Source organism: Paenibacillus sp. 7523-1, assembly GCF_002276415.1.
In the GTDB taxonomy this organism is placed as follows: Bacteria; Bacillota; Bacilli; order Paenibacillales; family Paenibacillaceae; genus Paenibacillus; species Paenibacillus illinoisensis_A.
The window spans coordinates 230,687-461,372 of the sequence record NZ_NPBR01000010.1; the positions used below are offsets into that span (position 1 = coordinate 230,687).

The window sequence follows — 230,686 nt, forward strand, 5'->3', positions numbered from 1 at the left end:
CTGCTGAAGAGACTTAATATGCTGTTTAAATTGCTGATGGTTTTGTTTCACTCTGCTTGTAGCTGTGAGCTCTGATAATTTCTCATTGTTCAAAGCAGCCCGTTTCAAGGCCACTACAGCGGGTTCGCTTTTAAATTGAACAATCACGTTAACCGAGTCTTCACTCTTCGTATTCACCCTGGAGTCAATAACTTCTCCATCCATGATTTGCAGCTGGTTTAGAGCTTGTCTCTCTTCTGGTGTCAGAGATTGCAGAATGGACTTAGCGCTTGCACTCTGCTCTAGAGGACCATAAGAGGGCGCTGCGTAAGCAGGCATAGAGAACACGGAAGACAACATGACTCCTGCCGCTATAAGACCGGATAACCATCGGGCTGATTTTCGTTTCATTTCATACCTCCTGCGGTAATAGATTAGGATTATCGTATTCCGAGGGGTATAGAATGTAAATTGGGGTAATTGAGTATGTTAATAGACTGAATGCTTCTGTTATTCTTCTAAAAAATTTACATATAAGTAGACCGAATTATCTAATTTAGCGAGTTTACTTTACAAAACCAGGACTCTACGCTTTTAATTACAATCGGATTAAACAATCAAGTATCTCAAGACCTAAAAACACTTTCGAAAATGAAGCGTATTTTGAATAATAATTTACTTTTTATGCTATTTTTCATCGGATTCCTTATCAAATTTGCAAAAAGAAATGTAAAAAAGCTCACATCATTGTTCTGATCAGGACGAGATATGTAAGCTTTTTTGACTTAATATATTCAATTTTTTCCATTATGCTCATTTTAAAAGTTGAAAAATAAGCCAGACCTCTCTTTGCAAAGGCCTGGCTTATTTATGCACTTACGTTTTCGTTCCAAATATTAAGATAGGGCTCAAAAGAGGCGCAATCATGCCGTCTCGTGCTTTTTGCCCGTTTCCAGGTCATAGACTTGAGTATGTTCATTCTCTGCGAGTGTCCATTCCAACGTGCCTGGCTTGCGTAATTTCCACATTAGAGCCTGAACCCGCAAAGATCTTCTGACCCAGGCGAGCGAAGCACAGCGTTTCTCGGAGCGGACCGTCAGTCCCCAGTGAATGACACGTGCAAGCCATGGGTTCACATAGGTGTTGTGGCTGCGAACAGATGGCAATTCATCCTGGAACAGCCGCTTTTTTACGTCTAGTGGAGGCTGTCCACATGTCCAATAGTGAAGAAGTGCTGACAGACTATAGATGTCTGACATCGGCCCCTGACTGGATTTTTCGGAATAGAATTCAAGCGGTGAATATCCGGAAGATGTGAAAATGGCCTGTTTATCCCCAGATTGCATCGGCCAGCGAGCAGCCGAACCGAAATCCAGCAGCTTCGGCGTTCCGTCCTCCATAATCATAATGTTGGAAGGCTTCACATCCCGGTGAAGTATTCCTTGTTTATGAATGTAATCCAGCGTATCGACTAGAGGCAGCAGTGTCCCTTGAATAAATGCAGGGTCCAGTGCATGATCGTTCTCGTGCAAATACTCGTTCAACGTGATCCCGCTGCAGTACTCGGTAATCAGATACCCTGTATCATTTTCTTCAAAATGGTCTATGTACGTAATAATATGAGGATGACTGAGACCGGACAACAATTCTCCTTCAACCAGGAAGGAAGCAAGCAGTTCCTGGTACTGCCCGCCGAAACCGCGCGAAGAACAGTACACTCCCCGCTTGTCCGATTGCCGCGAAGCCAGCCTCTGCGGGAAAAATTCCTTAATGGCTATCTTCGCCCCTGTATTTTTGTCTCTACCTGCATATACAATAGCCAGCTCACTGCTGGCGAGTACCTGTCTAACCTGATATGTATCGTTTAGAATGACATTGCGCTGCAGTGCCATTTTGTAATTGTCTTTTCTCATAACAGACCCTCTTTTCAACCTTGTCGATCGGAAGACTTGCCGCATCTTGCATTACTTTGTCCCAATCAGCAGACGTTTCATCGCCAACCATCTATATAAACCAATCATATCAATTTGAAACACACTTATGTGGAAATAATAAAATAAATTACGATACCTACTCCATACTAGTCTATACCTGATAGAATTACAAAATCTTAGTTAAATCAGAGACTACTTATCTCATACTGTTATCAACAGATGGGCGGATTCGTTTAATAGACTTGAAACCTTCGATCCGCCCGTGCCTGTGCTATATTAATAGTTTTTCTGTAAAAACTGGCGAATCTCCCCGTTCATCTGAATGAGCACATCCTGTGAAGGAAAATGACCCGTGTCGTACTTGACGGCTTGTACATTTGGAATAATTTTCTGAGCTCGTTCAATGACCTTATCCCCAGGGAAAAAGACATCCTTCTCTCCGACCAGCAGCAGCGTTGGCGACGTATAGTTCACCAGTTCTTCCCGTTCCGTAAGCTTAGGGTTATCCTGCTCCATGCTGACGTATTTGAAGATTTTGCCCATGATGTTTTTATCCATTTCCTTCATGCAGTTGCATGACATGGTGCCTGTAATTTTTTGCAAAGAAGATGGCGAAGAAGTCATCCGGTATTTCACTAGTGGAAGCACAATGTCCTGAGCTGTTTTAAATTTCGAACCCACAGCCAGTCCCGCAGGCGATACCAAAACGGAACATGCAATACGCTCCGGAATATAGGTAGCCAGTCTAAGGATAATCCCACCGCCAAAAGAAGGCCCGATAAACGCACTTTTTTCAATCTTGTAGTGGTCCAGCAAGTCGGAAACCCACAAGGCCAAACTGTCAAACCTCGCCGAGATTCGTGTCTCTTCACTGTAACCGGGGTGACCGATCGTATCGGGAGCAATAATTCGGTAATCCTTGAATAAGGAAGAAAACCAGGACAACGTCATCGGATTCACACAGTTTCCGCCTTGGAGAATGAACAGCGGTTTCCCGTTCTCCGGCCCCGTCAATAGTACATGGGTTTGTCCAAAACGTGTCTCCACATATTCCCGCTCAATGCCCTCGCCCAGATTTTCCAGATAGGCTTCATAATCCTCCAGAATACTGCTCTTGCCTTCTTCACTTCTATAAATGGAACTCATGTCTGCCTCCTGCAATGTGTACTCTACCCTCTAATTTGACGAAAAAGGGATGGACCAAAAAGATAAAGAGGGCCTGCAGATGACAGGCTCCTCCATATGTGTAACTTATCATATTCAGATGATTATAGAATGGAAACTGGAAATTGTAAATATCGTTTCTAATAGACTACATATAATGGAACATACGTACAGAATTTTTGCTTATTTTCGCCCGTAATCCGCCTTGATTTCGCCCCACTGTTTCGTCTGCCATTTCAACACTTTATTGCTGTACGTATTCGTACGCAGCCATTGCTCCGCGCGGTCTATCATGAGCCAGATCTCTTCCGTTGACTCATCCCGAGCTAGCGTGGTGGATACTTTCTTTTGCTTCAGCCACTTCATGGCATTCACCGAGTCGGTATATACGGTCTTGTTGCTTCCTTCTTTTTTGAGATGTGCCAGGGCATGGACGATAGCCAAAAACTCACCCAGGTTGTTCGTTCCCTTGGAAATCGGTCCTACGGAGAAAATAATCTCTCCCGTGCGAGTATCCACACCTTTATATTCTACAGGTCCCGGATTTCCGCGTGTGCCCACATCAACCGAAATACTGTCATAGTCCACTTCCTCCGATGTCTCCATCCCAGCGCTTCTGCCGCTGCTGACCGATTTGCTTTTGGAAGAAGCACCTGCTCCACTCGAGCCCGTCCCCCAGTTCCCTTTCCACCCGGCACGATATGCCTCTTCGGCTGCTGTTCTGGATTCGTATGATTTATATTTTGCTCCGGTAAAATGATCCGTCTGTGCTTTGCATTCCGCCCACGTGTTATACACACCTGGCTTCTTGCCTTCCCAGACGACATAGTATTTCTGTTTCGCCATCGTTACCCGCTCCTTCGTTTGCTGCAATCAATACCCTATTGTAAACGAAAGGAAGGGGTGAATGAAAGCACTCGATAGACAATCGTTCAGTTCACCGTCATCCTTACTTCCAGCTCCGCACCATGTCCAAGGCTACGACGAGAAGCTTTCTTTCATTATGTCTGATTTGCTGCTCAATGACTTGCTCACATGTAAGTATTTGTTCGTCGGATAGCTTATCCTTTAGCTGCTCCAACAGCATAAATGATTGTGCACACACTTCCAGACTGGTATCACCTATAAACGGAATGATGTGCTCTATATGTAATATGTAATCCAAATGTTCAAGAGCGTATAAGAATATTGCCCTGCTTCCTGATGTTCCGGGGTCCATGATCGCTTGAATCAAAGGCTCGACGGCTATATCATCTTGTATCGGCTCTTCGGAATCTTCCTGGGAAAGAAGTTCCTGTATTATCTTCGTATGCATCGTACGTTGTATCACTCCTCGTTTGTTAGCAGAAAGGAACCTCCTTAATAACATCGGTCGTTTTCTTCATTTGGAACGTAGTATAATGGTCCTTTTGTTTTTGGGACTATTTTCCCCACCGTCAGTACCTCACCAAATAACTGTATAATCCATCCATATCTCGAACAGGCTAAGCAATGCAGATACACGACTTGGTACAGAAGGGAATGTAACCATGGACTGGATATGGAAATCGATCTTGCTTGTGCTGGTTGGCATGGTTTTGCTGCGAATTGCAGGTCGCAAATCCATCTCGCAAATGAGTGTGGCCACAACGGTCATCATGATTTCAATCGGGACAACGATTGTGCAGCCTATTGCTAATCATGCACTTGGCAAAGCCATTGGATCAGCAGCTGTTTTTATTGCGACCTTGCTTGTGGTGGAGCTCCTCCAAATGAAATTCAATGTATTTGAACGGATCATGAGCGGGAGTTCCAGGATCATTGTAGAAAATGGACAAGTCATTGTCCCCAACCTGAAGCGCATGCGATACACAATGGATCAGCTGGAGATGCACCTCCGGCAAAACGGAATTTCGAGCATCAATGATTTGGAGACCGCGACAGTTGAGCCAAATGGTCAACTCGGCTACGTGTTGAAACGACATGCCCGTCCCGTAACCATCGGAGATTTGGAAGAGCTGCTGAACGGTATAGGGTTGGCCGGTGCTCAGCTGATCGGAAACAATCAATCCGGCATACCAAAGACATCTACAAGCGACCAACAGCAAAACACAAACGGCTTTTCGTCCTCAAGCGGCAACTCCACTGATATATTTGAGGAAGTCAGCAAGGGCTCTCACTCCAAACCGATCGACCCCAAATTACAGTAACTGTGTTCTCGCAGCTCCACAAAAAAGACCGTTCCTGCCAGCAGTACAACATTGCTCTTGCAGAATACGGTCTATTTTTTATCCACTCATCTGTAGATCTACTCTTGTTTTATTTTTTGGCATTACCGTGTACTCAGATAGGCTATACCCAATCCACCGGTAACCGGATTCTCGTAAATCTCACAATCTACCTCAAACACTTCCCCGATCATCTCACGTGTCAATATATCAGCAGGTTTACCATGAACCACGATCTGTCCCCGCTTCACCACATACAGATAGTCGCAGTATTCGGCTGCCAGTTCGAGATCATGGAGTGCTGCGAGGATACCAATATCCAGGCCTCGTACAATATTAAGAATTTGAAGCTGGTACTTGATGTCCAGATGATTGGTCGGCTCGTCCAAAATGAGAAATTCAGGCTGCTGTGCCAGTACACGGGCAAGAATGACACGCTGCTTCTCTCCACCGGACAAAGACACGTAATTGCGATCCGCATGTCCGGACAGATGTACCTTCTCAAGCGCCTGCTCCACAATCCGGGCATCCTGCTGATTATCGGTTTCCAACAGCTTTTTGTGTGGTGTCCGGCCCATCATGACCATTTCACGCACCGTAAAATCAAAGCTCAGTTCGTTGAACTGTCCCACAACACCCATATGCCGGGATACGATCTTCGGACTGGATTTCAGAATGTCCTTATCGCCGAGTAATACGCTGCCCTGCTGTGGTTTGATTACTTTATAGATGCTCTTGAGGAGCGTTGACTTGCCGCAACCGTTCGGTCCGATTATTCCAACGAATTGCTTGTCGTTTACCTGTAACGAAATATTTCGGATGATGTCCGTATTCAGCACCGATATGGATACATTTTCTACGTTCAGTTTCATGGTTATTTCCCTCCAAAACCGTAGCCTTTTTTGACCAGCATATACATAAACATCGGCGCACCAATCATCGCGGTAATAATTCCAATCGGCAATTCAACGCTGGATATCAGGGATCTTGCGATAACATCCGTCCAAATGAGGAAAATCGCGCCGAACAACACCGACACGGGCATGACTTTGCGATGGTCTGAACCAACCATGCCTCTTACGATATGCGGAATAATGAGTCCCACAAAACCGATCATCCCGCAGCTCGATACCATAACCCCCGTTACAAGTGCCGTTAAGAGCATGTACAATCTGCGATATACACTAAGATTAATGCCCAGCGTCACAGCCGCTTCATCCCCGAGCAGCATCGTATTGAGCACACGGGATTGCAGCAGGAAGAACAGAATCGCTACCAGAACGACAATACTGATCAGCGGGAGCTTGTTCCAGCCCGAAGCCGCCAGGCTGCCCATCGTCCAGAATGTGACGGTTCGAATGCCCTCAGCATTGTTTGCAAAGTAAATGATAAAGTTCGAGAACGCACTGCATAGTGCGTTAATGACCATCCCGGCAAGTACCAGCTTGACGGATGTCATTTTGCCCCGGATACCTGCAAGTGTAAGCACCAGCAAGGAAGCACCCATGGCACCGGCAAAGGCCCAAAAGGCCACACCCGTTTGACCTAACCAGCTAATGGAACCGAATCCGATCAAAATCGCAAACGTTGCTCCGAGTGAAGCTCCTGAGGATATACCTAATATGTAAGGATCAGCGAGTGGATTCTGCACAGCAGCCTGCATAACGGCACCACAGAGCGCCAGACCTGCCCCGATAAACATTGCCATTAATACACGCGGAAAACGAATCTGCCAGATGATATCGGTAAAGGAACCGGCTTCAATTGGCGCAGCTCCAAGCTGAAAGCCTGTTATTTTGTAGAGAAGAATACGATAGGACTCCGCCAGCGGAATATGCACCTGACCTATGGATACCGCTATCCCCACCGATACAAGCATGAATACCACCAGTGCTGCAAGAAGTAATGCGAAACCGGATTTGCTGTGAATCAAAGACTTGGGTTTACCCATGTGCTGCGTCTGCATCTGAACTGTTTGTGCCATTTCTTCCCCCATCACTTCCACGATAATGTAAGATCAAATAAATATAGCTATTTACAACGCTTTTGATCGGATTATAATTGAGAATGATTATCTTTGTCAATTTTAAATAGGAGCAGGAGAGTTTTTTCTCGCTGCTCTTTTTGATCCCCTTTGTGCCCGTACAGATTGCAGGCCAACTAGCAATCATCGAAAATAGGACTGCCTTCTCTCCTCAAGGTTTTTACCTAATCCCTTGACAATGGTTTGATATAAAACTATATTGGATTTATGAAAACAAGAGATGCCATATCACTCATATCCAAAATTAAAGAGAGTTCCAATCGTTTTATCGTATCCGAGATGACCAAGCATGGGATTCAGGATATTGCCACTTCACATGGCGACATTATCTATGCTCTGTATCACCGACCTCAAATGACCATGGCCGAGATCGCCAAAAAAATTGGCAAGGATAAATCTACCGTCACAGCACTTGTCGACAAGCTGGTGCGCATGGGATACGTCATCAAGGAGAGAAGCGACGAAGATACGCGCGTTGTTCATGTAGCACTGACCTCTAAAGGCGAGGATCTCAAGCCCGTCTTTGAAGAGATATCTCAGAACCTGCTGAATGTCTTTTACGCGGATATCACAGAAACAGAGAAAGAGGAACTGCTTCGAATTTTGATGAAAATTCACAGCAACTTCTAAATTTTTTTAGATAAATAGTTTGATATAAAACTAAATTATTGGAGGAATTATACATGAAGGACTACACCAAATCCCTGCCTGACCATATCGCACAATACATTGGGGAACAGGATTTGTATCTGGAGATCTTTGAGGGAGATAAACTTCAAGGGAGAAGTGATCACAGACCCCCTCTCCTATTCGTTCACGGTGCCTATACAGGCAGCTGGATGTGGAGCAAATACATCCCTCATTTCGTTCAACAAGGCTGGACTTGTTATGTCATGAATCTGAGAAGTCACTACAAGAGCAGAGTGCAGGACATGACCCGGGTGACCTTCGAAGATTACCTGGAGGATATTCAGGAAATCATCACCGGGTGCGGGGAGCCGCCTATCCTCATCGGATTCAGCATGGGTGGCATTCTTAGTCAAAAGATAGCAGAAAGCTCTCCCCTTCGGGGATTGGTCGTGATCGATTCCAGTCTGAGCCAGGAAGTTCTTCGATCCGTCCCGTATGCTGAAGCGGATCGTATAACGCCTGGCCTCGTCGTTCCTGCACCCGTTCATCATGAGCTGACCAGCATAGATGAATCGGCAGAGGACATTGCTTTTCAACGTAAGTATTTGGCCATGGAATCGTCGCTGGCCTTCAGCACATTCTCCGCGTTCTTTGGCGGTGAGGACGTTGTATCCATTAACGGTGAGTCCATTACATGCCCCAGTCTCGTAATCAAGGCCGTGTCCAGTGAGGAAGAGGACCTGCGAGGCAGATTAACTGCAGAGCAGCTTCATGCGGAATATGCCGGTCTATGGCACACGACACATACCGGTTTGCTCGTCGGTCAGAGGTATAATGAAGCAGTAGAGATTATCCTCGAGTGGTTAAAACGGAGTGAGATGATCCCACTGGTATAGCAAAAGCAAAAAAACCGCCCATCAGCGATGGACGGTTTTACATCTTCACTTTTTTTTCTTAAACACATAGATCCCCGCCATAAGAATAAACCACACCGGAGTAACAAACAGCGCCACCCGTGTATCCTCTGCCAATGCCAGAACAACCAGCACAAACGCGAGAAAAGCCAAGATTAAATAGTTGGAAAATGGATACAGCGGCAGTTTGAAGTGACTCCGATTAGCGATCTCCGGCTGGGTACGACGGTATTTCAGGTGACAGATCACCATAATGCCCCAGACAAAGATAAAGCAAACGGTCGATACACTTGTGATCAGTGTGAACACGCCCTCTGGCATGACATAATTCAGAATAATGGCAACCAGAATAACCAGCGTGGAGAAAAAGAGTGCATTGGAAGGCACCTTTCGGCCATTCAGGCGGGCAAGGGACTCCGGTGCATTCCGATCCTTGGCCATGGAGAAGACCATTCTGCTTGTACTGAAAATGGCACTGTTGCACGCCGAAGCTGCAGATGTCAGTACCACGAAATTCACGATCCCAGCGGCAGTCGCAATACCTACAGCTGCAAACACCTGCACAAAGGGACTTTCACTCGGCACAATCGCTTTCCACGGATAGATGCTCATAATAATCAGCAATGCACCCACATAGAAGAGCAGCACACGAATCGGAATTTGGTTAATGGCTTTCGGAATAACCTTCTCCGGATTCTCCGTCTCCCCAGCGGTCAGTCCGACCAGCTCCATGCCGACAAAAGCAAATACCACCATCTGGAACGAAATAATGAAGCCATGCATGCCATTTGGGAACCATCCCCCATGACTCCACAGATTCGTGAAGCTTGCCGTCCCTTGATCTGTGGTAAAACCTTTAAATATCATATATAGACCGACAACAATAAGGGCCAGAATGGCAATGACTTTGATTAAAGCAAACCAAAATTCCATCTCGCCAAACAGCTTCACCGTTGCCAGATTCATGACTAACAAAATGACCAGTGCAATTAAACCCGGCATCCATTGCGGTACATTCGGAAACCAGAACTGCGTGTACATGCCAACCGCCGTAATGTCCGCCATAGCGATGGATATCCAGCAGAACCAGTAGGTCCAGCCTGTAATAAACGCCGCCATATTTCCCAGGTAATCACGCACAAAATCCACAAAGGAGTGATACTGCAGGTTGCTTAACAACAGTTCCCCCAATGCACGCATGATCAAAAACAAAACCGCGCCTGTGATGATGTACGCCAGCAGGATCGACGGTCCTGTCAGTTGAATCGTCTTGCCCGCTCCCAGAAAGAGGCCTGTCCCAATCGCCCCTCCAATCGCCATAAGCTGGACATGCCTGTTTTTTAATCCCCGTGTTAATGTTTCTTGCTGCATGGTAAACCACCACTCTCTTTCTGCACATGCTCTCTAGGTTGCTGAAACTTGTATACAACATCATATAATAATCTGACCCAAATACATATCCTTCATTTATGATTTTTTTCATGCGAAAGAGGCCACCTCTTCTAACAAGGCGCCCTCTACTTTGGGTCATCGTTATTTTTGCTTATAGAACTCATGATACAGCTTCATTAGCGCCCGTTTCTCGATCCGTGAGACATATGAACGGGAGATGCCGAGTTCCTTGGCGATTTCGCGCTGGGTCCGTTCTTCCCCGCCAGCCTCCAGGCCGAATCGGCCAATGACGACTTCCTTCTCCCGGTCATCGAGAATGTCGAGATTACGGTAGATTTTACTTTTCTCAATCTTAAGCTGCACCCTGTCTACGACATCATCCGCTTCGGTTCCAAGGATATCAATTAACGTAATTTCATTACCCTCTTTGTCCGTTCCGATGGGATCATGGAGGGAGACGTCTTTGCGTGTTTTCTTCAGGGACCTCAGGTGCATTAGAATTTCATTCTCTATACAGCGGGCCGCAAATGTGGCGAGTTTGGTTCCTTTGCCTTGTTGAAAACTTTCGATCGCCTTAATCAAACCAATGGTTCCGATCGAGATCAGATCTTCCAGGTCTTCACCCGTATTGTCGAACTTCTTGACGATATGCGCAACAAGGCGCAGATTGTGTTCAATGAGCAAGTTGCGGGAGTGGGCATTGCCTTCAGCCATGAGGCGCAGGTGTTTGGCTTCTTCGTCCTCAGCCAGCGGCTGGGGGAACGCATTATTTTTGACATACGAGACGAGCAGCGTTAACTCTTTGATGAACAGGGCAATTGCGGTAAACAATCCGGGCACAGATGACACCTCCTGCAGTTTTACAACGATCTGGCCTGAGCACGTGAAGGAACAGGGTCGATCTATTGTATGTAGGCGGGGGCCCAGAAGTGCACGTACACTTGAAAAAGGGAACGTTTCCTTGATAATTGAATGGATATTTATGATGGTGAACGCTGCTGCTTAATGCTTGCCTGTGTCAGGCCATCCTTTGGCATGAGTATTACGTACTCACTTCAACAATCGAGCCAACCTTCTGCAGGAGCAGAAATTCTTTTTGGACACTCTCAATGAAATACGTTTTCTCTCCCAATATCACGACATCACTCTCGGCTAATGGAACATCGCTTTTGAAATAGATAAAGTTATCTGCGCCTCTGAATGCACCTTTATAGTAGTACAAACGGTCACCTTCTCTTAGAAAAAATGATATTAAAGTTTGTGCGTTTTTTACATCGTTTTCACTTGATCTAACCCATAGGACACTTTTTGATACAGTACAAATAGTAATAAATCAACATCTATAGGAACCCTGCGTTCTTCTCTATTTAGGGCAAACATCTCTGTTGTTTCATTCAAAATAAGAACAACTTCTACATCATCCTCTCGAATGATAAAATGATCCGTTAATTCTATTTCTTCTCCTATATTAGAGCAATTCAGAAAACCATGGGCGCTCTTGCCTCTACGTCTAAGAAGGATAGAAGCATGCCTTTTGAACGCTTATGATTTTTTTCAGTGAATGCTTTGGGTCCGAAAGCCACCATCTATTCACCTCCCGATTTCAAATAACTTTCTCGTTAACAAATATATATAACAACTTCAAGCTCTTTCTCCCTATTTTACTCTCCAAGGAGTCTACTCTTATACTTTCTACTGTTCTAAAATCTCTTATCCCAAGAAATAAGTCACTGTCATACCAAATACTATAATAAGAAACACAAGCCATAAAATTGGTCGATAGCTGTTTCCGTTGCTAGAAAAGGTATAAATCAAACTCAAACTCAGCCAGATTTACGCCATTAGAAAGAACGATACATCTAAAGAATTGTAATTCCACAATGCATGCTCAATATCAGCCTTCGTTTTCGTTTTACACCAAATGATCTCTTTAACATAGCCCATGTTTTCTCCACAGAAGATCCATTTATCACTCACAACCATTTGATTTGAAAGAATAAATTTTTGATCTTCTTCGGATTCAATACGTAGATCGCTTTCAATAGACGCATACAAAATTCCCTCGGTTTCGTTACAACGAGCAAAGATCAAAGATGCTACATAATCATCTTCGACTTTTTGAAAGTTTCAAATAATTATAAGTCGAAGTTGCCCCCTCCTAATTTATGGAACGACAAATATATGCCAGTCTATAAAATTCGAGTTCCTATCATTATGTTGAATAATAGCATTCAGTCAACATGCCCTAGATCAATCCTCACTTTTTAGGAATTTTCCAGTTATAGCAAAGTAGCATTTCTCCACCTCGGACTATTCCTTTCTTTGAGCCTGAACATCTCAATTTATCGGAATGGTTTAAGTGGTCAACCCGGTGATACTTCAACCCATAGCGGGTGCTTTTTTGTTCGTGCGTTTCACGCACTCAACTGGCTAAAGCCATAAAAAAATAGTCATAGTCTAGGACTATGACTATTTTAAAGAAGATATTAAATAAGTTTAAACAATCCATTTGGTGTTACGAAAGTCGTCCTATCAAAATGTTATTATCATCGGACAAAGTATGGAGTCTTGCTTTTGATTTTCCCTCCAGAACTTTTCAACTTCTGAACTGCCTACATTTAATCCCAAGAAAGAGGGATCAAAAAAAATTTCTTGTTTGTTAGATAATACAAGTTTCAAAGCATCGCAAATTACAACTTCACTTTCCACTTCCATGCTAAATAGTAGAAGCTTAGAAACTTTATTAGTAGCTAAGGGATTATTAAATATTACACTCCCTATTTTAGATTTTGCAGGTAAGACATCTTCCAAATCAATATTCACCTGAATGTCACTCACAACTGAAATCGCAATTTTGGAGTATTGCTCAATCGTTTCAATTTTAATAAAGTGATCTCCAAATTCAAGAAAGAACTGTTCAGTATTAGCAACGAACTCAGCAGGTTTATTATCCTCCTGATCCATAAAACCAATTAGATGCACATCATCAAAAATATTATCTCTAATTATTCCCTTTATTTGATCGAGGGCCATAATCAACCTCCAAATACATGTTATTTCCAAAAAATATTGATATCCATTCCTTTACCAGATTCCAATATTGTAACCCATTCACCGTTAGGTTTTACAGCTATTGTTATACCTTTCCCTCTAAAAATATTAAGCAAATCTGAATCTCTATTTAATGTGCCTTGACCTACAAATTTAACGGTTTCATTATCAATTAACTTTCCAATATCTTTTAAGAATTTTGGACCGTCTTCAGCAACTTTCGAATAACGTTTACCTGTTACTTTCTCAAGCAACTTTTTATGTCTCAGAAAATGGGTTTTGAAGTTTTTTCCTGCCACAATGTTTATAGCAGGTCCAATTTTCGTTATATTTGTAACACTATTGATACCTAAAGAGCTACTTACTCGCCCAGACAAGAGTCCTCCAGCTACGGATGCCCACGCTACTTGTACATCATAGCGGTCCTGTCCATTTTCATAAGCTGTTAACATTTGCGCTTTGGCTAAATTTGCATTTGTTTTTGAGTTGATAAATGCACCACTGGTTTGTGTTAATTGTGCATATAAATTGGAAAATTTAGCACCTTTATCACCATAGACCTTAGTAAAAACCTTGTTCAGGCTGGGCTTAAAGGAGTTATCCCCTTTCATTGCTGCATTAAGCATCATCTCGATCTCATAATACGTTGAAGTTTTGCGATGTCCACTTGGATCAACGTACTTCAACGGATTATTGCTCACATACGCATACAAATTTAAACTCAACGGATCATTAAGTTCCCCTTCGTACGTATCCTCGCCAATAAACCTTGCCATACCCGGGTCGTACCAGCGAGCTCGCAAATACTGAAGTCCTACCGTCTCATCCCAATACTCACCTGCATAACGAAGTACATTCGGTACTGTTTCCTCGGTTGTTAAAGGTCCACCCCAGATATCATACGTGTACTCGTTCAACACTTGGCCAGCATCATCCACAAGTCCGACTACATCGCCATGACCATTAAACTGATAGTATTCCAATTCTCCAGTTTGCTTCTCCTGACGTGCCCACAGTTGACCATACAAATCGTAGATATAGGCATAGGTCAGTTCAGCTTTACCGGACTTCACTTGGGCTTCAGCCATCAGTTTGGCTTCTTCGTCGTAGTAATAACGAGTCGTTTGGTCACCTTCAGTACGTTCATACAGCAAACCATCCCCGTTATAGCTATAAGTTACTGTTTTGCCTTCCCCGGTCGCTTTAACCAATCGATTCTGACTGTCATAGGTATATTCTGCATCTTTCAGTCCGTATATCTTACCACTTCCGGTACTGTACCGGTTACCATTCGAATCATACGTATATGTTTCCTTCTGCGAACCGGACTCTGTCTGAATGCGACTGAGTTCGTCATACGTAAACTGATCACTTGTTCCATTCTGAGTTCGGGACGTAATGTTTTTATTTCCATCGTATTCATAGTCGAATTGGTGAATTGGGGTCGTTCCTTGGGAAACGGTGACTCCCGACAGATTATAGCCGTCAAACTGATAGCTTGTGCTAAGGCCTTTCCCAAACGATACGTTTTCCAGCAAACTGTTCGACGCATAACTAAAGGTGATTCGATCCACAGGCGTCTGGGCCGATGCTGCGAGTGCTGAAGCGCCCCCTGTTCCGGAGGTGATATCCATGGAAGTGACCCGGTTCATCGTGTCCAGCTCACCGTGTACCCGCAAGGATTGCCCTTTGGCATCGGACAAGGTATATCCCAACCGCTGCTGGGTATTGTTTTCATATTCCAGCTGGGTTCCATCCGGGAAGGCCAGCCCACTGAGCATACCATCCGTTTCACGGTATGAATAGGTCGTTTTGCCGTGATCATCCGTCATCGACGTTCTACGACCCATCTCGTCGTACGTATACGATACGGAGGTATCCGGTCCTTTGAACCCTGTAAGCATGTTGTCGCTGTTATACGTATACTCGGTGATCTTTCCGAGCCGATCCTGCTTTTTGATCAAATTACTCTTTTTATCATAGTAGAAGGTAGTCGCAGAACCATCCAGCTTTGGTGGGGTCTGCTTGATGATCCGACCCAATTCATCATATTGTTTGGTCACAATTTGGCCGTTAGCAGAAACAACTTGAGTCACCTGGCCCTGGTAGCTGTAAAAATATCGGCTGGTTTCTTGTTTTGGCGTGGTTGCCGTAGCGATTTGCCCAAGCGCATCATACGTATATGTTGTCCGCTCTCCATTACCATCAATGGATGCAGTTACGTTGCCACTCAGGTCATACTCGCTTTGTTGAAGCGGAACAAATGCACCGTCCCGATATTCTTCTACAGCTGTCGTACGTCCTAACAAATCCATCTTCTCACGAGTTTTATATCCTGAAGCATCTTGAACCGTTACGATTTGTCCAACCGGATCAATCGTTGTTGTATCCGTAGTTCCATCGGGATAGTTGGTCTCTGTCGTTTGCCCAAATGCGTTGACCACATACCTCGTCACATTCCCCTCGGCATCTTCCGAAGCCGTCACGTTTCCTTCGCCATCATAGACATATTTATATGTTGCGTCCGCCGTTTGCTCTTCCACGAGCAAACCTAGTGGATTGTAACGCTCGGAAGTCACCATGCCGTCTGGCGATGTGCTTGTCATGATGTTATTCGTATCATCGTATGCGGTCGTCGATTGTGTACCATCGGCATGCGTAACCTGAACTAGACGTCCTGCCTTGTCGTATTGATTCTTTTCTAGTTCTCCGGAAGCGTTTGTCGTCGTTTCCAATTCACCTGCAGACGTGTAGCTATACGTCTCAACAAGAGATTCTGCTTTACCAGCAGCATCATGCACGGTCAACGATGTCGATTCCAACAAATACCCTGCATTCGGTTGGTAGCTGAATGTCGCTGTACGGTCTTTGGCCAATGTACCACCTTTGTCAGTTGTACCGATGACTCGACCTTTGTCATCCAGCTTCACTTCTGAATCAGAGAGCAATTGTCCACCATATCCGTTTTTGGTGGTGGTCCGTAACATGTCCCCTTGATTGTTATATGATAGTTCCGTGTACTGCTCCAAAGTGCTATTCACCTTAGTGGTGATCCGCACTGGTTTGATCCAATTGTAAGGCGCTTTGCCCACTTCGTAAGAATAAGTTGATTCTTGTCCGGTGCTTTGTTTCTCGGACGTCACCATCCCGTTTGTATCGTATGCGATAGTCGTAGTCAACTTTTCACTAGTTCGACCACCCTCACTTACCCATTCTGTCGTTTGGGTCGGGAGATTCCGTTTGGTTTGGCTATCGTACTGAAGCTCCGTAGAATAGGTTACATCATCTCCAGTTAGTGTATGCTGGTCTGCATAAACTAGATCAGGTTCAGTGGCGGCACTAAACGTTTTGGAGAACGTCCACGTATCCACGGTATGTGCAGCCTTAATTTTCGTTGTCCACGTGGCTGATTGTCCATAAGAGTCCAGATCTTCTCCAGAATACTCAAAGTTGATTTGGTCCAACGTGCCTTCGCCATCGGTCGTACTGAAATGGCTCTTGCGCTCTCTGACTTTAAAGACGAAATAGGAAGAAGCTTCTCCCATTTGCTTAATCGCTGGAATGTATGCGTAATCCGTAATGGCAGAAGATGGACTTGTAATACGCGACAATAAAGCAGTATGCATTACACCATGCGCATTCTGATTGCTTTGCAGCTCAGGCAGGAAATTGAATTTGGATTCTGGATAGTAATACGTATACGTTGTTGTCCGATCCAGTGCATCGGTAAACTCTCGCAAAATGCGAATACCTTCATCTTCCCGCTGTGTATACGTTACTTTCCGGTCCGTTCCAGTAAGCTGTACGGTAACCTTCAGGCTGTCATAAGCAAAAGTCAGTGCCTGACCTTCGCTATTTTGAATCCGCGAGATGACTTGGTTTCCATCCAATGTTGTATAGTGAAAATCCACCGTATTCCGGTAACCATCTGTAATTTGTAGTAACTCTCCGGTTCCATTAAACAAATAATCGTAGCCATTCCGGATCGACAAACGGTAACTGCTGGACTGACCATCCACAGTCACAGTCTTATCTTGCTTCACGGTTAAATCATTCCATACGTAACCTTCCAGTTCAAGATTAGCATTTAGGCGATAATAACCTACACCTGGAATAAGGATAAACCGTTCATCCCCACGAGTTTCCATGTAGGGTATATCCCAGCGCCAGCCTTCTCCCAACCCCGTATGGAGTTCTTCCTTACGTGGCGTGACTACATTGGAGTATGTTTGTGTCGTTTCGTCGTATTGAACGCCGAGCTGTCCACTTGCTCTAGCACTGTCATAGATACGTGTCAGATCAAACGGAATCAGGCCTGGTAGAGAGAGGTCTGTGCTACTAACCATCATCTCCCCTGTAGCAGTGGAAATCGATTCTGCTCCATAAGACGTCATGTACAGTGATGCATCGTCCCGGATATCGACATGGTTTAGCCCCGTTTCATCCACGGTCGTTCCGGTACCTGGAGCATCTTCTTCAATGGCGTTAATTGAAAATGTGTTTTCTTGTGGCGATCCGGAAGGGCTTAGCCCCTCCATTTGAATCGGTTTACTAGTCTCTTGCGTCTCCAGCCATTTCTCTGCTCCCTCGCCGCCTGTGCGGTCTGTTTGTAAAGCCTTGTACAGTTGATACAATGAGTACCCTTGATCTAGTTTCTGTTCAATCCAATCTTCTCCAATACCAAATTGCTCTTTTAAACTATGGATTGTAATGTAGGTTGCAGAAGGAATAGAATCCTTCCCTTCTGCCGCAGCTGCTTGTCCCCCATATCCAAAAGAACCGAGTCCACTAAGTACCAAAATGGCGCAAAGCCAAATGATCGTTATTTTCTTAAACACTCCATCACCTCAACCTAAATTTAGACAATTATTAATTAAAGGGGAAAATCTTTTTCGTACGTTTCGTCAGGTTTCCATTGCGATCATACTCAAATACAATCTGATCTCCCGTAAATAGCACAACTTTAAGCAATTGATTGCCATAGCCATATTCATAAGAGCTATCATTACGAATGTACATTTGAGCAGCCTTGATGACACCTTGAACCGGTTTTCCATCCTTTTCACTCAGCTTCAGATAATAGGTTTGTCCACCCTGCAGTTCCCACTCCAGCACGGTATACTGTTCACCATATACCTGCTCCTGTTCCACTGAAGCTGCTATTGCATTGCTCAGTTCCTTATCTGTATATAACTCAAGCCTAGGTTCAATCGAAAAGTCTCCTGACTCTTTAATTGCGATCCGATACTTACCAGAACCATATGGGGTAAAACGATAGTACACATTGCCTTGCTGAACAGTAGGCAACGCCGTCTCTACACCCTCATACAAGGTCAGAAACTCCACATTCACTTCCTTGACCACAAATTGGCGATAAGCACCTACAAGATGCAGCGTTTGAGTTGACACATTCTGCACCTGGATGTCAGAATGCCCAGGCACAAATTGTGCTCCTGTCGCGTTCTTTCCTTCTCTAACAACGACTTGGTTCTGGTCTCGAATAACGTAATCATAGCCTCCTCCTTCTATAGAAGATCCCGCAAGCATTGCTTCATAGGATGATGTATTCGAGAACAACACCACGTTATTTGGCGCCAAATCCAGTTTGACGAGTGCAGGCTCCTGACTGGAACTGGCCGTCACCGGAGCGGCATATTGAATTGTTACCGGCTCCGAAGATACTACGGTGACGACAAGCGTTGCACCCGCTGGAATCTCCCATGTTGCATGACTCATACCTTCCACAAAAGACAATGATGTATTGGTTTTATCGTAGACTACATAATCCACAACGGAAGTTTCTCCCGCAATCCGTTGAAGTTCAGCAGGTTCCGAACCCGGATTCGTAAACACTGCGCTCTGCCCTTGGTTGATGGTGATTTCCAATTCTGGTGAAGGCACTTCATCGTCTTGTCCGCGGAAAACGCGGTAAATTCCACCAAACGTTATGGATTGATTAGAGACATTGGTAACGACAACTTTCTTGCCACCCAAGATCGTCGGTTCAATCGCGGTTGCTGTTCTACTGCTGGACTGAGTTCCATCTACGTTGTAAATCGTGTAGTCATACACTCGTCCTGCGCTGCTGGATGCATCATTTCGGAGTCTTTCCGAATCTGAGCTCGTATTGGTGAAGGCGTAACTCTCCCCTTGATTCAAAGTCACACGCAGATATGCCGGTTCCTGGCTATCCACTACAGAGAAATCATCCGTGTATTCAAATAATACGGGTGTACTTCCCACTACGGTAACGATGGCTTCACCACCGGATGGAATTGTGGCAAGACTACCATTGTTATTGAATTTATCACTGTGTGCTCTACCATCCGCTTTATACACTGCGACATCATATAGAGAACCTACCGACTTGGCATTACTCCGGATCGGGTTGCTAAGTGAACCCCCATTATGGAATTTGACGGATTGGCCTGGAGACACGGTAATCTTGCTCAGCGCTTCATTCGGTCGACCCTCTACATCAAAAATCGTGTAAATCCCACCTATGGTTACCGGTTGAGCGGATACATTCGTAACTACAGCTTTGTTCCCATAAAATACAACAGGTTCAACCGCCGTCGCTTTTCTTGTACTCCGTTCTGTGCCATCAGGATAATAGGTCACGTAATCGAATATCCGTCCTTGGCTGGTAGACGCATCGCTGTCGAGATATTCCCGGTCGGTAGTGTTATTCCAGAAAGTCACGCTTTCTCCCTGGTTCAGTGTTACCCGATGGTACGCAGGTTCTATGCTGTCTTCGACCGAGAAATCATCCGTGTAGCTAAACTCAATGGGGACCTGTCCGACTACGGTCACAACTGCATAACCCTGAGAACGAATGATCGGATTTGTATTTTTGTTGAAGCCGTCCGAATGTACAACATCTTCTGATGTATACAGAACATAATCAAAAAGGGCTCCGTTTGAACTGCTCGCATTGTTCTTAATCGGATTGGCTAAGGAACCATTATTCCGAAAAATCACGGATTCTCCGGGATATACGGTAACTCGAGTAATGGCATCGCCACCAGCCTTTTGAACATCAAATGTCCGATACGGTACACCATACGTTACGGGTGTTGCTGTCACCAAGGTCACTACAGCGGTTCTCCCCGCAGCTACCGTAGGCTTAGTCGATGTATTGGTCCCGGTGGAACTTTCCGTCCCATTCGGAAGATAAACGACGTAGTCATGCTTGTCTTTGGTGGACCCATCGCTTTGGAGCGCATCGGATTTAGCGCTGATATTCGTGAATTGGTAACTTTCACCTTGATTCAGCGTCACTCGGGTATACGCAGGTTCATCGCTCCACTCACCAGTATAAACTTCGTACGGGAGTCCAATGGTCACAGGCTGTGAACCGGCCCCTGTAAAGATAATTTCGTTTCCTCCCCCTAAGTAGGGCTTTCCGGTTGATTCAAAATTTGAACCAGAGAGGCTTCCATCTTCATTGTAGTTGGCATAGTCATACTTCCGGTCTTGAGCTGTAGACGTATCCGCACTAACCGCCCTCGTTTGTGTTCCTTCATTGACGAATCGATAGCTCTCACCTTTGGACAAGGTCGCTCTATGTAAGGCCGGATTCTCAGACACACTATAGGTGAATTCAACAGGAATGGTTACTGTAAATGCATTGACCCCACTTGAGGTTACGACAGCAGTGTACCCCGCTCCTACGGATAGGCTACTCGTTGAATTCATGTTATCTGTTGAAATGCTTCCATCTGCTTTATAAACCGCATAATCATAAGAACTGCTTCTCGATGTGGCCGCATCTGTGCTCAAGGATTTTGAGCGAGTTCCAGTATTCGTGAAGCTATACGAATCACCAGGATACATTACAATAACTTGCTCTTCTGCTAATGCCATGGCTTGAGTCGTAAAGAAACCCTCACCATACGTATCATCAGTTACGGTTGGTGTATCTTCTTGATCCTCTATATCTTCATCAACACCCTCTGGTTCTTCGTGGATGTCCGGATCAGAAACATCCAGATTCTCAGCGTCTGGTAAAGCTAAATCCTCCATAGATACATCAACATTCTCCGCGCTGCTTTCGGTCGTTATTATGGCATCTGCTGGATCCGAAAGCGCATATCCGCTTGTCGGAAGAATAGTTCCCATGACAAACAAAACGACCAGAAAAACAATAAAACTTTTTCTCAAACTCATGTAAGTTGTCTTCCTCCTTTAAGTCTTTTATCCATTTGATACCTTAAGAGTGATATAAATGGAGTCTAATAAATGATTATCGGCATTTTCCTAATTTTAGGATATAGTAGGATAGTCCTTACTTTTAGGGACTATTTTCCTTTTAAAATTCGGATAACAAGTATTTAATGATCCCATTTGTCAACACTGGACAATTCAGACAAATTAACGCAAGGAGAGTATCCTATTAATTCCCTTAACAAAAAAAGCCGCCATATTGGCGACTTCTACGAACTATATTGATCTGCACTCAAATTCATCTTTCTACGACAGAGTGACGCTACACGAAGAATCCTTTCTTAAATATTCCCCGGCATACGAATGCCGCGCCATCCACTTACATCACATTGTCCATATGTATTATCTCCGACAGCAACCAACGTACCGTCTGATTTAAGCCCTACAGTATGGGCACAACCTGCCGCTACGGCAACAATATCGTGCCAGTCACTTACATTACACTGGCCATACGTATTCCAGCCTGCAGCGGAAACCGTACCGTCTGCTTTCAGGCCAATGGTATGATTACTCCCCACCGCAATCGCCTCCACACCGTGCCAGCTGCCTACATCGCATTGACCATGTTTATTACTACCCACGGCCATTACTGTACCATCTGATTGCAGACCAACGGAATGGAGATAACCCGCAGCGACCATTACAACATGACGCCAGCCAGTGACTTCACATTGGCGATATCGGTTATTCCCTACAGCTAGTACTGTTCCGTCAGCTTTCAGGCCGAGGGTATGCCAGTCTCCTGCAGTTACTGCCACCATATCATTCCAATGGCTTACCTGGCATTGACCTTCTTGATGCCGACCCACGGCGACCACCGTACCATCCGACTGAAGACCGATGGTGTGGCGCCAACCTGCCGCAATCGCTACAATATCGTGCCAGTCGGTTACCTCGCACTGGCCATCCTTATTCCATCCGACAGCCGTCACAGTGCGATCCGATTTTAGTGCGATGGTGTGGATATTGCCTGTATTTGTCGCCATATGTACATTACCTGCTGCGACCGCAATGATATCCCGCCAGCCGCTGACTTCACATTGGCTCATTTTATTATCACCAACAGCCATCACCAGACCGTCCGATGTAAGCCCAACGGTATGACGGCGTCCCGCCGCTATCGGATCTTTGGGAGACTTTCTCACCTGCAACCTCGCTTTATTCAGGGAACCATGTTCCATGCTGAAGTACCTCCCTTGAAGCAAGTTTCTTGCGATAGCCATTTCTCAACTTAACTTCCCTGAACTACTCCTCTTTTCGCCTGAAGCACATCTTGCCCAGAAGAAGTCCTGTGCCCGAGGAACAAATCAGATATCCAAAGAATAAAAAAACCAAGAAAACAGCATGAAGATCTTCAGGAATCTGAAGCACACCTTCAAACCAAGCCAAACGAAAAGGATACAGTAGCGCTACCCAGATGATCAGCAAAACTAGAATAAAATTAATGATTTTCCTCACTGTAATGATCCTTTCAGGGCCTGTATGGTGTCCGTTATGTTATACCAATAATACTTCAATCAGGATGGTTTGTCTTTTTCTAGTTAAAACTGCAAAGAAGCCTCCACTCCACATTACTGCGGAGCAGAGGCTGCATCCTTCCATCTACTTCCCCTAAACTCAGCTGAGCGGCGCAGGCTCCACAACGTCCGGGATTTCGGGTAAACGCTGTTTGCGTTCCATCCCCAGACTGATCACAAGCCCAAGCAAACCCAGAGCCGCGATGACTGATGCGTACAATGGTACGGAAATAAGTCCCGTATGCGTAATCGCGAACCCGCCAATATAGGCTCCACCTGCATTCCCCAGGTTAAACGCGGAGTGGCTTGATGTGGTCGCAAGCAGCGGTGCTTCGCGAGTCATATTCATGATTCGAATCTGCAGACCCGGCATAATCCCGAACGCCGCAACACCCCAGCAGAAGATTGTAACGACCGCCAGATATGGATTCTCCAGCGTCAAAGTGAGTGCAGCCAAAAGTACAGCCAGCACGCCGAAGTTGACCATCAGGGACGGCATCAGTTTCCAGTCGGCCAGCCGGCCACCCAACATGTTCCCGAGCGTCACACCAACGCCGAACAGTACCAGTATCCATGTTACACTTTGCTCCGCAAATCCGCTGATATCCACTAACATGGGTGTAATATACGTAAATACCGCGAAGAGGCTTCCACAACCCATGGCACCAATGAGCAATATTAATAACACCTGAGGACGAACAAGATTACGGAACTGCTGTCCGAGGTTCGCAGGCTCCCCTTGCGAAATAACCGGAATGAATCGAATGATACCAATCAGTGAAATGATGCCCAGGATCGTAATGGCCCCGAATGATGATCTCCATCCGAGCTGTTGGCCGATAAATGTACCGAAGGGTACCCCAATAATGTTCGCAATCGTAAGTCCTGCAAGTACAACGGAGACGGCGCCTGCTCTTCTCTCGGGTGCAACCAGGCGGGTTGCCATGAGAGAACCTACACCAAGAAACGTACCATGTGCAAATGCCGTCAAAATGCGTGCTGAAATCAGCAAGCCATAGGTTGGTGCAATAACGGATAGTGCGTTACCGATGATAAAAATGCACATCAGCAGGATCAGCAGTTTTTTCTGCGGTATCTTATGGGTAAACACGGTCAGAATGGGTGCGCCAACCGCGACACCCAGGGCATAGCCCGTAATCAGTTGGCCTGCCTGCGGAATACTCACATGCAGATCGGCAGCCACATTCGGCAGCAATCCCATAATGATAAATTCCGTCATTCCAATGGCGAATGCTCCTACCGTCAGGCATAGAAGGGATAACGGAAATGCCCCTCCTTTTCCCGGTTTCGAAGCACGTCGTTCTGTCTTGTTCATATGATGTTCTCTTCTCCTGTCCATCTTCTGTCTCTTTTTTGGTTATTCCTTGTTACGATTTCAGGATGACATTTGGGCTGCTTTTAGCCACATCGCCTCGTTTAAATCCTCAAACGTTTCCAGCATTGCAAGCTTGTTCTGCCACTGTGCCGGGATGCCGCTCCGACCATAATAAGCACCAGCAATCTGTCCGTACACCGCACCGGTTGTATCTGCATCATCACCGAGATTAACGGCTAGCAGTGCACCTTCTTCAAATGTGGAAGAGTTATGGAACGCCCACAATGCGGCTTCCAACGAACGGACGACATAGCCGCTCCCCTGAATTTCAGGCGGTTCCTTATCGCGATAAGATCCACGCACAACCTCTTCAATGGCTGGGGAAAAAGAAGACTCCTCCCTCCACCGTAGGCATGTCTCGGGCAGCATCATCGTATGTTTGTCTGCTCCGCGCAGCCCTGCAACCAGAATAGCCGCAAGCACCTCGCAAGCTTCCAGGCTTTCCGCTGCTGCGTGTGTCGTGCGGGAGCTCAGCTTCGCATAAGCCACAGCATCCTGCGGATGGTTGGCATACACCATAGCGACTGGTGCAAGCCGCATAATTGATCCGTTACCAGCCGTCATCGAATCGGTAGATCCGCTGTAGGGCTCTCCGGTCTTCCTGAACCTTTCCAGCGCATTTCGCGTAGCCCCGCCGATATCAAAGCATGTTCCGGTACTGCTCATGTAGCCGACTTCATACCAATTCGTGTATCTGCGCATCTGATCCGCCGGATCAAAATGTTCTTTTCTCACCAGACTTTCGGCCAGACATAGCGCCATTGACGTGTCATCCGTCCACTGTCCGGGAGCCAAGCCAAACACACCGCCCCCCACAATATCGGTTACAGGCTCAAATGTGCCTGGGCTGCTAAACTCCACTGTCGTTCCCAGTGCATCCCCTGCCGCTAGTCCAAGTAAACATCCATTGAAGCGATCCTTATCCAGCATCGCCGGTCCCTCCTCTGCGTCCTAACTTTCAACATATCTCTTCCATTCTCCCACAAGGGCTGTTCTGCCGTAAAGAATTTTAAAAAGATGCAGCCTGGCTTATTTAAATCCAACAAATTCTCAAGGGCTCTCTTCTATTATAAATGTGTCGAAAAAGGTGGAACGCTTGTTATCTCTCCATATCGCAAAAAAAGTTTATTTTTTTTCAACGGAGAAAACCGTTTTTTCAGTACACCGCTTACATGCATAGGTCATAACGGTTTGCCACCTTCGCCACTTTCTGAAAACACGTCATTTATGTGCAAATTTTCAATGTTAACAATCATGACGCACTTGACCCCTAAGTTTGTCCCATGTTACGGTTTTATTAGCTTCAACGCTTAAATTTTTCCACATTTATAATTCTCAACAAGCATTCGCGTCAACTAATCTGCCGCAACGTAAAAGTAACAAAGGGGAAATTTGCAATTTTTTCTTTTGTTTTATCCCAAAACAAATTCTGAAACAGGAGGAACAAATTTATGATTAAGGCACTGGTTTTTGATTTCGATGGAACGATTATTGATACGGAGACAGCATGGTATATCGCTTTTCGTGATGCCTACAAGGAACACGGCGTGAACTTGACCCTGGAGATGTATTCGCAATGCATCGGTACCAGTCTGAAAACATTCAATCCCTATGAGTACCTCATCACAGATTTGAATCTTCCGATCGATCGGGAAGCGTTCAGGGAATCGGTTCAGCTGCAGCATGCAGCATTAATGAACAAGGAGCAGGTAAGACCAGGCATCCAGAATTACCTCGAAGCTGCACGTGAGGCTGGATTAAAACTGGCCGTTGCCTCAAGCTCCAAACGGGAGTGGGTCGAACAGCACCTGGAACAACTGAAACTGAAGGATTACTTCGAAGTGATTCGAACAGCCGACGATGTGGCCCATGTGAAGCCTGACCCGGAATTATATAACCAAGCCCTGGAAGCGCTTGGAGTAACTGCAGACGAAGCCGTAGCGATTGAGGATTCACCTAACGGCGCACGTGCAGCTGCTGCAGCTGGTATTCACTGTGTCGTAATCTCGAACACCATAACAGGAACGCTGGATTTCAATATGCCTCACCAACGGCTGTCCTGCCTGACCGACCTCGAATTTAATGATTTGATCTCGAAGCCCTTCGTCACCACCGTCTAGGTCTGCACGAATTTCGCATTTCAAACTTTAAAGGGGGAGTTCACACATGAAAGCTGTACATTTTGGAGCGGGCAATATAGGCCGCGGTTTTATCGGTCATATGTTGTCCGCTTCCGATTACGAAGTATGCTTTGTCGCACGTAACCCGAAGAAGATCTCCATGCTGCAAAAAAGAAAAGAATATCCCATTACCCTCGCTAATGCAGATCAGGACACAACCATGGTCAGCAACGTCACGGCTATCCATGTGGGCGAACAGGATCGCCTTGCTGAGCAGATTGCATCGGCTGATCTCATTACGACAGCGGTCGGTGTGTCCGCACTTGAGGATATCGCCGAACCCATCGCCAAAGGCATATATCTCCGCATGAAAAACAACAATCAGGCTCCTCTCCATATCATCGCTTGCGAGAATGCCATCGGAGGCAGCACTCGCCTAAAGAAACGGGTATATCCGTTTCTGGACGAACAGACTCGTACCAAAGCCGACCGCTATATCTCGTTCCCCAATGCAGCCGTCGACCGGATTGTCCCGGCGCAAGACCACAAGGATCCGCTGCAGGTCACCGTTGAACCTTTTTACGAATGGGTCGTGCATCGTCCGGCGCTACTGGATGGGTTTAAGGAGATTGAAGGCGTACACTACGTCGACTCCCTTGAGCCTTACATTGAGCGCAAGATGTTCACCGTAAACACCGGCCACTGTGTGGCTGCTTACTTCGGGTATCTCGAAGGATTCAAGACCATAAGGCAAGTCATGAGTAACGCAACACTTCGTGCGAAAGTCAAACATGTCATGGAGGAAACCGGAGCCATGCTTGTGAAGAAACACGGGTTTAATCCTCAGAAACACAGCCAATATATCGATACGATTCTCGAACGCTTTGCCAACCCCAACCTGACGGATCAGGTTACCCGGGTCGGACGTTCACCCCTTCGCAAGCTATCGCCTTATGACCGGCTTGTTCGCCCAGCGATGCAGGCCAGCGAATTCGGAATTGAAATTCCCCATCTTACTTCCGCTATGGCTGCCGCAATGCTCTTCGATCACGAGCAGGACGAGGAAGCCATGAAGCTCCAGCACATGATTCGTGAAGAGGGCGTCTCCTCCTTCATTCGTGAACGCATGGGAATTCCCGACGAACACCTCATTCATCAGCATGTTGTCGCCCGATACGAGGAACTCAAAGGGCACAAGGGATCGACCATTTTAACCTGACACCTCAGGTAAGACGGTAGGTTATGCACAACTGAATAGAGACGGCAAAAAAGCCGGGAGGAACCCATGCCCAAGCATCGTTCCTTCCGGCTCTTTTCATGTTATTTTGTAATGTTCGCTTCATTCATAATGGAATTCAGGGATACATACGCCATCGGCAGGAATCCCTCAGATGGTTCGCCCACAGGTGCATCAATGTGGAAAATGAAACCATTGCCGTCCAGTTCTTTTATGATGAAATACTGGGTCTTTTTATCGTTTTGGGCCATCATATACAGTCTTGCATCCTTCATCGGGCCTTTACTGAGCTCTTCCTTGCTCAGTTCCTTGACCTCTCCCGTTTCGCTCAGCTCTTCCTTGGCATCCATCTTCAGCGCATCCAGATTGAAGTCTGAAGGAAGCTTTTCGATCTCCACTTTGTAGTCAGGATCAATCTTCATGGTCAATTCGTCGTCCTCTGCATCAAAGGCCATGGGTTCGAACACATAAAGCGAGTATCCCTCACCTTGAGCAAGTTCAGCCGGACGTTTCTCCGTCATGCCTTCCACCGTTACTTCCAGCTCTGTTGTTTTGGGACGATCCGATGTCACGTTATCGCCTGCATTGGAACCGTTCGGTTCATCCGCTTCGATCTTCGCGATTTCCGTAAGCACCAGCTGCTTGGTTGTATTGTCGCCGGTCTCAATCGTTCTCTCTACATATTTGAATTGTACTGAATCTTCATCATCAATGTCATCAAAGGACTTCTGCACATTCTCTTCAACCTGGAAAGCCATCGGAACCTCCTTGACACGGATCTCTACCGTGTGAGGATCTGCCCAGCCCGTCAATATGCCCTCTGCTTCGATCACCGCACTGTCATTTTGCTGCTGCTCCGGTGCAGGCGTCTGTTCCCCTGTATTTTTGGTTGGTGGCTGCGCTGCAGGACTGCTGTTACCACAGGCCACAAGTGAGAATCCCATGAGTAAAACGAGTAGTGATGCACTAACATTCAATTTATTTCGCATATGAACACCTCCGTTAGCTTATACGCAATGATGCTTGTCCATGTTGCTTCATTCTGCATACTAGTACTTACACGGCTGGTCGCTAGCTCAATCAGATAGATAAATAGAAGAGGCGAAAATCGAGCACATCTCTAACTCGCTCGTTCCATTTGAACAAGCTTGGCGTTGGCCCCGTTAAATGCTTTTGTCTGCTTGTTGAATTGCTTTCTGATCTCGGCAAGCTGTGCATATTGGATGTTGCGTTCCCGGATGGCGCGCTTAATTTTCACCAGATTCGGATCCACACTGCCTCTCATTAAGGAATAGAGCCGTTCATCGGCATCCAGACTTTGCTGATACGAGGTTACAAATTTCTCAAATGTCTGGGCTCTTACTTCATACTGGTCCAAAACGGCTCGTGCCTGAACCAGCGTCTCTTCTTTTTCAAAAGACAATCGTCCCAGGGAATCCCGTACAGCAGGTGTCTGTTCCTGTGTCTGCTTCATTAAGGTCTCCGCCTGCTCCAGCAATTTTCTCCGCTCGGCGATATGTTCTTCTGCCTGATCCAGCAGTGATTCCAGGTCACTGTTTTTGTTTTTTCCCTTATTCAAAATCGACGTGTACAGTTCCATTTCCTCCCGTTCATGACGGGCAAGCTCCTTCAGATTCTGAGCCATCTCCTGATCATTCCGGATCAATTTGTTTACCTGATTCGCAGCCGGTTCCTGCGGCTGGCCACAGGCACTGGTGAGCACCACCAGCGTCAGGCCGACGGCAGCCAGTGCTGATTTTTTCCACGTACGCACTCGGTCGTCTCCTCTCCGTTTGTATTTATCATCTCTAAGTTACAAGCGGGTATCTCCGCTAAAATTGGCAGTCCAATGTGCATTCGGGTCATAGACCTCGAACTCATAACCCCGATCTTCAAGCAATTTCAGAATACGCGGCAACGCCTGCACCGTCTGCTCCCGCTCATGCATCAGGATCACTTCCTTGTCCCGGTGGACACTTTTTCTGACACGCGCCACGATTTTGTCCGGCTGACCCGGAAGGTTCCAATCCAGAGAGTCTGTAGTCCAATCCCACATTTTGAACCCCGCTGCGGCAATATCACCCCTGAACGATTCACCGATCTGTGGACTGCTGCCGTAAGGAGCGCGAATCAGATGCGGTGTATAGCCAATCAGATCCTGCACCATCTTCTGCTCCTTCTTGAATTCCTTTACGAAATTCGCAGAGCTGCCGCTTTTGTACAGGGTGTTATAGTTATGTGTCATGCTGTGGAGCCCCGGGTAGCTGCCCTCCTGAACCAGCCGCTCTACCGCGGACTTATGCTGATTCAACTGACGACCAATCATGAAAAAGGTTGCCTTGGCCTCATGCTCTTTCAAAATATCCAGCAGTTGTTCCGTATATTCACTCGGTCCATCATCAAACGTTATGTATGCCAGCTTGCGAACCTGTCCCTGAAAGCGTGCAGGCTCTTCCTTCACATCCGGAGTCATTTCAATCATGCCCAGCTTGGTTGGCTGTTCAATAGCAGCTACCGGGGGCGGAGCTACATAGCCCTTAATCCAGTGGGTCATTCCAATGAATGCATATGTTAAACCGGTAATGATCAGTGCAATCAGCATCAGAGCTGCACTCAATCTTCCGTACCGGATTCTTCTTCGTTTGTGTGTCTTCGTTCGGCTGGTTCTGCTCGCAATGCTGCCGTTTTCTCCTGCTGTCTGTTGTTGAACTCTCACTTTCCATGCCACTTCCTTAATTTCCCGATTATTGGTATATTATATCGTTTCATGTCTCTATATAGAAGATTAATAGAAAAGCGGCATGGGTGAATGACAGAATAGTTACAAGCCCGGTTACAATCTGCTTATCTATTTTTCTTTCATCGCTTTTCGAACAGCTGGGTTCTCCTGTATAATGAATTGATTTACGCCATTTGACTTCAAGAAGGAGCTACATCCATGACAAGCTTGTTTCGTGCCGGCAGATCCATTGAACTTCTGTTCGTTGTCGGCATTATTGCTATCTCGTTTTCTTCCATTTTTGTGCGCTGGTCCAGTGCAGATGTGGCTGTTATCGCCATGTATCGGCTGTTTCTCACCAATCTGCTGATGCTTCCGTTTGTCTGGAAATACCGACATGAGATGATGCGCCTTAATTTCAGGCAGTGGGGGCTGCTGCTTGCATCCGGTGTGATGCTGGCACTTCATTTCCTGCTGTGGATGGGATCGCTCAGACTTACGAGTGTGGCCAGCTCCACGGTCATTCTCGCACTTGAGCCCATATTAATTCTCGCCGGTTCCGTCTGGCTGTTCAAAGCCAAGATTAACCGTATGATGATTATCGGCATGGGCATCGCCCTGCTTGGATCCATAGCGATCGGAGCTGGGGATTTTCAGTTAGCCGGTACGGCATTGCAAGGCGATCTTCTATCTCTGCTGGGAACGATTGCGGTAGCCATCCATATGCTGCTTGGACAATTTCTGCGTTCCGGACTCAGTGCCTTCTCTTATAACTTCTGGGTATTTTTCGTCGCTGCCTGTACGCTGGCGGTATATAATTTGGCCATGGGGCATTCGTTCGGGGGTTATGCGGCTTCGGAGTGGGGAATTTTCCTGCTACTCGCCATCGTGCCGACGATCTTCGGGCACTATCTCTTCAACTGGCTGCTTCAGTATATGAATGCCACCACGGTATCCATGGGCGTGCTCGGTGAACCCGTATTCTCCTCACTGCTGGCCTGGATGCTGCTTGGTGAATCTCTCAGTGCCATGCAGATGATTGCCGGCGTCGTCATTATCTTTGGGGTATGGATTTTCATTCGGTACGGCAAAACCAAACCGGAACCCATTCCCGCTGACGCGCCTGTCGGCGGTCAAGGACCTGCTGAACCTACGGCGGTGTAATTCTACCGCAGCATATGGCATGGCAAAAAAAAAACGATTGGAGTCTGATACAACAGACTTCAATCGGAACTCAATACTCTTCATAAGGCGGTGTATTTTCATGAAAAACATTGTATCCATGCGCTGGCTGCTCGCCAGAATGTACGAACCCGATGTGGTCATTGCCGACTGCAGATTCCTGCTCGGTCAACCAGATGCAGGAAGACAAGCTTATGAGGCTGGCCATATTCCAGGTGCCGTTTATCTCGATCTCGAACAGGATCTATCCTCTCCTGTGTCAGCCCATGGCGGACGTCATCCGCTCCCTGACCCGACAGAACTGGCAAAGCGTCTTTCGAAAGCGGGAATCGGTTCAAATGCTCGTATTGTTGCCTACGATGATCAGGGCGGTATGAATGCCTCAAGATTATGGTGGCTGCTTCGCTACCTGGGTCATGAACAGGTGTACGTGATGGACGAGGGCTTCTCCGCCTGGCAAAACGCCAAGTTTCCGGTAACCACGGATGTGCCTGTACGGATTCCCTCCACGTTCGAAGCAAACGTGAAGCCGCACATGCTTGCCAGCGTACAGGACGCACAGCACGCTTCGGCGAACAGCTCAGCGGTACTGATCGACTCTCGCGATGCCCGCCGCTATGCAGGGCTGGAAGAACCGATCGATGCCAAGGCCGGACATATTCCGGGGGCGGTGAATTATTTTTGGAAAGATGTACTGAATGCAGAAGGCCGGTGGTCTGACGTGAGTATATTGGAGGAACATTTCGGGAAGCTGGCGAAGGACGAGCCCATCATCGTGTACTGCGGCTCAGGCGTCTCGGCCTGCCCGAATGTAATTGCGCTGGAGGAAGCCGGATATACCAATGTGAAGCTGTACGCCGGAAGCTGGAGCGACTGGATTAGTTATGAGGAGAATGCAGTGGACACTGTGGACGAGTAGGTACTGAGCACGGGTCTACAGTATCTCAAAAACGAATACACCGCCATGCTGGCTGATGCCGGGGGCGGTGTATTTACAGTGCCTGAGCGTCAACAGGAAATCAACATGTAGAAGGTGGAGCCACATTCACTTTAATAAATATTACTAGGCTGAAGGCAGACAATTTGAATGTCTTTGTTAACAATCGGGAATACGGGAGAGATAAAGGAATCTTTGCACAGGCAGACTTATCCAGTTCCTTTTCCCTCAGTGAAATAAAATCTGCAACAGAACATGAGGGGAAGCATTTATGAGTCCGTGAACCAAGATAATCACCCATACTCTACGATAGCGGGCCCATAAATAACCAAGAAACAGACCCGTAACCCCATGATTTGCAATCACTGTTGCCACATCAATATCCCACTGACCATATCCTTGAATGGCAACATGCCAGATGGACCATAGTATTGAAACTAGTAGTATGGCAGGCCATCTTCCAAGCAATGCCTCCAACCGGGTTTGCAGCCATACCCGATAGAAAACTTCCTCCAATACGCTATTGATCATAAAACCAATCAACACCAAGAGAAATAATTCTGTCAAATCCGTTGCTTCGATTACTCCTTCTGGTTGTGCAATTGGGGAATAGAACTTTAGATAACCCCAGACCACAATAATGATTAGTGGTGCAATGACGTTTCTGCGAGAGCGAGGCTTTGCCGAGATAATTTCTTGCTGCGCGCCAGTCGTTTTGCGATAAATTAGCAAGAAAATCAGCGGAATGCACAACAGTGTCGTCAACTTGAACGCTAAATAATATAGCTCGAAATGTAATCCTTGGGGATCTATCGTTACAAGAGCAGCCGTAAACAAAACACCTGACATCAATAACACAATCGATTGGACAACCAAGTGATGTCTCTCCCTTTGTTGGAAAGACGGATGATTTTGACTTTTATAAGGAATCAGACGGATTAAAAAAATACCAAGGAATGCCGGCAACCAAGTATGCCATATTGGAATCACTCCCTCATGATCGGCCGTGTACCTTATATTCAAGTTTCCGGTCCACACTAACCACAATACAGCAGCAAACATAATGATCATGCACAATAAGCCGATTGCCTTTCCCCATGTAGAAAACATTACTTTGAATAGCTGGTTCATTCCAATTGCACTCCTTTAAGTTGCATGCCGCATTTGCCCCATTCTTTTTTTAATTCAGTTGAGTTAAATAAACTTTAGCACATTCCATCTTAACCGTCTATTTAATTCACTTGAGTTAAATAATATGATATTGTTTGTGTATGCCAAAAATCGTAGACCATGAGAAAATGAAGAATATTATCGCTGAAGCAACATGGAAAATCATTAGCGAGAAAGGAATTCATCAGGCAACGTCAAGAACAATTGCGAAGGAGGCCGGATTATCACAAGGAGCTTTAAGACATTACTTTGCAAAACAAGAGAGCCTATTAGCGTTTGCGATGGAGTTAGTTAAGGAAAAGGTACTGATTCGGCTAAGAAATCTGAATGCAAGAGAACTTGAGCCTCAAGAAAGAATTGTTGAATACTTGCTTGAGCTAGTCCCGACTGATGAACAAACATTATTGGAAATGGAGGTTTGGTTTGCATTTGTAACCTATGGAAAAACGCAAAAAGGGTTCGATACCAATTATGAGGACCTCCAACACGCAATCAAGAATTGCATTATATACTTGAAAAATGAAGGTCTTCTGAGCACAACCGATGAAGAGAAGGAACAAGAAAAACTGTATGCCTTTATGAATGGAATGGCTCTCAATTTGTATCTAGAGCCGGATAAGATAAATCGAACACGAAGCAAAGAAATGATACAAGACTATATCCATTGGATTATACGTTAAAGGGAAGCTTGACACATAAATCGGGGAGTTAAGCAGCCGGCCAGAGGCCAAGCAGAATACACTTTCCTTGCCTGTGCCAATTCGGGCGTGCATGGATTGATATTCTATTGGAAACTGTGGAAAAATAAATGAAAGAAGCCCACATCTAACAATGCGGGCTTTTCGTCTTCAAACTTGATGACAATGGAGGAGAGGCTAGCCTTCATCCGATTTGACTGATAATTAGACGTATTATTATAGAAACAGTCCGACCCATGCCACCAATTAATCGAAATATTTTATCTGCAGGTTGCTAAATACTGCCGTCCCCCCTTCAGCATACAATGTGATCCCGCGGTCATTCCATTTTGGAAAAATGATATTGGATAACACCAAAGAACCATCATCAACGAAGACCTCGATACTGGTCTTGTCTACCAGAATCTTGAGATGAACCTTGTTCTTCTCCGGAGCGAATGCCGCTTGACTCTCCAAGTCTCGGCCACTCCTGTCAGGATTCCCGGTATAGGTCCGGTTCACATAGACATAGCCACCTTCTACATTGACGCCTGTATCCACATGTCGGCTCTGGTCGTTGGATTCACGAAGCCTTAATCCAATATTCTTGATCTTGGTCCACGATATATCGGCCTCAAGCTGATACGAATCTCCCGTCGCATGAAGTGTATGAGATCCTTTCACTGTAATCGGTTTAAAGGCAGTCTTCGAGACCACTGCCCGTTCCAGAGACTCAATCGGTCTTGAGATCAGTCGATACTGACCCGTTTTCGATGTAATAAGTTTAATTTCACGAACAATCGAATCCATGCCGTTGTAACCTTCCTGCAGTGTCGGCGTATTGTTGGCATAGCTCCAATTATTCATCCAGGCGAATGCGTAACGGTGACCGGTTTTGTCAGTGCTTGCCCCATCTTCAAATGTAACTCCTCCATACCAGTCAAAGCCATAGTCCAGCCATTGTGGATCATGAAGGTCGGAAACAAATTCTTTGCCATTAAAGCTTCCGGTCCAGTAAGCGTAGGTATTGGGTTGTCCGGATGATCTGCCGTTGGCGCTTACGCCGAGCACCCATTTATAGGTTCCGTTATCTGCCCGCATCACAAATAGATCAGGACATTCCACCAACCCCACGTTTTCCGTGAAGAAGCCGCCAGTATATCGCCAATTTTTCAAATTAACCGACTCATAGAACCCAATCTTCGTCCCTTCAGCCAGAGCCATAACCCATTTTTTGGAGTGCTCATCCCAGATGATTTTAGGGTCTCTAAAATCCTTTTGTCCCGGATTCTTTATCACCGGTCGATCTCCATAAGGCTTAAATGTTTTCCCTTGATTGGTGCTGTACCATAAATATTGTTCCTGCTGTCCGCTGCTGGCAGAGGGCTGTGTCATGATCGCAACAATTGCCCCCTTGCCGAAGCCGGCTGTACCTGACTCATCCACAACCAATGAGCCAGACCATGGATCACCGTTTCGGTTTGTGTATTTGGGTATTGCCACGCCTTCATCCTTCCAATGAAGCAGATCGACCGATGTGGCAAGCCGCCATTCCGTACCATTGCCTGTGGGGTAATCACCATTATACAGATAATAATAGTGGTACTTCCCGTCCAGATATATCGGCCTTTGAGGATCATTCTTCCACTTGTCTGGCGTTGTAAAATGAAAGCTCGCTCGCAGGCTAGCAGAAGGAGAGGCTGCTCCCGTATCCGCTGTAGGCCATGGGTTGTTGGCCAGGATCGGAATAACAGTGAAGGCAAGCGTGATCACACCACAGACAGCAGAACAAATGATTATTTTCCTTCTGATTTTGTTATTCATAACAGATACCTCATTTGTAAAAAAAGAAAATGCCAATAGTTATCGACATTTTCTTTCTTTTAGATTCTCTGCGGAATTGGTTTATTCCACTGTCAATTGTCCTTGTGCCAGAATGCTGTCCTTCACTACGGATGTTTTGGATCCTTTGATATTCACCAGGAAACTTGGTGCGAAGGTAGAATGATGATCTTCAAACATTCCTCGGTTGGTCATATAACTAGTGATCACTACGTTGTTGCCTTGAACCTGCGGAATAGCAAAATGTGCGTAAGTCCAGGTAACATCCTTAGGGTCCAGATCTTGATGCAATACAAGTCCAGTACCATTCAATGGTTTATAAGGTCCGGTCAGAGAACCAGATACATATCCCAACATGTAGATATCTTCAGCATCAACACCATCCACAACCATTTTGGCTCCTCTTGTATCCGTGAACAAATACCATTTTCCATTCAACTTAAAGATATTTGCGCGTTCAATTTCATCTGTTACCGTATTGGATGCAATCAGCGGCTTCATCACTTGTTTTAAGGTATAGTCGTCATTCAGTTCAATGATCCCCAAAGCGCCATTGGCTAAGGAAGCTAACTTTTTATTAGGGCTTTGCAGCAATTTCTCCCTCTCGGCCTGGAAGAACTTTTTGCTTCCTTCATAGAAGGCTCTGTTATTGAAAGCATCCTCGCCCTGGTAGCCCGTCTCTGTTCCAGTATTGGCTTCGAAAACAAGGTATTTATGACCCTTATCTTCAACATAATGAGGATCTCTCAGCGTATGATTGTCGGAATAATCCCCACCGCTGAAAGCCTGCTCCACAGTTTGATACATCTTGCCGTCACCATCAAAGATCGACTTGAAATCTTCAACACCGTCCACCTTGAGCGTGTCCTCTGCATGTTCAGAGACATTGATTTGAGCAGTCGTCAGGGTTTGCTTGCCATAAAATCCGTTAGCCGGGTCCCAGCCATGACGATTGGTATAGAAGAGACGAATATGACCATCCGTAGTCAACGTAGAAGAGCCGGACCATTCCTCTTCCTGGTGGTTCAGAATGGGATCGTTCGGAACGTCCTTATCGGTGTTTTTGAACACTCTGCCTGCATTTTTCCAGGCATCAATGGAGGTGTCTCCTGCTTTTTTGTAGAACATGTAGATGAATGTGTCTGAACCTCGATCCGGGTCACCCGCCAGACCAAAAACGATTTGATAACCATGATAGTCAGCTACGGTACCATCCGCATTTTGCAGCGGCCAGGTATCCCACACATCCATGTCGATGACGTTACCCTTTTCATCATATCCTTTTGCAGAAGGAAGATTTTGAATCGTAGATGCGTCAAACTGAGGAACCTTGAATTGTGCTTTAATTTGTTCCGCAGGGATTTTCAGGGCGTCTGTGCGTGTAATATGCGAGAAACCATAACTCTCTTTGTAGTCTGAATTTTCTTTTGCAAAAGCCGAAACTGCCCCACTTGCCAATAGTGTTGTTGCAAACGTTACTGCTGTCACTCTTCTCACAATGTTCTGGAAATTCATTAGATGTATCCCTCTCTCTTGTCATTTTTTCCGGAAAACAGAAAAAGACCTAAAAATCGTTAGGGTATGGTGGATACACCGATCCCAACGGACTTTTAGGTCTTGCCTGCTTACCAGTAACAATCCCGACATATTCAACTGTCGATAACTATTCTATATGGTCGGATCAAAATTTGGCTATAGATCGAAACTCCCGATTCGGATCAAGGACCAGGGACTCAGTTTATCAAGCATCATAATCAATCCGAGGATGGATGGAGTCGATGATCTATCCGAATGATTTCCATGGCGATCACAACCAGTTGGCTTTCGGTAAAAGCATATCCATAATCCTCTTCAACCATTTCACCGATCTCGCGGGCCTGTGTATATGCCTCGGTAAAATTCATCTTTGCCATCGCCACAAGCTCAGGGTTAAGTTCATTGCGGAGTCTGCCTGATTCATCCGTTTGCAGCATATTCTCAAGCTGGGTCAAAAGTCGCTCATAGTTCGCAGACCGTCGATCCAGTACACCGGCAACTTGTCCTACACCTTCCGCGATATCCCTGATCATGGCCGTCTTTTCCGGAGCCTTATGGCGCATGCCCGCATTCTTCCAGGCCGTATGGATATGCATGGCGATATAACCAACCTCATCTTCCGGGATGACCACCTGCAATTTCTCGTAGATCAAACGCTTGGCATGAAGCCCAAGATGGAACTCTCTTGGATAGAGGATACGAATCTCCTCAAGCAGCGTATTCCGAATTTCGATTCCCTTGCCAATCCGCTCCAAGGCAAACGAGAGATGGTCTGCAAGAGCGATATGGATGTGCTCATGAAACGTAACACCCAATGCTTTCTCGGCGAAAGTGATGATCTGCTGGGTGACTGCAATTTCTTCTTCAGGCAGGGTCCCCAGCATTTCCTGAAGGTGGTTGTACTGCTTCGGATCAGTCATCACAAACACTTTTTCAATAAGGCTTGGGTCTACAACATCATTTTTTCCTTTTTGGAAAACAACACCCGGCCCCATGACAATTTTCTCTTCTCCATGATCGTTAACCACAGCGGCGTTATTGTTGAGTATTTTTTTGATCTTCATGTTAGTCTCCTATGCCTGTTCGTTAAGTTTATCAGCTTCTGATCGAACAACGCGATCCACACCGAGCAGCAAGGTAACGGTAAAAGCCGTAGCCAGAGCAAGCACAAAACCTATGAGATAATGCACAAGATTCATCAACCCGGGCTGTACGATAAAAGCGATCATCGGCAATCCGGTTAGCCCCAATGAATTAGCCACAACCTGATGAAAAGCGACATATGCCCCTCCGGCAGCTCCTCCGGCAGCAGCACCCAAAAAGGGACGCCCAAGTTTAAGATTAACACCATAGGTCACTGGCTCGGTGATACCGAACAGCGCCGTGATCGAAGCAGGCAATGCTATTTTCCTCAATGCTTCGTCCCGGGTTCTGACATATACCGCAAGACCGGCTCCTGCTTGCCCGATATTCGCCATGGACCAGATTGGAAGCAAGAAATTGAAGCCGATATCCGGATTGGAAATCAGTCCAACTTCGATAGCCTGAATCCCGTGATGAAGACCGGTGATCACAACGGAGCTGTAGATCCCTCCAAGCAGTAGCCCAAATAGCAAGCTCCCGTAGTTGAAGACATGCTCCAGAATACTTCCCAGCGAGCGGCCCAGACCAAGGGCAAGGGGTTCAATAACCAGTACCGCAAGGCTGCCCGCAAGGCTAAAGCTTAAAAAGGGAACGAGAAGAACAGCTCCGGATGACGGGATCCATCGGCGTAGTCCTTTCTCTATTATCGTTAGCATAAACGCCGCTAGAACGGTTGGGATGATGGCTCCCTGATACCCGAATTGCGGTGATATGGGCACAGCTTGAACAAAGGCTGGATTTCCACTAATATCGGTGAACGGGAGAATACCCGGATGAGTCATGACAATCCCCACAGCGGCACCAAGCGCAGGGGTTCCACCGAACCGCTTGGCCGTGTTGTATCCGAAGAGAACCGCCATCAACTGGAACGCAGAGCCCGTCAGCAGTGACAGAATCCGGAACCACGTTTGCCCTGGATCATCCCAGCCGAATGCCCTCGCAAGTCCCAAGATACCCAGCAGCAGCCCTGACACGACGAAGAGCGGAATAATGGGCACAACGATATCAGAAAAAAATTGGAATGCGTCCATCAACCTGTGCAACAATGCTCGTGAATGAAGCCCCTTATCGTTGGATGGTCTGCTCGTGGTAGACACGGACGGCAGTGGATAGGAATCCATATGATTTTCTTCGTGCAGCCGTGGTGTTATGGGTCCAATTGGGTCGTCTTCTTTCGGTATGGACGAAGCAGCTGACTGAAGCATGACATTCACCTGGCGATTAACCTTCGAGACAAGAGCGGGACCCAGGATAATCTGCAGTTGTCCAGCACGAACGTGCACCCCTTGAATTTCCTGCATACCGTCAAGACGTTCTTGTTCCACCAGATCACTGTTCTGCAATCGGAGTCGAAGTCGTGTCGTGCAATGGGTGCTTTCGATAATATTGTCCGTTCCTCCAGACCATTCAATAAGTTGCGTGGCCAATGCCCTTGCGGAACTACGCCCCTTTGTGACACTCCGGTCATCCTGCTGCATGGATGCTCCTCCCTGTTACTTAGCATTAAAAGGACATCGAAGGATCGATGTCTATCGTTGAAAGTTGATCTTCTACAAAAATAACAATTCCGTCATTTTTGGCAATATTACTATTGTGACCACTTCACTTTCCAAAATCAATGGTCAGTAAATACCACTACTCTGAGGACAATGGCTCATCTTGGCTTTGCAGTCAGTTCTAACAGATCGCCCCTTTTCTCCAAAATTCGAATATCCTCTAATGGAATCAATAGGTTATTTCTCAATAAAATCCCGATCGTTACGGGGAAGAGTAAGCAAAAAGAGCCCGCTTCGGAAGCAGACTCTTGATTTTGTAGCGATGATGGTGTACGTGGACTTGGGTACATGGACGCTAAGGTGCTCCGTGGAGGGAACCCCCTTCATATCAACGCCAATTTCGGCAATCAAGCATACTTACGGATATAACGAATGTAATCTTCAGCACTTTGGTTAATCTCTTCATCTGTAGCCTGAAATGATGCACCGAAGACGGCAAAATACGGTAATGCTATCCCACCCACATGATTGATGCTGGCTTTGAAAGGTGCAATCACCTCATCAACCGTAAAAGAGACGGAACCTTCTGGCGTGTAATTTTCTTTTTTATCACCAATGGACATGGCGAGGCTCAGCTTTTTCCCGTGCAGTTTATTGCCTGATGATCCATACGCCCACCCGTAGGTAAAAACATCATCAAACCACTTTTTGAGCAAAGGCGGATAGCTGTACCAATATAGCGGAAACTGCAGGATGATATGATCATTTGCTTCGAGCAGCTTCTGTTCGCTGGAAACATCGATATTCCAATCAGGATATGCTTGGTAGATCTCATGAATTGTAATATCAGTTGCATGCTGTTCAAGCTCTTCTTTCCATCGCCGATTGACTCTTGAGCCGTCAATATTCGGATGTGCCAGGATCACGAGTGTTTTCATTGTTGTACTTCCTTTCTTGGTTCAGGCTAACCCTTTTGTTTGAATAACGCCATTATCATATAGGCCTGACAAAAAGAAAATACACACAATAAAGTAAGATGGTTACTTCGAGGTGTGTATGGACTTCATCAGCAAAGTTGTGAGAAAATGAACAGTTATACCGCATCAACAAGATGTAACCTGAACGAGGTGAACGGTCATGAAACAATATAATCTGGGAATTGAAGCAACACTCGAGATTATCGGCGGCAAGTGGAAAGCGCTAATTGTATGCTTATTAATGTCAGGTGTGAAAAGGACAAGCGAGCTGCAGCGCAGTATCGACGGCATTTCACAGAAGGTCCTGATCCAACAATTACGTGAGCTGGAGAGGGACGGCCTTGTCAGAAGACATGTGTATCAACAGATGCCGCCAAAAGTCGAATACAGTCTTACGGAATATGGAGTTACTGCCAATAAGATTGTGGATGTGATGTGCGCATGGGGACGAGAAAATATAGCATTAAGACAGCAGCATGGAGAAGAAATTATACTTATGGAAAATAAAGAGTCTGTTCTTGACTCGCTACCCCTTGATTCGATAATTGAAAAGAAGGAGAACTTGAAATGAAAAACTATCTCGTATTTGGCGCAAGCAAAGGACTTGGAGATGCCTTCGTCAGAGGTGTCCCCGAGCAGGGAGACAAGGTCTGGGTCATCTCTCGCAGCAGACCTGACAATTTGAACCTGAATGATGGCGTTGAACGCATATGGATACAGGCGGATCTGTCTGATCTCCATGCAGCCCAGGTGGTCACAGATGCCCTCCAGCACGAAACACTGGATGTTCTCATATACAATGTAGGCATTTGGGAAAAGGAAGGGTTCGAGGATCACTACACGTTTGACCAGGACACTCCGGCTGATATCTCGAATCTGATTCATGTAAATATAACTTCGGCGATTGTATGTATCCAGGCATTACTGCCCCATCTCCGGCAATCGACAGCCGGCAAAATCATTCTGATTGGCTCGACTGCAGGTCTGAACAATTCGAATAACACTCAGGTTTCTTTTGTAGCTTCCAAGTTCGCCATTCGTGGAATTACGGAGGCCTTGCGGGAGCACACGAGACACGATGGCATTGCCGTAACATGCATTAACCCGGGGGAGCTTGCAGGTGAAATACCTTATGAAGAGGGAAGTGAGCGTGCACTAGCCGAATATAATGGCACACGTATCCCCCTCCAGGATATGGTTTCCATCGTCAAATGCATTGTGAACCTGTCCAAAGCAGCCTGCGTAAAAGAAATCAATATGCCTGCGATAACGGATACCAACGCTTAATGGAGGCTTGATGGGATGTTTTATTGCAGTCCCCATCTAATCATGGAGAATCCTTATAGCAACCAAGGAATAACAAACGGATTCAATACAGTAAAAAGCCCGCTATTTAACGGGCTTTTTACCTTTTTATTATGAAATACAATTTCGATCTGACAAGTCACTTCGAAGCTGCCATCATCAGCTGCTCCACCAGTGCCCGCAGCGAATAATCGGAGGTTGAACACAGCTGTATGCTCCCGGCCTGCTGCGGCAGAGCGAGGTCATCATACGGATTGCGCAGCACCAGATTCAGTAGGGGCTTAACTGAAGCCAGTGCCTGGGCGAGCACCAGCTGACCTGTGAACAGATGAGCATTAAGCGTGCCCTGGATCACAACATCCGCACCAGCAGTCTGCTGTACGAGTGACGTGATCTCGTCCGCATCCGGCCTCATAGAACAGTGGTGCGTCACCACCGTTATTCCTGCATCCTTCAAAAGTGATGCCAGTCTGATCTCGGCTGCACCGCTATTATCGGCCTGCGTCAGCTGCTCCTGCTTCGGCAGAATCAGCAAATAATTCAGTGAAGTCCTGAGCGGAAGCAATCGTTGTGGATCTCGGGTGACTTTCACGGTTTTACGAGCCAGATTCAGTGCCTCCTCATCCCACTCCTCTCTCGGAATAGGCTGGGCAGACGCTTGGTATTGTTGGAATTTACCGTATAGCTGCTGGATCCGATGAACAGACTCATCAATTCGCGCCTCGTCGATCCGCCCGTCCTGCACGGCTGCCAGAATACCCGCAATAACCCGGCTCTGATACTCAGGGGTGTGACACATTAGAATCATATCGTTTCCCGCCTGTACGGCCAGGACGCCTACTTCATCCGGACTGAAATGATTACGGATCGCTCCCATCTCAATATCATCAGTGCAGATTACACCTTCAAATCCCAGCTTGGTACGCAGCAGTTCTGAGGCAAAAAAAGAACTGAGCGAAGCTGGGAGCCCAGCGGATTCCGGAATGTTGGGAAACACCAGATGTCCCATCATGATTGAATCCGCTCCAGCATCGATTGCCTCCATGAAGGGGAGCAGCGGCCCCTCCATCAATTGCTCAAGCGTTAGCTCACACGCGGGCAGGACCACATGCGAATCCCCGCTTACTTGGCCGTGACCCGGAAAGTGCTTTGCCGTCACAGCCACACCTGCTTCATGCATCCCCTGGATGTAGGCCCGGCCAAATTGGGCTACCAGCCCTGGATCCTCTCCGAAAGAACGGACACCGACGACGGGATTATCCACATTGGTGTTCACATCCAGTACAGGTGCCCAGTTCATCGGAATCCCCAGCGCATTCAACTGACTGCCGATGAATTTACCGAGCAGATAGGCTGTTTCGGGGACTTCGCTTAACCCCACTGCCCGGTTACCCGGGATATAGGGAAAGAAGGTTTTGAACTTGGACAGGGTGCCTCCTTCTTCATCTACCGAAATATAATAAGGCAACGAGCTGCCAAACTCTCCGGCTATCTTCTGCACTTCTTCGAGTAGTGCCAGCGTCTGCTGCTCACTCTCAACATTATGGGGAAAGATGCCGATTCCGCCAAACCGCTGCTGCGACATTCTCTCCCGAAATTCCGGTTCGGCACAGATCGATGGCGTACCAACCACACACATCATGGCTATTTTATCTTCCAGACTCATCGCCTTCGGTTCAGATTCCGCATAGGTCGCATCCAGTCCCAATTCATGATAAAGTGTACGCTCCAGATAGTCGTGCAGATAGAACCTCGACTTCACAAAATGCTCCGCCATATCTGAAGGCTGGTAACGTTCCAGCGCTGCCTTCATGCGAGGCAGAACCTTCTCGCGTCCGCGGCGGTTTCTCGTGTAATTATTCTGCAGGGAGCGCCACTCTGCATCATCTCCAGGATACAGCTCCCAGCGATAGGCATACTTGTGGATCGCTCGCGAACGGTCTGTCGCTACCTCAAAATCATGCATGATGGCCACCAGTTCGGCTTCTTCCTTATGCTCCTGCACCTCGTCCAGCAGCTTCCAGATGATCTCATAATAGTCCTCCAACTGATAAAGGCCGAGGCACGTATGCCCGGTAACCGGATCAATGCCATGAAACCGTTCCAGGAATCGATCAATGAAGGTGGAGGCATCCGCCTTGCGATTCCAGGCTAGATCCGCATGCAGCAGCATGGGGTACCACGTCGTTTCAAAAATGCCATACGGAACACCAAGACTGAACGGCCCCGTCCAGTTGGTGGCAACAATACAGTCAAGATCCAGCTTGCCGGCTGTTTCAGCCCACTGAAGCAAGTTGTCCGTGCGGTTCGATAATACCGGATAGTTCTGATGTTCGGCCCAGTCAAAGCTGCGAACGGCCGGAGCTCCCATGACTTCAATGCCTAGCGATCTGAATTTGTCCGTATGCGAAGTCACCTCTGCCTCAATATTGCGTCCATTATAAATCCAGATCATAGCTGCACTTCGCTGATCCAGCTTAGCGAGTTCTTCCGGCGGACATTTGTCGAGCATGTCATGCCAGAAAATTGGCTGTTTCCCCCGCTCTGCCGTATAGGCGATTAACTGGTTCAAAAAGGCGATAAAGGCTCGTTCCCGTACACCTTCATATTCAACTTGACAGCGTACACATTCACATAGGCTGTAGACCTCGTCACAACCCAGATGGATATATCGCGATTCCGGGTGGGCGTCGATCATCTCCCCAAGCAGTGTGGTAATCAACCCGAAGGACTCCGGGTGCGACGGACAAATTTCCCCGGTGGACTGCTCTGTTTCGCGGAGGTGCCGCCAGGCTTCGTGGCGCAGTACATACTCCAGGTGTCCGAAGCTCTGCTGAAGCGGAATAATCTCGATAAAATGTTCATGAGCAGTACGCTTCAGTTCTTCAAGCTGCGACAGGCTTAGTGCATGTTTGGGATGTGCAAGCTCTGGGTGTGTTCGAAATGGAAATTTATCCTCATATTCAATCAGCACGGCATTCGTCTTATATTTTGCAAACTCTCCCAAATATTCGATCAGCAGCTCCGGCTTCGAGAACGTCTGGCGTAAATCCAGATTCATTGCCCGCACAGCCGTATCCGGCCAGTCGGATATCAACACGGAAGGGATGTCTCCATCTGAGCCACGCAGTTGAACTAAGGTCTGCAATCCGTAAAATAGACCCGCAGCATCCAGCGCCCAGACCTCCGCTTTACGGCTCGAAACCTCTACCGTGTAACTTTGAGGCCTCCCCGCGAGATAAGCCCATTTTTCTTCCCTTTTTGCATTGTCTGAATGGACATCAGGGAGAAGTGAGCTCTTCTCCTGTTCTCCCTTGACTTCATCAATAGTCTGCTCGTTGATCTTAGGGTCAAGGTCTACCTGCTGTGGTTCTTGCCCTACGTAACGTTCTACAACAAGCAAATAACCTTGATCTATTTTTGAGGACGTATATTGAAGTCCCGGAAATGCCTGGCGGCAATGAATTGCGAGCCGAGGATCCTCCAGCTCCATATACATGCTTATCCTCGCCTTGTCATCCAGCCGTAAGGGGCCTTCCTGAATTGCTGTAAACTGCTTCGGTTGCGGTATCAAGCTCTGCATCGCTCTCCTCCTATTCGTTACCCTGTGGCCGCAGTCGGCCATTCTTCCAGCATTGCAGCATGCTCAGCTTCCCATCGTTCATGTTGAAGCTGACCAGATCCGCAGGGGCTCCTGCCTCAAGTCCTGCAGCCTGTTGAAGACCAAGCAGCTTCGCCGGATGCGCCGAAGCACAGTCCCAGGCATCGGCAAGTCCGGCAAGTCCTTTTTCCACGAGATAGCTCACCTGATCCAGCAGCATCCTTGCCGAGCCGGCCAGCAGCTGCGGCTGTCCGGCAAGGTGCAGCCGCCCTTCTGCTGTCAACACCACTTCGCCGCCGATGTGCAGACGGTAAGAACCTGGTGGCATGCCGCTCAGTGAGACGGCATCGCTAACGAGAATGGCCCGTTTGCGCTTCATTCGGAGAATGACAGACAGCACGGATGGTGGAAGATGATGGCCATCTGCAATCATGCAGCCATACAGCTCATCTGCTGCGAGCTGCTCCCAAAGGTAGTTGGGATGGCGCGGAAGCATCAGATGCGCACCATTGCCAAGATGGGTGGACATGACAGCCCCCGCCTGGACAGCTTCCCGAATCTGCTCAGGTGAAGCTGCCGTATGCCCAATCGAGACTAGAATGCCAGATTCACAGCACCGGGCGATAAATGAAGCTGCCTCCGGCCATTCCGGGGAAAGGGTCACGATACGGATTAGCCCGCCTGCCGCCTCCTGCCAGCGGCACAAGGCATCCCAGTCCGGGGGAACGATATGCTGCCGCGGATGTGCACCGCGCGGTCCGTCCTCCGGTGACAGGAACGGGCCTTCCAGATGAATGCCCGCTATGCCCGCGGCCGCATCCGCGTTTACCCGAATAGCTTCTGCAATAGCGGATGCAGATTCAGCGAGGCGATCATAACGGTTTGTAATCAGTGTAGGGCAATAACTCGTGACTCCTTGACTCTGCAGCAGCATGGTCAGCTTCAGCACCGTATCCGGGGACAGCGGAGCCGCATTCAGATCCAGACCCCAGCCACCATTTACCTGCAAATCAACCAGACCGGGGGCAACCCAGGGAAGATGTTCCGTGGAAGATGTCACAGCAAGATCAGTAACGGCAGCAATCTTTCCCTCTCTGACTCGGACCTCAATGGGCAGCCCCGTCCGGTAGTGTCTACCAACAATGGGCACGCTCACAGGCCGAAGGCTTCCCGGTCCGTAAACATCGTAATACCGGGATGTGTACGCAGGATCGTAGCGGGACATGCCGTGCTTATCGGATCATGTAAAGCTGCCTTGAGCGCCTGACGTTTCGACACGCCTGGAACAATGGCAAACAGTTTCTTGCCTGCCATCAGCGCCGGCACCGTCAGAGTCAGAGCCTGTTCAGGTACATCATCCAACCGGGCAAAACAGCCATCGTTTACCTGCTGACGGCGGCAGGCCTCATCCAGCTTCGCCACTTTTACAGGCACCGGGTCATTAAAATCCGCAACAGGTGGATCATTAAAGGCAATATGTCCATTCTCTCCGATCCCAAGACAGATGATATCAATAGGAGCAGCACGGAGCAGCTCTCCATATCTTCTGCACTCCTGCACCACATCGCCCAGTCCGTTCAGCAGTTCCACCCGCCCCGGATGAATTCGGCTGAACAGACGTTCCGTCAGATATCGGCCGAAACGCTGCGGAGCCTCATCTGGTAAACCAATGTACTCATCCATGTGAAAAGCACAAACCCTTGACCAGTCAATGTCCTGCTCCCGCACCAGTCCCTCATATAATTCGTTCTGTGAAGGCGCTGCAGCGAAGACGATACGGACCTGACGCTCGGAATCCTGCAGCAGCTGTCTTAATTGATGCCCAACCGCAGCTGCTGCAGCTGCCCCCATCTGGTCCCGATTGGCATAGATCTGTACAGACATTCGATCGACGACTTGAGTTTCCAGTGGCAGTATTAAGCCATTTGCTTTCATGCTTCTCATCCTCCTTCAGACGGCTGCTCACCCGATTCTTCATGACCCGAATTCTGCATCAGCAGTGTCGCTTGAGACAGATCATGCCTGCTTGCATAGTAATAACCGTTATAACGGATTCGGCGAGGTTCAAAACCAACCTGTCTTCCCGGGATCACCGCTTCCGAGCCAAGCGTGACATTTCCATCTGCTCCAGTGATGCCGCTGGTATACCGTCCTGCTGAATACGTAAACCTTCCCTCTACCTTCGCACCCGTTAGTACCGCACCAGTATCGTAATCCCTGACCTTCAGGGTGACCGATACTGCTGATCCGCTATACACCAGATTCATGTCAGAGACAATTAGAGGCTTCAGCGTGGTGCTTGCCGTCGTAGCCGAGACTTCATCCGTGAGTGGTCCGATGTTGCCCCGCAAGTCTCGGGCTGCAATGCGGTAGTAGTACGTCGTATCCGGCAGCAGTCCCTTATCCTGGTAGTTCAGGCCCCGGGCGAGTCCGGCGATATCTGAAGCAGCAGGCATGAAGCCTTGAACCGTACTCCGATAGATCACATAGCGCTCCACTTCCATGTTATCCGAAGCCATTCCATAATTCAGTTGTATGGTCTGATAACTGGTGGCTTCGATGGAGGGGATTCCAGCAAGGGCCGAAGGGGCCTCCTGATCATCCGGAGCTATCCAATGTGTGCCGCCAGGTCCCCAGTACGAAGGCAGCGCCCGGTAGGAATCATAGTGATGGACGGCAATGCCGCCGAAGGCGCTGTTCTGCCCGTATGCTGTATAGACCTTATCCAGTTCGGCTTCCATATGGCTCCGGCCTTCTTCCCAGAACGTGATTGTCTCGGGATCGCCGCTATTCGCGATATCCAGCGTCTCCACCCCAATCACCACCGAATTCGGCTTGCCGATCTGGTCTGCGTAAGCTAGTTCTCCAGCAGCCCCGGCAATAATGCCAGCGGAGCCATCCGCCGTATCCCGGTAATCCATGATGGAGATGTAGTCAGAGATGTCCTGAACATGCTCGGAGAGCCACTTGCTGGAGCCATTCCAGACAATATTTGCACCCTGATCAGACGTGTCATACCACTTGGGCACAGCTGGGCCGAACGGCAGCCGGATACCCGCCATATCCCGGCGATCAATCATTTTTTGCAAGACATCCAGGTATTCCTGCTGCAGAAATCGGCTCGGATCTCTGAAGTCGGGGGAAATGTAAGGCTCAATATCCACATTGATGCCGTCGAACTTCTCCGCATCAGCTGCTGCAAGGTTGTAATTGATGACCTGCTCCATTTCCCTTACTGCATGACTATGATATTTCTCGTATGCGCCCATGTAGGCGGGAGAAGTGCCGCCAGCAATGAGAGCATGCACCTGCAGATTTTTGCTATGAGCCCAGCTCAGGAACGAACGCAGTTCATCCACCTGTTCTTCCAGCGCATTGTACCCCGCATATTTACCCACGGCGAGATACAGCGTCTGGACTGGGTCTTGCCCGAATGTCTGTGTATCCGTAATGAATGACTCCAGCACCTGGCGCGAACCGGGATTCAGAAGCAGCTTGTAGCTTTCCGGTTCCCATATCCACATGGCCCGGTCCTGATTGGGCAAAGGGACAGACGGTTCGTTCGTCCCGTTTCCAACCTGTGCATATACGGTTGGACTATAGCCGTACCGTTCCGGTGCATTGGTTGCTCTGGCTTCCAGACTGACGGTTCGATCGCCCATTCCCGCTGTGTCCCACACGAAGACGTACGCCGTACCTTGCTCGGTTGCCTGCTGCCAAGGCCCTCGATCTACCCTCACCTCTACCATTGAGACTGGAATGGGCGAGCTGGTCTCGATGGTAACCTCTACCTGACCGCTTAAAGGCACACCTTCGGATGGTCCTGTGATTGTGACGACTGGGACAGCCCCTGCCGGATTATCAACCGTAAGGGTGGCGGGAGCGCCCCATACCCCGTAACGGGTGGACGTATCCAGCCCGCGGACCACCAGTTCAACTGTCCCGTTATAGCTTGAGGTATCCAGCATGTAAGACCAAGTGCCGCTGTCATCCCCATCGGGATCATTCAACAGCACTTCGTATTGGGACGTACCGTTGACATAGAGCCGAATGTCATACAGGTCGGTATAACTGCCTCCAATCTCTACCATCCCTCCGGCCGACACATAACCACCTCCAGGTACGTCCAGCGAGATGGAACCGGCTGCTCCCGCCTTACCAGGGAAGGGTAATCCAACGAACACCATTCCTATCAACAAAACCATGGCTAGCCTGAATCCGGAGTACACACGCAGGTGCTGCTTTTTCATAAGCGAAGCCTCCTTTTGCCATTCTGTACTAATGGTCTAGGATTCCTGGGCCGTATATTCGCTCATTTCGCGCTCAACTGAATATTCAGAACGCGGTCATACGCTTCCTTATAGGTGCTCAGCAGCTGATCTACACCAAGATTGTTAATCTCCTCTACATACTTCTCCCAATCCGCCAGACTGCGAGAGCCGGTCACGAATTTGGCAAAGCTCTCATCGCGGTGCTTTTTGATCGCCTGCCCAGTAATGGAGATGATTTCATTTTCACCCTCGGTAAACGCAGGTCTTGGCTGCATGGCAGAAGGATCATACTTCACCGCTTCTTCATAAGCGTTCTTCAGGGCATCCGAGAACAGAGACAGATGAGCATTAAAATCAATCCAGGTATAGGTTCCGCTGGTCTGCAGCCCTGTCTGCTTACGCATTTCAATGACATCGTTATACTCCGGCTTGAACTTGATCGTATCTCCTTCCTTTACATATGTCTCGCCCTCTACTCCCCAGCTGCTGAACGTTCGCCCTTCCTCGGAATAGAAGAAGTCCATGTACTTCATGATATCGGCAATGTTTTTGGAGGTGGACGCTACTGTTAACCCGCCCTCCATATAATGAAAATACGGATTCAGCTGTTTGCCCCCGGCAATGCCGGCTGGTGGTGCCATGAACTGCATATTGAACTCGGGATTCTCCGGCTGCATGGCATTGTTAAAGAAATCAATTCGGCTGATATAATCGATGGTCACGAACGATTTGCCTGTGGAGACCATATCCTGCCACTGCTTCGTTTGCAGCGATAAGAAATCAGGGGGAACCAGTCCTTCGTCGTAGAAACTTTTCCACATGCCTACCATGGATTTATAATTGTCTTCGGTCGGTCCATAACGCCATTCTTTCTGGTCAAAATCGTAGTAGGCGCCTTCTCCTGTCCCATAATTCACCGTCATATTGGCATTCATCTCATCCGGAATCTGTCCGTAGCGGATGGAGAGAGGATAACTGTCCGGATATTTCTCCTTCAGCTTCTTCAGGGCCGCATGCAGCTCTTCATAGGTCGTTGGAACCTGAATGCCTTCCTTGTCGAAAACGTCCTTGCGATACATCCAGATCATGCGGTTCGTCTCACCGAAGCCCTGATTGGGGAACATATACATCTTGCCGTCGGCAGAGAGTGCCGCCTTCGCTTCCTCGGGATATTGTTTCATCCATGCCTGCAGGTTCGGCATGTTGTCCATATGCTCCATCAGATCAACCAGTGCGCCCTGCTGTCCAAACTTGTTTGATTCTTTGCGATTGGGCATATACATCAGATCAGGCAGCGTTTTGGAGGCAATCGCCAGATTTAGGCTTTCTTCCAGCTTGCCGGAGGGTGTTTGCACTTCAAGCGTGACGCCGGTCTTCTCCTTTAACCAGTCCCAAACGGGCCAGCTCTTGGAATATGGGAACGTGGCATTGTTATCCAGGAGTGCGGTAAACGTCTTTCCCGTTCCTGTAGGATTATTCTTTACACCGTCTCCCCCCTGAGCATCCGGCTGCGAGCCGGAACCATTGCCGCCTCCACTGCACCCCGCTACCATCGTTACAGCAATCAACAGCGGAAGAATTACCGATTTCCATTTGCCCATACGCTTCTCTCCCTTAATTGAATTTGCGGTGGTTTTCATGCCGATTAGCCTTTGACTGCCCCAACCATGGCTCCCTTCACAAAATACTTCTGTACAAACGGATAAATGATTAGAATTGGCAAAGTGGACACCATGATGGTCGCATACTTGAGTGATTCCTCCACGACCATATTATCCCCGCCGATCGACGTAACGTCGCCTGAACTTGCACTGCCGGCCAGCACCAGATTACGCAGCAGCACCTGCAGCGGAAACATATCGGGAGATCTTAGATAGAGCAGCGGGAAGATAAAGTTATTCCACATGCCCACGGCGTAGAACAGGGCAATCGTAGCGAAGGACGCCTTGGACAGCGGCACGACAATACGAATGAAGATGCCGATATCGTTCAGGCCGTCCATGCGGCCTGATTCCTCCAGCTCTTTGGGGATGCCTGAGAAGAACGTTCGCATCAGGATCAGGTTCCATGTGCTGACTGCCCCTGGAAGAACCATGCCCCAGACGGTGTCCACCAGATTCAGGGAACGGACCACAAGGAAGGTCGGAATCATGCCGCCGCTGAAGAACATCGTGATGACAATCAGCACGGTGAAGCTATTGCGCAGCGCCATGTCTTTCCTGGACAATGCATACGCTCCGGTTGAAGTAACCACCAGCGAGATCAGTGTACCAAGCACAGTATAGATAATGGTATTTCGGTAAGCCGTCCAGATTTGCGGATCTCCCAGCACCAGCTTATACATGCTCAGATTGAAGCCCTTGGGCCAGAAGGAAATATTGTTCTGGATGACGTTGGCATTGCTGCTGAGGGAAACGGCCAGCATATGAAGGAACGGATAGAGTGTGACCACCACAACAAGCAGCAGGACTAATGATGCCAGGAGATTAAACCAGGAGAACCGGAGGGATTTCACATTCACACCTCTTTTCTACCATAGACTGGTTTCACTTAACCGGCGACTGAGCAAGTTGGCCGTATAGATGAAGATCAGGCTGATGACTCCCATGAACAGGTCAATGGAGGCGCCATAACTGAAGTTTCCCTGGACCATCCCTACCCTGTAGACATAGGTGCTGATAATATCCGCTGTATCGTAGATCGCCGGGTTCTGCATCAGGAAGACTTTCTCGAAACCAATTTCAAGCACCTTGCCGATATTCAAAATCAGCGTGATGACGATCGCAGGAGATATGCCGGGCAGCGTGACATGCCAGATTTTGCGCAATCGGCTTGCTCCGTCCATATCAGCAGCCTCATACAGCTGCGGGTCAATGGCTGTCAGTGCGGCCAGATAAATGATGGTCTCCCAGCCAATATGCTGCCATATCTCCGACAGGACATAGATCCCCCGAAATAGCCCAGGTTCATTCATGAAATTAATCGGTCCCACGCCAATCCATTCGAGCAGATTATTAATCAGCCCTCCGGTGGGGGAGAGGAACATAATGACCATACTTGCCACAATCACATTCGAGATAAAATGCGGCAGATAACTGACCGTCTGCACAAAACGCTTAAACGCTGCCTTACGTACCTCATTGAGCAAAATGGCCAGCAGAATCGGGGCCGGGAAGCCAAACACCAACTTATACATTCCCAGCAGGAACGTATTTTTCATGAGCGGCCAAAAATCGGGATTCTCCAGAAACATCCGGTAGTATTTGAGCCCTACCCAATCACTGGCCCATATTCCCTTAAACAGGTTGTAGTCTTTGAAGGTAATGACCAGTCCGAACATCGGTGCATAGCGGAAGATTAAATAATACAGGAGGCATGGCAGGAAGAGCAGCCATAGCGCCTTATTTTTGTTCCAAATCCGGGTCATCCGCACCTTCCGCCGAGATGAATGATTTAATTTTTTTCGCAGTTTGTCTTCCATTAAGCCAGCATCAGCCATCGGCATGCCCCCTCTTGCTACATGTTTGCAGCTCAACAAGATGTGAGCTAACTTCCCCTGTTTCACCGGGGTTTGTAACCAAATTATAGCGAGTTTTTATCTGTAAGCGCTATCTACATGTTATATAACATTTCGCCTGTAATGCTATTTTCCAGATATCCGCGTATAAATTAGTAAAAGTGTATATTGTTTGTGTCAGCTTTATGCCGCTATGATTAGATTAGACCATTGAGCTAATTGACCTGAACTCTCCTATTTTCAACAGAAGCAGCACTAGAGCAGTTGAGTCCGAACCAAAAAGCACGAGTCACAGAGATCAAAAACCCTGCAGCTCGCGCTTTTCTTTTCTTCCTATACAATGATCTATTGTTATTGCTGAGTATATAAATTAATCCAGATAATTGGCCCACTCACTGCCATTCCAGATATCCGGATTATCAATAGTCTGATTTTCTCCACGTACAACAGAATCATAACTATCCTTTGTATTAGTATACCAGTCAACTATAACTAACTTCCCATTCACATTTTGCACCAGAAATTCAGTAGGTTCAGCAAAGCTGCCTACATCCTTCCTAACGCGTGCCTCTAATTGAAAATAGAAAAAACCTTCACCTTCTCTAACATGTTCAACTTTTCCGGCACTAATATCAACGCCTGTCACTCGATTATGAGTGAGCTTGTTTTTGCGAAACAAATTAAATTGCGATGCAATCTTTTTTTGCGTATATTGCTTAAGGTTTTCGTTATCGATATAACGATCCAGTTCAATGTCGGAGCCGTTCCAAATCGCTTTGTAATATTCAGTTAGCGCTTCTGTACACATTTTATAGGCCGTATCAGTATCCAAAGCGGATAGACCACTTTCGTCTTCAGCTAAAAAATGGGAGGAGTCATTCGATGAATTTCCTTTAGTGTTGGGAGAAGCTTCTGCGTCTTTAGCATTCTTAACATTGATTCCTCTGGAAACATGAGTATCATTACTGTCGTTATCACTCGTATTAGCTTGTTCACATGCACTTAGAGTTAATAAAATCACCAATAACAGGTAAGAACGTTTCATTAATTTCCTCCAGTGAGAATATTCTTCTACTCCACATCTTGAAGCTGGGAAATGAGGCTATTGTGCACGATGTCAGCGAGGCATCCTTCATTACGACCACACAAAAGCATAGTTAAAGGATTTTATTATGTCAGATAACTTCTCTCTAAATCCTGGAATTATCCCTTTATTATAACAAACCCTTTATGGTAAGCGCTATCTACATGTTATATAACATTTCCCTCTACTGCTATTTTCCAGATATCTGCGTATAAATCAGTAAAAGTGTATATTGTTTGTGTTAGCTTTATGCCGCTATGATTAGATTAGACCATTGATCAGCGCCGTATCCGAGGGGGGAATGTCATAATGAAGGGACTGCTTACAAACCGATTTGCGCTGAACGGCCTGTTTGTTAAGCTAATGCTGAGCTTCCTCAGTGTCATCCTGATTTTGGCTTCATTTAATCTGTTCTCCCATCTGTACCTGAGCAACAAAGTTTATCAGGAGATGGTAAGGCAAAATGAGCTGGGCCTCGCACAGACCGTCGAGGGATATGAGAATCACTTCCAGCTGACCCAGAACATGATTCTGGCCCTCACTCAATCGGATACCTGGACAGCCAACTTGGGCATATTGAGCCGCCTTAAGGACAATCGTCGTTACGATATTCCCGCTGAAGTGAAGGCCGACCTCTCTACCCTGTATACCAATCCTTTTTTGCATATCGACAATTTCATTCTTTATTTCAAGCAGGAGGACTATGTGCTGGAGAAGGAGGGACTTAGCAGCGCAGCCGACATGTTTGGCAAATATTATTACAGTGAAGCGTATTCGCCGGACTACTGGAAAACCCAAACAATGAACAACCAGTTCTTGAAGGTGATGCCCGCAACAGCTTTTACGGAAAAAACGGTCCATTCTTCCCGCTCTCTGGGAGAGCTGATGCCTGTTATGATGAAAGCCATCCCCTATGAGGAAGTGTACGGAATTGTGATGCTGAATCCGCAGCGTATGCAGGATACGTATGGAGATGGCAGCCATAATCCGTTCTACATCATGGATAGTGAGGGGCGTTTATTGTTCACAACCGCAGAACAGGAACTTCATAATCCTCCGCTGCCTATAGAGGGAAGCAGGCATGAACGCATTGGAGATCAGTATTACTTCTATGAAAAAGGCAAGCAGACCGGGTTCACCTATGTGAGGGTCACCCAGGCCTCAGTGATTGCGGCAGAGATGCGCGGCATGCAACTGCTGCTTACGGTACTGCTGGGCGCTGCCATTTTGATCAGTGTACTCTCCTCCCTGCTGTTCAGTCTGAGGTTAAACCAGCCGCTGCAGCATCTTATTGCCGCTCTTGACCGAAATTCCGGAAGCGGGACAGACAAGTTGAGCAGAGTGAAGGAATTCGCTATGATCGGTGACCGTCTGAGTAGCATTCTGGAGAGCAATCGATTCATTCAAAGCGATCTTGCGCAGAAGAACTCTCTGGTACGGCAGTTCGCTTATACGCATAAAGTCAAGAACATCCCGCTCAGCTCCCATCTGGCAGATCTTGAGGAGGTTCGGCAGCCCGAACATCCCTACGTGGCCATTTTATTCAAGGTTGGCTTCAAGGACCGGCCTGATGAATTGGAACAGCATACTCTCCTATTGTGGAAATTAATTCAGAGCCTGTTCACCAGCAATCCGAATAACAGCGTTGCACTTCAGCCTGAACAGGATCAATTACTCCTGCTTCTATTCGATCCCGGTCCGCAGAGCGGCATCCTGCAGGCGCTCGATACGCTGAAGGAATTGCTTGCTGCTGAAGAATGCCTGTACCTGACCATCGCGGTAAGCCCAGTATACTCGGGGGATATCCCGTTTACCGATGCGTATGGGAATCTGTCCACTCTGCTGAAGGAACGAAGACTAAACGGAGAAACCCAGATTATTGTGGAGCCACGAGCCTCTTCATCCAGCTCGTTCCATGTCAAGGTGACTTACGGGGAGGAACTGCATGATTTACTGCAATCAGGCAAGGAGCAGGCTGTGTTTGCCTGGCTGGATCGCCAGCTGGATCAGCTGAGACACAAGGACGCAGCCGCAGAGGATTTTCGGACATTTGCTCTTGGTGCAGTGGAGCAGGTCGGTAAGACGGTGATGAAGCTGAATTTAACAAGCATTGAAGGCGGACTTCACTCCTCTCCTTCTGGTGATCCGCTTGCTGGATTTTATTCCATAGAGCAATACAGGACATGGCTTCAGTCGCAGATTCAACCGATTCTCTCCGCGATCAGCAGCCAATTGGAAACGAAAGATCCCGTTATCAGCTTTGTGCTCGATTATCTGAACCGTCATTATGGCGAGGATATTAATCTGAATCTTGTTGCCGACAAGCTGAATCTCACGCCAGGGTATCTCTCCAGCATTTTCAAGGAAAAGACCAACATCAACTTCAGCGAGTATCTCAATAATCTTCGCGTTGAGCGGGCCAAGGAACTGCTGGTAAATGTGGATCTGCGAATTCAGGATATCGCCATGCAGGTCGGTTATCAGAACGTAAACTCGTTCATCCGCATGTTTAAGCGTCGATACGGACTGACCCCGGGAGAGTATCGCAAGCGTCATGCGGGTGATGACCCGTTCATCTCCTCGAATCATGGATAGCCAGGTGTGAGGGCGGAGAAACCCTCTAGATCCTATATAAGCAAACACCCGCGCAGAAAGCGGGCGTTTGCTTATATATCACATGAGAATTTTGGACAGGTGCACAAGAGCCGTGGAGGAAATGCGTTGTTCTTCAGGAATATTCTCATAGAGAAGATGTTCTTTTCCTGCATCAATCATGTGTTTGCGCATGGCTGCAATCCGGCCTTTGCCCTGATCAATGAAGCGAAAATCCACCTGCCGCAGACTTGGCATGTCGGTCAAACGCTCGAAAGCTTCTGCCTTTATTCCCTTATGTATTTCTTTCAGCACCAGCACCTCCAAGTGCTCCGTAGTCCATAGGTTGTCTATATACTGTAGTGATTTCATAAAATCCAATTCCAGCTGTCGCAGGTTCTTCATACCTGAAAAATCGCAGAGCCGCTCGACTTTGGGCAGTGACAGGTGCAAAAACTCCAGATGATGCAATGCGCTCAGTTCATCAATATGAGTCAGATTCCGTACAGAGGACAGTCTCAGCATACGAATGTTGGAGTCAGCAAGTACATCCAGAGGACCATTTAAGGCACCATTATCAATGGCCAGATATTCGATGAACGGCAGGTCCACGACAAAATCCAGTGTCTCGATGGTACAGTTTAACACCAATGTGCTCAACCGAATACAGTCCTCAATCGGAGCCAATTCATCAAATTTTCCGCTGAGAGAAAGATACTGCAGCTGCTTGTGCTGTCGGATGAACTCCAGATTTTGCGTTTTGGCTGCCCGTATATTCAGAAACTCCAATCGCTGCAGCGCACCAAGTACATTCAAATCCTGTTTCTGTTTCAGGTCCAATTCCAAAGCCTTTACATATTTTAATTCCGCAATGATCTTCAAAAACTCTTCCGTGTACTGTCCCTTCTCCTCCACATTCGTAATCTTCAGGATCAGATCAGGCCGTTTGGAAAACACTCGTTTGTCTAATTCCGCAACATCTTCCATCACGTCTGCTCCGACTACAAAAGAAATGGTAGCCCGATTCCGCAGCTGCTTTACCGCATTATCCATTTTCGCTGCGTTCCAGGGAACCCCGCTCATGGATGCAGTCCAAGGTTCACTCATTCCAGATCCCCTCCCTCTATTTTCCCTGTAATTGTAAATGAAGAAGCCCCCCTTGAGAAGTGCAATTTAGCCTGTATAGATAGAGTTCACCCACGTCTCTTCTCATTTGCCTCTCGCCCATCTATTATAGAAATAAGCGTTTGAACAGACTGGAGGAACCACAGCATGCAATTTGCCAAACGAATGAACCACTTTAATGAAGGAATATTTACACGATTATCTGAAATTAAGCGACAACGTCTGGAACAGGGGCTCGGCGTCATTGATCTTAGTGTAGGCGCACCCAACACCCCGCCAGCGCAACATATTATCCAGGCTCTATGTGAAGCGGCAGCTGATGTGCAGAATTACACCTATGCCATCAATGACCAGAGTGAGCTGCTGAAGGCTGTCAGTGAGTGGTACAAGCGCAGGTATCAGGTCAATCTGGACCCCAAAACCGAAGTTTGCTCTCTGCTTGGCTCACAAGAGGGCCTGGCACATATCTCATTATCCATCGTGGATGAAGGCGATCTTGTTCTTGTTCCGGATCCCTGCTATCCAGTATTTGCGGACGGGCCGCTTCTAGCGGGAGCTGAGCTGTACTACATGCCGCAAAAGGAAGAACATCAATATGTCATTCAGCTGGAAGAGATCCCGGAAGAGATCGCGCAGAGAGCCAAATTCATGCTGGTATCCTATCCTAACAATCCAACAACAGCCATGGCACCGGAGCAGTTCTATCTGGACCTGATCGCATTTGCCAAAAAACATGATATCATTGTCCTCCATGACAATGCGTATAGTGAACTTGTGTTTGACGGGAAATCATGTGGAAGTTTTCTTGCCTTCCCTGGAGCCATGGATGTCGGCATTGAATTCAATTCCCTGTCCAAAACCTACGGGCTTGCTGGGGCTCGAATCGGATTTTGCTTAGGTAATGCAGCCGTCGTCTCCATGTTGAAAAAGCTGAAATCCAATATGGATTACGGCATGTTCCTTCCCATTCAGAAGGCAGCAATTGCCGCAATTACCGGTGATCAGAGTGACGTAGACCGGGTACGGGCCATCTATGAGGAACGTCGGGACATTCTCTGCGAAGGATTCAGCAGACTCGGATGGGAAATCGCAAAGCCCGATGCCACCATGTTTATCTGGACGCGGATTCCAGCTCATTATGACAACTCCGAGCAATTCGCCATGGATCTGGTCAGCCGGGCGGGCGTTATCGTGACACCTGGTAGTGCTTTTGGTCCTTCAGGGGAAGGATATGTCCGTCTTGCGCTTGTCCAGGATCGGGAACAACTGGAGCAGGCACTGCAAGCTGTGGAACACAGCGGCCTGTTGATTTCAAACTAATCTGCAGCAAAGAGCACCAATTCCTATTAGGGAACTGGTGCTTTTTTATGCTGTCATGCGGAGATGTACTGTATTTCCCTATCCTCTATCGAAACGGAATCGAAATACCGAAATAAAAAATAAGAGCGGATCAGCTCAATATCAATCTTGGGGAGTTGGCAGCATGGCACAGTTATTTAGAAAAAGAGGGACACGGACATCAAGAATCGCCAATACACTGTCTATCATGTTGTTGGCCATCATTGTTGTCGTCTTTTCCGTCCTGGGAACATTTATATTTACCAGCACCCGAAGCATCCTTGTTAAACAGCAGGAATTGATGCTGCAAACGAAAACGCAGGCCATTGTAGCCCAGTTTGATGCTTTATTTAAGGAAAAAGGATCTCTGGTTAAGCAGATGTCCACCAATAATTTATTCAGGCAGTATATTCAAAGCACCGAATCTGCTTCTACTGCCACAACATCACCTTATGCTGCCGAAACCCAAGCTACACTTGCAGCCATAGTGAAGGAAGAGCCTTCTTTTGTAGATGCTTGGATTGCGGGCATAGATGGAAAAGGTTTCTGGCTCCAACACGATGGTGCAGCGTCCGACTCTGAATTTGTGATTCAGGATCGTCCGTATTATAAACCGGCTGTTGAAGCCGATGGCTTATATTTCTCCGAACCCTATGCCGATATTGCTACAGGTAATATCCTTATGGGCATATTTTATCCGATTAAGGATGACAACAACGAGTTGATCGGTTTCGCGGCGGCAGATATTGCATTCAAGGATATTCCCTCCATTATGGAGAGCTACTCACTTGGAAGCACAGGCTACTCCATTCTGGCCTCCAAGACCGGCGACATTTTATATCACCCTGACCAGGCCAAGGTGCTCAAGGAAAAGATTAACGAAAGTCCGGGAGATTTGGGTGAGATCGGCAAGAAAATGATGGCCGGTGAATCCGGAATCCAACTGATTGATGACAACGGTGAAGGCCGTTATGTCGGGTATGCCACCAGCGCAGATACCGGATGGTCTGTAGGTTTGACCATTTCGGAGCATGAAGTGCTCGAAGAATTAAAAGCCTTTACGTGGATCACCATTATAGGGTTTGCTGTAGCCGCCATCGTGCTTGTGCTCATCAGTTATATCACCCTACGATATCTACTGAGATCCATTCCGAAACTGCTCCAAAAAATCAAACTTGTGGAACAAGGAGATCTGACCGTCCAGTTTGATACAGCATCCCGCAACGAGATTGGTCAAATCTCACAAGGTATGCTCAACATGGTACAGAGAATTCAGAGCATGATTCAGATGGTAGGGGCAACTGCCCAAGTTTTAGGCCAATCCTCCAAGGATCTGCAATCCATTTCCGCTCGGACAGCCGTAACAATGAATGATACGGCAACAGCAATTAACGAAATTGCCAATGCAACCAATTATCAGTCCATTGAATCCGAGAACATTTTGCAAAAAACCGGATCATTATCAGGTCAAATCGACGATATTTCAAGTGATGTCAACACGATGGAGACCAAAGTTCAAGCTTCCGCAGAACAAAGCGAACGAGGATTGGAAGTGTTGAATCAGTTATCCAAATGGGCAGAAGAGAACCACCATTCAACCCAGGCCATGTCAACCATTATCCATGATATTGATCTAAGCCGTCATGAAATCTCCGGTATCGTGGACACCGTCCATCAGATCGCAACCCAAACCAACCTGCTAGCACTCAACGCTTCCATTGAAGCTGCACGTGCAGGAGAACAGGGACGAGGTTTTGCCGTGGTCGCAGGAGAAGTTCGCAAACTGGCTGAGCAGACTGCGATGGCAACCGAGGAAATCAGCAAAAAGGTTCGTCAAATCGAAGATAAAACGAAGACATCCGTAGAACACACGGCCCACGGCCTCCTGATTGCAGAGGAAAATGCCAAGTCCGTCGAGGGCACCAAGCAGGTGTTCTACAGCATCAATAAAGATCTGGAGGAATTGAGATTGCGCATGCTGCAGATCAGCAATAACACCTCCAGTGTCCATAAACACAAGGATGAGATTGTCCAGGCACTCGAAATTATCTCCTCCACCACCGAAGAAAATTCAGCCTCTACCGAAGAGGTCAGTGCAAGCACACAGGAACAACTAGACAGTATCCAACAGGTTGCGGAATTATCCCAGCAATTGAGTCAGTTGTCGAACAAGCTTGAGGAAGAATTAAGCCAGTTCCAGGTTGATCAGAAATCATAGTGCGCACATGATCGCAATGAACAATAAACAAACAATAAAAGCCCGCTGCGTGAGCGGGCTTTCTAGCGTTCCAAATCCTATTTCGCTTTAGAATATGTGCTTTATTTCATTGGTCTGTGCCAGTTGGAACGGTACATTAGGTAAAGGAAGTACGGTGTTCCAATCAGGGCAATAAGGATTCCGGATGGAATCTCTGTCGGCGCTATGACGGTTCTGCCGATCGTATCAGCGAGCACCAGCATCACTGCACCCGCGAGTGCGGATAAAAACATGGACCGTCTTAACTTATGTCCTGTCAGCAGCCGCACCATATGCGGGGCAATCAGACCGATGAACCCGACGGTTCCTACACAAGCAACAGCACCTGCTGCCAGCAGTACCCCTGTCGTCATGGCGAGCAATCTTGTTCGGCGCACTCCCAGTCCAAGTCCTGATGCACTGTTGTCGTCGAATACCAACAGTTCGAATCGACGGGCGAGCCACCAGGCTAGCGGAACCAGAATAACCAAGAATAAACCGATAACCTTCACCTGATCCCATGTACGGGCATAGGTACTACCTGTCAGCCAGATATATCCGCTGCTGCCGTATACGGCGCCACGAACAATCAGGATCTGAATTCCTGCTCCAGCAATGGCCGACATGGCGATCCCCAGCAGTACAACCGCAGACGGATTCAGCCCTTTCTTCCAGGAGAGGGAGAATACAACCACTGCCGCAATAGCTGCTCCGATGATGGCTGCGATGGGCAGCAGATATATTGGAAGACCCGGCCATAAAATAATGACCATCATGGCTCCGAGCCCTGCCCCGGAGGACACACCGACGATGGAAGCATCCGCCAGTGGATTACGCACGGCCATCTGAATGAGCACACCACTGATCGCCAGTGCAGCTCCAGCACCTGCAGCAACAAGCGTACGCGGAATTCGAAGCTGAATCACCGCCGAGAACAGTCCATCCGATTGGAATAAACTCGGCAGCAGATCCGCCAGCGGAATTCGCAAACCACCAAACATGGTACTAAGCAATATAAGCGCTATAGTTACGACCGAGAACAATACTGCCATTGGCCCAAACGCGAAGCGGCGTGAAGGTGCACCTGTGCTCATGGAAGAGGACATCCCTGAACCGTTCGCTGCTTTCATGCGTGTGAGCACCAGCCAGATCAGCCATGGTGCACCAATAATCGCCATGACAGCCCCTGTCGGCAGCTCCATGCTGGAGTTATGTACCATCTTGGCGAGCACGTCTGCGCCAACCAGGAGAGCCGCCCCCCATATAAACACACCGGGCAGCAGTAATCGGTTAGAGCGCACTCCACTCAATCGGACCAGGTGAGGTGCAACCAGACCCACGAAACCAATTGGTCCGATGACACTGACAATCACGGCAGCCAGCAAAACCGCGATAATCAATCCACCGGCACGAGCCAGTCCAACCCTTTGCCCTAAAGAGGACGCCGTTGATTCATCCAGCTCCAGCATATCCCACTGTCTGGACAATATTAGTGCCAGAATGGTTATGCCCACAACCCAGGGCCAAGCATAAGTGACACCGCTCCAGTCATTCTGGACGAGTGTTCCTGAACCCCATAGGAATAGTCCTTGCGTTTCCATGGAGAAGAAAATATGCAGCGCACTAGTAAATGAACCAAGCACCATCGACACGATCATACCGGACAACGCAAGTCGAACCGGACTTGATCGTCGTCCCCCGCCCATGAAATAAGCTGCGAAAGCCGCAATCAGACCACCAAGAGCTGCGAACAGAAAAGGCGACTGACTGAGCACACCCGGAAAGAGAATAGCTCCCAGCACGACGATAAAGTAGGCCCCTGCATTAATGCCCAGCGTGTCTGACGCTGCCAGCGGATTACGGGTGATCGTCTGCAGCAGCGCTCCGGCCACAGCTAACGCACCGCCTGCGATAATGCCGATAACCGTACGCGGCATACGCAAATCCCAGATCATATTGTGCTCCAATGTGTTCTGTCTGCCTGTAAGAGCATCCCAGACCGTACTCAATGGAATGGAAGCCTCTCCATAACAAAGACTTACAAAAAAAAGCACGATGAGAGCGGTTAGACCGCCCCCATATATGCTTATTGTGCGCCAGTTCATAGCAGGCCTAGCTCCCTGAACTGAACTCATTTGGTAATCGCCTCAACAACCCCGTCAACCAACACTTTGGAGGAAATGGGTCCACCAAATGTCCATGTTGTGCTATCCAGTTGATATAGGCGGTTTTCCTTCACAAAATTCAGTCCGTTCCAAACCGAGTTATCTTTCATAGCTGTGCCAAAGACGTCATCATCCGGCTGTGTAATATAAATGAAGTTACTGTCCTGCACATCAGATAAGGATTCAATTCCTACTGTGGAGAAGCCATAGCCTTCGAGCTTTTCAGGCTGCCAGTCGTTTACCAAACCGATTTTGTCCAATGTACCAATAACGACCGAGTTGTCCGTGAACATACGCAGACTAGCTGCATTTTGATACGTGAAAGCCTGTGTCAGAGCAAAGTGGAAATCTTCTTTGCCTGCAGCAGCCAGTTTCTCTTTGGCTTCTACATAATGTTGATCAAGTTCATCCAGTACTTGTTTCGCTTTGTCCTCTTTGCCAAGAGCAATGGCAATGTTATTGAAGATGTCTGTCATTTTGTCATAGTTATAGCCATCGCCATCATAAGGGTCGAATTCCATCGTTGGTGCGATTGCATTAAGCTGATCGTAGACTGCATTATTGTTATCTGCATTGGCAATGATGAGGTCTGGTTTCAATGCAGCAATAGCTTCCAGGTTCGGCTCACTCCGTGTACCAATATCTGTCACGCTGTCATCCAGGGCTGCTTCGGAAGTGACATAGACTTTGTAGTTGGCGTTGTCCGCATTACCTACTGGCTGAACGCCCAGTGCAACCACATCTTCCGTATATGTCCATTCTAGTGTAACCACGCGCTCTGCCGGCTTGTCCAGCGTAAGTTCTCCGCGTTTATGTTTAACGGTAACCGGGCCGGAAGCCGCTTCCGTCTGCGTGTTGTCAGAAGCATTACCTTCACCTGCATCCGCAGCTGATCCGTTCGAGCTAGTGCTTGCAGAACCGCATCCTGCTAATGTAAGAGCAAAAACCAACAATAATAGTAGTCCGTTCAAGCTTTTTTTCATGTACTGTAATCTCCCCTGTTTATATGTATTATCTCTGATAATAATTATCATTATCACATATTGGATTATGCGACAGAAATCACATTTTGTCAATAAAAAAGCGATAACGCGGCTGACTATAGATTCTGCTATTGTGCCTATTTATGAGAATAAAAAGAAGAAAAAGAGCCCTTGGTTACCCATGGACTCTTCTCAACCAGCATCATGACCTGCCAGATTTGCAGTATTATTCAACTACGGTGCACGCCTTCCATCGTGTATAATCGTACCCCAATAGTAACGGAATGCGAATGTTAGTTCAGTTCCAATGTAGTAATGCAGGTATTGTCCTGCTCATATGTGGAAAGCTGGGATTCTGCGACCTTCCCGTCATGTACAATACGAATCAAGTATGTTCTGTTTCTCGGTACCCACAAGTCCATAAAGCCATTCTTTCCTGTTTTTATCGGTTCTTCTTTCATAAACGTATTACCTTCAGAGTCATGAATCGTGACCAGGAACTCTTTGTTCTTCATTTCCCCCTGACAACCAGTCAAGCTATGAACGGCACATGGATGAGTCTGCTCGATGTACGGCGCAATCGAAAGGAAAAACTCCTCTTCAGGCAGATTATAGGTTTTCGTTTGATCATCCTTGCCGGTGACGACCAACTGGGTAGCATTAATGGAGGCCGATTTTGTTTCGACTTTGCCCGTACTGATATCGTATACCAATTCCTTAACATTGGTTGATTCAGGAGGACCTGCTTCTTTTTTTAGCATATTATCAGCGATAAGATATATTCCTAAGCCAACGACCGTAATAAATAAGACTGCAATAAGTATTCCTTTTCTCAACTGGAGCTCATCTCCCCGCTCGTTTTTGGTTTATTATAATGGAGAATTCCATGCCAGTGCTGAATACAACACCGAAGTCACCAGATATTCACATATTTGTCTTGTAAGTCATGGAATTCATTCTCTTGTAACCAATATCATAGATAACTGGATACGGGCATGTCATGTCTACTTCCGCATCCTAATATGACCGGGATCGAAAAATTTATAACCCTTTATCCCAAACTACGAATACTGCCAAAAACCTGCAATGGGATCGCTCCATTTCCCGTCATCAAATTTGGCGAACAAGTACAATGCCCCATAACCAAAGAGATACTCTTCCACCATCCCATCCGCATACCCCTCTTCGTCAATTTGGATGAAAAAGTCGTATCCGTCCTGATGCAAAGCTGTGAAGTAACTGTCCTCCTGCTGAATGAACCTCGGCGTGCCTCCAATTCTGACCAAGCACGGCTCATCTGTTACAGTTCCATCTTCAACCCCTGTCCACTCGGTTAGGCTGTGCTTAACCAATCCAGGATTGGTGTAGGTCTCCAGTGCACTTTCAGGGGAAGCAGGATGCTGAAACACCTGGATATCACAGGATGGATATATATTGTTTTCAAGGTATCTCTCATATTCTGCTGGTACAAATACAGAGATCATCTCCTGGCCTAGTACAGGTTCCTTAGAGTTTGTATCAGGAAGAGTCACACTGAGATAAAACAGATAATTCTGCTCACGCAGAAATGCGAATGCGGCGTTATCATCAAAAAAAGCAGGTGCATTCCCCCCAATCCAACTCGACGATGAATAGTCGTCTATAGAATGTGGATACATAACGAGCGAATGTGTTCTATTCTCAAAAAGATCAGTCCATGCGGACATACGGGCACGTTCCTTTCTTACGATTTTCGTTTGAACTTCCAATCCATTCCTATATAATAATTATAAATTCTGGAAACCTTGGTGGACAACAGACTTATTACTCATTAGCCCAGACAGAATTGTTCTCCAAGCAGACGATGTAGGAGGAATATACATTGAAATGGCTCCGTGTACATAAGGCAGATCATGATATCAGGAATAAGATAGACTGGAACGGTAACCTCCCTAAACATATTGCAATGATGATGGACGGAAATGGACGCTGGGCCACGAGAAGAGGGCTCCCGAGAAGTGCCGGCCATTATGCCGGAATGCAGACGATGCGTGAAACGATAGGTATGTGCCACCGAAACGGGATCGCCTCTCTCACCCTTTATGCATTTTCCACGGAAAATTGGAAAAGACCAAAAGAAGAAGTCGATTATATCATTAGCCTGGTCGTCGAATTTGTACAAGATACTACCGTTCAGGAACTGAATCAACATGGCATTAAAATCAATTTCATTGGTGATATATCCAGATTCCCCTTTGAAACACAGGAGGCCATGCGCAAGGTAGTTGAGCTGACCGAGGCCAATAGCGGGATGAATGTATACTTCGCCATGAACTATGGTGGGAAAAGCGATATTGTCCAAGCCGTTAAATTATGTATTGAAGAAAACAAAAACGTACCGGACATCTCTGAACAGGACCTCGAGAAGTTTCTCTATACCGGGCAAAATCCGGCACCGGATCTATTGATTCGCACAAGCGGTGAGAAACGACTGAGCAACTTTTTATTATGGCAGGTTGCCTACGCTGAGCTGTGGTTTACGGATGTCATGTGGCCCGACTTTAATGAGCAATTGTTATACGAAGCCATGCTTGATTATCAACAGCGCAAGTTGCGAGCATTAGAGGTTTAATGTCGCGAGGGTTCATCCATTCCCGGCGATTATAAAATCAATGAAGCATTCGCTCTCTAGCCCTATGTACCGTAACATTCCAAACTCTGCACCATATACTATGATATCTTACAACACGATTTTGTTCGAACCTGATCACTGTTTTCCTTCCGTAGGCTGACCAATGGATGTCTTTGTATCAGTTGTTCAAGCCCCATTGAGCTTGTCTCTCATACACCAATTACAGGATCTGAGGTTTATTAAGAAATCCCCTTCAATAACAATTCTCCCAATTTAGAGTCCATTCCCTCACTTAGGTCTCGGCTACGAAAAGGAAAAGAGCAGCGGTCATGTCTATTGAATAACAGCATCCCGCCGCTCCTGAGCCCCTAGCCATCCATACAATCTTCTCAATAAATAGACTTATGGACTGGACAAAAGGCATATACTTTAATTTTTATGCTGACATAGACTATATTGTGAATCGACATTAAGGAGTCAGTTTCAGAATAGTCACCGTGGTATTCAGATTGTTATGCAACTGTGCAGGAGTTGCATTCGCATTGACCAGTTGGATCGTTGTCGGAACTGTTGTCACCGTAACGATAACTTCAGCAGATATGGGACCTCCTCCATCACCTGTGAAAGGCACAGGTGTGATGGGCGTCCCATTCACTGTGAGGTTGAAATCGGCATCGCCCTGATTATGAATGGAGAAAGAGATAAAGTAACTTCCTGTTTCATTGATGGTTATCGTTGAAGATGGTGGCACGAAGGTAAAAGCACCACCCACATTAGCCAAAACACCAGTCAACGTAATTGGCGAGTTTCCTGGAACGGTGTCCGTACCTGTGCCGGGATCAGCCCGGAAAACACTCAGGAAATCGGAGATTCCAGCCCCCGTTGGACCGGCAGGACCTGTTGCTCCAGTTGCGCCTGCAGGGCCGACAGGACCAGCTGGGCCAACCGGGCCTACGGGGCCTGCTGGGCCCACTGCTCCGACCGCACCCGCCGGACCCACGGGTCCTTGTATACCAGGGATTCCTTGTAATCCGACTGGCCCCGGTATCCCTTGAGCACCAGTGGCCCCTTTGGGACCTATCGGTCCTATTGGGCCCGGAATCCCTGGTACGCCTTGTGGTGCATTAACAATAACCTTAGGTTTAACCTTCACAACCTTAACTTTCACACCGCAATGTACATGTTTTTTGAATTTACGTCTACAAATCCGTTTCCCATGATGATTGATCAATGAACTCACCTCCGTGATATTTCTCCACATACTATGTGCAGTAATCACTGGGGGCGTAGACAACTAACCATAATTCAGAAAATTACAGGGCCCATTATGAGGAAAGTTGTCTATCTCATGGAGCAATATTTAGACGCTAAGCTTCTATTACATATTGAAAAGCGTCTTACCAAGCAGCCACGATTACAATGCAAAGCATATTAAATTTCTATACGTTACACATGTTTGGTATGTGATGTTCTACCCGCAAGCCAGTATGTGAGTGCACCTGAGACGGCAAAGGCTAAGAGCAGACCAATGCAGGTATGCAGCAAGTTCAGTGTGCCATCCTCCATAAATGACGGCATTCCCAACAGGCTTGCTGATTCGCTTAAAGCAAAGGATTTTACGGACACGATGCCAAAATAGAGTCCGCCCACAGCTCCACCAATTAGTGCTGCACCAAAAGAAGCCATTCTTCTCATGTTGACGGCATAGATCGCAGGCTCCGGAACGCCCAATAGAGCCGTTCCTGTCGCCCAGAATGCGAGCTTTCTGAACCCGGGCTGTCTGCTGCGCAGACCTGCAGCCAGTGCAGCTCCCGCCTGAGCAGTAAAGGCAACAAACATTGCAGGAATGATTACGGAGAATCCGTTGGTCATCAGTTCATTAAGCATTAGCGGAACAAGCCAATAATGCAATCCGGCAAACAGCATGACTGCAAATGCTGCTCCCAGCAGCATCACAGCCACGACAGGCGCATCCATGAGCAAGGAATCAACACCAGCGGGCATCCGCTTGTCAATCCACGAACCTAGTGGACCCAGCAACAGCAGAACCAGCGGGACCACAATTCCAAGCGTTAATGCCGGAGCCAGAATGCCCTGCAGCATCTTGGGACTGAATCGTTCAACTGCCTTTTCTACATAGGACGCCGCAGAGATCGTCAGAATCATCCAGAGGGTCGCTGAGAAAAAGGCTGCCTGCGACACCATCGGCACACCCATAAAATGAACTTCTTCCTGACCTGACAGTAAATAACTCATTTGTGGGTAAAACATCAATCCGCCGATAGCTGCTGCAACGTAGATATTACTCTTTAACTGCCGGGCAGTACTGATGGCTGTCAGTATCGGCAGCAGATAAAAGGCGCTCTCCCCAATGGATTTCAATATCATAAATGTCTGACTCTGTAGGAAGGATGACGGTTCCGAAAAACCGTACGTACTAATCAGCGTTATGACTGCAAGCACAATCTTGAAGACCGCTGCTCCCAAAATAGCAGGCATTATGGGCCTAAACACATCAGATATAAGTTCTAATATTGAAAACGATTTGCGGTATGTATGCCTCTCTTTCCGTTCGGGATGATCGCGCATGCTCTCTGGCGTACCCATGTCCCTTAACAGACGGTAATAAGAGGAGGATTCATCTCTAATCACCAAGAAACATTCTGCACCTGTTATCCGAATTGTTGCTTCAAGATCGGCTGCATCAAGCGCTGACATATCAACTTTGCTGTGATCCTCCAACATAAGTATTGTCGATTGCTCTTCCCGCTTGACCTGCCTTATATTCCCCTGTCCACCTGCAAGTTTCAAGATCTCTTCGAATTGCCTGTCATTCATATGTACCTTCTCCTTATGCTGCGGTAAACCCGAGTTTTATGATGTGCCCTTATCTATATACCCATTTCCATGATCAAACTTCAATAGGATATTAAAACTAATTTCCCTTTCATTTCATTACTAATCAAGCAGGGTACATGGACCTAAACCTCACCTTAAGACAGCAAAAAGCCTGCTTCCGCAGGCTCTTCCAAAATCTTCTATGATTGATTCAATTTTTGGCACCCTATGACAACGACAGCATGGCGTTCATATCTTCCTCTGCTGTTGTGATCAGCTTCAAGCCAAACATGTCAACAAGCACATCCAATACTCCAGCCGAGATAAATTCTGGGGGTTTGGGTCCAATTCGAATGTCCTGAATACCCAAACTGAACAGCCCCAGCAGGATCGCCACCGCTTTTTGCTCAAACCAGGACAGGACAATGCTGACTGGCAGCTCATTGACCGAACAGCCAAAAGCGTCCGCAAGAGCCATTGCAATCTTCACGGTTGAACCGGAGTTGTTGCACTGCCCCAAATCGATATAACGGGGAATACCTGTATCCCCGACCGTACCGTAATCTACATCATTGAAGCGGAATTTACCGCATGATGTGGTTAGAATTACGGTATCGTTAGGCAATGAAGTGGCCAGCTCGCGATAATAGTTTCCACCTTTTCCAGGTGCATCACAGCCTGCAATGACGAAGAAACGACGGATATGACCATCTTTGACTGCCTGAATAATCTCTGGAGCGAGTCCGATTACCGTCTCATGATGGTATCCTGTTGTTAGTACCTGCTCAGACTTAATGTCTGCTGCCGGCAGGGAGAGTGCGCGTTCAATGAGAGGGGTGAAGTCATCATTTATAATTTTGACTACACCCTCGAGACCCGCGACTTCATAAGAAAAGAATCGGTCGGCATATGTACCTTTGATAGGCATAACACAGTTTGTGGTCGCAAGGATGGCACCCGGAAACTGTTCAAATAATCTGCGCTGATCGTACCAGGCTTTGCCGATATTGCCTTTCAGATGGGCATATTTTTTAAGTGCCGGGTACCCGTGAGCAGGCAGCATCTCGGAATGTGTATAAATGTTGATGCCTTTCCCTTCGGTCTGGCGAAGGAGCCCTTCCAGCGCATACAAGTTATGGCCGGTCACAACAATGCATTGTCCCTCAATCTGATTCTGCGAAACGGTGATCGGCTGCGGAATGCCGAATCTCTCCGTGTGCGCACGATCCAGCACGTCCATGATTCGGATCGCCGCGTTTCCTACTTGCATGGCCATATCAAGATGTTCCTGCACATTGAAATTGGAATTGGTCAACGTCATATACAGGGCTTCATGTGTAATCCGATCCACTTCCGGATCATGATACCCCAGCTGCCGAGCATGTGTCGCATAAGCCGCTATGCCTTTCAACGCAAAAATCATGGTATCCTGCAGACTGGCTATCGTTTCATTTTTGCCACAGACCCCAACTACCGTACATCCACCACTCGGTGTCTGCTCACACTGATAACAAAACATGTCTGTTCCCTCCAACGTGATTCGATTTCATTCACTGGTAACAGCGTAACAAACCCTCAGGGGACCAAGTGTGATGGCGGACACAGTTTACCATTCGACACCTTATAGTCAAAATTACAAGTTAATAACCTATTATTCTCTCTCCAAGACTATCATCCAATCTTTCATTAGCTCCTTCGCATACTTTATTGCGTAGTCCATGCTGCCCCCGGCGGCAGGTCTATAAAAAAGGAGGAGTTCAAATGGCTAAACCCGTTTCCATTTCTCAAACGTATCCTCGCTTGACGGTGTTCAGTGAAGAAAACTTCAGGGGCCGCCGAAGAGTCTATCGTGGCAATCTCGGCATTTCCGATGTCGATGCCATTCTGACTGGAATTGAGAGTTTGCGATTTTTTTCCACCAATCCAAACGCCACACTCGTCTTGTTTAATCGTTCACGCTTCCGTGACAATTTTGTTGTACTGCGGGGAAATCGCAGCATTCGCGAGCTGGATGACTTTTTGCGCAGAGGAGATGTAGAATCCCTTATCGCATCCAATCAGCGCCTAACCCTGGCACAGATCCGCGAGATCAGAAGAACCGGAGAGTTACCTCCCGGTTACCGCTTAATCTGACCTGTCCTTTTCGCTGGTGCCTTAATACCAGTGCAGTGGTGCACGTAACCGTGCATCACTGCAAATAAATAAATTGGACAAGAGGCATATCTTGGCTGCTTATGAAAAATACTGTGAACATAAAAAAGTTGGAAATGAAACGATTCTATATTTTGCTCGTAAGGGTAATACACAGAAGAAATCCATTTAATCAAGGAGCTGGTCAATTGCAACATTATAGACACAGTGCTGAGGAGACACTTCAAGACTTGGATAGTTCCCCCAAAGGGCTTACGGGCTCCGAAGCTGCAAAAAGACTTGAGACAGAAGGATATAATGAGTTAAAAGGCAAAAATGCAACACCTGTCTGGAAACTGTTTCTTGAAAATTTCAAAGACCCCATGGTCATCGTGCTGCTCATTGCGGCAGGTGTACAGGTTGTGCTCGGACATCTTATTGAATCCCTGATTATCTTTTTGGTTATCCTGCTGAATGCCGTAATTAGTGTCGTGCAGACCAAAAAAGCGGAAAGCTCCCTTGATGCCCTAAGACAAATGTCTGCTCCTGAGGCCAAAGTTATCCGTGATGGTGAGAAAAAAACCATTCCAGCCAGGGAACTCGTCCCCGGCGATATCGTTTTATTGGATGCGGGAGATTATGTGCCGGCAGACGGTCGCATTTTGGAATCCGGTAGTCTGAGAATCAATGAGGGCATGCTGACCGGAGAATCAGAAGCAGCAGAGAAACATGCAGATGCCATCCCGGAAGAGGCACCGATCGGAGATCGGCGCAATATGGCCTTCAGCGGCTCGCTGGTCGTATACGGCCGCGGCACGCTGGTGATTACCGGAACTGCGTTAAAAACCGAGATCGGCAAGATTGCCGAATTGATTGAAAATGCTGAAGCCAAAGAAACTCCGCTGCAGCGCAAATTGGAAGCCTTCAGCAAAAAACTGGGCTTTTTCATTCTGGGACTGTCCATTCTTATATTCGCCATCGAGGCAGGGCGTGTCTGGTTAACCGAAGGCACGGACAATCTGGGTCCTTCAATTATCAATGCATTGATGTTTGCCGTTGCTGTCGCCGTCGCCGCCATTCCTGAAGCACTCTCTTCCATCGTGACGATTGTATTGTCGCTGGGAACAAATAAGATGGCCAAGCAGCATGCGATCATTCGCCGTCTCCCTGCCGTGGAAGCGCTCGGTTCAGCCAGCATTATCTGTACAGATAAGACAGGCACGCTTACCCAAAACAAGATGACGGTTGTAGATTACTACATCCCTCATGGCACCAAAGAGGAATTCCCGGACGATCCCGATCAGTGGTCTGAAGAGGAACGACGCTTGTTACATATTGCAGTACTCTGCAATGATTCGAATATTAACCAGGAGGGCAAGGAGCTGGGTGATCCCACAGAGGTAGCCCTCATTGCCTTCAGTAACCGTGTGAACAAGGACTATAACGAAATTCGGGACCAGTTCCCGCGGGAAGCAGAGCTTCCTTTTGACTCGGATCGGAAACTGATGAGCACCGTACATACCTTCGAAGGACAGACGGCCTTATTAACCAAAGGTGGTCCGGATGTGCTATTCAGCAGGTGTACTCATGTGTTCATGAACGGGGAGGTTCAGCCGCTTACCGCTGAGATTCGCACACAATTCGAGGAGAAAAACGAAGCTTTCTCCAAACGTGCCTTCCGTGTACTGGCTTATGCTTACAAGAAATTCGATGACAAAACGCAGGTTACACCTGAAGACGAATATGATCTGACGCTTGTTGGACTGACAGCCATGATTGATCCACCGCGTGAAGCCGTGTACGGCTCCATTGAAGAGTCCATGAAGGCGGGTATCCGCACAATCATGATCACAGGCGACCACAAAACGACAGCTCAGGCCATTGGACGGGATATTGGACTTGCTGGCCCGGATGACCTCGCCATCACTGGCGCTGAGCTGGACAAAATGTCGGATGAAGAACTGGATCGCCAGCTTGAACATATTTCGGTCTATGCACGGGTATCCCCTGAAAACAAAATCCGCATTGTGCGCGCATGGCAGCGCAAAGGCAAAATTGCAGCCATGACTGGAGACGGCGTCAATGATGCTCCAGCTTTGAAACAAGCCGACATCGGTGTAGCCATGGGCAGCGGTACGGATGTTGCCAAGGATGCGGCTGCCATGATTTTGACCGATGATAACTTTGTATCCATCGTGAATGCAGTGAGTGTCGGACGTATGGTATTTGATAATATCAAAAAAGCCATTGCTTACCTGTTTGCGGGTAACCTTGGGGCCATTATCGCCATATTGTTCGCTCTTATCGTTGGATGGGTGAACCCGTTTACGGCCCTGCAGCTTCTCTTCATCAACCTGGTGAATGACTCCCTGCCTGCCATTGCACTGGGGACGGAAAAAGCTGAACCTGATGTGATGCGGCGCAAACCGCGTGATATTAATGAAGGCATCTTTGCCGGCGGTACGCTTCAAGCCGTGATTACACGTGGTGTATTGATCGGTGCAGCTGTTATTGTGTCCCAGTATATCGGGCTTGGCATCTCTGAAGAAATGAGCGTGGCGATGGCCTTTACGACCCTGATTCTGGCACGGAGTCTGCAAACATTTGCAGCCCGTTCCAACACACAAACCATCTTCCAGGTGGGCTTCACGTCAAATAAGCTTGTCCTTGGCTCCATTCTGGTATGTCTCTGTCTTTACGGAATCACCTTGATTCCAGGTGTACGCAGCATCTTCGCCATTCCGGATGCGTTTGGTTGGAACGAGTTCCTGATTGCAGGCGGCCTTGCCCTGCTTGCCGTCATTCTGATGGATGTCATCAAGTGGATTCGCAACCGTGGCAGAGCGGTCAGTCCAGCATAAGAAATACTTCACCCCTTCAAGGCGCCCTCAGACGGGCGTCTTTTTGCTGCCGGGAATCAACCTTTTCAACACAAGGCATTTCCTATGTTTTTTGTTTGATTCAATCTGGTTCATCTCATTTCTTACCGATGCGAAGCCATATAAGTTTTTATGACATTATTGCCATATATGCAGATTGGGCGTAAAATGATTTATTGATTTTCAATATAGGTTGACTCAATCATAGACAGGAATGGTAATGTGAAAGATAAAATTGTAATGCCTCTCTGGACATGCTGTCTGTTCATTGTTGTGATGAACACCACCATGTTTAATGTATCCTTACCCGTTATTATTAACGATCTCCAAATTACATCTGACCTGGGCTCATGGGTCATCTCCAGCTATTCTATTGGTTACGCATTATCGACCGTCATTTTCAGCCGGCTATCCGATCGGGTCCCGGTGCGCAAACTGCTAACGATCGGATTGCTGATTCTGGGCTTATCTTCGTTACTTGGATTATTCGCACATAGCTTCGCCGTCCTGCTGCTGACGCGCATTCTGCAATCCGCAGGTGCAGGGGTTATGGCCGGGCTGGGTCTTGTGATTGCCAGCCGCTACATTCCGCTGGAACGCCGCGGAGCCGCCATTGCCCTCATCTCTTCAGGCAGTGCCATGGCTTTTGGGCTGGGTCCCATTGTGGGCGGACTCATTAGCGAATACTGGGGATGGAATGGTCTTTTTGCAATAACTGTGCTGGTCCTGCTTGCACTACCTGTATTGCTCTACTTCCTGCCGCGTGAAACACCAAGCCCAGACAACCCTTTCGATATGATCGGGGCAGTGTTAACGGTCATTAACGCCATCACGCTTCTGGTCGCGATTACCCAGCAGTCCTGGATCTGGTTTGCCATCGGTGTTCTGTCTCTGGTGGCTCATATTTGGTACATCCGCCAAGCAAGCCTTCCGTTTGTCAATCCGGATGTATTCCGAACGCCAGGATATACACGTTTGATTCTCATTGGCTTCTGCATTTTGGTCGTTAATCTGGGTAATCTGTTTTTAATGCCGCTTGTCCTTGCCGACCTGTTCGGGCGTTCATCGCTCACGATTGGTTTGCTCATTGCTCCGGGAGCCATTGTCGCGGCCTTTTGCACCCGTTTTGTAGGACGCTGGATCGATCGTTACGGCAACATGCGCTTTCTAATGATTGGACATGTGCTGCTTGCAGCTGTACTTGCCCTGTTTATGCTCGGACTGAATCAGTCCGCCTTTATTATTACCGCAGGCTATCTCTTTTTCTCGCCCGCACTCTCCGCCTCCATGGCTTCACTGAATAACGAAACGTCCCGCATTCTGCCCAAGACGCAGATCGGAGCAGGTATGGGCATGCTTCAGCTGATTCAATTTTTCGGTGGTTCGATGTCTGTGGCGGTCTGCGGACTGCTGTTACACAGCATTCCGGGCGTTTCGGTAGAGAAAGCCTATCACGTTGTTTATGGATGTCTGCTCTTCATCTGTCTTGTCTCGCTTGTTATCGTGGTGTGGCATCACAGAGCCTCTCAATCCGGAGTTGTACAGAGTCAGAATAGTACGGCTAAATAATGGAATGCTTTAAAATGATAGTTATAAAATGAACACACAAACAGCCCGCACGGTATGCGGGCTGTTTGTGTGTTTCGATAAGCTTTCAGTACGGAGTCATTCGTATCGATTCAAACTCTGGGTTCAAGTTCCTTATTAATTTCCATCCTGCGCTGCCTTCCAGGCTTCCTCCACCGATACAGGAGCTTTGCTGCTGCCCTCTCCACCTCCTTCTTTCGTCCACAGAGGCGGGTAATAGGCAAATACTTGTCCCCTCTGAAGCTGACCAAGATCACTTTGCCATCCGTCCCAGCGGAAGGTTTGGTAGAACTGCTGCAAATCACCATCTGCCAGCCAGTTCAGAAATTCCGAATAAACAAGCTCCGTCGATTCCCATTCCAGGGCATCCGGCGCATAATAGTATATCTCTCCAGTGCCACCGAATTTGCCGGTATCCAGCGCAAAAAATCCACCTGCCACATCATAGGCAACCACCATCATGCCCTCCAGTGCCTTTACGCAGGGCTCGTCGCTCACACCGTTCCAACTCGTCAGACTTCCAAATACGCTCTCACCGCCTGCACCCAGCAGTGTGATCCACCCGTGATCAATCACCATTCCTTCCGTCTCGTAAGCAACAGCACCCAAATAGGATTTGGTGCTCACCTGAAGACGATAGATTGTATCTGCTCCATCCTCTGGTCGTGCGGAAACATACTCATATGTATTTTGCCCGTTATCCAGTAGTTCCTTGAGTTCCTCCCACGCGTGATTGTCCCGATCCAATAGTTCGTCTGCAGATAATGTTTGCATATCTTTACTCCTTCCAAGTATCGATTCATCGTTCATACTAGCTTTCTTTCATCCATTTTCCGTGACCAAATCCCTCTAACACTTCACCATTCTCGCTGTCCAGTCAACCCTCGCGTAAAGTCGGACTCATCATTCAATCTCATCGGTTCCCCTACACAACTCAGGCAATGAATCGGCCACATGTACGCAATCCTTGTACCCCAAATTTCCAGAATGAGCAATAAGGATCGGATATTCCCCACTCACATTCTACCTTTCTATCAGCATAACATGGCATATTTCACCATTCAAATCTGCTATAATCAAAACTTCACAGCTACTCATAAGGAGGAAATACTTTGTTTCGTGCAGTTAATATTTGCTTTCTGGCTCTGATGCTGCTGGCAGCGGGTTGTCAGGAGCAGGCTTCGTCTATTTCAACTCCTGCTCCTACTGACGGATCCGGCCAACAGGAATTCTATTACATATCACCTTCAGGTAACGATGCAAACAGCGGTACTATTCAATCCCCTTGGAAAACAATGCAGCATGCTTCTGAACATGCCACGCCAGGGAGTACGGTCTATTTGCGAGAGGGCGTGTATCAGCAGAAAGTCAAAATCACCCGGAGCGGCCATTCCTCCACTAAGCCTACCACCTTTTCCAGCTATCCTAATGAGAAAGCCATTATTGACGGAAAAGGTCTGTCTGTAAATGGACTTGAAGGCTTGATTGAAGTGGAGAATGCCAGCTTCATCACAATTCAGAATTTTGAGATTCGCAACTTCACCACAGCACGTGCAGACCAAGTACCCGTCGGAATTTATGTGCATGGAGCTGGAGAACACATCCAAATTTCAGGAAATACCGTACACGCTATCGCCAGCAACGTGCAGCCCGAAGGACCAGACTTAACAGGTAGAGATGCACACGGCATTGCTATCTATGGCACAGAACACCCCGAAGCATTGAAGGATATTCTAATCCAGGATAATGAATTGTATGATCTCGTGCTAGGTTCAAGCGAGTCACTCGCTGTTAACGGAAATGTAGACACTTTTTCCATACTGGACAACACCATCCATGACACGGATAACATCGGCATCGATCTGATTGGATATGAAAAGATTTCTGCAGATGACAAGTATGATCGTGCCCGAAATGGAATTGTAAGAGGTAACGAAGTATACGATATTACGTCCAATTACAATCCTTCCTACGGCACAAACCTTCCGAATGACAGCCATTCGGCCGGGGGCATCTATGTCGATGGGGGTACAGATCATATGATCGACCAGAATCGGGTTTACCGTAACGATATTGGCATCGAAATCGCATCCGAACATGCCGGGCGTTCCACAAGCCATATTACCGTGCAGGATAACCTGATCTATCACAACAGACTGACGGGCATTGCCATGGGAGGATATGACGAGGAGCGGGGGTCTACCGAAAACAGCACGGTGATGTACAATACCCTGTTTCAAAATGACACCTTGGGCGCAGGCAATGGGCAGCTGTTCGTGCAAGCCATGACGAAGAACAACACATTTAAACGCAACATTGTCGTGTCAGGCAGCTCCGGTGTGCTCATCTACAATGAATACAGCAGTAATTCAGGGAATCTGCTAGATGAAAATATATACTACACCCCGATTGCAGAGGAAGATGCCCTGTGGGTTTGGAAAAATGAAGGGTATTCCGGTTTTCCAGCCTACATGAAGGACTCCGGCAATGACACACACTCACGTTATATAAACCCGGCATTCATGAACGAAACCAGCGAAGACTTCAATCTCCAGTCCGGATCACCGGCAGAAGGTTATGGTTACCTTGCAACCAGGTAACAGAAGAGACTAAGAGAAGGATAGAAAATCAAAAACCGGATCGGGTATAGGGGTGTCCCTATCCTGTCCGGTTATTTTCTACTTTTACTGCATCATTAGTTATAAGAATAAGAATTTAGCTTTGGGTTAAACCAGCTGCATGGGTCACCCGATTGCGCCCTCCGGTTTTGGAGGCATACAGGGCCATATCCGCTTTTTGGAACAAGGACTGATCCGTATCCTCCTCTGCAACCGTCGCTGCACCAATACTTATGGTGATGTTATAGACTCCCCAATCCGCAGAAGCCACCTGAGTACGGTATCGTTCGGCTGTAATCACTGCTTGCTCTGCCGAACAATCCGTGAGAATAATCACAAATTCTTCCCCACCATAACGAGCCACAACGTCCGTACTTCTGGATACTGACTGCAGCAGACCTGCTAGATTGCCAAGTACGAGGTCCCCCACCGGATGTCCATAAGTATCGTTAATGCTTTTGAAATGATCAATATCTACGACCAGCAGCGAGAACTCACGCTGGGTGGCACGGTAGCCTTCCAAACTTTCAAGCATTTTCAGCTGGAAAAATCTGCGGTTTTTGAGTCCAGTGAGCAGATCGGTAGAAGCCATCGTCTCCAGCTGGTCATTCACTTTAATTAATGCCTGCTGCTTCACTTCATATTCCTCGTGCAGCCGTTCAAGCTCCTTGTTTGCTTCATGCGTGGCTTGATAGAGCTCCTGCAGCTTCGTCTTCGTGTTCAAAATATCCTTCTCATGTTCGATCCGTTTACGCATGACCACAACCACACAGTCTACAACACTTTCTCCGTCACGAGTCTGGCGAATCCCATTAAGCAGAACCGGAACATCCTGCTGATTACTGGTGCGAAACGTAAAGTACATCTCGTCCACACGGCCGTACAGCTGAATGTACGGATAGAAATAGGTGTGGAAAAAAAGCTTGTTGGTGACCGACATGGTGGACTCAATATGTCGTCCCATTAGCTCGCTGCGTTCATAACCCAGCATCGTCAGCAGGGTTTGATTGACTGATTGTATGACCCCTGAGTCAGAAATGGAGAAGTACCCGCAGGGAGCAAAATCTAATTGTGCATCCATCAATAACAGCCTTTCTTCTGAGTTTTATGCGCTCGTCAGATAGTTCTTAATCAACCGAATGGTCTCTTCCGGTTGACTTAAGTGAGGGTAATGTCCTTTGGCGGTCATCTGCAGCAGCATGCTGTTCTTCAGATGAGCATGCAGATAATCGCCCACTTCAACCGGGGCAATGCTATCATCGGAGCATTGAAGAATCAAAGTAGGTACAGATACCTGTTCCAGCTCCTGACGGCAGTCGGACAAAAATGTCACCTCGGCAAATTGCCTAGCAATATGCGGATCTCTGGAGCAAAAGCTCTTCTCCAGCTCTTCCGTAAGCTCTTTCCGTTCTGCATTCTGCATCACGATCGGTGCCAAATAACTTGCCCAGCCTATGAAATTCAACTGCATCATTTCGAGCAATTCATCAATGTCACGGCGATCGAAGCCCCCATAATAATTCGGCAGGTCATTCACATATCGCGGGGAAGGCCCCAGCATCACGATGCTTTTAAAATATTGGGGAGCTTGAATCGATGCCAGCATGCCAATCATGCTGCTGACAGAATGCCCAACGAATATAGCCTCTTTCAATTGGAGCGCTTCCATGATCTCCAGAACATCCGTAGCATATCCACGCAAATCACTGTATTTATGCGCATCGTAATAATTGATTTGAGACTGGCCTGAACCTACATAGTCAAACAAAACAATTTGATAATTTTCACTAAAACCCGGAACGATGTAGCGCCACATGTCCTGATCACATCCAAACCCATGAGCAAAGACAATCGTTCTGCTGCCCGAACCAAGCACTTTTACATTGTTGCGTACAAGGACATCAACTGTCATTACACTCACCTCTCTGAGGTATTTTCCATTTACTTCACATGTGGTTATTATATCGGAAAATGTTGGAATATGAATTAAAAATATTAATTCACTTGAGGTAAACATCAATTAGATTCGCACTTCAGCAAATCATAAAACCCTTTACAACCTGACCATCGTCAGGTAATATCATTTCAACATGTCGCGCGACAAAGATAACAAAATGGAGGAAGATGAATGACTGCCCTTGGAATTGGAAATGCACCCCCGAAACTGTGGGGAAGATCTTTTATTTTTATCATGCTGGCTAACGCTTTATTGTTCATGGCCTTTGAAATGCTGTTACCTACCTTGCCTCTATTCGTTTCAACGCTTGGTGGGGATGCTTCTCAAATTGGCCTGGTGACAGGCATATTCATGTTTTCAGCCATCCTGGTTCGCCCTTTCACGTCGGTACTTGCATCAAAGATGGACAAAAAGTTTCTCTTGCTCATCGGTATAATCATATGTGCAGTAACCACAGGATCATACTACCTATCGTCAGGTATTTGGATGATTTTAATATTGCGGGTTATCCACGGATTTGGTTTTGGTCTGGCAACGACATATTTTGCAACGATTGCTACAGAAAACATACCCAAGGATCGCAGAGGCGAAGGTATGGGGTATTTTGGTGTAGGAGAGACCGTGGCCATTTCCATTGGTCCATTGATCGGAACCAGTCTTCTGTACAAATACAATTATCAAAGTCTGTTCATGGGTGGGATGTGCATCCTGCTTCTCGCTCTGATCATGGCGATATTTGTATCGAGAAAACCCAAAACAGCATCAGGTGCAGACCCAGCGGGTTCCCATACACCTAAGGTGAAGCTAATCGAAAGAAAGGTACTCTTTCCTTCTTTACTGATTATGTTAGTCGGTGTGGCTGCCGGTTCGATCATGTCTTTTGTAGCCTTGTTTGCGGCAGAGAAAGGATTCGATAACGTAGCCTGGTTTTTCTTCATTGTGGCTATTGCGAGTTTCGTGGTCCGCTTGTTCTCCGGAAAAATGTTCGATCGATTGGGCCCGGGGTCCGTATTGCTGCCATCTGCCGTATTTGCGATCGCGGGACTATTCGTACTGACCATCGCTCAAAATGACATGCACTTTCTCATGGCCGGTGCCTTGTATGGATTCGGATTCGGTGCCATTTTCCCAGCGATTCAGACCTGGTGCGTCAATCTGGTGGACGAGCATGAACATGAGAATGCCATGGCTTCCTTCTTCAATTTCTTCGACTTGGGTATTGGCGGCGGTTCACTGCTGCTTGGTATGATTGCTTCAGCATTTTCCTATACAGTGGTGTATGATATTGCCATAGGCATTTTTGTGGTATATATCCTGTTATATCTGGTATACTCCCGTAAACAACGGAGAGCTGAAGATTATTCATTGGAGGTAGACATTGAGTAAACAACGGATCAAGGACATTGCCATCCAACATTTCAATCGTCTGGGTTACGAGGGAACCAAGATGGCGCAGATTGCCGAAGAGGCCGGCATTCGCAAGCAATCCCTTGCTTACCATTACCCGACCAAGAAGGCACTGCTGCTTGAACTTTATGAGGAAGTGGTTCAGGAGGAACAGCAATTCGTCAAAAATTTCTTCCTGGAAGCAAATGAACTGCCCTTGGAGCAGCAATTGTACAACTTTTTGCTTGACCATAAAAACAGATTCCTGACACATCCGAATGTGGCTTTTATGTACATTCTGTCCTTTATCACTCCGCTTGAGGTGCATGATTTTGTCCTCGCGCAGTATCGAACATATCTTGGCACGCTCAAAGCCGAGCTCGCCGCCGTGTTTGCCAAACATGAGGACATCCGTCTGAACCCTGACGAAGCTACGGTGGCTTATGTCACACTATTGGATGGACTGGATGTACAGCTCGTATATGAGACCAGACAATCTTATGAACACGCGCTCGCCATTGCCTGGAATGTGTTCTGGACAGGCATACGCCGCTAGTAAAGTTGGTCTATTTTGCAAGCAAAGAGGAGCGCATCTCCATGTCTATACTATGGAGAGCGCTCCTCTTTGTGATGTTCTTTTGACGCGAGCTTGTCTTCGTTATTTCACGGTCAAAATGACACGTTGATAATGCTTCAGCTGATGCTCGCCATCATCCTGTACCTCGGCCACGATATGAATCGTGTCTCCGGATTTGGCATCCTCCGGGACGGTAAATGTCACCGTGCTCGTGTCACTGCCTTCCAGTTTGATTGTATCTACCTGTTCATCCTTCGCAAGCTCCCGATGCAATCCAAGCAGCAGGTCTCCTACAACTTCCTTCTGCACTTGGTTCTGCTCTACTTTGGCATCCTCATACGTGTCTGCTTCAAAATATCTCCACCATTTATAGGTCAATTGATCGCCATCCGGGTCCTTCGCTTCGGCATTCAGACTCACACGTTCACCCGGATTAACGGACAGATCAAGTCCTTCCTTAATGGTCAGCGTCGGGTTATGGTTGGCTCCTTCATAGGTATCTGCAACAGCCCAGTCTGCACGAGCCGCAAAATCGTCCTGAATATCATCAAACCATCTCATCAGGGAATACTCGGCCTCATATCGTTTCGTATACGGATCATAATCGAGCACATTGTTTCTGTACAGCTTGTCATTCACTGCGCCGAATCGTCCGCCCCAACCGCCGTAGGAAGGATCCTCCATACTGCGAAGTCCGTTATCAATCAGATAGAAAAACGAAGGGGAATCCCCCTCGGAGATAAAGTCGTATTTATCATATTGCGGATTGTTTTTAAGATACGCGTCACTTCCGCGCTGTTCTTCGTCCAGCTCGCCTTCAATCATTTTGCCATCACCCATGGAAGCATACATATCCAGCAGCTTGCCATGTCCATCCAGAATGTTTTTGATCATCCAGTCCCCATGCAGCTTGCTGTTTACTTCTTCGGCATGCATCTTCCACGCATACGCGAAATGCCAGAAGTTCGACTGGTCATTCAGAATGCGGATGTCCGGCCAGTTCTTCGCAATATATTCGTTATAACTGTCATCCTGGTCGAGGATGATGTACAGCACCAGTTTATCACTGACCTTTTTGCGGATGGTTCCCCACTCTGCCGTGTCTTTGTACTGCTCTTCAATGGATTTCAGCGCTCTTGCCGTTGTATTGGTGCCACCCCAGGTTTGAACAATCAGATCACGAGGATCATCGTCAAGGAAAAGGGACTGAAGAAATTCGGAGCCTTCCGTTTCCTTCTCCATCTCGCCTTTATCGGAGATATTCCCGATTTTCGTCATGGCACGAAGCTGCTCGGGTTCCGGATAACCATCCGAGTGTTTGGACAAGTTCGGATAAATCTCACCATAAGCATCGATCATATCGTATACCCACTGTGTACCTGTCCAACGGAATGGTTCAATTCCCGCTTCTTTATCACCTGCGTAATGATAAACCGAACTGGTCAGCACAATGCCGGCCAGATCCATTTCATTGGAATACAGCAAAAAACGGATGACCGAGTTCATATCATCAACTTCACCATCGGTCGTAATAACGGTCCTTCCTTTAGCTGTTTCACTCTTTGTCGTTTCCTGATTATTGCTTTCTTCCTGCTCTGCTGCCTGGTTCGGTGTCTCACTTGCCGCTTGAGGTGTTTTGGATGCGCATCCACTAATCACCAGAATACTACTGATAAAACCTGCAGCGAATACATTCAGCCATTTTCTCTTGTTCATGATGTTCCCCTTTCTTTCGTTTAGCATGATGTGTGTGGGAATGACCAGCGCGCGCTTTCCTATTCCTTAATATGGACCGTAGAATGCAAAAAAACCCAAACATGAATACGCCATGGACAGAGTCCACGCATATTGATGTTCAGGTTTTGCCTGCCGAAACAGTAACAATCCTTATTTGAAAAAAAGTATAGCATGTTGATTTATTGATGTAAACGTATTCAATCATCTTTTTCTGGATTTCATACCAAAATGGGTCTTAAGTAGTCCGCTTTAATATCCCTTCTGCTCCGTTACACCCAAGCTGTTTTCCCCATTAAAATGTTTAGCCGCTGGCCCTGTCCTAGTTATGGGACATTCCACCGACTCCCACCATAACAGGTTGTAAGCTTTTCCCATTTTGATATAGTATAATTTCTATGATGACTGGATCCTATACATCGTACTAGCGCGACATTTATAACATCAGGAGGAATTAAAACCATGCAAAAACTGGATGCTGCCTTACAACAGTTTGTTGAACAGCAGGATTTATACAATGAAGCTTACGGACTTTTCAAACAACATGATCTGCGCCCTCGTGAACAACCTAACCAGCCAGAAGTGGACAAGCGTATACCTCTCTCAACTGAGCTTGTGTATTTGTACACCCATTATGAGATGAGAGATACAAAAGCTGAAGGAACACTCAAAATGAAAAGTGCGGCCGTGGAAATTGGCGATGCAGCCCTGTTATCTTTTGTTGCCCCCGAACATCTGCACCGCCAGCAGCAGGGTTACCGATGGATTGGCATGAATGAGCCGTATGTGGAGTCACCCTCCTGGAAAGCAAATCATGTCGTTATTGCCAACTTCAATGATGATCCATTGATTGTGGATACAAGCGAAGCAAACTCACCGGTGTATGCTGCCTTTGAAGGCGGAGAGCCCCGGCGTATTGCTGATTCATTGTCCGCTCTGTTCACTGCACTCGCCATCCTGATTGAAGCGGCACGCGCTTACGGCGGAGAAGTGAAGGATGAAGAGACCTATGAAACCAAACCTGAATATTTGGAGCATATAGAACCTTTATTGATTACTCTGCTCGGCCCAGAGTACACTGCACATCTGGTTGAATATTTATCACTTCGTTAAACCTTAGGAATGAGAATAACCGAGATTGAAAATCGCTTCGCTAACGAATTAATAATATGTGTTGGAATTTGCATACAGAATTTATCTCTGATGAACAAGGGGGAAGACCATGATTTATGTTGCTTTGCTTCGGGGGATTAATGTAGGCGGTAACAATAAGATCAATATGAAGCAGCTGAAAGAAACATTTGAACAAGCAGGCATGCAGGATGTTGTAACTTACATTAATACGGGCAACATTATCTTCGCCGATCATCAGGAACGCATTCAAGCTAACGCTGAGATATCCAGGATACTGGAGCAGGCCATTACTGCTGAGTTCGGCTTGGAGATCCGTGTCGTGGTACGCAATATGGAAGAAATGCAGACCGTGCTTCAGGCGCTGCCGGAGGAATGGACGAATGACGAGCAGGCGAAGAGTGACGTGATGTTTCTGTGGGATGAAGTCAATGACGTCTCCGTATTGGACAAGCTGCCCCTCAAACCGGAAGTGGGCACATTGATATACGTTACCGGTGCCATCTTGTATTCAGTAAGCAGAGAAGATGCCGCGCGCAGCGGGATGAACAAGCTTGTCGGCTCCTCTGTCTATAAATATATGACGGTCAGAAACGTCAACACAACCCGCCAAATTTATAAGCTCATGCTGGCTGCGGCAGAGTGATAATATAAACTTCGGCATGAAAAAGATCCCCCAAGGGATGGCATGGAGGAATATCTTGACGGATGTCTCTCCATGCTGTCTGCCTTGAGGGATACCTTTTATGAATACAAGCTGCTGCATGTAAAATCATTAATCGATCTGAATACGTCTATGGGTATGATCGTCTCCTGAACGTTTCGGAATTTCAAGCTTCAGCACGCCATCTTCCAATCGGGCTTTAATATTCTCCTCATCAATGTGTTCCACATAGAAACGCCGGAGGAATTCACCAGAGCGGCGTTCCTGCCGAATGATTCGATTCGAATCATCCTTCTGTTCATGAAACTCATTGCGTTTCGCACGGATCATCAGTTCATTGCCCTGTACCTGAATATCGATATCCTGCTTGGCGATACCAGGCAGATCAGCTTCAATCAAATATTTCCCATCTTCTTCACGGATATCCGTCCGGAATGGCTGGCTGCCGGTTCCAAAGGGAGAAAGCCACGGGCTGTCAACCATATCATTGAAGGATTTCAGCATGTGTCCGAACAGGTCTTCATTTCGTTTACGAAACGGCATCAGATCAAACATGAACATCATCTCCTTATATGTGATTGGTTTGTTGTTGCTTACATGGATTATTATAATCCTCACGTGGATGATGCTCAAAATACGCAAGAGGCGAAAAAAAATGATTTTTCTTCAATATGAACCGCTGCCTGAAAATAGATCCATTTTTCTTTTAATTTGACCTTTTTTGACCTTCCTGCTTTTTTGGACTCATTCCAGAGAATGATTAGACGCTATCCTTCATACTGGAAACGATCCAGAAACCGCTTGACGATGAGGCTGGACGATTTGCTCTCACGCATAACCCATCCAATGGAAATCGCACGCTGAACACCTTCAATTTCCAGGATGGAGAAGTCATGATGCAGGACACTTCTGTCATGTGTGAATGAATATTCATGACCGATCGTCACCGCACCCAACTGGGCAAGGGCGGCATTGACCACTTCGGAATTGTTTGTTCGGAACAATACATTCACCTCTCCCACCGCCTGAGAAAGCTCCCCTACAAACAAATCCACCAGTTCGTCATTAAATAACACCAGCGTCTCATTTTTCAATTCATGCATGGTGATCGACTTCTTGCCTGCCAAGCGATTGGTATGATTCACACAGGCACGCATCACCCCTTCATCAATTGGAACAAAGCGCAATCCTTCCAGATGCTGCTCCATATCATCTGTATATAGAGCGATGAGACCAAGATCGACCTGCTTGTTCCGTACATCTCTGATAATGTTGCGGGCAGCACTTTCGGATAGCTCAAATTTCAGATCCGGATATCGTTTCTTCATACTCGCAATGGTAGGTATGATCCCCGGAATTCCTCCAGGGATGGCTGACAATCGCAGTTCTCCATGGATCGACTCCCCCATATACTGGGCATCCTCCTTGATGTTTTGGACCGTATCGACAACCGTTTTCATTTTGTCCAAAATAGGCTTGGCCTGTTCCAATACATACGCACCGTTACGGGATCGGCTGAACAATTGCATGCCCAGCTCATGTTCCAGACGTGTGATCGCCTGACTGATCGTGGACTGCGTAACCGACAATGTTGCAGCAGCAACGGTAATAGATTTGGTCTTTTCAACTTCAAGCACATACACCATTTGTTCCAGGTTCATCGTTTAACTCCCAACCCCTACATTAATTTAATTTAAGTTAAGTGCATTTTTGTTAAATATACATGAATCATAAAATTAAGTATACTTGGATTGAAGATGAATGTAAGCGAAATCATTTTATTTTAACCGACAGAGGAGTGCTACATATGAATACATTTGAGAATCGATTTGCAGGTAAAGTTGCGGTTGTTACAGGTGCAGCATCCGGTATCGGATATGCCATTGCGAGACGCCTTGTCCAAGAAGGAGCTTCCGTCCTTGCCGCTGATCTGAATACAGAACGTCTGGACGCCATCCAGGGTGAACTTGGGGAACGGTTCTTCGGTGTTAAAGCCAATGTGACCGTTGAAACCGATATTGAAGAAATGGTGAGTGCCGCTGTCAAACAATTTGGCAAACTCGATCTGGCCTTTAATGTTGCAGGTGCCTCCCGTGCAGGCGTCATTACTGAACTATCGGAGAAAGATTGGGACTTCACGGTGGATCTGTGTATGAAAGGTGTCTTCCTGAGCATGAAGCATGAAGCCCTTGAGATGGCTAAGCATGGTGGCGGAGCCATCGTAAACGTGGCTTCCCTCAACTCCCACGTACCCATGTATGCCGGATCGGCCTATGCCTCTGCCAAAGCTGGCGTCGAAATGCTTACCAAGAATGGAGCACTCGAAATGGCGCGTAACGGCATTCGTGTCAATGCCATTCTACCGGGTCTCATCGATACACCTTTAACTGCAGAACTGCTCTCCAATGCAGATATCAAAGAAGCCTACATGGAACGGATTCCGATGAAACGTGCTGCACAGCCGGAAGAAATGACGGGACCTGCCCTGTTCCTTGCAAGTGACGATGCAGGATATGTGTCCGGTTCCAGCCTCATTGTGGATGGAGCTTGGGCAACGACCGGATATCCGGACCTGAGCCGCTGGTTCTAAGTAAATACATTTCCACATGGTTTCCATATACCAAGTAAAGCCTATTGGACAGAGCGCAGCTCTGCCAGTAGGCTTCTTTCACTTGGATGTAAATACTCGATATTTTTACACAAATACTTTATTTCGCTAACTTCGGCTTAACAATTCGCCCCTATACTAAAGCAATTATACATACTATCAACCATGAAACGGTAAAGGGGATCTGGAACTGTGAAAAAGAGAAATCAATGGCTCGCCGTTTTGTCCATGACAGCTATACTTGGCGCAGGCGCAACCAGCTACGCATCGATGGTTCATGCGGCAAGCGCATCCGAATCTGCTAATAATCATGTCGTGCTGCGAACAGCCATCCAAAATATGCAGGGAACCATCACATGGGATAGCAGCAGTCGCAGTGCCGACATCCAGCTGGGTGAAGTCCGAGTGCAGCTCCCAGTCGGAACAGCTACAGCTACCATTAACGGTGTGCAAACGCAGCTGGACAGCAAAAGCTATGTTACGAAAGGAACGACATACGTTTCCCCACAAACGTTGAAACTGATCACGGATCAAGCGATCCTGAGCCAAAATAAAACCGGATTTGAACAGACAGCGGCCTTCCAGATGCCAAGCGGCAAAGCCGAAATCGCTGCCTCTACCCCGGACGGTCAGCGCCTGCTCGTAACTGAAGCAGACAATGGCAGCATTTCCGTCCTGGATATTGCTGATCTGAACAACGTGAACGTTCTAAAAACAATCAACTTCCATGATCTCTCTGACAAAGCAGAGGTAACTAGTGTAACCGTATCCAAGGACGGAAAATATGGCCTCGCCGTTATTCGTACCGGCGATACTGATACCGAAGCGAACAAGGGACTACTGGCCATTGTTGATCTTGCAAGCTACAAAACCGTGAAGACATATGAGCTTGGCATCGGACCAGACTCCATTGCATTGTCCCCGGATGGATTGCACGCCGTAATTGCAATTGAAGATGAGGAACTGAACAAAGCTGCGGACGAGATCGATTACCCTAATGCCAAACGTCCTGGCAGCATCATGATTGTATCCTTTACGGGCGGAAACGTCCTTGAAGGAGAGGTAACCAACCTGCCTGTGTCTCTGGAAGAGGTGAGGGGAGCAAGCTATCCGCATGACCCGCAGCCAGAGTATGTTGCCATTAGCCCGGACAGCAAAACCGCTGCTGTTACTTTGCAGGAGAACAATGTCATCGCCATCATCGACCTGCAAACGAAACAGATCAGCTCGATCTTCTCGCTCGGTACCACCTCACATCAAGCTGATCTGAACGATGACGGTGTCGTTAAGTTCACCGAGAGCCTGACAGCTCGCTATGAGCCAGACGGTATTGCGTTCTCTGCCGATGGCAAATACGTGCTGACAGCCAATGAAGGCGACCTGGGCAAAGATGAGTTTGACGATGGTGTCAAAGCAGGCGGACGTAATATTGCCGTCTGGAATTTGCAGGGCAAGCGGGTATATGACAGCCAAAACCTGATCGATGAAGCAACCGCGAGGGTTGGTTTGTACCCGGATGATCGCAGTCCCAACAAAGGCAGTGAGGTCGAGAATCTGACGGTATCCACTGTAGACGGCACAACTTATGCTGCCGTAGCCTCTGAACGGGCCGATGCCATTTTGTTCTTCGATCTGGCTGACCCGGTGAACCCGGCCTACCTCGGCCTGATTCCGACAACTGGTGAGTCACCGGAAGGAATCCACCGGGTTAACGGCCGCAGCATATTTGTAAGTGCGGATGAGAGCACGGGGACACTTAGCTTCTTCGAGAAAAAATAGTCCAGCTTGCATCAGGCAGTGGTTCCAGCAGCTGCCTGATACATATCGAGTCCACGAAATCTCAAAAGGACATGAGAGCATCACGCTCCCATGTCTTTTTTTGCTGCCTGTTAACGTGCCATCCCTGCTGCTTTATACACTGCGAGCCAATCGTTCCAGCCATTCCACCGCCGGAGCGAGTACCGCTTCATCGATATCGAATTCAGGATGGTGATGGGGTGCAGGCAGGTCGCTGCCCACAATCATATACGTGGCAAGTCCACCCTGCTCCTGTACGCGTTTGATCATATAGCTGGCATCCTCGCTTCCCAGGGCAGCGCCATCCGAGATTGCTTCAGCATGTTTTATTCCGGATATCCCTTCTGCCTTCTTCACGGCAAGCTCCGCAAGTTCCATATCACACCTTATCGGAATAGCTCCGCCTACAATCTCCACGGCAACCCCTAACTCATGCATAGCTGCACTATGCTCCAGAATCTGACGCACACGCCGCTCCAGTTCAAGATTCGTTTCTTCCTTCGTGGAACGCGTCTCAATCACCATGCGAGCGTGCTCGGCAATGATGTTCGCGCCAGTTCCTCCTTCCAAAATGCCCACATTGATGCGTGTATCGGCTGTGCTGAATCTTGGCAGGGCATGAATGTTAAGCATGGCAGTTGCTGCACCAAGCAGCGCATTCCGCCCTTCTTCAGGTGAAGCTCCCGCATGAGAGGATACCCCCGTAAAGTACGCTTCCAGTTTCGTCGTTGCCAGGAAACCGGCGGAAGCCCCTTGGACATGACCGGATGGTACGTCAGTGCCGAGATGCATGCAGAACAGGCGATCCACCTGATCCAGCATGCCTTTTTCCACCATGGCGTACGCACCGCGTACTCCCTCTTCTGCAGGCTGGAATAACAGCCGAACTTTCCCGGCAAACTGTCTGTCGCTTAACCGTTCTGCCAGCGCAAGACCGATACTGGTATGACCATCGTGTGCACATGCATGCATAATGCCTTCATGGGTTGAGCGGAACTGCCCGGACTGCGGTACGTGCTTGTCCTGTCCGCTTTCACGAATAGGCAGTGCATCCATGTCGAAGCGAAATGCTGTTGTCGGCCCTTCCTGAATTCCATCCAGCTCGGCGACAACGGCGGTAAATCCGCCGCGCATCTGTTCCACTATAGCGGGCTCTGCTCCTTCCTGGAGAGCACGCTGATAGGCGTCTTCCAGCACTTCCGGTTTGGGCAGCCCCCGCCGGGACGCGTCATCAATGGCATCTTTTCCATACGTCACACGATAGCCTAACGCTGTTAACATCTGTACAACTTTGGTAGCGGTACGAAATTCAGTGAATCCCAATTCGGGATATTGATGCAGCTCTCTGCGAAGCGCAATAATGTCGATCATATCGGTTCCCCTCTCTTAACTCTCTCAACTCTCTTATTTCCGAATCAGTCGATCTTCTATAATCTGGGGTGAACTCCCGGGCCAAGTGGCAGATTGAAGACGTACCAGAGAATGACCATGACGACCCAGACGGAGAAGAATGCAATGGAATATGGCAAAATCAAGGAATAATACGTTCCGAGCTTGGCATCCTTGCGGTACTCCTGCAAAAATCCGACGAACAAGGGCACAAAAGGCGATACCGGGGCGAGTGGAATAATAACCGAATCGGATACCCGGAAAATGACTTGAGTGAACGCCGGATGGAATCCAAGCAGCATCATCATCGGGATAAACACCGGAGCCAGAATGGACCAGATCGCAGATCCACTTGCGATAAACATCGTTAGTAACGCAGACAGGAAGATTAATCCGATCACCACCGGGATACCGTTAATGCCTGTTTTTTCAAGCAAATCCGTGATGGTGAGTGCCAGAAACTTACCCATGTTGCTCCAGTTGAACATCGCCACGAATTGGGATAGCGGGAAGACCATCACAATGAAACCTGCCATCGTTTTGATCGGTTCAATCAGCAATTTCGGCAGATCATTCTGGTTCCGAATCACTTTCAGTTTAATGCCGTAAGTCAGTGCTACGGTGAAGAAGAACAGTAAAATGACAGGCACAATCCCTGCAAGAAAAGGCGAACCCATCACACTGCCTGTTTCCGGGTTGCGAAGAATGCCATTCGAAGGTACCACCATAAACGCGATGACAGCAATAAAAAGAAGGGCGGCAATACCAGCTGCACGCAGTGCCCGGTTTTCTTCTGGTGTTGGAGCTTCCAGCTTGTACACACGTTCCCCTTCATATTTGCCCAGTCGCGGTTCCAGGAATTTGTCGGTCATAAAACCTGCGACCAGTGTCAACACAATGACAGAAGCGGACATGAAGTACCAGTTATCCAAGACCGTAACACCCACACTCGGATCTACCGAGGCGGCAATTTCGGTACTAATGCCTGACAGCAATACATCCGTAGTCACAATCAGCATATTTGCGGTGAAACCAGCACCAACTCCGGCAATGGCTGCGATCAATCCGGCAACCGGATGTCTGCCTACAGCGAGAAAAATTAATGCTCCGAGCGGAGGCATGATGACAAGCGCTGCATCTGATGACACATGACTGAAGAATGCAATGAAAATGACAAGGTAGCTGGCATAGCGGGCGGGTACCCGAACAGCCATTTTGCGCATGACCGCTTCCAGAAGACCGACTTTCTCAGCCAAACCAATACCAAGTACCAATGCCAGAATCGAAGCAAGCGGTTTAAAATCAGCAAAGTTCTTTACCACATTCGGCAGCAGCCACTGTATTCCCTCTCGGCTCAGCAGGTTTTTGACCTGAACCTTCTCTCCGTCAATCGGGTTATGTGCTGTCGCGTTAAAGAACGACAGTATAAGGGTAGCAATCATCAGGGCAACAATGAGATAGATAAACAATAAAAACGGATTGGGAAGCTTGTTCCCCACTTTCTCTACCCAACCAAAAAGTCCTGTACTCTCCTGCTTTTCCGCTTTCACCATGCAAATACCCCCTGACTGTTATTAACGTACATTTAACGAAAATGTCGTAATTTTAGGACATTATATAATTAACTCCACACAAAACTCAATACTTATGTTATGTATTTTGACACTAAACATAAAAAATACCGATCTGCATCCAGGTTCAACATGTCCGCCAGGAGTGGACATGAGAACTAAGGTTGCATCATCGGTATCCTTATTTCGATTCTATGTTCGTAAATCTAACGCAGCAGCCGATATCGGTTACTTGGCCGTCCTCTGCGTGTATTGAGCTCATTTCCCGTGATTTCAGCCAGGGAGAATGCCGTAAGACTGCCGAGAATCCGCTGTACGTGCCTGATGGTCATTGATAATCCTGATGCCAGCTCACTGGCCGTGAATTCTTCTCTCCCCATTCGGCGTATGTATGCCTTTAATTTCTGAAAGGTACGGATGCTTACCCCTGCCTTGTTCAACTGTTCGAGCAATTCAGTGTCACTTGAATACATCTCATAGGATAACTCCTGATCCTCACCCGCTGCCTCCACAATCGTCCCATCCGTCTCATAGACAATCACACGTCCAGCTTCATCGTCCTTGGCATATTGGATCGCCTTCCGGGCGTGACGCTCTGCATCAAATGCCGTCTCACCAAATCCGATCCCGGCAAAGGAAAGCAGATCCGTATCCAGCTCAAGCTGGTGCAGCGCTGTATGCAGCGATTCCATGTTGCGGGCCATTCCGCCCCTGGAACCATACATCAGATATCGCCCTGTACCATCCTGGTGGAGGGAACCGTCGATTTGCTCGCAATGACGCAGCAGGATGCCTTTGATCTTGAGCTCCATATGCTGCAGCTGATACCGTTCCGTCGATTGTTCACCGACTGCATGCCACCCTTCAATCTCGACCATTAACACGCCAATCTGGCTATCTTTGAATGCAGAACTGCGAATCTGCTCAATCAGCATTCGTACCGCTTGCACTGTCTCCAGCTTGGTGGAATCGATTTTGAAGACAGGGACGCCTCTCTGAAGTAATCCTTCATACACAGCGTACAGACAGGTAATGGCTGCCTTGGTCTGCCCTTCCTCCCAGTGACGAACATGAAATTGGATCATGTCTTCGACATCGTAATCGGTGGAGAAAACGTATTTTCGCAGCTGCTCATCCGAGAAATTCAATTCCTCAAGACTGTCCATCAGCCCCCAGCTTTCATTCCCCGTCATATCAATGGAGATTTCCTTGACCGGATTATCCAGTGTATATATGGCTTGCAGCATGGCTTTATACAGGCTTGCCCCGGTAGGCGGGCAGTAGATGGCATGTTCTTTTTCATGCAAGACGTCCTGGGCTGTCAGATAAGGAATGGGACCCGTAAACACCCACCCGTGTACGTTCTCGCGATTCCTCGTAATAATCTCGCCCGTCTCGCGTGCGTGTTCATAGGGATACAGCTCAAAATGAGCTTCCAGATCCTGCCCCTCCACCGCACGCATGGTCCGCTCAATGGACGGCTTCGGCCCTACAATTCCGATTCGGTACATGCACTCACATCCCCTTGTCCAACGCAGCATTGTTTAATACAAAAATCATACCGAACTGAGGTTCCGCTGTAAACCTTTCATCTCAGCCATTGCTTACACCCTCTCATTCCTGATTATGCATCATAATCGTAAATTTTACATTTAGTTAACCCATTCCTTACGTTCGTTTAGCAATTGTTGTATACACTGGTTTTTGGATACCAAACTATACATATCTATTTTAGGAGGATGTATTCATGTTAAACCGGTTCAATGCCCGTGCGGCCAAAATGATGCTCGCGGTTACAACAGTTGTTACAGCTACGCTGGGAGGAAGCAGCGCAGCATGGGCTGCGGAGGACACTGCTGCACCCGCATCATCATCACCGATCAAAAATGTCATTATCCTGATTCCGGACGGCATGGCTAACGACGCCACTGCACTGGCCCGCTGGTACAAAGGGTCTTCCCTGACTCTGGATTCCATGGCAAGCGGTATGGTTCGCACACACTCCGCGGATGCTCCGATTGCGGACTCGGCTCCTGCGGGAACGGCTTTTGCTACAGGTTATAAATCACATACAGGATATGTTGGCGTACTGCCAGACAAGGCAACCATGCCTGGACAGAAGGCGATCGCGCCTGGAGATGCCAAGAAACCGATTGCTTCCGTGCTGGAGGCATCCAAATTGGCAGGAAAGGCAACCGGCATTGTAGCCACTTCCGAGATTATGCACGCTACACCGGCAGACTTCTCTGCCCACTATCCGGATCGCAAAAATTACGATGCACTCAGCAAACAGCAAGTATATAACGGCCTCGATGTTGTTCTGGGCGGCGGAAGTCGCTACCTTGAGCCAGCGGGCCGCAAAGACGGCGAGAATCTGGTCTCTTCCATCAAAGCACTCGGGTACGATTACGTGACCACACCAGCTGCCATGAAAGCCTCTAACTCCGGCAAGCTGTGGGGAATGTTTGCACCTGCAGGCATGGCTTATGATATGGACCGTGACCCTGCCAAGCAGCCAAGCCTTGCTGAAATGACATCCAAAGCCATTGATGTTCTGTCCAAAGACGAAGACGGTTTCTTCCTCATGGTTGAAGGCAGCAAAGTAGACTGGGCAGCTCATGCCAATGATCCGATCGGAATTATCAGTGACGTACTGGCATTTGACGATGCCGTAAAAGTAGCCATGGATTTTGCCAAAGCAGATGGAGAGACAGCTGTTGTGGCAGTAACGGACCACGGTAACGGCGGTCTCACGATCGGTAACAATGCAACAACAGGCACCTATGACAAAGAACCATTGTCCACATTTATTGGACCTTTGAAAAAGGCCAAGCTGACAGGTGAAGGCGTGGAAGCGAAGCTGAATGCCAAACGCACCAATATCAAAGCTGTCATGAAACAATACTACGGCATTTCCGATCTGACATCCGAGGAGATCGCTACCATTAAGGCAGCCGAGCCAGGCAGTCTGAACTACGCCATCGGACCAATGATCAGCAAACGAGCAGGCATTGGCTGGACAACGGGTGGTCACACAGGCGGAGACGTTGTGCTGTACACGTATGCTCCGAACAATGACCGTCCATTCGGCGTAATCGACAATACGGATGTGGCTAAATACATGGCACGCGTACTGGATCTGGATCTGGACAGCGTGAGCAAACAATTGTTTGTTCCTGCCAAACAAGCATTTACAGCCAAAGGTGCAACGTACAAGCTGGATCTGACAGATGCCAAAAATCCGAAAATTCTGGTTACCAAAGGCAGCACTAAAGTAGAACTTCAAATCTACAAAAACATTGCGCTGGTTAACGGCAAAAAGACTGCTCTGGAAGGCGTAATCGTGTACAACGGGGTAGATGCCTTTGTACCACAAGGTGCAGTCAATCTGATTCAGTAAGTTTGAAAGATGGTATACGCTTATAAACCAAACACACATAAAAGAAGAGTGTAGCGGTTTACAAAGTTTCAACCGGAATTGTATCATTGGGCTGCCGAATATATCGGCAGCTATTTTTGTTTTTCACAGACAAGGATGGGTTCCTCCTCCTTGCTTGTCGTATAATGGACGTAACATATTGATAAATAGGAGACAAAAAGGAGAGATTCACCCATGTTGATCAAATTAAACTGGATCACGCTTCGGGTGCGCAATCTGGAAGCCTCGCTTGGGTTCTACCACGGCATGCTCGGGCTTCCAATCCAGCGTCAATTCGAAAGTCGTGGGCGGCAAATTGCCATGTTGGGTACTGAAAATGAAACCATGCTGGAGCTGATTGAGGGAAGTGAATCCGTCCTCAAAAAAGAATCTGGCGTGTCCATCGGCTACGAGGTGAGTTCACTGGAAGAAGCCATGGAACGACTGGCAGCACTGAATATTCCCATTGTTCGCGGGCCCGTTCAGCCGAATCCACATCTACGCTTCCTATACATTGCCGACCCGGACGGCTTCGAGGTACAGCTCGCCGAACATGCATGATCTGGTGTGACACTCATGGAGTAGCGTTACCACTTTATGATGTTGTGCTTGCCCGGAACCAACCATTGTATCCTATACAAAAGAGAGCATCTCTAGTTGTGCCTAGAACATGCTCTTGTTTTGTATTCACAATTCATTTGAGGGATTTGTTGGACACTTCACTCTTAGTAGCTCGGCAAGCCTCCGATAACCTGGTCCATCTTCGCTTTGGTTCACTTCATCTTCGTCCATCTCCAGCCAATAATCGGCATCCAGCAGCTCAGCCATGTCGAGCAGTGTGATCTCCGCACAGGCAGGATGTTCACAAGCAGCCAGCATAGGCTCGGGACTGTCATCCCAGTTGTACCCGTCCACGACAGCATGCAGTAGTACAGCTGAGTCCAGATCACGGATCTTCGCGGCTGCCCTCTCTGAAGATTCTTCGTACAAAATTTCATCCACGATGGCTTGTTCCGCCTGGGTCAGCCGAAGTCTCACCGAGCCCGTGGTACCAAGCAGCATATCTGCAATGGACGGGTCCCGTCTGGCTGCATTCCAGGCCGTCGCCTGAATTCCATATGTAGAGTCCAGCTTCACCCCATGCTCAAGCATGAGCTGGATGGCTTCGATCTGCTTGAACTTCACAGCTTTTTTCAGAGCGGTATCGCCGAGTTTGTCTTCCGCGTCCAAGTCTGCTTGCTGTTCCAACAGACATTTAATAGCCTCAGCTGGCATGCGATACGTCAAGAAAAGCATTAAGGGCGTACGTCCCCGTTCATCCCGCTCATTGATATCCAGGCTATGTACTGCTGCGCAAGCTTGTTCCACATCTTTGGACTTACTGATTTCAAGCCAATTCATTAACCATTCTCCCCCTTGCAACTCTCATTCTACATTACACTGTAAAGGAGATATACATGGGTTTCAAGTCACCACTTGGCAGCAAAAAAAACGCCCCACGATGAACGTAAGGGCGGTCTCAGTATTTTCTTCTAAAAGCTAAACTGCCTTCTTAGCTGACAGCGTATCGATCGGTACGACACTCGGTGAAGGGCGATCATCCGCCTTCTCTTCCGTGACAGGAGAGGACAACTGATGATCCGACACCAGTTCATTCAGGTTCAGAATCAATTGCTCCAGCTCACCGAAGCTGTCCACCATCTTCTGAGTCAGGTTGCGCTGCTCCTCCATACTGGCGAGAATCTCTTCCGTAGCTGCACTGGATTGCTGAGTCACACTTGAAATCTCGGAAACCTCATTCACGACTTTGGTGGAGGATTCCTTCATCGTGGCTGAACTGCTCTCAATATCCATGGCCTGATTTAACACTTCCTGGGAATTGCTATTAATCGTACGGAAAACAACTTCTGCAGTCTGCACGCTGTCTCTTCCCTCTTGAAGTGCAAGTCGAATGCGTTCGAAGCGATCCGTCAACCCCTGCGTTTGCCCTTTTAACCGGGTCAAAATGGTGCCAATGTCATTTGCCGACTGACCAGAGTGCTCCGCCAGCTTGCGAACTTCCTCCGAAACCACCGCAAATCCACGTCCATGTTCACCTGCACGAGCGGCTTCGATCGCTGCATTGAGTGCAAGCAAGTTGGTCTGGTTCGCAATATCCGAGATACTGTTCAACATCAGGGACATCGCTTCACTTTCCTCATTGAACTTTCTCATATCCGAGGCCGTGGTATCAATCGTCTCATAGAGTTCCTGCATCTGCACATTCAGATGGTCCATCTGTGCACTTCCCGTTTCCGTACTGGATGCCATACTGGCGGACAGTTCTTTCATCTGAGACGAGTAGGAAGCAACATCACGGATATGATGATCCGACAGGGAGAGGGATTCCGAAATTTCTGCCACACTCGTAGCCTGGAACTCCACGCCTTTGGCCACTTCACTGAATCCAAGCGTCACTTCATGCGTGATGGACCCGGTCGCGTCCACCTTTTGTTTCAGTTGATCCGTATAAAGAGACAGGCCTTCCACCGAAGCTTTGACACGTTCCATCATGGTCTCTACTCTTTGTTTGGATTGTTCTACTTCCTGCCAGCGGACTTCGCTGTTCAGGAAAAGTCTTTGATTCAAATGGGAGACTAACATCAGGATTGCTCCGGTAAGAGCGAACAGTCCAACGTTAACGATATTCTCTATAAGTTCATCAGCATGAGCTGTGTTTATAACAAATAGCTGGAGCACACTATGGGCGAGTAAGATAAAAAAACCAATCATAAAAAATTTCTTGTTTGGAATGAGCAGCAAAACAGCGGTTATTAACAGACTCATCGTAAGGTTAACCGTTCCCCAACCGACATAGACCCCACATACTGTAATCATAATGGTAAACAGCCACGGTATTAAATGAATGTGTTTTCTTTTCGCATTAGCGTATGTGACCCAAGCTGCAAACAAAATGGCAATCCCATTCGAAACAAGCAGCTTAGGGAGCATGAAGCTCAGACCCAGACCAATCGCAAGAATAATCCACAAAATGATACTGAGCAGCTTGTTCCTTTTCCAAATAATTTCATCATACCGATTCATCCGTTCCCCGTCCTTTATCTAGGTAAATGTGGTTTTGTAGGGCAACTCTGTACTACATTCCATTGGTCTATGGTCCTGCTTATACGCAATCCGCAAATCCCCCGCGCTGTAGCATAGTACAAATTAACTTCATAAACATGAAATAAGCGCTACATTATGTATATCGGTATTCTAAATTTGAAATTTTATATGACTTCCAAAATAATATACTTCCATATCAATAGAGAGATCAGACAAAAAGCCCGCCTTGAACGCTTTCGCGTACAGGCAGGCCAATCAAATCTAATTCAGCTCAATGCTATTGATGGTAGAACATCCTATTTAATTTTTAACTTAATCATATCGCGCTCTGCTTCCTGAAGATCATCGTATACTTTGCCAGGCACACCATGCAGCTTTAATACTAACGATTGTGGATCATCCAGCAGGTTGCTGCCGAATGAAAAGTTCATGCCGTCTTCTGTTCCACTACCCGATACCATATTTAGCTTTGTCTCTTTCCCCTCTTTAGTTGTGGATATCATCTGAGTAGGTCGAACAACATCGTTAATGGACATTCTGGATTCAAAGTCAATATCTTTTTCAGGTTCGTAGATGAATCTCGCACTAATCACTAGAGGTGATAATTCTACTTCAGATAACATCACTTCATGTCCGTCAATGGTAAGCAGCTGTTTGAGTTCTAAGACTTCCGTCTGTGGAACCGAGAATTTAGGGTCCAGATTGAAGGTGATGTCCATTTTTTTCGAAAATTGATATTTCCGTTCCTTGTTGACTGCATCTGAATTCGTGCCTTTATTCGGAACAACCGATGAAATCTGTACATTCATCATAACTTGTTCAGGTAAAGGCTGATTTTTTCTAAGCTCTATCGCGCTTTGACCATAAATGGTGTGCTCATCATCTGGAGTATGCATCCCCCTCGAATTTCCGTCGCCCAAAACATTATTCGTTATCGCGTTTGTCATCTTGGCATTCACAACCGAATAGATTTCTTGAGTATCGTCTGTCTTGGCTGTATATAACACAATTAACTTGTTCTCATCTGCCATTACTGCATTAACCGTAAATTGATATATTCCCGATTTCACCGTACGGTCGACAAGTTGATAATAGCCATTATTGATTGCGGATTCGATCGTGCTCCCGTTAACGTCCTGATCAGCTAATTTACGAAAAGGCTCCAGCACTCCCCAATCCTGGATGGGTTCAACAGCTGTGGTCTGGGGGATCATAATCCCTCGGTATGGTCCGAGTAGGAGACACACGGCAGTGATTGCTGTTATGAGCACAGCAGTGACCCATTTTAATGGAAGACCGCTTGTCGTTCGCCTTGCTCTTGCTTTTGCAAGCCCTCGCTGGATGGCAAATGCCGTATCTGCCGGGTTCAAATGCTGTTTCTCCAGTTCGACCTGATATGCGTCTGCGAGCAGTGCCTTTTCCTCCGGACTAGTTCTCATGCCAATCCCCCCTGTTCTTCATCAGCTTGCGTAAGTGCTCCAGCCCCTTGTGCTGCCATGTTTTGATGGTGCCATTTGGTTTCCCGAGGATCGAGGCAATCTCGCTTAGAGTCATGTCGTTATAATATTTCAGCAATAATACATGGCGGTATTTCGGTTTTATCTTCTGCAACAATGACCACATGGCGATTCGATTATCCTCCAGACTTGCACCAGTGAAATCTGCAACCACTTCCTCCAAACCGTCATTAGACAGCGGCGTAGTCCGCTTGCGGCGTCTCTGTTCATCAATACAGACATAGATCAGAATTCGAATGATCCAGGATTTGAACGCTTTTTCATTTTTCAAACTCCGACGCTTCGTCCAGGCCCGGCATGTCATCTCCTGTACGGCTTCCAGAGCATCATGACGATTGCGGAGATAGCTGTAGGCAATGGAAATCAGCGTATCCTGATGCTCCATGATGGACTGGACAAACACCGTCTCATCTTCGGTTTGCACGAATATCATCTTCTTCATCTCGGCTTTGGTCTCCACCCCGGTTCCCCTCCTTCTCTCTCTTTCTGTGGTATAAGACGGGTAACTGCGCCAAACGGTTTTTATTATTTTCCCATATGCCAATGAGCCGGATTGTAAAATAGATTAAAACTGGCCCCATTAGCTCAGGGCTGTCTAAAGATCTTTTGAGTTAAACGACAAAAAAGAATGACTCTGTTTAAGACAGAGATCATTCATTAATCCGTGCTGTTCTTTATTAAAATGTGCTTTACAGATCATCGTACGTTTTTATAAACTCTACTTATTTATGTAATGTCCAATGGGCGATTTTCTCTCACGTTAAAGGGTTATTACTGATCTACATGAGTTATAACGGGGTCCCTAGAAAGCTTGGTTTTCTCCATAGATTATTATTGTGGAATCCAGGATTTCTCAAGCAATAAATTCACTTGGTGCTCATTAATGACAACGGTGTGGTTATTGCTCCATTCCAAATGAACTTCATCCGTCTTTCGCTCCGAATACACCACTTTTCGAAACCAAAGCGGTCCCTGCAATTCCCCCACAATGCCGAATGTCCCCATTGCACCTGCATCCGTTTTATAGAATTTCAATGTATAGTGCTGATCTGGCGAGTGTGTCGTCGTGAGTAATACTTTTGATCCGGAGAACATCGCAGTAAAGGATGTGAGAGCAAGTAGTAGGAAAATGAGGACTGAAGAGAGTATCACCGAAATCCAGCTTCTCAGCTTCGCAAAGTTGTTCGATCGATCTTGAATACCAAGTATAGCTAGAACAAGAACGAATATAGAAAAAACGAGCATCATATAGGCAGGCGGAGCGATCAACCATTGATTATTCATATTGGCATATAATGAGTAAGACGAAATGAAATATAAAATGAGCACGAGCAGCAATGCAATCCTGTTCATTTTTTTCACCATCAAGAATCCCCTACTCTTCATTCAATTCATGGATGGAACGATCCAGCCATAACTCATACCAATCCAGAAAATGCAGACGTTCCGTATTGCCGAAATAATGATCCGGATAGATGCCGCTGCGATTCGCCCGATCATCGGTCCAGATCTCCCCGCTGCATGGTCCATTCAAGACCAGATTCATGGAAATGCCGCAGCCAAAATCACTGATGCGCAGCAGGCCTGCCGACCGTTTAGGATCATGATAATCATGGTCCAGTGCATCCCACTCCTCTTCTTCCTTGCTGTCATCATACCAGTCAACTTCCCAGTTCCAAGCTTCTACATAGGGAAATGGATCCGAGATAGCATTCAGCTCATCGTCATATCCAATGACGGCATACACCCCATCTTCCGGCTTCTCCAGTCCGTAATATGGACCTGCTCCTCCCGATCCGATATGCAGCAGAAAAGCCCGATACTCCTCTGGCAAAGTAATCTTCCATTTCTGTTCGAACCCTGTGATCTCTTCCGGTGTCCATACCCGCTCCAGCTCATACTCGTGGTTCTCTGCTCCAAACAAGCTCTTATCCGCATCCATACGTTGAAGTTTCTTCAACTTCTCTCTTATGCGTTCCAGCTGCTTCTTATACACGATTACTGTCCCCTCACCCTCTACCCCATTCGTTCTATGACATAACCACGTTGCTGCAGCTCATCCAGTGCTGCTTCTACATCACGTTCAGGACATAGCCTCCTGATTAAACCTGGCGTTACTGGTTTTCCTTCGTATACTTCAGCTATCGCAGACAGCGGCAGTTCATGTGACTCGTAATAACCCTCTGCCCAATCAGCGAATGCCTCTGGTGTTTCCTCAATATAGCCCAGCAAAAAATCGGCACCGCCTGTGGCGTCGTCTTCGCTTTCTTCGATTAACGCCTGCTGAATCCAGCTTCCTGTCTTCCACTCCGGATCGTTTCCTTCCTGCCAAATACAAAAGGTAACATCCTCGGGTTCCATTCTCTCTTCCTGATCCTTTAAGATTGCTCTCAATACCTTCGGCACTTCATCATACATGCCCGGATAGACTTCCCCATCGTCACGAGCATGCGGGCTTAAGGGAGATTCATGATCAAACCCCTTGATTAACGTACCCGATGGGGTAAACAACACATGCAGGTGATCTCCTGCCCCGTTATCGATACTCCCCCATGCCACACCAGGCTGCAGCTCTGCTTCATAGCGGTGTACACGAAGCCATTCTTCCTCCGACAGGATGATATCCAGTGCAGCAAGTATCCGCATCTGTTGGTGCAGCTTATCTGAATCTGTGATCGATGTGAAATTCCAATTCGGCATGTGGATTCCTCCCGCTTCAGCTTTCTTCAGTTCTTGAGTTCTATGAGACCTGTCTACCCTTATAAAAACACTTCAAATCCGGATCAGACGATCCAGCTCGTTGTGTCCTTGAGCACCTGGTTGAATCGTCAGTGAGATCTGATTGGCATCTTTTGAGACGATGCAAGCCACATTTCCCGGCTGTAGCGATAGTATCATTCCATCGCATGACTCATCCGGCTCCAGTTCTCCCCCACTGACATCTTCAGCTGCACCCAGAAATACGTTACCGGTTGGGACTTGCAGATAGAATACCTGCGCACCTTCCGTTTCTTGCACTGCGCTAGTTGAAGCCGAGATGTCCACACGCCATGACACCTCGTACAATCCATCGGCTCCCAGATTGAAAAAGAGACAATGACCCGCATTCACCTCAGCCAGTTCATCTTCCGGAATGGACCACCAGTCGGGTGGTTCTTCCACACGATGTTTTAACGAAGCCAGATCGAACAGGCACATGGTTGCCGTTCCCGTTACGAATTGAAATGTCCCACGCATTCTTATCTTCCTCTCTGATTGTCCTACATTATTGCATTAGCCACTCCAATCGATGCAGCAGATCACCGTCCAGTTCCTGCCCGCATAACGACAGCAGCTTATGAAGGCGTTCCCGTTCTGCCGTGGACAATCGCCCGCCGTACCTGCGGTTCGGATATCTGGCCCAGTTATACAACTGGCGATGAATGGCTTGTTTCACCCATCCGTGTCTTGCCGCTGGAAGCTGCTCTAGCAGCAGTCCAACCTGATTCCACTTGCTCATGGAAGAAATAATGCGCAGCACATTGTGAACGACATGAGGCAGGGCATCAGGGTCCGACAACAGGCCGGCCATTACATCAGGCTGAATGAGATAGGGATGATGCATAAGTGCACGGCAGGCCTCCCTGGAGATGCCAGGTTGCGGGCTTTTTAGCGAATGTACAAAATGCGTTCCGTATGAAGAAGCGTCCAGCCGCATTAATCCGCGGATAACGGCTTTTCGTACGGCAATCGATGGATGCTTCGCGTATTCATACAGCACTTCTGCGTCTGCCTTGTCCCCCGTCTCTCCCAGACCTGAAATGGCTGCAGCGAGATGATGTTGATCATCGCCCCAGATGACATCCAGATACCACTCCGCATAACTTACGTTCATCCACTGTTTGGCATACCTCCGTGCTGTATCCCGCACAGGCAGGTTTGAATCCAGAAGCCGATCCATTATAATGGCCTTTGCATCAACGGGATACATCGTAGCAAGTACAGCCAGACCTTCCCGGCGGATTGAAGGTACACTATCCAGCTGCATGCCAAGAAGGGCCTCTCTCAGCTTCTGACTGGATAACGTACGATCTACTCGCTGCGCTGACCATCGCCGGATGGCAGGGCTCTCATCCCGTAATGCCTGCTCCATAATCATGCCAGTATCCGTTCCCTCTGCTTCGAGTGAAATCCGAAAAGCGAACTGACGAATGCTGGGTTCAGGGGATACCCGTGCGTTATGAAGGACAAACCTGCATTCCTTCTGACACAGTAGGTGATGTACGGATTCGATAAAAGACTCGAACTGATCCCGTCCACACATCCGAAGTCGCTCCACAAGCATGATATTTTCCATCCACAGCTTGGCATGCTTGGGCTTCAGTTTAAGTTCCAGTGCCGCTCTCGCCAAATGGCGAATTTCGGGCACCCAGTCATTCAACCGAAGCAGCAAATAAGGAAAGCTGTAGGACTCATCCTCCCGAATCATTCTTCTAACCGCAGCCTCTCTGATGTAGCCGCTCCAGTGCATCGTCAACATGGACAAACGGATTGTACTGGCCTGATCTATCTTATGTACCTCACGTTCTACGAACCGCTTCCAAATAACGGGAGAAGGACGCCATTCCCTTACATGTTCGTTCAGCCACACCAGCTCGGATACTGGACACGCTTCTAACAAACGAGCTACCGCTTGCTCCGCAGCCTGTCGAATGATAGCACTGTCATCATCCATCATTCGCAGCAGACTCGGGATCAAGATATACTCTCCGGATTGACCAAGATGACGGAGCTGCTCGGCGGTTCCCTGAACCGTTCCCGTCCCGAGCTGATCCAGTCTAAGCCGGAGTTCCGAAGTTAATTGCCGCATTTCATCCGCTCCTTCCCATCTGATTCAGGTGAGGAATCAGAACCATATCCAATCATTATATCAAGCCAGGCACCGGGGTTAAAGGAACTCAGGGGCTATATCTGTGTATGCTATACTTGTGAAAAAATGCAATGAGGTAGGGATTCTAATATGGATGGATGGGAAAGCGGCGTCATTCGGGTTCACGATAGCCTGAAATTGTACTCTGGACTTACGGAGGAGGAATTGAAGGCAAGTTGGTTTTATCGGGAGAATAGCACGGAGGTTCAGAAACTTACAACGGGATATACGTGGTACAAATTCAAATCAGATGCCTCTGCAGATGTTAAAGCATTTTACCTCGCCTTGTGTTTCCATCAGTCCCGACTGGTTCAGGCCAGTTTGGCACTGGACGGCGAAGAATTCCCCTCTTCATGGGATGACTGGACCGGGGCAGGTGAGATGAAGCGCAAGCTGGCCCATGATGAGTGGCTTCGTGAGCAGATTGCCGCTGCACCGCAAATTAACCGCTCCAAACCCTATGCCTATATGGAATACAGCTTCCCATGGGGATCAATATTTTCCAGCTATGATCCACGGTCTGCGAGTGCGAGCATTGGGCTCACTTTTACCTAAATGGTGTTGGATCCCCCTCAATGCAAACAAGGCCGTATCTCTTCATTTTTGGGTACAAATTGACGATATATCCATAACATGAATCTTTTGAACTTTGTGGAGGAAACTATGTCAATCAACCTTAGAAGAGAGCCTTTTCGTTATACATTGAAGGAACCCATCATGTTTGAAATTTACATTATCAGCATTAACGGAGTCTCTGCTCCGCACAAACCTATTCAGGCCGAATTGATCGATATCAGCCGATCGGGGTGCCAGCTTTCCTTTCCGCTAAGCCTGCATGTCGAGTCCAACGAAATCCGGATTGGAATGAATCTGCTTCTTTTTGAAGACCCTTTAGATCTGGAAGGAACACTGCGCTGGGGCAACGAGGAGAACGAAACCTGGCACTACGGCGTACAGCTTGAAATACAAGACGGGAACCATGATCGCCTGTCCAGAGAACTGCGCATGCTTGCGGGACAGGGAAGAATCATGGTGAAGTAACGGTTTTGCTCGCGGTAGAAGCACTCTCCATTTTGGACCAGTTCACACTTTTCTCCAGAATCAGCGAGACCATAACTCCGATCACGAGACCATTGCTAATAATCGGAATAAGGTAAATCGGTAATGCCTGAAAGGCTTCAGCAGGGATGTTCATCACGGCAACTCCGGTTAGCACGGGCAGAGCCACGCGGTAGATCGTCTTGGAATTAAACGCAGTACCTTCAATGGTGCGGAGAGCCGTTCCAAACATTTGCAGATAGGCTACAAACAGCACGGCACTGCCCACACTCGGTGGTATTTGCGCAAAAAAAGCAGTCACCGAAGGGGTGAGTCCCAAAATACATAACATGGCGGCCCCGATAATAAAAGCAGCACGTCGAAGAATCCGAGTACTCTCCAGAAAACCGATGGACGAAGCAAATAAACCAAATGGCAGCACACCCACACATGCGGATAGCATGCTGAACAATCCGGTTAGTACATAGGAACGCTTATATTGCTGGTCTGTCGTCTGTGTTTCATATATTTTCTCGACCGTGCTTAATGTCGTAATTGAATTCGTCATATTGACCAAACCCACGAAGAACGCCGTTACAACAATGCCCGGCTCCCACGTCGGTACTCCCCATGGAAACAGTGTAAATAAACTCCCCCCAGAATTGCCCGATAACCCTGCATGCTGGCCTGGAAACACAAAACTGTAGGCAATCCACCCTGTCACAATGCCGATGAGGATGGAGTAGTTGCCCAGTTTGCCTCTTCCCTTCAGTTGGATCAGGGCCACCAGAAAGGCAATAGCTACAGATAAAGCTGCAACCGGCAGGTTAAATGTACCGAATTCGGTATACCCAATCATGCCTTTGAAGAAATTCATGGTCAGCTGAATCGTCATGAGAAACAACATGGCGCTCTTAACCATGGGTGTAAACAGCTTCTGCAGCAGATGGGCTGCGCCCAATCGGCCAAGAACGGCCATCGTTAGTCCTGCGAGCAGGAAGCCGGCAGCAAGTCCGCCTCCGATCCGCTCCAGACTCATGCCGGCGGAAGATGCCGAGACGGTCAGGCTGAGGGTCAATCCCCACCAGAGACCGGACGGTCCATCCATGACTGCATAGCGATGCCCAAACACAGCCTGCAGAATACAGACGGCTCCGGTGAGCAGAAAAGCGTGCTGCATGGATGCAGCGATAGCATCCGGTGACATGTGAAAATTATGACCAATGGATAATGGTACCACGACCGTGTTGGTAAACAGGAAGAAGAACCATTGAATCCCTGCCAAAACCAGAGATGATGTCTGACTTATATATTTTGTGATGAAATGCTCTTGGTGTCTGTTCATAATTTAATTCGTGTCCTTTCGAGCCCCAATATGGAATTAGGCACCTTGATTCAGCTATTCGATAACATCCGTTCCATTTCGGTATAACGGTTCCGTCTGGCATGAGCTAGCGGGGTAACGCCATCCCGATCGGCTATCTCTCTATCGGCACCATATTGCAGAAGCAATGCCACGATCTGCTGATGCCGGAGCCCACCGTCTCCCAGAATGACAGCCTCCAGCAGAGCTGTCCAGCCCAGATTGTTGACATGGTTCACATCCACATCCGTACAAGTCAGGAGGAATTCCACAATGTTCACATGGCCCCGGTCTGCTGCAGGGATAAGTGCGGTTCCGCCAAAGCGATTCGTTAATCTTGTATTTGCCCCAGCTGCGACGGCCATTTCAACAATTTCCTTGAGACCCTCAGCACTGGCATATAACAATGGATTATCCAATCGATTATCCTGAATGTTAATATCTGCTCCGGCATCAATCAACATGCTAACGGTCTGTACCTTATTTCCATGCACTGCAGCCATTAACGGAGTCCGCCCAAGCGCATCCCGTTCATTCAATCCGGCACCTTGTGTAATAAACCGGATCACCTCATCTGTATGTCCAGCTTCAGCAGCGGCATGTATCGCATTTACCAATACGTTCATCCTCCAATTCGTTGTTAATCTTGTGGATCAGCGTTCCAATGGAGATCGAATCTTGCCATTTAGGTGCGTAAATCTAATGTATGGTACCATAGGAGGATAGTATATTAAAAATACATGTTTTGTTGGCTAACTATACGAAATACATATACTTGCAACGAGGGTGAAAACAGGTGGATATCAAACAATGTCGCTATTTTATTGCCATTGCCGAAGAGAAACAAATTACCGCAGCTGCCCGTAGACTGCACATGGCTCAGCCTCCACTCAGCCAGCAATTAAAACTGATGGAAGAAGAGCTTGGTGTAGCGTTATTTGAACGCAAAGGACGCTTGATGGAATTGACGCAAGCAGGCCGCAGCTTCTATGATTATGCCGTCACGATGACCAAATACATGGAGGAAGCCGTCATGGAGATGCAGAGCTTCCGTTACGGAATCCGGGGCAAGCTATCCCTTGGCATGAATACCATTTCCGATAGTCTGATCCCGAAGGCGCTCCAGCAGTTTCGCACAAGCCATCCTCAAGTAACCTACAAAATTCAGCAGAATGAATCCGCACAACTATGCAGCATGCTGGATGATGGACTGATTGAGCTGGCCTGCGTACGTATGCCGGTAAAAACCAAACACTATGAAGTGCTGCACCTGCCGCAGGAGCCGCTCTACTACATATCCCCAGAGCCCCTGGAGAGCACGGGTGAAAATGGCACTTACTTTGATCAGTTGGCCGAAGTTCCACTCCTGCTTCCCAGTACAGAGGGACTTGGCATGTTTGAACTGATTCTCGAAAAGTTCCGTGAACATCAGGTGAAACCTTCGATTATGGGTGAATGCTCAGATGTCGCCATGCTGCTAGAGCTGGTCCGGCTCGGATTCGCGAATTCCATCGTGCCTGGCACTGTACTGCAGCTCCATCACGAACAATCAATCCATATATATCGGATCCTTGATTCGAACTCTACCGTGGGTTCAGCGCTCGTCTGGCTGCATCATCGTTATCTGTCCAAGCCGGCCCAGCAATTCGTGCAGTTGGTTCGGGAGATGCTCCCATAGGTACATAACGGATGAGGTGTTAATTGAAAGCAACAGATATTCAGCTGCGATGAAACACAGGCGATTAGCGTAGCTATAAACCAAAAAAACAGCAGGGTCTCCAGTACGTTTGGAAACCCTGCTGTTTCTTATTGGTTAGACTTTGGCTGTATAGAGCAGCTCTTGCTCTTTGATTGCAGTACGACCTGCAGATACAATCGACTCATATTGATGCATGTTTGTGACGATGACTGGTGTAATGGTTGTATAACCGGCTTTTTCGATTTCTTCACGGTCAAATTCCATCAACACATCACCCACAGCAACTTTTGCACCCGCCTGAACCTTAGGCGAGAAGAATTGGCCTTTCAGCTTCACTGTATCAATTCCGATGTGGATCAGCATCTCTGCACCGTTGTCGCTGACCAGACCAATGGCATGTCCACTCTTCGACAAGGAGAACACTGTTCCGTTAATTGGGGAAACGACACGACCTTCAGTCGGCTGAATTGCAAATCCTTTACCCATAATTTCTTCAGAGAACGCAGGGTCAGGTACTTCGCTCAGCGGTTTTACTTCCCCTGTCATCGGGCTGAATACTTCTTGATCCTGGACTTTTTCTTCTTCAACCGCAGATACTGCGGAAGCGGAACTGTTTACATCAGCTGCAACTGGTGTAACAGGCTCAGCTGAAGCTGTAGCCGTTGCTGCTGGAACTGCTTCTGGAACATCTTCGAATCCGAGGATGTAGGTCAGAATTGCTGAAGCTACAACCGCAATGACAATTCCGATCAGAGCATATACAAATGTCGGACCGATGATCATTGGAATTCCTGAAAGACCTGCCAGACCACCGATAACATACGCTTTAGTTTGGAAGAAGCTGATGAACGCTCCGCTAATTGCCGCACCAATCAGTGCTGCCACAAACGGTTTTTTGAATCGCATGTTGACCCCGTACATGGCCGGTTCTGTAATACCCATAAGTGCGGTAACACCAGTCGATGCAGACAAGGACTTGATTTGTTTGTTTTTGGATTTCAGAGAAACTCCCAAAGCACTACCCGCTTGTGCAAAGTTAGCAACCATCATAAGTGGAATCAAGTAATCGTATCCCAATGTTGCAATGGAACCGATCATGATTGGAACGAGAGCATAGTGCATTCCTGTAATAATCAGGAGTGAGAACGCTCCACCAACAAGCAATCCTGCAAACAAACCAGCATTATTAAACAACCAGTTAATACCGTCCGTCAAGCCGTTACCAATAATAACCCCTAGTGGTCCTACGGCAATCATCATAACAGGAACAATAATAAGCAGAGTCACTGTAGGCACAACAATCAATTTAAGCGAAGCATGTGTAACTTTGTCGATCGCCTTTTCCACATAAGACGCCAGCCAGATTGCAATCAAAATCGGAATAACCGAAGATGCATAGGTTGCAGCTACAACCGGCAAACCGATGAAAGATACATTCTCACCCGGTGCTAACAAAGCTGTAATGGTTGGATGCATAACCGATGCACCAATGGCCGCACCAATGTACATATTGCTCCCGAGTTTACGTGCTGTACTAATCCCGAGAATGATTGGCAGGAAGTAGAACGCACCATCACCAATAGCAGACAAGATAATGTATGTTGAACTTGTTGCATCAATCCATCCAAAGGTAAGCAGCAAGGCCACGATCCCTTTGATCATACCCGCGCCAGTGATGGCAGGAAGGATTGGAGTGAACACACCTGAAATAAAGTCAAATACGGCACTCAGCGGATTTTTCTTTTTGCCGCCTGTTGCAGCAGTAGCAGCTGGTTTCGCATCAGGAGATTTGGACATGTTTCCTACCAGCGCGTTATACACCACAGGCACATCGTTCCCGATAATGACCTGAAATTGACCACCATTCTCCATAACACCCATAACGCCGGGTGTATTTTTAAGCGTCGCTTTGTCAGCTTTGCCATTGTCATTGAGATTAAATCTAAGTCTTGTCATACAGTGCGTGACTTGATCAATGTTTTCTTCTCCACCGACCAATTTCAAAATATCTTTGGACAATTGTTGTTTATCCATTGTGTTTTGCTCCTTTAAAGTGTAATGAAGGTTAAAAAAAAACCTAAACACTGGATAATGACAAAGCAGTTTCAGCTTATCATTATTCAACGTTTAGGTTTTGCCTTTTTAGCAGTAACAATCCCAAATTATTCAGTTGGTTGTTCATTTCTTACAACACGCTCAATGTGAATCGTCAGATACAGTATTTCTTCCTTAGACAAGACCCGATTATAGATCTTCCGCGTATAATCATTAATCTTGACTGCACAAGCAAATGCTTCAGGGTATTGCTTACTCACCAGATCATGAAGCGGATTATCTTCTTCCTTGTCTTCAATGGCTGTACCTTGCAGCACACGTTGAGCAAAAAACTTCAGATGGGTTAAGAAGCGATAATAGCTCAGCGAATCCTCATCCAGTTCAATGACAAAACTGCGCCTTACAATGTTGAGTATGTCCTTGACAATATTCGTAATACTGATGGTTTCTCTCATCTCACCGTTCATCTGGGCATTAACCAGATGCATGGCGATGAATGCGCATTCGTCTTCGGGAAGCAGTACACCCAGCGTCTCTTCAATAATCTGAAGTGCCTTTAATCCAATGGCATATTCCTTGCGGTACATGCGCTTGATCTCCCAGAACAGTGCGTTACGGATCTGCAATCCTTGACGATGTCGATCAATGGCAAAATGAATATGATCCGTTAGTGAAATATAGATGCTCTCATGTAACTTCTCACCTAACACCGTCTCCGCATAACGAATAATTTCATCCGAGCATTCAACATATTCAACTGGAATATCGGACAGAAGCGTTTTCAGTTTCTGCGATACTTCCTTGCTTTCCAATGAGAATATTTTTTCGACAAGACTTTCGTCGATCGATTCACCAGCATGTTTTTTGAAGGCAATTCCCCGCCCCATGACGACCAGTTCGTTTCCGCCCGAATCAATCACGGTAACTACGTTGTTGTTGAGCACCTTCTCAATTTTCATTTCTTCACATCACCTTGCACCGTCAAAGTAGTAAAAGGCAAAACCAAAGCAGGTCACGAAAGATGCCCTGCTTCTGGTTTTGCCTGATTGAACAGTAACAATCCAGTTATTCATTAGCCTTAGGCCCATCTTACCATATAAATATCTATATGACAATGTTTTTGTGAAAGCGGTTAATGCGACTAATTATGACACGAGAAGATGCCTGTCAACCATGCCTTTTGAACCACTATTATTGGTTAATGCCTTTCAAGCTTGCACCATTAGTACCAATAACTTCTTTGTACCAATGGAACGATTTTTTCTTATACCGTTCCAATGAACCCGTTCCGTCGTTGTTGCGGTCCACATAGATAAATCCGTAACGTTTCTTCATCTCTGCAGTCGATGCACTAACCAGGTCGATACAGCCCCATGAAGTGTAGCCCATAACTTCGACACCATCTTCAAGCGCTTCACCTACCTGCACCAAGTGGTCATTCAGATATTGAATGCGATAATCGTCATTTACCGTTTTATTGCCGTTCTCGTCCGTGATCAGTTCATCCACGGCACCCAGCCCGTTCTCCACGATAAACAATGGTTTTTGGTATCGATCCCAGTATTTGTTCAGCGTCACACGCAGACCTTGCGGATCGATCTGCCAGCCCCATTCACTTGCTTTGAGGTAAGGGTTTTGAACCCCTGCAAACAGATTTCCTTTTCCTTCAATGCGTTTTTGCGGATCGCCAGTTTCACAGATACTTACATAGTAGCTGAACGAGATGAAGTCGACCGTATGCTTCAGAATTTCCGCATCTCCGTCTTCGAACTTAATATTGATATTATTCGCTTTGAAATAACGGTTAATGTATTTTGGATAGTACCCACGTGCGTGGATATCGGCAAAAATGTCATTGCGTTGTTCTGCATGCATCGCTGCAACCACATCATCCGGATTCGGAGTCAGCGGATACGTTGGCATACTCAGAACCATACAGCCAATTTTGGCTTCCGGCATAATTTCATGACCCAGTTTAACAGCCAGTGCACTTGCCACCAACTCATGGTGAATCGCCTGATACAGATCCTGCTTGCTCAATTGATCTTTTGGCGTATATATCCCGCCGCTCATGAATGGCTCCTCCAAGATGGAGTTGATTTCATTAAAGGTCAGCCAGTATTTTACTTTGCCTTTGAACCGGTTGAACAGAACGGTTACATACCGCTCGTAAAACTCGATCATTTTGCGGTTAACCCAGCCGTCATACGTTTTGGACAGATGCAGCGGTGTCTCATAGTGAGAGATCGTTACTAGGGGTTCAATCCCGTATTTGTGGCACTCATCGAACAAGTCATCGTAAAATTGCAGACCTTTTTCGTTGGGCTCTAGCTCGTCCCCTTTAGGGAAGATTCGGGACCAGGCAATGGATGTACGGAACACTTTGAAGCCCATTTCGGCAAACAGTTTTACGTCCTCTTTGTAACGGTTGTAGAAATCGATACCGATCAATTTCAGGTTATCTTCCGTAGGTCCTTCTGTTCTTGGCGTTGTGATCCCGTGAGGCATCACATCTTGGACAGACAATCCCTTACCATCCGTATTATAAGCTCCTTCAAGCTGGTTGGCGGCTACCGCGCCGCCCCATAGAAAGTCCTTAGGAAATGGTGTTGTCATCTCAATCATTCCTCTCTTATCGTGTCTATTCATTGTTTGTCAGAAGCGTTCAAGCTATCCGAACCTGTATTACAGCTGTTCACCATTGCTTGCAATCACATTTTTGTACCAGTCAAAAGAATCCTTTTTGGAACGTTCAAGGGTTCCGTTACCTTCATCGTCCAGATCCACGTAGATGAAGCCGTATCGTTTGGACATTTCGGAAGTGGACATGCTAACCAGGTCAATTGGACCCCAAGCCGTAAATCCGATCAGATCCACACCATCCTTGATGGCTTCCTTCATTTGTTCAATGTGTTTTTTCAGGTAATCCACACGATAGGAGTCATGAATCGAACCATCTTCTTCTACTTTGTCATAAGCTCCAAGACCATTCTCAACGATGAACAATGGTTTTTGGTAACGATCCCAGAAGTTGTTCAGCGTTATGCGCAGGCCGATTGGATCGATCTCCCAACCCCAGTCGGAAGCTTCCAAATAAGGGTTTTTCACACCGCCAGCCAAGTTGCCTGCAGTTTCCTCCAGGTCAGCAGAAGCTGATTTGGTCACGGACATGTAGTAGCTGAAGGAGATGAAATCGACCGTGTTGTTCAGCAAAATCTCATCATCGCCAGCTTCTTTTTGAATCACGATGTTGTTCTCTTCAAAATAACGTGCCATGTAGTTCGGATATTTACCACGAGCGTGCATATCCGTGAAGAAGAGGTTGATCTGGTTCTCGTGTTGAGCCAGACGAACATCTACGGGGTTGCAAGTCGCCGGATATGTCTCCATGCGAGCAAGCATACAGCCCACTTGAGAACCAGGCATGATCTCATGCGCAAGTTTTGTTACCATTGCACTTGCTACGAATTGGTGATGCAGCGCTTGATACGTCGTTTGCAATTTGTTGTCTACTTTATCGATCAGAATGCCGCCGCCAGTGTACGGGCTGAACAGCATAACGTTGATTTCATTGAAAGTCAGCCAGTATTTCACTTTGTTTTTATAACGGTTGAATACCGTTTCTGCATATCTTACGTAGTGCCCAATAACTTCACGGCCAGCCCAGCCATTGTACTTCTGTGTCAGACCAAGCGGAGTTTCGTAGTGAGACAAGGTTACCAGCGGCTCAATGCCGTATTTCAAAAGTTCATCGAAGACTTCGTCATAGAATTTCAGACCTGCTTCATTCGGCTCCTGATCATAACCGTTCGGGAAAATGCGCGCCCAGTGAATGGACAAGCGGAATACTTTGAAGCCCATTTCAGCAAACAATGCGATGTCTTCCTTGAAACGATGATAGAAATCGATACCAAAGCGTTTCGGGAACCGCTCTTCAATTTTGCCTGACAGGATTTCTTCGATGCGGGAAGAGGAGATTTCCATCGCATGTCCGCCCGTACGTTTCTCTTTGGGAACATGGGCGATCATATCTGCTGTGGATAGACCTTTGCCGTCCTTATCAAATGCACCCTCCAATTGATTGGCAGCAGTAGCGCCGCCCCATAGGAAGTTTTCAGGGAAACCTTTTTTTGCCGTAGTCATGAACAACAACCTCTTTTCAACAATTTATTTTGTAATGACAAGTCAGAAAGATAGAATGTCCTATTTCGAGCAAACCAACACGGTAATCAATAGATTCAATTGAGGTTGTTCCTGAACTATGGACCCAAAATAGGCCAGAAAACAAGAAAAACCTAAACTCAAGGTAAAATAGCGCCCAAAAAAGGAGCTTTCATTTCACCATCAGTTTAGGTTTTGCCTGTCTTCGCAGTAACAATCCATCAAACGATGTATTGATTATTCTGTTGTTTTCTCTCGTGATGTAAGCGTAACATATCTATATTTTAAAATCAACTTCACCACGTGACACTCCATTTATATAGAAGAACTTCAACGGGGCATTTGCATAATGGCTGCTCTTAATGCATTTGCACCGTCTGTATGACCCAGATAGCTTGCAGGACTTTGGTCGCCTAAAGCAGGCACCTTTTTGCACACCCATTCCAGTGCATACTCTCCCATTTCGCATAAAAGCACCTGACATATATCTGCCGGAATCCCCTTTTGTTTCGCGCTTTCCACCAGTTTGGGATCGACCTGCAAAAAGCGATCGGCAAAGCACATAACAAATGAGTCCCAATTTTCCTGGTTGAATTCAGCAAGAAAGATATCTTTCATACTCATGTAAAATGCCTCCCTGAAATGCGATTTGGTACCCCCAAGTCCTATCTAACATAATTCAGCCTTAAGCCGCTTGAAACGATAATTGAGAAAGGTAAACTTAATTTTAAATGTTTTTTTGGGAAATTGGAACATGAAGGAGGAACCCATCATGACTGATGAAGCAAGCACAGCCGGCTGGGATGCCATTGATACAGCATTTAACGAACTTTATGGGGAGCAGGAACCCAAACATTATGGCACAGCCATCCCTTATGCGCTCGGAGGACCTGACCCTCTGGATGGAATCAGTGCCTATAAAGTGGAACAGCCAACGCCTCATTGGCATTTTGTAACGTACGGATTCTCCGAACTATATGACAAAGAAACCAATGATCCAGAGCACAGTGGATATGGATTCGAACTGACCTTTCGGCTTACCCGAACAGAGGAAGAGAGTGAACCTCCCGCTTGGGCCCTGAACTTATTACAGAATATGGGGCGGTATGTCTTCAATAGCGGAAACGTATTTCGCGCAGGCGACTACTTGGATGCCAATGGACCGATCTGTCTGGGCTCTGATACCTTGCTGACCGCCCTTTCCTTCATTGAAGACCCGGATCTGAAGCAGCTGTCCACCCCTAACGGCACAATGGAGTTTATTCAGATGGTCGGAATCACCGGACGTGAACTGGAAACGATGCAGACATGGAATACTCGCGGATTCCTCAAATCATGCGAACCTTTCATGCCCAAATATGTCACGGATCTCATGCGTAACTCCTATGTGGATATTCCATCGGTAGGGCAGGCTGTTCAGCGTGGAATTGAGCTTGAAGGCTCCAGCACGGCATTTTTGTTCATACAACAACTGGCTTGGACGCCTTCCCGCAAAAGATTGCTGCAAAAAAATGTGCCCGCCGAACTTCAGCTTGGAGCCAAACAGGCGGTTCTGATTGGAAAAATACTGCGCAGCCGCATTGCAAAAGGTGCTCCGTTATCACTTGTAGGTTCAGGAGTAAATATCACCTTCGAGGCCGGAGAAAATGCTTCTTTTCATGAAGAAGAGACCAAAATCACCGTAACCGTGAATGAACAGACAGTAAACGAACTAACAGCTCATCTTAAACCTTCGGAAATGACATTCGAGTTACCTTCTCTTCCCGGTTTGCTTATCCGAATAGTCCGAACTGAAATTACCGACCAGGAAGGTCGCGTCGTAGAAACCATCGGTTAAATGTAAGGAGGTAATATCATGTCTGTCACTACAACGGCCTTGCTGGAACATTGGTCTGACATCAGTGCACCTAGATCCGGCATGGCTCATATTAAATATATTTCCAGGACCAGTCTGGAAAGATTGCGCAAAATCAATCATTTTCTGATCAGTGCCTTCCAGCGCAGTCTATCGGATATCCGGGAGAACCTGTCCAGCACCTATCTGTTTCTGCTTACGGATGCGGATGGCGTGCTGCTCGCCATGGATTACAGCCATGATCTGGAGGATGAAGTGAAGCAGTCACCCATTCGTCCAGGCATGGTTTTCACTGCACAGAGCTGCGGAGTCAACGCCATCTCGGCCACCATGGAAAAGAACGAACCGGTATTGCTGCCACCAGAGCAGCATGAGAGCCCGCTTTTTCAACAATGGCACTGTTACGCTACGCCTCTCTCTGTAGGACTGAACCATTCCGGTTATCTGGATGTGTCCACCATTAACGCAGATATGCAAAGTGAATTAATCGCGATTGCCAAGCTCATTCCTGCCCATATGCAGAACAGCTACCAGAGCCTGATGTCATCCGTCCCTTCCGAGAAACCTTCTGTAGATTTCACTGAGCGTCAGTTAACCATCCTTGAAATGATCTCAAAAGGGTTAACCGTTAAGGCCATTGCTTTGAAATTAAAAATCAAGGAATGCACCGTGAATCACCACAAAAAAGTGATCTTCAACAAATTAGGTGTGCAATCCAGCACAGAAGCTGTTTCAATTGCAAGCCGATTGTCTTATTTATAGAGGGACCCCTATAGTTTCCTATAGGTGGTAAAGAAGAACGTTTGTGCTACAATTTTGGAGTACGCAACATTACAGAGAGAGAACACACACATTTATTTCAGGAGGGTTTTATGTCTATCACAAAAAAAACGTCTTTATTCACTATGCTCATCATGATGATGCTTGTTGCAGCCGCTTGCGGTGACAAGGCAGATAACAACGCTCAAACGGAAGACACGACTAAAACAGAAACTGCAGCTGCTACAGACACGGATACCGCCAAAACTGAGGATACTGAAAGTACGGAAACGTCGACTGACGCAGCAGCTGAGGAAGACAATTCAGCAAACGTGGAACTGGGTACAACCGAAAAAGGTTCCTACACGAATGACTACTTCGGTGTATCATTGAAATTCCCTGAGCAATGGGAGTTCCAGGATGCAGAAGGAATGAACGAGCTGACAAGTGCTTCTTCGGATGCCATTGCCGGTGACGATGATACGAAGAAAAAACAGCTTGAGCTGTCCCAAACAAAAACACTGAACCTGTTGATGGCTTCGGAATTGCCACTGGGTGGTCAGGAAGTGGGTCCTTCCGCTATGGCCATTGCCGAGAAGGTCAGCCTGCTGCAAGGGATTCGCACGGGTAAAGACTACCTGGAAGCAACCAAGAAATTCATGGTCGACAGCCAGTTCCCTTATGAATATAAAGATATCGCAACCGAAACGATCGGTGGTAAAGAGATGGATGTTATGCAAATCACAATGGATGCTGGTGACGGCACAACCATTACACAAGATTACTACAGCACCATCATTGAAGGTTATGCCTTCAACTTCATCTTCACGTATTTGGATGATGCAAGCAAAGCCGAGATTGACAACATCAAGAAATCAGTGCAATTCAAATAATACAGTCCACAACCTAAAACAAACGTATAAAGGACCCCGTACAGTTGATCTAGTACAGATCACTGACGGGGTTATTTTTTTGTGCCTGCTTGTTTGATCACTCTGATCCGTTCTAACCAGAAACGGCCACCCAGTGCCCTTCCGTTACTTCGACCCACTTGGACTGCTCCAGATTGTAACGATCGGCTAGCTGCTCCCTGCTGTTTTCTTCATACACTGTGCGTTTTTTCTTCGCTTCCACAGCCGGATCAGGGACCGGAATTGCAGAGAGAAGAGATTTCGTATACGCATGCTGTGGATTGGAATAGAGCTCTTCACTCTCAGCAAGCTCAACGATTTTACCGTTATACATCACAGCCACACGATCACTGATATGTTTGACCATGGACAAGTCATGTGCAATAAAAAGATACGTCAAACCAAGCCGCTGCTGCAATTCCTCAAGCAGCTGCACGATCTGCGCCTGTATGGACACATCGAGCGCAGACAGCGGCTCATCGCACACAATAAACTCCGGTTCCACAGCGAGTGCGCGCGCAATCCCGATTCTCTGTCTCTGACCGCCAGAGAATTCGTGAGGGTACCGCAGCGCATGGGATGGATCAAGCCCCACCATTTCCAGCAGCTCTTCCACCCGCTTCTCTCTCTCCGCTGTTGTCTTGGTCAACTGATGAATATCAAGAGCTTCACCGATAATGTCCATAATTCTCAATTTCGGGTTCAATGAGGCGTAGGGGTCCTGGAAGATGATCTGCATATGCCGTCTCATCGTTTTCATTTCCGAAGCGGACAGCCGGTTTAGTGGAACCCCTTTGAACAAGACATCCCCGCCAGTCGGTTCATGCAGTCTCAAGATGGCACGCCCTGTCGTGGATTTGCCGCTGCCAGACTCTCCGACAACCCCCAATGTCTCGCCCTGGCGGATATAAAAGCTGATATCATTCACTGCCTTCAGCGTATTGCCTTTGCCAAGATTAAAATGCTGCCGCAGGGATTTCACCTCAAGCAGAGGCTGATCATCTTTTAGATCCTTAGGGAACAGTGAAACCGGTTTGGGTTTCTTCTTCTCATCCAACCGCGGCAAGGCATTCAGGAGTCTGGACGTATATTCGTGTTTCGGATTCGCGAAGATCTCCGCCGTTGTCCCGGATTCCACGATCTGTCCCTCTTTCATGACCACAACGCGGTCACACATTCCGGCCACAACCCCCAGATCATGTGTAATCAGTATAATGGACGTCCCCAGCCGTTCCTGCATGTCTTTCATCAAATTCAGAATTTGCGCCTGGATGGTCACGTCGAGCGCAGTCGTTGGTTCATCGGCAATCAGCAGCTCAGGGCGGCAAGCAAGTGCTATGGCGATCATTACCCGCTGACGCATGCCTCCCGAGAACTCGTGCGGATACTGATTGTAGCGCACCTCACTCCGTGATATGCCAACCAGTTCGAGCATGGCGATGGCTTGCTTTTTCGCTTCCCGACGTGACAGCTTCTGATGCTTGATCAGACTTTCGGAGATTTGTTTTCCAACTTTGATGGTCGGATTAAGCGAACTCATGGGATCCTGAAAAATCATGCCGATGTCGCGGCCGCGGATGCTTTCCATCTCTTTTTGCGTTTTGGTCGCCAGATTGACTCCACGAAACAAAATCTCTCCCTGCTTCATCTGAGAAGGAGGAGAAGCAAGCAGCCTCATAATGGAACGGGCTGTTACGCTTTTGCCGCTTCCCGATTCTCCAACAATCCCAAGCGTCTCACCTTTCCGAACCTCGAAACTGACATCCCGTACCGCCTGAAACTCATTCTCCCCGGAATGAAAAGAGACTGACAAATCACTAACTTTCAGTAAAGGCTGCATGCAAACACCTGCTTTCCTTCATATTTACGCATTTCATAATATGTACACAATTCCATACCTTGACAATTGAATAGACCCTAAATAATATATACTATATCAATCGGAATAATGCAATTTAAACCTGAATGAAGGGAGGTTTGCTCGGTTTGAATCTTGCAGTAGGCGGCAAAATGTCACGGCTTGCACAGAATCTGAGTTTCATTTATGGCAAAATGCTGCTTCATCCCTCCTACCGATATGTGCTGTTTATTCTCGGGCTGCCGATCAATCTGATTGTGCTTCTGGTGTGGCAATCCAGGCGCCAAAAGGATGGATGGCAAACCGCTCAGCGAGCTGTAGAACAGGAGATGCACTCTTCTTCTTACCGGGATAAGCTTCGAACCATAGTAGAAGAACAGCTGAGACGCAAACATCGCTTCTTTCAGCAGCTGGTCAGTGAAACAGAATTCAAGCGTCAGACGGAGCAGTGGCTAGAGGAAACATATCAGAAAGAGTTGTATGAACGAACGTCACGCAGGCTGCAGGGACATGGAGAACAGCGCCTGACCATGGCCGACACGTTCCGTGCATTGCTGGATAAACCCTGGTTTGTGGCTCTATCTATCATTCCTGGCTGTCTGATGTACGTCATACTATGGATCTATGGCAATCCTTATCTAAAGTACATATTCGAAAGAATACTGATGACCCTGTTCGTCATTTTGGGTGTAGCTACCCTCGTATTTACCATCTTGTATCTGTCTCCGTTCAACCCTGCAGCCAACATTCTTGGAGAGACAGCGACACAGGAACAGATTGCAGCCTTTAATCACGTATACGGTCTGGATCAGCCTTATCTCGTTCAGCTATGGAACAATATTAAGGGAATCGCACTGTTTGATCTGGGCAAATCCTTCTCGGGAAATGAGGATGTGACAGCGACCATAGCCAGAAAGTTTCCGATTACACTGACACTTGCAGTCATTTCTCTACTGCTTGCCCTTGTCATCGCACTTCCCATCGGGATCATCTCGGCGATCAAGCCTAATTCGCTGTTTGATTACACTTTTATGTTTATTGCTCTGATCGGATTGTCGATTCCGAACTTCTGGCAGGGACTGATCTTCATCCTGAACTTTTCTATTAAAATGCAGTGGCTTCCCGCGACCTTCAATCCTCAGAACTGGCTGTCCATCATTATGCCAACCATTGTTCTGGGAACAGGATTAACGGCTGCAGTGGCCCGGATGACCCGTTCTTCCACGCTGGAGGTTATTCACGAAGATTACGTGATGACGGCTCGCGCCAAAGGACTCAGTGAACGGAGTGTTCTGCTGAAACATGCGGTACGCAATGCGTTGATTCCAATCGTAACGGTCGTTGGATTGCAATTCGGAGGGATGCTCGGTGGAGCGGCCGTAACGGAGAAAGTATTTAATATTAGCGGACTCGGCAGTTACATTGTGGATAAACAGTTTATTCCCGATATTCCGAGTATTATGGGCGGAGTAGTGTATACAGCGATTACCATTTCCATCATTAATGTGATCGTAGATCTATTGTACGCATTTATCGATCCAAGAGTACGTTCCAAGATGAAACAATATTAAAGCAGGTGCAATATGACAAATTCGGTTTCCTTAACACAAGAAGTGCGTTTCCGGCTTAAGTCTTCACCAGAATACAGTCAGGCCAGCTTTGCGTGGGTTACTTCTCTTCTATTGACGGTATTACTGCTGTTTAACAGTTATGACCTGGGCAGGCAAGAATTCAGACCCTTTCTGTTGACTGCACTTTGTATCTATCTTTTTTTCACGATCATTCAGAGTATTCTGATGCTGCTCATCCGAAAAGACTTGACCAGACAAGGACATATCTCAGCATTAACCCGCAGGCTGGCTTGGGTTCAGTTGCTGGCCATCTGCTCTGGCAATATTTTCATCGTCACAGCGGCGTTTCATCTGATCAAAAAAGCAAAGCAAGTGGAGTACACCTTTGCGGTCTATATGCTGCTGACGCAGCTATTCGTTATTGGCGTATCGGCGCTCAATATGTTCAAACCCTATGTATCAGATACGTTTTTGTCAGCCATGGCCGCCTTGCTATTCATTCTGGTCATTGACCTGGTCGTTTTGACGATTGTAGCCCAGTATACTGCTGCTTCGGTTATCCCGCGCTGGATGGTTGCTGCCAGCATCCTGCTGATCCTGACCTCGGTCACAGGAAACGTATTTGCACTGCTGCTTGGCATTTCTATCATTGGGCGCTACCAGAGACAAGGGAAACAGAAATCAAACTTCTGGAACGACCTCTGGGACCGACTGGCTCCTAATGTAACAGCGATGTCCGGCATGTTTTTTATCATCTTTCTATTTTCCATCTCGATCTGCAGTTTCTTCACCTTTGATTACAGTATGGCGGTCGAAAACAACTATTCAGCTCTGCTGCAGCCGCCATCTCAGGCTTATCCACTCGGGACGGATGACTTCGGGCGATGCCTGTTCTCCCGAATCGTATTCGGTGCCCGCATCTCGTTGATCGTAGGCTGCCTGTCGACCATTATTCCTGTAATCATTGGTGGAGTCCTTGGAGCCTTCTCCGGATTTTATGGAAGACACACAGACAATATCATCATGCGGCTGCTCGATGTCCTCTATGCCATTCCAGGCATCCTGCTGGCCATTGCCATCATTGCGGCATTTGGTGCCAATACGGTCAATCTGATTCTGGCCCTCAGTCTGGGCTCGATCCCGACTTATGCACGTACCATGAGAGCCAGTGTCCTGTATGTTTCTACCTTTGAATTCGTGGAGGCTGCGCGTGCACTCGGCTATAACAACCGTTCCATCATTTTCAAACACATCATTCCCAACTCGCTTGCACCAATGATCATCAAATCCACGCTTACGATTGGCGGAGCGGTCATTGCGACCAGCAGCCTGAGCTATCTGGGACTGGGTGTCGAACCACATATCCCGGAATGGGGCAACATTCTCAAGCTGGGCAGTACATATCTGGAAACGCACTCGTATCTCGCCATTTATCCTGGGCTGGCTATCATTCTGCTCGTTCTGTCATTCAACTTTCTCGGTGATGGTCTGCGCGACGCACTTGATCCCAAATTGGTAAAGGCTTAATTCAAAACCATCATTCCATTCAATATTATCCAGGAGGTTATCCCATGAAAAAACGTTCGTTGATCTCATTGCTGCTTATTCTCGTCATCGTGATTTCGGGCTGCAGCGTGAAGACCAAGTCCGAAACCCAATCGGAGACGGCCCAGACTTCGCCAGCAGAGAACACTCAGAATCAGGCTCCAGTCGACATTGAGTTACTCGCCCAAAGTTCTTCCGAAAATGATGTTAATATCATCCGTGATCAGCTGACCAAAAACGGCTTCAATGTGAAGCTGAATCTGCAGCCGGATTACGGCAGCTACAAATCCCAACAGGACGCAGGCAACTATGATATTGCTCTCTCCAGCTGGACAACAGTAACCGGTAACCCGGACTATGCCGTTCGTTCCCTTTTCAAAACCGGTGGTGACTACAGCATTCTGGCGGATGAAGAGATCGATAAACTCATTGACGCCGCAGCTACCCAAACACCCGAAGAATACAAGGAAACGTACAAACAATTGGAGGACCGCCTGGTAACCGATCAAGCCTACATCGCTCCATTGTACATTTCCCTGAAAAGTCAGGCCGTGAATCAGGACATCCTGAATCCGGATACGGTGCGCCTATCCAAATCCCGTGCCATGGCTTGGGAACCCATTGAATTCAAAGACAGTTCCAAAAATAATAAAGATCCACTGATCCTGACTCAAAGTGCTTCCGTGCTGACTTCCCTTGACCCGATCAAAGGAAACGACGGCTCCATCAACCAATTGAACACCAATATGTATGTTCGTCTTGTAAACCTCACGGATGATGATCAACTAACGCCCGAAGGATCACTTTCACACAATTTCAGCATCGCTGAAGGGAATTCGGAGTATTATTTCATTCTGAGAGACGATATTAACTTTGCAAAGATTGAAAACAAAAAGGCAGTAGATACCGGGGAGCGCGTTGGTGCCGATGACGTCATCTTCTCTCTGGACCGTGCCAAAAATAAAGACTCTGTTCCGGATCACCGGACATACAGCTTGCACGAGCATATCAAAGAAGCTGAGCTGGTAACCGACCTGAGCACCCTGGAATCCATCCAGCAATCCGGCGGTAATGGAACCATCAAAGACGCTCTCGAGCAAGGACTCGATTCCAAAATTACCGAACTCGTCTCTGACAAAACAAAAGCGGATAATAATGCAGGTAAATATCAGGTCGTGAAACTGACCACAACAGAGCCTTTCCCTCAAGTCCTGAATTACCTGGCTCATCAATCCGCGGGGATCGTGTCCAAGAAACAGGTGGAGAGCATCAACACCTATGACGTAGCTTCTTTTGACGTAAACAAGGATATTCCTTATGGTGACCAGAACACGGTAACAGAGGGGGCTTCGTACAACAACACACTGTATGCAAGCGGACCTTACATTCTGGCTTACAAAAACGACTATGAGGGCGTATTCTATCAAAACCCCGGATATCGCAAAGGATCTGAATATGCTCCGAAAATCTCACAGGTAAACGTGCGCTTCATCGCGGATGCTGACAGTGCGCTGTCTGCCCTGCGCAGCAGTGAAGTTCATTTGTATTACGGGGTACCCGAAACGAAGTATGACATCATTGAAAGTGACAGCAAGCTGAAGCTGCAGAGCATTCCAAGCAACGCCGTTTCCTATCTGCTGTTTAACACCAAGAATAGAGAAGTGGCGAAGAGCAGTGACTTGAGAAAGGCCGTGCTGTACTCCATCAATCAGGATGAAATTCTGCAGTTCTATAAGAATAACAAGCTCAAAGCCTACTCTACGGTAAGTCCGCTCGTTCAGACCGGGAATGAATTGAAGTCTGATCCGGCCAAAGTAAAAGAGTTCTTGAGCAATTACAACGCATCCAAGTAAATAAATGCATAAACGGCTGCTGACAGAATCACTCCAGGGTTCTGTCGGCAGCCGTTTTCATATCATGCAGATTGCAAGCAGGTTAATGGTAAAACTTGATAAAAGAACGTACGTTCGGTATAATGGTGTTATCCTGAATGAGCGAGAGGCAGATATGGACGACAAATTTATTAAAGAATTACGCGAGATTAGTCGGGATGATAGACGAAGATCCGAATTCATGATTCAAGGCATGAAAGAAACACTGGAAGAAAGAAAGCAGCAGAACATACTTAAGCGCTGGATTCGGCGCAAGAAAGCCGAGAAGAAAATCTCACAAAGATTCAATCCGAATCCCCACTCGGATCAAAAGTAAGACATAAAAAAGGAGGCAACACGCGCCTCCCTTACGTTTACATATGAGCATTGATCTAGTAATTAGGAATTGTATTTTAATTGGACACTTACTTTCTATAGAACTTGATTTCATCTGAGAGCTGCTGCATCAAGGCAAAATGGCAAAGGATCTTACCGGGAATCCGGAAGCCTTTTCGGCCTTGGGTACAATGTTGAAGATCACTGCACCTTTTGCTGGCACCTGGTCCAGATTGGTTAACAACTCTACCTGATATGTATCCTGAGCAAGCACATAATATTCCGCGAGAAGTGCGCCATTTTTCTGATAGTCCACAGCTGAATCGGTATCGAAGGTTTCATGACCAATGGCCTTGATTTTGCGTTCTTCGAACAAAAACATCAATGCACTAACCGACCAACCGGGTGCATGGCTGTTGCCTTCTGCATCCTTGTTGTCGAACTTTTCATGATTGGGCCAGCGTTTGCTCCAATCTGTACGAAGAGCCACGAAGCTGCCTTCTTCAATGACCCCATGTTCCTTTTCGAATTCAAGAATATGTTCGACATCCAGCGTAAAGTCCGGATTGCTCGCCACGGCTGCAGACTGGTCAATGACCACCAGCGGCAGCACAAGTTCCTTCAGACCTAGCTGATCCAGATAACGCGTGTCACGCACAAAATGAATCGGTGCATCCAGATGGGTGCCGTACTGGCCAGGGAATTTGAAGCTCTGAGCGAAAAAGCCTTGGTCGTGATTAAACAGCGTATCAAACTCGGCAGCATCAAAAGCAGAGAAATGCGGTGATTCTGGACCGAACGTATGGGTCAGATCAACCCACTTCTTTTCTTTTAACAGTTGAATGGCTTGGATGAGTTCGTTGGACAATTGGATCACCTCATACGCAGAATGGAATAAATTTCTACTATTATAGCTTAAACCTCCACATATGGGAATCTGCTTCTGCTCCTCCCGTCATCCATGAAACAGCCACCTTCCCAAACGGAAGATGGCCATGATTCAGACTCCTGATTTTAGTGGAATATCACTGGTCCTTAATCGTTGAAACCTATTGCGCACGAATGACCAGCTTACCGCGTGCATGATGCGATTCACTCTTTTCATGTGCCTCCCGAAGTCCCTGCTCACTTAAATCATACGTCTCGTCTATCACAGGTTTGAGTTTTCCCTCGAAGGCGAGCTTCGCCAGTTGATCCAGCTGCTCCCCTTTCGGTTCCATCATGAATACATTCGCGGTTACGCCTGCCTCCTTGGCAAGGTTATCGTCCGGTTGTTCCACGAGCGAAACCAGATGTCCGCCGGGCTTCAGCACCTTGAAGCTGTCCCGCTGAATGTCACCACCCATCGTGTCGAGCACGACATCATACCCGGAGAGAATCTCCGAGAAATCTTCTGTTTTATAATTGATAAAATGATCCACACCCATGGAGCGCAGCAGCTCCTCATTGGACTCACTCGCCGTTGCTGCCACTTCAGCACCAATGTATTTGGCAATCTGTATCGCATAAGTCCCCACACCGCCTGCTCCCGCGTGAATCAATACCTTTTGCCCCTTGGCGAGATGCGCATGGTCAACAAGTGCCTGCCAGGCTGTCATGCCCGCAAGCGGTATGGCTGCAGCCTCCTCAAAACTCAAATTGTCCGGAATACGGGATATGATATCTGCATCTACCGCCACATATTCTGCATAGGTTCCGAAGCTTCGCGGACGGGCAAATACTCGGTCACCCTCCCTGAACTGTGTAACATTGGATCCTACCTCTGCCACAATACCCGCAGCATCCCCGCCCAAGATCAAAGGGAATGAGTCAGCCGCTTCTTCCATATGTCCTTGTCTGACTTTGAAGTCGACCGGGTTTACCGAGGTTGCATGAATCTGGATGATCACCTGATTGATTCCACATGTCGGTTTGGGTACTTCCTGTTCCTTCAATTGTTCCGCTCCACCAAACTTATCAATAACAATAGCTTTCATACCAAATCCCTGCCTTTCGATTGGATTATCGCGTGCTCTCCTTCTTCATTACCCTGTGCAGCCATTCACTTGACCTTAAATCATCAATCGCTCGCCCTCCTCGTTCCATCAAAAACCAGCCACCAAGCATGCTATAATAGGAACATTCTCATTCTTCATGAACTAACGGACAAGCGAGGGAAAACAAAATGGATATTGAGGTAATCACATTACATGCATTTTCGGATATCACTGAGGGAGGTAACCCCGCTGGGGTCGTTCTGCAGGCAGAGCATTTGTCCGCGTCGCAGATGCAGGAGATTGCCAGACAAGTCGGATTCTCCGAAACGGCATTTGTCATGCCTTCAAATTTAGCTGATTACAACATACGTTACTTTACTCCAAATCATGAAGTTGACCTATGTGGACATGCAACAGTGGCCCTCTTCTATCTCATGAAGGCAGAGCAGATGGTTGACGTGGGCAAGTATACACTTGATACACTTGCGGGGATTCTCGAAGTAACCGTCGAGGAAGGTGGTGACGTCTATCTGTCCCAGACACTTCCGCAGTTTGGAGAGCTGGTTAACCGGCAGGACATCGCAGACTCTCTGCAGATTCCGCTGCAGGACCTACACCCAGAATTGCCTGTACAGATCGTGTCTACAGGGCTGCGCGACATCTTAATTCCGGTTAGGCATCCTGATGTTTTGACAACCATTAACCCAGACCTTCAGCAAATCTCCGACATCAGCAAAGCTCATCAAGTGGTGGGTTATCATGTATTCGCACTCGAAACGCAGGATAATGCAGCCCTCGCCGAATGTCGGAACTTTGCCCCGCTGTACAACATACCGGAAGAGAGCGCCACAGGTACATCCAATGGGGCATTGCTGTGTTACCTGCATAAGTATCAACAACTCCGAGCTCCCCATGATCAGACATATATGATCAAACAAGGGTACACGATGAACCGTCCTTCCAGAATTCTAGGCAGAATAACGCTTGGCCCTTCCAACGAGATCACTCAAGTTCAGATCGGCGGTGTCGCCGTTCATATCGAGAATATTGAAATTCATCTTCCTTAAGCAAAGAAATATCCGCGTTGCTCACCTTCTCACTTACCGTACTTGGTAGCATAGGAATCCAAAAAAAAGCGTCACACCCAAGAGATAACGTCTCTCCCGGTGTGACGCTGCTACCAGAATCCAATCTAACCTGTTTCTTTCCTTCGTAATCGATTCCTCAGACGCTCATATTGCCCATAGATCCACGGCGCTTCCTTCGTCAGGATCGGGCCCAGTACCGCCAGAATCAGCACGTACAGCACAGCAAAGGACTGGATTGAAACCATCAGTCCTCCGGCCTTGCCAATGTTCGCCATAATGATGGAGAACTCTCCTCGGGAAACCAGCGTGAATCCTACTTTGAGTGAAGCTTTTGGTGTCATTCCAGACATTCTGCCTGCAATCATTCCTGCGCCATAATTGCTCGCAATGGTTAAAATGACCGCAATGATCGTCATCCCGACAGCTCCCCCAAGGGAGGAGGGTTCAATGGTCAGTCCAAAGCTAAAAAAGAAGATCGCACCAAAAAAGTCCTTGAACGGCATGACCTGATGCTCAATCCGGTTCGCATGTCTCGATTCACCGAGTACCAGCCCCATCATTAATGCACCGATCGCCTCGGCAACATGCAATGTTTCCGAGAAACCAGCAACCAAAAAAAGCAACGTCATCACGGTAAGCAGAAACAGTTCGGATGACTTGATATTCAGCGCTTTGTCAATATACTTGATGCTCTTCCGGCCAATGATCAGAAACAGCACAATAAACAGCATCGCAGACAAGGATACCAGCAGTACACTGAGGAATGAGGTCGCCCCGCTGAGAACGAGGCCAGTCAGGATCGAAATATGAATGGCAATGAACAGATCGTCAAACATGATCATGCCCATAATAATCTCCGTTTCAGGATTCGCCGTGCGCTTCAGATCAACGAGTACTTTGGCTACAATCGCTGTTGAAGAGCTGGTCATGATGCCGCACACCACCAGCGTTTCTTTTAACGGCAGCTCCATGAACCAACCCAGCAGCAGACCGGAAGCAAAATTAAGCCCTACATAGAACATGCCTCCGGTCAATATGGCTTTGCCCGATTTCATCAATCGGGAGACCGAAAATTCAAGTCCAAGATAAAACAAAAGAAACAAAATGCCAAGCCTGCCCATAAATTCAATAAATGCCGAGCTTTCGATGAAACGCAAATCCACAATACCAATCTGTGGTGCATGCGGTCCAACCGCCATTCCGATCAGAATGTAGAACGGAATGACCGAAAATCGTAATCGTGCAGATATTAGCCCCGTAAGTGTAATCAGCGCAACAGCAATTCCCACTTCGAATATGAGCATATCCATAGGCTACAACCGTCCATCGGATAACAACTGTTTTAATTGCCTGATCTGATCCCGCTCTCCTGCAACGACAATGGTAGCTCCAGAGGTAAATGCGTATTCTGGCCCCGGATTAAACTGTTTTTCCCTGTTCTTCTCCACCACCGCCAGAATGACAGCCCCCGTCGCTTGGCGGATATCCAGTTCCCCTATCGTTCTTCCAATGCTTCGTGAATGAGGTTCGATTCGCAACCATTCAATCAGTAAGCCCTCAAGCATGACTTCCCGTTCATCCTGGAACTTGGGCTTATAGGTCATGCCTCCCACGATGGCGGCGACTGCCCGAGCTTCCTCGTCATCCAAGGTTACAAGGGACACCATATCCCCCACTTCTTCAGGCGTGTCTCCGGATTCCATGTGAAACAGATCGCGCCGCTCATCATTATGAATCACGATAATCAAATGCTCCCCGCTACGGGTATGCAGCCAATACTTGCGTCCAATTCCCGGCAAATCCGTCTCTTTAAAGTGCATGATCCACACCTCCTGAAGATACCGGATTCAAGGATGCACGACTCCAAGTGATTTCCGTAATACGCACCCTCATGGAACCAGCCGGGATCGTAACGGATCTCGTTTCCCCTTTGCTGCTAAGCAGCAATTGACGTCCTACGGGCGAGAGAAAGGAGATGCGTCCTGCATCCGGATCTGCCTCGTCAGGCATGACAATCTTGAATGCATCCGACGTATGGAAATCAATGTAGTCAAATCGGATCTCGCTCCCAATAAGTACGACGGAATGGAGAAGCTCATCCGGGCCGAGCAGCAGCTTCTGGACATGTCCGGTGTAAGTAGACAATAATTTCTCCATCTGTACCCGTTCAGGTTCACGCACGTCAAAATAGGCGTCGAGAAATGACCTTTTCTCTTCACCCAATGTAATCAGCTGTTTCACCAATATTTCTCTGCACGGTTGAAGGTTAGACCTATGGTTCATAATAGATCTCACCTCCTATACAAGCTTTGTTCTCCACATCAATTCGCATGTTGCTGTTCATCATCCTGTTTTCCTCCTTCGGTTAGATAAAAGCCCCGGAAACCGGGGCCTTCTTACCATCTTACCAAAACTAATTTTTTAATCCAGTCTATTCAGCTAACTTCCCGTTTAAAATTAGGAATTGGCTATATTATCCAATTATTAGAATTCAACCTTTACACCGTATGATAGATCCATAGAACATTTTAATAACGTCATAAAAAACATTTTATGGGTTTTCATCTCGTATTTTTATTTTCTTTCCTGTATATTTAACTACAAACTTTTATGCAATTTATGCAAATAGCCAACCACAGACTTTAACACAATAAAGGAGTGCATCGAAAAAGTGTCCACTATTACTCAAGAATCAACTCAAGTCACTGCTGCAGAATATGTTCATTCCGTTTATGAATCGGTTATCGCCAGAAATCCGCAAGAACATGAATTCCATCAGGCTGTAAAAGAGATTCTGGACTCACTCATTCCTGTGATTGAAGCACACCCGAAATACATGAACAACAGCTTGCTCGAACAGCTGGTTGAACCTGAACGTGTCATTACGTTCCGCGTACCTTGGGTCGATGACCAAGGCAAGGTTCAAGTGAACCGCGGATTCCGCGTACAGTTCAACAGTGCCATCGGTCCTTACAAAGGCGGACTACGCTTCCACCCTTCCGTTTATTCCGGAATCGTCAAGTTCCTGGGCTTCGAACAGATTTTCAAAAACGCACTGACTGGACTGCCGATCGGCGGCGGTAAAGGCGGTTCCGACTTCGATCCCAAAGGAAAATCCGATCTGGAAGTAATGCGTTTCACGCAAAGCTTCATGACAGAGCTGTATAAATATATCGGTTCCGATACGGATGTACCTGCAGGCGATATTGGTGTAGGCGCGAGGGAAATCGGTTACATGTTCGGACAATACAAACGCATTAGCGGCGGGCATGATGCAGCGGTATTAACGGGGAAAGGTCTGCTGTATGGCGGAAGCCTTGCACGCAAGGAAGCCACTGGATTCGGTTGTGTGTACTTCGTGAACGAGATGCTGAAATCGAAAGGGCTGAGCTTCCAGGACAGCACAGTGGTTGTTTCCGGTTCAGGCAATGTTTCCATTTATGCCATCCAAAAGGCTCAGGAGCTCGGTGCCAAGGTCGTGGCTTGCAGTGACTCGGGAGGATACATATACGATGCAGAAGGAATTAACCTGGATACCGTAAAACGATTGAAAGAAGTGGATCGTCTGCGGATCAGCGAATACGTCAAAGAGCATCCTCACGCAGTGTATACTGAGGGCTGTGCAGGCATCTGGTCCATCCCGTGCGATATCGCGCTGCCTTGCGCAACGCAAAATGAGATTGATGAACAGTCTGCTGAGCTGCTCGTGCAAGGCGGCGTCAAAGCCATCGGTGAAGGAGCTAATATGCCTTCCACGCTTGCTGCAATCGAGCTCTTCCTGAAAGAGGGCGTTCTGTTCGGCCCGGCGAAAGCAGCCAATGCTGGTGGGGTTGCAGTGTCCGCTCTTGAAATGTCTCAGAACAGCATGCGCCTGTCCTGGTCATTTGAAGAAGTGGACGCGAAGCTGCATGAGATCATGCGGAACATCTACAGCAGCTGTGTAGAGGCAGCGGATCAATATGGCTGTACTGGAAACCTTGTGGCAGGCGCCAACATTGCAGGCTTCCTGAAGGTAGCCGATGCCATGCTCGCTCAAGGCGTAGTCTAAGTTTAAGCAATTTGACCGTTCCACTCGAAGCGTGTGCACATCATCATTCATCTTAACTTTATTCATGAAGGACAGTCTCCCTGAGGAGAGCTGTCCTTTTTTCATCTTTAGAATGAAGGGAGCCACGCCAAGCTTCCACAGGTTGAGACGGTCAATGGGTCGCTGTCCTTCGCTGTCCTCCCTTACGCAAAAAAGCCGCCAAAATGGCGGCTATCACATTCCATATGATTATGAACGAACGGTTTTCAACGCACCGCTCCAGGATAACACTTGGTCCAACATTCCGTTGAGATTGGTCAAGTGCAGATCAGCTGGTTTGAAGGTTCCGTTATCAAAATCGGTGAATAAAGAAAGCGCCGGGTGAACACGAACATCCGCAACCGACAGTTCTCCGAGAATACCGCGCAGGTGTTCTGCCGCACGTGCACCGCCTACCGAGCCATAGCTAACAATTCCTGCAGCTTTATCGTTCCAGGCTTCACGAGCATAATCCAGTGCATTTTTCAGTGATGCAGAGATGCTGTGATTATATTCCTGTACGATAAATACGAATCCATCGAGGCTCGCCAGCTTGGTGTTCCAGGCTGTAGCCTGTTCTGTTGCATCAGCTTCGCCCAATAGCGGCAGCTTATAGTCGGCAATATCCACGATTTCATAGTTGGCATCACCACGTGAATCAGCGATCTGTTTCACCCATTCTCCTACTTGCGGACTCAACCGACCTTCACGTGTGCTCCCAAGAATAATCCCAATATTTAATTTCGACATCTTTGTTTCCTCCTCTTGTGTGTTGTTGTTACTTTTACCGAATAACTTATCCATAAATCCCATATCTACACCATCCTGCATCCGTTTAATTGTTCAGCTTAGTATTGATAATAAGTTATATGATTAAATTAGTCAAGTAACTTACATAAAGTTTGTAAATGTTTTTTTACCTCTAATTATCATATCAATGTTGATTCCTATTTATTCTGCAATTCTGCCCTCCTATATGAAACCAATAGGAATTGATCATATTTCAGTGTAATGGTAAAGTGATATTAGCACTGAATATCCAGTTTTTTCATTGATTAAAGGAAGTGTACACATTGTCTAATCTATCCCACGGCAGTACGATGAGCCCTCATTTATACACGGACTGTGAGCAGTGTTTCGGGCTGTGCTGCGTTGCCTTGCCTTATGGCAAGTCATCTGACTTTGCTTTTGACAAAGCCAGCGGTACCCCCTGTTCCAATCTGCGCTCAGACAATCGCTGCGGCATCCATACGCAGCTCCGGCAAAAGGGCTTCAAGGGCTGCACCGTCTATGACTGCTTTGGTGCAGGTCAGAAGCTGTCCCAAGTAACCTATGCGGGCAAGGATTGGCGGGATCATCCGGAATCGGCTGCCGAAATGTTCGACTGCCTGCCTGTCATGAGACAACTGCATGAACTGCTCAGTTATATGAACGAAATGCTCTTACGGCCGGAAACCTCCTCTCTTCACGATGCCATCCGCAGCGTATACCAGGAGACGGAACGCCTAACTGGTCTGGAGCCTTCCGCGATCCTGCGTCTGGATATTCCCTCTCAGCGGGCGATCGTGAACGATCTTCTGGTGCAGGGGAGTGAACTGGTACGTGCGCATGCGCCATCCAGCAGCCATGAACAAGGGAACTCCAAGCGCAAGAAACTGAAAGGAAGAGACTTCCTGGGAGCCAATCTGAGAGGAGCGGACCTCCGGGGAGCAAGCTTTCGGGGCGCCTTAATGATTGCTTGTGACCTGCGCAATGCCGACTTAAGACATGCTGATCTGATCGGTGCCGACTTGCGTGATGCGGATCTGGGCGGAGCAGATCTGACCGGGAGCATTTTTCTGACACAATCCCAGCTGAATGCAGCCAAAGGCAATTCACGCACCAGACTGCCAGCTCATCTCAACTTGCCCGAGCACTGGTTGTAACGATATCCTGCTGCTATATAAGAGCTCTAACACAAACAGCCCGTCCCTCATGATGAAGGACAGGCTGTTTCTATTTATTGCGATGAATGAATCATTATATTTCAAACATTACAGAAGATCGCGGCGAAGTTCCTCAGCGGATTTCGGGGACAGGTGACCAAGTGGGATATCAAATACTGTTTTGGCACCTTTATGTCCTTCCAAGCTCAAACGCTGTGCAGCCCGTGCATAAGCGACCAGTACACTAGCGGTGAATTCAGGGTTGCTATCGAGTTTCAGACCAAATTCCACAATTTGCTTTTGGCCTGTACCGGTAACACCACTACGAATAACAAATCCACCGTGCGGCATACCTTCATGTTCCGATTTAAGCTGCTCTTCAGTAATGAACGTTACCGTTGTATCGTAATCTGCAAAATAGTTCGGCATGGATACAATGGTTTCACGAATTTCATCCTGGTTCGCACCTTCTTCAGCCACGACATAGCATTGACGCAGGTGTTTCTCGCGTGTGGACAATTCAGGTGTCTCTCCTGCACGAATCCGGTTGATCACTTCTTCAACAGGTACAGTGTACTGAACACCGGCCTTAACCCCTGGAACACGGCGGATTGCATCGGAGTGACCTTGACTGACCCCTTTGCCCCAGAAAGTGTACTCTTTACCTTCTGGCAGGATGGATTGAGCAAGCAGGCGATTCATGGAGAACAAGCCTGGGTCCCAGCCTGTAGAGATCACGCTTACGTGACCGCCTTGCTCTGCCGCTGCATGAACTTCCGCATAGAATTCAGGAATTTTGGCATGTGTATCGAAACTGTCCACTGTATTGAACAACTTGGCAATGGCAGGTGTCTGCTCTGGAAGATCCGTTGCCGAACCGCCGCACAGAATCATGACATCGATTTTACCTATGTACTGCTCAGCAGCAGAGATGTGTTCAAAACGTACTTCTGTACCTTCTGCAACCATCTGCTCCGGGTTACGCCGTGTAAATACGGCAACGAGTTCCAAGTCCGGGTTTTGCACAATAGCTTTCTCTACACCTTTACCCAGATTTCCGTAACCTACGATACCAACTTTAATCATGTTCGATCCTCTCCTGTCTTCTTCTATAGTTGTCTACTACTCTAGTATAAACATATAACATACCATGTAACTTGTTAGGTTTCCAGTCGAAATCAAAAATACTTTGCACTAATGCAGCATCAGGCTGCTTTCATGCAAAGTATCCGCCATTCATTCCTATCATGGACCTAGAAAAATAATCGAAACACATGAATGATGTAATCCGACTGTTCGGTAAAATGTGCTACAGATGCTGCATCTACTCTGGCTGTGAAGCACAAGAAAGATAGGGTTAGAATCAAGAGAGAGAGTACACTGCTTGCCAGGAGCAAGGATGCGAATTTGGTGACGACCCTTAATTTTCTCATCCATTCTGCCTCCTGTTCGCTGTTTGTTTCGGAAATGATATGTTTCATTGGTAACCTGTGGATTCAGCCATGTTCAAAATGGCCCCCGCAACGGCGTCCGGTTGACTGTTATGAATGTAATGTTTGGCGTGAGGAACAATCTGCTGTCTCCCCTGTACGGACCATGAGGCAAACTTGGCTTGATCTGCCTGCCATGCCCGGCCTCCCTCACTTGATTGATCTGATCCGGCCGTAAGAATGGTTAGAGGAAAGGAAAATGGCTGTTTGTTCTCCAACACACGGGCTGCGTTCATCTTGGAACGATGAAGCTCATCCATCACGTTGTCGTTGTATGCATGCTTCAGCGTCGAACTGGTAGCGGCCTTTTTCATCGGTTCCGCCACCAGGTCCGGGTCAATAACCAGCGTTGCCATCATCCGATCCGAATGCAGCAATGTACGTGCAATGCCTGTTTTCACCAGAAACCTTGCTGAATCGAAATACCAGTCTGGCGCATCCATCTCCACCGTGCTGTAATATTCAGGACTGCCCCCATCGATCATAACGATACCTGCCACTTCATCCGGGTACATTTGAGCATATCGAATGGTCTCCAGAGAACCCAGGGAGTGACCCACCATGATGTACGGTGGTCGCTGACCGGATTTGCGCAGCAATTGATGAACTTCATCTACAACGGTATCGATGTCACGCGGCTGCTCTGTATAGTCACTGTATCCATATCCGAATCGGTCATACACGGCAATTTTCACATGGGATTTCAGCTTGTCATACAGCGGACTGAAATCCACGTAGGGATTCGGTGTTCCCCAGCCTGATGCAAGAACAACGGTCACCGATCCCTTTCCCGCCGAGTAGAGGTGCATATTACTTCCACTTACCTCATACAGCCTGCCAGGCGGCGTATATGACTTCATATCCTGTGCAGACTGATAAGCTTCGTAAACCGTACCTGTAAGCAGCAGCAGACCTGTCGTCAGCATCAGGCCACCTAATACTTTCACCACTCTCCGTAAACCCTTGTTCATCACTTCTCTACCCCTTACCCGCTAATCTCATTTTCTTCTATGTCTTGCACAACGTTCCTATATGTATTCTTTAATCCTACCCAAGATCCGTTGTAACCGGAACAATCCGGGGTCCAGTTCTTCCCCCAACCAAAGTCCAGTTCATGCCCTACCCTGGGGGCTGAGAAGGGACTGTCCAGAATTTTATTAGAGGTGAAAAATGGCCCAGTTCACACCAAAAAACCGCAAATCCCCGATGAATTATCGGGAACCTGCGGTTGTCCTCATCTTATTATGAAGTTCAGCCTCTTCTGCGCATGCTATAGTTGTAACGTCAGTCCGACTGGACAGTGGTCACTGCCCATCACATGACAGTCGATGTTTGCATCTTCAACCCGTGGTGCCAATTGATTGGACACGAGAAAATAATCAATACGCCAGCCCACATTCCGCTCCCGTACCTTCGGCATATAAGACCACCAGCTATATACGTCCGTGCGATCTGGATACAAATGTCGGAAGCTATCCACATATCCCGCCGCCAGCAGTTCGGTCATTTTCCCCCGCTCTTCCAGCGTAAATCCGGAGTTGCCCATATTGGGCTTCGGATTCTTGAGGTCAATCTCCTGATGAGCCACATTCAGGTCACCACAGACAATGACCGGCTTGGTCTGCTCTAGCTGCACGATATATTTCAGGAAACGATCCTCCCACTCCAGTCGATATGGAAGACGGGTCAGATCACGCTTCGCATTGGGAGTATATACATTCACCAGGTAAAAGCCGTCAAACTCCAGTGTAATCATCCGGCCTTCCGGTTCACTGTCTTCCTCCATCCCATAGCGGACGGATAACGGCTTGATCCGGGTAAACACGGCGGTACCGGAATATCCTTTTTTGATCGCATAGTTCCAGTATTGGTACACATCTTCCCCGAGGTCCATCTCAATCTGCCCTGCCTGCAGTTTGGTCTCCTGCACACAGAAAATATCGGCCTGGCTTTCCTTATAATAATCCATGAATCCTTTGGTAACACATGCCCTTAAACCATTCACATTCCAGGACACCAGCTTCATATCCTCATCTCCTCACATCTCCCCAATATAGCATGGGCGAATTCATAAGGACAAGGCTATCGGCCTGGAAATGGGACGAGAGCTGCTCAGAGTCAGTTCCGTCTAGGTGAACAGCCACTCAAGCGCTTCGGGAAAATGTTTGGCAAAGAACAGCAGGTCATGTGTTCCTCCCTCTTCCTCCACGTAGTTCAATCGATCAGCGGGATATCCCTTTGCCAGAATTGCCCTGACCGCTGCACGCGTATAGTCCAGCATATGGGCCTGAATATTTTGTTTGTAGAACCCCTCCAGGCTGCCCACATACATGTACAGCTTCAGCTCACTTCGATCAGACCAGGATTGCCCGGTCATGTAATCCAAAAAGCCTTCGTACCACATCGATGCAGACAACGCCCCGACCTTGCCGAATACGTGCGGAAATTCGGTGGCTGCATACAGGGAAATCAATCCCCCGAGGGAACAACCCATGATCCCCGTATTCGCTCGATCTGCCCATGTGCGGTAGCTCGAATCCACGTGTGGTTTCAACTGCGTGATGATCGTATCCAGATAGGTTCTGCCCTGCCCCCCAAAAGACGAAAACGAAGCCGTAAGGGCAGGCAATGGCCAAGGCGTATAATCATCGTTCCGATTATGAGGCTCAATGCCAACCAAAATCACTTCTGGCAGCCTTCCCGTTCGATAATAATGATCCAGAAGATTGCTGCCAGCCTTGGCTACTGCTCCCCCATCCTGAATATATACGACAGGATAACGACCTCCATCGGCGTAGGAGGGTGGAAGAAGAATATGAAGTGTCCAGCCGCCCACTGTCTCTTGTATCCATTTACTCATGCTAGGATTCCTCTCTTCCAATGGGAGTCCGGCCAATCACATCCGGTTTTTGAGCAGCAAAAATATAAAATACGGTACTCCGATAATGGAGATTACAATGCCTACAGGCAGCTCTGCCGGGGCAAATACGGTTTTGCCAATCAGATCACCCACGACGACCATGGCCATACCCACCAGTCCGGATATCGGAATGACCCGCTTATAATGAAGACCTACCAGTCGTCTGGCAATGTGAGGAGCGATGAGTCCAACAAATCCGATACTTCCGGATACGGCAACACAGGCGCTGACCAGTCCCACACTGCCGAGCAGCAGCACTTTTCTCTCCCGGTGCACATCCACGCCGAGCCCCTGGATGCTGGCCTCCTGCAGCTGCATCACGTCAAGTACACGGGATTTCAGCCAAAGCAGTGGAATAAGCAGCACCAGCCAGGGAATCATGGCCGTAATGAAGCGCCAGTTGGCATTATAGATGCTGCCCGTCAACCAGACGGTGGCCATCTCAAAGTCCCCAGGGTTCATCTTCAGGGAAAGATAGAGCGTGATTGCACTAAAGCCCGAACCGATCGCAATTCCGACCAGTATCAGCCGCTGTGAATCCAGCTGTCCCCGCTCCTGGGCAAACCACAGAATAAGAGTTACCGCCACTAAGCCTCCGATCAGTCCAAACAGCGGCATGGCCATAATGGACAACCAGCCGGTCCCCGATATGGAACCCTGGAACAGCAGCATAAACAGCACCATGGCCGTTCCCGCTCCTGCGTTGATTCCAAGCATGCCTGGATCAGCCAGCGGATTGCGGGCAATCCCCTGAATAACCGCCCCTGCAATGCCAAGTCCCAGCCCAAGCAGCAGAGCAATGACGATCCGCGGCAGCCTGAAATCAAAAATAACCAGATCATGTTCATGCACGGGGTCCAGCCTCAATAAGGTTTTGACTACCTCCATGACCGAGATATCGAACGTACCGTTCGTCAGACTGATGTACACTGCCGTTGTGATAATAGCCGCACATACGAATATAACGGTCCATAGTCTTCCACGCTTCCGTTCAGGCATGTTTTCCCCCTCCTTTGGTCTTGATCAGATAAAGGAAAAATGGCACGCCAAACAATGCGGTGACAACCCCAATTGGTGTTTCAAATGGTGAATTAATGAAGCGGCTCAGAATGTCGCACCACGCAAGGAATATGCCGCCCAGAATGGCGGAGCAAGGAACAACCCAGCGATAATCCACGCCGAAGAAAAAACGTGTGATGTGCGGTATCAACAAACCGACAAATGCGATCTTCCCCGCCAGTGCCACGGATATCCCCGTTAAAATAACAACACTCAAAATGGATAATGCCTTGACCCATGCGGTCCGTTGTCCCAGGCTTGTCGCAACGTCATCTCCCATGGACAGAATGGTAACGGACTTCGAAAGGATCAGCGCCAGTGCCAATCCCACCACGGCAAAGGGAATAATCAGCTTGATCATGGTTGGATCCATCTGATGCAGTCTGGCGTTGTACCAGAAGCTGATGGTCTGGGAGACCTGATAGTAGGTTGCTACTGCCTGTGACACACCACCCAGAAACGTGCCAATAATCGTGCCCAGGATAGCAAGCCGCACCGGGGACATTCCGCCGGGCAGGAGCCAGGCAATGAAAAATACGAGCCCTGCTCCCAGAGCAGATCCCGCCATGGAATAAAAAATAAGCCCAAGGGAAGACGTATTCGGCATAAATACCATGCATAGCGTGATTATAACGACCGACCCGTCGGATACCCCCATAATGGAAGGGGAGGCAAGATAGTTTCTTGTCATCCCCTGCATGAGAGCCCCGGATACGGCCAAAAAAGCGCCGATCAGCAGCGAACCGATCACGCGAGGAAGCCGTGAAGACACAATGATCTGATGATCGATGCTGTTCGTGTCAAATTCAAAGATACTTGCAAAGACCGTGGAAACATCAATATTTTTGGCTCCATACAGAATGGATGCCAGAATGGTGGCTGCAATAATCAGGGGTGCTGCTGCGAACAGCACCGCCGGATTCAATCTTCTTTTTTGCATGGATTATACACGCCTTGCTCTAATTATTTGGTTAGCTGCTCCACAGCGGCCTCCAGGAAATGAATTCGGCTCCACGCCGGGCCTCCTTCGGCAAGCGGATCAATTACGTTAACAAACGCCTGATTATTTTGCAGGGCTGTCGTCTTCTGCAGAATCGGATTATTCTTCAGATCTTCAAGTGCATTCGGCGTGTCTGCATTCTCTGTTGCTTCGAATTGAATAAACACCACATCCGGATTCATCTCGGCAAATTTCTCCACGGAGATCGCTTCCTGTGCTTTGGCTGCCTGAATCTCGGCAGGGACCTGGAATCCAAGGTCATTGTACAGAATCGGGTTCACGAAGACCGACTCGGGATATACATACATCTGTCCATTACGAATACGGACCGCCACAACCTTTTTGTTCTGCAGTGTATCACCGAGCTCTGCCTGAGCCGTTGTCAGGGCTGCTCTGTATTGTTCAATCTCCTGTTTGGCCAGATCCTGCTTGCCTGTCAACTCAGCGAGCAGATTGAGATTCGCCTCCCAGTTCGTGGAAATGTGAGATACCTGAATAAACGGGGCGATTTTGCCGAGCTGCTCAGCCACTTCAGGCTTGAATTTGGTGGTGCCCAGAATAATATCCGGTTTCAGTGACAATATGGTTTCGAAGTTTGGCTCAATCTTCTGTCCAATGGACTCTGCTTGATCAGTAATCGAGGTATACATCTCCGGGAACTCCCCGCCAAAGGTAATTGCACCTACAGGGTGTACATCCAGTACCAGTGCATCTTCCATGGCTTCCATCGAACCGGTGATTACAATTCGTTGAACATCCGCTGGAACCGTGTATTCCTGATCCAGATACTGAATGGTTCGTGTGCCTTCTGCTGCTTGGCTCGTGTCCGTTTCACTACTCGCTGCCGTACTTTCGGCCTGTGCTGAATTTTCCGTTCCTCCTGCTGTATCTTCCTGATTACCGCATGCCGCCAGAACAGTCAGCATACAGATCATTGCCAGCAACAACCCCAATTTTTTCTTCATCTCTAGTGATCCCCCTTCAATAGTTCCATCCTCTAATTGAGAATAATAATCATTATTGAATGATAAACAAGAATGACAAACAGGACCATGGACTCTGTCCTGAATCCCTATGGATTATTTACCGAAGCAGATTCATCATGTCATCTACCATTCGTTCATTCGATACAGGGGAATTTTCAAGCCAAGGGTCAGCCGTAATGATATACAGACGGTTATTCTGCACCGCCTTGATGTTTTGCCATAGGGATGTTTTCTGCACATCCTCCCATACGGATAATGTTTCACTCTCCTGACACACCATCAGGAAAATGTAATCCACCTTCATGGCGCTTAATTGTTCCAGGCTAATGGGTTCGTTGTATACCGCGCCCTGTGGACTCGAATAGGCAGGTCTAACGCCCAAATCACCATAGAAAACCTCCGCCATGGAAGGCGAGCTGTACCGGGTGAACTGCTGTTTCAGCAGACGTACAACTACAGCTGTGTCATTACCGAGTTTCTGCTGCACCAGCACCTTAGCCTGCTGGACCTTGAGGTCGTAGCTTGCCAGCCAGGCTTCGGCATCCTGCTCTCCCCCCACCTGCGCAGCCAACGTCTGCAGCTGTACACGCCAAGAATGCTCCGAAGCTGCAATATACTGCACAGGCGCAATCTCTTCTAACCGTTTCCGCTCTTCAGGCCGCAAATGGTCATAACTGATAATCAGTTCAGGTTGATGCTCCTGCAGAGCCTGAATTTTGGATTCCCATTCCACATCCAGACGATAGGCACTGAGGTGCACCGGGATGTCCTTGCCGAACATGCGATAGTAATAGGCCGTCCATTTGGGATGCAGCGGGGCAGCATACGGAGTCATGTTCAGCGCCAGCAAATGTCCCGTGACCCCAATATGATAGGCTGCAATTTTACGGCGGCGGCTGTTCATATATACCGAAGGGGATACGCCTACGATTTTTTTGAATTTGCGGCTAAAATAAAACTCATCCTGATACCCGACCTGATGGGCGATGTCCCGCAGACGCAGATCCGTGCTGGCCATGAATTGCTTCGCCCGGTTGATCCGGAGTCCTGATATGTAGTCCGTGGTGCTCATTCCATATCTTCGTTTGAACAAGTCCACGTAATATTTCGGGCTGAGTCCGGCCATGCCTGCGAGAAGCTCCACCGTCAGATTCTCATTGGAATGTTCATCAATGTATTCTTTGGTACGCTGAATCAACATTTGAGAGTCTTCCTTGAGTGGTGTATGAGCCTCTGTAACTTGAACCAGGAACTGCAGGAATTCCAGGTAAGCATGGTACCGGCCCATCGGTTTGCCGCTGTGCCAGAAGTTATTCATTTCTTCACAACGGAAAGCCAGCTGCAGGGTGGAAGCGACAGCCAGTTCCCTACCCGATCGAAACAAAGGTGTGTCTTTAATGAGACGGAGCGAACCTGTGTCTTCTTGGTCTTCCTCATACAGATCGAAGCGGACCAGCGTTACTTCAGCGCCCTCTTCTCCAAAAGATGCCAAGCCAAACGTCGATTCAGGTACACATGAATATACGCCTTGTGCCCTGATGTTCACAGAACGGTGATCCAGGGTTAATAAAGCTTCACCACCTGTAACCATGACCAATATATAAGAGGATGTATGCTGCTGGGGCAGCACCCAGCCTGTTGTGGATTTGATTTTCTCAATATCTCGTATTTTCAAAGTCAGACGATCGAGCGGATGTTCAGAACCCACCAGGCGATCCTTGTGAAAGTTTTGGGAAATCATCTATTTTCCTACCTCCATTTGATAACCATTCTCATTTACTCGTTCTAGTATATCAAATGTTCGCAGGATGTCGCACGACCTTCTCAGGATCGACACATTCGAAAAAGAAATGATCCACTATCCTCTGGAGGCAAATCGGATTGCCCTGCTCATCAATATCGGCAGTACCGAAATATGACCTTCATCTTCAAAGCATGTAAACTCGGCACTGAAGCCCTCAAGTCCAGTCTGGCCCAGCCAATGTGCGAGCTCCCTGGAACGGTCCACTACGCCGCTCGGGTGACTTCCTTCCTGCTCCCCTGCTGTGATTAAAACATGCATCTCCTTCCCGCAATTCTCCGCGCGCGAGACCCATGACGCTCTCTGCTGCGCAATCCAAGCAGAATTCCAGTGGATGGACGGACTGCCTGCGATGTAATGGCGAAACGTTCCGGGATTGCCCAGCAGCATCTGTAATACCAATAACCCGCCGAGGGAGTGACCTACGATGGATTGCCTGCTGCGATCGATGGAATACTTCTCCTCCACCTCCGGCTTCAACTGTTCTTCAATAAAATGCATGAACGCTTCTGCCCCTCCATGTTCAGGCCAGCTTGCGCCATCCGGTCTTCGAGGCAAGTCCGCTTCCGGAACCGGCATCATGAAATCGTAGTATCTCTCTGGTGGAAAGGGCTGCTTAGCCTCGTAACCAATCCCGACAATCACTGCCGGAACCACTCCCGTTTTGTCTGAACGCACGGATTGAACACGCATCGCCTCAACCATGGTACCGAACACGGCATTGGCATCAAGCAGATAGATCACGGGATATCCACTGGAAGGGGGAGCGATCTCCGGAACAAAAACGTTAATTACATACTCGCGTCCACTCCGTTCAGCACGTAACTTATATACAGATGTCCCCGGCAAGATCAATCCCGGACCCATGCCATCTTGATTCATGACCTGTTTCATGGACAATTCCTCCTTGTTGTTAATGCAGTAACTTTTGATTATATCCAAGGCCCTTCCATCCTTCCATGGACGATCTCCCCGTCTGATATGGATAATGCACCGTTCATGCACGGTTTCCAAAAAACGAAAAAAGACCGGAACATGGTCCGGTCTTCGTTCGGCCGCGAGGAGGCGCGGCCTTTAGCCTATGTGAATCCTTGCAGGTTCGTGTTCCCTATACCTCACTCTTTAACTTGGAGAACACCGCAAGATCGATGTACCGTCCCTTTTCAAACTCATGCTGCCGCAGCAGACCTTCCTGTTGAAAACCAAGCTTGTGCAGCAGCCCGATCGAGGCCTCATTCTTCGGTTCCACTCTCGCTTCAATCTTGTTCAGCTGCATGTTCATGAAGCCAAAATGCAGTACGGCACGTGCTACCTCAGTCATGACGCCCTTCCCCCAATACTCGGGATGCAAATCGTATCCGATCTCTGCACGGTTATGTACTTCTTCTCTATTGAGGAACCCGCAGGTCCCCACCACCTTACCCGATTCCACATCTTCAATCATCCAGCGCAGACCGGACTGCTCCCTGAAAATCTTCGTATACCAACCGATCTCATCCATCGCATCGTTCACACTCTCAAAAGGCGTAAACGGCATGAATTCCACAACCGTCTCATTGGAATACAACGCCAAAACATCCAAGACATCCTGTTCATCTGCAGCTCGCAGGTTGAAGCGGTCGGTCTTAAGCACAGGGAATTCGTCAAACACAAACGGGGTATTCATGGATCGTCTCCTTTAAGCCAAACTGTCATCAAACTCTATTTATTCATATCCATATGTTTCCTATCCATTGTACCAAAATCATGAAAAAAAGACCCCTTTATTGCACAGCAGATGATAAAAACAATCACCGTACTGTTCAAAAAGGAGTCCTACTGCACACGTTTAACCGTGCCTATTCACACTTGATGGTTATTCGATTACAACCCATGGGTATTGGGACGGCTTATCAAACAGAAGTCGTATTCGATCAGGTGCACAACCTTCCTCGTCAAATACGAGCAGTTCATTCTCGTCCTGGAGCCAGGAAACTGGAACTTTATAATCTTCCTGCGGACCAATCTGCCAATATCGGCCCAGATGATGTCCATTCAGATGGAGTGTTCCCTTGCTCATTCCGGTAAGCCGAACCATCAGATTCACTTGGTAATGTTCCGCTACATCAGACCGCGAGAACTTCCAACGGTACCACACCGGCTGGCCATAGGAACGATCAATCAGCGGACTGGCCATACGATTGCCACTATACTGAACGTCATCATTGGTTTCCATCGGATCAGCCGATCCATTGAATGTACCGAGCGTTTCCCACTGCTTAGGAAGCAGTGCTTCGTTGCCAGCCATGCGCCAATCTGTCAGCTCATCTGCATTTCGGTATAGAATAAGCTCTAATCGGTTCAGAGGGCTGCTGCTGTAAGGCATCTCCAGTGTGTTGACTTCACCTGGTTTCAAATAGAGTGACAGATCCACCGTATGGAATGAAAACCAGTCCTGATATCCTTCGAGTGGTACATCAATGCCATTGATTCGCAGCCCTTTGCTTACAGCTCCAACGAGAATAGCACGGTCCATGCCATCCAGCACGATACTCCGGCTGAGAAGTGGATGTTCCTCCAGATGATTCACTTCATCCAGATGAACAATTCCACTTGCTGCCTGCCAGTCCCGCCGGATATCCTGTACGGTGCCGCCAAGATATACAGGGCCTGCCAATCCTTTGCTCTCTCCCAGATGTGGGGAGAAATTGAGCCTTCCCATGTGCTGGATCAGGATCTGGAGCCTGTTCGTTCCTTTCACAGTCCTCACCGGGATAGCTGCCGCACCAACCTGTCTTACCAGCGCCTGTTCCACGCCACCTACGTACACTCTGGCCGTATCCTGAAGATTCGGCAGAATGAGATTGCGCGTACCTCCTTCCTCACTGTGGAAGTCGCATTCATAGAGCAGATATCCGTAATCCTGCCTGTACTCAGCGAAGTGTTCCGGCTGACCGCTTGGTGATTGCGCCGCTGCTTCTAACTTTATACGTGATACGTCTGGGGATTCAGACAACCTTGGAGGCATCGGCAGCACTGGCAGCTGATGATGGTGATTGCCCTTCGTCTCATGGTAATTCTTCGTATCCTCCGCACGACCGGACTCCACTGCGACATCCGGTTGGATGAACTCGCGTCCAGTCAACATCTGTTCACCACAGGGCCAGCCACCGAGCAGCATCATGGACCGGTCCGGATCGGAGATCATGCCCTTGACCTGCCCGTATGGCAGAATGTTAACATCATCCAACCCGATCACATAACGCAGTTGTTCCTGATCCGCGTCTTCGATTCTCCAGGTTCTGTCCATCGCTTCACTGTCCAGTACAATGATACGGAGCGGGACACCGCCAGCCTCCAGACGAATCGTCCCTGGTTCACGGAAATGGAACAAATCCAGGCGCCGGACATCACGTTCCGGATCGTGATCCAGGAGCAGCTGCATGCTGCTGCTTATCACTCGCAGGGACGGAGCTTCCAGTTCCACAACCGAACGCTGTCCCGTATCTCCCACTATGAACAACGTTCGTTCACCATTAACCATTTCGTTGCCTGTAATCCACACACCACCAGTCAGGAAAACATCATCCGCAATCCGAATCCGGTCAAAAACCGGAACGATCTGCCCAGGGTCCAAAGCAACAGGAAGGGTCCGTCCTTCTTCCAGCGTAATGGGCAACGTCTGCCGTTCATCCAGGTGACTCTCCAGAAACCAGACCGTCTGGTCGCCAGAACGCCGGCCTCGTATGGAGGTCCCCTTTGGATGGCGCGGGCTAATCTCCGCTTCCGGAACCTCTTCGGATTCCATGAAGAACGTTCCGAACGCATTTACGAAATAGGACCACTTCTTCGTTACTGCGTATTTCGGCGTCACACGCCCGTATTCATTCAGCGGTGCATCGTAGTCATACGAAGTGACCATGAATATGTCGCTGCTGCCCACGGTTCTTCCGCCATATCCGCCAAAGTTGGTCCCGCCATAGAACATATAATGGCTGATCCCGGTGTACCCGGCACGGAGAACTTCCAGCAGCCGCTTTTCCAGTAATGGCGCCGTTTTCTGAATGGCTGAGGGTCCGCCCCAATTCTCGAACCATCCGGTCCAGAACTCGGTAACCATCTTCGGCGTATCCGGCTGTTTCTCACGCAGCTTCGCATAATGCCCATCAGCACCTGACCAGAAGTTGGCCCCTTCGATCGTCCCCTCTGCACCCCCTACACAGGTAATGAGCGGAACTTCGATACCCCGCCGCAGCAATCCATCCCGGAGGCGGATCATATGGTCGCTTGCTGCGGCGTCATCCATCAGATACCCGTATTCGTTCTCCACCTGGACAAGAATGACGCTGCCTCCAGTGGATACCTGGCGCTCACGGATGACCGGTATGATCCGGTCGAAGTACAGGTCCACATAGTGCAGATAGGTTTCGTTGTTTTCACGGAATTTCACGTTTGGCTTCGTTTCCAGCCAGTACGGAAATCCGCCAAAATCCCATTCTGCACAGATGAACGGGCCTGGACGTGCAATGACCCACATACCCAGTTCGGCACACAGATCCAGGAAAGCTCCACAGTCACGATCTCCTTCGAAATTCCATTGTCCTTCCTCGGGTTCATGTACGTTCCAGGCAAAGTACGTATCGATACAGTTCATGCCGGCCAGTTTGGCCTTAACTAATACCTCACGCCACTCTGCCCTCGGCATCCGGAAGTAATGAATCGTTGCACTGTTCAAAAATACGCGTTGTCCATTCCACATGAAGCTATGCCGGTCATAACTCCATTCCGAAGTAACACGGTTCTCAGCCCCAGGTTCTGTAATCTTCTCCTGCTCATGAAGCAAAAGGGATCGTTTCTCTGTCAAAGCGTTCCCCTCCTTCTTAAATGTTTGAGTTCATATGTCATTCGTCTATTCCTAATCCAGCGAATGGATCTGCGTCTGTTCGATCTACTCTCCTGCTTTCAACGTTACCTCTTCCAGAACGACGGTGGTCACGGAATTGTCCGCCACAGGCACTTCCACTCCATTGGCATACACCGGAATGTCCTCAAGCTGATCCATACTCCGATCCGGTGAGGTCTGGTACACCTGTGCCGTGGATGAATTCCCAATATCAAAAGACTGCAAATCAAACGCCTTTTTCCCGGCAGACAGTTCATTGCGGATAACCAGCACCAATCTCTGACGCTCTGCGTCATAGGCGGCCAGCGTACGTCCATCATCGGTCGGTATAATCTGTGTACCCGGACGAATGTACTTGGTGAACTGGGCCATGCCGTAGTACTGTTTGGTCATCTCAAACTGCTCATCCCCGTTAAAATTGGCATGGATGAATCCCCAGTTATTATTCGCACCTTCATCTTCAACCGCCTGCCAGTAGACCCAAGCAGAAGGCTGCATGATTTTCAGATCAAACATGATCCGCTCCGCCAGTTCCTGCACGGATGTCATATCTTCGTGATGATGAGGCTCACTGCCTCCCGTGCCATACTCGGACATCCACAATTTCTTGCCGTGCCGCTCGGCCAGGGTGCGAAGTTCCTCCATTTTGCTTCCATTATAAGAATGGGTATTGATCTGCGCGATCACATCCAGCGTATCCTGACCATACATGCTGAAGTTGTGCACGGTCTCATCAATGCTGTTGTCGTCCGCAGCACTGATGACCGTACCATCCAATCCCTTGCTCTTCAGTGATGCAGCCACCTTCTTGATGATCTCGGCCTGCTTGTCGTTGCTGAAGTGACTGCCTTCCTGCATATTGCCTTTTTTCCACCAGTCCGAGGAAGGTTCATTCAGGGGATCCAACGTCCGGAACGTAATGCCCCACTCATCCCGGTAATGCTTCACCACTTCGGTCAAATAATCGGCAAAGGCATCATACTGATCCTCACGCAGATTATTGCCGCCGTCTTCGGCACCCGTTACCGATCCGCTGACTGTCATCCAATACGGTGGTGAGTTGGAGAACGCTTCAGCGATGTTAACTCCGCGTTCGAGCGAGCCCTGCAAGATAGCCCGCTGCCCTGCATCCGCCTCCCAGTCCCACACGCCGGGTTCAGGCTGGAAGCCGGGAACATCACCGCCAGGGCGAAGCGCCTTCATTTCCGGGTTTTCTTCTCCGCCAATATTGTAACGGACGATGTTCAGTCCCAGTCCCTTTTCTGCATCAAAGACCAGATCCATGACTTCATCGACCTTCGCCTGATCCTTCCATCCCCCCAGATCGTTGGCCCACCATGCAAGCGACGTGCCCCATCCTTCAAAATGGTCATAGGACTGTTCCAGCTGCAAACGTACCGGCTCACCCTCAAAAGCAAGCATCTTGGATTTTTCATTGGCAAAATGGTTCATGATGATTCCTCCTCCCGCCAGAAGCACAATCAGGGCCATACCGATCAGGCTATAGCTCTTTTTGCGGCTGCTGCGTCTTTTGTTATCCGCCATGGTTCACCAAGCTCCTTCTCCATGCACGAACATGACATTCACTGATTTTCACGACAGGTTCAATCAATGTACATCCCTCCCGTTACTTGATTCCGCTGCTGCCTCCGCTAATGTTGGCTTCATAGACATAACGCTGTCCGAACAGATAGACCAGTACCATCGGAATGGTCAGGAACAAGGAAGCAATCATGACCAGATTCCAAGGAGGCATCTGCCCGCCGCCAACGGTTGTCAGGAGCTGAACGCCAAGCGCGAGCGGCATTTTCTCCGGATCATTAATATAGATGAGCGGCCCCATGAAGTTCCCCCAGTTATAGGAAAACGAGAAAATGGCGATGGCCGCCAGAATGGGATACGTCAGCGGCATGATGATCTTCCAGTAGATGCCCGGATGTCCCATGCCGTCGATCATCGCTGCTTCATCCAGCGACTTCGGAATGCTCATCACGAACTGACGGATCAGGAATACGTTGAACGCCCCTGCGAAAAAGCTCGGTACGATGAGCGGATAAAATGTATTGATCCAGTCCAGATGACGGAAGATGATGAACTGCGGTACCATCGTGACCTCACCCGGAATCATCATGGTGCTCAGCAGAACGATAAACAGAAACCGGCTGCCTTTGGCCTTGATACGGGCGAAGCCATAAGAAACGATGGAAGCTGACAGGACCGAACCCACGATGGTGAATACGGTAATGATGATTGAATTTTTCAAATAGGTGCCCAGGTTGTTGTTGGTGAAAATTGTGTAGAAGTTCGACCATTGAAACTCCAGCGGCACGAATGTAAAGGCCGACTTCACCGTGGTTGCGTCACTCGCCAGCGCAATCGAGATCATGTACAGGAAGGGCGAAGCAAGCAGCACCCCGACCAGGATCAGAAAAATGTAGGATATCGTTTTCTCCGCTGTGGATGGATTACTCATTCGCTTTTCCCTCCTCGTAGTGCACCCATAGTGCCGATGAACGGAACACAACCAGGGTGAGTGCCATGATGATAATGAACAGCACCCAGGCTATGGCTGAGGCGTAGCCCATTTTGTAGAACTGGAATGCATTCTGAAACAGGTAGGGAACGACCATCTGGCTCGCATTGTCAGGGCCGCCCGCTGTAACAATGAATACCTGTGCGAATGTCTGCAGCGCTCCAATCATCCCGGTAACCAGATTAAAGAAGATGACGGGCGTGAGCATCGGAAAGGTAATATGGAAGAAGGACTGTGTGCTCTTCGCTCCGTCAATGGCAGCAGCCTCGTACAGCTCCTGGGGAATGCCTTTCATACCCGCCAGCAGCAGTACCACGCCACCCCCAACGCCCCAGAGGGACATGAGAATCAATGCAGGTTTGACCCAGTTCGGATCGAGCAGCCAGGCAGGACCCGGAATGCCGAAGATGGACAGAGCCTTGTTAATCAACCCTTCGGTCGGTGCCAGCAAATGAATGAAGAGCAGTGAGCTTGCTACGACCGGTACGACCGACGGCAGATAGAACAATATGCGAAAAAAGGTAATGCCCTTGATTTTTTTGTTCAGATAATAAGCGATCCAGAGAGAAATAGACATGCCGAGCGGAATGGATATCAAAGCATAGAAGAACGTATTACCCACGGACTTCCAGAACAGCGGATCATCGGTGAGCAGCGTTTTGTAGTTGTCGATACCGACAAATTCCGGGGTCTGGAACAGATCCCAGTTGGTGAAGCTCATATAGATGGAAAACAGGATCGGACCCAGAGTAAGCCCCAGGAAACCGATCAGCCAAGGCGAGATGAAGAGATAAAACCATTTCCCGTCTTTTTTTCTCACATTAAGCCCTCCCCATGACGTAGAGAGCAGATGGAGGTACGCACAAGTTTATGTGCAGCGCTCCATCTGTCCCCCTGTCCATGCTATTTGTAGAGTCGTTCCAGCCCACTCTGAATTTCGGTTACCGTATCATCCAGTGAAGCCTTGTTGTTGAAGTAGACGCCAAGCTTGTCATTGATCAGTTTCATCATTTCGTTCCATTGCGGGTTGAATGGTTCTGCATAAATGGTGGATTCGCTGAACGCAGCCATGTTGATCTTCTTGCCGCCATATTCGGCATTCAGGAATTCATCGCTGGACAGTCCCGCCTTCGTAGCGGGTGCATCCTGCCCTGCCTTGATCATCGGCATCTGTGCCTCAGGCGTCGTCAGTGCTTCAATGATCTTGAACGCTTCCTCTTTGTGCTTCGATGCATTCGTGATGGTGAAGCCGTTGAAGAACGCGTTCGTCTCCCCCCATACCGGAGAGATATCCCAGTTGATACCTTCCACCTTGGCCAGTGAACCGATGTTCCAGAACCCTGTCGTTTCCATCGCGATTTTGCCCTGAGCGAACAGCGGGTCCGCACCGATATTGCCCATGTCGGCGATCTCCGTCGGCGTCGGTCCTGCACCGTGCGTAAAGATCAGGTCGTTCATGAATTGCAGTGCATTGCGCACCGGTTCCGTGTTGAAGGTTGGCTTGCCGCTCTCGTCGAACAGCGCTCCGCCGTTCTGGTAAATCAGCTGCATCCACTGAGGCCACCAGCTTCCCGGGTAGTACCCCCATTGAACCGTCTTGCCGTTCTCCTGCACCGTCAGCTTCTTAGCTGCTTCAAGCAGGTCTTCCTGGGTCCAGTCCTTGGTTGGATATTCCACCCCAGCCTTATCGAACAGATCCTTGTTATAAAAGAGTACCATCGCGCCTGCGCGGTCCGGCATGCCGAACTGCTTGCCATCGTATTTCATGAGGTTCGCGATGTCATCGGAGTAACGCTCTGACATGTTGACATTGTTCGCCTGGATCATCTCATCCAGCGGAATGATCTGATTTTTGGAGGCGTACGCCTGATAGTTCTCGGCAATCATCATGATGTCGGGCGCAGTTCCCCCGGCGATCATAGTCTGTACCTTCTGGTCATAATCCCCGGCAACCACGTTGAGCTTCACGTTAATATCGGGATATGTCTGTTTTACAATGTCGAGTCTCTCCTGGTAAATCTTCTTCTCATCCTCCGAGCCCCAGATGGTCATGCTCAGATCAACCTTGCCTCCGGCCCCGCCGGCTGAATCGCCGCCGTCTCCGCTGCTGCAAGCTGTCAGAACCACAACCATAACCAACATCAATAACGAAATGACCTTTAAACTTCTTCTCATACGGTACGCCCCCTCGAAATAATGAATGGATGACCACACTGAAACCCGTTTCATGAAATGGGTTTCATAAGGCTTAAAACTAAAACCCGTTCCACTTCATGAAAGGGGTTTCATTTACGGACTCATTATATTTCACCTTTCGAGGGAATGTCAACGCTTTCTTTTCCAGATGTCCGTCCCTTTATCGCTTGGCAGGACCCGTACTCTGACGGATAATCAGCTCCGGCTGCAGCACAGTTTGCTTCTTCGCTTGTCCCTGATTAATCAGCTCGTGCAGCTTATCCACTGCCAGCTTGCCAAGCTGATACGTATTCTGTGACACGGTCGTCAGTTCCGGAATAACCGCACTGGCCAGCGGCGTATCATCGAATCCCACGATGGAAATATCCTGCGGAATCGACAGGCCATGTTCAATCGTTGCCTTGATCGCACCAATCGCAGTGTAATCATTCACACAGATGACTCCTGTCGGTGGATTGTCCTGCTCCAGCAGCTTGGACATTTCCCGTTTGCCGTCATCGATGGAGAAACTGCCGAGCAGCTGGCGTTCTTTCGGAATTTCGAGTCCATGCTCCCGCAGTTTTTTCTGTACGGCCTTGACCTTGACCATCGTTGTGGACAGTTCTCTTAATCCGCCTACAAAAGCGATGTCCCGATGTCCCAGTTCCAGCAAATGTTCCGCAGCGAGTACAGCTCCTGCCCCTTCATCCGTGTAAACCCGGTGGAAACCTCCTTTGGGTATATTGCCATTGACCAATACAATCGGCATGCGTTTGCCCATGTCGATCAATTCCTGAGCCATGTCGTCAGGACAATGCTGCATGTTGATTCTTCCACCGAGGAAAATAATGCCGTCCACCCGCTTTTCGCGCAAAATGGACAGATACTCGGACTCCCGGTTGTAATCCCCTGCCGTATTGCACAGAAAGAACGTGTAACCCAAGCCGCGTGCCTCATTCTCGGCACCCCAGAATACTTCCGGGAAGAACGGATTGGTAATGTCGGGAAGGATGATGGCAATCGTGCCCGTCTCTTTCTTGATCAGGCTTCGTGCCTGTGCATTGGGCTGGAACTGGTGCTTCTCGATAATCGACATGATCTTCTCCCTCGTGCTTGCCCGCACGGGTGCCGTATCGTTGAGCACCCGGGAGACGGTCGCAACAGATACGTTCGCTTCTTTCGCGATGTCATAAATGGTGATCGGTGTCATAAGTGGAACCTTCCTTTGTCTCTAATTTTCCTGCTTATCATACCAGATAAGGATGGGTGATGTAATGGGTTTCACTCTGATGCATCAACCTCGTGTCAAAATAAACAGCTTGCTGTCGGCATTCACGACCTGCGTGCCGTTGTCCAGCTGCACAAGGGACGTATCCCAGTGGGTATGTCCGCAAAAGACAACCGTCTCCGGCCCGGCCTCCAGGACCTGCCGGATCAGCGGTTCGCCCTTGAGCCCAAGCTCGGGAATACCCGGGCTCTGGTGCAGCAGTAAGCAATCCGGCTGCTGTTTCAGCAGCTTGTTCACGGATTGCAGGTAGTGCTTCTCCGGCAGCCGGTTCGGCTTGTCCGGCCTGCCGATAATGCCGCCCAGGCCAGCGATGCGCAGCAGCTGTGACTGGGCGGCAGCATGCGGCGCAGGGCCATCCGCTGGCGGGCCTGCGTCAATGACGGCTGGGACATCCATGTAGTGGATGCCCTCGCCGCTGTGCAGCCGATGAGCGCCTGCTTCATCGGTGAGATCATGGTTGCCGTCCACACCGGCAACCCAGCCGAAGGCTTCCCGGAAGGCAAGCCAGACGGGAACCGGATTGCCGCTGGCTCCCCTTTTGCCGCGCCGGGCATACAGGTCTCCGCACAGTAACACTCCCACACGATTCGGATCAACCTCCGGCCATTCCACTTCCAGCAGCAGCCGAACATGGGCGGGCAGCATTACACCGAGCAATACATCCATGTCAGATCCAGCCGCTGCATCGGCTGTCATCTTGTGCGTTTCCATCTGGGGCACAGACACAATGCCCTGCAGATCCGAAGCCACAATAAGTGCATCTATACCCTCTGGCAGCCCGGAAACCGTACCATGATATATGGGCAGCTGTGCCTCTGTGACCTCTCCCCCGGGGATGGTATTCAGGTAATCATACGGTTCGATCGGCTGGTCGTTCAGGTTCAAGATTTTCATGCAAATTCGCCTCCTTCGCTGACGAAACATGGAGCAAATTAGTCTTCATTTTTCCTTGATTTTGGCATGGATACTCCTTCTATTTTACATCACTCGCCCATATATTAAATTGTAAGCGAATTCATATGGTGATTAGAGGAGTGTGAACTTACGTTATGATCATTCAGGTCAGCCCGCTGGCAGAATCCAGACTTAACGCGATGCTGGGAGATCGGCCAGGCTATTTAAAGCTGTTTTATGACACCGATGGATGCGGATGCGATGGCACTGCGGTCCTCCTGATCGTTAACGAACCGGATAGTGATGACATTCCGATTGAATCCGGTGCGCTCCCTTTTCTCATCAACAAACAGCAGCAGATATATTTCGAGTCCAACTTGCGTCTGCAATCGGAGAACAGCTTCCCTTCGTACCGGCTGACCAGTGATTCCATGATCTACGGCAGCCATGTCAAGGTCCATGATCTTCGGGATACGGCCAACTCTTCACCCGAGCCGCTCAGTTGGTTCGTCCGCTGATTTATTTTACTACGCTTAAACACATATGCAAAAGCCGGCACTCCCATTGGAGCGACCGGCTTTTGTTATGTAAGGCATGGAATAATTACGTTTTTATCGAATTTTCAGTTATCGTAATACCTTCCTCCTCTAAGCTGCCTCTTGACCAAATTGGGTTTGAAGTCTACATTATCATGTAAGCTAATCAAGCCTAATCAATCCGCGAGAGGAGGAGCTCTTATCACACCATTCTATGACGTCATTATCGTTGGAGCAGGCTCCATGGGGATGAGTGCAGGTTATTATCTGGCACGAAGCGGGCTAAAAACCCTGATGATTGATGCTTTTGATCCCCCACATACCGAAGGGAGCCATCATGGAGAGTCGCGATTGATTCGCCATGTTTACAGCGGGGGACCTGATTACATCGCGATGGCGCTTCTTGCCCAGAATTTATGGCAGGAGCTGGAGGATATAACGGGTAATAATCTATTTGTTCGTTCAGGAGTCATCAACCTGGTTGATCCAGAATTCCATACGTTTCGCGACCGGTTGACTCATGCAGACGATGCCGGAGTCCGATATGAAATGCTGCGTGCAAATGAAGTGATGAAGCGCTGGTCAGGGATTACCATACCTGAGCATTATGAAGGCATGTACGAACCGGATGCTGGTTATCTGTTCAGTGAACGCTGCATTCAGACGTATCGGCAAGCCGCAGAACAAGCGGGAGCCACGCTGCTGACGCATACTCCTGTGGAACATGTCGAGTGCGGACCTCAGTCCGTATCCGTTAAAACCGCTGGTGGAGAAACGTATCACGCAAGTAAGCTCATACTCAGCACAGGTGCCTGGTTTCAGATATTGAAACCATTTGTGGATCTCCCGATCCGGGCCGTTCGCAAAACGGTAGGATGGTTCGATGCACCGGAGGCATTGTTCGGCGAAGAACATTTCCCTGGTTTCACGATATCCGAACGGGAAGGGATCTATTACGGATTCCCCAGCATCGGCGGGGCCGGAGTGAAGATTGGCCGTCATGATACAGGACCTACATGGAAACCAGGAGAATCACAGACACCGTTCGGAACGGATGAAACGGACGAGGGTGAACTGCGGAGGCTGCTTGAGCTTCGAATGCCACAGGCGGCAGGTCAATTGAAGCGTGGCAGTGTATGCAAATACGAAATGACGCCTGATGAGGATTTTATTATTGATCGTCACCCGCTGCATGAGCATGTTTGGCTGGCAGGCGGATTCTCGGGTCACGGATTCAAATTCGCGAGCGCAGTTGGTAAAATACTGTCCGATCTTGTACAGACAGGGCATACGGATCAGGACATTCGAAGGTTTGCCCTGTCCCGATTCGTCAAGACCGGCGTCTCATCATCCCTATAAATTCAAAAGACGTGCAGGGACATCATCGATCTCGATCGATTGGCGTCCTTGTACGTCTTCTTCATGAACACTTTTAATATCAGAAAATAATTCTTATGATCTTGCTTGCTTAAAGCGGATGGATTATTTCATTTCACTTAGTTCATTTTGATTGCTTCATTGGGTCAATTCGTTTTAAACTTCGCCGCTTCCTCTGCAAGCCGTTTGGTCAGCTCATCAATGGTCTGCACCATCTCTGCCAAATGCTCTGTCATCCCCGCTTGCTCCTGCATCGTTGCGGTCACTTCCTCAACTGAAGCTGATACTTCCTCACCGGAAGCAGACAAGTTCTGTGCGGCCCCAAGGACATCATCCTTGTCACGCTCTATGGATTCGATCTCGGAAGCAATGGCCTGTACCTGGTCCATGATTTCATGCATATTTTGCGTGACAAACGTAAAGGTTTCCTTCGTTTGACCAACACTGCTCTTATGCTGTTCTGCAATGGCCTCAATGGCTTGTACGCTGCGGTTGTTCTGCTCGACATGTTCAATTGTCTGCATCACAATCCGCTTGATGTCTTCCGACTGTGCGGTCGTCTGCTCTGCCAGTTTACGGATTTCAGAGGCAACAACGGCGAAGCCGCGTCCCTGATCTCCTGCTCTGGCTGCCTCAATGGAAGCATTGAGTGCAAGCAGCTTCGTCTGATTCGCAATCTCGGCAATGGTGCCTGTAATCTGATGAATCCCCGTAGAACTCTCCGCAAGTTGCACCGTAATTTTAGAGATATTGCCAACTTCAATCTCGTTCTGATTGTTCACGGCAATGAGCTTATCGACGACTTCATGATTGTTTTCAAATGCGTTGGTAATCTCATCAGCTTTGCGTTTCACCGCCTGTGATTTCTCGCTCACACTGGCAATCTTGCTTCCTACGTTCATGAATTTATCCACGATAGATTCCGTATCACTTGCCTGTGATTCCATGGCACGTGAAATTTCCATTGCGGTGGTTGTTGTATCCGCAATGGATGCGGAAGTCTGCTGCGTGGATTGATCCAGCTCGGTTGTACTGGTGTTCAACGTTCCAATGGAGCTGTTCATGCTGGAGATAAGCTGCCTGTTGGCACTCGCCATTGTGTTGAAGCTGTCCGCCAAGTCTTTGAACTCTCCGCTGTATTTGCCTTCTGCCTGAACGGTCAGGTCTCCGCTTGCGAGTTGTCTAAATAATCCAGTCAGTCTGGTTATCGGTTTAGTTAACATCAGCGAGATCAGAATTCCAGCTGCGATGGAAACCGCAATGGCACTGAACAGCACGATATACATTTTGTTCGCCATGGATACGAGCGGCTTCCGCACGTCCTCGTACGAATCCTCCACGATTACCGTCCAATCAGAGCGTGGAATTTTGGAGTAGAATATCACTTTTTCTTCCGAGCTGACTTCCCCTTGCTGCAGCTGTTCGCTTGGAGGCAGATCAATCAATGTCTGATATTCCCCGGACTCCATCTTCTGGCCAGCCAATGTCTCATCAGACGAATGGAACATCACCGTACCTACACGATCCAGGATGATAACACTACCATTTTCATTGATTTCGATATTCTGCAGCTGGTCGACGAAGAACGAGGTGGTTGCAGTAGATACCAACACGCCTTCTACTTGATTGTCATCATTATAAATTGGCATGGCAAAAGCGTTCCCCAACGTACCTAACGTTTTGGAAATAATCCCGTCACTGATGACATTCCGCCCTTGAATGGCCTGCTTAAAGTAATCACGATCTGCACGTTCACCCTTGAGTGCTGACGGATCATTCGCTGCAACAATAATGCCTTCCTTGTCCAGCAAGATAATGTTGCTGTTGCCCTCCATTCCTGCGAGACTGTCAGCCAGTATGCCATTCGCTTTGTCAATCAGTTCACTGTTTTCCGAGAAAAATGCATCATCGCTCTGTTCTCCTGAATTTCGTATCTGGAGCAATTCCTCAAATGTACGATGGGTCGTAATCAGAAACGTTGACTGTTCCTCCAGGGTAAGGGATGTGAACAATCCCGCCCCGATCCGATCGGAAGTCGCTTTAATCTCATCTTTACTTTTGTCCAGCGTAATATTTTCTGCAACCCTATAACATAAGATCGCCGTAACTACCAATACGATACATACCAGCACACTGATCATCAGCGGCAATCTGACCCTGAAGGACATATTCGTCATGCTTCCCTTCACCTTACCGAATAACTTCACTGCATTTCACCTTCCATTTTCATCATGATGTAATCCATACTTTATGTATTTTCTTTATATCGGTATGTATCTGTGAATTGTTCAGTGATATGAACATTTGCAATGATGTTTTCATATTCGTGCAGTACCTCTGACGCCCTTTCTCCAGGATCTTGCTAGGACAAAGGAGAGAGCAACCGATTAACAAAACTAGACTTTGGTTTAATACAAAATATTACATCACTTACGTATAATCAAAGAACTACATATTTATTAGGGAGAGAACTAAAATTGAATACAAAAATGCCCACATTGTTAAACGTTATACGCTCACTGCTCGGGGTGCAGATGATCTATATGGGAATTGCCACAGGCTTTGTAATCTACGATATGCTGCGACACAGTTCTGATTACGCCGCGTTTCCGCTATCTGATCAGGTTGCTTACTTCACGAGTGCAGGAGTTCGTATTCTGCTGATCCTGGGACCCCCGATTCTGACCATGATATTCATTGCAAAAAGAAAATATAAACTGACCCTAACCTTCATGAGTCTTACCTTTTTGTTCACTGCCGGACTGCTTCAGAACTTTCTAGTGGTTCTGCATTTGTTCATGCTGCTTGTACTCCTGCTCCACAAACCGAGCAAGATGTATCTCAAGCAGGAGGCTCATGTACGGCAGTATTCCAAGCGTGATTTGCAAGTATAGATTGATATGTGGAATGGAGTCTGTGAATAGAATGAAACCTAAGTTCCCCGTGATGCTGAATGTAGTACGCATCTTGCTTAGTATCAAAGTTGTCTATCTTATCGTTGCTTTTAGTGTATTCCTCTATATTTTCAGTCAAAATCCAGAGATTGTTGCGGGCCATCAAGTTAACGGAAATGATTTGATTAGTCTCACCAATGAGATTACTGGCAGAATCATATTTTTTATAGGCCCTAGCTTGCTTGCTGTCATTTCCATTACGAAACGAAAGTTTAGATCCACTGTTACTTTCCTGAGTATCGCTGCTTTTCTTGGCGTATTGAATGAGGGACTACTAACCGCACTCGTTCAACTTTTTGCCTTGTTGATCGTGTTACTGCATCGCCCAAGCAAAAAATTCTTGAAACGACAGGATTCAGATATTACAGCCACAAAGTATGTTGCCAAGAAGAGCCTGACCTAATCGTCAGTCTCTTTTTTGTGTGTGGCTGTAGGTTGTTTTATTAGAAAGAGCCCCTCCTTTTCTCTTGAAAAAGGAAGGGGCTCAGCTTTGGTTTATTATGGATCATCAGCTTTATCCATAAGCTCAAGAACGCTTGATTACGTTAATTCCTTGCGTTCAAAAAAAGCTCCTGCCACATATGTGGCAAGAGCTTTTCTGTGGTCGATCATTCCATAGTGAACGATATAGTGATACAAACGACGCATTCGAATATTTATCATCTTATAAATATATTTCTTAAACCTTTCTTCTTAACCCTTAACCCAGCTGTGCAATTCGCTGCTCTATGCGAGGAAATAAACGGAATGCATTCTCATAAAACACCTTGTCATGATGCTGCTCCGGCACAAGCCTACGAATGAATTCGGCATACAGGTCGATCGGTGCAAGCGGCCAGTCGGTTCCGAAGAGCATTTTCTCGTAGTGATCGGAATACACCAGCGCCCGGCGGAAATGGTCCATGAACAGCGGTTCATTCATGAATCGTTCAAAATGGGGACGATCACCCACCACAAGGCCGGACAAATCAGCATATACGTTAGGATTCTTCGCCACCACTTCGGCGGCATCCATCACCCAGGGATCACCCAAATGACAGATCATGAAGTTCACTCCTCGCTGTTGATAAGCTAGCTCATCCACAGTCAGCGGATGGGCATACTTCAGCAATCCATTCATCGAGTAGGTGTCCCCCGTATGAATCACGACGGGTATATTATACTTGGCCGCCAGCTCATAGATCGGAGTATAGATCTTGTCATGGACATAGTAATGATAGTACCCCGCGTACAGCTTGATACCCGCTACCTCGGGAGCCTGCAGCCTTGCTTCAATGCGATCCAATTCTTCCTGCGCGTGTTGACCGCCAAGCCGGTTCGGATTGACACCTACGCATTCCATCAGGAAGGGGGGAACCGTTTCTTCCAGATCAAGTCCCATCGGGTTCGGTGAACTGGAGTCCGGAAAGGCTCCCTTGGTCTGCTCGGTTACTCCCATGCCAATACCGAGAATGACGTCGTTCTTGTCAAACTCCGCCTTGAGGCCTGCGGCAGAGTAATCGACTCGGGAGAGATCGATCGCTGTTCGATGGAAGCTGTCAATATCAGACAGATGAATGTGAATATCAATGATCGGCATGCGTGTTCTCCTTTTCAACAGTTGTGTTCCTAAAGGATAGCTTCAACAGGCTGCGGACATCTTCCGCATTCAGAGGAATCTGCCCTAAGACCAGATAGGTTGGTTTCATCCAGGCAGTCTCCCCATTGGATACCGGCAGATGTTGATGCACATTGTGGCTGAGTACCTGGTTATTCACATACACCGACGGATTATGATTGGGATAGGCATCTACTGCATGAAGCATGTTTTTACGAGTAACCGCACCTATTCGCAAGATTCCCTTCAATTGAAGACCTGCGTCCACCTTCCCCAAGGAGAACCGTCCTTGCTCGAGATGTTCCAGCCAGCCTTCGGCAAAGATGGATGACGGCCTGAAGAAATGATCTTCTGTAAGCGAGTAATTCACCAGCGTCAACCCGGTTTCGTTCGTCACAGAATGAAGCGAGCAGAGAACTGGAACGCCAGGCAGCATGAGGTAACGCTGTTGTACCGTAATCCCCCGATTCGCTTCCTGTTTCTCGATCCGGGTCGTCATGCAGATTCCTGTCCAGACGTTTCCGTGATCATCCTTCTGCTCCGTCCACGCTGTACTTCGGTGCTCCTGCTGACGGCTGAAACCATTCATGCCGGGGATTCCCACACCAAGCCCGCCGTACCAGGGGTTCCACCAGGAACGTGGTGCTGCTTCCGGATACGAACTGTCCAGCCATTCCTCTCCCTGATACGTCAAGGAATGCACAACACTTCCGAACCCGGGTGCTGCTGCGATCGTGATAACTCCATTACACACCTTGTACACCGGGCCTGCCTGCCCTTCTTCAATCACACAGTCAACGGCGGATTGCGTCTTCGGAAACCAGAGAGCGGTCCGTTCCTGAATCCGATCCTCTCCGCGATATACGGCCCGAATCTTCCAGCCATTCTCACTGTTTTCCTTTGCCACGGTTTCCTCAGGGGAGAACTCCAACTGTACAGAGCGAAGGTCCTGCTCCCGGTTTAATTCCATATCTGCAACTTTAAACTCCGATGCACCACCGTTCTGCGCATACAGCTCCAGATTCCCGGCTAGCGGTATCATTTTTCGCTCCATCCATTCGGCCTGCAGCTTGCCTCCCTCAAATGGATTGCCACTGCCCAGAGCCAGTTCGAGATGGTCATCCAGCACAGGTACAATCAGATCGCGCTCTTTACGTGCAAAAGAACGGAAATCCTGCCACTTAACGAAAGTGTTCAACGCAAATACAGTCTTCTTGGTCTGTACAACAGCCCCTGCCGGCATCCGGCCAAGCTCATGCTCCAGCCCCAGTGTATATTCCGGACGAAGCAGCTTCAGCGAAGGGTCCCAATAGATACCACATGCTCCGTACGCTTCCTTGCAGAAAAGCCAGTTCTCCGTGATTTGGGCACTATCCCAATGGCCCGGATCGCTGGAATACGTATCACGCATGTCCACGTACCGACCTTGATACGGCAAAATCAGCCGGCTCCCAAAGAAACCGAAGTTGGTCATTAAACTCATATTCTCTTCCAGCTCTGTACTGCGCGTATTGATTATTTCGTGGTTAAATTCCGCAATGCCGCTGGCAAACAACTTGACCACAGATTTAACCTGTAACCCCGGAAAGTCCTCCGATTCATAGAGAGCTTCAAAAACCTGACTGTCCCCTTCGGGATAGATGTTGACTTCTTTGGCTTGTTTCTTGGAAAACTTCTCGGCAAATGGCTTACCCAGCTTCGGATAGGTCCACCAGAATGTGTGGCGAGAGCCCGGATATTCGATCCACATCGTATTATCCTGTCTGCTCATATGAAGGGAGAATGCGCCATTCACAGCTACCCATTGATCCCCGTGCTCTCCGCCAAAGCGCCCTTGAGTTCCCTTCATCAGGACGGAGAGTTTACTTGTGAAAACGACTGGCTGGTGACCTGCCGGAACAGCTGTCACCTCCACCTTCCTCGAAAAGAGTCCATACGAGCGCAGGATAAAGGATACGGGTATCGAAGCTTTACCCTTCGCAGGCACAGTGAGGCGTACCGAAGGTTCTGTCCATTCCAGGAATTCATCCTCGGGCAGGTCAAAAGCAAACTCGGCCTCGGCATCATAATTGTTCTCCACGTTCAGAACCAGCTCTGCCGGGACACCCGTGTACAGTTCCTTCGCGGGCAGCACCAGGTTCAGCTTAGCTGGAAACTTCGGTGCAACGCCTATACGGAACTCCGCTTTCCTGCCGCCAATCAGCCATGTGCTGGCGACAACAGGGTGGGTCTTCATCAGGTTCTGTTCCTCTGTGACCGGCTCCAGATGGAACTCGCCTTCCACAACGATCGTCTCCCCCGGAGCCACTTGTCTTGCGGTGTCCAGAGCAAAGCGAATATTTTTGTTGTCCTGCCCCTTGATTAAAAACGTCTGCTCAGACGGTGAGCAGTTCTTGATTCGGTAGCGAACCTTGTATGTGGAGCCAAACACCAGATCATGGTCATCGATCTCTGTGGAGATTACGTAATCTGGCGTTTCGAGTGCGGTCAAGCCACGACTTAGACTTCTCGAACTCGGCGCGCAAGGAGATATCTCCCTTTTTCCAAGTGTAATCGAAGAAATCAAAGCCACGCTCCTGCCGACCATCCGGCTCAATGACGAGTTCACGCGTACTATCGGTATACCAATCCAATACCTCGAAGTATGGAGCGAGCGCTTCGGTCTGCAAGACGGTTGGGATGAAGTTCATCAGGTGCACATTGTCCTCTTTTTTCTCCCAGAAGAAACCGCACTTCTTGTACATCGGCACAGCCTTGGTGTTGCCTGCCCACGTGAACAGATCGAGGCGTGGCCACCCCGCTTCTACGGTTTTTCGAACGGCGTTCAGAATCAGATTGCGTCCAACCTTATGGCCATGATAATCGGGACGCACGTTCAATAACGGTACATACAGCGCCCCTTCATCGAAACGGTAGTGGGCAAAGCTGCAAAAGCCAACGACTTCATGCTCATGGACCGCGAGAAACACATGCAGATTGGACGAACTCTCCATCTCCCGGCGTACGGTATCCTCCGTTCTCTGGTTCGTACCGCCTCCCCAGCTTTCATTGCTGCGGTTCCACATGTCTGCGAGTGCAGAAGCGTAGGAGTGATCGTATTCAATAATGCGGATCTGTTCCAGATTTGAGGTTACTGCCATGTCTCTATCCCCTTTGCTTTATGTATAGAGTGGTCTTCGTACTCGATCATGATGACCGGACCATATCCGATAGCCACAGAGATGATAGAGTACGTGTTTGCAGAAGCTATCGATAGTATGATCATACTATAAATGGGAAACATTTTCAGAGGATTAAAAATCTATCTTTCACTAGGAGTGTCTACTAAATGCATTTAATCACCGGATAAATTCCAAATTCTATATCGAAACAATATAATTCGTTGCTTTATTAAAACTAGGTAAAACAAGAACAGAAGAGTTCGAAAATTCCTTTCGGGATAATAACAAAAAATCCACGTCATTGAGATAGACGTGAATTTAAGTATGGGATCTCGTTTGGGAACTCAAAGCAATTCGTTCCCTTCCGTGCCAAAGTCTATTTCATCATGTCGTTTATCCTCTTTCACTTTAGAGAGCAGAGTCTTTTGATGAGAGCGCAGTTCTTCCTTGTAATTGGTCAGTTTGGTTTTTGGGCGCAACAACAATTCATTGTCTGCCGTCACTAAAATCTCAACTTCCGAACCTTCCTTCAGATTAAGACGTTTAAGTACTTGGTTAGGAATACAAATTGCGATACTATTCCCCCATTTTCTAAGTATGGCTGTAGTCATGGCAATCTCATACCTTTCGTTGATAGTTGCTCCAATTATACCTCGCCCCGCGATATTTTCTATAAAACACCAAAAGTTACATTGCATCCGTCTGTAAATTGAAAATTATATTTCTTCTACGGCTAGCTAAAATAATAGCATCATGTATCTCAGAATCAATAAATAAAAGAATCCCCGTTAACTCCATCGAGGATTCCTATGCTATCTCACATAATTAATTTAAATAGAATAATTACTAAATCAGTTCCTGCTTCCGTTTCAGATACACAAACAACACTACGCCCGACGCCGCACAGATCACAGCGCATAAACCGATAAAACCATAACCCGCCTGCAGCCCGCGAAGCAGCCCCAATGGAGTAGTCGCACCATACGCATTCTTCACGCCTTCAATAACCCAGCCAATCGCATAGTTACCAATGACGCTGCCGACCCCCATCAGCGTAACCGCAAACGTAATGGCGGTGTCGCTTCCGTTAGGATACCTTTTCGCAATAAATGCCATCACAGTTGGATAGATCATCGCAATACCTGCACCAGACACGGCAAACAGGAACGCCAGCCCCTCACCGCCTGCGATGGCCGCGAACGTGCAGATAGCGGAGAAAGCCGAGAAAACAATCAATGAAAGTACAAAACCAATCCGATCCGTAAGCGGACCGAGCAGCAGACGCCCGAGCGAGAAGCTGAGGAAAAATGCAGACAGCATCCCCGAAGCTTTCACGGTGTCCCATGTATACGCCTTTTCCAGGAAGTTTACAAGCCAGCCGCCTACGGCCAGTTCAGATACCACGCCAAAAGAAAGAATCAGCACCATCATCCAGATGGCTGGATCACGTGTCAGCATTTTAAGGGAAACCCGGTCTTCATGCGGAAGATCATCTCCCGGAAACGTACTAAGCATTGCCGCAATAATAGGCAGTAGGCAGAGGGATAACATCGCCAGATACATGCCGCGCCAGTCCAGTTCATGCCCAAACACCGTCAGTGACATGACGCCCGTTGCCAGCAGCGGAGCTACGGTAGAACTCAGACCATAGAAGAAATGGGATAGGTTCATCATCATGCCTGTATTTTTCACAAAGATCCGAGCACCCAGAATCGCCAGCGCAATCTCCAGCATGCCGTTACCGATGTACATGAAGAAATACGATGAAGCAAAGAGCGGATATGTATGGGATAAATAAATGAACACACCCGAGAGAATCATGGAGGCAAAGGAGATAATGCTAACCGCCTTGATGCCCCATTTGCGGACAAGGATAGCCGTGAACGAACATGCGATCAGATACCCTAGCGCGTTCAGGGATAACAATGTTCCGAGCTGTTTCTCGTCCAGATTGAAGTCGAATTGAATGCGCGGAATCGCCGGCCCTTTAATATTTTCCGATATGCCAAACACGATAAAACCAATAAAGATTGTCGCCAGCTGCATGGCATACATCTTATTAAACTTCTTCTTACTCGCTTGCTGCTCCAAAATGAGTACCTCCTGTTGTATAAGACAAATAAACAATTCGTCACATATGATCTACCATTTTTTCTCGATTAACTGGATGCGGTAGGTTAAGCTCTCTAACGTGACAGCAACCAGGCCGGTAACATATTCACGCCGTGTGTCATTTTGAATCATGACTTGTGGCATGTGCTCCTGTGGAATGGTTTGCAGGCAACCCTGGATCAGATCGTGCTTCATACAAGAGTCCATCGTGTCCCCTGTAATGACGATCGCTGCCGGGTTAATAATGACAATGATGGATACCAGTGTTTTGACCACCAGCTGATGTAGTCCCTCCGGAGTGTGCAGCAGCCGAAGCTGTTCTTCGGATGAAACCCCAAAAGGCAGGTAGGATACCTCGCCGCTAAAATGCGTGTTCCCTTTCAACGGGTGACCGTCAATGATGAAACCTGCCCCGGGATAATGATTTTTCGGAAAAGTGACCACCGCAAAGTTCTTCTCTTCCTCAAAATGCTGCTCGTTGTACAGTCCGTACACCGTCAGATTCATGTCGTTATCAATGATGACTTCCACGTCATCGAATCGCTCCTTGAGCTTCGGCCCCAGCGGCTGACCTGCCAGACCTGGCACATCGCAAATGCCTATCATTCCGTTGTGGGCCACCCCCGGTATACCAATCCCGACCGCCTGCACATTGTTATACTTTTCAATCAAGGCTGCAATCAGATCCTCAACCGTAGCCACGGTAATCTCATCCAAAATAAGCGTCTGCTCATCCTTTATCTCACCGTTCAGATTAGCCTGAAGATGCGTGATCGAGTGAACACCGCCTTCTGTTCGAATAAACACGCATAGCACGCTGGCATAGTCAGCATTGAATTGATATCTGCTCGCAGGTCTCCCCCCGCTTGATTCGTCCGGGCCCAGATCGATAATCTCTCCCGTCTGGAGCAGCTCGTTCAGAATCGTGCCGCAGGTCGCCACACTGAGTTTTGTCAGGTTCGCAACGGAAGACTTCGTTCCCACGCCCGTTGATCTAAGTGTGTTCTTCACCAGTTCCACATTAATTCGCTTCACCTGCTGGGTGTTGTGTGATGTAGGCTGCATGTAGAATTCAACCCTCCTTTCAATTGATTATCATTCGAAGGAATGTTTTTAAAAGTATTTTAATAATTGAAGTTTAGGGGGACACACCGGGAAAGTCAATGCTTAATTGAAAGTAGGAACAATGTTAATGTTATAAAAGAGAGGGTTGATACACCATAGTATATTGTCAAAGGAGATACGGACTTTGAGGAAAAAGGGACGCTTTATGCTCATGATTATTTTGGTGGGCCTATTATTACTAAGTGAATTATTTATTTGGTCTTCGGGGAGAATCGGATTGATTAATACAGTAAGTAGAATGATTTCAGATGCACCTGTTATAGAAATACAAGGCAAGAGATTATCTTACCAAGGAACAGTGAGTTTTGAAGATACGCATAGTCTTGAACAATATGCATCCAGTGACGAGGGCAACGCCCTGTACAAAGCATTGGTACTCCCGTACCTCCACCATGGATTTATGTTAAAAAAGATGGAAACGACTTTTTTCGATATAAAATTCCACAGATTCCTTGGCGCATGTGACTTTCCAACCCGATCACCGAACCGTATACTTCATGATTTTTTCGTCCCCATTGACAAACCCTCAAAATAGGAATAGCCTAATAACGAATCACTCATTCATTATTAAGGAGTCGTTCTCAATGGTGCAAGCCAAAAAAGACGAAGTCAGGAAAGAAATTGAATACGCAGCGCTCAAGGTGTTCTACGAGAAAGGCTTTGTGGATGCCAAGATGAGCGACATTGCGAATGAAATCAATATTTCGGTAGGCAATATCTATACGTATTTCAAAAACAAAAAGGATCTGTTCTACGCGGTCGTGCCGCCCGATCTGGTGGATTATCTGAAAAAAGTGCTGGTTGATACCATTCACTTTGATAACCAAAACTTGTTTGAGGCGGAAACGGACAATGAAAGGAAATCGGCGCTGCTACAGGAACAGGTCGACGTATTACGCAAATACCGGAACCAGATCATCATCATTTTCGAAAAGAACAAAGGAACGATCTACATCAACGCCAAGAACGAGCTCGTTGAGACCATGATCGAAACCAAGAAGGCCTATCTCAAAAAGCAGTACAAGCATTATGAGATCGGAATGGAAGAAAACCTGATCATGCTCGATATCCTTGCACACAATGTGATCGACATGAACCTGGATTTGTTGAAACGGGACATGAGCGAGGACAGCCGCAAGCAGATTTTTGAAGCGTTATATGTATACCGGTTATACGGCATGAAGAGTTTGAGTGAATAAGCTATATGCCTAGCTGGCACAGCGTGCAGATCAGGTCAAAAAACGCACTTGGTCCGCACGCCAAAAAATGCCTAATCCAACCCCTCTTATTTTTTTAATTCAAAAATGAATTAGTAATTCAATTTTAAATTCGATGCTCATTTCAAGGAGGAACACCCAATGACGAAAACAGCTTATGCACTAAAGAACTGCCATCTGATTCATGGAGACCTTAATCACAATCTGGAGAAAAACATGACCGTCCTGGTCAATGAACATGGGCTGATTCAGGAGATTGGAAAATCAATTGAACTGGCCATTCCGAGCCACTATGAGGTTATCGACCTATCGGGAAAATATGTGATGCCTGGCTTGATCAACGCTCACGTCCATCTCTTTGCGGATGGTAAGCCCTTCAGCCTGTCTGTCAGCGAAGGCATGCTGCAATTCGCATATGATCGAATCCTGAACACGAAATTCGGCAAAAACGTTCTGAAAAAGCGAATGAAACGTAATGCGCTGACCGCACTCCACGCGGGTGTAACCACGATGCGTAGTGTCGGTGAATTCTTCTATACCGATGTAAAATTGCGGGATGAGATTAACAACGGTGAGTTCGTTGGCCCCAATTTGCTTGTCTCTGGATTTTTCCTAAGTGTGACGGGAGGACATGGTGCTCCTTTCCTGGCTCTGGTCGGCGACTCCCCTTGGGAAGCTCGCAGGAATGTACGCATCAATGTGAAGAACGGTGTCGATCTCATCAAAATTTGCGTGACGGGCGGCGTTACGGATGCCAAGATGGTCGGCGAAGCAGGCCGTTTGCAGATGACGGTGGAGGAAGTTGCCGCGATCTGCGATGAAGCCCACAAAATCGGATTGCGGGTGGCGGCTCACGTGGAAAGCACGGAAGGTGTCAGAGTCGCGTTAAAAGGCGGCGTCGATACCATTGAGCACGGCTCCGAGATGGATGATGAGATTATCAGCCTGTTCAAAAACAATCCAAGTGCCCTGAATGGCTATACTGCGCTTATTCCTACCTTTCTAGCTGCTTATCCATCTGCTCTGCTCGATACCTGCGTAACGAACGTGAGCGCAACCGTGAAAGAAAACGCCAGACTCGTGTATACATCCATGTTAAAAGGTGCCCAGCAGGCCATCGAAAACGGCATTACCATCGGTCTTGGCACCGATGCCGCCATGTCGTACGTGACTCACTATGACATGTGGAGAGAAATGGACTATTACATCAAACAGGCTAATTTAAGCAACAAGCAGCTGATCGATATGGTGACCCGAACCAACGCGAAGATCCTGGGTATTGAAGAGATTACAGGTACCGTCGATATCGGAAAACAGGCAGATCTGATCGTGCTGGACCAGAGTCCGCTGGAAAACATTGAAGCACTATCCGATGTACGGATGGTCATGGTCAAAGGAAATCTAATTCAAACACCATCTGTGACGAGAATACAGCAAGTAGACGATGTTCTAAACTCGGTTTGGTGAATTCAGGAGTGTAATCATGTTAGGAATATTAGTTAATTGCTTTTCCATTGTATTCGTAAGTACTCTTGGAGCGATCACCAAAAAATTTGTCAATGACGGATACAAAGCCATCCTGTATCAAGTCATTGGGATCAGCGCAATCATCATCGGCATTAGCACAACCATCAACAGCATCTCCACCAGCCAGTATCAGGTCATGTTTGTTATTTTTCTTACGGTAGGCGGAATTATTGGCCAATTAATTAATTTTGATCAGATCTTGTCCAAAATCATGAAAGGCTTCTCATCCAATGGACTGAATGAAGGATTGACGGTTGCCATCTCTTTACTATGCTTAGGGTCGATACCTATTCTCGGACCGCTGCAAAGTGCACTGCAGGGAGATAACACATTTTTTGCAGATCAACACCATTTTCTCGGGCATTACGGCCTTAATTCTGGCTTCCTCCTTTGGCTTTGGCATCATGCTTTCGGCAATTATTTTATTTGTCATTGAAGCTCTGGTCTTCTTCTCGGCTGATTTTATCTCCATATACATGACGGCCAACATCATTAACGAAATCACGCTGATTGGCGGCATTCTGGCGCTCTGTACCGGATTGAACGTCCTGAAGATTACGGATATCAAAGTATTAAATCTGCTGCCGGCCTTATTTATTCCCATATTGGTGTTATAGATTGGTATGTATTATTTGATAGACAGCAGAACTTAAGAGGCTTATCCTGTTGGGTAAGTCTATAACTGCTATCTAGGAGGAGTTCATAATAAAACTGCTAAAGATCTTATCGTTGTATGTGGCTTGTTTAATTGTGACTTACGTCATCATCGCCATTGGTACTGTTGGCCTTTATTTGGGCTCGGCCCTTGTACTTACTTTGCTTGTTTATATTGTGATTTTGCTCTTAAAGATACAGAAAAAATGAGGAGTACCACGAAAGTGGTATCCTCATTTTAATAAGCGTTCTTTACAGTTAATTTTATTTTCACACGTACATCGCGAGCAGCAATTTGTAAATCATGGCTGTCGCTTCCGCACGGGTCGTCATATTCTCCGCGCGAACCGTGTGATCCGTATACCCATTAATAATATTAGCTTGTACAGCTGCATCCATGGCTTCCTGTGCCCAAGCTGGCGTTTGTGCTGCATCGGTGAAGCTTGGTTTGGCATTCTCACCGTTCGTTCCTACCTGCACATCACTCAACTTAAGTGCTTTTGCCATCATCACAGCCATCTCCGCACGAGTAATGGTGCGATCCGGCTTGAATGTATTATCACCATAGCCTGTCACTATACCGGCTTGCACGGCAGCTGCAATCTCGGACTTCGCCCATGCAGGTAGAGCTTCCTCATCTGCAAATAAAGTCGTGGACGCTACCGTTTGAAGAGCCAATGCTTTGCTAAGCAATGTCACAAACTCAGCTCTTGTGATCTCCTTGGACGGTTGGAATGTTCCATCTGCATACCCTTGGATGACGTTCATGCCCATCAGACGATCCGCATAATCAGATGCCCAATGTCCATTTAGATCCGTCAGATCCGCAGGTGTGTAACTGGAGACAACAAAGGTACCCAGGTGATTCACATTCGCCGTAATGATTCCAGCAGCATTCGTTTCCCCGCCGACAAATACCCAGCTCTGACGAGCTTCGTTATAATAATAGATTGCTGGCTTCGTTCCACTTATCAAACCTGCCGGATCATAATTCAGACTCAACTCAGCCGAATGGTTTAACGTCCGTCCACCTGAGCGGCTAATCTGTACCGCCTGACCCAGAACGTTCAGCGAAGCTGTATTCTGCAGTTTGTCCTGTGCGATCACGGACAGCTGTAAAGTATCTTTTTCCCCAATAGCTCCAGCCGGAGCGTTGAATTCTACCACGTTTTTAATCCCCGTTTGGACAGGCTGATTCGCTTCCACCTCTACCTTCACTTCAGTGGATGAATCCGATCCAGTGTCCGGAGTGGTCGGTGTTGTAGGAACGGTAGGCGTTGTCGGTACACTTGGCGTACTTCCTCCGGAATTGCCACCGGAACTACCTCCATTACCGCCACCTGATCCACCGCCATTGTTCGAACTGGCTTGTACCGTAATGGTACGTGTGACTTCTTCTGCTGCATTGCCCGCAATATCTTTTACGTTATAACGAATCGTATAGATTCCGGCTGCTTGCGTGTTCACGGTGCCATCCATCTGCACGGAACCGCTGATGCCCACATTGTCGGATGCCAATGCTCCAGGCTCGTTGTAGCTCTCGCCCACATTCAGTGTCATCTGGCTGCTGCCTTGCAGCGTAATGACCGGAATTTCACGGTCGATTTTGATAACCACGGGTAATGTATACTCACTGTTCAGATCGTCTGTAGCTCGGAACAACAGGCTGTGTTCTCCAGGCTCAGCAATCTCCAGAGGCGTATTCTCGGTATAAGGGTCATACGTTTGACCTCCATCACGGGACAGCTCAATGGTCGCCGAAGTGGCCGGTGCATATACCGCGCTCGTTACACTTACGTTTACAGACTGATTCGTCCATGTATCCGTATGGTACGACTGTCCGTCCATGGTGGTCATATTGCTTTTCAGTATCAGAACCTGATTATTGGTGCCCTCTACGATGACAGTGAAAATCTTCGTTTGAGTTTCGCTGCCGCGTTGTACAGTTGCCGTCAGTTCCAATCGTTCATTGTTATTCGGTTGTGTCAGCAGCTTGCCTTGATTATCAATCAATGCCGGATTGGAACTGGACCAGCTGATCGTCGTTCCATGCTTCCCTTCAACAGGAAGAGTGAGGTCGGAAGTAACTGCGTTCAGGTCTCCCAGATCAATCGCCTGGAGCGTGTCATTTACCGCCTGCACATCACTATAAGGTGCCGCGTTCACGAAGATCGGATTGGAGTAGAACCACAGATCCCGATAATTGCTGTCATTGATTTCGTTGAAACGCGTTACTGCATCTGCAGTCGTGTTCTTCGGATCCAGCTGTGGTTCGCCATTCACCGTCTCGCCCGGAACGTTCATCTCCAGATTCGTTCCGCGCAAGCGGAAATACTGATCTTGATCTGTCGCTTTAATTTTGTATGTGATGACATTGTAGCCCTCGGCATCTGTCGTCCAATCGTCCGATGTGAAGGTAGCCAGCACGCGGGTGGAATCGTTAGTATCCTTGTTATATGCGGCTGTACCCTTCTCGGCCTTGCCTGTCACATCCCCGGCGATCAGGTCAACGTGATCGACCACAGGCACCTGGCCAGCAGATGTGCCGCTGTTAATTGGTTTTTCGTAATTGTTGCTGGTCGTCGGGCTCTTGAATCGGATCTTCAGCTCCACTTCGTCGCCTTGAGTCACGTTCAGATCCTCACCCATTTCAGCCTGAGCGCCTGCTCTGGAAGCGGTGAAATCCAGTGCGTTAATCAGATCACCGAATACGGAAAAGGATTTTCCTGAACGAAGGCCTTCCAACACGGCCTGCATCCCGCTACCCTCAATCCACGCGTAAGTTTTGGCATATTCCCCAGGAAAATAACCACTGGAATTCGTGCCAATCGTCTTGAAATGGTAATCCGAGTTACCATAGTTCCAGAAGTGGCGACCTTCTCCAAGCAGTGCGTCCCACAGTCCGCCTACCTTGGCCACCATGTAGTCTACACCACCATAAGTACGGTATTTGTACCCATCGTCTGCCGTCGGATTAGACACGTTGTAGGTTGTGTTATAACCGCCACGATCCGGTTCCATCTGGTTACCCAGCATACCTTCGATACCGAATACCACCTGTGGTGCCAGATCGTTGAAATCGCGGAAGTCCGCAATCGTATATTTATTTTTGCCACGAGAAGGATGGTTGATCATCGCATAGCTCGTTGTTGGATAGTTGGTTTTTAGCCATTCAATGGCAGTAAGTGCATCCTGATGTGTCGTATAGGCACGTCCACCTTCCTGATCCCAGGCCGCTACATCTGCTGGATCGAACAGTTTTGGATCACGGTTCGTAAACCGATATTCGAATTCTTTTGCAGCTTCCAGAGCTTCGGTCGAATTCGGCTCATCTGTGAGAATCCCCACCCCAACGTGTTCATGCGTCGGCATGTCCCATTCGAAGCCGGAGAAGATCGTTTTGCCTGCATATTTGCCTTGCTCCTGTAGTGCCTTGATCTGTGGTACCTGATATTCATTCATCCCCACGGACATCGGAATGGAGCCACCTGGAATGTCTACTCCGTTGTGATCCCGCTTGGATAACCGCAAATGATCCGTCAGCGCGATCCAGTCCAGCCCATATTGTGTCAAACCCGCGTCCAGTACTTTCTCCAGCGAATTCTGTGCATCATCCGATTCAAAGGTATGTACGTGCAAATCCCCCGTTTGCCAAGAGCCTGCAGCCGTGCTGTTGACTGGCGTATTATCTCCCGCAGCTGCATGGGTAATCGCCGCAGGAAAAGCTCCCATGACCATCCCTGTAGCCAGGGGTATCAGCGTAAGCATCGCAAGCATTTTCTTTCCTTTTTTGTTGAACAACCTGATCCCTCCACCCGTTCTGTGTTGTTGTGCCGGGAGTAAATATATGAGACTTTGAGGGCAGGGTCAACGCGTTGAGAGCACCTATTAAAAATTTTACATAGAGCTGCATTCGTTTACGTTCTATTAAAGCTTTATTTTGCTGTATGCATATAATGTATGCTCTCTAAATCTCTCATTTTATGAGTCAGACTTGATAAAATGAGGCCAATCCTGCCTCTCGCAACGTTCAAAATTTGTTCACCATTCAGGAAACTTTCACCACTCTTGTGGATGATAGGAAGAGCTTTGTGAGTATTCCATGATAGATGGGATCAAGCTGAAGAATTATGTAAAAATCGTCCTGTGAACAGGATTCCAAACACTGTAATATATACGACCCATTTCAGAAATACTCATGAGCTCTACATCCCAAGGATACTCGGTTAATGCTCCCTTTTGACTTGAATTTTACATCTCCGGTTACGTAAAAAGATTGTTAATGGGATGTTAATTTCAATGGCAAATCTACTACATATGAAGAGGCAAAATTAATTCCAATAGAGGCTGACTTTCCCTATCACAATCTTTTTTATATCGCCATTACTTTATACCTAAAACGTACTGCAAAAGAATTATTTCATGATCGCTTTATAAAAATCCCTATACGGGAGACCGATAAAAATCATGCGCCATGGTTGCTAAGACGTCACCAAACCATTTATTGACCCAAAAGGAGAAAAGCATTGTGAGAAAACTCGGGAGTTTATTCATCATTTATTCCATGCTTACAGCCTTGTTTATGACAAGTTCTGTTATGGCAACTGGAGATACATTGGATTCAGGGAAAGAAGGAGCCATTGCTACAAGTGCGACGAGTTATTACGTCTCTCCGAACGGCAGTGACACCAATGCGGGAACGATACATGAGCCATTGAAGAGCTTGATGCAAGCCCAGTCCATGGCTTCGTCCGGCGATACGGTCTATATCCGCGGCGGAGTTTACGATGATTTTGAAATCGCCAAAACGGATAGTAATTATAATTACGTTCATGCCTTCAACAAAAATGGAATTACCTATGAAGCATACCCTGGTGAAAGACCTGTTTTTGACTTCAGTCATGTACCAACCAATTTACGTGTGGCTGCATTCTTTGTTGAAGACCGTACAACAGGAGTCACTTTCCAGGGATTCGATGTCACTGGTGTTAAAGTAGGTGAGCAGCCTCAATCGGAGGCATTCCGAATCAGAGGGCAAGCCGACTTCGTGAATATGGCCGCTTACGGAAATGAAGCAATTGGTTTTTACTATACGGGGAATGGAACAGGAACCGTTCTTAACTCTGATGCTTATGACAATATTGGCCCAACGGATGTATCTGCCGGGAATACAGATGGATTCGGAGCTCATGGTGGAGCGGTTTCGTTCATTAATTCTCGTGCATGGAATAACAGTGATGATGGATTCGACAGCATCAGTTCAAAGGGACCTGTGATGTACGATCATTGTTGGTCGTTTAACAACAGGGGCAACCAGAATGGCGTAGGCGACCAGAACGGATTCAAAGTCGGAGGATACGCCTACCGGACAACCGGCATTCCAGATCCATTGCCTGTACATACCGTCAGATATTCACTTGCAGTGAATAACGGAGCAAATGGTTTTTATGCGAATCATCAGCCAGGACAATCCGCTAACTGGACCAATAACACGTCATACAGTAACAGCCGGGCCAATTATGATATGCTGGAGCGCGTTAGTCCGACGGATATCACCAACATTCCTGGTTACAGGGAAGTGTTACATAATAACATAGCCTTCATGGGGACAACCATTAAAAACGATAATCACCCTATCGAAAATGTGTCCAATAATTCTTGGACCATTGATGGTGGTCTTCAGCTCACCCCAGAGGATTTTGTAAGTCTGGATACGACTCAATTATCGGCAGCGAGAAAAACAGACGGCAGTTTACCTGATGTCACGTTCATGCTTCCTGTAGATACGAGTCCTTTATTCAAACATGGTTTAGGATACCTTGCCGACAAGTAAAACTCTGTTTTATCCTCGGTAGATCAAAAGGTGATGTCCAGTGGAAATGTGGATATCACCTTTTGATTTTTTTACCATGGCTATGTTTATATCAACACAATTTCACTACATACCCCACACTACCTCTCCAACCCGTTAAACTGCCGAAGCATGGTGGTGAAACGTCCCAGCTCTTCATCATCCCATCTGGATATACGCTCATAAAAGGCCAACTCCTTCTCCTTCAGCGCATTCACCGTCGACTGCTCGCCAAGCTCTGTCAGTGACAAGAGAATGCCGCGCCGATCATCAGGGTCCTGCTCCTTGCTCACATACCCCGATTTTTCAAGCTGCTTAATCAGACGACTTACCGAGCTGCGATCCATAGCAGTCGCTTCTGCCAAAGCTGCGGCACTTGTTGGACCATAAGAATATAACCACCGTACGAGGTGAAAAGCAGCAGGCTGCAGCGTCGCATCAAAACGCTCGGCAGACCGAACATTGAGTGCATGCGAAGCACTAATCAAGGCATGGATCTGCTCACCAAGCGCCAGTTCCAGGGTTTCTCTATCTTTTGTTTTGGCTGCATGTTCACTCATTTTGTTGTTCCCCTCTCCTTCATTCATTAAAGCAGGCCTTCAGAATATATAGTTGACAAATATCAATTAATATTCAATTAATATATATAGTTGATTTATGTCAATTATATCTACCGACTCTGTTCGTGTCAAAGGGAGACTTCACTATGAAAACAACACAGCCTATTATCGTAATCACCGGAGCAACGAGCGGATTAGGGCAGCTTGCTGCCATCGAACTTGCCAAGCGTGGAGCGTCACTTGTACTCACAGCCCGAAGCGAAGAGCGCGCCGAGGCTACCAGAAACAGAATCAGGACAATCGTGCCCTCTGCCAATATCCACTTTTTCTTCGGAGACTTATCCTTGCTAAGTGATGTAAAACGTATTGGGCTTGAAATGGCAGCTGCGTATCCACGTATCGATGTACTTTTGAATAATGCCGGACTCCATGCGTTTGAGCAGAGAGTGACTTCAGAAGGGTTTGCCGAGATGATAGCCGTGAACTATTTGGCGCCTTGGCTGCTAACGCATACGTTGCGCAATTCCCTGATTCAGTCGGGTCATGCCCGCGTTGTGAACGTTGCATCCGAAGCCTCTCGAAATCACGGTCAACTGGTGCTGCCGGATGACTTGAGGGATACCACTCCGTTTACTGCACGCGGTTCCTCTCCGATCTATGGCAAAACCAAACTGCTCAATATTATGTTTACCCGTGAACTAGCCAGACAATGGGATGGGACCGGGGTTTGTGTGAATGCCTTGAATCCTGGTTTCAATGTCACCGGTCTTGGACGGGAACTGTGGTTCGCGAGTGTACTTGAGCGCATCTTAACGTTTCTGCACATCGGCGACCCGCGCCGGGGGGCGGACATCATGACTCGTTTGGTTGTAGAACCCAAGTTTGGGGAGGTTTCGGGAGGTTATTTCAATGTGGGCAGCGGAGCGGCTATTACGCCTATGGCTCCAGGCGGAGATATCGGAATGCAACACAAATTGTGGGTGGTGACACATCAATTGATGAAGGAACGCGGCTTGCTTGATTAATATTGGTTCAGTGCTGGAGAAGAGGGGCTAAAGGGGTCTCGATCAGCCCCTTATCTTTTCGCTCCCTTGTTAATTCACTATCCGATTTTTGGAATTCACTATAGTTTATTTTGCTGTAACACGATCTCAGGGACGTGTTTAATCATGTCGTGGATGAATCCATCGTTTCCGTAAATGGCAATCACGACGTGCTCTTGCCGTGGCATTGGTATAATAATGGCTTGCTTCCCCTTAAAATAGTAACGATCCTTTCGCTCATCCCCATTATCATCTACATAGACCATGTTAACGAAATCCATATCATGACTGAGCGCTTTATCGTGGATCACAATACATACATATCGATCTACCGTTTCTACGGATATGCCCTCTTCGTCTTCATCCCATACATACTCGTTTGGTTGCATTACAAGCTTATTATCCGCTGTTTTGGTGAGGATAGATGCTTTGGCATGCTCTCCTTTTACATCAATTAACAGTGCAGAGTGGTCACTCACTATTTTTGTATCAGCGTATTGCAGATGATGAGTTTTGAGATAGCCTTGAACATCCTCTCTGGTAAGAGGTTCGCCACTCGAACCATTGGTGAGCATTAGCATAGATAACATCAATTCAAACAAAAACTTCATTTTATGTACTCCTTCTATTGTGAATATTCATATTAATTGCTCTAGTTACTAATTTCATCATGGACTGAGTGCTAAAATAAAAATGGACTGACGAATCCATTGATGCAATACTTGTGAATCCGCCAGTTTCTTGCAATACTTCCTACTCTTCATTATTCAAATCTGTTTATAGCGTTGCAAACACCTGATCAAAGCCTGCTTTCGACTTGGCAAACAGCTCGCTTGAATCGAGTGTTGATGCAGGCGCCAGAACTTCCTGGGCTACAACGCCCGTGTAACCAACAGCCTCCAGATTTTTCAGGAAACCCGTCAGATCAATGACTCCTTCGCCTGGATACAGGCGCTCATTATCAAGCAATTCTTCAATCGGCAGATTAGAGGCATCATTGATATGAACGTGAACAATCTGTTCCTTTTTCAGTTGCAGCACCTCTTCCATACGCAAACCAAGCGTATGCCAATGATAGGAATCCACCAATAAGCCTACATTGGGAGCATGAATGGTTTCGATCCAGTCCAAGGTGTCCTCCACACTCCAAATAAACGGATTCTTCCACTGGGTCCGCAAATGATGGGGGCCGACAAACTCCAGCCCAAGCCGGATACCGTAAGCACCCAAAATATCTGCACAGAGTCTCAACCGTCTGGTAGCTGCCGCCATGAATGAAGCAGCAGGCAGATCAGTCGAGGGAAGAACATAGGTGCAGCAATTGAAACAATTCAGCGAAGCAGAGGCTTCAGCCATTTCAACCAGAGATTTGAGTCCTTCACGAAATTGCTCTTCTGAGTTTCTCCAGTCCACGGTGAAATCCGATGAACCGATGATAATATTGTTGCTTTCCAATAGGTGTGCGGCTTGCTCCTTGCCGTATTGTTGAACCAATGAGAGCGGATTCAAATCTACGGACTGGAAGCCACATTTGGCCGCATTCGTAATAAATTGTTCATCAGACTCGATCTTCCCCAAACCTGCCTTCGTTAATCCTCTAATCATCCCAATCTCCTCCTGTGACTTGTCTAATAGGCAACGACTGCTGCACCCTCTCAAGCTCAAATTCAGGGTATAAATTCATAATAACAGCAGCTCCAAAAAAAGAAACCAGTAAGTCCCATTCTTTTATGGCATAAACCCTACGCAACCCTTTCCCTGAATCAGCGTAATAGAAAAAAGTGGAAAGGGAGGTGATACGATGACGAAATGGCTCAAGAAAATCCAGTCTCCCACCCTCATTTTCTTCTCATGCGTTGTGGTTGCGTCTGTGATCGTTGGCTTCCTATCCAAGCCTTATTTCACGGAACACATATTCTATGCAGACATTAACAAGTATTTATTGGATCGCCAAGAAGAAAACCAGTTGATATATCGCAGTAGAACGGCTGATTCCATTCAGGTGCTAGTGGAGCAGCAGAAGCGCACTGTATTCATCGATGATCAGAAATATATCATTACAGAACTCAGTTCCAAACCTAATGCAAAATATAGCGTGTTATACCCCAAAGGAAACACCTATGAGGTTCAGGACCATGGCGGTGTATTAAGTAGTTTTGATGAAGAAGGCAATATCATTACTTCCATCGCTTTTTACGTTAACAACCAGAGAATACTTGGCGAGGACGAGGAACGATTTTCACCGGATACAATCGTGACTGCTGCTTACCCGGTATACCATCACGCGCAAGGTGAGCCTGTCTACCTTTTTCTCGCATTCGCCGGTTTGATATTTGGATGGTGCAGCTTCTACTACCGGAGGTTTCAGGATATCCTCTTCCTCATCTCCCTTCGTTGGATCTGGGTGAACGACCCCGAACCTAGCGACTTTTACTACTTGATGACCAGTATTGGCGGCATTGTTGTGATGATGGGATCCGTTTGGATTGCTTTCAAAGCATTCTGACCAAGCGGATTTGCATACACAAAAGCGGTGATGACGTTGAAGATACGTCACTACCGCTCTTTTTTTATCCCTCTATTAACGAGACTTCGGTCAAGTTTGTCAAACATGAATATCTATCATCAAATTACTCCATTTAGTTCACACGTTCCAACGTGTACCGATTACGCGGAATTTTAAGCCCCAAGTTCTCCCGAAGCGTCTCATGCTCATATTCCGTTCTGAACAGTCCTCGTTCCTGCAGAACAGGGACAACCAGATCCACGAAATCCGCCAGTCCATTCGGCACAACCGTACGGATATTGAATCCGTCTGCGGCTTCGCCTTCAAACCACTCCTGGATCTGGTCGGCGATCTGGTCGGGTGTTCCAATGAAAGAGGTTCGCGGCGTTGATGCTCTTAGCGCGACTTGGCGGAGGGTCAGCCCCTCTTCTCTTGCCTGCTGCTTGATCTTGTCCGTTGTACTGCGGAAACTGTTGCTGCCCACGTCACCAATCTCAGGGAAAGGCTCATCAAGCGGATACTGAGAAAAGTCATAATGGTCAAAATAACGCCCCAAATAATTCAGCGCGTGGTCAATACTGACCAGTCCGGCAATTTCCTGATACTTTTGCTCTGCCTCTTCCGCCGTTCTGCCCACAATTGGACCGATACCCGGGAAGATCAGAATGTCTTCAGCCTGACGTCCATATGCTACCGCTCTTGCCTTAACATCCCGGTAAAACTCCCTTGCTTCCTCGAACGTTTCATGTCCCGTATATACAGCATCTGCCGATCTCGCTGCCAGATCTTTGCCGGATTCGGATGAACCTGCCTGAAAAATGACCGGATAACCCTGTTTCGAACGTGCCACATTGAGCGGTCCCTGTACCGAGAAATGGTTCCCTTTGTGATTCAGCGTATGCAGCTTGGAAGGGTCGAAAAAGACACCATTCTCCTTGTCCCCGACAAATGCATCATCCTCCCAGGAATCCCACAGCCCTTTGACCACATTCAGGTGCTCTTCGGCAATTTCATAGCGCAGCGCATGGTTTGGATGTTCGCCTTTGCCGAAGTTAAGTGCCGATCCTTCCAGTGGGGAAGTGACTACGTTCCAGCCCGACCGACCTCCGCTGATCTGATCCAGTGAAGCAAATTGCCTCGCTACCGTAAACGATTCGCTGTAGGAAGTTGATAATGTCGCAACCAGTCCAATATTAGAAGTGGCTCCTGCCAGCACAGACAACAGGGTCAATGGCTCGAAGCGATTCAGAAAATGAGGATTGGATTTTTCGTTAATATAGAGACCGTCAGCAATAAATAGGAGATCGAACTTGCCTTCCTCCGCTTTACGCGCCTGTTTTTTGTAAAAATCAAGGTTAACACTGGCATTAATCGGAATGTCAGGGTGTCGCCAGAAGGAAATACTATTCCCGACTCCGTTCAGATTGGCACCCAATTTCAATTGTCGTTTCGTCATATTCAAGTCCTCCCTATGTTTTCGTGGATAATCCGATCACTCTTGTTCATTTGCTTCATATCACTTGCCTTTACCACCCAGGCTGCCCCGAGGAGTACGATCCCTGTAAGGAGAAAAATGAAAGGAATACCGGGCCATCCCCCAAGAAAGCCCCCAATCAAAGGACCAAGCACAATACCGAATTGGCTTGCCGTCTGACTGAGACTAACTGCCCTGCCCCGAAAATCATGCTCCGCATATTTGATAATTAATGCATTGAGAGCCGGGTAGACCGCAGCGAAGAACAGACCATAGATAAATCGCAAACTTCCAAAATACACGAGATTATACGCGGTTAGCTGAAGAAGACTGCCAATGCCGCCACCGATCAGCCCGATAAACAAGGTTTTTTCATACCCGATCCTGCCACCAATCTTTCCCCATCTGGTTCCCATAATGACTGTAGCTACGCCGATGGCTGAGAATACGATACCTGCACTGAGTGTCGCATGGCTGACATCTCCGCCGATCTGAACGACATACAGCGTAAGCACCGGTTCGATAATGAGCACGGACGTGGAGACGAGTAAAATAAGTCCATAGATCCGCATTAAACCGGGAGTGGATGCCGCTCTCTTCAGATCTCCCAGAATGCTGGTGGAAGCCACTTTATGGGATCTGCGCGACTCTTTTACGCCAAGAACCAGCAGAGCCGATAACAGTGTAATGATCCCGGAGGCAATGAAGCATCCCCGCAGCCCAATCCATTGACTGAGCACACCTCCACCAAGAGGCCCAAGAATTCCGCCTGCTGCAGTGGATGTAGAGATGACACCCAGCGCGTAGCCGACATGTTTCTCCGGCGTATTCGTGCCAACCAATGTGATGGAGGCTGGATTGAATCCTGCCATGAGTCCCTGAAAGACCCGAACAGCAATAAAAGTGTAAGGGTCCTGAACCAAATAGTTGGCAGAATGGGCAATCGCCAGCCCAACACCTGAACGGATCAGCATCAGCTTGCTGCCGTATTTGTCAGCCAGTGAGCCCCAGAAGGGCGCACATAATCCGCTGATCAGAAAGCTGATCGAGATCGAGACACCGGACCAGGCCTCCAGCCCGCTCTCAATTCCGAGATCATTTTGCAGGAACAGAGGAAAGAACGGCACGGACAAGGTGTACGCCATATGATTGAAAAAAAGCCCCAACCACAGAATATACAGATTACGCTTCCAATCCGGCATATCGGCATTCTCCATAGTATATAATTCCTATAAAATAAGTGGGTTATTATTCATATTAGGATAAGGATGCATGAAAGTATAATAGAAAAGTTCAATAGACCCATTCAAGAATTAAATGAATGGATCTGTTAGATGCTGCTATTTTGACCGTAACGATTACTGCACTTGAACGGACATGAACACATCCACCTCATCTTCACTGTCCAAAACAAACCCAAAACGTTCATACAATCGCCGAGCCGGACTGCCCTGCAACACATTTAAAGTAACACGCCTGCCCCGGACCTCATCCCGTTTCAGCAGCATGTTCAGCACTTGACTTCCTATTCGCCGACCCTGATAGTCGGGATGGATATAGAAATGTTCCAGTAACATCTCCTCTAACTTGGGCTTCAGCGCTACACACCCCACCAGTTCACCCTCGACCTCGATGATCCATGTGTACTCAGGGTCAAATGTGTTCCGGAAACGTTCCCGAACCTTCACCTCATCGTACCTTCCCAATCTGGTCAGATCATCATATAGAACCAAAGCTCGCAACTCAGCAAGCCGCTCCACATCTTCCTGCACAGCTTGATTCATCGTTAGTTGGTTCATTATTGCGACCTCCGTATTCATTACTTCAACTACCTGTTTCTCACATATGTACTACCGCTTGCTGACTCTACATCAATTCATTATCCATTTTCTTGGCACGTATAATCTCGCGAATAATCTTCGAACGGTTCCAAACGACAAATTTGAAGACAAGTCCATCCTCCATCGTAATGGTAATACCATTAGGAATGATTCCCCATGTCTTTCGTTTCTCAATCTTGGTCATGCCCCAGATCTCAAGTTGAAGCCATTCAGTCTGAATATTCAGGCCATGTGGGATAAAGACCAATCGTTCATTGGTAAGGAACAGTTTCCCCCCAACCCCTTCAAATCCCCTTAACCAGTTCGCATTGATCCGTTCAAAAATGACATATTCCGTTGAACCCAACTCTTCCATTGCTGTCAGTCTCCTTTTAGCAGCCAATCTTGATTATTTCAGAAGTTTGAATCTCTCTTATTATAGGTCGTTTCTGCTCGTTTAGGAATATTTTTGCACATCATTATGATTAAAAAAAAAAGCATAGTCCACCGGATATCATCCGTCATGAACAATGCTTTTTTCTCTGTTGCTATTGCTATAAAAAGGAGAAGCCTCTCTTCCCTACATCTCTTGCAGAATGCCTTTAACCAGCCCGATAAAGGTCGTCTTCACTTGTGCAGCCACTTCGATGACTTCATCATGACTGAGCGGCTGATCCAGAATGCCGCAGGCCATGTTGGTCAGACAGGAAATGCCGAGCACTTTCATGCCGCCATGAATGGCTACGATCGCTTCAGGAACCGTAGACATTCCTACAGCATCCGCGCCCATTGTCCGAATCATGCGAATCTCGGCTGGTGTCTCATAAGCAGGACCACTCCACCACGCATACACCCCTTGCTGCAGGCTGACCTTCTGCTCTTCTGCAACCTTAATTGCAATACTGCGCAACTCGCGGCTATATACCTGGGACACGTCAGGGAAACGTACACCCAGTTCGGCGTTATTAGGTCCCATCAGGGGATTGTTGCCTACCAGGTTAATGTGATCCGTAATGAGCATCAGCTGACCTGGCTGGAAGCTTGTGTTGATCGCTCCGCAGGCATTTGTAATGATCAATTGCTCGACACCCAGCGCCTTCATGATGCGAACCGGAAACGTCACTTCATCCAGCGTGAAACCTTCATAATAATGAAGACGTCCCTTCATGGCTACGACCGTTTGGCCCATTAGTTCACCAATGACCAGCTCGTTAGCGTGACCAACAGCTTCAGATTGTGCAAAATACGGAATATCCGTATAGGGAATAACTGTAGCATTCTCGATCTCGTCCGCAAGTGCTCCAAGTCCGGAACCGAGGATCATGCCTACGACAGGCTTGGTGTTGATTCGGTTTAATATGTAATCTCTAGCTTCTTGAATATGTTCAGATTGATGCATGAATGGTTTCCTCCTGATAATCTGTATTGGGGATTAGTATAACTATACCTCAAGTGTAATGAACAATGGACATGATGTAAATGGAAGTCAACAGCCATTACATCTGGACACACTCACGCTTTATACGTTAAGGATTAACACCCGTCTGTAACACTTGGATATATACTTGCAAAAGCCTATCAAAATCAGGAGTTTCATCTTCAATCCGCTCTATATACTTCCACAAGATCAATTCTTCCGTTTCGATGTTTATTACCTCGTATTCCATTTGTCCGGACTCCCAGACGGTTACTTGGCCCATGGCGCACACTGATTCATGAACAAACCCGGTCGAGGGGTCGGGAAAATACTGTTCATTCACATGGCCATGGTTCACTGGTTCGGTGGTAATATGAAGCGTTCGCAGTGGGCCTGCCTTTTGTTCGGCCCATTGTCTGAATTTTTTTTGAAGCAACGTGATATGCACCTCCCAAACGACTGGCATGGCCAAGATTCTACTGGTTTCCTTTCTAATCATTATACTTCACCTGTGCACACAAAAAACGACCCCCAGCCAGAGAGTCGGTTGATTCATGGTATTTAATTCAGTGTATGTGTGGTTCTGCTTTTTAAAATATCCATCCCCATCATCAGCAGCAGCATCAGTGTGGCGAACATCAACGGCTTGTTAAGGGTGCCCTCAGCAAAAATAAAATAGGTAAATGTGACATTTCCCATAAATGCAATCAGGTAATTGCGGATGTGATTCATCTTCCCACCCTCATTTCGGGACTTTATTTGAAAAACGCCTAATTCTATGCTTAACGCTATCACATTTTACCAAATAAATCCAGATGCTCATTCAAGATGAGCGGTATGTCTGCCGCAGATAACAGGCCAGCTGCAGATGAAGCAGGTGCTCCTGGTTACTCAAGGACATGCCCAGAATCTCTTCAATTTTGCGAATCCGCTGATACAGTGTATTGATATGAATATGAAGCGTGGCTGCCGTCTGGGCGGCAGATCCTCCGGAAGCCATATATGTCATTAGCGTTTCCTCCAGTCCGCCGGTCTGCCCTTTGGCAGGTCGTAGCGGCTCAAAGATCTCTGCCATAAACGTATTCAGATCCTCCGCAGATTGCCGGATAAACAATCGGTTGACACCAATATCCGTATAGCGAATGGTTCCCCGCTCTCCCCTTGTCTTCTGATACGCAAGTGCCTTATCCGCTTCCTGGAATCCCGTATTAATCGCATCCACGCCTGATCGGATTGAACTTAAGCCTCCGAATAATTTCACCTGATTTCGACTCTCCCAATCCTTCACCAGGGAGCTGAACTGCTGCTCCAGCTTACCGGGTTTAACCGCATCGGTGACGATCAGCAGCAAGGTAATTCGCCTCTCATCCCCAAACGCAACAGGCAGCGTTCCGGATGGCATTTTCTCTCTCAGATAAGCAATCAGCTGAACGGATAATGGACTATATGTGGATGGGTTCAACCGATCCGCAAACTCCAAAAGGCCCACTACGATGGATGTTGAAGGACCAATTCCAATCTCCCCTGACTTCTGCCAGTAATCCTCCGAATCCTGACTAAGTCTCAGTTCATTGAAGAATTGCTGTGTTTTCTTGAAGTAAAATTCAGCCAGAGACTGCTTGCGCATCAGTTCAAGAGCCAGAATGGAGCTCCCCTGCTCCAGCGCAATTAACTGCAATGGTTCCAGCGGAGAATTCATTTGCATGATCAGATAACCGAGACATTGATTAGCCGAAGCAATCGGGTACAAATATTGAAATACCTGGCTTTCTTCCCCCTTGATACATGTCAAATAATCAGGATGATGCAAGGATTCATACAGATTGCGCAGTTTCTCCATATCCCAATCATTCCGGACGCTGCTCCGTTTGGGGATCCATTCATTATCAATAAAATCAATAAATACGATTGGCACGCCAATGATACGTGTCAATTCGTTAACGATGGATACCGCACCTTTATTTTGGAGGGACAGCCGCATTAAGGATGAGTGAATCTCGTCCCGTTTGATGAGCGTTTCGTTCCGTTTGCTCAGATCCTCATAGAGCTGGGCATTCGTGATGGCAATGGAAACCTGATCGGCAAAGCTCTGCAGCAGTCGTACATCCGATTCCGTGAATATGGGGACCCTACCTTTTTGATAGACGATTAACACGCAATCCGGCTCGCCTCCCACCTTGATCGGCACCGAAATGATTGACCCGATATTCTGAAAGTCGTATGCCGAATTCAAATGATACTTGTTGTCAGGGGTCATGTTGCCAAAATCATCTTCCACTGTGGAGAAACTGTTGTATAGCTTGGGAGTGCCTCGCTTGAACGTATTTCCAATAATGCCTTCGCCCGGCTTCAGCTTCATTTTCAGCATATCCTCGCCCATTTCTCCAGCTCTTGCCTTAACCTTCAGTGCATCAATTGCAGGATCGTATCTCCATAACACCCCGATACATTCATAAGGAATGACTGATAGCGCACTCACCAAAATCCGGCCCAACAGCTCATTCAAATCTAACAGCTGAGTCACATCACGGATACTGTTCATAATTTCGTTCAAGGCACGTTCATGCTTGCTGGCCACAGCCTCCGTATAATACGGGTAGAGTAATGAGGATAGCGTAACTAAATCTTCCGCAGAACAGTGCCAGTTCTTAAAAACACGAATTGCCACACATATATTATTGCTATATGGCAGAAAAACTAACATAATGTCATCTGATTCTTGCTCTACTTTGGGGTGTTGAAGAGGGAGACTTTCATCAAAACAAGGTGGTATACTTTCCTTTTTGCCAATGGCTTCATTCAGCACCCAATCTTCCCAATTACTGCTGATCCAAACCTCATAATCGCATTTCCCCAAACGTTCTCTCAGGATTTCATGTAAGATTCCATTCAACAGAGCCGCCCCCAAGTCAATGTAGGTTTTCACATAAAACTACAATTTATTATACATATATATACATTGTGTTGGTACCCTCTCATCCTGTAACTTTATATCAACACAGAAATCAAGTTAACAATTGATGAGAAAGAAGGTAACACAATGTCCAAAATCATGCAAAGCAAACACTTCAAGTACATTGTTCTCGCTCTCTTGTTTCTCGGCTGGTGCCTAGGCAACCTGGATCGCTTCGTCATCAACTATGCCATTGTGGGAATAACTCAGGACCTGGGTCTGGGCGCTTCCGCACAAGGAATCATCCTCAGTAGCTTTTTCCTCGGGTATGCCATTATGCAAATCCCAGGCGGAGCACTCGCCGACCGTTTCGGCTACCGTAAGGTCATTCTTGTTTCCTTGTTCTCCTGGTCCATATTCACCATTCTGACCGGGTCCGCCTGGTCATTACTCTCTCTTATCTTCGTTCGTTTCCTGTTTGGTATTGGTGAAGGCAGCTTCTTCCCTTCCGGTTCCAAAGCTATCGCCACCAACTTCCCGGTCAATCAGCGAAGTGGAGCCATGTCGATCATGCTGGCATCCGCTGCAATTATGGGGGTTATCACTCCTATTATGACTGGACATGCCCTTGTGACCATTGGCTGGCGCAACCTGTTTTACATCATCGGTGCGGCGGGCATCCTCATCACGGCGCTCATGTTCTTTTTATTAAAAGAACCTGCTAAATCGGCTCTTACTGCTTCTGCTTCAGGCCAACAACCGAAAACATCACTTAAAGACGTTCTAAAAACGCCTATGATCTGGAACTTGTTCATCAGCTACTTCAGTATTTATGCCGTCAACTGGGGACTCCAATCCTGGATGCCAACGTACATGGTCAATGTCCGGGGACTGGATATGACGGAAATGGGACTGCTTGCAGCCATCCCGGCGGTCGTCAGCATTTTCACCATGCTCCTCAGTGGCTATGTGCTCGACCGTATCCCGGCTGGTAAAGATCGGATTATCGCTTCCGTATTCGGTGTACTTGTTGCCTTCTTCCTGTACCTCATGGGCTCCTCGGGAAGCATTGCCACATTTATTACGTACATGACAATCGTAACGGCCATGGCTGGGTTTATTTCCACACTCATCATCTCAAAATCCCTTAAAACCATGCCCGAATCTGTAGTCGCAACGGCTAATGGATTCATTAACACAGGTGCACAGCTCGCCGGTTTCCTGACACCGATGCTGATTGGATTTCTGGTAGAGGCTTCAGGAGGATCTTATGCAACGGCCTTCATCATGTTGATCGCCTTCGCCCTCATCTGCTCCCTTTCGTTATTCTTCTCGCGTCGTTCGAAACAAGACAGTAGTTCCGAAATGCAGGCAACGGCCGTTTAAAGATGCAGCTTAGCTTAGTAACCTTTTTCTCGATAAAATATCATGCCATAACAAACCATTTCGTGTTCACCATAAAATACATGTAAAGAGGTGTATCTCATGACAACAACGATAGATCTAACCCAATATATATCCGACGCCATTGAAGGAAAACGCGAGCTGTTTACCCAAGCCAGTGACCGAATCTGGGAATTTGCAGAGACAAGGTTCGATGAATTTCAATCCGCAGAGCTGCTGATCGAATTGCTTGAATCCGAAGGCTTCACGATCGAGAGAGGTGTTGCCGGACTGGAGACCGGATTCATCGCCTCCTATGGTTCAGGGCTGCCGGTTATTGCCTTACTGGGCGAATATGACGCACTGGCTGATCTCAGCCAGGAAGCAGGCATCAGCACATATCAGCCCGTTCAGCCGCGTGGTAACGGTCATGGATGCGGACATAATCTGCTCGGAATAGGCGCTGTGGCTGCAGCAGTCGCAGTCAAAGACTATCTTCAAGAGAATCCGGATACCCAAGGAACTGTGCGTTTCTATGGATGCCCGGCCGAGGAAAGCGGATATGGTAAAACGTATCTTGCTCGCGAGGGCTACTTCAAAGACGTGGATGCTGCACTCTCCTGGCACCCTCACTCCATGAATGCCGTTATGCATGGAAGCTCCAATGCAGTCATTCACGGCACGTTTACGTTTAAAGGCATTAGTGCTCATGCTGCTGCCGCTCCCCACCTGGGTAGAAGCGCTCTCGATGCCGTTGAGCTGATGAACATCGGTTCCAATTATACGCGGGAGCACATGATTGATCAGGCCCGAATTCACTACGCCATTACCAACTCGGGCGGTTTGGCACCCAATGTCGTGCAGGCTGAAGCCGAGGTCACTTATCTCGTTCGAGCACCGAAGAGCGCTCAGGTACGGAGTCTGTTTGAACGTCTGGTGAAGGTCGCAGAAGGGGCCGCCCTGATGACGGAAACCACGATGGATTTTAAATATGAAGGAGCATGCGCCAACCTGATTCCGAACAGCACGCTTGAGAAAGTGATGCATCAGCATCTCGTGGCTTTCGGTGCACCAGAATATGCAGAGGACGAATACGATTATGCCAAAGCCATCTATGAGACGCTGCCGCTCCAAAATCAGCAGGAAGCTGGCGCGTTAGTTGGTCCTGAACTCGCCCCTCTTCTGGCTGAACGACCGCTGCCGAACTTTATTGCTCCTTATTCAGATGAGAAGGAGACCTTCATGGGTGGATCAACCGATGTAGCCGATGTCAGCTGGAATGTGCCAACTGCGCAGTGTATTACAACCACGATGGCCTTTGGCACGCCGCTTCATGCCTGGCAAACCGTTGCCCAGGGCAAGAGCAGTTTTGCCCACAAGGGCATGCTGCTCGCTGCCAAAGCGATGGCAGCTACGGCCATTGAATCCATTTTGCATCCAGAGATCGTCAAGGAAGCACAACAGGAGTTGCTGGACAGACTCGGCGGAGAAGTGTACGACTGCCTCGTTCCCGCAGATGTGCAGCCTCCCAAACGGGGAGAATGAGACTGTGAGGTTCAAAGACGTATTTTCCATTATCGGTCCAGCCATGGTTGGACCGTCAAGCTCCCACACTGCAGGAGCAGCACGGATTGGACGCACGGCTAGACAACTGTTTGGCGAATGCCCTTCCCATGCAGAAATCATCATGTTTGGCTCTTTTGCCGCAACGTACAAAGGACATGGTACCGACACCGCCATCGTTGGCGGTCTTCTGGATATGGACACGGATGATCCCGGATTGCCCGAGGCTTTTGCCCATGCAGACATGGCAGGCATGCAAACTGTCATCCGTCCGGGAACAGGTCTGTATCCGCATCCGAACACGACAGAGATTGTACTGACCAACGCAGCGGGAACTCGGACATTAAACATGATCGGTACGTCAATAGGCGGAGGGAATATCGAAATTGTCCGGATTAACGGCTACAACTTGAAGCTGACGGCTCTCTATCCTACACTCATCATTCGTCATAGCGATGAACCAGGTGTCATTGCTGTCGTCACCAGCCTGCTTGTAGATAATCGCATTAATATCGGACACATGTCCGTGGATCGTAAGAGCCGGCGAGGTGAAGCCATGATGGTGCTCGAATGTGATGGCCGAATTGCCCCCGCCGTGGTCAGGCAGATTGAGGTGATTCCGGAAGTCCAGGAAGTCACGCTGCTCCATCTTTAATTTGAATATTGGAACTGATTTCCGCTTAATCGATAAAGGAGCCTACGCCAATGAACTTTCGAACACTAAAACAACTTGCCGAACTGGCGGAGACCCGCAATCTTTCCCTCGGCCAGCTTATGCTGGAAGAGCAATGTCATGAATCAGGCGAAGACACGGGTACCGTCTTCGGCCAGATGCAAGAGTATTATGAGATTATGAAAAGTGCCGTGCATCAAGGTCTTCACACCGATACCACTTCCAAAAGCGGCTTAACTGGAGGAGACGCCCGTAAATTGATGGCTTTTCGTGCAGATGGACAGTCCATGCTCGGTGACCATGCCAGTCTGTCGATGAGTTACGCACTTGCGGTATCCGAGGTCAATGCCTCGATGGGTCGAATTATTGCTACACCGACAGCGGGTTCCTGCGGCATTATTCCCGGGGTATTTATCAGCAGCCAGGAGCGATTCGGCTGGACCGATGAACAGATGGTCTACGGCCTATTCGCCTCCGGGGCAATCGGCTATGTCATTGCCAACAATTCGTTCATCTCTGGTGCGGAAGGCGGGTGTCAGGCGGAAGTGGGGTCAGCCATCGGGATGGCAGCTGGAGCGCTGGTGGATATCCGGGGCGGGTCCCCTTCCCAGGCCATCCACGCCGTTGGGCTTGCGCTGAAGAATACCCTTGGTCTGATCTGCGATCCGGTAGCAGGGCTTGTCGAGATTCCGTGCATCGTACGGAACGGGTTTGGTGCCATTACTGCTCTCGGAGCCGCCGATATGGCGCTGGCCGGAGTCCGCAGTGTAATCCCTTCCGATGAGGTGGTACAGGTCATGCTTGAGGTTGGATCGGCCATGCCTGAATCATTACGCGAAACGGCAGGCGGCGGCCTTGCCCAAACGCCAACAGGCCGCAAAATCACACGGGATTTGCAGCATAAATAAAGATCAGGCATGTCATTTACACTCAGAGAGACGGTCAGAACGCCTCTCAAGGTAAATGCATGCCTGTTTTTTTGTTTGACGTATATGATGTATTTCAACCAATGAACAGCTCGTACATTCTTCAGTTAAGTTCTGTTGAACTAAAGGGGGCTACAGCTATAGCTTGTCCACCTGCAGCAGCGTAACCTGTTTTACGGTACACGCAGGACTGATTTGCTCTTCGGATAACACGTTCAGCTTGATCAAGCTTTTCAGCTTATGACTATCTACCTTGGACAGCAGTCGCCAAATATCCGGATCAGGCAGTGCGGCATACAACTTCTGGTCATCATATTCCTTGCGGTGCTGAAGCACCGTTTTCACTGTATAACCGCCAACCTGCGCCTCGTATACCCCTTGTTCCGCACAATAAGCGACAATCTCATCTCGTAGTACAGACAATTGCTGCTCGATGTCTTTTTGCTGCTGTTTCAGTTGAAAATAGGTTTGCACCTTATGTTCCATGACCTATCACGCTCCTCTATATCATAGATATGCAGGAAACGATCGTTTAGGACAGGCTATTCTCACATTCTATCAACTTCTTCAAGCACTCCGTCATGGTTGCAATAGACTCTCCCTCAAATACGGATTATTACGAACGATTGCACACACCCGCTGCATTACCTTCGGTCCCAGGGGCACATCGCCGACGCGGCTTAACAGAATCCAACGTAGACAAGCAATGGCCTCAAATACTTTCTCATCCTCCAACGAGTAACTAGCTATGCGCCTGAATTCAGCACAATACGACTCGCCATAACTCTCGCCACTGTAGATCGTAATAAGGAAAACAGACCATGCAACATCGTACCTCGGGTCGCCCAGCTGTCCGTTCGTCCAGTCGATAATGGTGTAGTCGTCCTCCATTTCAAGAATGTTACCCAGATTATAATCCCCATGGATTAAGCAGTCCTGCCTAAGCTGGACGCGCTGAAGAAGGTATGACAGATGAGTGCTGATATCTTCATAGAGCTCTATGGAAGGAAAGAAATAACCAACAAAATCATATCTGGATATGTATGCTCCATCTTCTCCTGTACCTGCTTCATTCAACGGATAACGATGGACCTCCATTAAATGTTGAGCCAAATGTGCCAGTTTGGAAGATGTTAATTCGGTCACAGGCACGCCATCATAGCTCGTTAACAGCACCTGATTATGCTCCTCATCCCTGCCCCAGCCATAAGGTGTGGAGACACGGATACCATTATGGAGTAGTTTAGATAACAGCTTATATTGGTTGCCGACATTCGGTTTGGAATCCTTGTTCCATATCTTCAGAACATACGGCTGATCATCAAGTACGATTTTCATCACATCCGCTTCCAGTCCAGGTGACAAAGGAATAACCTCGTATCCCCCTTTCATCATAAGCCTTAGACTTTCATCCAATTGGATCCAATTCATACGGCTAAGTTCGATGGTCATCACTTCCTCCTCTTCAGCACATGGCCCTATCCCCAGTAAAATAGATCGTTCTCATCATTTTTTAGTCGGTCATCGGTCTACCCGATCCGGGGTCAGTCAGGGGTAATCAGACCTTTACCAATCACATTGGCAGACACCGGTTCCTTGCCCAATTCTCTGGCCCATACCGACAATTGTCCCATATGGTGAATCTCATGAGCGATGACGTGACGCATCACTTCTCCCCATGAATCAATTACGACTTTGCCATTCGATAGATGATCGATATGAGCTCTCTTTTCCATGCTGGTGTCCCAAGCCAAAACAAATGCTTCTACATCAGGACGCAATTTGCGATCGAATTGTCGCACCGCTTCAAGGCTCTTGTAATGTTCAAAATCTTCCGCTCCATCCGGCTTACCTTGCAGAATCTGAAGCCAGCTCCACTCCACATCAATGATGTGAAAAAACGTCTGCAAGATGCTCCCTACCCCGCCTGTACGAGGTCGCAGCAACTCTTCAAGCGGTAAGTCCTCACACCATGCATACCACTGTTCACGCACCATCCAGTTATAACGAAAAAAAGTTTCCATTTCCATTCCTCCTTTTCCTGTTGTATTCTTATCTACTCTTCTGAACGGGTCTATCTCATTTCATACTGATCAATTACATGATTTTTTTAATAATTCAAACTCTTCCTGAACGTAACGCGCGAATACCCTGCTTGAAAATAATCCTTCTCAAACTTCGATACCGAGTAACCAATCGATTTATAAAATACTAGTGTATCTTCATTATCAGGATGGCCGAGGGTGTGCAGCATAACTTCAGTTACTCCTTTTTCTTGAATCGCTTCACATACATGGTCCAGAAGAGTTTTCCCGATTCCCTTTCTCAGATGCCTGGGTGATACAACAACACCTACGATTTCATACGATTTTTCATCATTGTTATACATAAACCCGGCATGTCCTACAATCTGGTTCATCTCAACTGCAACCCAGTATTCCGAATTACTGGAATGATTGAAATAGCTCGCCCATCGTTCTGGATAGAGGTTAATGATAAAAGCGGGAAACTGTAACGCATATTCCTCCATTAATCGCTTAACAAATTCCGGATCCTGTGGTTCCAACCGTCGGTAAGATATCACAACCATCACCCTTTTATAAAATGGATCATTTCCTAATACCATGTTGACTACAGCTGCTTTTTACGAGCCTTGAAAAGAGCCTCCAAAGCAAGATCGACCAGCACAAAGATCATCGCTGCAAATACACCAAACAAGGTTAAGATAATAGTTTCTCTATACCTCAAAATATCTTCCCCAGCACCCATGACCAGATAAAATATGTACATGCCGACGAACCCAGCGCACGCGTAACTCAGTAATTTTACAATTAGGTAGAGTACATGCTTAGTAAATCTGATTTTGTTCACCAAGAAGTCTACTACGATCGACAAAGGTAAGCCTATCAAAAAGATCAACGGAGCTGCATATATAGGGTACACTGCAATATAAAAACCAAAATCATAGGTTTCACTCATGGATAACAAGCTTGCAGCTAAACTAAACAAGATTACGGTTAAAAGTGAAGTTAACAGCTTTCTACCCAGGTTCATTTCACCACTCCAATATGGGTATCCACAATTAATCCAATGTTCTTATACGTCCGAATCCGCCGGTTTCCAGCCTACTTCCTGAGACCACAGATGGGCTTTCTGTAAGATCTCCCACACTACAGGCCCTTTGCCCTCCACATACTTTGAGCGTTGTTCCTTGTATAAACGCATGAGCCTGTGCTTTTCTTCCGCATACTTCAGGCAATCCAGTGGATGTTCTCGTAAATAATCCCTAAACAGCAGTGTCATCTGCTCCGAAAAACTCCCTGCTTGCCTAACGTGTACATGCGTTCGTCTATTTCCCGGTGCTTCGCGGAAATATCTTTTGCTCTGATCCGGATTATCCTCCCTAAATACAAAGCCGACCCTTTCAATATCCAACTGGAAATTCGGTAAGTTATCAAGATGCAACACCGAAATTTGAATGTCAATAATGGGTTTGGCGTCTAAACCGGTGATAGAAGTTGATCCGACGTGGTCGATGCGAAGAGCTTTTTCTCCTAATGCCTCCCTCAATCTGGATCCCGTCTCTAGAAACAACGACCTCCATGCCGGGTCATGCGTTGCAATTCTCCATTGCTCTTCCATACAGAACCTCAACCTCGTTTCGATATGTATTGGCTATATCATAAATAACAAGCTTATCATGCTTTTGTTGCCCATTATCGAGTGTTTCTTTTTCTTTCGTGTAACTTTAATCTGTATATCATTTCACCTTCTTGGTTATCCATCTCTTGATCGATGAATCCCGTCTTCTCGTATAGTTTTCTGGCATGGGCATTGCTTTCTTCAATAGTTAATGAGACCACCTGACATTGATGATGGGTTTGCTGAATGAATTCTAGTATGGTATAAAGTGCTTCTTTCCCTAATCCTTTGCCTTGATAATCCTGATCGATTTGAAACCCGCCTATCCAATAATTATCCTTACTATCTGGCGTGTAGCTTAAATAGAAGAAACCAAATGCCTTTTCTCCCTGACGCAGGATATATGGGTCAAACGCTTCATCCCACGGTTTAATATAGGCATATGCTAATGACTCAATGACAGTTGGCACCCATTTGACTTGAGATTCATGTAATGAGATTGAAATTGCTTCTTCCCAATTACTTTTATTAATAGCTTCGATAGAAATTGGTATCATTTAATTCCCCTTCCCCTTAAACCACTTTCTTAGTTGATTAATATGAGCTTGATGGTAACGATTATGGTCGGCCATATGCCATATTCCCCAGCGTAGTGTGGCTTGTTTTTCATGGTCATGTCCAAAAGTAACAACACGGTCCAAATCAGCATCTGTTATTTGCGTGCATGTCTCTTTCAGATCAGTTATTACTCCCTCATATTGAGAGATAAGCGTGTCCCTTGACACTCCACTCACCATCGGAAGGTTATTATTTTCATCGATCATCGGGCCGTATTGTTCTCTCAATGATTGGGGCAGCGGTATTCCTTTAATTCTGTAGACCCAGTTTAGATCAACGTATAGGATATGTTTTATTAACTGAGCCGTACTGTTGAGGTTATGATCGGGTCCCTTGTAATCTACTTCCTCCTGTGACATTCCTTCTGTAATGGTTTGAAGTCGCTGGCTATTCTCTCTCACTGCTGAATATAGCATCCCAACTACAGGTGACATATTGGCTTGGCTTTGCAGGTCATGCAGCATATTATTTTTCCTCCTTGCCTTGTTCATAGCAGCATGTTGTAGGTCATTCCATGGAATATAACTACGGATTCGGATAGGTCTCTTGTAAGAACTTAACCGACTGGTTTATTAAAGCTTTCAAAATATCCACATGAATGTCTGCGACTTTATTAATATACACGCATGCTTTACCTGTCGTATGTTTCCCCAGGTCCTTTAATAGTGATTCTCGTTCTGTATCTCCGGTTGCAAAATATAAGCTGATTTTCGCTTTTCGGGGTGAGAAACCTACCAGCGGGGCATCGCCTTCATGTCCTGAATCATATTTATAATGATACGCACCAAATCCAATAATGCTCGGTCCCCACATCTTGGCTTCATAACCTGTTGTTTCAGCAAAAATATCCAGCAACGTATAAGCATCCTCACGTTTCTTTGGATGATCCACCCTCTCAATAAACTCAATAACGCTATTGTCTGTCTCTTTTGTTTTTTGCTTGTACATCATGTTTCACTCCTTTTCAACCTGATTGGCAGATTGGATCTGTCCAGCTTCTCGCAGCTGATGATTCAGTTCATCCAATGATTTTTGCAGTGATTCCATTCTCCTCAACCCTGCGTATTGATTACTAATTATGCCTGCAAAACCAATAACCACGACTATAATGAGATAAAGCAATGGAATCCCTCCGTAGTGAATTATCGTTAATAGAACTATCAATGAGTTCAATAGATCATTAATTCGTTAAGTCTTTTATTTTCATTGAAAGACTCTCCCAGTCACTACTATATCCAACATTTGTCCCCCAACCTGCTGACCTTAGATCATCTCCTAATTGGATTAGCTCGTTAATTCCGTCATTGTCCAACTTGGTATTTGGAAATCCTGTAAATGTGGGGAATTTAGCAAAGTACTTATACAATGTCCACAAGTCATTTTCTTGGGATTCCGTAATCAATCCAGCATTCTTACCTGTAACCATTAGTTGATTGATACCTTCTGTAACATCCTCAATCTTCTCAAGAACCGTATTTTCGTCGTTCCACTTATTATCAACTTGGTAATCAATTGTACTCTCCAATTGAACTAAATCACCCTGAAGTCCAAAGGATAAACCCGAATAGATTTCTCTCAGGTGACTTTCCTTCCAAAATACATACGTGATCAAAATAATGTTGAATATGATGGAAACAACAATAATGATATTTTTGGTCTTCATTGATTCCCCTCTCAATTAAAAATACTTAGCTACCTTAAGCATCAAGAGTTCTCTTTCTGATCATTCTGATTTGGCCTCTGTGATTGATCTCATCCTCGAAAACATGAAACCACATAAAATAATAATTGGCCGATTTGTTATACCAAAATTCCTCTTCCTTGCTTAACCAGTCGTCATCTACGCTCTGAAAGAATTGAAGTGTTCTCCTTCTTACCTGGTCCATTTTCGTAAAATAAAAGGTGATATCATTGCCTTTGATCTTTTCCTGTCCTTCCTTCCCTAACTGAAGCGCCGGGCCCCATTCCAATAATTCCTCTTCGTTCAGCTGCCGATTCTCAAACGTCGCCACCTGATAAGCGTATTCGACCCCCGCAAAGTGCAGCAGCAATGCTCCAATCGAGTTACTTTCCGAATCCAGCAAAAAATCCAGTTGATCGATGGATAGATCTTTGACTTCTTCAATCGTTGTATATCTGGCATAGTTCATCATTGAAATCAAGCGACTAATCTGAGGAGAATAACCCGGTATGTCACTTATCAGATAAATGTTATCCATATTCATGATTTATGTTCCCTCCACTTTAGGTATGTACGACTTGGCTCATGATAAAATTCACATCATCTTTCAAATGATCTGCAATATACCGTCTCTGTCACAGCCTATTACCATTTATCGGGGTTAAACTTTCTGTACATGGTTCCCGAATCAATATCCAAAAAAGCCAAGAATGATTTTTACCTTCTTCACCTTTTTATTCATAAATTTAATTCCCTCTTTTGTATCAATGATCATTACCTTTTTTCCGATCCATACTCTAACGTACACTGACTTAAGACTGAAGGGTTTAGTAAATCCCTTGACCTCGTTTTCCGTACCGTCTTCGTGTTCGAATTCCGTTCGGATGAACCAACGGTTTCCATATCCGATCTCTCTAAACTTTTTCACTGCATGCTCCTTTTCAAAGCCTCTTTATCTTAGAATTCAATATAAAAGGGCTGCATTTCAGGTCTTAAACAATATTCGATTCGCTGTCTAAAATTCTTCCACGTGACTAGCCTTAAGGCTTCCTCCACCGTGAAATACTTGGTCTCCAGACTTTCGTTGGAAACAGTCAGTTGACCTCCGATTGGCTTTGCCTGAAATAATGTATTCACAATGGATTTCTCCACATTTTGAAATACGCCGCAAAACCGGGTGATCTCGATATCAATCCCCGCTTCTTCCTTCGTTTCCCTAATGGCTGCACTGTGTAATGATTCGCCGACCTCCACCTGTCCGCCTGGCATTTCCCAGCCCCTTTTAGGCCCTCTGATAAGTAATATCTCATTCTGATCATTGATTACAACCGCAGCTGCCGAAACAATATGTTTAGGTGGGGTCATCTTCTCCAGACCTTTCATTTTAATTTGATTCCGCAGGAATAATCATCTGTTGTACTTCTTGTACTCCAGGAATAAACCCGAGGTTATAATACACGGATTCCGCATCGTTTCCTTCCATGACATACAACCGAAGGATGGGATATTGTCCTTTCAGGATTGTCAGAGCTCTCTGCAGCATGTATGTTGCAATTCCTCTCCCTCTATGCGATGGGATGACGCCGATACTATAGACTGCTGCCTCCGTGTCTTGTAAACAAAGCCTGCAATTGGCGACAAGCTGCCCTGTATTTTTGTCATACACAAGTGTAGACGCTTCCGTAAGGGTCTCATTAGTTAGAGCGGGATCTTCATCAGGTATGAACTGTTCCAACGAAGACTGATTTCTTCTTAACGCCTCAAAACCTCCTACAAAGCTTGCGAAGTCGCAATGAGCTATTTCATTTTCATTTGTAAATCGCTTGGTGCCTGTTTCATCTTCTATAATTTGAGGACTCTTGATGATCAGATCGTCGTCCCATGTCACGTCGAATCGTTCAGTGGGACGCTGCATCCAGCGGCATCTGAACTCCACTGGCCAAAATCCGGCTTTGGCAAATAAATGAACCTGGTCCGGAAGAATCTCAAAAGCTTTAATGGCTTGGGTTCGATCAGACCAGCTGACAAGAATCTTTTTCAGAAGCTTCAGTACCTCAAATGATTGATTGAACGGTGGAATGAAAAATAAGTGATATATATTATTGGGTGCCATCCGTACCCCGCCAATTTTTGATTCTCCCTGGTAGATCCAATACGCATTATTTCGGTTAGCATTGAACCGCTCTTCTCTAAAAAAACCAACAAAGCGCATATTGTAATAAACCGAGCAATATATTCCCCACTCTTCCGGGTCAGCCTTACGAATAGAATATTCGCTGGATAAATCATACGTTTCTATGTTTTCAGACCATTCAATTACCTGCACACGTCATTCCCCCACTATGCCTTGAATTCTTGTATTCTTCTGCCTTCATGCACTCGATCTGAGAAGTTTCCTTGCGTGTATTCGTGTATAACCTTATTCCAAAAGCGCTGTGCGGGCACATTGCTTTCAAGCTGGTGTACTTCCCAGTGCCCCTCATGCATATCAAATAGTTGTTTAGCTACCGCCGTGCTATACCTTCTTTTCTGTATTTCTTCATAATAAAAAACTCCGCAATGGAGCAGTACTTTTGCTCTTCTGATTCTATGCATCTGACTAACACAAAACCGATATAGTTATCCTCCTGTTTGATGACATATGGAAATCGATGATCCACTTCGACCCAATAGTCTTCCAAATAAGGATAGGGCCTAAATAGACCATCATCTTCCACATCACAATCGATAAATTCAGAGAAATCATAAATATAGAATTGCATGAGATTTTGTATGATACCCTTATATTCCTTAGATGCTTGAATTAATTCATAATTCATATCGTGGTTACCACCTCACCTTTACTTAGCTATGTGCAGCGTCTTCTTAAAGGCTTCAATCTGCTTTTTATGATGTTTATCATGCGATATGAATGCCCTTACATACTTCTTAATACTGAATTTCTTCTTGTCTCCATCCTTATATTCTCTTGTATATTCTTCTTCGTTCAATCCCGTAATATCATGGATTATGTTCATTCGCTTTTCTACAAATTCTTCAACAATCGTATTCTTCGATCTGGTCTTTGAGTATTCCATCGCATTTGCATTAAATTCATCAAAGTTCAGATGCTTTACGGTCAATGGTTCGCCCTGTTTGATTTTATAGATAGCTTCCTCATAAAAATATTGATCCCACATCATCATATGCGCGATAACGTCTTTCAAAGTCCATTTGCCTTCAGCTATTGGCGTATTCCAAACCTGCTCAGATAGACTTTCCAACTCTCTCACATAAGAAGTAAACGACTTGAATTCCTCAATCATTTCATCCGTAGTTTTAGCCATGATTATATCGCTCCTATAAATGATTTTGTTCACCTTACTTTAAGATCGAATTCCTCGGTTTGACCGTTCCATTCTACGCGAAAGCTCACACTGGAATCTGTCTGAGGGATTGCTCCGTTACCTGCTGTATAGCCAACAAAATATACGTCCTCTGCATTCTTATTAGCAGATGTCGTTCCCCATCCCGATCCAGCAGTGGTATCGTAACTGTATTTGATTTCTCCATACGGCTTCGTACCGTCTCCAATATATTTGAAAACCAGTTGTCTTTTATGATTGTCTCCTCCTATTTTTTGGAGAGATATAAGGTTTGCTGCCCAATTGTCAGCTGAGCCCTTGTATTCATTTAGAAACTCCAGCTCGGAGACCTCTATATCATAAATATCATTAGCCATTAATCCAGAATAGACAGAAGACTTCGAGTAACCGCCACTGAGCAAAATGCCCAATATCGCCAAAATTAGAGTTGTATTTTTCAAGCTGCATCACTCCTTCCTTGCTTTTAACCATTTGATCTAAAGTTATACACGTTGTACCTTCCATTATCGGAAGAGTATTTTAATAGATTCCCATCATCGGGTTCACCTATGAAATAGGCTCCGATACAACCTGTAGTACATCTGTGTCCAGAAATTAGTATGTTTACATCACTCGTCCTGTGTTCCGCCTCAAGTTCAATCATGAATTGATACACTCTCTTCATAAAACCGTTTATATCCTCGATACCCTCATATACTTCAGGGTCAGGTATAGGACCAGACATGCTCACTTCCTCTCTATGCCGGAGATCTGCTTCACCGAGATCAAAAACATCAAGTCTTGGGTCAATCACAGCCTTCATACCACTTACAATCTCTGCAGTTTGAATAGCCCTTTCTTGGGGAGAGGAAAAAATATAATCAAACTTTACATTCATCATTTCATCTCTCAAACTCTCAGCTTGCTGGATTCCGTAATGGTTTAATGGCAAACCTCGTCTGCCTTGGAGTCTCCCTTCCTTATTCAGATCGGCCTGCCCATGCCTAAGAACGTAGATCATGTCACCAAGCCTCCTTTGCCACCATTGAATCAAACTATATCTTCACATTTCTACCAATCCAAATGTATTCTGAATAGCTCTCTCATAGTTTTCCCACACAAAATAAAATGGACCTATGTTTAGTGGTTGGTTCTTGTGCTCCAGAATAAAGTCCTTCCAAATAACTACATCCTCATCCCGATCCACTTTCACAGAGATATAACCGCACTCTTCGTCCCCGCACAAAGGGCATACTAAAATGGGATATCTATAATACAGATACTCATGGGGTTCCTTTAACAAAAAGTATTGAATCATTTGTCTTTGATTTTCTTCAGTTCCCCATCCAAGTGCTGGTACCAGATCGTGCCTCTTAAGCATCTGATATAGAGACTTTCCATCGATAATCAGATCTGCGAATGTTGTGTTTTTATTCCCATCCTGAGATGGATCTAATTCATCATACCGACTGGAAGGTTGAGTTTCTAAAACATTTATTGTAGTCATTACTAGATTCTCCTTGTTGTTTATCCTGCTGATAACTTATAAATAAAATAACGCTTTTCCATTCGGAATAGTTATTACATTCCCAAAAAATCTACAACCTTTTCTTCAGAAAATACTGAACGATGCCCTCTGGATATTCATCGATGACTCCAAACACTTCATAGCCCATCTTCTGATAGAACTCTGGAGCCTGGTAGGAAAACGTGCTGGTGTGAGCGAGTTTGCACCCCATACTTGAGGCTATGCTTTCCGCTTGTAAGATGAGAGACTTCCCACTCCCGTGATTTCTATATTCCTCGTCGATCCAAAAGTTATCAATATATAATGTCTCGCAGTATGTAGCACAGAAGATTCCACCTACAGCCTGGCCTTCCATATCCCTCAGAAATAGATTGATGCTTTTTCCTGGCCTCTTTAATAACCCTTTCGTTTCTCTTACATTGTAGTTATACAAACGATCACAAATGGCTTTGTAGTCTTCCTCATGCCCTTCATATACAATCTGTAATTCAACATCTTGCTTCGGGCTATTCATAGATCTATAACCTCATTTCATTCGATTAGATTTATATGCTCGCTTGGTTCGTTCATCTTATAGGTATTTCTTAAATGCTTTGCTTGACCCTCCATCGTACCCTAGTTTTTCATAAAAATGATGTGCCTCGATTCTGGATGCTCCACTGGTTAGAAATATTTTCAAACAATTTTTCTGTATACATATATTTTCGATAGCCTTCATCAGTTCTGAACCGTATCCCTTGCTCTGGACATGCTCCGTAACAATGACTCGTTCAACTACTCCAAACGGTCTATTCTCTACCAGGGCATCCAGACAAATATGTAAGTGTGCTGTACCAATAACCTTTTGATCAATTTCGCACACGAGCAAGAAACTGTTGGGATTATTTTGGATCTCCTCAATCCGTTCTCCCAACACTTTTGTATTCAAGTTGTTTGGCAACAATTCTTTGTACAAACGTTCAATAGCCTGCGCATCTCTTGGTTCTGCTTCTCTGATCATCACGCTCACGCTCCTTATGTTCTAAAAATAATTAATTCAGCTGATAACTCAATATAATGTCTCCATTGTCTTCAACTTCGCCTGTGTCCAGGAATCCAGAAGCTTTATATAGCGTGTTGGCCACAACGTTATGCGGTACATGAGACACTCTGATCTGTTGACAATCAGCTCTGCTTTTTAGTTTGTTAATCACTTCTCTAATAGCTTGTTTGGCATAGCCTCTTCCTTGGTATCTCTCATCAATCATAAATCGCAAAATCCAGTGATACCCATCACTATAGATTTCATTGTCAAATAGAATGAAACCCACCATCTGATCCTCCGCATAGATTCCGTATGGCTTGGAAGTAGTCTCCTTGATTGCATGAATGAGCGAGTCCGAATTCGTAGCGACCAGGTTCATTTGCTCATCCCGTGGTTTAAGGTTAATGCATTCCAATTCGTTTTCTTTCGTTATCAACCTAAGCGTGATGTTCTCTACTGACATGAGGGCCTCCCCTTAATCATTTATCATCGTATTACCATAATTCATATGTATACTGGCACCAGCCTTTCCTACAATTTATCCAATGCATATACATCTGGAAAACTAAATCCATCATAACCCAAATCATGGTATATGCGAATAATTAATTCCTTTTCCAAAAGAATCTAATTTCTTTTAACATCGCAAAAAACCACGGTTTCCCGTGGCTTCACATGATTTCTGCATTTCCCTTATACAGTTCCACTCACCATCTGCCCCTTGTACCAAACCGCCTGCCGGGCAGATTTACGGGCAACGGCTTCCGCCGAGCAGCTTGCCTGAACCAGTACAAAGCTCGCCGCATCGCCTACTCTAGGCCAGACTTGATTCCCTTCCGAATCCAGCGGTGTAACTCCACCCGTGATGAATCCAAGAGACTGGGACAACGAACGTTCATCATTGTATCCATACAATTCGGCGAAGCGCCCTGCTTTCTCCAGTTGATCCCCACTGCCAAAAGGTGACCAATGATCGGTTAGGCTGTCTGTGGCCAGCTTCACGTTGACCCCCACGCGATGCAGCATCGGAAGGGGCATAACCATTTTGCCGATGGGTACCGTTGAAGCCACGCTCATGCCGAGAGAGGCCATACGCTTCGCCATATCCTCCGCCTCCTGCTGCTCCGCTTGAGCGAACCAGAACGCATGACTCACCGTGACCTTCCCTTGAAGTCCTGCCTCTTCCGTCAGGCCAGTGAGTCGCTGCAGCGTTTGCTTGCCCGGCTCATTGCGATCATGCAGATGGATATCGATCCCCGCCTGATGCTGCACAGCCAGATCTACCATGGCATGGAGCGATTTCTCGATATGCTCGTCCACTGTATGAGGATCAAGTCCACCCACAATTGTAGCCCCTTCTTGCATGGCTTGGCGCATTAACTCCACCGAATTGGAGCGAAGCAGCCCATGCTGTGGAAATGCCACAATCTCCGAGGAGAGTTTGCCTGAGAAAGTTTCCAGTGCTTGTCTGGTGGCCTCAAGCCGTTTCAACCCACTGACGGGCTCAATGTTGCAATGGCTGCGTACATGAGTGGACCCATAGCCCTGAATTAGGTGCAGGATACTCTCCGCTTGACGTTTCGCATCCGGCAGCAGCTTGGGCAGCAGCACCTTCTCTTCTTCAATCCGTTCGAAAATGCTGGATATGCGCCTTACGGCTTGCCAAGGTCCATCGTAATACGTTTTATCTAGGTGGATATGTGCTTCTTCGAACGATGGCAGCAGCAGCTGCCCTTTACCATCATATTGAGGCAGATCCGTCTGAAGTTCCGCTCCCTCATCCTTAATCTCAGTAATGATTCCGTTCTCCACCCGGAGATGGGCCTTCTTCGTCTGTGTTCCCGTTACCTGGCCCTGTTCCGTAACATAACCTTGCTCCATCGTTACGTTGGTCAACCAATATGCCTGATTTAACATGTCATCCCTCTTTTCACGAAGTGTGCCGTGCATGGTATCGATCATCTGTGCTCTATGGTACCATAGGGGTGAACGAGGCAAAAATATGTAAAACGTTGGTGTTCCATACGAGGATCGTTTGGATCTGACTAGCGGAAAGGTGTGCACTCAACATGCGCAAATGGCTTCATATCCTTGCAAGTGCAATCGCAATCACACTTTTTATGATGCTGTACTATTCAGTAACCGGAACGTCCCTTTCAAAAGTGCATTGGGGTTCGTACACGGTGATCCTCCTACTTGTTCTAGTTATTCCACAGACGCTCGGAACGATAATCAGAGAACGCAAAAACAGGCACAACTAAGTGCCTGCACCCTATCCATCGACAAAACCACTGCTCTTCAATAATGAAACCTCTCATGCCCGCCATCAGTCACGCCTTCAATCCGCTCTAAGTCTAGCAGTCTGCGCTTCAACTCCAAGCCTCCGCGGAATCCGGTCAGTTTGCGGTTGGCACCGATAATGCGGTGACATGGTAATAGAAGGGGAATGGGATTCGCACCGTTCGCCGCCCCAACTGCACGAACCGCCGTAGGTCTGCCGATTGCAGCCGCAATGTCGCCGTATGTGCGAACTTCACCATAAGGGACACGTCCCAGCTCCTTCCACACCTGCTGCTGGAATGCTGTGCCAATCAGATCAAGTGGAATCTCATCCGTATAACGAATTTGCTCCCCTGCAAAGTAAGCTTGCAGCCAGTCCACCATGCCTGTCCCCTTTATGGCTTGTTCATCTTCTGCCAGCTCTGCTCCCGGGGCAATCCGGGCAATCCAGCTGCTCCAGTCCTCTAACGTTTCATTCGGCATCACAATACGGCAGATCCCTAGTTCCGTAGCGATCAACATCCACGGACGTCCGTCCAGCTCCAAGGCAGACCATATGATCTTTTTTCGCATGTGTCCACGCTCCTCCCATTGAGTATTTCATTTCGTTTCTTTCTATATAAATAAAACTCCTCTGCTAAACACGAACAGATCTCTTGGTCTTCCGCTTCATACTGCGAATCATCTGCTTGGTCTCCGGATCCACGCGATAGGACTCCGTTATTTTCTGCAGAGCTTTATTGTAGGTGAAATCATCGAGCGTATTGTTTTTCAAATACTGCATCGTCACTTCCGGCTGCTTCACATAGGCCATCGATATTGCCCATGCTACCGCCATTTTGACGTAGTACGCTTCATGTTTAATCTGATCCAATGAGACCAGAACCCGATCAATGTATGTCTCATCCAGATAAAAGTTCAATAGCATGACCACGCCAAAACGTATCTCGTACTCCTGATCCGACTTCAGATAAGGCTGCAGGAAATTCCACACGGATTCTGCATGTGCCCTCGTATATTTTAATCCGGCGCAGAAGCTGTCACATATCGACCAGTTATCAATCTTGGGAACAAAAGCGGCGACATGCTCCAGCCATTCATCCAGATCCGCCTGGACATGACCAATAACCATAGCCTGCAGCATCACTTCTTCGAAATAGTCATCGTCAGCCGTCTTCAGGTACGCACGCCAGTCCCCTGCAGCGAGCTTTTTCGCCATCTTTCGTAACGTAGGCAATCGAACACCCATCAGATTCGTAATATTGGGAATCAATGCAGCCGAGAATTTTTGGTACTCCGGTTCGGCCAGACTGAGCAGCTGTGTTCTGATCTCTGTTTCCACTCGTGCAAGTCCTCCTCATCAGTTACTTGTACAACTTGTACAACCAGTATATCTCCGCAGCGCCTATTTGTAAGCCCGTTCCGAATGGTTGAGCAAGATTTCAATAGCGCAGTTCATGCTTCACTCATCCCATTTGCTGTTTACCTCGCTTGCATTGCGTTTAAAAATACGGAGCCCCGCCTCTAGAAAGGAGTCTTGATATGAACAAGAACGGACCTCAATCGCCTAAGAATAATTCAATCGAAGAAATTACCGAGCTGCTGGTTCAATATGTACAAACCCAAGACCTCCCCGAATTTTATAAAGCGATAAAAGAGCTTCATCCCTACGATCTTACGCTCATCTACCAAAAGTTTCCTGAACAGGAAACGAAGCGGTTGCTGCTGCTGTTCAAGCCAGATGTTCTCGCCGATATGGCCGAATCGCTCAAGCTTCATGACCAGATTAAACTGTTCGAACAGCTAGGGCCGGAACGTACGCTTGAGGTCATGCAGCAGATGGACAAGAGTGATCTGATCAAGTTCCTGCATGATTTGCCTGCCAAACGCAGGGAACACCTGTTGTCGAACATGCATCTCGACCATTCTGCCATTATCCGCTCCGTGCTGAACTATCCGCCGGAGACGGCTGGCCGGATCATGACCGACCGTTACCGCACTCTTCTGGCGCATGAGACTGCGAAGGAAGCGATAAGGGAATCCCAGGGCACTCCTCCTATACCGGCTGCGAGCTATCTGTACGTTACGGATGATGAAGGCAAACTCGTTGGAGTGGTCAGTCACCGATCCCTGCTTCAGGCGGGCGACAAGACCCGGGTAGAAGAGCTGATGACCAAGCGCGTCATTTATGCGACTGTGGACATGGACCAGGAAGAAGCTGCGCAGCTGCTGCAGCGTTATGAATTTATCGCCTTACCCGTCGTTGATGAGAACCACAGACTCTGTGGGGTCATTCAGATGGATGATGTCATTGATATCATCATGCATGAAGCCAGTGAAGACTTGGCCAAGATGGGTGGCGGCGGCAAGGATATTGATTTTGATACCAAACCACTCGTGGCGGTCAAGCGCAGACTCCCCTGGCTCATCCTGTTACTATTCATCGGACTCATCTCAGGCAGCATTGTGGACTTCTTCGAGGATACGCTGAATCAGGTGGTTGCTCTCGCATTTTTCATGCCCATGATCGCCGGTATGACCGGAAATACGGGAACACAGTCCCTGGCTGTCGTCGTTCGCGGTCTCATTGGTCGCAAGCTTGACAAATCCACCGTACTGGCGTTGATTGGCCGGGAAATCAAGGTAGGTACCCTGATTGGACTCGTATGCGGAGTCATGATTACAGTCATCGCCTACTTCTGGCAGGGGGACTGGCTGCTCGGCACAATTATTGGCGTGTCACTCTTCTTCACACTCGTGATCGGTACACTGACAGGTACATGTATCCCCCTATTGTTAAGTCGCTTCAAGGTTGATCCCGCCGTTGCCTCCGGACCCTTGATCACTACGCTTAACGATATATTGTCGCTGTTTATTTACTTCGGTATCGCAACCCGGTTTTTGGATGCACTCATGTAAAAACGGCTGTGCCTGACATACGGAAAACAGACCCACTATGAAGGATAGCGGGTCTGTTTATGTCTTTCCAATTGAATGAACATTTTGCATCTAATCATAAGTGACATCCAAGCTTTAAGATATCGATTGAAATGATCTATTTTTCTATCAATCTAAGCCGATCTTTTATTTTTGTTATAGATATCGAAGGCTACGGCAAGCAGAAGCACCAGACCTTTAATTCCCTGCTGCCAGTCAATGCCCAGTCCAATGAGGGACATCCCGTTATTCAGTACCCCCATAACCAAGCCGCCGATGATCGCTCCAAACACGGTTCCAATACCTCCGGAAGCTGAAGCTCCACCGATAAAGCAGGCAGCAATTGCATCCAGTTCGAAGTTGGTACCCGCTCTTGGGGTAGCCGCATTCAGACGAGCAGCGAAGATGAGACCGGATACAGCAGCGAGCACACCCATGTTTACAAATACCCAGAACGTTACTTTTTTAGTTTTGACTCCGGATAGTCCTGCGGCCTTTTCATTTCCACCAAGTGCGTACACATGACGTCCCATTACCGTACGGTTCATGACAAAGGAGTAAACGACGATCAGCACAAACAGCAGGATCAGGATATTCGGAATTCCGGCGTAACTTGCGAGTACGAATGTGAACAGGTTCGTTACCGCAGCCACCACAATTAGTTTGAGCAGGAAAAGTCCCTGCGACACTACCGCGAATCCGTATTTCCGCTGGGAGCGGCGTTCCCGCAGTTCATTTACGATATACCAGATTGTAAGTGCAATCCCTACAAGGATCGAGATGAGACCGAAACCTGAGAATTGGATATCAGGCAGGAATCCGGAGCTTATCTTTTGGAATCCCCCCGGAAAAGGAGAGATGGACTGGCCCTCCAGCACAATCATCGTCAAGCCGCGGAAGAGCAGCATGCCCGCAAGGGTTACGATAAAGGCCGGAATCCGCACATACGCGATCCAGAAGCCCTGCCAGGCCCCGATTAACGCCCCCACCAGCAAAGAAGCGATCACCGCCAGCCAGGCTGGAAGCTGCCAATCAACCATCATAATGGCCGCCACTGCACCGACAAAGGCTGCAACAGATCCAACCGACAGATCAATATGTCCGGTAATGATGACCAGTACCATCCCGATGGCGAGCACCAGGATATAGCTGTTCTGCAGGATCAGATTCGTAATATTGATCGGCTTCAGCAAGAGTCCGCCAGTCAGCACCTCGAACAATATCATAATAACAACCAGTGCGATAATCATGCCGTATTGGCGTATATTGTTTTTGAACAGTTTAGTTAGCATTTCCATGCTTCTCGCCTCCAGACTTCGTCATATATCTCATCAACGTTTCCTGCGTCGCTTCCTCGCGGCTGACTTCACCCGTGATGCGCCCGGCATTCATGACATAAATCCGGTCACACAGGCCCAGAACCTCAGGAAGCTCGGATGAGATGACCAGCACGCCCTTGCCCTCAGCAGCAAGCCGGTGAATAATCGTATAGATCTCGAATTTCGCGCCCACATCGATTCCGCGGGTCGGTTCATCCAGAATGAGAATATCCGGTCCGGCAAATATCCATTTGCTCAGCACCACTTTCTGCTGGTTCCCCCCGCTCAGATTGCCAGTTTTCTGAAGGATGCTTGGGGCCTTGATATTCATGCTTTTCTTCATCTCTTCGGCAACCAGCACTTCTTCACGTTCATTCACAACGGCGTTTTTGGTCAGCTTGCCCAGGCCGGTCAGTGAGATATTGCGTTTGATATCATCCATAAGAATGAGCCCGTATTCCTTCCGATCCTCTGTCACGTAGGCAAAACCATTCTGAATCGCCTCCGTAACACTGTTGTTTTGAATCGGTTGACCATCCTTGATGAGCTGGCCCGATATGTTGCGCCCATAGGATTTGCCAAATATGCTCATGGCCAGCTCTGTACGTCCCGCACCCATCAGACCGGCTATGCCGACGATTTCACCACGCCGAATGTTCATGTTGACCCGGTCCAGCACTTTGCGATCAGCATGATGCTCGTGATAAACCGTCCAGTCCTTCACTTCCAAAATGACGTTACCAATATCCGCATGACGCTCGGGATAGCGGCTTGTCAGATCACGGCCCACCATACCGCTGATAATCCGGTCCTCGGTGACGTTATCCTTCCTCATGTCCAGCGTCTCGATGGTCTTGCCATCCCTCAATATCGTGACGGAATCCGATACCTTGGACACCTCGTTCAGCTTATGGGAAATCAGGATGCACGCAATTCCCTGCTTCTTGAACTCCAGCATTAATTGGAGCAGGTTTTCACTATCGTCCTCATTCAGCGCTGCGGTCGGTTCATCCAGGATGAGCAGACGAACCTTTTTGGAGAGTGCTTTTGCAATTTCAACCAGCTGCTGCTTCCCTACACCGATGTTGGATACAAGGGTATTCGGATTTTCGCTCAGGCCCACTTTGGAGAGCAATTCACGTGTGCCGACCAATGTTTCTTTCCAGTCAATGATGCCTTTGCTGGCACGCTCGTTGCCCAGGTAGATGTTCTCGGCAATGGATAGGTAAGGGATCAGTGCGAGCTCCTGATGGATAATGACGATTCCCAGATCCTCGCTCTGCTTGATGCTTTTGAACTCGCATGTTTTCCCTTGGAACAAAATATCCCCTTCGTACGTTCCATGTGGATATACACCGCTAAGCACTTTCATCAGTGTGGATTTACCTGCACCATTCTCACCGCACAGGGAATGAATTTCACCTTCCCGGATCTTGAGATTGACGTTTTCCAGTGCTTTGACGCCAGGAAAGGTTTTGGTGATGCCCTTCATTTCCAATATGATTCCGGTCATGGGACTTGCTCCTTTCCATTATTATTTCAGTCCGATTTCTTCTTTGGTGTAATAATTGGTGCCGACAATGTCCTTCTCCACATTGGTCCGGTCCACGGAGATCGGATCCAGCAAATAGGCCGGAATTATTTTAATACCGTTGTTATATGATTTTTCGTCATTCACTTCTGCTTGTTTCCCTTGTAAAATGCTATTGGCCATCTCTACCGTCTGCTCCGCGAGCTTGCGTGTATCCTTGAATACCGTCTGTGTCTGCTCACCGGCAACAATGGATTTGATGGAGGCCAGCTCCGCGTCCTGCCCAGTAATAACAGGCAGAGGCTTACTCTCTGATCCGTATCCGACACCTTTCAGCGACGAGATGATGCCGATGCTGATTCCGTCGTACGGGGACAACACTGCATCCAGGTTATCTCCGGAGTAATAGGCACTTAGCAAGTTATCCATCCTCGACTGGGCGAGTGCTCCATCCCAGCGCAAGGTCGCAATCTGTGCCATTGTGGTTTGGTTGCTCCGTACCACAAGCTTGCCGGAATCAATATAGGGTTTCAGTACAGACATTGCACCGTCGAAGAAGAAATACGCATTGTTGTCATCGGGTGAGCCGCCAAACAGCTCGATGTTGAATGGTCCTTTGCCTTCCTTGAGGCCAAGCTTCTGCTCAATGTAGGAAGCCTGCAGCACCCCAACCTTGAAGTTGTCGAACGTCGCATAATACGTGAGATAGGGTGTGTTCCGGATCAGGCGGTCGTATGATATAACTTGAATGCCCTCATCGTGAGCCTTCTTGATTACATCCGTCAGTGTATTGCCATCCACGGATGCAATGACCATCACATCCACTCCCTTGGTAATCATGTTCTCAATCTGTGAAATCTGATTTTCGACCACGTCCTCAGCGTACTGCAGATCCGTCTTATACCCTTGTTCCTGAAAAAGACGGACCATGTTCTCTCCGTCGCCGACCCAGCGCTCGGACGATTTCGTTGGCATGGAGATACCTACATATCCTTTTTCCTTGCTGCCTGTTCCGCTCTCAGCCAGATTGCAGGCCGATAACATCAAGGTCATCACCAGAAGCCAGATCATCACTGCTCCTTTTTTCATATCAAGTTCCCCTTTCCTCAAATCATGCGCATCTGAATGAATTATAAGATAACGCTTACAATGTTGAAATGAACTTCTATTGTCTTCTGTTTTTGCCTGATCCCATCGTAGCATTGTGAGGTTTGAACGGTCTTTGCAGCTTTTAAACCTTTTTTATAAAAATTTAACTTTTGTCTAATCAGGAGGATTGCAGCATCCTTTGACTTGAATCCCGTTCATCACTGGACAAAAAAAAGAGCTGATCCGCTTCTCCGAAAGAAGCAGAGCAACTCCGTGGTATTGGTCATACTAATGATGCTACACCCGGTCTGCGGAGGCACTCTGCCCTGTGCCCCCATCCTTCCGATACTGTGCGGGTGAAATGCCCATCACTTTCTTGAACGCCGTGCTGAAATAGTGCTGGGTATCGTAACCGACCCGTTCTGCAATGCTGTGGATAGGCAGTGCCGTTGAATCCAGCAGCTGTACTGCTTTGCGGATGCGGGCATGTGTGACCAGGGTTACGAATGTATCGTTTAACTCTTTCTTGAGCACCCGGCTGAGATATACCGAGGAGACTTGCAGACGCGAAGCGAGCGATTCCAGTGTCAATTCCCGATCCGCGTACCCTTCATGAATGATCTGCCGAGCTCTGCGCACCAGCGGAGATAAGCGGGCTTCCCCATAGATAAGCTCACGGCATAACCGGTAAGCACTCGGGACTTCCTCCAATGCACCTGTATTCTGCTCCACATGAGCATGAACAGCAATATTCAGACAGGTACTAATTTGTTGTTCAATGGTGCAATCCAGTTCTTCAGGAGCTGTCTGCCATAGACAGAAGCCAATTAATCCATTCGGGTCCCGGAACAGGACATGGGGAAGATCTCCCAGCAGCTCACCGATAATATTTTCTACGGCAAAAAGAAACAATTGACGATCATTCTCTCGCATAAGGGACTGCCGTGCTTCGGCCGCAGGCCAGCGGACGACCCCGATCTGCACAGGCGGATCCGATGGCAGGCGCAGGAAGGCAAGCTGCTCTGTCAGATCTTTTCCTTCCGCCCGTCCTTCCAGCCACTCCAGACAAAAACGCTGCCGCAGCAGCGGAATATTGCGTTCGATCTGGTCGGCAGCCTGCTTGACGTAGGCCGTACGTCTGCGTTCTTCATCCATCCGCTGTTTCAGGCGCATAAGTGCAGTGTGCAGCCGCTCTGCATCTACCGGCTTAAGAATGTAATCCTCCACGCCAAGCCGCACAGCCTCTTGGGCATAAGCGAATTCATCATGCCCGGAGATGATGAGGCAGCGGCAATCCGGACACTCGTCCTGAAGGCGACGGATCAGATCAATGCCGTTCAGAAATGGCATGTTCATATCCACTAGAATGATATCAATACCGAACTGGACAGCCAGCTCCAGTGCTTCCTCGCCGTCCTCCGCTTCACAGGCAACCTCCATGCCAAGCGCTTCCCAGTCTATGGCATCCCGAATGCCTTCGCGAATAATCGGTTCATCATCTGCGATCAGCACTTGGTAACGCGGGGCCGACTGCAATGTCTGGGCTGCAGCCACTGATGCTGCTGTACTCTCCGTCTCTGGTTCTGTCCAAGCTGCTTGGATCATTGCTTCCTTCATTGACTATCCCGCCTTCCTTCAGTATCGAATTGCAACGCTTGTGGAAGTTCTTTCATCAACGGCTGAGTGATGGTCACACAAGTCCCTTCACCTTCCCGACTATTCAAACTGATCCCATATTCTTCTCCAAAAGAAAGCCGAAGGCGTGCCTGTACATTCAGCATGCCATAGCTTTTGCCGCCCTGACCGGCTTCCTGTGTTTCCATGCTTTCCAGGGGCGTACCGAGCAGTTGCGCCATCTCGTGCAGCCGCTCGCTGGACATCCCGGCGCCATCATCCTGTACCGTCAGATACAGCTTATGATCTTGTACTTTGGCTTCAATTCGAATCTTACCCGGACCTCGTCTGCCCTTAATCCCGTGATAAATGGCATTTTCCACAATAGGCTGCAGCACCAGCTTAAGCACGAACAGCTCCTTCAGCTCCTCCGGAATCACCAACTCACATTGAAGTCGGTTCCGATACCGCGTTTGCTGAATTTGCAGATAACTGGATATATGTTCCACCTCGGATTGCAAGGGAATGAAATCATTGCCTTTGCTTAGCCCGATACGAAACAGTCTGGACAGGGCACCTACCATCTCGGATACATCGTCCACACCTTTCCTCTGTGCCATCCAATGGATCGTATCCAGGGTGTTATATAAAAAATGAGGTTTAATATGCTCCTGCAGGCTTCGCATTTCAGCATCCCGTTTTTGCCGCTCCCGTAATTCATTAAGGGACATGAGCTGCCTGATCTGTGCCAGCATTCGGTTAAAACTTCTGCCCAGCATGCCGATTTCATCAGCCCGGTCGCTCCAGCGGCCGGATCTGAGATTTCCCGTTTCCGCCCTGCGCATATAAGACATTAACCGGAAAATCGGTTGAGCGATGGAACTGGAGAACCGAAGGGAAGCGCTCAGACCAAAGAGACAGACCACGAACACAAAACTGACGACGTAAAACTGAATCTGGCGGACTTCAGCTATCGATTCCCTTGCCGGGAATACCCCTACAGTTCTCCATCCTGTGAACGAGGAAGACTGGTACATGAACAACAATTCCTTCCCCTCTGCTTCAGCGTTAAATATTCCGCTATCCCCGGATGGGAACCAGGCTGATGGAATCTGCTCAACAAGTGGGTTGTCCGGCATATAGACACTTCGCCCTTCTGCATCGGTCACCATCACATATCCGGATTTCCCCAGCGTCACATCCCTGGCGGCCTGAGATACGGTACGCAGTTTCAGGTCGATCATAATGACACCGAGCACACGTCCTGATGTTTCATCCGTGATGGAACGTGCAACAGACACAATTTCACTATCCTTATACCGAACATGTGTCGTGATGTTACGCTGTCTCGGTTGACCCAGAACCGTAAAAATGCCGGCATTCCGGGATGCACCTTGGTACCATTCCTCCTGAACCAGGCTCTGATTGGTTTTCGGGTACATCTCGTTGCTAATGTAGTCTCCATTTCCATTCACGAGGACAATTCCTGCTATCTCCGGATACAATGTCGTGAATCCCTGCAAAAACTGCTTGATCCCATACAGTTGATCCTGATCTGTGGACTGGTTCGAATCGCCACTGGATACGGCTGCTCCTGTATGACCGTCAAACTCCGTTTTCCCTTCCATGAACGCACGGATATCCGGGTCAAACGCGATCAGATAGGTCATGTTTTGCAAATTCTCCATCTTGCTGTCAAGTGCTTCATTGACTTTGCCGATCAGCTGCATCGTGTGTCCCTCAACCTGTCTTTCAACAATCTTTTCCACAGTCCAGTTCACCAGCAGTCCGAGTCCCACTGAAGGAACGATCGCAAAGAGCAAAAAGAGCAGCATCAGCTGATAGCGCAGCGGCATATTACGCAAACGCAGCCTCTGCAATCCGCTCTTCATTCGGAAACGAATTTTCTTCCAGCCGAGGGGCATTCGAGAACGATGTTCTGTTTTATTTGGCATAGTAATCATCTACATTCGATCGTGTCACGACAGAGATTCCGGTATCCACCCTAACCGGCAGCGGTGCATTTTCATCGGAAGAAGACGGTGCAGGTACGGTCAGTTGGTGGTGTAAATGAAACAGGTATTGAAGGGACCAGTAGCCCATGTTCCAGGTTCCCTGTGCGATCGTTGCAGAGATTGTGCCGCTCTTGATCATGTCCAGTGTAGCTTTATTGGTATCAAAGGATATGATCTGCAGTGGGTAACCTGCATCCCCATTCTGAACCGCTTCACCAACGCCAGCTGCTCCTGTCGCTTCGGTTACAAAAATACCACCGAGCTCCGGATATGTCTTCATCATTCTAAGAGCTTCATCTCTCGATTTCATTGCATCTCCGTGCCCGTCCGCGACTTCCACAACCTTCATGGAAGGGTATCGATCACGGATGGTATCGCGGAACCCTTCCGTTCGTTCCTCATGATTTTGCTGTCCCGGCATGGTCAGAACGGCGACTTCTCCCTCCCGGCCCAGAAGCTCGGCCATTTTGTCCGCAGCAGTCACCCCTGCTTGGTAATTGTCCGTGCCGAGAAAAGAATATGCCCTGCTGTCCGGGGCATCCGCATCAAACAAAACCACCGGAATACCTGCATCCGATGCTTTGTTAATCACAGGAATAAGCGATTGCGGGTCAATGGCGGAGATAGCGATGCCTGCCGGTTTCCTTGCAATCGCTTGCTCAATGATCGTCGTCTGTTCCTTCGGGTCATATCGGGTAGCTCCACGATACTCCACAGTTACTCCGAGCGCATCCCCCGCATCCTCGAAGCCTTTGAGCACACTTTTCCAATATTCCAAGCCCGACTGAAATGTGATCATGATGTATGTTTCACCAATATCTCCACGCAGTCCCTTGGCTTCCCAAGAGCCATTCGCTTCGCTTGAGTATTCATACCTGAGTACGTACAGTGCAAAAGCCGAGATAAGCAAAATGTAGACCAGCAATGTCTTTTTCAACTTCGTTTTCACATCCTTGAGATCTGTCCACTTGCGTTTCGCTTAAATTGTAAACGCAAACACGCAAAAAAGAAACCGCTTTCCTCTCCAACCAAAGTATCTTCATATTTTCGATCTCAGGTTGTGCTGCTGCAATAATGTACTATCGGTTCAACCATCCCCGCAGTATGATCATGAAACTACAACTCGGGGAGGCACTATGAAACGATGAATCTTACATCTTTTTTAATTTATTGCATTGTGGTTACCTTTACGCCAGGACCCAGCAATATAGTCATTTTATCTTCCGTCCAGCACGCGGGAGCACGCAAAACCATGCATTATGTTTGGGGAGCCACCGTGGCATTTGGGTTGCTGCTTGCCGCATCGGCTTTCCTCAATCATCTCCTTGCCGGTATCTTGCCCAGTCTTCTTCATGTGATGCAGATCGTTGGCAGCCTGTATATGCTGTACCTCGCCTATCAGATCTACAAGATGGGATCCTCCGAGGAGGCACCGAAGCAAGCAACCGGCTTTGTGAGCGGTTTAATCATGCAGTTTGTGAATCCGAAGGTAATTCTGTTCACGTTCACCGTCATCCCCAGCTATGTGCTGCCCTATTATGACACCTCGCTGTCAACGGTGCTGTTTGTCTGTCTCATCACATTGATTGGATTTTTGGCCTTTACCAGCTGGGTTATTTTCGGCTCGGTGTTCAGGCAATTTTTGCATGATCATCAAAAAGCTTTTAGTATCGTGATGGCTCTCTTTTTGGTATACTCAGCCATTATGGTATCGGGAATCATCTAGATTGGAGGTATGCATGGAGTGGAGCTATTTAATTATAAGAAGTCGTCTGATGTCCTGGCCCTTTCGGCCAGTTTTACGGATTTTACGTATAAGAAGCACTGTCACGAGGAATATGCAGTTGGTGTGACGCTGCGCGGTATCCAGCAGTACCATCTGGACGGTCATTATCAGGCTTCTCACCAGAACGGTGTCATGCTGTTTAATCGGGAGCAGTCCCATGATGGCAGTTCTTACGACAAGGCTGGCATCGACTACGTCATGTTGTATCTGAAGCCAGATGTGGTAGAAGACATTCTGGGCAAAAAGGAATTGCGCTTCTCCACTCCCATTGTCTATGATCCTCAGCTGGCACGAAGTATTCTCATGCTGAACCATGCCGTTCAGAGCGGGCAGGATGAAGCCAAATGCAGTGAACTGCTCTTCAGCCTCGTACATCTGCTGTCCCGGTCGGAAATCGATACTCCCATTCCCGGACCTGGTGACGGGCTTGTCCGAAAGGCCAAAGAAATGATGTTCAGCAGGTTTGATGATGTGCTGAAACTAGATGATCTCTGTACCGAGTTTAATATGTCCAAGTTTCAGTTTATCCGTGAATTCAAGTCACATGCCGGCATATCACCCTACCAGTTCTTCCTGAACTGCAAGGTTGAACATGCCCGGCAGGCCATAGAGAAGCATAAGGATGTCTACTCCGCGGTAGCCGAATGCGGATTCGTCGATCTTACGCATTTGAACAGACATTTTAAGCGAGTCTTCGGCGTTACCGCGTATGAATATATGCTTCAACTGAACTGAGTCGTTAACCTTTTTGTTCAAGCAATATTTAAGGTGAAATGATAGCATAATATCAATATCGTATGGCTGGCGGCCCAACATATGAAATTCAGACATCCTGGAGGAACATGACATTTGAACCAGCAAGGGAAAAAGGCCTTCTCTATCCCACTGCTCCTTGCAGCATTGAGCCTTACCGTATTTGCACTGATTGCCCTGTCTATCAGTGATAACCAGATCCACCGGTTTGATGATAACCTGATTGGATGGATACAAGGAATGGAAGCTCCCGGAATGACCAAGTGGATGCAGGTGTTCACCTGGATTGGCAGCGGATGGCCTGTGATCATCATAACGATCATCTCCATGATGGTATTATATCTTTTCCTGGGACACCGACGGGAACTTCTGTTTTTGGCAGCAGTCATTGCTGGCTCCACGTTGCTAAACACCCTGTTGAAACTGGCTTTTCAGCGTGCAAGACCCACCATTCACCGCATTATCGAAGCGAGCGGATACAGCTTCCCGAGCGGACACTCGATGGCAGCATTCAGCCTATATGGCGGACTGGCGTTTCTGATCTGGAAGCATATCCCGACAGCAGCAGGCCGGGTTATCATGATCATCGTGAGTGCAGCCTTTATTTTGACCATTGGCATGAGTCGGATTTATCTGGGTGTACACTATCCCAGTGATATTGCCGGAGGTTACTTTCTGAGCGGCAGCTGGCTGGCCATTTGCATTTGGTTTTATCAGCGTTATGTCGAGCGGCTCTCCCTGCTTCGTTCCAAACCTCTGACATAGAACATCAAAATTAAAACATATGAAAGACCCGCCACCCTCAGAGCTGAGGTTAGAGCGGGTTTTCCTGTTTTTATTCCTGAATACCATCCTGGACGAGAGTTAGCTCAACGTGAGACCGAATATCCATCAAGCCATAATCCTTGTAGAACGTTTCATTGTCCCAGTGGCGGGTACGACTTCTCACATACTCTCCAAACCCGAACGGATCCACATTTTCTGTCTGGCACTTGCGGATCAGTTGATTGATTTTAGATTCCATATGCCTTTTCATCTCTGCTTCCAGCTCCTTCATCTCCTTACCGGATAACAGAAAATCATTCCGCGAAGCTTTGATTACGGAAGCGCTGATGTGAATCGTCGAATCAAGCGCTGCTGCTGGCGTGTCTGAAACCATCTGATGCTTCACGGAGGAAGATAAAATTTTGATTAGGGCATCATTGTCTGTTGTATTAGCCGCTTGCTTCTGTGCCCCCTCAACCTCATTAATTTGTGCAAGAAACTTGCCATTCTTGGCATCCTCCGTAAGCAGCTTCAAACAAAGCCCCTCTTCATCGCTCAGCTGAAGTACAGCCTTTTCCCCTTTAAAAACCACCAGTCCATCCAGCATAATTTTATCCTGTTCGTTCAAACGAAGCCGAGGGAGATAGATATCCTGTCCTTTGCTGAAATATTGGAACAAAGCCTGATGCAGACTGAAGTGAGGCAGATTGGCAAAATTTCCGTTTTGCTCGATTAATTTCATCAGATACAGAGGATCATGAGCGGGAATGGATGCCTTAATGATATCCAGCGCCTTTCCTTCCGCTACGGCAAACTGCATGCGTCTGGACACCCGGGTATTATGAGCCAACACGCGCAGAATATCACCTATCCCGTGTTTCGCATAGTCCTCACCCAGCACCATCATTCTTAATTGGCCATACTCAATAGGCTCTTTCGCCTGCATATTCATTCTTGGCATGACATCGAAGCTGTTGCTTGAATCGATCTCCATCAGTTCTACATCACTCTTGTCCTTCTCGGTATATTCACCGATGAGCACGCTGTTGTGAATTTTTTTATCTTGTAGATCGTATGCGGAGGTCAGGACGAGGCTGATCTCATTCACAATACTCGTATCCTGGCAGGAACTGAGCAGCAGCATCCCCATTACGCACATTACGGCTAGGATGCATTTGGATCGACGTTTCATCCTCTCACTCCTCATCCAATTGATTCGTATGCTGAACCCTTCCCGGCTTGTAGCGGATGAAAGAGAGCGGCCTTAGATAGCTCGGCCTCTTATCCGTCTGTTGATAGGAAGCACGAATCAGGCTGTCTTTCAGATCCCTGAACCGCATCGGATAAAAAGGAGCCATATAAGGCGACCCCAGCGACTTTAATCGCGACAGATGGACAAGGAGGAAGCAGAGTCCGATCGCGATCCCGAATGCGCCCCAGATGGCAGCCAGTATAATGATCGGAAATCGCAGAAAACGAATGGCATTGGACATTTTATAGATCGGTGTCACAAACGAAGCCAGTGCAGACAAGGATACGATGATGATCAGTACGTTGCTCGTAAGTGCGGCCTCTACGGCGGCCTGCCCAAGAATGATCCCGCCAACAATACCCAGTGTTTGTCCGATCCGGTTCGGCAGTCTGGCTCCTGCTTCACGCAAGAATTCAATCGTCGTCTCCAGAAAAATAGCTTCTACAAAAGGGGGAAACGGTACATTTTGTCTGGATGAGATCAATTTGCCAAGCAGCTCCTTGGGTATGACTTCATAGTGAAAGGTCATTAATGCCACATAGAGGGCTGAGGCAAACAGCGAGAAAATGACTCCAAAAATGCGAATCAGGCGAAAAAAAGATCCGAGCGCCCACGGCAGATAATAATCTTCCGGCGAGACAAAAAAATCAAACAACGTGGATGGCCCTGTAATAAAACTTGGCGAGCCTTCGCTGATGACCGCAACCTGCCCGGTGATCAGGGCATAGATGACTCTGTCCCTCCGTTCCGTCGTTGTAAACAGGGGGAACGGAGTAAATGAATTATCTGCGATCAGTTGATCCAACTGTGACGTATCCAAGACAGCATCAAAGTCGATTCCCTTCAGTCTGTCCTCCATCCGGCTGACGTTCTCGGGATGAGCAATACCATCCATATACAGGATGGCCACTTGGGATTGGGACAAGGAGCCTAGTGTCATTTCCTTGATGATCAGATTAGGTGTCCGCAGCTGTGTACGGATCAGATGCAGGTTAACCGGCAATGCCTCGACGAATCCAACCTTGGGTCCGATCACGCTAAATTCATTTTCCGTGTCGTTATCACTTCGTATCCCTTCCTTGCCTGGCATGGGAACCAGGATGGCTTCATGAGTCTGTCCACACTGCCGAATTAGCAGGCTGCCTTGAAGAAGGGATTTGACCATTTCCTCGTCTTGACCGGTAAGGCTCGATTCCTCTATGGGGATATGCGAGAGCACATCATGCAAATTCACTTCTTCGCTTGTAGGTATGCGTTCCTGCAAGGAGTGGATGGCTACTTCAAGGAGATGGCTGTCCACAAGCGTTTTATAGTAGCAGATTTCAAGGGCCAGTTCGGAGACGGTCATCGTACTTATGATAAAATCATCAGAGCGACGGCATGGATCGAGCGGGTCATGTGATGTACTGAACATCTGTTGGTTGTCACTGGCAGGTGAATTCATGCTTCCTCTCCTTTGGGCTGGTCCGGCATATCCTGATGTCCAGTAGAGCCCCCCAGATTCTTGCGGATCAGGGAGATGATAAACAGAAGCGGGACATATAACAAAATCAATATTTCGCCCGTTCTGGTGTATATCTCGGTGACCATATCAATATCCACGGTGTCTTTAACAACAAACAAAAGAATAGCAAAAAGGACGATGGCGAGTTTCAGTCCAAGACTAGGTTTGATCCATCTCTCCAGTTTCATACAATGACATGCCGCCCAAAGGCCTAATGTGATGATGGACAGAACTTTTAGCAGCCAAAAAGATAACACCAGATACTCCATCCGCTGGATCAAAGGCATTTCAATAATGCTGATCAGGCTCAAGGTAGGCCACAAATGTTCCTTCATCTGTCCATGACTGAAGTACATAAAGGAATAGATAAAGAAAACCAGATACACTATGGTTGCAGTAACCAAGGCGAGATAAGCCCATTTGAGCGAGCGACCAGGCGTCTTGATGTACGGATATACAACCAGCAGAATGCCGCAGCCGATAAATTCATGAAGCATATCCTTTGTGGACAACCATATGGATGTGACATCGTGATCCAGCACAGGAAGAAGGTTTCGTGGATGAAGATAGGAAGAGACAAGGAATGTCTGCGGGAAGACAAATATTAGGACGAAGAGGGTGCCCCAAAGGCACATCCCGGTGACGGACTGGATGCCGCCCGACACACAGTAATAGACAAGCAGCAGAACCACGATGCCCAGCAGCCAGTTATTTTCTGTGGGAAGAATCCACAGCTGGATTATATGAATATAGGAGCGATAGGCTACAAAAGCACCCAACAGAAAATATAAAATAAAGATCCAATTTAGGACTGAACCCGCGATCCGGCCCCAATACCTTCGATTGATGTGAACGAGAGAGGAGTGACCGGGGGATTGGCGTGACAACAGGACAAACATCATTTTAAGGATGATGGAGATCATGACAGCGGCGGCCAAAATGCTGATCCATCCATCTTTCTCCGCTCCGCGCAGCATTTTATATTGAAAATTCATTAAACCCACGCCAACCAAACTTACATAGAGCACAAAATACAGATGAATGGGTGACATGCTGTAGCGATTCCCGGAAGTGTTCACAGAGCTCTCCCCTTTTCTGAACGATCATATGAATCTGCTGAATAAATCACATCTAGCGTTTTACCTTCACATATGCTCAGTCTCTGAGTTAAGTATGTAAAATATTCGAGATTTTATTCAAAAGCAAATACCCGCCTACTCCCATAGAGGGAACAAGCGGGTACGACATTTCTTTTTATCATCAATCCATTATAGTTCTTCGCCATTGGATTCAATGACTTTTTTGTACCAGTGGAAGCTCTTCTTCGGTGTTCTGCTCAGGTCGCCATTTCCATCATTATCCTTGTTGACATGAATGAAGCCATAACGCTTCTTCATCTCTCCGGTCGATGCGCTGACCAGGTCAATACATCCCCACATCGTGTAGGCAATGAGCTCCACTCCATCCGCGACTGCTTCTTTCATTTGCTCAATATGACCTCTCAAATAATCAATGCGATAGTCATCCTGAATGGTGCCATCTTCTTCTACCACATCGACTGCACCCAGACCGTTCTCAACGACCATCAATGGCACCTGATAGCGATCATAGAGATGATTCAGCGTGTAACGCAATCCTTTCGGATCAATCTGCCAGCCCCAGTCGGAAGCTTCCAGGTACGGATTTTTGATTCCGCCCAGCAGGTTGCCTTCGGCTCTCTCCAAGGACTCGTCCGCACTTTCCACCAAGGACATATAATAGCTGAAGGAGTAGAAGTCCACGCAGCCTTCACGCAGGGTTTGCTCATCTTCCGGCTGCATTTCGATCTGAATGCCCTGCTCTGCGAAGAAACGTTTGGCGAAACCAGGGTATGCCCCTCTGACTTGCACGTCCCCACAGATCATATTGGAGATCTGATCCTTCTTCTGCGCAAGCAAAATGTCGTCCGGATTACACGTGTTCGGATAAGTTGTCATAAACGCAACCATGCAGCCGATTTGGAAATCGGGGTTAATCTCATGCCCCAGCTTGACCGCCTTCGCACTCGCCACGAACTGATGATGCAGAGCCTGGAAGCGGGTTTGCGGATCGTCGATGCCGTCTGTCAATGTTTCTTTTCCTTCAAACAGAATACCCGCCGCCATATATGCTCCCATCGGCATGGTCAGACAGTTGATCTCGTTGAATGTCAGCCAATATTTCACCTGATCCTTATAGCGGTTGAAGAGAGTTGTACAATAACGGAGGTAACAATCAATCACTTCGCGCGAAGCCCATCCGTTGTATTTTTGCGTCAAACCAAATGGTGTCTCATAGTGAGAGATGGTTACCAACGGTTCGATGTTATATTTCTTCAATTCGGCAAAAACTTGATCATAGAACTGCAATCCCTCTTCG

Annotated in this window: 204 protein-coding genes (2 of these 204 cut by a window edge); 58 read left to right on the forward strand and 146 right to left on the reverse strand. The window is 47.5% G+C overall.

The features are described 5' to 3' along the window. The 5 genes from CHH60_RS13130 to CHH60_RS13150 form a co-directional block, all read right to left on the reverse strand. On the reverse strand, window positions 1-390 hold the beginning of the coding sequence (locus tag CHH60_RS13130; RefSeq protein WP_095359555.1) for a S8 family serine peptidase. The gene continues 5,256 nt to the left of window position 1, outside the view; only the first 390 of its 5,646 coding nucleotides appear in the window; it begins with the start codon at window positions 388-390; its stop codon lies off the left edge, out of view. A gap of 512 nt (window positions 391-902) precedes the next feature. Continuing rightward, the gene (locus tag CHH60_RS13135; protein ID WP_095359556.1) at window positions 903-1,892 is read right to left on the reverse strand and encodes a serine/threonine protein kinase; all 990 of its coding nucleotides are present in this window, start codon (window positions 1,890-1,892) and stop codon (window positions 903-905) included. Between the two features lie 297 nt (window positions 1,893-2,189). Beyond that, on the reverse strand, window positions 2,190-3,059 hold the full coding sequence (locus CHH60_RS13140) for an alpha/beta fold hydrolase (RefSeq protein WP_095359557.1): 870 nt from the start codon (window positions 3,057-3,059) through the stop codon (window positions 2,190-2,192). 201 nt (window positions 3,060-3,260) lie between these two features. Further along, complete coding sequence (gene rnhA / locus CHH60_RS13145) at window positions 3,261-3,923, reverse strand: ribonuclease H (RefSeq protein WP_095359558.1); 663 nt, start codon at window positions 3,921-3,923, stop codon at window positions 3,261-3,263. Window positions 3,924-4,026: 103 nt separating this feature from the next. Further along, a complete protein-coding gene (locus CHH60_RS13150) occupies window positions 4,027-4,392 on the reverse strand; it encodes a hypothetical protein (RefSeq protein ID WP_095359559.1) in 366 nt (121 codons plus the stop codon). Between the two features lie 214 nt (window positions 4,393-4,606). Between CHH60_RS13150 and CHH60_RS13155 the strand changes: the two genes are divergently transcribed. Further along, window positions 4,607-5,266: a DUF421 domain-containing protein gene (locus CHH60_RS13155; protein ID WP_095359560.1), complete on the forward strand. Its 660-nt coding sequence runs from the start codon at window positions 4,607-4,609 to the stop codon at window positions 5,264-5,266. Window positions 5,267-5,388: 122 nt separating this feature from the next. Here CHH60_RS13155 and CHH60_RS13160 read toward each other — a convergent pair whose 3' ends face one another. Beyond that, window positions 5,389-6,156, reverse strand: a complete 768-nt coding sequence (locus CHH60_RS13160) for an ABC transporter ATP-binding protein (protein WP_095359561.1) — start codon at window positions 6,154-6,156, stop codon at window positions 5,389-5,391. A gap of 2 nt (window positions 6,157-6,158) precedes the next feature. Continuing rightward, window positions 6,159-7,268 carry a FecCD family ABC transporter permease gene (locus CHH60_RS13165; RefSeq protein WP_095359562.1) on the reverse strand — a complete coding sequence of 370 codons (1,110 nt, stop codon included), beginning with the start codon at window positions 7,266-7,268 and terminating at the stop codon, window positions 6,159-6,161. Window positions 7,269-7,535: 267 nt separating this feature from the next. Between CHH60_RS13165 and CHH60_RS13170 the strand changes: the two genes are divergently transcribed. Together CHH60_RS13170 and CHH60_RS13175 are read left to right on the forward strand one after the other, a co-directional pair. Further along, window positions 7,536-7,958 (forward strand): MarR family winged helix-turn-helix transcriptional regulator, encoded by a 423-nt coding sequence (locus CHH60_RS13170; protein WP_095359563.1) that lies wholly within the window; start codon window positions 7,536-7,538, stop codon window positions 7,956-7,958. 53 nt (window positions 7,959-8,011) lie between these two features. Next, window positions 8,012-8,854: an alpha/beta hydrolase family protein gene (locus CHH60_RS13175; protein ID WP_095359564.1), complete on the forward strand. Its 843-nt coding sequence runs from the start codon at window positions 8,012-8,014 to the stop codon at window positions 8,852-8,854. 45 nt (window positions 8,855-8,899) lie between these two features. Here CHH60_RS13175 and CHH60_RS13180 read toward each other — a convergent pair whose 3' ends face one another. The 9 genes from CHH60_RS13180 to CHH60_RS13230 all read right to left on the reverse strand — a co-directional run bounded on the left by CHH60_RS13180 (window position 8,900) and on the right by CHH60_RS13230 (window position 25,384). Further along, on the reverse strand, window positions 8,900-10,243 hold the full coding sequence (locus CHH60_RS13180; RefSeq protein ID WP_095359565.1) for an amino acid permease: 1,344 nt from the start codon (window positions 10,241-10,243) through the stop codon (window positions 8,900-8,902). Window positions 10,244-10,405: 162 nt separating this feature from the next. Next, window positions 10,406-11,104: an RNA polymerase sporulation sigma factor SigK gene (gene sigK, locus CHH60_RS13185; protein ID WP_095359566.1), complete on the reverse strand. Its 699-nt coding sequence runs from the start codon at window positions 11,102-11,104 to the stop codon at window positions 10,406-10,408. A gap of 202 nt (window positions 11,105-11,306) precedes the next feature. Beyond that, a complete protein-coding gene (locus CHH60_RS13190; RefSeq protein WP_095359567.1) occupies window positions 11,307-11,486 on the reverse strand; it encodes a hypothetical protein in 180 nt (59 codons plus the stop codon). 1,310 nt (window positions 11,487-12,796) lie between these two features. Next, window positions 12,797-13,297 (reverse strand): hypothetical protein, encoded by a 501-nt coding sequence (locus CHH60_RS13200; protein ID WP_095359569.1) that lies wholly within the window; start codon window positions 13,295-13,297, stop codon window positions 12,797-12,799. Between the two features lie 20 nt (window positions 13,298-13,317). Further along, on the reverse strand, window positions 13,318-18,153 hold the full coding sequence (locus tag CHH60_RS13205) for an RHS repeat-associated core domain-containing protein (RefSeq protein ID WP_095359570.1): 4,836 nt from the start codon (window positions 18,151-18,153) through the stop codon (window positions 13,318-13,320). A gap of 31 nt (window positions 18,154-18,184) precedes the next feature. After that, window positions 18,185-21,484: a hypothetical protein gene (locus CHH60_RS13210; RefSeq protein ID WP_095359571.1), complete on the reverse strand. Its 3,300-nt coding sequence runs from the start codon at window positions 21,482-21,484 to the stop codon at window positions 18,185-18,187. Between the two features lie 338 nt (window positions 21,485-21,822). Then, the gene (locus CHH60_RS13215; protein ID WP_095359572.1) at window positions 21,823-22,722 is read right to left on the reverse strand and encodes an RCC1 domain-containing protein; all 900 of its coding nucleotides are present in this window, start codon (window positions 22,720-22,722) and stop codon (window positions 21,823-21,825) included. A 436-nt stretch (window positions 22,723-23,158) separates the two neighbouring features. Continuing rightward, window positions 23,159-24,394, reverse strand: a complete 1,236-nt coding sequence (locus CHH60_RS13225; RefSeq protein ID WP_095359574.1) for an MFS transporter — start codon at window positions 24,392-24,394, stop codon at window positions 23,159-23,161. Between the two features lie 60 nt (window positions 24,395-24,454). Beyond that, window positions 24,455-25,384, reverse strand: coding sequence for an ADP-ribosylglycohydrolase family protein (locus tag CHH60_RS13230; RefSeq protein ID WP_095359575.1), 930 nt, complete (start codon window positions 25,382-25,384; stop codon window positions 24,455-24,457). Window positions 25,385-25,905: 521 nt separating this feature from the next. On the opposite strand from CHH60_RS13230, the gene CHH60_RS13235 reads away from it, so the two are divergent. Beyond that, window positions 25,906-26,574 carry an HAD family hydrolase gene (locus tag CHH60_RS13235; protein ID WP_095359576.1) on the forward strand — a complete coding sequence of 223 codons (669 nt, stop codon included), beginning with the start codon at window positions 25,906-25,908 and terminating at the stop codon, window positions 26,572-26,574. A 46-nt stretch (window positions 26,575-26,620) separates the two neighbouring features. Continuing rightward, window positions 26,621-27,793: a mannitol-1-phosphate 5-dehydrogenase gene (locus CHH60_RS13240; protein WP_095359577.1), complete on the forward strand. Its 1,173-nt coding sequence runs from the start codon at window positions 26,621-26,623 to the stop codon at window positions 27,791-27,793. 101 nt (window positions 27,794-27,894) lie between these two features. On the opposite strand, the gene CHH60_RS13245 is transcribed toward CHH60_RS13240, so the two are convergent. The 3 genes from CHH60_RS13245 to CHH60_RS13255 form a co-directional block, all read right to left on the reverse strand. Further along, window positions 27,895-28,800: a hypothetical protein gene (locus tag CHH60_RS13245; RefSeq protein WP_095359578.1), complete on the reverse strand. Its 906-nt coding sequence runs from the start codon at window positions 28,798-28,800 to the stop codon at window positions 27,895-27,897. 131 nt (window positions 28,801-28,931) lie between these two features. After that, entirely contained in the window at window positions 28,932-29,585 is a 654-nt protein-coding gene (locus CHH60_RS13250; protein ID WP_095359579.1) for a YkyA family protein, read from the reverse strand. Window positions 29,586-29,624: 39 nt separating this feature from the next. Next, window positions 29,625-30,527 (reverse strand): polysaccharide deacetylase family protein, encoded by a 903-nt coding sequence (locus tag CHH60_RS13255; protein WP_255247911.1) that lies wholly within the window; start codon window positions 30,525-30,527, stop codon window positions 29,625-29,627. A gap of 222 nt (window positions 30,528-30,749) precedes the next feature. On the opposite strand from CHH60_RS13255, the gene CHH60_RS13260 reads away from it, so the two are divergent. Together CHH60_RS13260 and CHH60_RS13265 are read left to right on the forward strand one after the other, a co-directional pair. Further along, window positions 30,750-31,694 carry a DMT family transporter gene (locus CHH60_RS13260; RefSeq protein WP_095359580.1) on the forward strand — a complete coding sequence of 315 codons (945 nt, stop codon included), beginning with the start codon at window positions 30,750-30,752 and terminating at the stop codon, window positions 31,692-31,694. 100 nt (window positions 31,695-31,794) lie between these two features. Then, window positions 31,795-32,631, forward strand: coding sequence for a sulfurtransferase (locus CHH60_RS13265; protein WP_095359581.1), 837 nt, complete (start codon window positions 31,795-31,797; stop codon window positions 32,629-32,631). A 246-nt stretch (window positions 32,632-32,877) separates the two neighbouring features. Here the strand turns inward: CHH60_RS13265 and CHH60_RS13270 are convergent, their stop codons facing one another. Beyond that, window positions 32,878-33,780 (reverse strand): CPBP family intramembrane glutamic endopeptidase, encoded by a 903-nt coding sequence (locus CHH60_RS13270; RefSeq protein WP_176476054.1) that lies wholly within the window; start codon window positions 33,778-33,780, stop codon window positions 32,878-32,880. A gap of 140 nt (window positions 33,781-33,920) precedes the next feature. Here CHH60_RS13270 and CHH60_RS13275 point away from each other — a divergent pair, with 140 nt between their 5' ends. Further along, window positions 33,921-34,499: a TetR/AcrR family transcriptional regulator gene (locus CHH60_RS13275; protein ID WP_095359582.1), complete on the forward strand. Its 579-nt coding sequence runs from the start codon at window positions 33,921-33,923 to the stop codon at window positions 34,497-34,499. A 264-nt stretch (window positions 34,500-34,763) separates the two neighbouring features. On the opposite strand, the gene CHH60_RS13280 is transcribed toward CHH60_RS13275, so the two are convergent. The 5 genes from CHH60_RS13280 to CHH60_RS13300 form a co-directional block, all read right to left on the reverse strand. After that, window positions 34,764-36,320 (reverse strand): glycoside hydrolase family 32 protein, encoded by a 1,557-nt coding sequence (locus CHH60_RS13280; protein WP_095359583.1) that lies wholly within the window; start codon window positions 36,318-36,320, stop codon window positions 34,764-34,766. A gap of 81 nt (window positions 36,321-36,401) precedes the next feature. Then, the gene (locus CHH60_RS13285; RefSeq protein ID WP_095359584.1) at window positions 36,402-37,853 is read right to left on the reverse strand and encodes a glycoside hydrolase family 68 protein; all 1,452 of its coding nucleotides are present in this window, start codon (window positions 37,851-37,853) and stop codon (window positions 36,402-36,404) included. A gap of 239 nt (window positions 37,854-38,092) precedes the next feature. Next, window positions 38,093-38,938 carry a PRD domain-containing protein gene (locus CHH60_RS13290; RefSeq protein ID WP_095359585.1) on the reverse strand — a complete coding sequence of 282 codons (846 nt, stop codon included), beginning with the start codon at window positions 38,936-38,938 and terminating at the stop codon, window positions 38,093-38,095. A 9-nt stretch (window positions 38,939-38,947) separates the two neighbouring features. Beyond that, window positions 38,948-40,495: a PTS transporter subunit EIIC gene (locus CHH60_RS13295; protein ID WP_095359586.1), complete on the reverse strand. Its 1,548-nt coding sequence runs from the start codon at window positions 40,493-40,495 to the stop codon at window positions 38,948-38,950. 425 nt (window positions 40,496-40,920) lie between these two features. Then, the gene (locus CHH60_RS13300; RefSeq protein WP_095359587.1) at window positions 40,921-41,451 is read right to left on the reverse strand and encodes an NAD(P)H-dependent oxidoreductase; all 531 of its coding nucleotides are present in this window, start codon (window positions 41,449-41,451) and stop codon (window positions 40,921-40,923) included. Window positions 41,452-41,650: 199 nt separating this feature from the next. On the opposite strand from CHH60_RS13300, the gene CHH60_RS13305 reads away from it, so the two are divergent. Beyond that, complete coding sequence (locus CHH60_RS13305) at window positions 41,651-42,061, forward strand: winged helix-turn-helix transcriptional regulator (protein ID WP_095359588.1); 411 nt, start codon at window positions 41,651-41,653, stop codon at window positions 42,059-42,061. Further along, complete coding sequence (locus CHH60_RS13310) at window positions 42,058-42,777, forward strand: SDR family NAD(P)-dependent oxidoreductase (RefSeq protein WP_095359589.1); 720 nt, start codon at window positions 42,058-42,060, stop codon at window positions 42,775-42,777. The genes CHH60_RS13305 and CHH60_RS13310 overlap by 4 nt, the downstream gene beginning before the upstream one ends. 157 nt (window positions 42,778-42,934) lie before the next feature. On the opposite strand, the gene CHH60_RS30085 is transcribed toward CHH60_RS13310, so the two are convergent. From CHH60_RS30085 to CHH60_RS13355, 8 genes are all read right to left on the reverse strand, one after another. After that, window positions 42,935-46,378 (reverse strand): glycoside hydrolase family 3 N-terminal domain-containing protein, encoded by a 3,444-nt coding sequence (locus CHH60_RS30085; RefSeq protein WP_217989979.1) that lies wholly within the window; start codon window positions 46,376-46,378, stop codon window positions 42,935-42,937. A gap of 10 nt (window positions 46,379-46,388) precedes the next feature. Further along, window positions 46,389-47,552 (reverse strand): N-acetylglucosamine-6-phosphate deacetylase, encoded by a 1,164-nt coding sequence (locus CHH60_RS13325; protein WP_255247912.1) that lies wholly within the window; start codon window positions 47,550-47,552, stop codon window positions 46,389-46,391. Next, the gene (locus tag CHH60_RS13330) at window positions 47,549-48,331 is read right to left on the reverse strand and encodes a glucosamine-6-phosphate deaminase (protein ID WP_095359591.1); all 783 of its coding nucleotides are present in this window, start codon (window positions 48,329-48,331) and stop codon (window positions 47,549-47,551) included. Before CHH60_RS13330 ends, CHH60_RS13325 begins: the two co-directional genes overlap by 4 nt. A gap of 5 nt (window positions 48,332-48,336) precedes the next feature. After that, on the reverse strand, window positions 48,337-50,646 hold the full coding sequence (locus tag CHH60_RS13335) for an Ig-like domain-containing protein (protein ID WP_095359592.1): 2,310 nt from the start codon (window positions 50,644-50,646) through the stop codon (window positions 48,337-48,339). A 62-nt stretch (window positions 50,647-50,708) separates the two neighbouring features. After that, window positions 50,709-52,268, reverse strand: a complete 1,560-nt coding sequence (locus tag CHH60_RS13340) for an extracellular solute-binding protein (protein WP_095359593.1) — start codon at window positions 52,266-52,268, stop codon at window positions 50,709-50,711. Window positions 52,269-52,312: 44 nt separating this feature from the next. Beyond that, on the reverse strand, window positions 52,313-53,182 hold the full coding sequence (locus tag CHH60_RS13345; RefSeq protein ID WP_255247913.1) for a carbohydrate ABC transporter permease: 870 nt from the start codon (window positions 53,180-53,182) through the stop codon (window positions 52,313-52,315). 15 nt (window positions 53,183-53,197) lie between these two features. Further along, window positions 53,198-54,094, reverse strand: coding sequence for an ABC transporter permease (locus CHH60_RS13350; protein WP_255247937.1), 897 nt, complete (start codon window positions 54,092-54,094; stop codon window positions 53,198-53,200). Between the two features lie 460 nt (window positions 54,095-54,554). After that, window positions 54,555-55,229: a hypothetical protein gene (locus CHH60_RS13355; protein WP_095359594.1), complete on the reverse strand. Its 675-nt coding sequence runs from the start codon at window positions 55,227-55,229 to the stop codon at window positions 54,555-54,557. A 348-nt stretch (window positions 55,230-55,577) separates the two neighbouring features. On the opposite strand from CHH60_RS13355, the gene CHH60_RS13360 reads away from it, so the two are divergent. Then, the gene (locus tag CHH60_RS13360; protein WP_095359595.1) at window positions 55,578-57,863 is read left to right on the forward strand and encodes a helix-turn-helix transcriptional regulator; all 2,286 of its coding nucleotides are present in this window, start codon (window positions 55,578-55,580) and stop codon (window positions 57,861-57,863) included. Window positions 57,864-57,941: 78 nt separating this feature from the next. On the opposite strand, the gene CHH60_RS13365 is transcribed toward CHH60_RS13360, so the two are convergent. Next, entirely contained in the window at window positions 57,942-58,967 is a 1,026-nt protein-coding gene (locus CHH60_RS13365; RefSeq protein ID WP_095359596.1) for a hypothetical protein, read from the reverse strand. 165 nt (window positions 58,968-59,132) lie between these two features. On the opposite strand from CHH60_RS13365, the gene CHH60_RS13370 reads away from it, so the two are divergent. Together CHH60_RS13370 and CHH60_RS13375 are read left to right on the forward strand one after the other, a co-directional pair. Beyond that, window positions 59,133-60,305: an aminotransferase class I/II-fold pyridoxal phosphate-dependent enzyme gene (locus tag CHH60_RS13370; RefSeq protein ID WP_095359597.1), complete on the forward strand. Its 1,173-nt coding sequence runs from the start codon at window positions 59,133-59,135 to the stop codon at window positions 60,303-60,305. A 163-nt stretch (window positions 60,306-60,468) separates the two neighbouring features. Continuing rightward, on the forward strand, window positions 60,469-62,541 hold the full coding sequence (locus CHH60_RS13375) for a methyl-accepting chemotaxis protein (protein WP_095359598.1): 2,073 nt from the start codon (window positions 60,469-60,471) through the stop codon (window positions 62,539-62,541). 101 nt (window positions 62,542-62,642) lie between these two features. Here CHH60_RS13375 and CHH60_RS13380 read toward each other — a convergent pair whose 3' ends face one another. The 4 genes from CHH60_RS13380 to CHH60_RS13395 all read right to left on the reverse strand — a co-directional run bounded on the left by CHH60_RS13380 (window position 62,643) and on the right by CHH60_RS13395 (window position 67,413). Further along, a complete protein-coding gene (locus tag CHH60_RS13380; RefSeq protein ID WP_095359599.1) occupies window positions 62,643-64,694 on the reverse strand; it encodes an iron ABC transporter permease in 2,052 nt (683 codons plus the stop codon). Then, window positions 64,691-65,707, reverse strand: a complete 1,017-nt coding sequence (locus CHH60_RS13385) for an ABC transporter substrate-binding protein (RefSeq protein WP_095359600.1) — start codon at window positions 65,705-65,707, stop codon at window positions 64,691-64,693. The genes CHH60_RS13380 and CHH60_RS13385 overlap by 4 nt, the downstream gene beginning before the upstream one ends. 293 nt (window positions 65,708-66,000) lie before the next feature. Further along, a complete protein-coding gene (locus tag CHH60_RS13390) occupies window positions 66,001-66,543 on the reverse strand; it encodes a CueP family metal-binding protein (protein ID WP_095359601.1) in 543 nt (180 codons plus the stop codon). Window positions 66,544-66,768: 225 nt separating this feature from the next. Beyond that, window positions 66,769-67,413, reverse strand: coding sequence for a hypothetical protein (locus CHH60_RS13395; protein WP_095359602.1), 645 nt, complete (start codon window positions 67,411-67,413; stop codon window positions 66,769-66,771). A gap of 155 nt (window positions 67,414-67,568) precedes the next feature. Here CHH60_RS13395 and uppS point away from each other — a divergent pair, with 155 nt between their 5' ends. Next, window positions 67,569-68,318: a polyprenyl diphosphate synthase gene (gene uppS, locus CHH60_RS13400; RefSeq protein ID WP_095359603.1), complete on the forward strand. Its 750-nt coding sequence runs from the start codon at window positions 67,569-67,571 to the stop codon at window positions 68,316-68,318. Window positions 68,319-68,787: 469 nt separating this feature from the next. Here uppS and CHH60_RS13405 read toward each other — a convergent pair whose 3' ends face one another. The 3 genes from CHH60_RS13405 to hcp form a co-directional block, all read right to left on the reverse strand. After that, window positions 68,788-69,549: a collagen-like protein gene (locus CHH60_RS13405; protein ID WP_255247914.1), complete on the reverse strand. Its 762-nt coding sequence runs from the start codon at window positions 69,547-69,549 to the stop codon at window positions 68,788-68,790. A 215-nt stretch (window positions 69,550-69,764) separates the two neighbouring features. Beyond that, entirely contained in the window at window positions 69,765-71,156 is a 1,392-nt protein-coding gene (locus CHH60_RS13410) for a PTS transporter subunit EIIC (protein WP_095359605.1), read from the reverse strand. A gap of 226 nt (window positions 71,157-71,382) precedes the next feature. Beyond that, a complete protein-coding gene (gene hcp, locus CHH60_RS13415) occupies window positions 71,383-72,675 on the reverse strand; it encodes a hydroxylamine reductase (protein WP_095359606.1) in 1,293 nt (430 codons plus the stop codon). A 242-nt stretch (window positions 72,676-72,917) separates the two neighbouring features. Here hcp and CHH60_RS13420 point away from each other — a divergent pair, with 242 nt between their 5' ends. The 3 genes from CHH60_RS13420 to CHH60_RS13430 all read left to right on the forward strand — a co-directional run bounded on the left by CHH60_RS13420 (window position 72,918) and on the right by CHH60_RS13430 (window position 77,734). Further along, window positions 72,918-73,289, forward strand: a complete 372-nt coding sequence (locus CHH60_RS13420) for a hypothetical protein (RefSeq protein ID WP_095359607.1) — start codon at window positions 72,918-72,920, stop codon at window positions 73,287-73,289. A 206-nt stretch (window positions 73,290-73,495) separates the two neighbouring features. Beyond that, window positions 73,496-76,147: a cation-translocating P-type ATPase gene (locus tag CHH60_RS13425; protein WP_095359608.1), complete on the forward strand. Its 2,652-nt coding sequence runs from the start codon at window positions 73,496-73,498 to the stop codon at window positions 76,145-76,147. 258 nt (window positions 76,148-76,405) lie between these two features. Then, window positions 76,406-77,734 (forward strand): MFS transporter, encoded by a 1,329-nt coding sequence (locus CHH60_RS13430; protein ID WP_255247915.1) that lies wholly within the window; start codon window positions 76,406-76,408, stop codon window positions 77,732-77,734. A 135-nt stretch (window positions 77,735-77,869) separates the two neighbouring features. Here the strand turns inward: CHH60_RS13430 and CHH60_RS13435 are convergent, their stop codons facing one another. Then, window positions 77,870-78,526, reverse strand: coding sequence for a DUF2625 family protein (locus CHH60_RS13435; protein ID WP_095359610.1), 657 nt, complete (start codon window positions 78,524-78,526; stop codon window positions 77,870-77,872). 338 nt (window positions 78,527-78,864) lie between these two features. Between CHH60_RS13435 and CHH60_RS13445 the strand changes: the two genes are divergently transcribed. After that, a complete protein-coding gene (locus CHH60_RS13445; RefSeq protein WP_255247916.1) occupies window positions 78,865-80,352 on the forward strand; it encodes a right-handed parallel beta-helix repeat-containing protein in 1,488 nt (495 codons plus the stop codon). 115 nt (window positions 80,353-80,467) lie between these two features. Here the strand turns inward: CHH60_RS13445 and CHH60_RS13450 are convergent, their stop codons facing one another. Then, window positions 80,468-81,451, reverse strand: coding sequence for a sensor domain-containing diguanylate cyclase (locus CHH60_RS13450; RefSeq protein ID WP_095359834.1), 984 nt, complete (start codon window positions 81,449-81,451; stop codon window positions 80,468-80,470). A 24-nt stretch (window positions 81,452-81,475) separates the two neighbouring features. After that, window positions 81,476-82,282, reverse strand: a complete 807-nt coding sequence (locus CHH60_RS13455; protein ID WP_095359611.1) for an alpha/beta fold hydrolase — start codon at window positions 82,280-82,282, stop codon at window positions 81,476-81,478. A gap of 216 nt (window positions 82,283-82,498) precedes the next feature. Here CHH60_RS13455 and CHH60_RS13460 point away from each other — a divergent pair, with 216 nt between their 5' ends. Both CHH60_RS13460 and CHH60_RS13465 read left to right on the forward strand, forming a co-directional pair. Continuing rightward, window positions 82,499-83,713: an MFS transporter gene (locus CHH60_RS13460; protein ID WP_095359612.1), complete on the forward strand. Its 1,215-nt coding sequence runs from the start codon at window positions 82,499-82,501 to the stop codon at window positions 83,711-83,713. Then, window positions 83,706-84,269, forward strand: a complete 564-nt coding sequence (locus tag CHH60_RS13465; RefSeq protein ID WP_095359613.1) for a TetR/AcrR family transcriptional regulator — start codon at window positions 83,706-83,708, stop codon at window positions 84,267-84,269. The genes CHH60_RS13460 and CHH60_RS13465 overlap by 8 nt, the downstream gene beginning before the upstream one ends. 102 nt (window positions 84,270-84,371) lie before the next feature. Here the strand turns inward: CHH60_RS13465 and CHH60_RS13470 are convergent, their stop codons facing one another. Next, window positions 84,372-86,006, reverse strand: coding sequence for a DUF1593 domain-containing protein (locus tag CHH60_RS13470; RefSeq protein ID WP_095359614.1), 1,635 nt, complete (start codon window positions 86,004-86,006; stop codon window positions 84,372-84,374). A gap of 480 nt (window positions 86,007-86,486) precedes the next feature. Between CHH60_RS13470 and CHH60_RS13475 the strand changes: the two genes are divergently transcribed. Then, window positions 86,487-87,137, forward strand: a complete 651-nt coding sequence (locus CHH60_RS13475) for a hypothetical protein (protein WP_095359615.1) — start codon at window positions 86,487-86,489, stop codon at window positions 87,135-87,137. 109 nt (window positions 87,138-87,246) lie between these two features. After that, complete coding sequence (locus CHH60_RS13480) at window positions 87,247-87,801, forward strand: DUF1697 domain-containing protein (RefSeq protein WP_095359616.1); 555 nt, start codon at window positions 87,247-87,249, stop codon at window positions 87,799-87,801. Window positions 87,802-87,930: 129 nt separating this feature from the next. Here CHH60_RS13480 and CHH60_RS13485 read toward each other — a convergent pair whose 3' ends face one another. Next, window positions 87,931-88,374, reverse strand: coding sequence for an Hsp20/alpha crystallin family protein (locus tag CHH60_RS13485; RefSeq protein ID WP_095359617.1), 444 nt, complete (start codon window positions 88,372-88,374; stop codon window positions 87,931-87,933). Between the two features lie 212 nt (window positions 88,375-88,586). Beyond that, window positions 88,587-89,480, reverse strand: a complete 894-nt coding sequence (locus tag CHH60_RS13490; protein WP_095359618.1) for a LysR family transcriptional regulator — start codon at window positions 89,478-89,480, stop codon at window positions 88,587-88,589. A 146-nt stretch (window positions 89,481-89,626) separates the two neighbouring features. On the opposite strand from CHH60_RS13490, the gene CHH60_RS13495 reads away from it, so the two are divergent. Together CHH60_RS13495 and CHH60_RS13500 are read left to right on the forward strand one after the other, a co-directional pair. Next, window positions 89,627-90,409, forward strand: a complete 783-nt coding sequence (locus CHH60_RS13495; protein ID WP_095359619.1) for an SDR family NAD(P)-dependent oxidoreductase — start codon at window positions 89,627-89,629, stop codon at window positions 90,407-90,409. A 210-nt stretch (window positions 90,410-90,619) separates the two neighbouring features. Beyond that, entirely contained in the window at window positions 90,620-92,206 is a 1,587-nt protein-coding gene (locus tag CHH60_RS13500; RefSeq protein ID WP_095359620.1) for a choice-of-anchor I domain-containing protein, read from the forward strand. A gap of 132 nt (window positions 92,207-92,338) precedes the next feature. Here CHH60_RS13500 and CHH60_RS13505 read toward each other — a convergent pair whose 3' ends face one another. The 3 genes from CHH60_RS13505 to CHH60_RS13515 form a co-directional block, all read right to left on the reverse strand. Further along, window positions 92,339-93,595, reverse strand: coding sequence for an amidohydrolase (locus tag CHH60_RS13505; RefSeq protein WP_095359621.1), 1,257 nt, complete (start codon window positions 93,593-93,595; stop codon window positions 92,339-92,341). Between the two features lie 56 nt (window positions 93,596-93,651). After that, window positions 93,652-95,166, reverse strand: coding sequence for an AbgT family transporter (locus CHH60_RS13510; protein WP_095359622.1), 1,515 nt, complete (start codon window positions 95,164-95,166; stop codon window positions 93,652-93,654). Between the two features lie 224 nt (window positions 95,167-95,390). Next, window positions 95,391-96,695, reverse strand: coding sequence for a hypothetical protein (locus CHH60_RS13515; protein ID WP_095359623.1), 1,305 nt, complete (start codon window positions 96,693-96,695; stop codon window positions 95,391-95,393). Window positions 96,696-96,931: 236 nt separating this feature from the next. On the opposite strand from CHH60_RS13515, the gene CHH60_RS13520 reads away from it, so the two are divergent. Together CHH60_RS13520 and CHH60_RS13525 are read left to right on the forward strand one after the other, a co-directional pair. Continuing rightward, entirely contained in the window at window positions 96,932-98,584 is a 1,653-nt protein-coding gene (locus CHH60_RS13520) for an alkaline phosphatase (protein ID WP_255247917.1), read from the forward strand. Window positions 98,585-98,797: 213 nt separating this feature from the next. After that, complete coding sequence (locus tag CHH60_RS13525) at window positions 98,798-99,163, forward strand: VOC family protein (protein ID WP_095359624.1); 366 nt, start codon at window positions 98,798-98,800, stop codon at window positions 99,161-99,163. Window positions 99,164-99,289: 126 nt separating this feature from the next. On the opposite strand, the gene CHH60_RS13530 is transcribed toward CHH60_RS13525, so the two are convergent. The 9 genes from CHH60_RS13530 to CHH60_RS13570 form a co-directional block, all read right to left on the reverse strand. Next, window positions 99,290-100,003, reverse strand: a complete 714-nt coding sequence (locus tag CHH60_RS13530; RefSeq protein ID WP_095359625.1) for a DUF4274 domain-containing protein — start codon at window positions 100,001-100,003, stop codon at window positions 99,290-99,292. Between the two features lie 138 nt (window positions 100,004-100,141). Beyond that, a complete protein-coding gene (locus tag CHH60_RS13535; RefSeq protein WP_095359626.1) occupies window positions 100,142-101,686 on the reverse strand; it encodes a methyl-accepting chemotaxis protein in 1,545 nt (514 codons plus the stop codon). A gap of 317 nt (window positions 101,687-102,003) precedes the next feature. Then, on the reverse strand, window positions 102,004-103,146 hold the full coding sequence (locus tag CHH60_RS13540; RefSeq protein ID WP_095359627.1) for a DUF4179 domain-containing protein: 1,143 nt from the start codon (window positions 103,144-103,146) through the stop codon (window positions 102,004-102,006). Then, window positions 103,136-103,684: an RNA polymerase sigma factor gene (locus tag CHH60_RS13545; RefSeq protein ID WP_255247918.1), complete on the reverse strand. Its 549-nt coding sequence runs from the start codon at window positions 103,682-103,684 to the stop codon at window positions 103,136-103,138. Before CHH60_RS13545 ends, CHH60_RS13540 begins: the two co-directional genes overlap by 11 nt. A gap of 371 nt (window positions 103,685-104,055) precedes the next feature. After that, window positions 104,056-104,577: a DUF5412 family protein gene (locus CHH60_RS13550; protein ID WP_255247938.1), complete on the reverse strand. Its 522-nt coding sequence runs from the start codon at window positions 104,575-104,577 to the stop codon at window positions 104,056-104,058. Between the two features lie 22 nt (window positions 104,578-104,599). After that, entirely contained in the window at window positions 104,600-105,166 is a 567-nt protein-coding gene (locus tag CHH60_RS13555; protein ID WP_095359837.1) for an SMI1/KNR4 family protein, read from the reverse strand. A 74-nt stretch (window positions 105,167-105,240) separates the two neighbouring features. Continuing rightward, a complete protein-coding gene (locus tag CHH60_RS13560; RefSeq protein ID WP_095359629.1) occupies window positions 105,241-105,924 on the reverse strand; it encodes a hypothetical protein in 684 nt (227 codons plus the stop codon). A gap of 72 nt (window positions 105,925-105,996) precedes the next feature. Then, entirely contained in the window at window positions 105,997-106,461 is a 465-nt protein-coding gene (locus CHH60_RS13565; protein ID WP_176476055.1) for a DUF6386 family protein, read from the reverse strand. A 28-nt stretch (window positions 106,462-106,489) separates the two neighbouring features. Next, window positions 106,490-108,073, reverse strand: a complete 1,584-nt coding sequence (locus tag CHH60_RS13570; protein ID WP_095359631.1) for a HEAT repeat domain-containing protein — start codon at window positions 108,071-108,073, stop codon at window positions 106,490-106,492. 150 nt (window positions 108,074-108,223) lie between these two features. Between CHH60_RS13570 and CHH60_RS13575 the strand changes: the two genes are divergently transcribed. Together CHH60_RS13575 and CHH60_RS13580 are read left to right on the forward strand one after the other, a co-directional pair. Further along, window positions 108,224-108,688 carry a hypothetical protein gene (locus tag CHH60_RS13575; protein ID WP_095359632.1) on the forward strand — a complete coding sequence of 155 codons (465 nt, stop codon included), beginning with the start codon at window positions 108,224-108,226 and terminating at the stop codon, window positions 108,686-108,688. Between the two features lie 108 nt (window positions 108,689-108,796). Then, window positions 108,797-109,174 (forward strand): PilZ domain-containing protein, encoded by a 378-nt coding sequence (locus CHH60_RS13580; RefSeq protein ID WP_095359633.1) that lies wholly within the window; start codon window positions 108,797-108,799, stop codon window positions 109,172-109,174. Here the strand turns inward: CHH60_RS13580 and CHH60_RS13585 are convergent. Together CHH60_RS13585 and CHH60_RS13590 are read right to left on the reverse strand one after the other, a co-directional pair. Next, window positions 109,161-110,516 (reverse strand): uracil/xanthine transporter, encoded by a 1,356-nt coding sequence (locus CHH60_RS13585; RefSeq protein ID WP_095359634.1) that lies wholly within the window; start codon window positions 110,514-110,516, stop codon window positions 109,161-109,163. The genes CHH60_RS13580 and CHH60_RS13585 overlap by 14 nt on opposite strands. Before the next feature lie 50 nt (window positions 110,517-110,566). Continuing rightward, window positions 110,567-111,160 carry an ankyrin repeat domain-containing protein gene (locus CHH60_RS13590; RefSeq protein ID WP_255247919.1) on the reverse strand — a complete coding sequence of 198 codons (594 nt, stop codon included), beginning with the start codon at window positions 111,158-111,160 and terminating at the stop codon, window positions 110,567-110,569. A 170-nt stretch (window positions 111,161-111,330) separates the two neighbouring features. On the opposite strand from CHH60_RS13590, the gene CHH60_RS13595 reads away from it, so the two are divergent. After that, on the forward strand, window positions 111,331-112,212 hold the full coding sequence (locus tag CHH60_RS13595; protein ID WP_095359636.1) for a LysR family transcriptional regulator: 882 nt from the start codon (window positions 111,331-111,333) through the stop codon (window positions 112,210-112,212). Window positions 112,213-112,347: 135 nt separating this feature from the next. Here the strand turns inward: CHH60_RS13595 and CHH60_RS13600 are convergent, their stop codons facing one another. The 5 genes from CHH60_RS13600 to CHH60_RS13620 form a co-directional block, all read right to left on the reverse strand. Next, window positions 112,348-114,267, reverse strand: a complete 1,920-nt coding sequence (locus CHH60_RS13600) for a beta-glucoside-specific PTS transporter subunit IIABC (protein ID WP_095359637.1) — start codon at window positions 114,265-114,267, stop codon at window positions 112,348-112,350. Window positions 114,268-114,395: 128 nt separating this feature from the next. Beyond that, window positions 114,396-115,247: a BglG family transcription antiterminator LicT gene (licT, locus tag CHH60_RS13605; protein ID WP_095289679.1), complete on the reverse strand. Its 852-nt coding sequence runs from the start codon at window positions 115,245-115,247 to the stop codon at window positions 114,396-114,398. A gap of 232 nt (window positions 115,248-115,479) precedes the next feature. Further along, on the reverse strand, window positions 115,480-116,904 hold the full coding sequence (locus CHH60_RS13610) for a glycoside hydrolase family 1 protein (RefSeq protein WP_095359638.1): 1,425 nt from the start codon (window positions 116,902-116,904) through the stop codon (window positions 115,480-115,482). Window positions 116,905-116,973: 69 nt separating this feature from the next. Further along, a complete protein-coding gene (locus tag CHH60_RS13615; protein ID WP_095359639.1) occupies window positions 116,974-118,431 on the reverse strand; it encodes a glycoside hydrolase family 1 protein in 1,458 nt (485 codons plus the stop codon). 348 nt (window positions 118,432-118,779) lie between these two features. After that, window positions 118,780-119,073, reverse strand: coding sequence for a hypothetical protein (locus CHH60_RS13620; RefSeq protein WP_095359640.1), 294 nt, complete (start codon window positions 119,071-119,073; stop codon window positions 118,780-118,782). 148 nt (window positions 119,074-119,221) lie between these two features. On the opposite strand from CHH60_RS13620, the gene CHH60_RS13625 reads away from it, so the two are divergent. The 3 genes from CHH60_RS13625 (at window position 119,222) to CHH60_RS13635 (ending at window position 121,956) form a co-directional block, all read left to right on the forward strand. Beyond that, entirely contained in the window at window positions 119,222-120,286 is a 1,065-nt protein-coding gene (locus CHH60_RS13625) for a suppressor of fused domain protein (protein ID WP_095359641.1), read from the forward strand. An 18-nt stretch (window positions 120,287-120,304) separates the two neighbouring features. Next, a complete protein-coding gene (locus tag CHH60_RS13630) occupies window positions 120,305-121,066 on the forward strand; it encodes a LuxR C-terminal-related transcriptional regulator (protein ID WP_095359642.1) in 762 nt (253 codons plus the stop codon). 110 nt (window positions 121,067-121,176) lie between these two features. Beyond that, the gene (locus tag CHH60_RS13635) at window positions 121,177-121,956 is read left to right on the forward strand and encodes a hypothetical protein (protein ID WP_095359643.1); all 780 of its coding nucleotides are present in this window, start codon (window positions 121,177-121,179) and stop codon (window positions 121,954-121,956) included. Window positions 121,957-122,068: 112 nt separating this feature from the next. Here CHH60_RS13635 and CHH60_RS13640 read toward each other — a convergent pair whose 3' ends face one another. Continuing rightward, window positions 122,069-123,814 carry an ABC transporter ATP-binding protein gene (locus tag CHH60_RS13640; RefSeq protein WP_095289673.1) on the reverse strand — a complete coding sequence of 582 codons (1,746 nt, stop codon included), beginning with the start codon at window positions 123,812-123,814 and terminating at the stop codon, window positions 122,069-122,071. Window positions 123,815-123,984: 170 nt separating this feature from the next. Between CHH60_RS13640 and CHH60_RS13645 the strand changes: the two genes are divergently transcribed. The 4 genes from CHH60_RS13645 to CHH60_RS30240 are packed head-to-tail and all read left to right on the forward strand — an operon-like array spanning window position 123,985 to window position 129,156. Then, the gene (locus CHH60_RS13645) at window positions 123,985-125,403 is read left to right on the forward strand and encodes an ABC transporter permease (protein ID WP_255247939.1); all 1,419 of its coding nucleotides are present in this window, start codon (window positions 123,985-123,987) and stop codon (window positions 125,401-125,403) included. 12 nt (window positions 125,404-125,415) lie between these two features. Beyond that, window positions 125,416-126,930, forward strand: a complete 1,515-nt coding sequence (locus CHH60_RS13650) for an ABC transporter permease (protein WP_095359645.1) — start codon at window positions 125,416-125,418, stop codon at window positions 126,928-126,930. Between the two features lie 44 nt (window positions 126,931-126,974). Further along, window positions 126,975-128,801 (forward strand): ABC transporter substrate-binding protein, encoded by a 1,827-nt coding sequence (locus CHH60_RS13655; RefSeq protein ID WP_095359646.1) that lies wholly within the window; start codon window positions 126,975-126,977, stop codon window positions 128,799-128,801. Between the two features lie 4 nt (window positions 128,802-128,805). Next, the gene (locus CHH60_RS30240; RefSeq protein WP_255247920.1) at window positions 128,806-129,156 is read left to right on the forward strand and encodes a hypothetical protein; all 351 of its coding nucleotides are present in this window, start codon (window positions 128,806-128,808) and stop codon (window positions 129,154-129,156) included. Window positions 129,157-129,285: 129 nt separating this feature from the next. Here the strand turns inward: CHH60_RS30240 and CHH60_RS13665 are convergent, their stop codons facing one another. Continuing rightward, window positions 129,286-130,023: a cyclase family protein gene (locus CHH60_RS13665; RefSeq protein WP_095359647.1), complete on the reverse strand. Its 738-nt coding sequence runs from the start codon at window positions 130,021-130,023 to the stop codon at window positions 129,286-129,288. A 181-nt stretch (window positions 130,024-130,204) separates the two neighbouring features. Then, window positions 130,205-131,131 (reverse strand): NADP-dependent oxidoreductase, encoded by a 927-nt coding sequence (locus CHH60_RS13670; protein ID WP_095359648.1) that lies wholly within the window; start codon window positions 131,129-131,131, stop codon window positions 130,205-130,207. 188 nt (window positions 131,132-131,319) lie between these two features. On the opposite strand from CHH60_RS13670, the gene CHH60_RS13675 reads away from it, so the two are divergent. Beyond that, window positions 131,320-132,198 carry a PhzF family phenazine biosynthesis protein gene (locus CHH60_RS13675; RefSeq protein ID WP_095359649.1) on the forward strand — a complete coding sequence of 293 codons (879 nt, stop codon included), beginning with the start codon at window positions 131,320-131,322 and terminating at the stop codon, window positions 132,196-132,198. Between the two features lie 125 nt (window positions 132,199-132,323). Here the strand turns inward: CHH60_RS13675 and CHH60_RS13680 are convergent, their stop codons facing one another. From CHH60_RS13680 to CHH60_RS13690, 3 genes are read right to left on the reverse strand one after another with little or no spacing between them, the layout of a single operon-like run. Further along, on the reverse strand, window positions 132,324-133,529 hold the full coding sequence (locus CHH60_RS13680) for a cation:proton antiporter (protein ID WP_095359650.1): 1,206 nt from the start codon (window positions 133,527-133,529) through the stop codon (window positions 132,324-132,326). Between the two features lie 3 nt (window positions 133,530-133,532). Next, window positions 133,533-134,039, reverse strand: coding sequence for a cation:proton antiporter regulatory subunit (locus CHH60_RS13685; protein ID WP_176476056.1), 507 nt, complete (start codon window positions 134,037-134,039; stop codon window positions 133,533-133,535). Beyond that, the gene (locus CHH60_RS13690) at window positions 134,029-134,502 is read right to left on the reverse strand and encodes a GreA/GreB family elongation factor (RefSeq protein ID WP_095359651.1); all 474 of its coding nucleotides are present in this window, start codon (window positions 134,500-134,502) and stop codon (window positions 134,029-134,031) included. Before CHH60_RS13690 ends, CHH60_RS13685 begins: the two co-directional genes overlap by 11 nt. Window positions 134,503-134,890: 388 nt before the next feature. On the opposite strand from CHH60_RS13690, the gene gdhA reads away from it, so the two are divergent. After that, window positions 134,891-136,267: an NADP-specific glutamate dehydrogenase gene (gene gdhA / locus CHH60_RS13695; RefSeq protein ID WP_095359652.1), complete on the forward strand. Its 1,377-nt coding sequence runs from the start codon at window positions 134,891-134,893 to the stop codon at window positions 136,265-136,267. A 228-nt stretch (window positions 136,268-136,495) separates the two neighbouring features. On the opposite strand, the gene CHH60_RS13700 is transcribed toward gdhA, so the two are convergent. Next, window positions 136,496-137,035 carry an NADPH-dependent FMN reductase gene (locus CHH60_RS13700; RefSeq protein WP_095359839.1) on the reverse strand — a complete coding sequence of 180 codons (540 nt, stop codon included), beginning with the start codon at window positions 137,033-137,035 and terminating at the stop codon, window positions 136,496-136,498. 350 nt (window positions 137,036-137,385) lie between these two features. Here CHH60_RS13700 and CHH60_RS13705 point away from each other — a divergent pair, with 350 nt between their 5' ends. Continuing rightward, a complete protein-coding gene (locus tag CHH60_RS13705) occupies window positions 137,386-138,210 on the forward strand; it encodes a pentapeptide repeat-containing protein (RefSeq protein ID WP_095359840.1) in 825 nt (274 codons plus the stop codon). A gap of 108 nt (window positions 138,211-138,318) precedes the next feature. Here the strand turns inward: CHH60_RS13705 and CHH60_RS13710 are convergent, their stop codons facing one another. The 18 genes from CHH60_RS13710 to CHH60_RS13795 all read right to left on the reverse strand — a co-directional run bounded on the left by CHH60_RS13710 (window position 138,319) and on the right by CHH60_RS13795 (window position 159,238). After that, window positions 138,319-139,296 carry a diaminopimelate dehydrogenase gene (locus tag CHH60_RS13710; RefSeq protein WP_095289664.1) on the reverse strand — a complete coding sequence of 326 codons (978 nt, stop codon included), beginning with the start codon at window positions 139,294-139,296 and terminating at the stop codon, window positions 138,319-138,321. Window positions 139,297-139,463: 167 nt separating this feature from the next. Then, on the reverse strand, window positions 139,464-139,643 hold the full coding sequence (locus CHH60_RS13715) for a hypothetical protein (protein ID WP_095359653.1): 180 nt from the start codon (window positions 139,641-139,643) through the stop codon (window positions 139,464-139,466). A gap of 44 nt (window positions 139,644-139,687) precedes the next feature. Further along, entirely contained in the window at window positions 139,688-140,671 is a 984-nt protein-coding gene (locus CHH60_RS13720; protein WP_095359654.1) for an alpha/beta fold hydrolase, read from the reverse strand. 299 nt (window positions 140,672-140,970) lie between these two features. Next, the gene (locus tag CHH60_RS13725) at window positions 140,971-141,726 is read right to left on the reverse strand and encodes an exodeoxyribonuclease III (protein WP_095359655.1); all 756 of its coding nucleotides are present in this window, start codon (window positions 141,724-141,726) and stop codon (window positions 140,971-140,973) included. A 102-nt stretch (window positions 141,727-141,828) separates the two neighbouring features. Beyond that, window positions 141,829-142,560: an alpha/beta hydrolase gene (locus tag CHH60_RS13730; protein ID WP_095359656.1), complete on the reverse strand. Its 732-nt coding sequence runs from the start codon at window positions 142,558-142,560 to the stop codon at window positions 141,829-141,831. Between the two features lie 36 nt (window positions 142,561-142,596). Beyond that, window positions 142,597-143,619, reverse strand: a complete 1,023-nt coding sequence (locus tag CHH60_RS13735) for a FecCD family ABC transporter permease (protein WP_095359657.1) — start codon at window positions 143,617-143,619, stop codon at window positions 142,597-142,599. Continuing rightward, window positions 143,612-144,619: a FecCD family ABC transporter permease gene (locus CHH60_RS13740; RefSeq protein ID WP_095359658.1), complete on the reverse strand. Its 1,008-nt coding sequence runs from the start codon at window positions 144,617-144,619 to the stop codon at window positions 143,612-143,614. The genes CHH60_RS13735 and CHH60_RS13740 overlap by 8 nt, the downstream gene beginning before the upstream one ends. A 23-nt stretch (window positions 144,620-144,642) precedes the next feature. Then, a complete protein-coding gene (locus CHH60_RS13745; RefSeq protein WP_095359659.1) occupies window positions 144,643-145,644 on the reverse strand; it encodes an ABC transporter substrate-binding protein in 1,002 nt (333 codons plus the stop codon). Between the two features lie 118 nt (window positions 145,645-145,762). Then, window positions 145,763-147,406: an AraC family transcriptional regulator gene (locus tag CHH60_RS13750; RefSeq protein ID WP_095359660.1), complete on the reverse strand. Its 1,644-nt coding sequence runs from the start codon at window positions 147,404-147,406 to the stop codon at window positions 145,763-145,765. A 117-nt stretch (window positions 147,407-147,523) separates the two neighbouring features. After that, the gene (locus CHH60_RS13755) at window positions 147,524-148,360 is read right to left on the reverse strand and encodes an alpha/beta hydrolase (protein WP_095359661.1); all 837 of its coding nucleotides are present in this window, start codon (window positions 148,358-148,360) and stop codon (window positions 147,524-147,526) included. A 214-nt stretch (window positions 148,361-148,574) separates the two neighbouring features. Continuing rightward, complete coding sequence (locus tag CHH60_RS13760; RefSeq protein WP_095359662.1) at window positions 148,575-149,132, reverse strand: GNAT family N-acetyltransferase; 558 nt, start codon at window positions 149,130-149,132, stop codon at window positions 148,575-148,577. Window positions 149,133-149,321: 189 nt separating this feature from the next. Next, complete coding sequence (locus CHH60_RS13765) at window positions 149,322-152,309, reverse strand: beta-galactosidase (protein ID WP_095359663.1); 2,988 nt, start codon at window positions 152,307-152,309, stop codon at window positions 149,322-149,324. 84 nt (window positions 152,310-152,393) lie between these two features. Next, window positions 152,394-153,893 carry a glycoside hydrolase family 30 protein gene (locus tag CHH60_RS13770; RefSeq protein WP_095359664.1) on the reverse strand — a complete coding sequence of 500 codons (1,500 nt, stop codon included), beginning with the start codon at window positions 153,891-153,893 and terminating at the stop codon, window positions 152,394-152,396. 82 nt (window positions 153,894-153,975) lie between these two features. Further along, complete coding sequence (locus CHH60_RS13775; RefSeq protein WP_095289651.1) at window positions 153,976-154,821, reverse strand: carbohydrate ABC transporter permease; 846 nt, start codon at window positions 154,819-154,821, stop codon at window positions 153,976-153,978. Then, window positions 154,814-155,701 (reverse strand): carbohydrate ABC transporter permease, encoded by an 888-nt coding sequence (locus CHH60_RS13780; RefSeq protein ID WP_095359665.1) that lies wholly within the window; start codon window positions 155,699-155,701, stop codon window positions 154,814-154,816. The genes CHH60_RS13775 and CHH60_RS13780 overlap by 8 nt, the downstream gene beginning before the upstream one ends. Before the next feature lie 83 nt (window positions 155,702-155,784). Next, window positions 155,785-157,056, reverse strand: coding sequence for an ABC transporter substrate-binding protein (locus CHH60_RS13785; protein ID WP_095359666.1), 1,272 nt, complete (start codon window positions 157,054-157,056; stop codon window positions 155,785-155,787). 181 nt (window positions 157,057-157,237) lie between these two features. Continuing rightward, on the reverse strand, window positions 157,238-158,266 hold the full coding sequence (locus CHH60_RS13790) for a LacI family DNA-binding transcriptional regulator (RefSeq protein WP_095359667.1): 1,029 nt from the start codon (window positions 158,264-158,266) through the stop codon (window positions 157,238-157,240). An 84-nt stretch (window positions 158,267-158,350) separates the two neighbouring features. Then, window positions 158,351-159,238 carry a metallophosphoesterase family protein gene (locus CHH60_RS13795; protein WP_095359668.1) on the reverse strand — a complete coding sequence of 296 codons (888 nt, stop codon included), beginning with the start codon at window positions 159,236-159,238 and terminating at the stop codon, window positions 158,351-158,353. Window positions 159,239-159,393: 155 nt separating this feature from the next. Between CHH60_RS13795 and CHH60_RS13800 the strand changes: the two genes are divergently transcribed. Both CHH60_RS13800 and solA read left to right on the forward strand, forming a co-directional pair. Further along, entirely contained in the window at window positions 159,394-159,756 is a 363-nt protein-coding gene (locus CHH60_RS13800) for an iron-sulfur cluster biosynthesis family protein (protein ID WP_095289646.1), read from the forward strand. A gap of 219 nt (window positions 159,757-159,975) precedes the next feature. Continuing rightward, window positions 159,976-161,133 carry an N-methyl-L-tryptophan oxidase gene (gene solA, locus CHH60_RS13805; RefSeq protein ID WP_255247940.1) on the forward strand — a complete coding sequence of 386 codons (1,158 nt, stop codon included), beginning with the start codon at window positions 159,976-159,978 and terminating at the stop codon, window positions 161,131-161,133. 164 nt (window positions 161,134-161,297) lie between these two features. Here solA and CHH60_RS13810 read toward each other — a convergent pair whose 3' ends face one another. Continuing rightward, window positions 161,298-163,358 carry a methyl-accepting chemotaxis protein gene (locus CHH60_RS13810; RefSeq protein WP_141236951.1) on the reverse strand — a complete coding sequence of 687 codons (2,061 nt, stop codon included), beginning with the start codon at window positions 163,356-163,358 and terminating at the stop codon, window positions 161,298-161,300. A gap of 270 nt (window positions 163,359-163,628) precedes the next feature. On the opposite strand from CHH60_RS13810, the gene CHH60_RS13815 reads away from it, so the two are divergent. Both CHH60_RS13815 and CHH60_RS13820 read left to right on the forward strand, forming a co-directional pair. Next, on the forward strand, window positions 163,629-164,045 hold the full coding sequence (locus CHH60_RS13815; protein ID WP_095359671.1) for a hypothetical protein: 417 nt from the start codon (window positions 163,629-163,631) through the stop codon (window positions 164,043-164,045). A gap of 52 nt (window positions 164,046-164,097) precedes the next feature. Continuing rightward, a complete protein-coding gene (locus CHH60_RS13820) occupies window positions 164,098-164,508 on the forward strand; it encodes a hypothetical protein (protein ID WP_176476057.1) in 411 nt (136 codons plus the stop codon). 297 nt (window positions 164,509-164,805) lie between these two features. Here CHH60_RS13820 and CHH60_RS13825 read toward each other — a convergent pair whose 3' ends face one another. The 6 genes from CHH60_RS13825 to CHH60_RS13845 form a co-directional block, all read right to left on the reverse strand. Then, on the reverse strand, window positions 164,806-165,684 hold the full coding sequence (locus CHH60_RS13825) for an amidohydrolase family protein (protein WP_095359673.1): 879 nt from the start codon (window positions 165,682-165,684) through the stop codon (window positions 164,806-164,808). Beyond that, window positions 165,671-168,193 (reverse strand): GNAT family N-acetyltransferase, encoded by a 2,523-nt coding sequence (locus CHH60_RS13830; RefSeq protein ID WP_255247921.1) that lies wholly within the window; start codon window positions 168,191-168,193, stop codon window positions 165,671-165,673. The genes CHH60_RS13825 and CHH60_RS13830 overlap by 14 nt, the downstream gene beginning before the upstream one ends. Then, window positions 168,144-168,842 (reverse strand): GNAT family N-acetyltransferase, encoded by a 699-nt coding sequence (locus CHH60_RS30245; RefSeq protein WP_255247922.1) that lies wholly within the window; start codon window positions 168,840-168,842, stop codon window positions 168,144-168,146. Before CHH60_RS30245 ends, CHH60_RS13830 begins: the two co-directional genes overlap by 50 nt. A 365-nt stretch (window positions 168,843-169,207) precedes the next feature. Beyond that, window positions 169,208-169,474, reverse strand: coding sequence for an AbrB/MazE/SpoVT family DNA-binding domain-containing protein (locus CHH60_RS13835; protein ID WP_255247923.1), 267 nt, complete (start codon window positions 169,472-169,474; stop codon window positions 169,208-169,210). Window positions 169,475-169,709: 235 nt separating this feature from the next. After that, on the reverse strand, window positions 169,710-170,918 hold the full coding sequence (locus CHH60_RS13840) for an MFS transporter (protein WP_095359841.1): 1,209 nt from the start codon (window positions 170,916-170,918) through the stop codon (window positions 169,710-169,712). An 87-nt stretch (window positions 170,919-171,005) separates the two neighbouring features. Next, window positions 171,006-172,040, reverse strand: coding sequence for an ROK family protein (locus CHH60_RS13845; protein WP_095359675.1), 1,035 nt, complete (start codon window positions 172,038-172,040; stop codon window positions 171,006-171,008). A 644-nt stretch (window positions 172,041-172,684) separates the two neighbouring features. Between CHH60_RS13845 and CHH60_RS13855 the strand changes: the two genes are divergently transcribed. The 4 genes from CHH60_RS13855 (at window position 172,685) to CHH60_RS13870 (ending at window position 175,461) form a co-directional block, all read left to right on the forward strand. Then, the gene (locus CHH60_RS13855) at window positions 172,685-173,299 is read left to right on the forward strand and encodes a TetR/AcrR family transcriptional regulator (protein WP_095359677.1); all 615 of its coding nucleotides are present in this window, start codon (window positions 172,685-172,687) and stop codon (window positions 173,297-173,299) included. Between the two features lie 159 nt (window positions 173,300-173,458). Then, window positions 173,459-174,784: an amidohydrolase family protein gene (locus CHH60_RS13860; protein WP_095359678.1), complete on the forward strand. Its 1,326-nt coding sequence runs from the start codon at window positions 173,459-173,461 to the stop codon at window positions 174,782-174,784. 16 nt (window positions 174,785-174,800) lie between these two features. Continuing rightward, window positions 174,801-175,280: a DUF554 family protein gene (locus CHH60_RS13865; RefSeq protein WP_095359679.1), complete on the forward strand. Its 480-nt coding sequence runs from the start codon at window positions 174,801-174,803 to the stop codon at window positions 175,278-175,280. Further along, window positions 175,180-175,461 (forward strand): DUF554 family protein, encoded by a 282-nt coding sequence (locus tag CHH60_RS13870; protein ID WP_176476058.1) that lies wholly within the window; start codon window positions 175,180-175,182, stop codon window positions 175,459-175,461. The genes CHH60_RS13865 and CHH60_RS13870 overlap by 101 nt, the downstream gene beginning before the upstream one ends. Window positions 175,462-175,768: 307 nt before the next feature. On the opposite strand, the gene CHH60_RS13875 is transcribed toward CHH60_RS13870, so the two are convergent. Further along, on the reverse strand, window positions 175,769-179,299 hold the full coding sequence (locus tag CHH60_RS13875; protein WP_095359681.1) for an S-layer homology domain-containing protein: 3,531 nt from the start codon (window positions 179,297-179,299) through the stop codon (window positions 175,769-175,771). A gap of 727 nt (window positions 179,300-180,026) precedes the next feature. Here CHH60_RS13875 and CHH60_RS13880 point away from each other — a divergent pair. Then, window positions 180,027-181,331: a DUF4990 domain-containing protein gene (locus CHH60_RS13880; RefSeq protein ID WP_255247924.1), complete on the forward strand. Its 1,305-nt coding sequence runs from the start codon at window positions 180,027-180,029 to the stop codon at window positions 181,329-181,331. A gap of 119 nt (window positions 181,332-181,450) precedes the next feature. Here the strand turns inward: CHH60_RS13880 and CHH60_RS13885 are convergent, their stop codons facing one another. After that, on the reverse strand, window positions 181,451-181,909 hold the full coding sequence (locus tag CHH60_RS13885) for a MarR family winged helix-turn-helix transcriptional regulator (RefSeq protein ID WP_095359843.1): 459 nt from the start codon (window positions 181,907-181,909) through the stop codon (window positions 181,451-181,453). A 146-nt stretch (window positions 181,910-182,055) separates the two neighbouring features. On the opposite strand from CHH60_RS13885, the gene CHH60_RS13890 reads away from it, so the two are divergent. Next, complete coding sequence (locus CHH60_RS13890; protein WP_095359682.1) at window positions 182,056-182,934, forward strand: SDR family NAD(P)-dependent oxidoreductase; 879 nt, start codon at window positions 182,056-182,058, stop codon at window positions 182,932-182,934. 98 nt (window positions 182,935-183,032) lie between these two features. On the opposite strand, the gene CHH60_RS13895 is transcribed toward CHH60_RS13890, so the two are convergent. Both CHH60_RS13895 and CHH60_RS13900 read right to left on the reverse strand, forming a co-directional pair. Further along, the gene (locus CHH60_RS13895; protein WP_095359683.1) at window positions 183,033-183,563 is read right to left on the reverse strand and encodes a hypothetical protein; all 531 of its coding nucleotides are present in this window, start codon (window positions 183,561-183,563) and stop codon (window positions 183,033-183,035) included. A gap of 166 nt (window positions 183,564-183,729) precedes the next feature. Beyond that, window positions 183,730-184,557 carry a sugar phosphate isomerase/epimerase family protein gene (locus tag CHH60_RS13900; protein WP_095359684.1) on the reverse strand — a complete coding sequence of 276 codons (828 nt, stop codon included), beginning with the start codon at window positions 184,555-184,557 and terminating at the stop codon, window positions 183,730-183,732. Between the two features lie 196 nt (window positions 184,558-184,753). Here CHH60_RS13900 and CHH60_RS13905 point away from each other — a divergent pair, with 196 nt between their 5' ends. Further along, complete coding sequence (locus CHH60_RS13905) at window positions 184,754-185,458, forward strand: hypothetical protein (RefSeq protein WP_095359685.1); 705 nt, start codon at window positions 184,754-184,756, stop codon at window positions 185,456-185,458. Between the two features lie 133 nt (window positions 185,459-185,591). On the opposite strand, the gene CHH60_RS13910 is transcribed toward CHH60_RS13905, so the two are convergent. The 8 genes from CHH60_RS13910 to CHH60_RS13940 all read right to left on the reverse strand — a co-directional run bounded on the left by CHH60_RS13910 (window position 185,592) and on the right by CHH60_RS13940 (window position 193,062). After that, window positions 185,592-186,914: an LLM class flavin-dependent oxidoreductase gene (locus tag CHH60_RS13910; protein WP_095359686.1), complete on the reverse strand. Its 1,323-nt coding sequence runs from the start codon at window positions 186,912-186,914 to the stop codon at window positions 185,592-185,594. A 2-nt stretch (window positions 186,915-186,916) separates the two neighbouring features. Beyond that, window positions 186,917-188,149 carry an MFS transporter gene (locus CHH60_RS13915; RefSeq protein WP_255247925.1) on the reverse strand — a complete coding sequence of 411 codons (1,233 nt, stop codon included), beginning with the start codon at window positions 188,147-188,149 and terminating at the stop codon, window positions 186,917-186,919. A 141-nt stretch (window positions 188,150-188,290) separates the two neighbouring features. Further along, a complete protein-coding gene (locus CHH60_RS13920) occupies window positions 188,291-188,731 on the reverse strand; it encodes a GNAT family N-acetyltransferase (protein WP_095359687.1) in 441 nt (146 codons plus the stop codon). Between the two features lie 67 nt (window positions 188,732-188,798). Beyond that, window positions 188,799-189,128: a GRAM domain-containing protein gene (locus CHH60_RS13925; protein ID WP_095359688.1), complete on the reverse strand. Its 330-nt coding sequence runs from the start codon at window positions 189,126-189,128 to the stop codon at window positions 188,799-188,801. Between the two features lie 204 nt (window positions 189,129-189,332). Continuing rightward, window positions 189,333-190,151: a purine-nucleoside phosphorylase gene (locus CHH60_RS13930; protein WP_095359689.1), complete on the reverse strand. Its 819-nt coding sequence runs from the start codon at window positions 190,149-190,151 to the stop codon at window positions 189,333-189,335. Between the two features lie 127 nt (window positions 190,152-190,278). Further along, on the reverse strand, window positions 190,279-190,668 hold the full coding sequence (locus tag CHH60_RS13935; RefSeq protein WP_095359690.1) for an immunity protein TriTu family protein: 390 nt from the start codon (window positions 190,666-190,668) through the stop codon (window positions 190,279-190,281). A gap of 62 nt (window positions 190,669-190,730) precedes the next feature. Further along, complete coding sequence (locus CHH60_RS29790) at window positions 190,731-190,901, reverse strand: hypothetical protein (protein WP_176476059.1); 171 nt, start codon at window positions 190,899-190,901, stop codon at window positions 190,731-190,733. A 91-nt stretch (window positions 190,902-190,992) separates the two neighbouring features. Further along, window positions 190,993-193,062 (reverse strand): helix-turn-helix domain-containing protein, encoded by a 2,070-nt coding sequence (locus CHH60_RS13940; protein ID WP_095359691.1) that lies wholly within the window; start codon window positions 193,060-193,062, stop codon window positions 190,993-190,995. Between the two features lie 147 nt (window positions 193,063-193,209). On the opposite strand from CHH60_RS13940, the gene CHH60_RS13945 reads away from it, so the two are divergent. The 4 genes from CHH60_RS13945 (at window position 193,210) to sdaAA (ending at window position 197,589) form a co-directional block, all read left to right on the forward strand. Further along, window positions 193,210-194,448: an MFS transporter gene (locus CHH60_RS13945; protein WP_176476060.1), complete on the forward strand. Its 1,239-nt coding sequence runs from the start codon at window positions 193,210-193,212 to the stop codon at window positions 194,446-194,448. 99 nt (window positions 194,449-194,547) lie between these two features. Beyond that, window positions 194,548-195,990: a M20 family metallopeptidase gene (locus CHH60_RS13950; protein WP_176476061.1), complete on the forward strand. Its 1,443-nt coding sequence runs from the start codon at window positions 194,548-194,550 to the stop codon at window positions 195,988-195,990. Window positions 195,991-195,994: 4 nt separating this feature from the next. Beyond that, window positions 195,995-196,663: an L-serine ammonia-lyase, iron-sulfur-dependent subunit beta gene (sdaAB, locus tag CHH60_RS13955; RefSeq protein ID WP_095359692.1), complete on the forward strand. Its 669-nt coding sequence runs from the start codon at window positions 195,995-195,997 to the stop codon at window positions 196,661-196,663. Between the two features lie 50 nt (window positions 196,664-196,713). Further along, a complete protein-coding gene (sdaAA, locus tag CHH60_RS13960) occupies window positions 196,714-197,589 on the forward strand; it encodes an L-serine ammonia-lyase, iron-sulfur-dependent, subunit alpha (RefSeq protein WP_095359693.1) in 876 nt (291 codons plus the stop codon). Window positions 197,590-197,745: 156 nt separating this feature from the next. Here sdaAA and CHH60_RS13965 read toward each other — a convergent pair whose 3' ends face one another. The 26 genes from CHH60_RS13965 to CHH60_RS14085 all read right to left on the reverse strand — a co-directional run bounded on the left by CHH60_RS13965 (window position 197,746) and on the right by CHH60_RS14085 (window position 213,066). Continuing rightward, window positions 197,746-198,093: a hypothetical protein gene (locus tag CHH60_RS13965; protein ID WP_095359694.1), complete on the reverse strand. Its 348-nt coding sequence runs from the start codon at window positions 198,091-198,093 to the stop codon at window positions 197,746-197,748. A 93-nt stretch (window positions 198,094-198,186) separates the two neighbouring features. Beyond that, window positions 198,187-199,059, reverse strand: a complete 873-nt coding sequence (locus tag CHH60_RS13970; RefSeq protein WP_095359695.1) for an aminoglycoside phosphotransferase family protein — start codon at window positions 199,057-199,059, stop codon at window positions 198,187-198,189. A 92-nt stretch (window positions 199,060-199,151) separates the two neighbouring features. Beyond that, on the reverse strand, window positions 199,152-199,631 hold the full coding sequence (locus CHH60_RS13975) for a DinB family protein (protein ID WP_095359696.1): 480 nt from the start codon (window positions 199,629-199,631) through the stop codon (window positions 199,152-199,154). 86 nt (window positions 199,632-199,717) lie between these two features. Beyond that, complete coding sequence (locus tag CHH60_RS13980) at window positions 199,718-200,173, reverse strand: GNAT family N-acetyltransferase (protein ID WP_176476062.1); 456 nt, start codon at window positions 200,171-200,173, stop codon at window positions 199,718-199,720. 65 nt (window positions 200,174-200,238) lie between these two features. Beyond that, a complete protein-coding gene (locus CHH60_RS13985) occupies window positions 200,239-200,586 on the reverse strand; it encodes a hypothetical protein (RefSeq protein WP_176476063.1) in 348 nt (115 codons plus the stop codon). Window positions 200,587-200,703: 117 nt separating this feature from the next. Further along, a complete protein-coding gene (locus CHH60_RS13990; protein ID WP_095359699.1) occupies window positions 200,704-201,249 on the reverse strand; it encodes a GrpB family protein in 546 nt (181 codons plus the stop codon). Window positions 201,250-201,323: 74 nt separating this feature from the next. Then, window positions 201,324-201,806: a GNAT family N-acetyltransferase gene (locus CHH60_RS13995; RefSeq protein ID WP_095359700.1), complete on the reverse strand. Its 483-nt coding sequence runs from the start codon at window positions 201,804-201,806 to the stop codon at window positions 201,324-201,326. Beyond that, window positions 201,807-202,331 carry a DinB family protein gene (locus CHH60_RS14000; protein WP_095359701.1) on the reverse strand — a complete coding sequence of 175 codons (525 nt, stop codon included), beginning with the start codon at window positions 202,329-202,331 and terminating at the stop codon, window positions 201,807-201,809. A 61-nt stretch (window positions 202,332-202,392) separates the two neighbouring features. After that, window positions 202,393-202,815: a DUF1801 domain-containing protein gene (locus tag CHH60_RS14005; RefSeq protein ID WP_095359702.1), complete on the reverse strand. Its 423-nt coding sequence runs from the start codon at window positions 202,813-202,815 to the stop codon at window positions 202,393-202,395. 6 nt (window positions 202,816-202,821) lie between these two features. After that, window positions 202,822-202,989 (reverse strand): hypothetical protein, encoded by a 168-nt coding sequence (locus tag CHH60_RS29795; RefSeq protein WP_176476064.1) that lies wholly within the window; start codon window positions 202,987-202,989, stop codon window positions 202,822-202,824. 58 nt (window positions 202,990-203,047) lie between these two features. Next, window positions 203,048-203,530 (reverse strand): hypothetical protein, encoded by a 483-nt coding sequence (locus CHH60_RS14010; protein WP_095359703.1) that lies wholly within the window; start codon window positions 203,528-203,530, stop codon window positions 203,048-203,050. Between the two features lie 34 nt (window positions 203,531-203,564). After that, window positions 203,565-204,086 (reverse strand): DinB family protein, encoded by a 522-nt coding sequence (locus CHH60_RS14015; RefSeq protein WP_441339394.1) that lies wholly within the window; start codon window positions 204,084-204,086, stop codon window positions 203,565-203,567. A gap of 150 nt (window positions 204,087-204,236) precedes the next feature. Beyond that, entirely contained in the window at window positions 204,237-204,476 is a 240-nt protein-coding gene (locus CHH60_RS14020) for a DUF3977 family protein (RefSeq protein WP_095359705.1), read from the reverse strand. Window positions 204,477-204,505: 29 nt separating this feature from the next. After that, window positions 204,506-204,913: an NUDIX hydrolase gene (locus CHH60_RS14025; protein WP_095359847.1), complete on the reverse strand. Its 408-nt coding sequence runs from the start codon at window positions 204,911-204,913 to the stop codon at window positions 204,506-204,508. A 19-nt stretch (window positions 204,914-204,932) separates the two neighbouring features. Next, the gene (locus CHH60_RS14030; protein WP_095359706.1) at window positions 204,933-205,874 is read right to left on the reverse strand and encodes a GNAT family N-acetyltransferase; all 942 of its coding nucleotides are present in this window, start codon (window positions 205,872-205,874) and stop codon (window positions 204,933-204,935) included. Window positions 205,875-206,052: 178 nt separating this feature from the next. Next, window positions 206,053-206,367, reverse strand: a complete 315-nt coding sequence (locus CHH60_RS14035) for a GNAT family N-acetyltransferase (RefSeq protein ID WP_255247926.1) — start codon at window positions 206,365-206,367, stop codon at window positions 206,053-206,055. A 21-nt stretch (window positions 206,368-206,388) separates the two neighbouring features. Beyond that, window positions 206,389-206,874, reverse strand: coding sequence for a DinB family protein (locus tag CHH60_RS14040; protein WP_095359707.1), 486 nt, complete (start codon window positions 206,872-206,874; stop codon window positions 206,389-206,391). Between the two features lie 29 nt (window positions 206,875-206,903). Then, a complete protein-coding gene (locus CHH60_RS14045) occupies window positions 206,904-207,353 on the reverse strand; it encodes a hypothetical protein (protein WP_095359708.1) in 450 nt (149 codons plus the stop codon). Between the two features lie 23 nt (window positions 207,354-207,376). Then, the gene (locus CHH60_RS14050; RefSeq protein WP_095359709.1) at window positions 207,377-207,913 is read right to left on the reverse strand and encodes a histidine phosphatase family protein; all 537 of its coding nucleotides are present in this window, start codon (window positions 207,911-207,913) and stop codon (window positions 207,377-207,379) included. 42 nt (window positions 207,914-207,955) lie between these two features. Further along, window positions 207,956-208,399 carry an oxidoreductase gene (locus CHH60_RS14055; protein ID WP_095359710.1) on the reverse strand — a complete coding sequence of 148 codons (444 nt, stop codon included), beginning with the start codon at window positions 208,397-208,399 and terminating at the stop codon, window positions 207,956-207,958. Window positions 208,400-208,490: 91 nt separating this feature from the next. Beyond that, complete coding sequence (locus CHH60_RS14060) at window positions 208,491-208,934, reverse strand: GNAT family N-acetyltransferase (RefSeq protein ID WP_095359711.1); 444 nt, start codon at window positions 208,932-208,934, stop codon at window positions 208,491-208,493. A gap of 57 nt (window positions 208,935-208,991) precedes the next feature. After that, window positions 208,992-209,420: a GNAT family N-acetyltransferase gene (locus tag CHH60_RS14065; RefSeq protein WP_176476065.1), complete on the reverse strand. Its 429-nt coding sequence runs from the start codon at window positions 209,418-209,420 to the stop codon at window positions 208,992-208,994. 31 nt (window positions 209,421-209,451) lie between these two features. Continuing rightward, window positions 209,452-209,907 (reverse strand): GNAT family N-acetyltransferase, encoded by a 456-nt coding sequence (locus tag CHH60_RS14070; protein ID WP_095359713.1) that lies wholly within the window; start codon window positions 209,905-209,907, stop codon window positions 209,452-209,454. A 230-nt stretch (window positions 209,908-210,137) separates the two neighbouring features. Next, window positions 210,138-211,361, reverse strand: coding sequence for an amidohydrolase family protein (locus CHH60_RS14075; protein ID WP_095359714.1), 1,224 nt, complete (start codon window positions 211,359-211,361; stop codon window positions 210,138-210,140). Window positions 211,362-211,742: 381 nt separating this feature from the next. After that, a complete protein-coding gene (locus tag CHH60_RS14080; RefSeq protein ID WP_095359715.1) occupies window positions 211,743-212,297 on the reverse strand; it encodes a methylated-DNA--[protein]-cysteine S-methyltransferase in 555 nt (184 codons plus the stop codon). A gap of 64 nt (window positions 212,298-212,361) precedes the next feature. Beyond that, on the reverse strand, window positions 212,362-213,066 hold the full coding sequence (locus tag CHH60_RS14085; protein WP_095359716.1) for a DNA alkylation repair protein: 705 nt from the start codon (window positions 213,064-213,066) through the stop codon (window positions 212,362-212,364). Window positions 213,067-213,266: 200 nt separating this feature from the next. Here CHH60_RS14085 and mgtE point away from each other — a divergent pair, with 200 nt between their 5' ends. Continuing rightward, window positions 213,267-214,643, forward strand: a complete 1,377-nt coding sequence (mgtE, locus tag CHH60_RS14090; protein WP_095359717.1) for a magnesium transporter — start codon at window positions 213,267-213,269, stop codon at window positions 214,641-214,643. A 152-nt stretch (window positions 214,644-214,795) separates the two neighbouring features. Here mgtE and mmsB read toward each other — a convergent pair whose 3' ends face one another. The 6 genes from mmsB to CHH60_RS14120 form a co-directional block, all read right to left on the reverse strand. Beyond that, window positions 214,796-215,959, reverse strand: a complete 1,164-nt coding sequence (mmsB, locus tag CHH60_RS14095; protein ID WP_095359718.1) for a multiple monosaccharide ABC transporter permease — start codon at window positions 215,957-215,959, stop codon at window positions 214,796-214,798. Continuing rightward, a complete protein-coding gene (gene mmsA / locus CHH60_RS14100; protein ID WP_095359719.1) occupies window positions 215,943-217,493 on the reverse strand; it encodes a multiple monosaccharide ABC transporter ATP-binding protein in 1,551 nt (516 codons plus the stop codon). The genes mmsB and mmsA overlap by 17 nt, the downstream gene beginning before the upstream one ends. Before the next feature lie 21 nt (window positions 217,494-217,514). Continuing rightward, window positions 217,515-218,600, reverse strand: a complete 1,086-nt coding sequence (gene chvE / locus CHH60_RS14105) for a multiple monosaccharide ABC transporter substrate-binding protein (RefSeq protein ID WP_095359720.1) — start codon at window positions 218,598-218,600, stop codon at window positions 217,515-217,517. Between the two features lie 297 nt (window positions 218,601-218,897). Next, window positions 218,898-220,217 (reverse strand): response regulator transcription factor, encoded by a 1,320-nt coding sequence (locus CHH60_RS14110; RefSeq protein WP_426642777.1) that lies wholly within the window; start codon window positions 220,215-220,217, stop codon window positions 218,898-218,900. Continuing rightward, complete coding sequence (locus CHH60_RS14115; protein ID WP_255247927.1) at window positions 220,214-222,106, reverse strand: cache domain-containing sensor histidine kinase; 1,893 nt, start codon at window positions 222,104-222,106, stop codon at window positions 220,214-220,216. Before CHH60_RS14115 ends, CHH60_RS14110 begins: the two co-directional genes overlap by 4 nt. Window positions 222,107-222,158: 52 nt before the next feature. Then, entirely contained in the window at window positions 222,159-223,166 is a 1,008-nt protein-coding gene (locus CHH60_RS14120) for a substrate-binding domain-containing protein (protein WP_095359721.1), read from the reverse strand. 207 nt (window positions 223,167-223,373) lie between these two features. Here CHH60_RS14120 and CHH60_RS14125 point away from each other — a divergent pair, with 207 nt between their 5' ends. From CHH60_RS14125 to CHH60_RS14135, 3 genes are all read left to right on the forward strand, one after another. Continuing rightward, window positions 223,374-223,955 carry a LysE family translocator gene (locus CHH60_RS14125; RefSeq protein WP_095359722.1) on the forward strand — a complete coding sequence of 194 codons (582 nt, stop codon included), beginning with the start codon at window positions 223,374-223,376 and terminating at the stop codon, window positions 223,953-223,955. A gap of 18 nt (window positions 223,956-223,973) precedes the next feature. Further along, window positions 223,974-224,750: an AraC family ligand binding domain-containing protein gene (locus tag CHH60_RS14130; protein ID WP_095359723.1), complete on the forward strand. Its 777-nt coding sequence runs from the start codon at window positions 223,974-223,976 to the stop codon at window positions 224,748-224,750. Between the two features lie 114 nt (window positions 224,751-224,864). After that, entirely contained in the window at window positions 224,865-225,533 is a 669-nt protein-coding gene (locus tag CHH60_RS14135) for a phosphatase PAP2 family protein (protein ID WP_426642778.1), read from the forward strand. A 70-nt stretch (window positions 225,534-225,603) separates the two neighbouring features. Here CHH60_RS14135 and CHH60_RS14140 read toward each other — a convergent pair whose 3' ends face one another. From CHH60_RS14140 to CHH60_RS14155, 4 genes are all read right to left on the reverse strand, one after another. Continuing rightward, entirely contained in the window at window positions 225,604-226,725 is a 1,122-nt protein-coding gene (locus tag CHH60_RS14140; protein ID WP_176476066.1) for a Ger(x)C family spore germination protein, read from the reverse strand. 4 nt (window positions 226,726-226,729) lie between these two features. Continuing rightward, a complete protein-coding gene (locus CHH60_RS14145) occupies window positions 226,730-228,229 on the reverse strand; it encodes a spore germination protein (RefSeq protein ID WP_255247928.1) in 1,500 nt (499 codons plus the stop codon). Next, window positions 228,226-229,368, reverse strand: a complete 1,143-nt coding sequence (locus tag CHH60_RS14150; RefSeq protein WP_095359725.1) for a GerAB/ArcD/ProY family transporter — start codon at window positions 229,366-229,368, stop codon at window positions 228,226-228,228. The genes CHH60_RS14145 and CHH60_RS14150 overlap by 4 nt, the downstream gene beginning before the upstream one ends. Window positions 229,369-229,557: 189 nt before the next feature. Continuing rightward, window positions 229,558-230,686, reverse strand: the 3' portion of a protein-coding gene (locus tag CHH60_RS14155; RefSeq protein ID WP_095289585.1) for a glycoside hydrolase family 1 protein. Its footprint extends 305 nt past the window's final position; 1,129 of the gene's 1,434 nt are visible here — the last part of the coding sequence; its start codon lies off the right edge, out of view; it ends in the stop codon at window positions 229,558-229,560.

What these genes read in the sequence shown, in the direction of transcription:
- CHH60_RS13310 (WP_095359589.1), top strand. Translation starts at nt 42,058, where the DNA reads ATGAAAAACTATCTCGTATTTGGCGCAAGCAAAGGACTTGGAGATGCC.
- CHH60_RS13165 (WP_095359562.1), bottom strand. Translation starts at nt 7,268, where the DNA reads ATGGCACAAACAGTTCAGATGCAGACGCAGCACATGGGTAAACCCAAG.
- CHH60_RS13365 (WP_095359596.1), bottom strand. Translation starts at nt 58,967, where the DNA reads ATGAGTGAACCTTGGACTGCATCCATGAGCGGGGTTCCCTGGAACGCA.
- CHH60_RS13710 (WP_095289664.1), bottom strand. Translation starts at nt 139,296, where the DNA reads ATGATTAAAGTTGGTATCGTAGGTTACGGAAATCTGGGTAAAGGTGTA.
- CHH60_RS13480 (WP_095359616.1), top strand. Translation starts at nt 87,247, where the DNA reads ATGATTTATGTTGCTTTGCTTCGGGGGATTAATGTAGGCGGTAACAAT.
- CHH60_RS13290 (WP_095359585.1), bottom strand. Translation starts at nt 38,938, where the DNA reads ATGAAGATCAAAAAAATACTCAACAATAACGCCGCTGTGGTTAACGAT.
- CHH60_RS13135 (WP_095359556.1), bottom strand. Translation starts at nt 1,892, where the DNA reads ATGAGAAAAGACAATTACAAAATGGCACTGCAGCGCAATGTCATTCTA.
- CHH60_RS13335 (WP_095359592.1), bottom strand. Translation starts at nt 50,646, where the DNA reads ATGAAAAAGCAGCACCTGCGTGTGTACTCCGGATTCAGGCTAGCCATG.
- CHH60_RS13470 (WP_095359614.1), bottom strand. Translation starts at nt 86,006, where the DNA reads ATGAACAAGAGAAAATGGCTGAATGTATTCGCTGCAGGTTTTATCAGT.
- CHH60_RS13745 (WP_095359659.1), bottom strand. Translation starts at nt 145,644, where the DNA reads ATGAAGAAAAAATTGGGGTTGTTGCTGGCAATGATCTGTATGCTGACT.
- CHH60_RS13140 (WP_095359557.1), bottom strand. Translation starts at nt 3,059, where the DNA reads ATGAGTTCCATTTATAGAAGTGAAGAAGGCAAGAGCAGTATTCTGGAG.
- CHH60_RS13490 (WP_095359618.1), bottom strand. Translation starts at nt 89,480, where the DNA reads ATGAACCTGGAACAAATGGTGTATGTGCTTGAAGTTGAAAAGACCAAA.
- CHH60_RS13360 (WP_095359595.1), top strand. Translation starts at nt 55,578, where the DNA reads ATGAAGGGACTGCTTACAAACCGATTTGCGCTGAACGGCCTGTTTGTT.
- CHH60_RS13690 (WP_095359651.1), bottom strand. Translation starts at nt 134,502, where the DNA reads ATGAACCATAGGTCTAACCTTCAACCGTGCAGAGAAATATTGGTGAAA.
- CHH60_RS13650 (WP_095359645.1), top strand. Translation starts at nt 125,416, where the DNA reads ATGACAAATTCGGTTTCCTTAACACAAGAAGTGCGTTTCCGGCTTAAG.
- CHH60_RS13505 (WP_095359621.1), bottom strand. Translation starts at nt 93,595, where the DNA reads ATGATCGACATTATTGCGCTTCGCAGAGAGCTGCATCAATATCCCGAA.
- CHH60_RS13260 (WP_095359580.1), top strand. Translation starts at nt 30,750, where the DNA reads ATGACAAGCTTGTTTCGTGCCGGCAGATCCATTGAACTTCTGTTCGTT.
- CHH60_RS13215 (WP_095359572.1), bottom strand. Translation starts at nt 22,722, where the DNA reads ATGGAACATGGTTCCCTGAATAAAGCGAGGTTGCAGGTGAGAAAGTCT.
- mgtE (WP_095359717.1), top strand. Translation starts at nt 213,267, where the DNA reads ATGAACAAGAACGGACCTCAATCGCCTAAGAATAATTCAATCGAAGAA.
- CHH60_RS13430 (WP_255247915.1), top strand. Translation starts at nt 76,406, where the DNA reads ATGCCTCTCTGGACATGCTGTCTGTTCATTGTTGTGATGAACACCACC.
- CHH60_RS13990 (WP_095359699.1), bottom strand. Translation starts at nt 201,249, where the DNA reads ATGGAAGAGCAATGGAGAATTGCAACGCATGACCCGGCATGGAGGTCG.
- CHH60_RS13835 (WP_255247923.1), bottom strand. Translation starts at nt 169,474, where the DNA reads ATGACTACAGCCATACTTAGAAAATGGGGGAATAGTATCGCAATTTGT.
- CHH60_RS29790 (WP_176476059.1), bottom strand. Translation starts at nt 190,901, where the DNA reads ATGAATCACATCCGCAATTACCTGATTGCATTTATGGGAAATGTCACA.
- CHH60_RS13625 (WP_095359641.1), top strand. Translation starts at nt 119,222, where the DNA reads ATGACTGATGAAGCAAGCACAGCCGGCTGGGATGCCATTGATACAGCA.
- CHH60_RS13475 (WP_095359615.1), top strand. Translation starts at nt 86,487, where the DNA reads ATGCAAAAACTGGATGCTGCCTTACAACAGTTTGTTGAACAGCAGGAT.
- CHH60_RS13525 (WP_095359624.1), top strand. Translation starts at nt 98,798, where the DNA reads ATGTTGATCAAATTAAACTGGATCACGCTTCGGGTGCGCAATCTGGAA.
- CHH60_RS13930 (WP_095359689.1), bottom strand. Translation starts at nt 190,151, where the DNA reads ATGCATCAATCTGAACATATTCAAGAAGCTAGAGATTACATATTAAAC.
- CHH60_RS13655 (WP_095359646.1), top strand. Translation starts at nt 126,975, where the DNA reads ATGAAAAAACGTTCGTTGATCTCATTGCTGCTTATTCTCGTCATCGTG.
- CHH60_RS13510 (WP_095359622.1), bottom strand. Translation starts at nt 95,166, where the DNA reads ATGGTGAAAGCGGAAAAGCAGGAGAGTACAGGACTTTTTGGTTGGGTA.
- CHH60_RS13380 (WP_095359599.1), bottom strand. Translation starts at nt 64,694, where the DNA reads ATGAGTTCAGTTCAGGGAGCTAGGCCTGCTATGAACTGGCGCACAATA.
- CHH60_RS13925 (WP_095359688.1), bottom strand. Translation starts at nt 189,128, where the DNA reads ATGGAAGAGTTGGGTTCAACGGAATATGTCATTTTTGAACGGATCAAT.
- CHH60_RS13610 (WP_095359638.1), bottom strand. Translation starts at nt 116,904, where the DNA reads ATGACAACACCATTTCCTAAGGACTTTCTATGGGGCGGCGCGGTAGCC.
- CHH60_RS13375 (WP_095359598.1), top strand. Translation starts at nt 60,469, where the DNA reads ATGGCACAGTTATTTAGAAAAAGAGGGACACGGACATCAAGAATCGCC.
- CHH60_RS13685 (WP_176476056.1), bottom strand. Translation starts at nt 134,039, where the DNA reads ATGCACTTTAAAGAGACGGATTTGCCGGGAATTGGACGCAAGTATTGG.
- CHH60_RS13755 (WP_095359661.1), bottom strand. Translation starts at nt 148,360, where the DNA reads ATGAAACAGGTCATGAATCAAGATGGCATGGGTCCGGGATTGATCTTG.
- CHH60_RS30085 (WP_217989979.1), bottom strand. Translation starts at nt 46,378, where the DNA reads ATGCAGAGCTTGATACCGCAACCGAAGCAGTTTACAGCAATTCAGGAA.
- CHH60_RS13230 (WP_095359575.1), bottom strand. Translation starts at nt 25,384, where the DNA reads ATGCTGGATAAGGATCGCTTCAATGGATGTTTACTTGGACTAGCGGCA.
- CHH60_RS13855 (WP_095359677.1), top strand. Translation starts at nt 172,685, where the DNA reads ATGGTGCAAGCCAAAAAAGACGAAGTCAGGAAAGAAATTGAATACGCA.
- CHH60_RS13945 (WP_176476060.1), top strand. Translation starts at nt 193,210, where the DNA reads ATGTCCAAAATCATGCAAAGCAAACACTTCAAGTACATTGTTCTCGCT.
- CHH60_RS14115 (WP_255247927.1), bottom strand. Translation starts at nt 222,106, where the DNA reads ATGAAGAGCGGATTGCAGAGGCTGCGTTTGCGTAATATGCCGCTGCGC.
- CHH60_RS14000 (WP_095359701.1), bottom strand. Translation starts at nt 202,331, where the DNA reads ATGCTGCATGACCTGCAAAGCCAAGCCAATATGTCACCTGTAGTTGGG.
- CHH60_RS13555 (WP_095359837.1), bottom strand. Translation starts at nt 105,166, where the DNA reads ATGGATGCGGATAAGAGCTTGTTTGGAGCAGAGAACCACGAGTATGAG.
- CHH60_RS13270 (WP_176476054.1), bottom strand. Translation starts at nt 33,780, where the DNA reads ATGAACCAGCTATTCAAAGTAATGTTTTCTACATGGGGAAAGGCAATC.
- CHH60_RS13600 (WP_095359637.1), bottom strand. Translation starts at nt 114,267, where the DNA reads ATGGATAAACAACAATTGTCCAAAGATATTTTGAAATTGGTCGGTGGA.
- CHH60_RS13935 (WP_095359690.1), bottom strand. Translation starts at nt 190,668, where the DNA reads ATGATTAGAAAGGAAACCAGTAGAATCTTGGCCATGCCAGTCGTTTGG.
- CHH60_RS14075 (WP_095359714.1), bottom strand. Translation starts at nt 211,361, where the DNA reads ATGTTAAATCAGGCATATTGGTTGACCAACGTAACGATGGAGCAAGGT.
- CHH60_RS13670 (WP_095359648.1), bottom strand. Translation starts at nt 131,131, where the DNA reads ATGAAAGCTATTGTTATTGATAAGTTTGGTGGAGCGGAACAATTGAAG.
- CHH60_RS13175 (WP_095359564.1), top strand. Translation starts at nt 8,012, where the DNA reads ATGAAGGACTACACCAAATCCCTGCCTGACCATATCGCACAATACATT.
- CHH60_RS14110 (WP_426642777.1), bottom strand. Translation starts at nt 220,217, where the DNA reads ATGAAGGAAGCAATGATCCAAGCAGCTTGGACAGAACCAGAGACGGAG.
- CHH60_RS13460 (WP_095359612.1), top strand. Translation starts at nt 82,499, where the DNA reads ATGACTGCCCTTGGAATTGGAAATGCACCCCCGAAACTGTGGGGAAGA.
- CHH60_RS13410 (WP_095359605.1), bottom strand. Translation starts at nt 71,156, where the DNA reads ATGAATGACAGGCAATTCGAAGAGATCTTGAAACTTGCAGGTGGACAG.
- CHH60_RS13950 (WP_176476061.1), top strand. Translation starts at nt 194,548, where the DNA reads ATGACAACAACGATAGATCTAACCCAATATATATCCGACGCCATTGAA.
- CHH60_RS13520 (WP_255247917.1), top strand. Translation starts at nt 96,932, where the DNA reads ATGTTAAACCGGTTCAATGCCCGTGCGGCCAAAATGATGCTCGCGGTT.
- CHH60_RS13385 (WP_095359600.1), bottom strand. Translation starts at nt 65,707, where the DNA reads ATGAAAAAAAGCTTGAACGGACTACTATTATTGTTGGTTTTTGCTCTT.
- CHH60_RS13235 (WP_095359576.1), top strand. Translation starts at nt 25,906, where the DNA reads ATGATTAAGGCACTGGTTTTTGATTTCGATGGAACGATTATTGATACG.
- CHH60_RS13180 (WP_095359565.1), bottom strand. Translation starts at nt 10,243, where the DNA reads ATGCAGCAAGAAACATTAACACGGGGATTAAAAAACAGGCATGTCCAG.
- CHH60_RS13515 (WP_095359623.1), bottom strand. Translation starts at nt 96,695, where the DNA reads ATGTACCGAATCGGAATTGTAGGGCCGAAGCCGTCCATTGAGCGGACC.
- CHH60_RS13645 (WP_255247939.1), top strand. Translation starts at nt 123,985, where the DNA reads ATGTCACGGCTTGCACAGAATCTGAGTTTCATTTATGGCAAAATGCTG.
- CHH60_RS13630 (WP_095359642.1), top strand. Translation starts at nt 120,305, where the DNA reads ATGTCTGTCACTACAACGGCCTTGCTGGAACATTGGTCTGACATCAGT.
- CHH60_RS13200 (WP_095359569.1), bottom strand. Translation starts at nt 13,297, where the DNA reads ATGGCCCTCGATCAAATAAAGGGAATAATTAGAGATAATATTTTTGAT.
- CHH60_RS13640 (WP_095289673.1), bottom strand. Translation starts at nt 123,814, where the DNA reads ATGCAGCCTTTACTGAAAGTTAGTGATTTGTCAGTCTCTTTTCATTCC.
- CHH60_RS13285 (WP_095359584.1), bottom strand. Translation starts at nt 37,853, where the DNA reads ATGAATTTCCAGAACATTGTGAGAAGAGTGACAGCAGTAACGTTTGCA.
- CHH60_RS13825 (WP_095359673.1), bottom strand. Translation starts at nt 165,684, where the DNA reads ATGCCGATCATTGATATTCACATTCATCTGTCTGATATTGACAGCTTC.
- CHH60_RS13450 (WP_095359834.1), bottom strand. Translation starts at nt 81,451, where the DNA reads ATGGATGCACAATTAGATTTTGCTCCCTGCGGGTACTTCTCCATTTCT.
- CHH60_RS13225 (WP_095359574.1), bottom strand. Translation starts at nt 24,394, where the DNA reads ATGAACAAGACAGAACGACGTGCTTCGAAACCGGGAAAAGGAGGGGCA.
- CHH60_RS13720 (WP_095359654.1), bottom strand. Translation starts at nt 140,671, where the DNA reads ATGAACAAGGGTTTACGGAGAGTGGTGAAAGTATTAGGTGGCCTGATG.
- CHH60_RS13455 (WP_095359611.1), bottom strand. Translation starts at nt 82,282, where the DNA reads ATGACAGTTGATGTCCTTGTACGCAACAATGTAAAAGTGCTTGGTTCG.
- CHH60_RS13845 (WP_095359675.1), bottom strand. Translation starts at nt 172,040, where the DNA reads ATGCAGCCTACATCACACAACACCCAGCAGGTGAAGCGAATTAATGTG.
- CHH60_RS13700 (WP_095359839.1), bottom strand. Translation starts at nt 137,035, where the DNA reads ATGTCGAAATTAAATATTGGGATTATTCTTGGGAGCACACGTGAAGGT.
- mmsB (WP_095359718.1), bottom strand. Translation starts at nt 215,959, where the DNA reads ATGGAAATGCTAACTAAACTGTTCAAAAACAATATACGCCAATACGGC.
- CHH60_RS13905 (WP_095359685.1), top strand. Translation starts at nt 184,754, where the DNA reads ATGACGAAATGGCTCAAGAAAATCCAGTCTCCCACCCTCATTTTCTTC.
- CHH60_RS13300 (WP_095359587.1), bottom strand. Translation starts at nt 41,451, where the DNA reads ATGAAAACACTCGTGATCCTGGCACATCCGAATATTGACGGCTCAAGA.
- CHH60_RS13615 (WP_095359639.1), bottom strand. Translation starts at nt 118,431, where the DNA reads ATGACTACGGCAAAAAAAGGTTTCCCTGAAAACTTCCTATGGGGCGGC.
- CHH60_RS13150 (WP_095359559.1), bottom strand. Translation starts at nt 4,392, where the DNA reads ATGCATACGAAGATAATACAGGAACTTCTTTCCCAGGAAGATTCCGAA.
- CHH60_RS13575 (WP_095359632.1), top strand. Translation starts at nt 108,224, where the DNA reads ATGGATGGATGGGAAAGCGGCGTCATTCGGGTTCACGATAGCCTGAAA.
- hcp (WP_095359606.1), bottom strand. Translation starts at nt 72,675, where the DNA reads ATGTTTTGTTATCAGTGTGAGCAGACACCGAGTGGTGGATGTACGGTA.
- CHH60_RS14065 (WP_176476065.1), bottom strand. Translation starts at nt 209,420, where the DNA reads ATGATCAGAGAAGCAGAACCAAGAGATGCGCAGGCTATTGAACGTTTG.
- CHH60_RS13495 (WP_095359619.1), top strand. Translation starts at nt 89,627, where the DNA reads ATGAATACATTTGAGAATCGATTTGCAGGTAAAGTTGCGGTTGTTACA.
- CHH60_RS13775 (WP_095289651.1), bottom strand. Translation starts at nt 154,821, where the DNA reads ATGAGTAATCCATCCACAGCGGAGAAAACGATATCCTACATTTTTCTG.
- CHH60_RS13535 (WP_095359626.1), bottom strand. Translation starts at nt 101,686, where the DNA reads ATGAATCGGTATGATGAAATTATTTGGAAAAGGAACAAGCTGCTCAGT.
- CHH60_RS14140 (WP_176476066.1), bottom strand. Translation starts at nt 226,725, where the DNA reads ATGAAACGTCGATCCAAATGCATCCTAGCCGTAATGTGCGTAATGGGG.
- CHH60_RS13435 (WP_095359610.1), bottom strand. Translation starts at nt 78,526, where the DNA reads ATGCAAACATTATCTGCAGACGAACTATTGGATCGGGACAATCACGCG.
- CHH60_RS13675 (WP_095359649.1), top strand. Translation starts at nt 131,320, where the DNA reads ATGGATATTGAGGTAATCACATTACATGCATTTTCGGATATCACTGAG.
- CHH60_RS14010 (WP_095359703.1), bottom strand. Translation starts at nt 203,530, where the DNA reads ATGAAGACCAAAAATATCATTATTGTTGTTTCCATCATATTCAACATT.
- CHH60_RS13790 (WP_095359667.1), bottom strand. Translation starts at nt 158,266, where the DNA reads ATGACACCGATCACCATTTATGACATCGCGAAAGAAGCGAACGTATCT.
- CHH60_RS14080 (WP_095359715.1), bottom strand. Translation starts at nt 212,297, where the DNA reads ATGCGAAAAAAGATCATATGGTCTGCCTTGGAGCTGGACGGACGTCCG.
- CHH60_RS13725 (WP_095359655.1), bottom strand. Translation starts at nt 141,726, where the DNA reads ATGAAGCTGGTGTCCTGGAATGTGAATGGTTTAAGGGCATGTGTTACC.
- CHH60_RS13395 (WP_095359602.1), bottom strand. Translation starts at nt 67,413, where the DNA reads ATGTCCGCATGGACTGATCTTTTTGAGAATAGAACACATTCGCTCGTT.
- CHH60_RS13995 (WP_095359700.1), bottom strand. Translation starts at nt 201,806, where the DNA reads ATGATACCAATTTCTATCGAAGCTATTAATAAAAGTAATTGGGAAGAA.
- CHH60_RS13975 (WP_095359696.1), bottom strand. Translation starts at nt 199,631, where the DNA reads ATGGAAACTTTTTTTCGTTATAACTGGATGGTGCGTGAACAGTGGTAT.
- CHH60_RS14050 (WP_095359709.1), bottom strand. Translation starts at nt 207,913, where the DNA reads ATGATCTACGTTCTTAGGCATGGGCAGGCCGATCTGAATAAGGAAGGG.
- CHH60_RS13730 (WP_095359656.1), bottom strand. Translation starts at nt 142,560, where the DNA reads ATGAGTAAATGGATACAAGAGACAGTGGGCGGCTGGACACTTCATATT.
- mmsA (WP_095359719.1), bottom strand. Translation starts at nt 217,493, where the DNA reads ATGACCGGAATCATATTGGAAATGAAGGGCATCACCAAAACCTTTCCT.
- CHH60_RS13560 (WP_095359629.1), bottom strand. Translation starts at nt 105,924, where the DNA reads ATGCCGAATTGGAATTTCACATCGATCACAGATTCAGATAAGCTGCAC.
- CHH60_RS13820 (WP_176476057.1), top strand. Translation starts at nt 164,098, where the DNA reads ATGCTGAATGTAGTACGCATCTTGCTTAGTATCAAAGTTGTCTATCTT.
- CHH60_RS13635 (WP_095359643.1), top strand. Translation starts at nt 121,177, where the DNA reads ATGTCTATCACAAAAAAAACGTCTTTATTCACTATGCTCATCATGATG.
- CHH60_RS30245 (WP_255247922.1), bottom strand. Translation starts at nt 168,842, where the DNA reads ATGGCAGTAACCTCAAATCTGGAACAGATCCGCATTATTGAATACGAT.
- CHH60_RS13160 (WP_095359561.1), bottom strand. Translation starts at nt 6,156, where the DNA reads ATGAAACTGAACGTAGAAAATGTATCCATATCGGTGCTGAATACGGAC.
- CHH60_RS13705 (WP_095359840.1), top strand. Translation starts at nt 137,386, where the DNA reads ATGAGCCCTCATTTATACACGGACTGTGAGCAGTGTTTCGGGCTGTGC.
- CHH60_RS14025 (WP_095359847.1), bottom strand. Translation starts at nt 204,913, where the DNA reads ATGACCCCACCTAAACATATTGTTTCGGCAGCTGCGGTTGTAATCAAT.
- CHH60_RS13985 (WP_176476063.1), bottom strand. Translation starts at nt 200,586, where the DNA reads ATGAGTGAAACCTATGATTTTGGTTTTTATATTGCAGTGTACCCTATA.
- CHH60_RS13485 (WP_095359617.1), bottom strand. Translation starts at nt 88,374, where the DNA reads ATGTTTGATCTGATGCCGTTTCGTAAACGAAATGAAGACCTGTTCGGA.
- CHH60_RS14070 (WP_095359713.1), bottom strand. Translation starts at nt 209,907, where the DNA reads ATGTCAGTAGAGAACATCACGCTTAGGTTGATAACGAAAGAAAACGAA.
- CHH60_RS13740 (WP_095359658.1), bottom strand. Translation starts at nt 144,619, where the DNA reads ATGCAAAAAAGAAGATTGAATCCGGCGGTGCTGTTCGCAGCAGCACCC.
- CHH60_RS13530 (WP_095359625.1), bottom strand. Translation starts at nt 100,003, where the DNA reads ATGAATTGGCTTGAAATCAGTAAGTCCAAAGATGTGGAACAAGCTTGC.
- CHH60_RS13910 (WP_095359686.1), bottom strand. Translation starts at nt 186,914, where the DNA reads ATGACGAAACGACAATTGAAATTGGGTGCCAATCTGAACGGAGTCGGG.
- CHH60_RS13885 (WP_095359843.1), bottom strand. Translation starts at nt 181,909, where the DNA reads ATGAGTGAACATGCAGCCAAAACAAAAGATAGAGAAACCCTGGAACTG.
- CHH60_RS14040 (WP_095359707.1), bottom strand. Translation starts at nt 206,874, where the DNA reads ATGGCTAAAACTACGGATGAAATGATTGAGGAATTCAAGTCGTTTACT.
- sdaAA (WP_095359693.1), top strand. Translation starts at nt 196,714, where the DNA reads ATGAACTTTCGAACACTAAAACAACTTGCCGAACTGGCGGAGACCCGC.
- CHH60_RS13420 (WP_095359607.1), top strand. Translation starts at nt 72,918, where the DNA reads ATGGCTAAACCCGTTTCCATTTCTCAAACGTATCCTCGCTTGACGGTG.
- CHH60_RS13770 (WP_095359664.1), bottom strand. Translation starts at nt 153,893, where the DNA reads ATGGCGGATAACAAAAGACGCAGCAGCCGCAAAAAGAGCTATAGCCTG.
- CHH60_RS13540 (WP_095359627.1), bottom strand. Translation starts at nt 103,146, where the DNA reads ATGAGAACTAGTCCGGAGGAAAAGGCACTGCTCGCAGACGCATATCAG.
- CHH60_RS13340 (WP_095359593.1), bottom strand. Translation starts at nt 52,268, where the DNA reads ATGGGCAAATGGAAATCGGTAATTCTTCCGCTGTTGATTGCTGTAACG.
- CHH60_RS13295 (WP_095359586.1), bottom strand. Translation starts at nt 40,495, where the DNA reads ATGCAGCAGGATGACCGGAGTGTCACAAAGGGGCGTAGTTCCGCAAGG.
- CHH60_RS13920 (WP_095359687.1), bottom strand. Translation starts at nt 188,731, where the DNA reads ATGAACCAACTAACGATGAATCAAGCTGTGCAGGAAGATGTGGAGCGG.
- CHH60_RS13565 (WP_176476055.1), bottom strand. Translation starts at nt 106,461, where the DNA reads ATGCGTGGGACATTTCAATTCGTAACGGGAACGGCAACCATGTGCCTG.
- CHH60_RS13785 (WP_095359666.1), bottom strand. Translation starts at nt 157,056, where the DNA reads ATGAGAAGAAGTTTAAAGGTCATTTCGTTATTGATGTTGGTTATGGTT.
- CHH60_RS13590 (WP_255247919.1), bottom strand. Translation starts at nt 111,160, where the DNA reads ATGAACGTATTGGTAAATGCGATACATGCCGCTGCTGAAGCTGGACAT.
- chvE (WP_095359720.1), bottom strand. Translation starts at nt 218,600, where the DNA reads ATGAAAAAAGGAGCAGTGATGATCTGGCTTCTGGTGATGACCTTGATG.
- CHH60_RS30240 (WP_255247920.1), top strand. Translation starts at nt 128,806, where the DNA reads ATGCATAAACGGCTGCTGACAGAATCACTCCAGGGTTCTGTCGGCAGC.
- CHH60_RS14005 (WP_095359702.1), bottom strand. Translation starts at nt 202,815, where the DNA reads ATGTACAAGCAAAAAACAAAAGAGACAGACAATAGCGTTATTGAGTTT.
- CHH60_RS13155 (WP_095359560.1), top strand. Translation starts at nt 4,607, where the DNA reads ATGGACTGGATATGGAAATCGATCTTGCTTGTGCTGGTTGGCATGGTT.
- CHH60_RS14035 (WP_255247926.1), bottom strand. Translation starts at nt 206,367, where the DNA reads ATGAATTATGAATTAATTCAAGCATCTAAGGAATATAAGGGTATCATA.
- CHH60_RS13585 (WP_095359634.1), bottom strand. Translation starts at nt 110,516, where the DNA reads ATGAACAGACACCAAGAGCATTTCATCACAAAATATATAAGTCAGACA.
- CHH60_RS13865 (WP_095359679.1), top strand. Translation starts at nt 174,801, where the DNA reads ATGTTAGGAATATTAGTTAATTGCTTTTCCATTGTATTCGTAAGTACT.
- CHH60_RS13860 (WP_095359678.1), top strand. Translation starts at nt 173,459, where the DNA reads ATGACGAAAACAGCTTATGCACTAAAGAACTGCCATCTGATTCATGGA.
- CHH60_RS13895 (WP_095359683.1), bottom strand. Translation starts at nt 183,563, where the DNA reads ATGAAGTTTTTGTTTGAATTGATGTTATCTATGCTAATGCTCACCAAT.
- CHH60_RS13355 (WP_095359594.1), bottom strand. Translation starts at nt 55,229, where the DNA reads ATGAAACGTTCTTACCTGTTATTGGTGATTTTATTAACTCTAAGTGCA.
- CHH60_RS13350 (WP_255247937.1), bottom strand. Translation starts at nt 54,094, where the DNA reads ATGACCCGGATTTGGAACAAAAATAAGGCGCTATGGCTGCTCTTCCTG.
- CHH60_RS13900 (WP_095359684.1), bottom strand. Translation starts at nt 184,557, where the DNA reads ATGATTAGAGGATTAACGAAGGCAGGTTTGGGGAAGATCGAGTCTGAT.
- CHH60_RS14055 (WP_095359710.1), bottom strand. Translation starts at nt 208,399, where the DNA reads ATGACTACAATAAATGTTTTAGAAACTCAACCTTCCAGTCGGTATGAT.
- CHH60_RS13170 (WP_095359563.1), top strand. Translation starts at nt 7,536, where the DNA reads ATGAAAACAAGAGATGCCATATCACTCATATCCAAAATTAAAGAGAGT.
- CHH60_RS13240 (WP_095359577.1), top strand. Translation starts at nt 26,621, where the DNA reads ATGAAAGCTGTACATTTTGGAGCGGGCAATATAGGCCGCGGTTTTATC.
- CHH60_RS14145 (WP_255247928.1), bottom strand. Translation starts at nt 228,229, where the DNA reads ATGAATTCACCTGCCAGTGACAACCAACAGATGTTCAGTACATCACAT.
- CHH60_RS13750 (WP_095359660.1), bottom strand. Translation starts at nt 147,406, where the DNA reads ATGATTTCCCAAAACTTTCACAAGGATCGCCTGGTGGGTTCTGAACAT.
- CHH60_RS13245 (WP_095359578.1), bottom strand. Translation starts at nt 28,800, where the DNA reads ATGCGAAATAAATTGAATGTTAGTGCATCACTACTCGTTTTACTCATG.
- CHH60_RS13715 (WP_095359653.1), bottom strand. Translation starts at nt 139,643, where the DNA reads ATGAGAAAATTAAGGGTCGTCACCAAATTCGCATCCTTGCTCCTGGCA.
- CHH60_RS13330 (WP_095359591.1), bottom strand. Translation starts at nt 48,331, where the DNA reads ATGAAAGCAAATGGCTTAATACTGCCACTGGAAACTCAAGTCGTCGAT.
- licT (WP_095289679.1), bottom strand. Translation starts at nt 115,247, where the DNA reads ATGAAAATTGAGAAGGTGCTCAACAACAACGTAGTTACCGTGATTGAT.
- CHH60_RS13570 (WP_095359631.1), bottom strand. Translation starts at nt 108,073, where the DNA reads ATGCGGCAATTAACTTCGGAACTCCGGCTTAGACTGGATCAGCTCGGG.
- CHH60_RS13915 (WP_255247925.1), bottom strand. Translation starts at nt 188,149, where the DNA reads ATGGAGAATGCCGATATGCCGGATTGGAAGCGTAATCTGTATATTCTG.
- CHH60_RS13280 (WP_095359583.1), bottom strand. Translation starts at nt 36,320, where the DNA reads ATGAATAACAAAATCAGAAGGAAAATAATCATTTGTTCTGCTGTCTGT.
- CHH60_RS13760 (WP_095359662.1), bottom strand. Translation starts at nt 149,132, where the DNA reads ATGAATACCCCGTTTGTGTTTGACGAATTCCCTGTGCTTAAGACCGAC.
- CHH60_RS14015 (WP_441339394.1), bottom strand. Translation starts at nt 204,086, where the DNA reads ATGGATAACATTTATCTGATAAGTGACATACCGGGTTATTCTCCTCAG.
- CHH60_RS13970 (WP_095359695.1), bottom strand. Translation starts at nt 199,059, where the DNA reads ATGACCATCGAACTTAGCCGTATGAATTGGATCCAATTGGATGAAAGT.
- CHH60_RS13580 (WP_095359633.1), top strand. Translation starts at nt 108,797, where the DNA reads ATGTCAATCAACCTTAGAAGAGAGCCTTTTCGTTATACATTGAAGGAA.
- CHH60_RS13890 (WP_095359682.1), top strand. Translation starts at nt 182,056, where the DNA reads ATGAAAACAACACAGCCTATTATCGTAATCACCGGAGCAACGAGCGGA.
- CHH60_RS13210 (WP_095359571.1), bottom strand. Translation starts at nt 21,484, where the DNA reads ATGAGTTTGAGAAAAAGTTTTATTGTTTTTCTGGTCGTTTTGTTTGTC.
- CHH60_RS13795 (WP_095359668.1), bottom strand. Translation starts at nt 159,238, where the DNA reads ATGAAAATCTTGAACCTGAACGACCAGCCGATCGAACCGTATGATTAC.
- CHH60_RS13735 (WP_095359657.1), bottom strand. Translation starts at nt 143,619, where the DNA reads ATGCCTGAACGGAAGCGTGGAAGACTATGGACCGTTATATTCGTATGT.
- CHH60_RS13680 (WP_095359650.1), bottom strand. Translation starts at nt 133,529, where the DNA reads ATGGATATGCTCATATTCGAAGTGGGAATTGCTGTTGCGCTGATTACA.
- CHH60_RS13550 (WP_255247938.1), bottom strand. Translation starts at nt 104,577, where the DNA reads ATGAACAGGATTGCATTGCTGCTCGTGCTCATTTTATATTTCATTTCG.
- CHH60_RS13370 (WP_095359597.1), top strand. Translation starts at nt 59,133, where the DNA reads ATGCAATTTGCCAAACGAATGAACCACTTTAATGAAGGAATATTTACA.
- CHH60_RS13305 (WP_095359588.1), top strand. Translation starts at nt 41,651, where the DNA reads ATGAAACAATATAATCTGGGAATTGAAGCAACACTCGAGATTATCGGC.
- CHH60_RS14060 (WP_095359711.1), bottom strand. Translation starts at nt 208,934, where the DNA reads ATGAATAGCCCGAAGCAAGATGTTGAATTACAGATTGTATATGAAGGG.
- CHH60_RS13620 (WP_095359640.1), bottom strand. Translation starts at nt 119,073, where the DNA reads ATGAGTATGAAAGATATCTTTCTTGCTGAATTCAACCAGGAAAATTGG.
- CHH60_RS13275 (WP_095359582.1), top strand. Translation starts at nt 33,921, where the DNA reads ATGCCAAAAATCGTAGACCATGAGAAAATGAAGAATATTATCGCTGAA.
- CHH60_RS13265 (WP_095359581.1), top strand. Translation starts at nt 31,795, where the DNA reads ATGAAAAACATTGTATCCATGCGCTGGCTGCTCGCCAGAATGTACGAA.
- rnhA (WP_095359558.1), bottom strand. Translation starts at nt 3,923, where the DNA reads ATGGCGAAACAGAAATACTATGTCGTCTGGGAAGGCAAGAAGCCAGGT.
- CHH60_RS13965 (WP_095359694.1), bottom strand. Translation starts at nt 198,093, where the DNA reads ATGGAACATAAGGTGCAAACCTATTTTCAACTGAAACAGCAGCAAAAA.
- CHH60_RS13800 (WP_095289646.1), top strand. Translation starts at nt 159,394, where the DNA reads ATGATCATTCAGGTCAGCCCGCTGGCAGAATCCAGACTTAACGCGATG.
- CHH60_RS13840 (WP_095359841.1), bottom strand. Translation starts at nt 170,918, where the DNA reads ATGTATGCCATGCAGCTGGCGACAATCTTTATTGGTTTTATCGTGTTT.
- CHH60_RS14125 (WP_095359722.1), top strand. Translation starts at nt 223,374, where the DNA reads ATGAATCTTACATCTTTTTTAATTTATTGCATTGTGGTTACCTTTACG.